Origin of the sequence: Streptomyces sp. NPDC057137, assembly GCF_042670825.1 — a bacterium.
GTDB lineage: Bacteria > Actinomycetota > Actinomycetes > Streptomycetales > Streptomycetaceae > Streptomyces.
In genome coordinates this window covers 1-219,950 of the sequence record NZ_JBHUUW010000004.1, presented here as the reverse complement: position 1 = coordinate 219,950, position 219,950 = coordinate 1, and the positions used below count along the sequence as shown (strand labels likewise).

Annotated in this window: 196 protein-coding genes, 2 tRNA genes, 4 pseudogenes and 1 riboswitch; of the genes and pseudogenes, 116 read left to right on the top strand and 86 right to left on the bottom strand. The window is 70.3% G+C overall.

Annotated features, from left to right (window positions below; genetic code table 11):
- Positions 1–99 precede the first annotated feature (99 nt).
- Entirely contained in the window at positions 100–513 is a 414-nt protein-coding gene (locus ACFT9I_RS05985; protein WP_382561231.1) for a rodlin, read from the bottom strand.
- Between the two features lie 218 nt (positions 514–731).
- Between ACFT9I_RS05985 and ACFT9I_RS05980 the strand changes: the two genes are divergently transcribed.
- Positions 732–1,142 (top strand): rodlin, encoded by a 411-nt coding sequence (locus ACFT9I_RS05980; protein ID WP_382561229.1) that lies wholly within the window; start codon positions 732–734, stop codon positions 1,140–1,142.
- A 191-nt stretch (positions 1,143–1,333) separates the two neighbouring features.
- Positions 1,334–1,741, top strand: coding sequence for a rodlin (locus tag ACFT9I_RS05975; RefSeq protein ID WP_382561227.1), 408 nt, complete (start codon positions 1,334–1,336; stop codon positions 1,739–1,741).
- A 76-nt stretch (positions 1,742–1,817) separates the two neighbouring features.
- Here the strand turns inward: ACFT9I_RS05975 and ACFT9I_RS05970 are convergent, their stop codons facing one another.
- Entirely contained in the window at positions 1,818–2,300 is a 483-nt protein-coding gene (locus tag ACFT9I_RS05970; RefSeq protein ID WP_382561256.1) for a GNAT family N-acetyltransferase, read from the bottom strand.
- 40 nt (positions 2,301–2,340) lie between these two features.
- On the opposite strand from ACFT9I_RS05970, the gene ACFT9I_RS05965 reads away from it, so the two are divergent.
- On the top strand, positions 2,341–3,141 hold the full coding sequence (locus ACFT9I_RS05965) for an exodeoxyribonuclease III (protein WP_382561225.1): 801 nt from the start codon (positions 2,341–2,343) through the stop codon (positions 3,139–3,141).
- A gap of 8 nt (positions 3,142–3,149) precedes the next feature.
- Here ACFT9I_RS05965 and ACFT9I_RS05960 read toward each other — a convergent pair whose 3' ends face one another.
- On the bottom strand, positions 3,150–3,800 hold the full coding sequence (locus ACFT9I_RS05960) for a MerR family transcriptional regulator (protein WP_382561223.1): 651 nt from the start codon (positions 3,798–3,800) through the stop codon (positions 3,150–3,152).
- Positions 3,801–3,942: 142 nt separating this feature from the next.
- On the opposite strand from ACFT9I_RS05960, the gene ACFT9I_RS05955 reads away from it, so the two are divergent.
- The 4 genes from ACFT9I_RS05955 to ACFT9I_RS05940 all read left to right on the top strand — a co-directional run bounded on the left by ACFT9I_RS05955 (position 3,943) and on the right by ACFT9I_RS05940 (position 7,572).
- Positions 3,943–5,460: a flavin-containing monooxygenase gene (locus ACFT9I_RS05955; protein ID WP_382561221.1), complete on the top strand. Its 1,518-nt coding sequence runs from the start codon at positions 3,943–3,945 to the stop codon at positions 5,458–5,460.
- Positions 5,457–6,377, top strand: coding sequence for an alpha/beta fold hydrolase (locus ACFT9I_RS05950; protein WP_382561219.1), 921 nt, complete (start codon positions 5,457–5,459; stop codon positions 6,375–6,377). Before ACFT9I_RS05955 ends, ACFT9I_RS05950 begins: the two co-directional genes overlap by 4 nt.
- Positions 6,374–7,255 (top strand): SDR family oxidoreductase, encoded by an 882-nt coding sequence (locus ACFT9I_RS05945; protein ID WP_382561217.1) that lies wholly within the window; start codon positions 6,374–6,376, stop codon positions 7,253–7,255. The genes ACFT9I_RS05950 and ACFT9I_RS05945 overlap by 4 nt, the downstream gene beginning before the upstream one ends.
- A 107-nt stretch (positions 7,256–7,362) precedes the next feature.
- Positions 7,363–7,572 (top strand): hypothetical protein, encoded by a 210-nt coding sequence (locus ACFT9I_RS05940; protein ID WP_382561215.1) that lies wholly within the window; start codon positions 7,363–7,365, stop codon positions 7,570–7,572.
- Positions 7,573–7,663: 91 nt separating this feature from the next.
- Here the strand turns inward: ACFT9I_RS05940 and ACFT9I_RS05935 are convergent, their stop codons facing one another.
- Positions 7,664–11,044, bottom strand: a complete 3,381-nt coding sequence (locus ACFT9I_RS05935; protein WP_382561213.1) for a S41 family peptidase — start codon at positions 11,042–11,044, stop codon at positions 7,664–7,666.
- 290 nt (positions 11,045–11,334) lie between these two features.
- On the opposite strand from ACFT9I_RS05935, the gene ACFT9I_RS05930 reads away from it, so the two are divergent.
- Both ACFT9I_RS05930 and ACFT9I_RS05925 read left to right on the top strand, forming a co-directional pair.
- Positions 11,335–11,907, top strand: coding sequence for a TetR/AcrR family transcriptional regulator (locus ACFT9I_RS05930; protein WP_382561211.1), 573 nt, complete (start codon positions 11,335–11,337; stop codon positions 11,905–11,907).
- Positions 11,908–12,076: 169 nt separating this feature from the next.
- Positions 12,077–14,335, top strand: coding sequence for an MMPL family transporter (locus ACFT9I_RS05925; RefSeq protein ID WP_382561209.1), 2,259 nt, complete (start codon positions 12,077–12,079; stop codon positions 14,333–14,335).
- Positions 14,336–14,371: 36 nt separating this feature from the next.
- On the opposite strand, the gene ACFT9I_RS05920 is transcribed toward ACFT9I_RS05925, so the two are convergent.
- Positions 14,372–14,821, bottom strand: a complete 450-nt coding sequence (locus tag ACFT9I_RS05920; protein ID WP_382561207.1) for an SsgA family sporulation/cell division regulator — start codon at positions 14,819–14,821, stop codon at positions 14,372–14,374.
- Positions 14,822–15,076: 255 nt separating this feature from the next.
- On the opposite strand from ACFT9I_RS05920, the gene ACFT9I_RS05915 reads away from it, so the two are divergent.
- The 11 genes from ACFT9I_RS05915 (at position 15,077) to ACFT9I_RS05865 (ending at position 24,616) form a co-directional block, all read left to right on the top strand.
- The gene (locus tag ACFT9I_RS05915; protein WP_382561205.1) at positions 15,077–16,186 is read left to right on the top strand and encodes an energy-coupling factor ABC transporter permease; all 1,110 of its coding nucleotides are present in this window, start codon (positions 15,077–15,079) and stop codon (positions 16,184–16,186) included.
- A gap of 1 nt (position 16,187) precedes the next feature.
- Positions 16,188–16,949, top strand: a complete 762-nt coding sequence (gene cbiQ, locus ACFT9I_RS05910) for a cobalt ECF transporter T component CbiQ (protein ID WP_382561203.1) — start codon at positions 16,188–16,190, stop codon at positions 16,947–16,949.
- Positions 16,946–17,716: an energy-coupling factor ABC transporter ATP-binding protein gene (locus ACFT9I_RS05905; RefSeq protein WP_382561201.1), complete on the top strand. Its 771-nt coding sequence runs from the start codon at positions 16,946–16,948 to the stop codon at positions 17,714–17,716. The genes cbiQ and ACFT9I_RS05905 overlap by 4 nt, the downstream gene beginning before the upstream one ends.
- 45 nt (positions 17,717–17,761) lie before the next feature.
- Positions 17,762–18,964, top strand: coding sequence for a serine hydrolase domain-containing protein (locus ACFT9I_RS05900; RefSeq protein WP_382561199.1), 1,203 nt, complete (start codon positions 17,762–17,764; stop codon positions 18,962–18,964).
- 228 nt (positions 18,965–19,192) lie between these two features.
- Positions 19,193–20,014: a hypothetical protein gene (locus ACFT9I_RS05895; protein WP_382561197.1), complete on the top strand. Its 822-nt coding sequence runs from the start codon at positions 19,193–19,195 to the stop codon at positions 20,012–20,014.
- A gap of 52 nt (positions 20,015–20,066) precedes the next feature.
- Positions 20,067–20,729 carry a hypothetical protein gene (locus tag ACFT9I_RS05890; RefSeq protein ID WP_382561195.1) on the top strand — a complete coding sequence of 221 codons (663 nt, stop codon included), beginning with the start codon at positions 20,067–20,069 and terminating at the stop codon, positions 20,727–20,729.
- A 43-nt stretch (positions 20,730–20,772) separates the two neighbouring features.
- Positions 20,773–21,432 carry a hypothetical protein gene (locus tag ACFT9I_RS05885; RefSeq protein ID WP_382561193.1) on the top strand — a complete coding sequence of 220 codons (660 nt, stop codon included), beginning with the start codon at positions 20,773–20,775 and terminating at the stop codon, positions 21,430–21,432.
- A gap of 166 nt (positions 21,433–21,598) precedes the next feature.
- Positions 21,599–22,132, top strand: a complete 534-nt coding sequence (locus ACFT9I_RS05880; protein ID WP_382561192.1) for an RNA polymerase sigma factor — start codon at positions 21,599–21,601, stop codon at positions 22,130–22,132.
- Position 22,133: 1 nt separating this feature from the next.
- The gene (locus tag ACFT9I_RS05875) at positions 22,134–22,802 is read left to right on the top strand and encodes a hypothetical protein (RefSeq protein ID WP_382561190.1); all 669 of its coding nucleotides are present in this window, start codon (positions 22,134–22,136) and stop codon (positions 22,800–22,802) included.
- Positions 22,803–22,939: 137 nt separating this feature from the next.
- Positions 22,940–23,725, top strand: coding sequence for an SDR family NAD(P)-dependent oxidoreductase (locus tag ACFT9I_RS05870; protein ID WP_382561188.1), 786 nt, complete (start codon positions 22,940–22,942; stop codon positions 23,723–23,725).
- 81 nt (positions 23,726–23,806) lie between these two features.
- Complete coding sequence (locus ACFT9I_RS05865; protein WP_382561186.1) at positions 23,807–24,616, top strand: alpha/beta fold hydrolase; 810 nt, start codon at positions 23,807–23,809, stop codon at positions 24,614–24,616.
- 55 nt (positions 24,617–24,671) lie between these two features.
- Here the strand turns inward: ACFT9I_RS05865 and ACFT9I_RS05860 are convergent, their stop codons facing one another.
- The 4 genes from ACFT9I_RS05860 to ACFT9I_RS05845 all read right to left on the bottom strand — a co-directional run bounded on the left by ACFT9I_RS05860 (position 24,672) and on the right by ACFT9I_RS05845 (position 27,996).
- On the bottom strand, positions 24,672–25,226 hold the full coding sequence (locus ACFT9I_RS05860; protein WP_382561254.1) for a GNAT family N-acetyltransferase: 555 nt from the start codon (positions 25,224–25,226) through the stop codon (positions 24,672–24,674).
- A 13-nt stretch (positions 25,227–25,239) separates the two neighbouring features.
- Positions 25,240–25,971: a lasso peptide biosynthesis B2 protein gene (locus tag ACFT9I_RS05855; RefSeq protein ID WP_382561184.1), complete on the bottom strand. Its 732-nt coding sequence runs from the start codon at positions 25,969–25,971 to the stop codon at positions 25,240–25,242.
- The gene (locus tag ACFT9I_RS05850; RefSeq protein WP_382561182.1) at positions 25,964–27,784 is read right to left on the bottom strand and encodes an albusnodin/ikarugamycin family macrolactam cyclase; all 1,821 of its coding nucleotides are present in this window, start codon (positions 27,782–27,784) and stop codon (positions 25,964–25,966) included. The genes ACFT9I_RS05855 and ACFT9I_RS05850 overlap by 8 nt, the downstream gene beginning before the upstream one ends.
- Positions 27,785–27,858: 74 nt before the next feature.
- The gene (locus tag ACFT9I_RS05845) at positions 27,859–27,996 is read right to left on the bottom strand and encodes an albusnodin family lasso peptide (RefSeq protein ID WP_382561180.1); all 138 of its coding nucleotides are present in this window, start codon (positions 27,994–27,996) and stop codon (positions 27,859–27,861) included.
- A 275-nt stretch (positions 27,997–28,271) separates the two neighbouring features.
- Between ACFT9I_RS05845 and ACFT9I_RS05840 the strand changes: the two genes are divergently transcribed.
- The 4 genes from ACFT9I_RS05840 to ACFT9I_RS05825 all read left to right on the top strand — a co-directional run bounded on the left by ACFT9I_RS05840 (position 28,272) and on the right by ACFT9I_RS05825 (position 34,622).
- Entirely contained in the window at positions 28,272–29,582 is a 1,311-nt protein-coding gene (locus ACFT9I_RS05840; RefSeq protein ID WP_382561179.1) for a helix-turn-helix domain-containing protein, read from the top strand.
- 159 nt (positions 29,583–29,741) lie between these two features.
- The gene (locus ACFT9I_RS05835) at positions 29,742–30,098 is read left to right on the top strand and encodes a hypothetical protein (protein WP_382561177.1); all 357 of its coding nucleotides are present in this window, start codon (positions 29,742–29,744) and stop codon (positions 30,096–30,098) included.
- 37 nt (positions 30,099–30,135) lie between these two features.
- A complete protein-coding gene (locus ACFT9I_RS05830) occupies positions 30,136–33,624 on the top strand; it encodes a HEAT repeat domain-containing protein (protein ID WP_382561175.1) in 3,489 nt (1,162 codons plus the stop codon).
- 23 nt (positions 33,625–33,647) lie between these two features.
- Positions 33,648–34,622: a phosphotransferase family protein gene (locus ACFT9I_RS05825; RefSeq protein WP_382561173.1), complete on the top strand. Its 975-nt coding sequence runs from the start codon at positions 33,648–33,650 to the stop codon at positions 34,620–34,622.
- A gap of 9 nt (positions 34,623–34,631) precedes the next feature.
- Here ACFT9I_RS05825 and ACFT9I_RS05820 read toward each other — a convergent pair whose 3' ends face one another.
- The 8 genes from ACFT9I_RS05820 to ACFT9I_RS05785 all read right to left on the bottom strand — a co-directional run bounded on the left by ACFT9I_RS05820 (position 34,632) and on the right by ACFT9I_RS05785 (position 43,943).
- A complete protein-coding gene (locus ACFT9I_RS05820; RefSeq protein WP_382561171.1) occupies positions 34,632–36,188 on the bottom strand; it encodes an MFS transporter in 1,557 nt (518 codons plus the stop codon).
- A 264-nt stretch (positions 36,189–36,452) separates the two neighbouring features.
- Complete coding sequence (gene pcaC / locus ACFT9I_RS05815; protein ID WP_382561252.1) at positions 36,453–37,553, bottom strand: 4-carboxymuconolactone decarboxylase; 1,101 nt, start codon at positions 37,551–37,553, stop codon at positions 36,453–36,455.
- A gap of 224 nt (positions 37,554–37,777) precedes the next feature.
- The gene (locus ACFT9I_RS05810) at positions 37,778–39,430 is read right to left on the bottom strand and encodes a lyase family protein (protein ID WP_382561250.1); all 1,653 of its coding nucleotides are present in this window, start codon (positions 39,428–39,430) and stop codon (positions 37,778–37,780) included.
- Between the two features lie 151 nt (positions 39,431–39,581).
- Positions 39,582–40,187 carry a protocatechuate 3,4-dioxygenase subunit alpha gene (pcaG, locus tag ACFT9I_RS05805; RefSeq protein WP_382561169.1) on the bottom strand — a complete coding sequence of 202 codons (606 nt, stop codon included), beginning with the start codon at positions 40,185–40,187 and terminating at the stop codon, positions 39,582–39,584.
- Positions 40,184–40,969 (bottom strand): protocatechuate 3,4-dioxygenase subunit beta, encoded by a 786-nt coding sequence (gene pcaH, locus ACFT9I_RS05800; protein WP_382561167.1) that lies wholly within the window; start codon positions 40,967–40,969, stop codon positions 40,184–40,186. The genes pcaG and pcaH overlap by 4 nt, the downstream gene beginning before the upstream one ends.
- On the bottom strand, positions 40,966–42,225 hold the full coding sequence (locus tag ACFT9I_RS05795) for a thiolase family protein (RefSeq protein WP_382561165.1): 1,260 nt from the start codon (positions 42,223–42,225) through the stop codon (positions 40,966–40,968). Before ACFT9I_RS05795 ends, pcaH begins: the two co-directional genes overlap by 4 nt.
- Before the next feature lie 6 nt (positions 42,226–42,231).
- Positions 42,232–43,017, bottom strand: coding sequence for a CoA-transferase subunit beta (locus tag ACFT9I_RS05790; RefSeq protein ID WP_382561248.1), 786 nt, complete (start codon positions 43,015–43,017; stop codon positions 42,232–42,234).
- Positions 43,018–43,112: 95 nt separating this feature from the next.
- Complete coding sequence (locus ACFT9I_RS05785) at positions 43,113–43,943, bottom strand: CoA transferase subunit A (RefSeq protein ID WP_382561164.1); 831 nt, start codon at positions 43,941–43,943, stop codon at positions 43,113–43,115.
- Positions 43,944–44,085: 142 nt separating this feature from the next.
- Here ACFT9I_RS05785 and ACFT9I_RS05780 point away from each other — a divergent pair, with 142 nt between their 5' ends.
- Positions 44,086–45,870 carry an IclR family transcriptional regulator C-terminal domain-containing protein gene (locus ACFT9I_RS05780; RefSeq protein ID WP_382561162.1) on the top strand — a complete coding sequence of 595 codons (1,785 nt, stop codon included), beginning with the start codon at positions 44,086–44,088 and terminating at the stop codon, positions 45,868–45,870.
- Positions 45,871–46,009: 139 nt separating this feature from the next.
- Positions 46,010–47,266, top strand: coding sequence for an NAD(P)/FAD-dependent oxidoreductase (locus tag ACFT9I_RS05775; protein ID WP_382561160.1), 1,257 nt, complete (start codon positions 46,010–46,012; stop codon positions 47,264–47,266).
- 35 nt (positions 47,267–47,301) lie between these two features.
- Here the strand turns inward: ACFT9I_RS05775 and ACFT9I_RS05770 are convergent, their stop codons facing one another.
- Positions 47,302–48,354 (bottom strand): aldo/keto reductase, encoded by a 1,053-nt coding sequence (locus tag ACFT9I_RS05770; protein ID WP_382561158.1) that lies wholly within the window; start codon positions 48,352–48,354, stop codon positions 47,302–47,304.
- A 213-nt stretch (positions 48,355–48,567) separates the two neighbouring features.
- Here ACFT9I_RS05770 and ACFT9I_RS05765 point away from each other — a divergent pair, with 213 nt between their 5' ends.
- Both ACFT9I_RS05765 and ACFT9I_RS05760 read left to right on the top strand, forming a co-directional pair.
- The gene (locus ACFT9I_RS05765; RefSeq protein ID WP_382561156.1) at positions 48,568–49,290 is read left to right on the top strand and encodes a hypothetical protein; all 723 of its coding nucleotides are present in this window, start codon (positions 48,568–48,570) and stop codon (positions 49,288–49,290) included.
- A gap of 96 nt (positions 49,291–49,386) precedes the next feature.
- Complete coding sequence (locus ACFT9I_RS05760) at positions 49,387–50,337, top strand: SDR family NAD(P)-dependent oxidoreductase (protein WP_382561154.1); 951 nt, start codon at positions 49,387–49,389, stop codon at positions 50,335–50,337.
- A gap of 16 nt (positions 50,338–50,353) precedes the next feature.
- Here the strand turns inward: ACFT9I_RS05760 and ACFT9I_RS05755 are convergent, their stop codons facing one another.
- A complete protein-coding gene (locus tag ACFT9I_RS05755) occupies positions 50,354–50,764 on the bottom strand; it encodes an ankyrin repeat domain-containing protein (RefSeq protein WP_382561152.1) in 411 nt (136 codons plus the stop codon).
- A gap of 131 nt (positions 50,765–50,895) precedes the next feature.
- Here ACFT9I_RS05755 and ACFT9I_RS05750 point away from each other — a divergent pair, with 131 nt between their 5' ends.
- Positions 50,896–51,816, top strand: coding sequence for a phosphotransferase enzyme family protein (locus tag ACFT9I_RS05750; protein WP_382561151.1), 921 nt, complete (start codon positions 50,896–50,898; stop codon positions 51,814–51,816).
- Positions 51,817–51,822: 6 nt separating this feature from the next.
- Here the strand turns inward: ACFT9I_RS05750 and ACFT9I_RS05745 are convergent, their stop codons facing one another.
- Positions 51,823–53,205 (bottom strand): sporulation protein, encoded by a 1,383-nt coding sequence (locus ACFT9I_RS05745; protein ID WP_382561150.1) that lies wholly within the window; start codon positions 53,203–53,205, stop codon positions 51,823–51,825.
- Positions 53,206–53,732: 527 nt separating this feature from the next.
- Between ACFT9I_RS05745 and ACFT9I_RS05740 the strand changes: the two genes are divergently transcribed.
- From ACFT9I_RS05740 to ACFT9I_RS05725, 4 genes are all read left to right on the top strand, one after another.
- Positions 53,733–54,134 carry a hypothetical protein gene (locus tag ACFT9I_RS05740; RefSeq protein ID WP_382561148.1) on the top strand — a complete coding sequence of 134 codons (402 nt, stop codon included), beginning with the start codon at positions 53,733–53,735 and terminating at the stop codon, positions 54,132–54,134.
- Between the two features lie 720 nt (positions 54,135–54,854).
- Entirely contained in the window at positions 54,855–55,577 is a 723-nt protein-coding gene (locus tag ACFT9I_RS05735) for a hypothetical protein (RefSeq protein WP_382561146.1), read from the top strand.
- Between the two features lie 127 nt (positions 55,578–55,704).
- A complete protein-coding gene (locus ACFT9I_RS05730) occupies positions 55,705–57,390 on the top strand; it encodes a hypothetical protein (protein ID WP_382561145.1) in 1,686 nt (561 codons plus the stop codon).
- Positions 57,391–57,705: 315 nt separating this feature from the next.
- Positions 57,706–57,849 carry a hypothetical protein gene (locus tag ACFT9I_RS05725; protein WP_382561258.1) on the top strand — a complete coding sequence of 48 codons (144 nt, stop codon included), beginning with the start codon at positions 57,706–57,708 and terminating at the stop codon, positions 57,847–57,849.
- Positions 57,850–58,035: 186 nt separating this feature from the next.
- On the opposite strand, the pseudogene ACFT9I_RS05720 reads toward ACFT9I_RS05725, so the two are convergent.
- The 3 genes and pseudogenes from ACFT9I_RS05720 to ACFT9I_RS05710 form a co-directional block, all read right to left on the bottom strand.
- A pseudogene (locus ACFT9I_RS05720) lies at positions 58,036–58,302 on the bottom strand (HNH endonuclease); the annotation flags it as partial.
- 60 nt (positions 58,303–58,362) lie between these two features.
- Positions 58,363–59,418, bottom strand: a complete 1,056-nt coding sequence (locus tag ACFT9I_RS05715) for a YaaC family protein (RefSeq protein ID WP_382561246.1) — start codon at positions 59,416–59,418, stop codon at positions 58,363–58,365.
- A 145-nt stretch (positions 59,419–59,563) separates the two neighbouring features.
- Entirely contained in the window at positions 59,564–60,094 is a 531-nt protein-coding gene (locus ACFT9I_RS05710) for a hypothetical protein (RefSeq protein ID WP_382561143.1), read from the bottom strand.
- 131 nt (positions 60,095–60,225) lie between these two features.
- Between ACFT9I_RS05710 and ACFT9I_RS05705 the strand changes: the two are divergent.
- Positions 60,226–60,457: pseudogene (locus tag ACFT9I_RS05705) on the top strand (cell division protein FtsK); the annotation flags it as partial.
- Positions 60,458–60,462: 5 nt separating this feature from the next.
- Here ACFT9I_RS05705 and ACFT9I_RS05700 read toward each other — a convergent pair.
- Positions 60,463–60,972: a YbaK/EbsC family protein gene (locus ACFT9I_RS05700; protein WP_382561141.1), complete on the bottom strand. Its 510-nt coding sequence runs from the start codon at positions 60,970–60,972 to the stop codon at positions 60,463–60,465.
- Positions 60,973–61,016: 44 nt separating this feature from the next.
- Positions 61,017–62,012, bottom strand: a complete 996-nt coding sequence (locus ACFT9I_RS05695; protein ID WP_382561139.1) for a helix-turn-helix transcriptional regulator — start codon at positions 62,010–62,012, stop codon at positions 61,017–61,019.
- A 61-nt stretch (positions 62,013–62,073) separates the two neighbouring features.
- Here ACFT9I_RS05695 and ACFT9I_RS05690 point away from each other — a divergent pair, with 61 nt between their 5' ends.
- The 3 genes from ACFT9I_RS05690 to ACFT9I_RS05680 all read left to right on the top strand — a co-directional run bounded on the left by ACFT9I_RS05690 (position 62,074) and on the right by ACFT9I_RS05680 (position 64,413).
- Positions 62,074–62,637 (top strand): DinB family protein, encoded by a 564-nt coding sequence (locus ACFT9I_RS05690; protein WP_382561137.1) that lies wholly within the window; start codon positions 62,074–62,076, stop codon positions 62,635–62,637.
- The gene (locus tag ACFT9I_RS05685; RefSeq protein ID WP_382561135.1) at positions 62,634–63,095 is read left to right on the top strand and encodes a VOC family protein; all 462 of its coding nucleotides are present in this window, start codon (positions 62,634–62,636) and stop codon (positions 63,093–63,095) included. Before ACFT9I_RS05690 ends, ACFT9I_RS05685 begins: the two co-directional genes overlap by 4 nt.
- Positions 63,096–63,231: 136 nt before the next feature.
- The gene (locus tag ACFT9I_RS05680) at positions 63,232–64,413 is read left to right on the top strand and encodes an epoxide hydrolase family protein (RefSeq protein ID WP_382561133.1); all 1,182 of its coding nucleotides are present in this window, start codon (positions 63,232–63,234) and stop codon (positions 64,411–64,413) included.
- Between the two features lie 36 nt (positions 64,414–64,449).
- Here the strand turns inward: ACFT9I_RS05680 and ACFT9I_RS05675 are convergent, their stop codons facing one another.
- The 4 genes from ACFT9I_RS05675 to ACFT9I_RS05660 form a co-directional block, all read right to left on the bottom strand.
- Positions 64,450–64,977, bottom strand: a complete 528-nt coding sequence (locus tag ACFT9I_RS05675; protein ID WP_382561131.1) for a hypothetical protein — start codon at positions 64,975–64,977, stop codon at positions 64,450–64,452.
- Positions 64,978–65,033: 56 nt separating this feature from the next.
- Positions 65,034–65,411: a nuclear transport factor 2 family protein gene (locus ACFT9I_RS05670; protein WP_382561130.1), complete on the bottom strand. Its 378-nt coding sequence runs from the start codon at positions 65,409–65,411 to the stop codon at positions 65,034–65,036.
- A gap of 60 nt (positions 65,412–65,471) precedes the next feature.
- Entirely contained in the window at positions 65,472–67,100 is a 1,629-nt protein-coding gene (locus tag ACFT9I_RS05665; RefSeq protein WP_382561128.1) for a penicillin-binding transpeptidase domain-containing protein, read from the bottom strand.
- A 178-nt stretch (positions 67,101–67,278) separates the two neighbouring features.
- Positions 67,279–69,000, bottom strand: coding sequence for a dolichyl-phosphate-mannose--protein mannosyltransferase (locus ACFT9I_RS05660; RefSeq protein WP_382561126.1), 1,722 nt, complete (start codon positions 68,998–69,000; stop codon positions 67,279–67,281).
- A 155-nt stretch (positions 69,001–69,155) separates the two neighbouring features.
- On the opposite strand from ACFT9I_RS05660, the gene rsmI reads away from it, so the two are divergent.
- From rsmI to ACFT9I_RS05625, 7 genes are all read left to right on the top strand, one after another.
- Positions 69,156–70,070: a 16S rRNA (cytidine(1402)-2'-O)-methyltransferase gene (gene rsmI, locus ACFT9I_RS05655; protein ID WP_382561124.1), complete on the top strand. Its 915-nt coding sequence runs from the start codon at positions 69,156–69,158 to the stop codon at positions 70,068–70,070.
- 128 nt (positions 70,071–70,198) lie between these two features.
- Positions 70,199–70,663, top strand: coding sequence for a hypothetical protein (locus tag ACFT9I_RS05650; RefSeq protein ID WP_382561122.1), 465 nt, complete (start codon positions 70,199–70,201; stop codon positions 70,661–70,663).
- A 56-nt stretch (positions 70,664–70,719) separates the two neighbouring features.
- A complete protein-coding gene (locus tag ACFT9I_RS05645; RefSeq protein ID WP_382561120.1) occupies positions 70,720–71,640 on the top strand; it encodes a TatD family hydrolase in 921 nt (306 codons plus the stop codon).
- Positions 71,641–71,767: 127 nt separating this feature from the next.
- Positions 71,768–73,030 (top strand): ubiquitin-like domain-containing protein, encoded by a 1,263-nt coding sequence (locus ACFT9I_RS05640; RefSeq protein WP_382561118.1) that lies wholly within the window; start codon positions 71,768–71,770, stop codon positions 73,028–73,030.
- Entirely contained in the window at positions 73,027–73,947 is a 921-nt protein-coding gene (gene rsmA / locus ACFT9I_RS05635; RefSeq protein ID WP_382561116.1) for a 16S rRNA (adenine(1518)-N(6)/adenine(1519)-N(6))-dimethyltransferase RsmA, read from the top strand. Before ACFT9I_RS05640 ends, rsmA begins: the two co-directional genes overlap by 4 nt.
- A gap of 56 nt (positions 73,948–74,003) precedes the next feature.
- Positions 74,004–74,930, top strand: coding sequence for a 4-(cytidine 5'-diphospho)-2-C-methyl-D-erythritol kinase (locus ACFT9I_RS05630; protein ID WP_382561114.1), 927 nt, complete (start codon positions 74,004–74,006; stop codon positions 74,928–74,930).
- Positions 74,930–75,751 carry a hypothetical protein gene (locus ACFT9I_RS05625; protein ID WP_382561112.1) on the top strand — a complete coding sequence of 274 codons (822 nt, stop codon included), beginning with the start codon at positions 74,930–74,932 and terminating at the stop codon, positions 75,749–75,751. Before ACFT9I_RS05630 ends, ACFT9I_RS05625 begins: the two co-directional genes overlap by 1 nt.
- On the opposite strand, the gene ACFT9I_RS05620 is transcribed toward ACFT9I_RS05625, so the two are convergent.
- Both ACFT9I_RS05620 and ACFT9I_RS05615 read right to left on the bottom strand, forming a co-directional pair.
- Complete coding sequence (locus ACFT9I_RS05620) at positions 75,714–76,316, bottom strand: GNAT family N-acetyltransferase (protein WP_382561110.1); 603 nt, start codon at positions 76,314–76,316, stop codon at positions 75,714–75,716. The genes ACFT9I_RS05625 and ACFT9I_RS05620 overlap by 38 nt on opposite strands.
- A gap of 5 nt (positions 76,317–76,321) precedes the next feature.
- The gene (locus ACFT9I_RS05615) at positions 76,322–77,113 is read right to left on the bottom strand and encodes a hypothetical protein (RefSeq protein ID WP_382561108.1); all 792 of its coding nucleotides are present in this window, start codon (positions 77,111–77,113) and stop codon (positions 76,322–76,324) included.
- A gap of 122 nt (positions 77,114–77,235) precedes the next feature.
- Here ACFT9I_RS05615 and ACFT9I_RS05610 point away from each other — a divergent pair, with 122 nt between their 5' ends.
- From ACFT9I_RS05610 to ACFT9I_RS05600, 3 genes are all read left to right on the top strand, one after another.
- On the top strand, positions 77,236–77,937 hold the full coding sequence (locus ACFT9I_RS05610; RefSeq protein WP_382561106.1) for an alpha/beta fold hydrolase: 702 nt from the start codon (positions 77,236–77,238) through the stop codon (positions 77,935–77,937).
- Positions 77,938–78,114: 177 nt separating this feature from the next.
- On the top strand, positions 78,115–80,823 hold the full coding sequence (locus ACFT9I_RS05605) for a hypothetical protein (protein WP_382561105.1): 2,709 nt from the start codon (positions 78,115–78,117) through the stop codon (positions 80,821–80,823).
- Between the two features lie 4 nt (positions 80,824–80,827).
- Positions 80,828–82,555, top strand: a complete 1,728-nt coding sequence (locus ACFT9I_RS05600; RefSeq protein WP_382561103.1) for a hypothetical protein — start codon at positions 80,828–80,830, stop codon at positions 82,553–82,555.
- A 211-nt stretch (positions 82,556–82,766) separates the two neighbouring features.
- Here the strand turns inward: ACFT9I_RS05600 and ACFT9I_RS05595 are convergent.
- Positions 82,767–83,244: pseudogene (locus tag ACFT9I_RS05595) on the bottom strand (DUF664 domain-containing protein).
- Between the two features lie 84 nt (positions 83,245–83,328).
- On the opposite strand from ACFT9I_RS05595, the gene ACFT9I_RS05590 reads away from it, so the two are divergent.
- On the top strand, positions 83,329–83,781 hold the full coding sequence (locus ACFT9I_RS05590) for a hypothetical protein (protein ID WP_382561101.1): 453 nt from the start codon (positions 83,329–83,331) through the stop codon (positions 83,779–83,781).
- A 56-nt stretch (positions 83,782–83,837) separates the two neighbouring features.
- Here the strand turns inward: ACFT9I_RS05590 and ACFT9I_RS05585 are convergent, their stop codons facing one another.
- The gene (locus ACFT9I_RS05585; RefSeq protein ID WP_382561099.1) at positions 83,838–84,617 is read right to left on the bottom strand and encodes a helix-turn-helix domain-containing protein; all 780 of its coding nucleotides are present in this window, start codon (positions 84,615–84,617) and stop codon (positions 83,838–83,840) included.
- 88 nt (positions 84,618–84,705) lie between these two features.
- On the opposite strand from ACFT9I_RS05585, the gene ACFT9I_RS05580 reads away from it, so the two are divergent.
- The 3 genes from ACFT9I_RS05580 (at position 84,706) to ACFT9I_RS05570 (ending at position 86,824) form a co-directional block, all read left to right on the top strand.
- Complete coding sequence (locus ACFT9I_RS05580) at positions 84,706–85,137, top strand: nuclear transport factor 2 family protein (protein WP_382561097.1); 432 nt, start codon at positions 84,706–84,708, stop codon at positions 85,135–85,137.
- A gap of 57 nt (positions 85,138–85,194) precedes the next feature.
- Positions 85,195–85,752 carry a YciI family protein gene (locus ACFT9I_RS05575; protein WP_382561244.1) on the top strand — a complete coding sequence of 186 codons (558 nt, stop codon included), beginning with the start codon at positions 85,195–85,197 and terminating at the stop codon, positions 85,750–85,752.
- A gap of 226 nt (positions 85,753–85,978) precedes the next feature.
- The gene (locus ACFT9I_RS05570) at positions 85,979–86,824 is read left to right on the top strand and encodes an LLM class flavin-dependent oxidoreductase (protein ID WP_382561095.1); all 846 of its coding nucleotides are present in this window, start codon (positions 85,979–85,981) and stop codon (positions 86,822–86,824) included.
- Positions 86,825–86,839: 15 nt separating this feature from the next.
- Here ACFT9I_RS05570 and ACFT9I_RS05565 read toward each other — a convergent pair whose 3' ends face one another.
- The 6 genes from ACFT9I_RS05565 to ACFT9I_RS05540 all read right to left on the bottom strand — a co-directional run bounded on the left by ACFT9I_RS05565 (position 86,840) and on the right by ACFT9I_RS05540 (position 90,955).
- Positions 86,840–87,070: a hypothetical protein gene (locus ACFT9I_RS05565; RefSeq protein ID WP_382561093.1), complete on the bottom strand. Its 231-nt coding sequence runs from the start codon at positions 87,068–87,070 to the stop codon at positions 86,840–86,842.
- Positions 87,054–87,323, bottom strand: a complete 270-nt coding sequence (locus ACFT9I_RS05560) for a DUF6400 family protein (RefSeq protein WP_382561091.1) — start codon at positions 87,321–87,323, stop codon at positions 87,054–87,056. The genes ACFT9I_RS05565 and ACFT9I_RS05560 overlap by 17 nt, the downstream gene beginning before the upstream one ends.
- Positions 87,324–87,527: 204 nt before the next feature.
- Positions 87,528–88,376 carry a DUF4184 family protein gene (locus ACFT9I_RS05555; RefSeq protein ID WP_382561089.1) on the bottom strand — a complete coding sequence of 283 codons (849 nt, stop codon included), beginning with the start codon at positions 88,374–88,376 and terminating at the stop codon, positions 87,528–87,530.
- A 162-nt stretch (positions 88,377–88,538) separates the two neighbouring features.
- Positions 88,539–89,471: a hypothetical protein gene (locus ACFT9I_RS05550; protein WP_382561087.1), complete on the bottom strand. Its 933-nt coding sequence runs from the start codon at positions 89,469–89,471 to the stop codon at positions 88,539–88,541.
- Positions 89,468–89,809: a PadR family transcriptional regulator gene (locus ACFT9I_RS05545; RefSeq protein ID WP_382561085.1), complete on the bottom strand. Its 342-nt coding sequence runs from the start codon at positions 89,807–89,809 to the stop codon at positions 89,468–89,470. Before ACFT9I_RS05545 ends, ACFT9I_RS05550 begins: the two co-directional genes overlap by 4 nt.
- A gap of 51 nt (positions 89,810–89,860) precedes the next feature.
- Positions 89,861–90,955, bottom strand: coding sequence for an epoxide hydrolase family protein (locus tag ACFT9I_RS05540; protein WP_382561083.1), 1,095 nt, complete (start codon positions 90,953–90,955; stop codon positions 89,861–89,863).
- A gap of 114 nt (positions 90,956–91,069) precedes the next feature.
- On the opposite strand from ACFT9I_RS05540, the gene ACFT9I_RS05535 reads away from it, so the two are divergent.
- From ACFT9I_RS05535 to ACFT9I_RS05525, 3 genes are all read left to right on the top strand, one after another.
- Positions 91,070–91,549 (top strand): MarR family winged helix-turn-helix transcriptional regulator, encoded by a 480-nt coding sequence (locus tag ACFT9I_RS05535; protein WP_382561081.1) that lies wholly within the window; start codon positions 91,070–91,072, stop codon positions 91,547–91,549.
- 137 nt (positions 91,550–91,686) lie between these two features.
- Positions 91,687–92,904 carry an N-acetylmuramoyl-L-alanine amidase gene (locus ACFT9I_RS05530; protein ID WP_382561079.1) on the top strand — a complete coding sequence of 406 codons (1,218 nt, stop codon included), beginning with the start codon at positions 91,687–91,689 and terminating at the stop codon, positions 92,902–92,904.
- A gap of 152 nt (positions 92,905–93,056) precedes the next feature.
- Positions 93,057–93,596, top strand: a complete 540-nt coding sequence (locus ACFT9I_RS05525) for a GNAT family N-acetyltransferase (RefSeq protein ID WP_382561077.1) — start codon at positions 93,057–93,059, stop codon at positions 93,594–93,596.
- A 32-nt stretch (positions 93,597–93,628) separates the two neighbouring features.
- On the opposite strand, the gene ACFT9I_RS05520 is transcribed toward ACFT9I_RS05525, so the two are convergent.
- From ACFT9I_RS05520 to ACFT9I_RS05495, 6 genes are all read right to left on the bottom strand, one after another.
- Entirely contained in the window at positions 93,629–94,822 is a 1,194-nt protein-coding gene (locus ACFT9I_RS05520; RefSeq protein WP_382561075.1) for an asparagine synthase-related protein, read from the bottom strand.
- Positions 94,823–95,252: 430 nt separating this feature from the next.
- On the bottom strand, positions 95,253–95,417 hold the full coding sequence (locus ACFT9I_RS05515) for a hypothetical protein (protein WP_382561073.1): 165 nt from the start codon (positions 95,415–95,417) through the stop codon (positions 95,253–95,255).
- A 140-nt stretch (positions 95,418–95,557) separates the two neighbouring features.
- Positions 95,558–95,770 (bottom strand): DUF397 domain-containing protein, encoded by a 213-nt coding sequence (locus ACFT9I_RS05510; RefSeq protein ID WP_382561071.1) that lies wholly within the window; start codon positions 95,768–95,770, stop codon positions 95,558–95,560.
- Positions 95,771–95,816: 46 nt separating this feature from the next.
- Positions 95,817–96,197 (bottom strand): hypothetical protein, encoded by a 381-nt coding sequence (locus ACFT9I_RS05505; protein ID WP_382561069.1) that lies wholly within the window; start codon positions 96,195–96,197, stop codon positions 95,817–95,819.
- A gap of 470 nt (positions 96,198–96,667) precedes the next feature.
- Positions 96,668–96,868, bottom strand: coding sequence for a DUF397 domain-containing protein (locus ACFT9I_RS05500; RefSeq protein ID WP_382561067.1), 201 nt, complete (start codon positions 96,866–96,868; stop codon positions 96,668–96,670).
- Positions 96,869–96,878: 10 nt separating this feature from the next.
- Positions 96,879–97,727 (bottom strand): helix-turn-helix domain-containing protein, encoded by an 849-nt coding sequence (locus ACFT9I_RS05495; RefSeq protein ID WP_382561064.1) that lies wholly within the window; start codon positions 97,725–97,727, stop codon positions 96,879–96,881.
- A gap of 220 nt (positions 97,728–97,947) precedes the next feature.
- On the opposite strand from ACFT9I_RS05495, the gene ACFT9I_RS05490 reads away from it, so the two are divergent.
- Complete coding sequence (locus ACFT9I_RS05490) at positions 97,948–98,376, top strand: ATP-binding protein (RefSeq protein WP_382561062.1); 429 nt, start codon at positions 97,948–97,950, stop codon at positions 98,374–98,376.
- 25 nt (positions 98,377–98,401) lie between these two features.
- Here the strand turns inward: ACFT9I_RS05490 and ACFT9I_RS05485 are convergent, their stop codons facing one another.
- The 3 genes from ACFT9I_RS05485 to ACFT9I_RS05475 form a co-directional block, all read right to left on the bottom strand.
- The gene (locus tag ACFT9I_RS05485) at positions 98,402–101,938 is read right to left on the bottom strand and encodes a tetratricopeptide repeat protein (RefSeq protein ID WP_382561060.1); all 3,537 of its coding nucleotides are present in this window, start codon (positions 101,936–101,938) and stop codon (positions 98,402–98,404) included.
- Between the two features lie 141 nt (positions 101,939–102,079).
- Positions 102,080–103,219 (bottom strand): PQQ-dependent sugar dehydrogenase, encoded by a 1,140-nt coding sequence (locus ACFT9I_RS05480; RefSeq protein WP_382561058.1) that lies wholly within the window; start codon positions 103,217–103,219, stop codon positions 102,080–102,082.
- Positions 103,220–103,485: 266 nt separating this feature from the next.
- Positions 103,486–104,637 (bottom strand): PQQ-dependent sugar dehydrogenase, encoded by a 1,152-nt coding sequence (locus ACFT9I_RS05475; RefSeq protein WP_382561056.1) that lies wholly within the window; start codon positions 104,635–104,637, stop codon positions 103,486–103,488.
- 260 nt (positions 104,638–104,897) lie between these two features.
- On the opposite strand from ACFT9I_RS05475, the gene ACFT9I_RS05470 reads away from it, so the two are divergent.
- From ACFT9I_RS05470 to ACFT9I_RS05455, 4 genes are all read left to right on the top strand, one after another.
- Positions 104,898–106,721: an ABC-F family ATP-binding cassette domain-containing protein gene (locus tag ACFT9I_RS05470; RefSeq protein ID WP_382561055.1), complete on the top strand. Its 1,824-nt coding sequence runs from the start codon at positions 104,898–104,900 to the stop codon at positions 106,719–106,721.
- Positions 106,722–106,980: 259 nt separating this feature from the next.
- Positions 106,981–108,810, top strand: a complete 1,830-nt coding sequence (locus ACFT9I_RS05465) for a PQQ-binding-like beta-propeller repeat protein (protein WP_382561053.1) — start codon at positions 106,981–106,983, stop codon at positions 108,808–108,810.
- Between the two features lie 64 nt (positions 108,811–108,874).
- Positions 108,875–110,752: a PQQ-binding-like beta-propeller repeat protein gene (locus tag ACFT9I_RS05460; protein WP_382561051.1), complete on the top strand. Its 1,878-nt coding sequence runs from the start codon at positions 108,875–108,877 to the stop codon at positions 110,750–110,752.
- 228 nt (positions 110,753–110,980) lie between these two features.
- Positions 110,981–111,688 (top strand): LuxR C-terminal-related transcriptional regulator, encoded by a 708-nt coding sequence (locus ACFT9I_RS05455; RefSeq protein ID WP_382561049.1) that lies wholly within the window; start codon positions 110,981–110,983, stop codon positions 111,686–111,688.
- A gap of 18 nt (positions 111,689–111,706) precedes the next feature.
- Here ACFT9I_RS05455 and ACFT9I_RS05450 read toward each other — a convergent pair whose 3' ends face one another.
- Together ACFT9I_RS05450 and ACFT9I_RS05445 are read right to left on the bottom strand one after the other, a co-directional pair.
- Positions 111,707–112,003 carry a hypothetical protein gene (locus ACFT9I_RS05450; protein ID WP_382561047.1) on the bottom strand — a complete coding sequence of 99 codons (297 nt, stop codon included), beginning with the start codon at positions 112,001–112,003 and terminating at the stop codon, positions 111,707–111,709.
- 20 nt (positions 112,004–112,023) lie between these two features.
- The gene (locus tag ACFT9I_RS05445) at positions 112,024–113,706 is read right to left on the bottom strand and encodes a sodium:solute symporter family protein (protein ID WP_382561045.1); all 1,683 of its coding nucleotides are present in this window, start codon (positions 113,704–113,706) and stop codon (positions 112,024–112,026) included.
- Between the two features lie 216 nt (positions 113,707–113,922).
- Between ACFT9I_RS05445 and galT the strand changes: the two genes are divergently transcribed.
- The 3 genes from galT to galK are packed head-to-tail and all read left to right on the top strand — an operon-like array spanning position 113,923 to position 117,109.
- The gene (gene galT, locus ACFT9I_RS05440) at positions 113,923–114,969 is read left to right on the top strand and encodes a galactose-1-phosphate uridylyltransferase (RefSeq protein ID WP_382561042.1); all 1,047 of its coding nucleotides are present in this window, start codon (positions 113,923–113,925) and stop codon (positions 114,967–114,969) included.
- Entirely contained in the window at positions 114,966–115,934 is a 969-nt protein-coding gene (gene galE / locus ACFT9I_RS05435; protein ID WP_382561040.1) for a UDP-glucose 4-epimerase GalE, read from the top strand. Before galT ends, galE begins: the two co-directional genes overlap by 4 nt.
- The gene (galK, locus tag ACFT9I_RS05430) at positions 115,931–117,109 is read left to right on the top strand and encodes a galactokinase (protein WP_382561038.1); all 1,179 of its coding nucleotides are present in this window, start codon (positions 115,931–115,933) and stop codon (positions 117,107–117,109) included. The genes galE and galK overlap by 4 nt, the downstream gene beginning before the upstream one ends.
- Positions 117,110–117,125: 16 nt before the next feature.
- Here the strand turns inward: galK and ACFT9I_RS05425 are convergent, their stop codons facing one another.
- On the bottom strand, positions 117,126–117,569 hold the full coding sequence (locus ACFT9I_RS05425; RefSeq protein ID WP_382561035.1) for a GNAT family N-acetyltransferase: 444 nt from the start codon (positions 117,567–117,569) through the stop codon (positions 117,126–117,128).
- A gap of 257 nt (positions 117,570–117,826) precedes the next feature.
- Here ACFT9I_RS05425 and ACFT9I_RS05420 point away from each other — a divergent pair, with 257 nt between their 5' ends.
- Complete coding sequence (locus ACFT9I_RS05420; protein WP_382561033.1) at positions 117,827–118,600, top strand: LuxR C-terminal-related transcriptional regulator; 774 nt, start codon at positions 117,827–117,829, stop codon at positions 118,598–118,600.
- Between the two features lie 79 nt (positions 118,601–118,679).
- On the opposite strand, the gene ACFT9I_RS05415 is transcribed toward ACFT9I_RS05420, so the two are convergent.
- Positions 118,680–119,177, bottom strand: a complete 498-nt coding sequence (locus tag ACFT9I_RS05415; protein ID WP_356584440.1) for a MarR family transcriptional regulator — start codon at positions 119,175–119,177, stop codon at positions 118,680–118,682.
- A gap of 131 nt (positions 119,178–119,308) precedes the next feature.
- Between ACFT9I_RS05415 and ACFT9I_RS05410 the strand changes: the two genes are divergently transcribed.
- Positions 119,309–120,166, top strand: coding sequence for a trans-aconitate 2-methyltransferase (locus tag ACFT9I_RS05410; protein WP_382561031.1), 858 nt, complete (start codon positions 119,309–119,311; stop codon positions 120,164–120,166).
- Complete coding sequence (locus tag ACFT9I_RS05405; RefSeq protein ID WP_382561029.1) at positions 120,166–120,528, top strand: glyoxalase; 363 nt, start codon at positions 120,166–120,168, stop codon at positions 120,526–120,528. Before ACFT9I_RS05410 ends, ACFT9I_RS05405 begins: the two co-directional genes overlap by 1 nt.
- A 93-nt stretch (positions 120,529–120,621) precedes the next feature.
- On the opposite strand, the gene ACFT9I_RS05400 is transcribed toward ACFT9I_RS05405, so the two are convergent.
- Both ACFT9I_RS05400 and ACFT9I_RS05395 read right to left on the bottom strand, forming a co-directional pair.
- Positions 120,622–121,317, bottom strand: coding sequence for a TetR/AcrR family transcriptional regulator (locus ACFT9I_RS05400; RefSeq protein WP_031231272.1), 696 nt, complete (start codon positions 121,315–121,317; stop codon positions 120,622–120,624).
- The gene (locus tag ACFT9I_RS05395; RefSeq protein WP_382561027.1) at positions 121,314–122,333 is read right to left on the bottom strand and encodes an acyl-CoA desaturase; all 1,020 of its coding nucleotides are present in this window, start codon (positions 122,331–122,333) and stop codon (positions 121,314–121,316) included. Before ACFT9I_RS05395 ends, ACFT9I_RS05400 begins: the two co-directional genes overlap by 4 nt.
- A gap of 224 nt (positions 122,334–122,557) precedes the next feature.
- Here ACFT9I_RS05395 and ppc point away from each other — a divergent pair, with 224 nt between their 5' ends.
- The gene (gene ppc, locus ACFT9I_RS05390; protein WP_382561026.1) at positions 122,558–125,335 is read left to right on the top strand and encodes a phosphoenolpyruvate carboxylase; all 2,778 of its coding nucleotides are present in this window, start codon (positions 122,558–122,560) and stop codon (positions 125,333–125,335) included.
- Positions 125,336–125,406: 71 nt separating this feature from the next.
- Here ppc and ACFT9I_RS05385 read toward each other — a convergent pair whose 3' ends face one another.
- From ACFT9I_RS05385 to ACFT9I_RS05355, 7 genes are all read right to left on the bottom strand, one after another.
- Positions 125,407–125,877, bottom strand: coding sequence for a hypothetical protein (locus ACFT9I_RS05385; protein WP_382561024.1), 471 nt, complete (start codon positions 125,875–125,877; stop codon positions 125,407–125,409).
- Between the two features lie 65 nt (positions 125,878–125,942).
- Entirely contained in the window at positions 125,943–126,539 is a 597-nt protein-coding gene (pth, locus tag ACFT9I_RS05380; protein ID WP_382561022.1) for an aminoacyl-tRNA hydrolase, read from the bottom strand.
- Positions 126,540–126,641: 102 nt separating this feature from the next.
- Positions 126,642–127,232, bottom strand: coding sequence for a 50S ribosomal protein L25/general stress protein Ctc (locus ACFT9I_RS05375; protein ID WP_382561020.1), 591 nt, complete (start codon positions 127,230–127,232; stop codon positions 126,642–126,644).
- A gap of 214 nt (positions 127,233–127,446) precedes the next feature.
- Positions 127,447–128,424 (bottom strand): ribose-phosphate diphosphokinase, encoded by a 978-nt coding sequence (locus ACFT9I_RS05370; RefSeq protein WP_382561018.1) that lies wholly within the window; start codon positions 128,422–128,424, stop codon positions 127,447–127,449.
- A gap of 110 nt (positions 128,425–128,534) precedes the next feature.
- Positions 128,535–129,983 carry a bifunctional UDP-N-acetylglucosamine diphosphorylase/glucosamine-1-phosphate N-acetyltransferase GlmU gene (gene glmU / locus ACFT9I_RS05365; RefSeq protein ID WP_382561016.1) on the bottom strand — a complete coding sequence of 483 codons (1,449 nt, stop codon included), beginning with the start codon at positions 129,981–129,983 and terminating at the stop codon, positions 128,535–128,537.
- Positions 129,984–130,101: 118 nt separating this feature from the next.
- A tRNA-Gln gene (locus ACFT9I_RS05360) sits at positions 130,102–130,174 on the bottom strand.
- A 7-nt stretch (positions 130,175–130,181) separates the two neighbouring features.
- Complete coding sequence (locus tag ACFT9I_RS05355; RefSeq protein ID WP_382561014.1) at positions 130,182–131,051, bottom strand: hypothetical protein; 870 nt, start codon at positions 131,049–131,051, stop codon at positions 130,182–130,184.
- Between the two features lie 157 nt (positions 131,052–131,208).
- On the opposite strand from ACFT9I_RS05355, the gene ACFT9I_RS05350 reads away from it, so the two are divergent.
- A complete protein-coding gene (locus ACFT9I_RS05350; protein WP_382561012.1) occupies positions 131,209–132,555 on the top strand; it encodes a sensor histidine kinase in 1,347 nt (448 codons plus the stop codon).
- 25 nt (positions 132,556–132,580) lie between these two features.
- On the opposite strand, the gene ACFT9I_RS05345 is transcribed toward ACFT9I_RS05350, so the two are convergent.
- A complete protein-coding gene (locus ACFT9I_RS05345) occupies positions 132,581–133,069 on the bottom strand; it encodes an SUKH-3 domain-containing protein (protein WP_382561010.1) in 489 nt (162 codons plus the stop codon).
- A gap of 8 nt (positions 133,070–133,077) precedes the next feature.
- The gene (locus tag ACFT9I_RS05340; RefSeq protein ID WP_382561243.1) at positions 133,078–133,539 is read right to left on the bottom strand and encodes a YwqJ-related putative deaminase; all 462 of its coding nucleotides are present in this window, start codon (positions 133,537–133,539) and stop codon (positions 133,078–133,080) included.
- A 453-nt stretch (positions 133,540–133,992) separates the two neighbouring features.
- On the opposite strand from ACFT9I_RS05340, the gene ACFT9I_RS05335 reads away from it, so the two are divergent.
- The 3 genes from ACFT9I_RS05335 (at position 133,993) to ACFT9I_RS05325 (ending at position 138,670) form a co-directional block, all read left to right on the top strand.
- Positions 133,993–134,970: an SMI1/KNR4 family protein gene (locus ACFT9I_RS05335; RefSeq protein ID WP_382561009.1), complete on the top strand. Its 978-nt coding sequence runs from the start codon at positions 133,993–133,995 to the stop codon at positions 134,968–134,970.
- Between the two features lie 5 nt (positions 134,971–134,975).
- On the top strand, positions 134,976–137,501 hold the full coding sequence (locus ACFT9I_RS05330; RefSeq protein WP_382561007.1) for an SUKH-4 family immunity protein: 2,526 nt from the start codon (positions 134,976–134,978) through the stop codon (positions 137,499–137,501).
- Positions 137,502–137,773: 272 nt separating this feature from the next.
- Positions 137,774–138,670: a cellulose-binding protein gene (locus tag ACFT9I_RS05325; RefSeq protein ID WP_382561005.1), complete on the top strand. Its 897-nt coding sequence runs from the start codon at positions 137,774–137,776 to the stop codon at positions 138,668–138,670.
- A gap of 13 nt (positions 138,671–138,683) precedes the next feature.
- Here the strand turns inward: ACFT9I_RS05325 and ACFT9I_RS05320 are convergent, their stop codons facing one another.
- Entirely contained in the window at positions 138,684–140,315 is a 1,632-nt protein-coding gene (locus ACFT9I_RS05320; RefSeq protein ID WP_382561003.1) for an MDR family MFS transporter, read from the bottom strand.
- Positions 140,316–140,885: 570 nt separating this feature from the next.
- Between ACFT9I_RS05320 and ACFT9I_RS05315 the strand changes: the two genes are divergently transcribed.
- The 13 genes from ACFT9I_RS05315 (at position 140,886) to ACFT9I_RS05255 (ending at position 161,529) form a co-directional block, all read left to right on the top strand.
- Positions 140,886–141,674, top strand: a complete 789-nt coding sequence (locus tag ACFT9I_RS05315; protein WP_382561002.1) for an ABC transporter ATP-binding protein — start codon at positions 140,886–140,888, stop codon at positions 141,672–141,674.
- On the top strand, positions 141,671–144,247 hold the full coding sequence (locus ACFT9I_RS05310; RefSeq protein WP_382561000.1) for an ABC transporter permease: 2,577 nt from the start codon (positions 141,671–141,673) through the stop codon (positions 144,245–144,247). Before ACFT9I_RS05315 ends, ACFT9I_RS05310 begins: the two co-directional genes overlap by 4 nt.
- A 259-nt stretch (positions 144,248–144,506) precedes the next feature.
- Positions 144,507–144,698, top strand: coding sequence for a hypothetical protein (locus ACFT9I_RS05305; RefSeq protein ID WP_382560998.1), 192 nt, complete (start codon positions 144,507–144,509; stop codon positions 144,696–144,698).
- A gap of 10 nt (positions 144,699–144,708) precedes the next feature.
- The gene (locus ACFT9I_RS05300; RefSeq protein ID WP_382560996.1) at positions 144,709–146,532 is read left to right on the top strand and encodes a BTAD domain-containing putative transcriptional regulator; all 1,824 of its coding nucleotides are present in this window, start codon (positions 144,709–144,711) and stop codon (positions 146,530–146,532) included.
- Positions 146,533–146,537: 5 nt separating this feature from the next.
- Positions 146,538–148,982, top strand: a complete 2,445-nt coding sequence (locus ACFT9I_RS05295) for a TOMM precursor leader peptide-binding protein (RefSeq protein WP_382560994.1) — start codon at positions 146,538–146,540, stop codon at positions 148,980–148,982.
- A gap of 49 nt (positions 148,983–149,031) precedes the next feature.
- Positions 149,032–150,975 carry a TOMM precursor leader peptide-binding protein gene (locus ACFT9I_RS05290; protein ID WP_382561240.1) on the top strand — a complete coding sequence of 648 codons (1,944 nt, stop codon included), beginning with the start codon at positions 149,032–149,034 and terminating at the stop codon, positions 150,973–150,975.
- A 13-nt stretch (positions 150,976–150,988) separates the two neighbouring features.
- The gene (locus ACFT9I_RS05285; RefSeq protein WP_382560992.1) at positions 150,989–152,623 is read left to right on the top strand and encodes a nitroreductase family protein; all 1,635 of its coding nucleotides are present in this window, start codon (positions 150,989–150,991) and stop codon (positions 152,621–152,623) included.
- A gap of 141 nt (positions 152,624–152,764) precedes the next feature.
- Positions 152,765–155,479: a lantibiotic dehydratase gene (locus ACFT9I_RS05280; protein ID WP_382561239.1), complete on the top strand. Its 2,715-nt coding sequence runs from the start codon at positions 152,765–152,767 to the stop codon at positions 155,477–155,479.
- Entirely contained in the window at positions 155,476–156,570 is a 1,095-nt protein-coding gene (locus ACFT9I_RS05275) for a lantibiotic dehydratase C-terminal domain-containing protein (protein WP_382560990.1), read from the top strand. The genes ACFT9I_RS05280 and ACFT9I_RS05275 overlap by 4 nt, the downstream gene beginning before the upstream one ends.
- Positions 156,567–157,709 carry a metalloprotease gene (locus tag ACFT9I_RS05270; protein ID WP_382560987.1) on the top strand — a complete coding sequence of 381 codons (1,143 nt, stop codon included), beginning with the start codon at positions 156,567–156,569 and terminating at the stop codon, positions 157,707–157,709. Before ACFT9I_RS05275 ends, ACFT9I_RS05270 begins: the two co-directional genes overlap by 4 nt.
- 33 nt (positions 157,710–157,742) lie before the next feature.
- Positions 157,743–158,672: an ABC transporter ATP-binding protein gene (locus tag ACFT9I_RS05265; RefSeq protein WP_382560984.1), complete on the top strand. Its 930-nt coding sequence runs from the start codon at positions 157,743–157,745 to the stop codon at positions 158,670–158,672.
- A gap of 110 nt (positions 158,673–158,782) precedes the next feature.
- A complete protein-coding gene (locus ACFT9I_RS05260; protein WP_382561237.1) occupies positions 158,783–159,538 on the top strand; it encodes an ABC transporter permease in 756 nt (251 codons plus the stop codon).
- The gene (locus ACFT9I_RS05255; protein WP_382560981.1) at positions 159,535–161,529 is read left to right on the top strand and encodes a TOMM precursor leader peptide-binding protein; all 1,995 of its coding nucleotides are present in this window, start codon (positions 159,535–159,537) and stop codon (positions 161,527–161,529) included. The genes ACFT9I_RS05260 and ACFT9I_RS05255 overlap by 4 nt, the downstream gene beginning before the upstream one ends.
- Positions 161,530–161,651: 122 nt before the next feature.
- On the opposite strand, the gene ACFT9I_RS05250 is transcribed toward ACFT9I_RS05255, so the two are convergent.
- On the bottom strand, positions 161,652–161,828 hold the full coding sequence (locus ACFT9I_RS05250; protein WP_189109547.1) for a thiazolylpeptide-type bacteriocin: 177 nt from the start codon (positions 161,826–161,828) through the stop codon (positions 161,652–161,654).
- Between the two features lie 184 nt (positions 161,829–162,012).
- On the opposite strand from ACFT9I_RS05250, the gene ACFT9I_RS05245 reads away from it, so the two are divergent.
- Both ACFT9I_RS05245 and ACFT9I_RS05240 read left to right on the top strand, forming a co-directional pair.
- Positions 162,013–163,395, top strand: a complete 1,383-nt coding sequence (locus ACFT9I_RS05245; protein ID WP_382560978.1) for an amidohydrolase — start codon at positions 162,013–162,015, stop codon at positions 163,393–163,395.
- A complete protein-coding gene (locus ACFT9I_RS05240; protein WP_382560976.1) occupies positions 163,395–163,688 on the top strand; it encodes a hypothetical protein in 294 nt (97 codons plus the stop codon). Before ACFT9I_RS05245 ends, ACFT9I_RS05240 begins: the two co-directional genes overlap by 1 nt.
- A 26-nt stretch (positions 163,689–163,714) precedes the next feature.
- On the opposite strand, the gene ACFT9I_RS05235 is transcribed toward ACFT9I_RS05240, so the two are convergent.
- On the bottom strand, positions 163,715–164,695 hold the full coding sequence (locus ACFT9I_RS05235) for a helix-turn-helix transcriptional regulator (protein ID WP_382561236.1): 981 nt from the start codon (positions 164,693–164,695) through the stop codon (positions 163,715–163,717).
- 552 nt (positions 164,696–165,247) lie between these two features.
- On the opposite strand from ACFT9I_RS05235, the gene ACFT9I_RS05230 reads away from it, so the two are divergent.
- The gene (locus ACFT9I_RS05230; RefSeq protein ID WP_382560972.1) at positions 165,248–166,447 is read left to right on the top strand and encodes a methyltransferase domain-containing protein; all 1,200 of its coding nucleotides are present in this window, start codon (positions 165,248–165,250) and stop codon (positions 166,445–166,447) included.
- Here ACFT9I_RS05230 and ACFT9I_RS05225 read toward each other — a convergent pair.
- On the bottom strand, positions 166,395–166,610 hold the full coding sequence (locus ACFT9I_RS05225; protein ID WP_382560970.1) for a DUF397 domain-containing protein: 216 nt from the start codon (positions 166,608–166,610) through the stop codon (positions 166,395–166,397). The two genes, ACFT9I_RS05230 and ACFT9I_RS05225, sit on opposite strands and share 53 nt — an antisense overlap.
- A gap of 13 nt (positions 166,611–166,623) precedes the next feature.
- Positions 166,624–167,478: a helix-turn-helix domain-containing protein gene (locus ACFT9I_RS05220; RefSeq protein ID WP_382560967.1), complete on the bottom strand. Its 855-nt coding sequence runs from the start codon at positions 167,476–167,478 to the stop codon at positions 166,624–166,626.
- A gap of 219 nt (positions 167,479–167,697) precedes the next feature.
- Between ACFT9I_RS05220 and ACFT9I_RS05215 the strand changes: the two genes are divergently transcribed.
- On the top strand, positions 167,698–168,069 hold the full coding sequence (locus tag ACFT9I_RS05215) for a hypothetical protein (RefSeq protein WP_382560964.1): 372 nt from the start codon (positions 167,698–167,700) through the stop codon (positions 168,067–168,069).
- A 144-nt stretch (positions 168,070–168,213) separates the two neighbouring features.
- On the top strand, positions 168,214–169,542 hold the full coding sequence (locus ACFT9I_RS05210) for an MFS transporter (RefSeq protein ID WP_382560962.1): 1,329 nt from the start codon (positions 168,214–168,216) through the stop codon (positions 169,540–169,542).
- Here ACFT9I_RS05210 and ACFT9I_RS05205 read toward each other — a convergent pair.
- The 5 genes from ACFT9I_RS05205 to ACFT9I_RS05185 form a co-directional block, all read right to left on the bottom strand.
- The gene (locus tag ACFT9I_RS05205) at positions 169,461–170,864 is read right to left on the bottom strand and encodes a TfuA-like protein (RefSeq protein ID WP_382560959.1); all 1,404 of its coding nucleotides are present in this window, start codon (positions 170,862–170,864) and stop codon (positions 169,461–169,463) included. The genes ACFT9I_RS05210 and ACFT9I_RS05205 overlap by 82 nt on opposite strands.
- Complete coding sequence (locus ACFT9I_RS05200) at positions 170,861–172,027, bottom strand: YcaO-like family protein (RefSeq protein ID WP_382560956.1); 1,167 nt, start codon at positions 172,025–172,027, stop codon at positions 170,861–170,863. The genes ACFT9I_RS05205 and ACFT9I_RS05200 overlap by 4 nt, the downstream gene beginning before the upstream one ends.
- A gap of 101 nt (positions 172,028–172,128) precedes the next feature.
- Positions 172,129–172,293 carry a hypothetical protein gene (locus ACFT9I_RS05195; RefSeq protein ID WP_382560953.1) on the bottom strand — a complete coding sequence of 55 codons (165 nt, stop codon included), beginning with the start codon at positions 172,291–172,293 and terminating at the stop codon, positions 172,129–172,131.
- Between the two features lie 31 nt (positions 172,294–172,324).
- Positions 172,325–172,939 (bottom strand): hypothetical protein, encoded by a 615-nt coding sequence (locus tag ACFT9I_RS05190; RefSeq protein ID WP_382560950.1) that lies wholly within the window; start codon positions 172,937–172,939, stop codon positions 172,325–172,327.
- A gap of 5 nt (positions 172,940–172,944) precedes the next feature.
- Positions 172,945–173,580: a hypothetical protein gene (locus ACFT9I_RS05185; protein WP_382560947.1), complete on the bottom strand. Its 636-nt coding sequence runs from the start codon at positions 173,578–173,580 to the stop codon at positions 172,945–172,947.
- Between the two features lie 228 nt (positions 173,581–173,808).
- On the opposite strand from ACFT9I_RS05185, the gene ACFT9I_RS05180 reads away from it, so the two are divergent.
- From ACFT9I_RS05180 to ACFT9I_RS05145, 8 genes are all read left to right on the top strand, one after another.
- Positions 173,809–175,059: a transcriptional regulator gene (locus ACFT9I_RS05180; RefSeq protein WP_382560945.1), complete on the top strand. Its 1,251-nt coding sequence runs from the start codon at positions 173,809–173,811 to the stop codon at positions 175,057–175,059.
- Positions 175,060–175,497: 438 nt separating this feature from the next.
- Positions 175,498–179,049 (top strand): transcription-repair coupling factor, encoded by a 3,552-nt coding sequence (gene mfd, locus ACFT9I_RS05175; RefSeq protein WP_382560942.1) that lies wholly within the window; start codon positions 175,498–175,500, stop codon positions 179,047–179,049.
- Positions 179,046–179,867: an HNH endonuclease family protein gene (locus ACFT9I_RS05170; protein ID WP_382560939.1), complete on the top strand. Its 822-nt coding sequence runs from the start codon at positions 179,046–179,048 to the stop codon at positions 179,865–179,867. Before mfd ends, ACFT9I_RS05170 begins: the two co-directional genes overlap by 4 nt.
- 338 nt (positions 179,868–180,205) lie before the next feature.
- The gene (locus ACFT9I_RS05165; RefSeq protein ID WP_382560936.1) at positions 180,206–181,219 is read left to right on the top strand and encodes a trypsin-like serine peptidase; all 1,014 of its coding nucleotides are present in this window, start codon (positions 180,206–180,208) and stop codon (positions 181,217–181,219) included.
- A 189-nt stretch (positions 181,220–181,408) separates the two neighbouring features.
- Positions 181,409–181,672 carry a hypothetical protein gene (locus ACFT9I_RS05160; RefSeq protein WP_382560933.1) on the top strand — a complete coding sequence of 88 codons (264 nt, stop codon included), beginning with the start codon at positions 181,409–181,411 and terminating at the stop codon, positions 181,670–181,672.
- Positions 181,673–181,762: 90 nt separating this feature from the next.
- Positions 181,763–182,509, top strand: a complete 747-nt coding sequence (locus ACFT9I_RS05155; protein WP_382560930.1) for an N-acetyltransferase — start codon at positions 181,763–181,765, stop codon at positions 182,507–182,509.
- A gap of 89 nt (positions 182,510–182,598) precedes the next feature.
- Positions 182,599–183,294 (top strand): hypothetical protein, encoded by a 696-nt coding sequence (locus ACFT9I_RS05150; protein WP_382560927.1) that lies wholly within the window; start codon positions 182,599–182,601, stop codon positions 183,292–183,294.
- Entirely contained in the window at positions 183,291–184,862 is a 1,572-nt protein-coding gene (locus tag ACFT9I_RS05145; RefSeq protein ID WP_382560924.1) for a serine/threonine-protein kinase, read from the top strand. The genes ACFT9I_RS05150 and ACFT9I_RS05145 overlap by 4 nt, the downstream gene beginning before the upstream one ends.
- On the opposite strand, the gene ACFT9I_RS05140 is transcribed toward ACFT9I_RS05145, so the two are convergent.
- Positions 184,806–187,319, bottom strand: coding sequence for a YfhO family protein (locus ACFT9I_RS05140; protein ID WP_382560922.1), 2,514 nt, complete (start codon positions 187,317–187,319; stop codon positions 184,806–184,808). The two genes, ACFT9I_RS05145 and ACFT9I_RS05140, sit on opposite strands and share 57 nt — an antisense overlap.
- Before the next feature lie 124 nt (positions 187,320–187,443).
- Here ACFT9I_RS05140 and ACFT9I_RS05135 point away from each other — a divergent pair, with 124 nt between their 5' ends.
- Positions 187,444–188,469: a glycosyltransferase family 2 protein gene (locus ACFT9I_RS05135; protein WP_382560919.1), complete on the top strand. Its 1,026-nt coding sequence runs from the start codon at positions 187,444–187,446 to the stop codon at positions 188,467–188,469.
- Entirely contained in the window at positions 188,466–188,906 is a 441-nt protein-coding gene (locus ACFT9I_RS05130; protein WP_382560916.1) for a GtrA family protein, read from the top strand. The genes ACFT9I_RS05135 and ACFT9I_RS05130 overlap by 4 nt, the downstream gene beginning before the upstream one ends.
- On the opposite strand, the gene ACFT9I_RS05125 is transcribed toward ACFT9I_RS05130, so the two are convergent.
- Both ACFT9I_RS05125 and ACFT9I_RS05120 read right to left on the bottom strand, forming a co-directional pair.
- Positions 188,843–190,123 carry an RNA polymerase sigma factor gene (locus tag ACFT9I_RS05125; RefSeq protein WP_382560913.1) on the bottom strand — a complete coding sequence of 427 codons (1,281 nt, stop codon included), beginning with the start codon at positions 190,121–190,123 and terminating at the stop codon, positions 188,843–188,845. The genes ACFT9I_RS05130 and ACFT9I_RS05125 overlap by 64 nt on opposite strands.
- 57 nt (positions 190,124–190,180) lie before the next feature.
- The gene (locus ACFT9I_RS05120; protein ID WP_382560910.1) at positions 190,181–190,582 is read right to left on the bottom strand and encodes a YciI family protein; all 402 of its coding nucleotides are present in this window, start codon (positions 190,580–190,582) and stop codon (positions 190,181–190,183) included.
- 189 nt (positions 190,583–190,771) lie between these two features.
- Between ACFT9I_RS05120 and ACFT9I_RS05115 the strand changes: the two genes are divergently transcribed.
- Positions 190,772–191,431 carry a SurA N-terminal domain-containing protein gene (locus ACFT9I_RS05115; RefSeq protein ID WP_382560907.1) on the top strand — a complete coding sequence of 220 codons (660 nt, stop codon included), beginning with the start codon at positions 190,772–190,774 and terminating at the stop codon, positions 191,429–191,431.
- 34 nt (positions 191,432–191,465) lie between these two features.
- On the top strand, positions 191,466–192,461 hold the full coding sequence (locus ACFT9I_RS05110) for a nucleoside triphosphate pyrophosphohydrolase (protein ID WP_382560905.1): 996 nt from the start codon (positions 191,466–191,468) through the stop codon (positions 192,459–192,461).
- 15 nt (positions 192,462–192,476) lie between these two features.
- Here the strand turns inward: ACFT9I_RS05110 and ACFT9I_RS05105 are convergent, their stop codons facing one another.
- Positions 192,477–192,668: a hypothetical protein gene (locus ACFT9I_RS05105; protein ID WP_382560902.1), complete on the bottom strand. Its 192-nt coding sequence runs from the start codon at positions 192,666–192,668 to the stop codon at positions 192,477–192,479.
- A gap of 78 nt (positions 192,669–192,746) precedes the next feature.
- On the opposite strand from ACFT9I_RS05105, the pseudogene ACFT9I_RS05100 reads away from it, so the two are divergent.
- A pseudogene (locus ACFT9I_RS05100) lies at positions 192,747–193,256 on the top strand (DUF5753 domain-containing protein); the annotation flags it as partial.
- Positions 193,257–193,266: 10 nt separating this feature from the next.
- On the opposite strand, the gene ACFT9I_RS05095 reads toward ACFT9I_RS05100, so the two are convergent.
- Positions 193,267–194,799, bottom strand: a complete 1,533-nt coding sequence (locus tag ACFT9I_RS05095; RefSeq protein ID WP_382560899.1) for an alpha/beta hydrolase — start codon at positions 194,797–194,799, stop codon at positions 193,267–193,269.
- 110 nt (positions 194,800–194,909) lie between these two features.
- Positions 194,910–195,233, bottom strand: coding sequence for a hypothetical protein (locus tag ACFT9I_RS05090; RefSeq protein WP_382560896.1), 324 nt, complete (start codon positions 195,231–195,233; stop codon positions 194,910–194,912).
- 174 nt (positions 195,234–195,407) lie between these two features.
- Here ACFT9I_RS05090 and ACFT9I_RS05085 point away from each other — a divergent pair, with 174 nt between their 5' ends.
- Complete coding sequence (locus ACFT9I_RS05085; protein ID WP_382560893.1) at positions 195,408–196,262, top strand: helix-turn-helix domain-containing protein; 855 nt, start codon at positions 195,408–195,410, stop codon at positions 196,260–196,262.
- A gap of 14 nt (positions 196,263–196,276) precedes the next feature.
- Complete coding sequence (locus ACFT9I_RS05080) at positions 196,277–196,510, top strand: DUF397 domain-containing protein (RefSeq protein WP_382560890.1); 234 nt, start codon at positions 196,277–196,279, stop codon at positions 196,508–196,510.
- A gap of 39 nt (positions 196,511–196,549) precedes the next feature.
- On the opposite strand, the gene ACFT9I_RS05075 is transcribed toward ACFT9I_RS05080, so the two are convergent.
- A complete protein-coding gene (locus tag ACFT9I_RS05075; protein ID WP_382560887.1) occupies positions 196,550–197,161 on the bottom strand; it encodes a DUF5753 domain-containing protein in 612 nt (203 codons plus the stop codon).
- A 143-nt stretch (positions 197,162–197,304) separates the two neighbouring features.
- Between ACFT9I_RS05075 and ACFT9I_RS05070 the strand changes: the two genes are divergently transcribed.
- The 9 genes from ACFT9I_RS05070 (at position 197,305) to ACFT9I_RS05030 (ending at position 208,032) form a co-directional block, all read left to right on the top strand.
- On the top strand, positions 197,305–198,552 hold the full coding sequence (locus ACFT9I_RS05070) for a cytochrome P450 (protein WP_382560884.1): 1,248 nt from the start codon (positions 197,305–197,307) through the stop codon (positions 198,550–198,552).
- 154 nt (positions 198,553–198,706) lie between these two features.
- A complete protein-coding gene (locus tag ACFT9I_RS05065) occupies positions 198,707–199,681 on the top strand; it encodes a transglycosylase family protein (RefSeq protein ID WP_382560881.1) in 975 nt (324 codons plus the stop codon).
- A gap of 264 nt (positions 199,682–199,945) precedes the next feature.
- Positions 199,946–200,122: riboswitch (cyclic di-AMP (ydaO/yuaA leader) on the top strand.
- Between the two features lie 3 nt (positions 200,123–200,125).
- Positions 200,126–200,803, top strand: coding sequence for a transglycosylase family protein (locus ACFT9I_RS05060; protein WP_382560879.1), 678 nt, complete (start codon positions 200,126–200,128; stop codon positions 200,801–200,803).
- A gap of 286 nt (positions 200,804–201,089) precedes the next feature.
- Positions 201,090–202,376, top strand: a complete 1,287-nt coding sequence (eno, locus tag ACFT9I_RS05055; protein ID WP_354604105.1) for a phosphopyruvate hydratase — start codon at positions 201,090–201,092, stop codon at positions 202,374–202,376.
- Between the two features lie 171 nt (positions 202,377–202,547).
- Complete coding sequence (locus ACFT9I_RS05050) at positions 202,548–203,021, top strand: septum formation initiator family protein (RefSeq protein WP_382560876.1); 474 nt, start codon at positions 202,548–202,550, stop codon at positions 203,019–203,021.
- A 41-nt stretch (positions 203,022–203,062) separates the two neighbouring features.
- A complete protein-coding gene (locus ACFT9I_RS05045) occupies positions 203,063–203,611 on the top strand; it encodes a DUF501 domain-containing protein (RefSeq protein ID WP_382560873.1) in 549 nt (182 codons plus the stop codon).
- Complete coding sequence (locus ACFT9I_RS05040; protein WP_382560870.1) at positions 203,608–204,534, top strand: exopolyphosphatase; 927 nt, start codon at positions 203,608–203,610, stop codon at positions 204,532–204,534. The genes ACFT9I_RS05045 and ACFT9I_RS05040 overlap by 4 nt, the downstream gene beginning before the upstream one ends.
- 482 nt (positions 204,535–205,016) lie before the next feature.
- Positions 205,017–206,462, top strand: a complete 1,446-nt coding sequence (locus tag ACFT9I_RS05035; RefSeq protein WP_382560867.1) for an NAD(P)/FAD-dependent oxidoreductase — start codon at positions 205,017–205,019, stop codon at positions 206,460–206,462.
- Between the two features lie 277 nt (positions 206,463–206,739).
- Positions 206,740–208,032: a class I SAM-dependent methyltransferase gene (locus tag ACFT9I_RS05030; RefSeq protein ID WP_382560864.1), complete on the top strand. Its 1,293-nt coding sequence runs from the start codon at positions 206,740–206,742 to the stop codon at positions 208,030–208,032.
- Between the two features lie 99 nt (positions 208,033–208,131).
- Here ACFT9I_RS05030 and ACFT9I_RS05025 read toward each other — a convergent pair whose 3' ends face one another.
- Positions 208,132–210,672: an ABC transporter permease gene (locus ACFT9I_RS05025; RefSeq protein ID WP_382560861.1), complete on the bottom strand. Its 2,541-nt coding sequence runs from the start codon at positions 210,670–210,672 to the stop codon at positions 208,132–208,134.
- Positions 210,673–210,856: 184 nt separating this feature from the next.
- Positions 210,857–211,618: an ABC transporter ATP-binding protein gene (locus ACFT9I_RS05020; RefSeq protein WP_382561234.1), complete on the bottom strand. Its 762-nt coding sequence runs from the start codon at positions 211,616–211,618 to the stop codon at positions 210,857–210,859.
- Between the two features lie 527 nt (positions 211,619–212,145).
- Here ACFT9I_RS05020 and ACFT9I_RS05015 point away from each other — a divergent pair.
- Positions 212,146–212,229: transfer RNA gene (locus ACFT9I_RS05015), tRNA-Leu, on the top strand.
- A gap of 423 nt (positions 212,230–212,652) precedes the next feature.
- Positions 212,653–213,537 carry a Bax inhibitor-1/YccA family protein gene (locus ACFT9I_RS05010; RefSeq protein ID WP_382560859.1) on the top strand — a complete coding sequence of 295 codons (885 nt, stop codon included), beginning with the start codon at positions 212,653–212,655 and terminating at the stop codon, positions 213,535–213,537.
- A 108-nt stretch (positions 213,538–213,645) separates the two neighbouring features.
- Here ACFT9I_RS05010 and ACFT9I_RS05005 read toward each other — a convergent pair whose 3' ends face one another.
- A complete protein-coding gene (locus ACFT9I_RS05005; RefSeq protein WP_382560856.1) occupies positions 213,646–213,876 on the bottom strand; it encodes a DUF4287 domain-containing protein in 231 nt (76 codons plus the stop codon).
- A gap of 103 nt (positions 213,877–213,979) precedes the next feature.
- Here ACFT9I_RS05005 and ACFT9I_RS05000 point away from each other — a divergent pair, with 103 nt between their 5' ends.
- Positions 213,980–214,312, top strand: coding sequence for a hypothetical protein (locus ACFT9I_RS05000; RefSeq protein WP_382560853.1), 333 nt, complete (start codon positions 213,980–213,982; stop codon positions 214,310–214,312).
- Here ACFT9I_RS05000 and ACFT9I_RS04995 read toward each other — a convergent pair.
- The 3 genes from ACFT9I_RS04995 to ACFT9I_RS04985 all read right to left on the bottom strand — a co-directional run bounded on the left by ACFT9I_RS04995 (position 214,296) and on the right by ACFT9I_RS04985 (position 218,101).
- A complete protein-coding gene (locus ACFT9I_RS04995; RefSeq protein ID WP_382560850.1) occupies positions 214,296–215,390 on the bottom strand; it encodes a hypothetical protein in 1,095 nt (364 codons plus the stop codon). The two genes, ACFT9I_RS05000 and ACFT9I_RS04995, sit on opposite strands and share 17 nt — an antisense overlap.
- A 247-nt stretch (positions 215,391–215,637) precedes the next feature.
- A complete protein-coding gene (locus tag ACFT9I_RS04990; RefSeq protein WP_382560848.1) occupies positions 215,638–216,858 on the bottom strand; it encodes an acetyl-CoA C-acetyltransferase in 1,221 nt (406 codons plus the stop codon).
- 223 nt (positions 216,859–217,081) lie between these two features.
- The gene (locus ACFT9I_RS04985) at positions 217,082–218,101 is read right to left on the bottom strand and encodes an SGNH/GDSL hydrolase family protein (protein ID WP_382561233.1); all 1,020 of its coding nucleotides are present in this window, start codon (positions 218,099–218,101) and stop codon (positions 217,082–217,084) included.
- A gap of 171 nt (positions 218,102–218,272) precedes the next feature.
- Between ACFT9I_RS04985 and ACFT9I_RS04980 the strand changes: the two genes are divergently transcribed.
- The gene (locus tag ACFT9I_RS04980; RefSeq protein WP_382560846.1) at positions 218,273–219,679 is read left to right on the top strand and encodes a cystathionine beta-synthase; all 1,407 of its coding nucleotides are present in this window, start codon (positions 218,273–218,275) and stop codon (positions 219,677–219,679) included.
- Positions 219,680–219,950 lie beyond the last annotated feature (271 nt).

Below are 219,950 nucleotides of genomic sequence, written 5' to 3'. Positions count from 1 at the left end.
GGCACGGGAGCCGTTCATATGACACTGAGACCGGCCGGGGCGAATTCGCCCCGGCCGGTCTCAGTTCGGCCCGGAATGGCGCCGTAAAGGCAATGGCTGTCAGCCGTTGCCCGCACCGTTGGCCGAGAGGACCGGAATGTCCCCGAGGAGGTGCGAGAGGGGCTCGTCGCCCTTCGCCTGCGTGGAGTTCTCGACGCACTGCTGGTTCTGCGGGGAGGACAGGACGTTGATGTCCTGGACCGCGACCGGCACGAGAATTCCGACGAGCGAGCCGACGTTGGCCTTGGCCGGCAGGCCGACGCAGAGCTTGTTGAGCGAGCCCTGCACAAGGGTGGCCTGCGGGCTCAGGTTGCCGTGGGTGGCGGCGTTGCCGTGCGACTCCTTGGAGCCGTTGCCGCTCAGCGAGGTGGTGCCGGTGTCGTTGCCGACGGCGAGTGCCGGCGACGCGACCGCGGCGGAGGCGCCGACCACGGAGGCGGTGACCGCCGCAGCCGCCAGGATCTTCTTGATCACGGTTAGTTCCTTTTCTCAAGAAATGCAGGTGGTGCGGCCTGCCCAACCGAATGGCCCGGGTTTGGTTCCGGTCCTTCACTCGTTCGGATTGTGCGGCCCGAGCGGGCTGATTGAGTGCCTAATGGGCTGTTGGAGTGAAGCGCGATAACTAAACCTGCGGAATGTAGTTGCTCATGGCGCCCCGGGGACTTGGGGCATCCTTCAGAAGGGGACTCATCGTGATCAAGAAGGTTATGGCCACTGCGGCCGTCGCTGCTTCCGTCGTCGGCATGTCGGCTATGGCCGCGCCGTCCGCTTTCGCCGTCGGTGACGACGCGGGCACCACGTCGCTCAGCGGCAACGGCGCCCTCCAGTCGTACGGCAACTCGGCGACGTACGGGAACATGAGCCCGCAGATGGCGCTCATCCAGGGCTCGCTCAACAAGCCCTGCATCGGCCTGCCGGCCAAGATCAACGCGGGTTCGCTCGTGGGCCTCGTGCCGATCGCGGTCCAGGACGTCAACGTCCTGTCCTCGCCGCAGAACCAGCAGTGTGTCGAGAACTCGACGCAGGCGAAGGGCGACGAGCCGCTGTCGCACCTCCTGAACGACATCCCGATCCTGTCGGCCAACGGCGCGGGCAACGGCTGATATCGAGGCTGAATAACGTTGCCGGGTCACCGCTGAATTCGGCGGTGGCCCGGTCGTTTTCACGCGCGCGGCGACTCACCGATATGCCTTATGGGCTGTTCGGGGGAACGGGCGCAACCAAACGTCGTGTGGCGAGTTGAACGACTCGGAACTCCACCGGTGGAGTTCCGACTTTCCGGAAAGGCAACAAAATGAACAAGCTGTGGGCTACCGCTGCTGTAGCGGCCACGATGGTCGGCGGCCTCGCCGCCACCGCGTCGCCGGCGCTGGCGATCGGCAACGACACGGGCACGACGTCGCTCAGTGGCAACGGTGCCGAGCAGGAGTTCGGCAACTCGGAGACCCACGGGGACATGAGCCCGCAGCTCAGCCTCGTGCAGGGCACGCTCAACAAGCCCTGCATCGGTCTGCCCGTCAAGGCCAACGTCGGTTCGCTCGTGGGCCTCGTGCCGATCGCGGTCCAGGACATCAACGTCCTGTCCTCCCCGCAGAACCAGCAGTGCACCGAGAACTCGACGCAGGCGAAGGGCGACGAGCCCCTGTCGCACATCCTGGAGGACATCCCGATCCTCTCGGCGAACGGCGTGGGCAACCACTGACGTTCCCGCCTCAGGCCCGGTCCGGCAGCTCGGCTGCCGGGCCGGGCTCTGTCGTTTCCTGGGCTGTCCAGGGGTGCTACCCGAGCGGCTTGGCCAGGCAGATGCTCAGCGGGTCGTTCCGGTAGTGGCCGAACTTCGGGCAGTCCGTGTAGCCGCTGGACCGGTAGAGCGCGATGGCCTCCGGCTGCTTGGTACCCGTCTCCAGCACCATGCGGGTACGGCCCGCCGCGCGGGCGTCCTCCTCCAGCAGCGCGAGGATACGGCGGGCCAGCCCGAGGCCGCGGGCCTCCACCGTCACGTACATCCGCTTGATCTCTGCGTCGCCGTCCGAGTAGCCCTCGTCGTTGGTCTCCTGCGCGCGCCAGCCGCCGGAGGCGACCGGGCGGTCGTCGGCGTCGTCGTAGGCGAGGAAGTAGACGCCGCGGGGCGGGTCGAACATCCGGGGGTGGAGCACGGTGGCGTCACCCTCGCTGTCGTAACGCGCGGCGTATTCGAGTTGGACCTCGGCGTCGAGCTTCACTGCGTCGGGGTGGTCGGCGGGGACCTGACGTATTTGGATGGCCACGGCATCGATCGTAGAGCCTGGGTAGGGTGCCGGAATGCTCACTGTGACTTCCGTGAATGTGAACGGGCTCCGCGCCGCCGCGAAGAAGGGCTTCGTGGAGTGGCTGGCCGGGACCGGGGCCGATGTGGTCTGCCTCCAGGAGGTGCGCGCCGAGGAGGATCAGCTGGCCGAGGGGGTGCGGAAGCCCGAGGGGTGGCACACGGTGTTCGCCCCGGCGGCGGCCAAGGGCCGCGCGGGTGTCGCGCTCTACTCGCGGCGGGAGCCGGAGCGGGTGCGGATCGGGTTCGGCAGCGCGGAGTTCGACACGAGCGGGCGGTACGTCGAGATCGACCTGCCCGGCGTGACGGTGGCCAGCCTCTATCTGCCGTCGGGCGACGTGGGCACGGAGCGCCAGGACGAGAAGGTCCGGTTCATGGACGAGTTCCTGACCTACCTCGGCGGGCTCAAGGAGCGCGCGGCGGCGGCCGGCCGGGAGGTGCTGGTCTGCGGCGACTGGAACATCGCCCACCAGGAGGCCGACCTCAAGAACTGGAAGGCCAACCGCAAGGAGTCCGGCTTCCTGCCCGAGGAGCGCGCGTGGCTGACGCGGGTCTTCGACGAGGCGTCGTACGTGGACGTGGTCCGCGCCCTGCACCCGGACCAGACCGGGCCGTACACCTGGTGGTCCTACCGCGGGCGCGCGTTCGACAACGACACGGGCTGGCGCATCGACTACCACGTGGCGACGGCGGGGCTGGCGGAGCGCGCGGTGAAGGCGTGGGTGGAGCGGGCGGCGACGCACGACGAGCGCTGGAGTGACCACGCGCCGGTGAGCGTCGCGTACGAGCTGGGGTAGCGGGGCTTTTACGGCTTCCGCAGGCGGCGGTCCAGGGCCATCGAGAGTTCCGCCTCCACCACGCTCTTGGCGAGGGGGCGCAGGGTCTCCGGGGTCGTGGCGCCCGCGTGGGTCTTGAGCATCGTCGCGAAGAGTTCGGCCAGTGCGTCCGCGTGGACGCGGACCTGGCGGCCGGCCTCGAAGACCGCCGCCAGGGGGACGCCCTCGCGGACCAGGGCGGCGGAGACGTCCAGGAGGCGGCGGCTGATGTGGACGAGGTCGTCGCCGTCGGTGGCGAGGTAGCCGAGTTCGAGGGCGGTGGCCAGGTTCTCCGCCGTGACCTCGCCCTCGAAGTGGTCGGCCAGCTCCTCGGGGGTGAGGCGGACCGGTGTTTCCTCGGTCGGTTCGCCGAGGCCCAGCACCTCGCCCACGTCGCGGCCGCTCTCGAAGGCGGTGGCGAGGTCGGCGATGCCGTTGAGGGTGTGGCCGCGTTCCAGGAGGGCGGCGATCGTGCGCAGTCTGGCCAGGTGGTGGCTGTCGTACCAGGCGATCCGGCCCTCCTTGCGGGGCGGCGGGATCAGGCCGCGTTCGCGGTAGAAGCGGACCGTACGCACCGTGATGCCGGCCGCGTCGGCCAGTTCCTTCATGCGGTACTCGCGGACTTCTTCCTGGTCGGACATGCCGGTCAGCCTATGCCGTTGTACCGGCGGTAACTTTTCTCGTTCGCCCCCTACCCATGAGTAAGGAGCTGCCCTACTCTCCCAACAGTGCCAGTGATTACTGGCGCGGTTCGGTGCGGGTACTCCGGCGGGAGGCGGCGGCATGGCCAAGCACGAGCATGTACGGGTGGCGGTGATCGGGTCCGGATTCGGTGGCCTGGGGGCCGCCGTCCGGCTGCGGCGCGACGGGATCACCGACTTCGTCGTCCTGGAACGGGCCGACTCGGTCGGCGGCACATGGCGCGACAACAGCTATCCGGGGTGCGCGTGCGACGTGCCCTCGCACCTCTACTCGTTCTCCTTCGCGCCCAACCCCGACTGGCCGCGCACCTTCTCCGGTCAGCGGCACATCCGCGCGTACCTGGAGCACGTCGCCGACACCTTCGGGCTCCGGCCGCACATCCGGCTGAACCACGAGGTCCGGCTGATGCGCTGGATCGCCGAGGCGGCGCACTGGGAGATCGAGACCGCGCGCGGGATCGTCACGGCGGACGTCGTCGTCTCCGCGACGGGGGCGCTGTCGGACCCGAAGGTGCCGGACGTGCCCGGCCTCGACTCGTTCCCGGGGAAGGTCTTCCACTCCGCGCGCTGGGACCACGGATACGACCTGCGGGGCAAGCGCGTCGCGGTGGTCGGGACCGGTGCGTCGGCGATCCAGATCGTGCCGGCCGTCCAGCCCGACGTGGCGAGGCTGACGCTGTTCCAGCGCACCCCGCCGTGGGTGCTGCCGCGCACGGACCGGGCGATCTCCGCCGCCGAGCGGTGGCTGCACCGGAAGGTCCCGGTCACCGGTACCGCACGGCGCCAACTGCTCTGGGGAATCAGGGAGTTGCAGGTCCAGGCGTTCACCAAGCGGCCCAACGAGCTGGGGCTCGTGGAGCTCCTCGGCAAGGCCAACATCGCGCGGGCGATCAAGGACCCCGCGCTGCGGGCCGCGTTGACCCCCTCGTACCGCATCGGCTGCAAACGGATCCTGCTGTCCAGCGCGTACTATCCGGCGCTCGCGCGGCCCAATGTGGATGTCGTGGCGTCCGGGCTGGCCGAGGTGCGCGGGTCGACCGTCGTGGCGGCCGACGGCCGCGAGACCGAGGTCGACGCGATCGTCTTCGGGACCGGCTTCCATGTCACCGACATGCCCATCGCCGAGCGGGTGGTGGGCGCGGACGGCAGCACGCTCGCCGACGCGTGGAAGGACGGCATGGAGTCGCTGCGCGGCGCGACCGCCGTCGGCTTCCCCAACTGGATGACCGTCGTCGGCCCGAACACCGGACTCGGCAACTCCTCGATGATCCTGATGATCGAGGCCCAGCTCAACTATCTCAGCGGCTATCTGCGCGCGCTCGGCTCGCTCGGCGCGGGCGCCGCGCTCACCCCCAAACCGGTGGCCGTCGACGCCTGGAACCGACGCGTGCAGGAGCGGATGAAGCGCACCGTGTGGAACACCGGCGGCTGCACCAGCTGGTATCTGGACGCCAACGGGCGCAACACCACGATCTGGCCGGGGACGACGACCGAGTTCCGCCGGGCGACACGGGACGTGGACCTGAGGGAGTACGACGTCGCCCACGCGCGGGCGGCGAGGGCGCAGGCCGAGTCGCAGACCAAGGAGACACTTCGATGACGACGGACCCCGACCCCCGTGTGCTGACGGCGACTTCCGCCGACGGCTCACGCCTGCACATCGAGGTGTACGGCTCCGAGGGGGCGCCCGCGATTGTCCTGATCCATGGGTGGACCTGCTCGACTCTCTTCTGGGCCGCGCAGATCGACGACCTCGCCGCGGACCACCGCGTGATCGTCTACGACCAGCGCGGGCACGGCCGTTCGCCCGCCGTCGGCCGGGACGGATACACGACCGACGCGCTCGCCGACGACCTGGAGGCGGTGCTGGGCGCGACCCTCGCGCCGGGTGAGAAGGCGGTGCTGGCCGGGCACTCCATGGGCGGTATGACGCTGATGGCCGCGTCGGCGCGGCCCGCGTTCCGGGAGCACGCGGCGGCGGCGCTGCTGTGCAGCACGGGCAGTTCGAGCCTGGTCGCCGAATCGCGCGTGGTGCCGATGCGCCCCGGTCGGGTACGGACCCGGCTGACCCGGCTGATCCTCGGCGCGCGGGCCCCGCTGGGGCCGGTCACACCCGTCTCGAAGCGGATCCTGCGCTACGGGACGATGGGGCCCGGTACGGCGCCGGACCGGGTCGACGCGTGCGCGCGGATCGTGCACGCGTGTCCGCGCGCGGTGCGGGTGGCCTGGTCGCATGTGCTCGGTGAGCTGGATCTCGACGCGGGTGTGGGTGAGTTGCGGGTGCCCACGGCAGTCGTCACGGGGACCGCCGACCGGTTGACGCCCTCGGTGCTGGCGCGCCGGCTGGCCGACGCGCTGCCCGACTGCGTGGGCCTCACCGAGTTGACCGGGATGGGGCACATGACGCCGGTGGAGGCGCCGGAGGCGGTGACAGCCGTGATCCGCGGGTTGGCGGACGACCACCTCAGGGCCGGTGCCGGTAAGACCCAGCATGCCGACAAGGAGAGTGCCGTATGAGCAGGGTCGGTCTCGAAGGACAGGTCGCCGTCGTCACCGGCGCGGCGCGTGGCGTGGGCGAACTGCTGGCCCGCAAGCTCTCGGCGCGCGGCGCGCGGGTGGCTCTCGTGGGCCTGGAGGCCGACGAGTTGAAGGACGTGGCGAGCAGGCTGCACACCGAGTGCGAGCACTGGTACGCCGATGTCACGAATCAGGAGGAGATGACCCGCGTCGCGGGGGAGGTCAAGCGGCGCTTCGGGAAGGTCGACATCGTCGTGGCCAACGCGGGTGTGGCGGCGGGCGGTCCGTTCCTGGACTCCGACCCCGCCGCCTGGCGGCGGGTCATCGAGGTCAATCTCATCGGCGGCGCGGTCACGGCGCGCGCGTTCCTGCCCGTACTGATGGAGAGCCGCGGCTACTTCCTCCAGATCGCCTCGCTCGCCGCGATCACCCCCGCGCCCCTGATGACCGCGTACTGCGCCTCCAAGTCGGGCGTCGAGGCGTTCGCGCACAGCCTGCGCGCCGAGGTCGGGTACAAGGGTGTCCGGGTCGGCGTCGGCTATCTCTCGTGGACCGACACCGACATGGTGCGCGGCGCCGACGAGGACGAGGTGATGCGCGAGATGCGGCGCCGGCTGCCGTGGCCGGCCAACAAGACGTATCCGCTCGGGCCCGCCGTCGAGCGCATCGTGACCGGGATCGAGCGGCGTTCGGCGCATGTGTACGCGCAGTGGTGGCTGCGCGGCACGCAGTCCGTACGCGGGTATCTGCCGGGCCTGATCGCGGCCGTCGGAAGCCGCCACGTGCGGAGCCTCGACCCGCGGCTCGGGGGAGTGGGCAAGGGGCTCGTGGGGGCGGGCGGGGCGGCCGACGAGCGGGAGCGCACGGAGCGTAACTGATCGAAATGCGCGGTATGTCGGTGCGTGTAAGTCTGGTCTGGGTCCGGACAGGGCCCAGGCCCTGGATCTCTCCACGGGCCTCACCGGACTTTCAGGAGTGAGTTTCGATGGGTATCGCCGACCAGTTCAAGGACAAGTCGCAGCAGCTCGCCGACAAGGCGCAGAAGGCGCAGGAGGCGAAGACGGCCAACGGCGAGAAGGACGAGGCGTCCGAGCGCTCCTCGCGGGACGAGGACCGGATGCAGGACGAGCGGGCGCGTGCGCAGCAGCGTGCGCAGGACGCGCGTGACCGTTTCGCCGACGACTACGACGCCTGAGCTGGTGGTCCGCACTTCGTAGTTCGCAGGGAAGCGCACCTGGTGCCCGTGCATCAGGTGCGCTTCTCTGTGCCGACGGCGGTCGGCGGGATCAGCTTCGCGGCGGCAGCTGCGGGCGGCGGCGGTCCGGGACGTCGCCGTAGCCGGGCGGGGTCGCCGCCGGCTGCTTGGCCAGCAGCTCCAGCGCCACCCACACCGCGTCGTCGAGCTGCGCGTGCCGCCCCTCCGCCCAGTCGAGCGGGGTGCGCAGCGCCTCGATGTCCGGCTCCACGCCGTGGTTCTCGACCGACCAGCCGTAGGCGTCGAACCAGGCCGCGTTCATCGGCACCGTGATCACGCTGCCGTCGCCCAGCCGGTGTCGGCCGGTCATGCCGACCACCCCGCCCCAGGTGCGCTGCCCGACGACCGGGCCCAGCTTCAGCAGCCGGAAGGCGGCCGTGATCATGTCGCCGTCGGACGAGGTGGCCTCGTCCGCGATGGCGACGACCGGGCCGCGCGGGGCGTTGGAGGCGTAACTGACCGCCTGGGCGTTACGCGTCAGGTCCCAGCCGAGGATGCGCCGTGTCAGCTTCTCCACGACCAGTTCGCTGATGTGGCCGCCCGCGTTTCCCCGTACGTCCACGATCAGCGCGGGCCGGGAAACCTCCAGCCGCAGATCGCGGTTGAACTGCGCCCAGCCCGAGCCGCCCATGTCGGGGATGTGGAGATAGCCGCACTTGCCGCCGCTCATCTCGCGGACCACCTCGCGGCGCTTGGCCACCCAGTCCTGGTAGCGCAGCGGCCGTTCGTCCACGAGCGGGACGATCGCCACGCGGCGTGAACCGCCGTGCCGGATACCGCCGTTGGTCGTCGACAGATCCTCGGCGGGGCGGAACGTCAGCTCGACCGTCGTACCGCCGGCGGCGGACAGCAGCGGGAAGGGGCCGGTCACCGGGTCGACGGGCCGGCCGTCGACATGGGTGAGGACGGCGCCCTCGCGGATGCCCGTACCGGCGAGCGGGGAGCGGGCCTTGGAGTCCGACGACTCGCCGGGCAGGATCCGCTTCACCAGCCATTCGCCGTCCCGGCAGACGAGGTTGGCGCCGAGCAGGCCCATGGCGCGCTGGTAGTGCGCCGGCCCCTCGTTGCGGCGGGCGGGCGTGACGTACGCGTGCGAGGTGCCCAGCTCGCCGAGTGCCTCGCGCAGCAGATCGGCGAACTCGTCGGGGGACGCGACGCGTTCGACCAGCGGGCGGTACTGGTCGAGCACCGCGTCCCAGTCGATGCCGCACATGTCGGGTTCCCAGAAGTACGAGCGGATGATGCGGCCCGCCTCCGCGTACGCCTGGCGCCATTCGGCCGCGGGGTCGACCTCGTGCAGGATGCGGCGCAGGTCGAGATGGACGGTCGAGTCGCTGTCGCCGGGCTCGGTGGCGGGTACGGCGCGCAGCTCGTCGTCGTCCACGACCACGAGCCGGGAGCCGTCGCGGCTGAGCGCGAACCAGTCGAGGTGGTCCACGAGTTCGCTCTTGCGCGCCTTGGTGATGTCGAAGTGTTCGAGGGTGGGACGGCCCGAGGTGTCGGCGGGGTTGGCGAACGTCTCGCCGAGCGCGCCGGAGATCGGCCAGCGCAGCCAGACCAGGCCGCCGCCGCTGACGGGCTGCAGGGCGGAGTACTTGGACGCGGACACGGGGAAGGGCGTGACGCGGCTGGCGAGTCCTTCGACCTCGACCGTGACCGTACTGTCGGCCACCGCGGTGGTGCCGTCGGACGGGACGACCGGCACCGGGTCGAGGCCGCCGGCGGCCGGGCGGCCGTCCGGGAGGAGCGCGAACGGCGAGGGCGTCGCCGACGACAGCGGTACGAGGTAGGGGCGGCAGCCCAGCGGGAAGGAGAGGTCCCCCGTGTGCACGTCGTACACGGGGTCGAATCCGCGCCAGGAAAGAAAGGCGAGATATCGGCCGTCCCGCGTGAAAACCGGATTCTCGTCCTCGAAGCGGCCGTTGGTGACATCGACGATCGTACGGTCGGGGATCCGCGCCATCTTGATCTGGCGCAGCGAGCGGCCGACACCGGGGTGGGACCAGGCGATCCAGTCGCCGTCGGGGGAGAACGCGAGGTCGGTGACGGGGCCGTTGACGGAGCGGATCAGCTCGGTGACCTCCTCGGCCGCGTCCTCGGCTTCAACCGCGTCCGCAACCGCGGCTTCCGGCACGACGCCTGACGTGGCGTCGTCTGACGCATCGTCAGGGACCGTCAGTATCAGCAGCCTTCCGTCGTGCGTGCTCAGCGCCAGCCGTTCGCCGTCCGGGTCCGCGATCAGTTCGTGGACGCGCCCCAGTCGCCCGGAGGCGAGCCGCACCGGCGGCCGGTCGCCGCTCGCGCGCGGCAGGTAGGCGATCTCGATCGCGTCCTCGCCGTCCGCGTCCGTGACGTAGGCGACCTTGCCGCCGCTGCCCAGCATCTCGGGCAGCCGCACCCGTACGCCCGGGGTGTCCGTGATCGTGCGGGCCGGGCCGTCGCGGTGGGTGAGCCAGTACAGGCTGCCGCGTACGGAGACGGCGCTCGCCCGGCCCGTGGTGTCCACGGAGATCGAGTCGACGTGGTGGGCGGCCGGGACCTGGTACGTACGCCGGCCGGCGCGCGGACCGCCGAGCCGTACCGACAGCTTGCGCGGCACCGAGTCCGGCGCCAGCGAGTCCACCAGCCACAGGTCTCCCGCGCACTGGTAGACGACCCGGCGCCCGTCGGACGACGCGTGGCGGGCGTAGAACGCGTCGTGGTCGGTGTGCCGGCGCAGGTCGGTGCCGTCGGGGAGCGTCGAGTAGAGATTGCCGACGCCCTCGTGGTCGGAGAGGAACGCGATGCGCCCGTCCACGAACATCGGGCAGTCGAGATGGCCGGGCAGATCCGCCAGCAGCCGCTCGCCGTGCAGCCACAGCCGCCCCGTGGCGCCGCCCCGGTACCGCTTCCAGGCGGCCGGTTCGTGCGGCGGCTTCCCGGTCAGCAGCAGGCTGCGGCGCTCGCCCTCGATGTCGGCGATCGCGATGTCGGCGACCGGGCCCCAGGGGAGTTTTCCGCCGGGGGAGCCGTCGGTCGGGACGCTGTAGGCCCAGGAGTAGTACGAGAAGGGCTGGCCGTGCGAGGAGACGGCGAGGATCTGCGCCGTGCCGTCCTTGTCCGGCGGCGTCCAGCCGCAGACGCGGGTGTCGGTCGATCCCCAGTAGCTGAGCCGGCGGGCCGGGCCGCCGGCCACCGGCGCCAGATGGATCTCCGGATCCAGGCTGCGCCAGCTCGTATAGGCGATCTGGCCGCCGTCGGGCGAGAACCGCGGATGCCCCACTCGCGTGCGGTCGACGGTCACCCGCCAGGCACGGTCCGGGCGGTGCTTGGCCGACGAGAGAGGGGCGACCCAGAGGTCGTCCTCGGCGGCGAAACACAACAAGTCGTCGTGCAGGTGCGGATAGCGGAGATACGCGACGTCGTCACTCACCCCCCAATGCTTTCCGTGCGGGAGGGGCGCGGCAACTCGTGGAAGGAGACAGGTTGGCCGGATGTGTTCGGCGGGCACTCGGTCGTGTGAGCGGGCGGGGCGTCGGACGTCACCCGAGAGGTCGCCCGAGAGGTCGCCGGAGGGGTCGCCGGAGGGGTCGCCGGAGGGGGCGGCCGGGATGTGGCGGAGCCCACAAGCGAAACGTTGCCGTTTCGATGAGGGTGGGGTTATCTTCGTACTGTACGAAACCGTTTCGTTTGGCTCATCGATACCTCGACGGGAGGTCGACCGTGGCACGCACCAGACTCACGCCGGAGCGCGAGAGCGAGTTGTACGGCACCACGCTCGACCTGTTGCGCGAGGTCGGCTACGACGCCCTCACCATGGACGCCATCGCCGCCCGCACCCACTCCAGCAAAGCCACCCTCTACCGCCAGTGGGGGAGCAAGCCGGAGCTCGTCGCACGAGCCCTCCGCGACAACAAGCCGGCCGATGTCGCACAGATCGACACCGGCTCGCTGCGCGGGGACTTCCACGCCATGGTCTCGATGGCCGACGACTGCCAGATGGAACGGGACTCCGCGCTGATGCGGGGCCTGGCCCATGCCGTTCACACCAACCCCGATCTCCATCTCGCGCTGCGTGAACTGCTCATCGAGCCCGAGCTCAACGGGCTCCATGTGTTCCTGCGCCGCGCCGTGGACCGGGGTGAGATCAGCGCGGACCAACCCGCGCTGAAGTACGTCACACACATGCTGGTCGGCGCCTTCGTCGCCCGGCAGCTCGTTGAGGACCGCTCTGTCGACCAGGCGTTCCTCCGCGACTATCTCGACGCCGTGCTTCTCCCCGCTCTCGGCGTCTGACCTCCCCGAAGCTCCGCAGCTACGCCTCCCTGGGCCGCTCGCCCACCTCCGGGGTTCCCCAGCAGTACCCGGTGCCCTTCCCGGCACCAGCACCTGACGCGTGTCGCTCTCGCGCCGTCGGTCGGCTCCCCATGCCCTTTGATCCGCCCCCAGACCGGGAGTACGCCTCGTGGCCACGTTTCTTTACAAACTCGGACGGTTCGCCTTCCGACGCCGAAATCTCGTCGCCTTCGTATGGGTGGCGCTGCTCGCCCTCGCGGGCGTCGGCGCGGCATCCGCGTCCACCGCGACATCCAGCTCCTTCTCCATTCCCGGTACGGAGGCCCAGAAGGCCTTCGACCTGCTGGAAGAGCGCTTCCCCGGCGGGAGCGCCGACGGGGCGACCGCGCGGGTCGTCTTCAAGGCGCCGGACGGCGAGAAGATGACCTCCGCCGCCAACAAGGCCGAGGTCGAGAAGATCGTCGACGAGCTGCCCGCGGGATCCGACCAGATCGCGCAGGTCACCGACCCGTACACGGCCAAGGCCGTCTCGAAGGACGGTACGACCGCCTACGTCTCGGTCACGTACAAGGTCAGTTCGATGGAGCTGACCGAGGAGACCCGTACGGCGCTGGAGGAGACGGGGCACGAGGCGCGGGACACCGGGCTGACCGTCGAGATCGGCGGTGACGCGCTGCAGGCCGCACCGGAGACCGGGGCCACCGAGATCATCGGCATCGCCGTGGCCGCCGTCGTACTCGTCATCACCTTCGGTTCGCTGATCGCGGCGGGACTGCCACTGCTCACCGCCCTCGTCGGCGTAGGAATCGGCGTCTCGACCATCACCGCGCTGGCGAGCGTGATGGATCTCGGCTCCACCACCAGCATTCTCGCGATGATGATCGGCCTCGCCGTCGGCATCGACTACGCCCTGTTCATCGTCTCCCGCTACCGGGCGGAGCTGGCGGAAGGGCGTGAACCCGAGGAAGCCGCCGGACGGGCGGCCGGTACGGCCGGATCCGCCGTGGTCTTCGCCGGGCTCACCGTCGTCATCGCGCTCGTCGGCCTCGCCGTCGTCAACATCCCGATGCTCACCAAGATGGGCGCCGCCGCGGCCGGCACGGTCGTCATCGCCGTCCTCATCGCGCTCACGCTCGTCCCGGCCGTGCTGGGATTCGCGGGCAAGCGCGTGCACGGCAAGAAGGTGCGCGAGCGGCAGGCCCGGGAGCGGGCGGCCTCCGCCGACGGCAAGATCGCCGAGGGCAAGCCCAACATGGGCACCCGCTGGGCGCGCTTCGTGCTGCGCCGCCCCGTCGCCGTACTCGTCACCGCGGTTGTCGGTCTCGGCATCATCGCCGTCCCGGCCACCTCGCTGGAGATGGGTCTGCCCGACGACGGTTCGCAGCCGACCAGCACCACGCAGCGCAAGGCGTACGACCTGCTCTCCGACGGTTTCGGGCCCGGCTTCAACGGCCCGCTGATGGTCGTCGTGGACGGCAAGGGCGACGACAACGCCAAGCAGACCGCCGGGCAGGTCACCGACGCCGTCGAGGACATGAAGGGCGTCGCGGCGGTCACCCCCGCCACGTACAACAAGGCCGGCGACACGGCGACGATCACGGTCGTCCCGAAGGACCGCCCCTCGTCCGTGGAGACGGAGAACCTGGTCCACGCCATCCGCGACGCGGGCGGCGAGATCGCCTCGGGCAGCGAGGCGAAGGTGCTGGTCACCGGCGCCACCGCGATGAACACCGACTTCTCCGAGAAGATGAACGACGCGCTGCTGCCCTACCTCGCGCTCGTCGTGGGTCTGGCGTTCCTGCTGCTGATGCTGGTCTTCCGGTCGATCCTGGTCCCGCTCAAGGCGGCCCTCGGGTTCCTGCTGTCGGTCGTCGCCGCGCTCGGCGCGGTGGTCGCGGTCTTCCAGTGGGGCTGGCTCGGGAGCCTGTTCGGGGTCGAGCAGACCGGTCCGATCATGTCGATGATGCCGATCTTCATGGTGGGTGTGGTCTTCGGTCTCGCCATGGACTACGAGGTCTTCCTGGTCACGCGGATGCGCGAGGCGTACGTCCACGGGGAGCGGCCGGGACAGGCGATCGCCACCGGCTTCCGGCACGGCACGCGGGTCGTCACCGCCGCCGCGATCATCATGATGGCCGTCTTCGCGGGCTTCATCGGCTCCAGCGAGTCCATGGTCAAGATGATCGGCTTCTCGCTGGCCATCGCGGTCTTCTTCGACGCGTTCGTGGTCCGCATGGCCATCGTCCCGGCGGTGCTCGCGCTGCTCGGCAACAAGGCGTGGTGGCTGCCGCGCTGGCTGGACCGGCTGCTGCCGAACGTGGACGTGGAGGGCGAGCAGCTGCGGAAGATGCTGGAGAAGGAGTCGGACACCGCCGGCTCGGGGCCGGACTCCGGTCCGGGCTCGGAGAAGGAGCTGGTGCGGGTCTGATCTGACCCGATCCGGGGCGACCCAGGGCGGCAGGCCCTAGGTGTGGTGCTGCACTTCGGTGCTGTGCGGCCCTTCGGAGTTGTGCAGCAGACGGTCCAGGCCGCGTTTGGCGCGCAGTGGGTAGCGCTCCTCGCCGGCCGGGACCGTCTCGTGCGTCAGCCGCAGGAAACGGCGCAGTACGGCGGTGTCGCACTGGGTCAGCGCGACACCTTCCGGCGAGTGGAATTCGAGCATCGTCTGCGCGCGGCCGCAGGGCCAGACGCGTACGTCGCCGTCGCCGGAAGGGGTACGGAGGCCCGATTCGAGCAGCTCGCGCGCGAAGGTCCACACCACCTCGCCGTCGTCGCGCGACACCTCGGCCGGGAAGACGACGCGGACGGCGAGCGGGTCGGCGCTGTCGTAGCGGAGGGTGACCGACAGGCACCCGTGGTGGGGGGCGTCCGTGATGAGACGGACCTTGGCAGGCTGCTCGACGACGGCAGACATCGCTTCGCTCCTCTGCGGCGCTTGTGTCGCTCGGCGCCGTTCCCGACGCGGTGCGTGGTGCTTTACAACACAACATACCTTTTGTCCCTTATTTAACGCCGAGTGTCCCGGAAATCTCAAACTTTCCGTGCCGTTCGGTGCCCGTACACCGGTTCGCATGCCGCGCGCTCTTGCAACTCGTTCGCAAGAGAGGACTATCTATTCGAACGGTTCACTTCGAGCGGTTCACCACGCCTGCCGGAAGCGGAGCCCGCCATGCATGTCCCCGACGGAATGATCAACCTGCCGGTGTCGGCCGCCGCCGGCGTCGTCGCCGCCGGAGCCGTGGCGGTCAGCCTGCGCGGCGCCCGCCGCGAACTGGGCGCCGGACCGCTCGCCGAGGGCCACGGCGCCGAACGCACCGCGCCCCTCGCGGGCCTCGTCGCCGCCTTCGTCTTCGCCGTACAGATGCTGAACTTCCCCGTCGCGGCCGGCACCAGCGGGCATCTGCTCGGCGGGGCGCTCGCGGCGATACTCGTCGGCCCCTACACCGGGGTCCTCTGTATCGCCGTCGTGCTGCTGATGCAGGGCATCCTCTTCGCCGACGGCGGGCTCACCGCGCTCGGCGTGAACATCACGGTCATGGGCGTCGTGACGGTGATCGTCTCGTACGGGATCTTCCGCGGCCTGCTCCGTGTCCTGCCGCGGGGGCGCCGCTCGGTGACCGTGTCCGCGTTCGTGGGCGCGCTGGTGTCCGTGCCGGCCGCCGCCGCGGCCTTCACCCTCCTCTACGCGATCGGCGGGACCACGCACATCCCGATCGGCAAGGTGCTCACCGCGATGGTCGGCGTGCACGTGCTCATCGGCATCGGCGAGGCGGCGATCACCGCGCTGACGGTCGGGGCCGTCATCGCCGTACGGCCGGACCTGGTCCACGGGGCGCGCGGGCTCGCGGCGCCGCTCAAGCTGCGGGTGGACGGGGAACTGGTCGACGCGCCGGCTGCCGCCGTACCCGCGGCGGCCCCGGCCTCCTCCCGCTCACCGCGCGGGCTGCTGGCGGCCGGGCTCGGCACCGCCCTCCTGCTGGCCGGGGTCGTCTCCTTCTACGCCTCCGCCAACCCCGACGGCCTGGAGAAGGTCGCCGCCGACAAGGGCATCGACAAGAAGGTCGAGGAGCACGCCGCCGCCGACTCGCCGCTCGCCGACTACGGCATCAAGGACATCTCCAACACCCGGCTCTCCGGCGGCCTCGCGGGCATGATCGGCGTCGGCGCGACGGTCGTCGTGGGCAGCGGGATCTTCTATGTGGTGCACCGGCGCCGTACGACGGAGAACGCGCCGGTCTCCTCCGGGCCCTCCGCGTCCGCCTCCGCCGAGCGGGCCTGACATGGGCGCGGGCCACGCCCACAAGCTCTACCGGCACGGCCACTCCCCGGTCCACGCGCTGCCGCCGCACTGCAAGCTCGCCGCCGTCCTGTGCTTCGTGCTCGTCGTGGTCTCCACGCCGCGCGAAGCGGTGTGGGCCTTCGGTCTGTACGCGGCGCTGCTCGCCGGCGTCGCCGTGCTCGCCCGCGTCCCGGCCGGTTTCCTGCTGCGCCGGATGCTGATCGAGGTCCCGTTCGTGGCGTTCGCCGTCCTCATGCCGTTCGTGGTGCCCGGCGACCAGGTCCAGTTCCTCGGGGTGTCCCTGAGCGTCCCCGGCCTGTGGGGCGCCTGGAACGTGCTGGCCAAGGGCACCCTGGGCGTCGCCGCCTCCGTACTCCTCGCCTCCACCACCGAACTGCGCGCGCTGCTGCTGGGGCTGCAACGGCTCAAGCTCCCGCCGATGCTCGTCCAGATCGCGTCCTTCATGATCCGCTACGGCGACGTGATCACCGACGAGCTGCGCCGGATGTCGATCGCCCGCCGCTCGCGCGGGTTCGAGGCACGCGGCGTACGGCACTGGGGTGTGCTCGGCAAATCCGCCGGCGCGCTGTTCATCCGTTCCTACGAGCGCGGGGAGCGGGTGCATCTGGCGATGATGAGCCGCGGCTACACGGGCACGATGCCGGTCATCGACGAGATGACGGCGTCCCGCGCGCAGTGGACGTCGGCAGCCGCACTCCCCCTCTCGGCGCTCGCGGTCTGTCTGCTTGGCTGGACGCTATGAGCACGCAGTCCCAGGAACAGCCGCCGCCCTCCCTCGAAGTGCGCGGGCTCGCCTACGCGTACCCCGACGGCCACCAGGCCCTCTTCGGTGTCGACCTGACCGTCGCGCGCGGTGAGCGCGTCGCGCTGCTCGGACCCAACGGCGCGGGCAAGACCACCCTCGTCCTGCATCTCAACGGCATCCACACGGCGGGCGCCGGGTCCGTCACCGTCGCCGGGCTGCCCGTCGCCAAGCAGCACCTCGCCGAGATCCGCCGCCGCGTCGGCATCGTCTTCCAGGACCCCGACGACCAGTTGTTCATGCCCACGGTGCGCGAGGACGTGGCCTTCGGCCCCGCGACGTCCGGACTGCGCGGCGCGGAGCTGGAGGCCCGGGTCGTCGCCGCGCTCACCCAGGTCGGCATGGCCGAGTACGCGGACCGGCCGCCGCACCATCTGTCCTTCGGGCAGCGCCGCCGGGTCGCCGTCGCGACGGTCCTGGCCATGGAGCCCGAGATCCTCGTACTCGACGAGCCCTCGTCCAACCTCGATCCCGCGTCACGCCGCGAACTCGCCGACATCCTGCGGGCGTTGGACGTCACCGTCCTGATGGTCACGCACGACCTGCCGTACGCGCTGGAACTGTGCCCGCGCGCCGTGATCCTCAGCGAGGGCGTCATCGCGGCCGACGGGCCGACGCCCGAGCTGCTCGGCGACGCGGAGTTGATGGGCGCGCACCGGCTGGAGTTGCCGTTCGGTTTCGACCCCACGACGGTCGCGAGGCGGTGAACCCCGGTGGCCCTGCCGGCGCCGTGAACCGTGCACCATGGAGACATGAGCGGGATGGCAGGCGTCGATGACGTCCAGGGCACGGTGGCCGCGGGCTTCGAACCCGTCAAGGACGCCTTCGTACGGAACTTCCAGGAGCGCGGTGAGCGGGGCGCGGCCGTCGCCGTCTACCGGCACGGGCACAAGGTCGTCGACCTGTGGGCCGGCACACGCGACTTCGACGGCGCGGAGCCGTGGGCCGTCGACACCGCGCAGGTCGTGCGCTCCGCGACGAAGGGTGTCGCCGCCGCCGTACCGCTTCTGCTGCACCAGCGCGGGCGGATCGACCTGGACGCGCCCGTGGGCACGTACTGGCCGGAGTTCAAGGCGGCCGGCAAGGAACGGGTCCTCGTACGGCACCTGTTGTCGCACCGCGCGGGCGTGCCCGTGCTCGACCGGCCGCTCAGCCCCGCCGAGGCCCTCGACGGCGAGTCGGGCGCGCACGCGCTCGCCGCGCAGCGGCCCGTGTGGGAGCCGGGCACCGATCACGGCTACCACGCGCACACCTACGGCTGGCTGATCGCCGAGCTGGTGAAGCGGGTCACCGGACGGTCCGTCGGCCGCTGGATCGCCGACGAGATCGCCCGTCCGCTCGGCCTGGACTTCTGGATCGGGCTGCCCGCCGACGAGGCGCACCGGGTGGGCCGTATCGGGCGGATCGAGGAGCCGGCCGGGGTCGGCGGGGAGCTGCGGCTGCGCGCCAAGCGCTCGGTCTCGGAGGCGTACAAGGACCCCGAATCGCTCACCCGGCGGGCGTTCGGCGCGATCGATCCGCCGCCGGACGAGAACAGCGCCGCGTACCGCGCCGCCGAGCTGCCCGCGAGCGGCGGGATCTCCACCGCGCGTGCGCTGGCGCGGTGCTACGCGGCGATGATCGGCCCGGTGGACGGCCCCGGGCACGGCTACCGGGGCGGCGAGCGGCTGTTCGCCCCGGCGACCCTGACCGCCGCCCGTACCGAGGAATCGGCGGGCCCCGACCGGGTGCTGGTCGTCGGCACGCGCTTCGGGCTCGGCTTCATGCTGCACGGTTCGGGCGCGCCGCTGCTGGGCCCCGGCTCGTTCGGGCACCCGGGTCGCGGCGGCTCACTCGGCTTCGCCGACCCCGAGTCGGGCATCGCCTTCGGCTATGTCACCAACGGCATGCGCAAGGGAGTGACGGCGGATCCCCGGGCGCAGGCCCTGGTGCGGGCCGTTCGGGGAAGTGTGTGACCGCAATCACACAACTACCGTATGTGTGCGGGATGGTGGGATCTGTCACCGCTCCTGACGATAGATCGAGATTTGGCGGTTCATCTGTCGCCCATCCGCCCGTCACTGACTGTTTCCTAAATCCAACACCGTTGCCGCACTTGTGAATTGAGGGCCGGAAGGGCGCATCCGTCGTTCTAGGATCCGTGACCATTCGTACAGATGTACGGATCAACACGGGGAGAACACATGGCTCAGAGGATGCGCCGGGTTCGCGACGCGGCGGCCGCGCTGACGGCCACGGCCGCTGTGGCGGTGGTGACGGTGCTGGTGCTGGCACCGGGTGACGGTGGTGAGGGCGGGGCCGAGGTGGCTGCCGCCGCTGCCGCGAAGGCGGCGCCGGGGGTCAATACGGGGCCGGTGGCGGTCGAGGCCGAGGACAACCTGCCCAGTTGGACGGCGGGTGAGTGGGTCACGTACGCGGACCATGTCGTCGTGGTGACCGCGACGTCCCAGTCGGAGATCGCGCCGCAGGCGCACGAGATCGAGCGTGGTGAAGGCATTGTCGGCCGGAACGTGATGCTGAAGATCGACAAGGTGTTGTGGTCGCGTGCGGACGCGGCGAAGCCGGCGCCGGCGACCTGGAACTCCTCCGCCCTGGGCTGGCACTTCACGGAGTCGAACCTGGCCGATCGCCGCGAGATGGTGGTGGCGGACCGGCCTCGGATGGAGGTCGGCCACACCTACATCCTGGCGATGGAGTGGGACGAGGCACGGTGTTCCGAGGGCGACGAGACCGTGCCCGCCCAATGGCGTGGACTGGGTGCGGGTTCGGAGCTGCCGTACGACGGCGGTGTGATCGGCAACGGCGAGCAGGCGGGCCGTACGCAGAGCGTGTCCCGGGCGAAGGCACCGCGCGCGCAGGGGATCGAGGCCGAAGCCGTGGTCGAAGAGGTGCTGGCGGGGCAGCCCGAGTCGGCGCTGGTGTCGGCGCTGAAGGCGGCCAAGCCCGTACCCACCGACGGGTACCTGACGAAGACCGCCGACTCCGCCAAGGCCGCGTGCGCATGAGCATGCGGAGCAGGGCTTTTCGGGCGCGTTGCGACATCGTGAGGAGACGGTTGTGTCAGGGGTGACGATCAGCGGGGTGCGGCGTGCGGTGGCCAAGCCGTTCGCGGTGGGCGTGGCGATTGTCGCGCTCGGTGTGGGGGCGGGGGTGGCGTGGGCGGCGGTGACGGACAACATCGTTCCGATCGGTGCCGGCCAGACAGCGTGTCACGACGAGGGCAGCATGCCCGACGGGAAGGCGCTCTGTCAGTCGGACAACGCGGGGTTGAGCTACTACATGGACAGTGGTGGTACGAACGCGCTGGAGGAGTTCGACAAGACCGTGGTCCGCACCGTCATGGAGGCGGAGTTCGAGCCGACGGATCTGAGCGTGGGGTACGACTCGACGCCGGCGTTCAGCGGGGCCGCGGAGACGGACATCGTCTACGAGGAGAGCGGGATCGGCGTCGGTTCCGGTTCTGTCGGCACCACGTTCTGCAACGACGCGGTGGACAGTCTTCGTTGCGACCAAACGTACATCCGCATCCTCGGCGGAGGTGAGTACGACTACGGCACCACCTGTCACGAGACGGGGCACGGCGTCGGTCTCACGCACGGCGACCAGGCGCACCCACAGGTGCCCAGGACGGACAGCCGATTGGGCTGTCTGGCGAATCCAGCGCCCAACAGCGCGAAACTGGGCGCGAACAACCGCGACAACATCAACCTCACTTACTGAGCCAGGCCAAGGACACGAGGTCCGAGGAGACGGAGGAGTCGCTGTGTCAGTAGGAAGAGCCGGCGGGGTGCGGCGTGTGGTGACCAAGCCGTTCGCGGTGGGGGCGGCGATTGTCGTGCTGGGTGTGGGGGCGGGGGTGGCGTGGGCGGCGGTGACGGACAACATGGTCCCGACCGGCGCCACGGTGCCCGCGTGTCACGACGAGAACGGCCCCGACGGGGTGCTCAACTGCCAGACGGACAACGCCGCGTTGAGCTACTACATGGACAGTGGGGGTACGAACGAGCTGGAGGAGGTCGACAGGGCCGTGGTCCGCCTGGTCATGGCGGACGAGTACTCGCCGACCGATCTCAGCGTGGCGTACGACTCGACGCCGGCGTTCAGCGGGAGCGCCGAGACGGACATCGTCTACGAGGAGAGCGGGATCGGCGTCGGTTCCGGTTCCGTCGGCGCCACCTTCTGCAACGACGCGGCGGACAGCCTCCGTTGCGACCAGCAGTACATCCGCATCCTGGGCGGAGGCGAGTACGACTACGGCACCACCTGCCATGAGACGGGGCACGCTGTCGGTCTCACACACGGCAGGAACGCGCATCCGCAGCTGTCCCAGACGGACAGCCGGCTCGGCTGCCTGAAGACGCCGTCAGGCACCGGCGACAGGCTGGGTGCCAACAACCGCGACAACATCAACCTTACGTACTGAGCCCTGTCGGCTCGCTTCGTGCCGAGGCGAGCGGCGGGTGGGGGAGGGCGGCGGGTGGGGGAGGGCGGCGTACGACAGCCGTCCTCCTCTTCGGCCTTCTCGGCGAGATGAACGTTTGCCGGGCTTGCCGCGTCGAAGTCTCAGGAGCTGCCGAGGAGGGCTGCGGATGACTGAGCGGAAAGCGGGACCGGGCGAGTCGGCAAGGGCCGTACTCGACGACGACACCGGCATCGGGCGGGCGCGTGCCGTACTCCTCATGGGCGGGGTGCCGTGGGGTGAACTCGACGACGGCGTACAGCAGGTGAGACTCAAACTCCTGGAGGAGCGGGCGAATCCGGAGCGGGCCGCGATCCGTGACCAGGCCGCCTGGGTCGCCGTCGTGGCCTCGCGGGTGGCCGTCGACTGGCACCGGTCCCGTACGAGGGAGGCCGGCCTGCGCGAACGGCTGGCCGCCCGCTGGCTGCGCCGCCCGCCGGCCGACCACCCGCAGGAACACCGGGTCCTCGCGCTGAGCGTCGCCGACGGGCTCGACGGGCTGCCGACGGCGCAACGGCAGGTGCTGACGCTGCGGTACTACGCGGATCTGACCGTACGGGACATCGCACTGCTTCTTGACATCCCCGAGGGCACGGTCAAGAGCCGGCTGCACACGGCGGTCGCGGCCATGCGGACGAGGCTGAGCGACATGGAGGTGATCTGACATGTCCGATCCGGAGCTGACGGAACCGGAGTCGACGGGAGCCGAGTCGGCGGAACAGGAATTGCCGGAAGCCGAGGGCGAGCGGTTGCGGCTGGCCCTCACGCTGATCGGCGACGAGGCGTCCCGTACCGAGCCGCTCACGGCCGCGCCGGCACCGGTGCGGGTGCGGGTGCGGGTGCGGCGGAGCCGACGCCGCCGGAAGGGTCTGCTCGTCGGGGCGCTCGTGGGCGCGGCGGCGCTCTGCGCCGGGATGCTGACTCTGACGCTCCCCGACGGTGGGAATGGTCGCCCCGATTCGGACGGGATGGGGCAGTCCAACCAGGAGGGCATCGCCTGTGCGCGCCTGATCGTCGAGGCCGTCGTGGTGGCCGTACGGGACGCACCGGAGGACGGCAGGCTCCTCGTCTCCTTCGACGTCCAGGAGTGGATCAAGCCCGGGAGCGGCGCCGACCGGATCGAACTCGACCTGGTCGACCCGGCGGTGGCCCAGGTCCAGGAGCCCTGGCGGAAGGGAGTGCGGGTACTGCTGACCGTGCCGCTCCGCCGTGATCTGGAGGCGTACGGGTTCTCCGGGAAGCAACTGGAGGGCCAGCGGAAGATTCTCGATCACTATCTGCCGCTGGCGAAGAAGACGGAGTGCCCGGAGTACTGGCGCACCCCGCAGGACTGACGAGGGCGGCGTATCCCCGTCAGTCCCGCGAGCACAGGCACTGGTGCGGGCCGTCCGGTCGGCTTCATGATCGGCACATGAGGCGATCACGATGAGCATGGGGCGATCACGATGGGCATGAGGCGATCACGATGGGCATGAGCCGGTTCGAGAATCACGGCGTACTGATCACGGGAGCCGGACGCGGCATCGGCGAGGCCGTCGCGCGGCGGCTGGCCGCCGAGGGCGGGCGGGTGCTGATCACGGACGTGGACGGTGAACGGGCCGAGCGGGCGGCGGAGTTGATCGACGGCGCGGAGTCGTACGTGTGCGACGTGGGCGACCGCGCCTCGGTCGAGGCGGCCGTGGCGTACGCCGTCGAGCGCTTCGGCTCGCTGGACGTGCTGGTCAACAACGCGTACTCCTGCACCCCGGACACGCCGCTCTTCGAGGACGAACCGGACGAACACTGGGCCCGTGACCTCGATCTGACCCTGACCGGCGCCTTCCGCTGCGCGCGGGCGGCGCTGCCGCACCTGGCGGCGTCGGGGCGCGGCGCGATCGTCAGCATCGGCTCGGTCAACGGCGAGCAGGACTTCGGCAACCACGCCTACAGCGCCGCGAAGGCGGGCCTCGCGAGCCTGACCCGCACCCTGGCGGGCCACGCGACGCCGCGCGGGGTCCGCGTCAACCTCGTCGCCCCCGGCACCATCCGCACGGACGGCTGGCAGGGCCGCGAGGCCAACCTGGAACGCGCGGCGCCCCACTACCCGGCGGGCCGGGTGGGACTGCCGGACGACGTCGCGTCGGCGGTGGCGTTCCTGGCCTCGTCGGACGCGGGATGGATCACGGGGGTGACGCTGCCGGTGGACGGCGGGATCCTGTCGGCGAACGTGGGGCTGCGCGACGCCCTCGCGGGGGCGCCGGTGCCCGGGGAGCGATGAGTTTCGGCGCCGGGCGGGGTCGTACGTACATCATCGCCACCACTTCCCGGTACTGCTTCCCACCGAAGGACGACCCCCACCATGGTCACCACCCACACGCTCGACGTCCCCGGCGCGCACCTGCACTACGAGGTACGGGGCTCCGGCCCCGTGCTGGTGCTCATGGGCGCGCCCATGAGCGCCGCGCACTTCGCGCCGCTGGCCGACGCGCTCGCCGACGAGTACACCGTCGTCACCCACGACCCCAGAGGCATCTCCGGCAGCACGCTTGACGACCCCGAGCAGGACTCCACCCCCGAGCTGCGCGCCGACGACCTCGCCGCGATCCTGGACGACCTCGGCGCCGGTTCGGCCCAGGTGTTCGGCAGCAGCGGCGGCGCCGTGACCGGCCTCGCGCTGGTCGCCCGGCACCCGGCACGGGTACGGACACTCGTCGCGCACGAGCCGCCGGTGCTGGAACTGCTGCCCGACGTGGCGGAGCGGCGCGCGGAGACGGAGGACATCGTCGAGACGTTCCACCGGGAGGGTGTCGGCCCGGCGTTCGCGAAGTTCATGGCCACCTCCGGGATGCAGACCGGCGCGCAGGGCGCTCCCGCCGAGCCCCCCGGCGAGCCGTCCGCCCAGGACCTGGCGGACGGGGCCCGCTTCCTCGGCCACGAACTGCGCGGCACCGCCCGGTACTTGCCGGACATCGACGCGCTGAAGGCCGGCCCGGCCCGCGTCGTGATCGGCATCGGCGCGACGTCCGGCCCGCTGCTCACGTACCGCACATCGACGGAACTGGCCGGCCGCCTCGGCTCCCAGCCGGCCGAATTCCCGGGCGGGCACGGCGGGTTCGTGGAGGCGCCGGGGGAGTTCGCGGGGGTGCTGCGGAAGGTGCTCGTAGGGTGAGGCGGGAGCTGGGGCTTGGCCATGGCCGTCGGGTCCCGAAGCGCTGGGCCAACCCTCAGCGGCCCTGGTCGAACGCCTTCCGTACGGCCGACGTGCTGGTGTGCTCCTTGGCAAGTGCGTCCATGACGACCTCATCACAGACCTCACCGAGCCAGTAACCCGCCTCGCGGAGCGTCCCGGCGACACGGAAGCCGGATTTCTCGTACGCGCGAATCCCCGCGGTGTTCGGGGCGAGGACCTTGAGCCAGACCATTCGCAGGTTGGTGATGTGAAAGGCGTAGTCGAGGGTGAGCCTGGTGGCCGCGGTGCCGAGGCCATGGCCGCGGGCTTCGGAGGCAAGCATGATCACGTATTCGGCGGTCCGTACGGAATGGTCCGGCAGGAGCGTCGCGACTCCGGCAGGCGTCGGGGCGCCGGAACTCAGGTCGTAGATCGTGAAGCGGATGTTCTCGCCTCGGAGTTGGTGAGCCATGCCTTCGGTCCGGGCTTCGAGCGACTCGGGGCTCTGGCGTCCGTAGCCGACCAGGAGGGCGGGGTCCTGCTCCCAGCGCCAGTACGTTTCGACCAGGTCGGCGCGGTAGGGGCCGAGAGCGCAGGTGTCGTCGCTGATCCACAGGATCGGCTCACTGCTGGTGCTGATGACGGTCTCCGATGGTGAGTGCCGGCGTGAAGGCGAGAGTTGAGGGAGGTTCGGCGACGGGGGTGCCGTCCTCAGTCTCCACCCAGGCGTGCAGCCGCACGGGGTCCGGCGCGGCGCCATGGCACCAGGTGACGGACAACCGCCGCACGGCCAATTGCAGAGCGGTGGCGGCGGACTCCTCCAGGCAGGCGGTACGTCCCGGGAAGTACCAGCCCGTTCGACGCACGGCGAGAGCGGCCGCCTGGGCCTGAGCGGGGGTGGCCGGTCGGCAACACCTTGACGCGGCGGCGTTCAGAGCGGTGGTGAGGCGGTGCATTGCCAACCCTCTTGGTCCTGCCTGTTTGATGGCGGCGACGGACGCCAGAGCGGCAGCTGCGCCGATGGCACCACGGCGAGCGCGCGGAGGCCGGACGGTCCCGGCAGGGTGTTCGGCACTTCCCCAACTCGCCTTCGCGGGAAGGGCCGTGGTGGGCGCGCTCCACGGGATCGGGGACGGCGCCGGGAGCAGCAGACCGCTGGTGAGGAGTCGCGTGGCCATGGTGGGGTCCATGGCGTCGATGCGGCCGGTGTCGGCGGCGTCCTTCCACAGGGTCGCGGCGGCAGGCATGAGGCACTGGACGTGTCCGGTCCGGTAGTCGATGAGGACCAGTACGTGTCCGAAGTCCAGGGCCCGGACGTGACACGGCGCGGTCGCGAAGCTCGGCAGCTCAGACATGAGCGCTCCTCCACGGCTCCGTGGTCCATCCCGGTCCGGGGTCTGCGCGGTGGGCGTGGAGCCAGGCTCCGGCTGTCAGGGCCTGTTCGATCGTGGCCAGAGACATCGGGACGCCTGCGGCGGCCTGGCGTAGATGCCGGCGAAATGGGTCCGGCTCCAGGATGCCGAGGGTGACGAGGTGGCCGTCGGCAAGTGACAGGAGGTCGGGAAGATTCGCCCGGAGTCCGGCGTAGTGGTCGGCGTTGAAGCTGCCCTTGGTCGTGCGGGTGGCGACGGCCGACGGGAGCAGGTGTCTCATCGCGCGACCCAGTACGGGCTTGTAGGTATGGATCGGCGGGCGGTCGTCCATCGTGGTTCGAAGGAGTGTGTCCACGATGAGAGGGTCGAGGAACGGGTTGTGCAAGGTGATGCCGCAGGCAGCGGCGAGCTCGGTATCGGCGGTGGCGCTTCGGGCAACCTCTCGGATCTCATCGACCAGGACACGTACCGAGATGTCCAGACCCTCAAGAGCGTCCTCGGTGTCGAGCGCCTCGGTGGCCGCGTCGAGCAGAAACCGGCGGGCTGCGGGGGTAGCCCAGGTGGGTAACGCCCGGAGCGCGAACCAGCGGACGTTTCCTCGGTCGAGACCGTCGTGGCCCGGGGAGCCGATGGTTCGGGCGAGGTCTTGCAGCGCCGTACGCCGATTGGTGCGGGCCAGCACCACCGCGTCGCGCAGCAGGGGTGCGACAGCAGTGTGCCGCAGCCGCGCCCAGCCGAGGGCTTCGGTCACCGCGCGACGCCACTTCTGGTGGCGGATGAGGTCGGCGAGGTGCGCGGGCGGCTGGAACAGGACACTGTCGCCGCCGTCGCCGGTCAAATGGGTCCGGCCGTCGAGGTGTTGGCGCATCCAGTGGAACTGCGCGGACAGGCGGGCGCGGGTGAGCGTCGAGGGCGCCGGCTCTCCGGTCGCCGGGACGTCCGTGATACGGGTGTAGGGCAGATGCTTGGGCCCCAGCGGGACAAGATGGTGGCTGATGCGGTCGGGGTGCTCCGCCGCGGTCAGCCGCGCGTAGTGGAGATCCGCCCCTTCCGTGTCGCCCTCGGGGTGCACGGTCATGGCGTTGAGCGGGCGTGAACCTGGCAGTGCGTTCGCGGCGAGAACGGCGAGCGTAGTGGAGTCCAGACCGCCCGACAGGTCACAGGACAAGTCCGGATCGCAGCGCACGCGCAGGGCCACCGCCTTGGTCAGCACGTCGCGAAGACGGAGGTGTGGATCTCCGGAGACCGGCTCCGGGCGCCACCGTACGGTGCACTGCGGTCGGCCGCTGTCGCCGGGCAATTCGATCAGGCTTCCCGGGGGAAGTTGCTCGATGCCGGCGAAGAAGGTCCTCGATCCGGTCAGGGCCGACACCGAAGGGGCCAGGACGGAGCAGGCCAGGCGCCGGATGTCGATGGATGCCGAGGTGAGACGGGCGAGCATCCGCGCAGAGCTGGACCAGGCCCAACGTCCCCGCCACGGGGTCGCGTAGAGAGGCAGGGCGGCGGCCGGGTCGGTGTGCAGCACCACGCGATGTGGACTCTCCTCGACAATCGCGTACGTGCCGGGCCACCGCCAGGACACATCGACCGGTAGTCCGGCGTCGGCCAAGCGGCTCAGCTCGGCGCTGGTGGCGCCGCACGTACCCAGGACGAGGACCCTCCGATTCCCGTCCCGAGTTTCGACGTATCGCACCGGGGCGCCCGTGAGCTTCCATGTCGACGAGTTCGGGCTGATGTACGCGGCGCCTTCGGGGCGAAGACGCTCGTGCTCCGCGCTGAATCCTCCGAAGATCATTGGTTGCCTCCTGTGTGGTCCACTCACGGCACGCGGTGGTGCGGCCCCAGAGGTCCGCACCACCGCGCAGGGGGTCAGCAGTTGTAGGCGCGTCGTTTGTCCTCGCTCTGGCCGCCGCCCTGGCCCTCGGTGAGCTCGGCGGCGTCCCCGATCTCGATCGGCAGGACTTCGTCGTCGATGATCGTGTTCCAGGTCGTGAGCGGGTTGTCCATGGTCATTCCTCTCTCTGGGTACGAAGGGACGGACGTGCACGCCGGCCAACGAACCTCCGGTCGGTCCTGGGCCGCCGCGCCGTTCGGAAAGAGCGGCCCAGGGCGCCTTGCGGCCTGTACGGGCGGCGCAGATCCAGAACACCGCAGACGCCTCCTGGTCGCGAGCCGTCTCCCGCTGGGCGCACAGCACTTGCGTATCGCGCACACGTCCTCGACGCACAGTCGCCGCCCGCCTACCGTGAGTTGGCTATTGTCTGGTTCGGCCGGGGGACGCGATGCACGCACACGCACCGAACTGGGGCTCTCCCAGAGCGCGGGCACTGATCGACGCAGGCGACGTCGGAGGGCTGATCAGATGGGCCCGTATCGAACTTGGATGGCGGCAGATCGACCTGGGCAAGGCGACCGGCTACTCGGCGTCGGCCGTCTCCCGGCTGGAGACCGCGCACCGCAGCGCCACCGACCTCGACATGATCCGGAATTTCGCGCAGGTCCTGTTAATCCCCCCGGGCGCACTTGCCGCGGTGCTCCGTGTGGCCCTCACTTCGCGCACTAAGGTTGCCGCCAATGCTGGAAGGCACACCGAAGCCGAAGAGGACCCGATGAGGCGCCGTTCTCTGCTGCGAGCCGCAGGTCTCGCCGTGCCGCTGACCATCTTGAACGGACTCGACGAGTCCCTCGCTCTCCTGCCGAGTCCGACCTCGGCGCCCACGGCCGCGAACCTGATCACCCAGTACCGGCGGGCCCAAGCCCTCTTCGATGTCGGCGACCACAAGAGGCTCGTCCTGGCCCTGCCGAACCTCCTCGCGATCGGACACGCGCGTGCAGAGAGGGGCGATGCCGACACTTATGTACAGCTCGCTGCCTGCTATGACCTGGCCACCGAGGCTCTGTCCAAGATCGGGCGCTACTCGGCCGGCAGGATCACCGCCGACCGGTCCAACATCCTTTCCCAGCTGTCCGGATCTCCGCTGGCCGCCGCGTCCTCCGCCCGCGCCTTCAGCATTGTCCTGCGCCACGAAGATCGAGCCGAGACCGCACAACGCGTCACCCTCCACGCCGCCTCGAAGGTCGAGGCCGCTGGATTGAAAACCTCAGCTCAGGCCGCGGCATTCGCGCAGATGCTCTGCACCGTGGCCTACGCGGCCGGGCAAGCAGGAGACCGAGACCGCGCGCTGGAGATGATCGGCGACGCGGAAAGAGCCGCGAGGCTCCTTCCCGACGAGCCGGGGCACTCGCGGACATTCAGCGTCACCCCGGCCTCCGTCGCCCTGTACAAGGTCGGGGTCCTGTGGGGACTCGGCGATGCCGGTGCAGCTGTCCACGCGGGCAAGGACCTCGCCCCGGGCCAGTTCCGCACCGCCGAACGCCGTGGCCGTCTGCACACCGATATGGCGCGGGCCTGGTGGCTGTGGGGCAAGCCGGAGGACACCGCGATCGCCCTGCTCTCCGCCTATCGGGAAGCGCCCGCCGAAGTCCGCGACCGCCCGAGTATCCGATCCATCGTCACCGAACTCGCCGAACGGCATCCTCACATCGGCAGCGTGCGCCGGCTGGTCGCGGCCGTCCATGCTCGCGCCGTGTGAATCACTGGTTGTGAGAAGAACCGGTCTCGGGGTGCCGGTCGTGCCGGTAGTTGGTGCGCGGAGCGCTTGAAGCCCCCTGGAACGGTTGCTGGAGACACTGCTTGGGTGGCAGTCCCTCAACAGCCTGACATATGTGGTCTGTTGGGTCAGAATTCGCCCATGCGGGGATGGAAGAGAACGGCGCTGATCGTCGGTTCGTGCGCGTTGATCGTGGCGATGGTCGTGGTCTGGGTGGTGGAGGACCTCGGGACCGCGGATGGTGTGGCCAGTGTCGTCGGCGCGTCGGTGGGCGTCGTCGGTATCGTCTTCGCCCTCGTCGGCGGGGCGGAGCGGGAGCCCAGCACCTTCCGTGTGACGCGGACCGGCACAAGCACCGCACGTAAGGGGGGCACGTCCAACACCGGTATTACGCACACCGGTTCGGGCGGACCGGTCCAGGCGAGTGCCACGGGCACGGGGGACGCCGAGGCGGATGGTGACGGCAGCGGGGCGAACAGCGGGATTCAGCTCAACTAGGGGGCGTCGGGCAGTGGCGTTGAGGAAGAAGCCGGCCGTGCAGGTTGCGGCTACGGGGGACGCGCAGGCGCAGAACGGTGGCTTGGCCAACAGCGGTGCGATGAAAGTCGGTGAACTGCATCTGCATGCGCCGCTGGCGGCTGAGTTCACGCCGGAAGAGGCGCGGGCAGCGGTAGAGGCGTACGCGGGCCGGGTCCGCGTGAGCTACGGCCGACTGGACCTGGAGGTCCTGACGCCTCTCTCGGAACAGAACGAGCATCCGGTGGTGGAGTTGCGAGAAGTCTTCGTCACCCCCTTGGTGCGAGCGGACCCACCACAAGTTGAGTTGCCCCGCGAGCTGATGAAGCGGCTGGTGGAGCAAGGCGAGTTGGTGGAGGGCGGAGACCTTCCTCCGGGGACTGATTCCGACAGCCTGTACCGTGCAGGTGAGGCGTACCGTCAACGCCCGCCCGCCGATGTACTGGAAGTTGTGGCCGACCCGCAGGTCAAGCGGGTGGTGCTCCTGGGAGACCCGGGCGCGGGCAAGTCCACCCTGGCCCGCTATCTCGCGCTGGCTCTGACCGGCCCTGAGCCTGAGGGTCCGCTGGCCGCCCTGAAGGGGTGGCTGCCCCAGGTGATCGAACTCCGGCTCTACGCGGAGGAGCGTTGGCGCGAGCGGACATTCGAAGATTTTCTGAAGCATCTGCACGTCACTGAGGGAATGTCGGTCCCGGCTCCCGTGCTGCAGGACCGCCTGCGGAGCGGAAAGGCGCTGGTCGTTTTTGACGGCCTGGACGAACTGTTCGATCCGCGCGTACGAGCGGAGACCGCGCGACGTATCGCGGCCTTTGCCGCGTGCTACCCGGACACTCGTGTGGTCGTCACTTCGCGTGTCATCGGCTATCAGCGGGCAATCCTGGACGGCGCGGGCTTCAAGCACCACATGCTGCAAGATCTTGACGAGCAACAGATCGCCGAGTTCGCTCGCCGCTGGTACGCCAACGCCTGCCCCAACGACCCGACGCACGCTGGTCAGTTGGTACGACGGGTCACCGATGCTGTGTCCCACTCCCGGCCGGTGCGTGAACTGGCGGGCAATCCGTTGCTCCTGACGATCCTCGCCATCATCGGCCGCCGCCAGACGCTGCCGCGAGACCGTCAAGGTGTGTACCGGCACGCGGTAACCGTCCTTGTCGCGCACTTGGACCAAGACGTCAAGCTTCTGAAGGGACAACCGGGTTCGGAAGCGTGGGAGGACTTGGACGCCGAGGAGCTTCACGACCTACTGCGCTTGCTGGCGCGCTCCATGCAGAACGGCAGCAGCGGTATCGCGGGCAATCACATCCACGTGCGGGAGCTTGAGGCCGTCCTCATCGACTACCTACAGGACTACGAACTCCCTCCGATGAAGGCCAAGGCGGCGGCCCGCGCCATGGTGGACCGGCTCCGGACACGGAACTTCATCCTGAGCAGGTATGGAGGGGAGGTCTACGGGTTCGTCCACCGGGCGTTCCTCGAATACCTCGCCGCCGCCGATATTGCCCACCGGTACAAGGAAGATCGCGAATGGACTCAGGACCAGCTCATCGACCAGATCTTCAAAGCCCGTGCCGCTGACCCCTCTTGGCATGAAGTCCTGCTCCTGGTGATCGGCCAGCTAAGTGATCGTGACGCCGGCCCGGCGATCGACTGCCTCCTGCAACTTCACCGCGAGTCGCCTGCTGGGGACAGAGAAATGCTGGCCCTGGCCATACGCGCACTGGCCGAAGTGCGCAAGATCGGCCCGCTCGCCATGCAGAGCCATGCTGTCGTCGATGCCCTTATTCAGGCAGTCGGCGGGCTCCCGTCGCATCGAACAGACGGTGCACTCGACGCCGCGCTGCCGGCCCTGACCACCTTCAGTGAGTACTGGAGCGGGCGCCAGCGCTACTTGCACTGGTTCCATGCATCCGGCCAGTTCCAGCAGAACGGCAACTTGCCCGTGAGAGTGGCGGGTGCCCTCTATCGGACTCCCGCGCCCCCTATGCTGCTTGCAAGGTTCGCACCGGAGGTCGTCGTACGCCTTCAAGCACTGAATCAATTGGCGCGGCACTGGTGGGCAGTACCGGAGTGCCGGGCCCTGATCTACGACCGTGCTACTGCGGACCCTCACGGATCCCCGCGCGCCGCTGCCCTGAGGCTGTTGGGTGAGCACTGGTCGGAGAGTTCGGGGATCGGTGTGTTGATTCGTGACCGTGCCGTCACCGACCCCGAAGAGTACCCGCGCGCTGTCGCTTTGGGGCTGTTGGGTGAGCACTGGTCGGAGGGTCCGGAGATTGGTGCGTTGATTCGTGACCGTGCTACTGCGGACCCTCACGGATCCCCGCGCGCCGCCGCCTTGGGGCTGTTGGGTGAGCACTGGTCGGAGGGTCCGGAGGTTGGTGTGTTGATTCGTGACCGTGCTGTTACCGACCCCGATGTGGAGCCTCGTGCCGCCGCTTTGGGGCTGTTGGGTGAGCACTGGTCGGAGGGTCCGGAGGTTGGTGTGTTGATTCGTGACCGTGCTGTCACCGACCCCGGTGAGGAGCCGCGTACCGCTGCCCTGAGGCTTCTGGCTCGACACTGGTCGGAGGGTCCGGAGATTGGTGCGTTGATTCGTGACCGTGCTGTCACCGACCCCGAAGAGATGCCCCGCTACAGGAGTTTGGGGCTTCTGGCTCGACACTGGTCGGAGGGTCCGGAGATTGGTGCGTTGATTCGTGACCGTGCTGTCACCGACCCCGAAGAGATGCCCCGCTATTTCGCCTTGGGACTGTTGGGTGAGCGCTGGTCGGAGGATGCGGAGGTCGGTGCGTTGATTCGTGACCGTGCTGTCACCGACCCCGATGAGGAGCCGCGCATGATTGCACTGGAGGTGTTGGGCGAACACTGGTCGGAGGGTCCGGAGATTGGTGCGTTGATTCGTGACCGTGCTGTCACCGACCCCGGTGAGTACGCTCGCGCCACTGCCTTGGAGGTGTTGGGTAAGCACTGGTCGGAGGGTCCGGAGATTGGTGCGTTGATTCGTGACCGTGCTGTCACCGACCCCGGTGAGGAGCCGCGCGCCGCTGCGCTGGAGCTGTTGGGTGAGCACTGGTCGGAGGGTCCGGAGATTGGTGCGTTGATTCGTGACCGTGCTGTCACCGACCCCGGTGAGGAGCCGCGCGCCGCTGCGCTGGAGCTGCTGAGCGAGCACTGGCCCGATCGTCCGGAGACCCGGGCCCTGATCCACGACCGTGCCGCCACCGACCCAAAACCTGAGCTGAGACTTGGGGCGCTCCGGCTCTGGGCAGCGGAAGCAACAGAAGACGCTCGCGACGCTCTGCACGAGCGCGCCCGCCACGATGAAAGTGTGGACGTCAGGCGCGGCGCCGTATGGATGCTGGCCTTCGGGTGGCCGGCCGACCCGCTCACCCTCTCCGCCCTGCAAGAGATCGCCGTCAACGACCCCTCGGAAGACGTACGCTCGGCGACGGCACAAGCAGTGCAGGCAGTCGAAGCAATTCTGGCCGGTGGAGAGTTCTTCTAGGGCCGAATCGAGAGGGTCCGTACATGTCCGCGCTGACCGTGTCCCGTCTCGCCGCGATTCTCGACGCCGCCGGGGTGGGGGAGGCGCAGGCCGTCGGCGGGTACGAGCCGCTGGGCGGGGGCACGTACAACTCCCTCTACCGGGTCCGGCTGGACGGGGGTGGGCGGTTGGTGCTGAAGCTGCCGCCGGAGCCGGGTGTGCCGCGGATGGCGTACGAGGGTGAACTGCTCGTCAACGAGGGCGAGTTCTACCGGGTGGCCGGGGGCACCGGCGTGCCCGTGCCCGAGGTCGTACACCTCGCCCCGGACTCGCTGCTGATGTCGGAGCTGCCGGGGGAGCCGTGGTCCGCCCTGGCGGGCGGGCTCGGGGATGCGGAGCATGAGCGGTTGAGGCGGGAACTCGGGGCGTACGTAGCCGAGTTGGGCACCGTCACCGGTACGCGCTTCGGCTATCCGTCCGAGGCCGTGCCCACCGCCGGCAGCTGGCGTGAGGCGTTCGGCGCGATGCTGGAGGCGGTGCTGGGGGACGCCGAGCGGTTCGAGGCGCGGCTGCCGGTGTCCGGGAAGCGTGTACGGGAGTTGGTACGGGGCGCGGTCCCGGCGCTGGACGAGGTCACCGTTCCCGCGCTCGTGCACTTCGATCTGTGGCAGGGGAACATCCTCCTGACCGGAGATCCAGGGGCACGGCGAATCGGGGGGCTCATCGATGGTGAACGGATGTTCTGGGGCGATCCGTTGGCGGAGTTCGTCTCGCTCAATCTGTTCGGTGAGCCCGAGGACGACCTGGCGCTGCTGGCCGGCTACCGGGCCGGCGGCGGGGACACCGGCTTCGACGAGGCCGCGCGGCTGCGCATGGCGCTCTACCGCTGCTACCTGTATCTGATCATGCTGGTCGAGGGCGTACCGCGTGGCTACCCGCCCGCGCAGACCGCCGTCACCCGCAGGACCGCCGGGACCGCGCTGATCCTGGCCCTCGGGCTGATCTCTACGACGACGTGAACGAGAGGGTCAGGCGGCGGGTGGTGGCATGCCGCCCTGGAGGCGTTCGAGGTCGGAGGCCCGTACCTGGATCACGAACACCGCGATCAGTGCCGACACGAGGGCGAAGATCGCCGCGGCGATGAAAGCGTTCGTCACACCGTGCGTCAGCACGGCGTCGCTCCACGGCTTCGGCAGTGAACCCGTCTTCTGGAACGTCAGCTTCTGGGCCGGGGTCGCGTGTGCCAGGAAGTCGCGGGCCTGGGTCTTCGCCTCGTTCCTGCTGGCGGTGCCGTACACCGTCACCAGGATGGACAGCCCCAGTGAACCGCCCACCTGCTGCGTCGCGTTGAAAACGCCGGACCCCGCTCCGGCCTCCTCCTGGCTGATGCCCGAGAGCGCCATCAGGGTCAGCGACACGAACTGGAAGCCCATACCGAGGCCGAAGACCAGCACCGGGCCCAGCAGGCTGCCCAGATAGGTGCTGTGCACGTCCGTCAGCGTCAGCCAGGCGAGACCCGCGGCGGCGAGGACCGCGCCGGACACCATGAACGGTTTCGGGCCCCAGCGCGGCAGCAGTTGCGAGGCGAGGCCCGAGCCGATGGCGATGACCACACTGACCGGGAGGAAGGCGAGACCGGCCCGCAGGGGGCTGAAGTCGAGGACCTCCTGCACGAAGAGCGTCAGGAAGAAGAACATGCCGAACAGCGCCGCGGCCAGGCTGAGCATCATCCCGTAGACACCCGCGCGGTTGCGGTCCTTGAACATCCACAGCGGTGTGATCGGCTGCCTCGAACGCTGCTCGATGACGATGAACAGCACGAGGAGCACCACGGCCGCGGCGAAGGACCCGAGTGTCAGGGCGTCGGTCCAGCCTTCCTCGGAGGCCCGGATGAAGCCGTAGACCAGACCGACCATGCCCAGCGTCGCGGTGAGCGCGCCGACGACGTCGAAGTGACCGGGGCGCGGCTCGGACTCCTTGATGAAGCGGGGCGTCAGAACGATGAGCAGGAGCCCGATCGGCACGTTGACGAAGAAGATCCACCGCCAGTTCAGCCACTCCACCAGGATGCCGCCGGCCAGCAGCCCGATCGCGCTGCCGCCCGCCGAGACGGCCGCGAAGACGCCGAACGCCCTGTTGCGCGCGGGCCCTTCACGGAACGTGGTGGTGATCAGCGACAGCGACGTCGGGGAGGCGATGGCGCCACCGACGCCCTGGATGGCGCGGGCGGCGAGCAACTGCCACGAGTCCTGCGCCAGACCGCAGAGCAGGGAGGCGACAGCGAAGAGCGCGATGCCGAACATGAAGACCCTGCGCCGCCCCAGGATGTCGCCGAGGCGCCCGCCGAGCAGCAGCAGGCCGCCGAAGGTGAGGGTGTACGCGTTGACCACCCACGACAGGTTCTGGGTCGAGAAGTCGAGCGCGCTCTGGATGTGCGGGAGCGCGATGTTCACGATGGTGACGTCGAGGACCACCATCAGCTGGCAGGAGGCGATGATGGCCAGCGCGATGCCGTTGCCGCCCCCGTCCTCGGGGGTGGCGTCGGACTTCGCGGTGTTCGGCGGTGTGGGCTGTGAATCAGTCATAGGTGAGGGTGGTGGAACGGGGTGGTGCGCGCCCTCGGACAGGGAACGCCACCGTTCACCGGATTCCGACCCTAAGCGGGGCGAACCGGTCTCGCGACTCGGCCGCGACCAGGCGGGGAACCGACTGTTGTTCGAGCGCTGCCAGGCCCGACGCGCGGGCATGCCTGTCCGTCAGGCCGGGGCGACACAGGCGGGTGTCGCCCAGGCAGGGGCGCCTCAGGCGGGTGTCGGCTCAGAGGCGTGTCACCTCAGGGGTGTGTCGCCTCAGGTGTGTTCCGACAGCACGTCGTCGGCGATCGCGAACGCCTTGTTGGCCGCGGGCACCCCGCAGTACACCGCCGACTGGAGCAGCACCTCCCGGATCTCCTCGGGGCTCAGCCCGATCCGTACCGCCGCCCTCACATGCATCGCCAACTCGTCGTGGTGCCCGCCGGCGACCAGCGCCGTCAGAGTGACGCAGCTGCGCGTACGGCGGTCGAGCCCCGGCCGGGTCCAGATCTCGCCCCAGGCGTAGCGGGTGATGAAGTCCTGGAAGGGCGCGGTGAACGCAGTCGTACGGGCCACGGCCCTGTCCACGTGCTCGTCGCCGAGCACCGCGCGGCGCACCGCCATCCCCGCGCCGTGCCGGGTGGCGTCACCGACGGCCTGGGCCGTCGCCGCGAGGTGGTCGAGCAGCGCGGCGAGCACCGGCGCGGGGCGTTCGACGTTCGCCAGATGCGCGGCTCCGGCGATCTCGGTGAGGCTCGTGCCCGGAATGCCGTCGGCGATCGTGCGGGCGTGCGGCGAGGGCGGGGCCGCCGGGTCGTCGCGGCCGGCGACGACGAGCGTCGGGACCCGCACCGTCGCCAGTTCGTCGCGCAGGTCGTGTTCGGCGATGGCCGAGCAACAGGCCGCGTACGACTTGTCGTCCGCCGCCCGCAGGTCCCCCACGAGCGCCGCGCCGAGCGGGGTGCGCTCGAAGCCGGGCGCGAACCAGACGCCGGGGCGGCTCGCCACCAGGGTCTCGGTGCCCTCGGCGAGGACGCTCGCCGCGCGGTCCCGCCAGGTGTCGGGGGCGCCGAAGTACGCGGACGAGCACAGCACGGCGAGGGAGACGAGGCGGTCGGGGTGCCGTACGGCCAGCTCCAGGCCCACCGCGCCGCCCAGCGAGATCCCCGCGTACGCGAACCGCTCCCAGCCCTGTTCGTCGGCCAGCCGCACCACCTGGTTCGCCAGGGCGGCGACGGAGACGGCGGGTGCGGAGGAGGGGGCGGAGCCGCCGTGGCCGGGCAGGTCCCAGCGCAGGACGCGGTGGTCGCGGGCGAGGGCCTCCAACTGGGGCTCCCACACGCGCAGGGACGTGCCGAGGGACGGCCCGAGGATCAGCGGCGCGCCGTCGGCCGGGCCGTCGAGCCGGAAGTGGGGGTGGGGGAGGTGGAGCTGGGGCGGTCCCGTCGTCCCGGTACCGGTCCCGGTCCCGGTCCCGGTCCCGGTCCCGGTCCCGGTCCCGGTCCCGGTCCCGGTCTCGGTCTCGGTCTCAGTTCCGGTCCCGGTCTCAGTTCCCGTTCCAGTCCCAGTCCCAGTCCCAGTCCCGGCATCGGTTTCGTCGGTCATCGAGGGGCCTCCGGTGGGTCCTCCGGGTGGTCGGCCAACGCGGCCTGCGCCAGTGCGCCCTCGGCGACGGCGTGTTCGGCGAGGGCGCGGTCCACGAGCGCCGGGGCGGAGCCCGTGTAGCCGGCCGGGTCGGTGAGGGCCCGCAGCCGCTCCTCCCCGATCAGCTCCGCGACCGCCGGATCGGTCTCCGTGAGCGCCTGTGCGAGCGGGATGCCCGCGCCCGACGCGAGGCGGGCGGCGGCGCCGACCAGTTGCTTGGCGCGGGCCGCGCCGACGGCCGGGGTCAGGGCCGTCGCCAGCCGTTCGCTGACGAGCAGCCCGTGGGTCAGGCCGAGGTTGTCCCGCATCCGGTCGGGGAAGACCCGCAGGCCGTGGGCGAGTTCGGCGGCGTCGTGGGCGGCTCCGCCGGTCAGCCGCAGCAGCTCGCGCAGCGGCTGCCACTCGGCGTGCCAGGGACCTGCGGGGCGTTCGTCCTCGGCGACGAGTGCCCCCAGCAGTACGGAGGCGAGCGCGGGCGCCTGTCGCGCGGCGGCGGCGATCAGGGTGGCCCGCACCGGGTTCCGCTTGTGCGGCATCGCGGACGAACCGCCGCCGCGCGCCTCGGCGACCTCCCCGATCTCGGTCCGGGACAGCACGAGCACATCGGCGGCCACCTTCCCGAGCGCGCCCGCGGTGAAGGCGAGGGCCGAGCCGAGATCGGCGACAGGGGTACGGAGGGTGTGCCACGGCAGCGTCGGTTCGGCGAGGCGGAGCTGGGCGGCGTAGGCGGCGAGGAGGCGCACGCCGTTGTCGGTGCCGGGCGCGGCCTGGCCCGCCCCCGGGGCCTCGGTCCCGTCCCCCTCCGACGCTCTCGGCACTTCCGACTCGGGGCCTTCGGGGACGGCGGCCTCGACCGATCTGCTGGGGGTCGCGCCCGTCAGGTCGTAGACCGGCTCGTCGGGCGCGGGGTCGGCCCCGAGTTCGGGCTCGGGGTCCAGTCTCGGGTCGGTGCCGGTGGCGGGCGGGTAGTCGGGCAGCGGCTCGGGAGGGGTGTCCAGTGTGGTGTCGAGCGCACCGGTGAGGTCGTACACGGGCTCGCAGGACGCGGCGGTGGAGGTGCTGCCCGGTGTGCCGGCCACCGCGTCGTCGCTCCGCGCGAAGGCCGCCAACGTGCCCGCCGCACCGCCCAGTTGGACCGGGAGCCGGACAGCCGCCAACCGGGTGCGGGCGTCCCGTACCGACGAGAGCCAGCCCGCCGCCTTCAGCCCGAACGTCGTCGGGACCGCGTGCTGCGTGAGGGTGCGCCCCGCCATCGGCGTGGTGCGGTGGGCGGTGGCCAGGGCGGCGAGCGTGTCCGCCGTACGGTCCAGATCCGCCAGGATCAGTGGCACCGTACGGGTGGCGACCAGCATCATCGCCGTGTCCACGATGTCCTGGCTGGTCGCGCCCCGGTGGACGTACTGCGCCGCTTCCTCGTCGTCCAGCACCGTCGTCAGATCCGCCACCAGGGGGATCACCGGGTTGCCCCCGGCACGCGCCCGCAGCGCCACGTCCCGTACGTCGAACCGCTCCGCCGTCCCCGCCGCCGCCGTGATCGCGTCGGCCGCCGCCGTCGGCGCGAGACCGACCGCCGCCTGCGCGCGCGCCAGCGCCGCCTCGGCGTCGAGCATCGCCCGCAGGAAGGCGGCGTCACCGGTCGCCGCCTCGGCGGCGGATCCCGCCCGGCCGGGCGAGAGCAGCCCCGCGTCGGGGGAGAGACCGGAAGCTGACGGGTCGGCGGCGCGGTCTGCAGTCCGGTCAGCGGCCTGGTCGGCGGCCTGGTCAGCGGAAGTCAAGGAAAACCGTCTCCTCGTCGCCCTGAAGTCGGATGTCGAAGCGGTACGTGCCGGGCGTGGGCCCGGCCTTCGCCAACAGCGTCTCCCGCCGGTCCGCGTCCAGCGAGGCGAGCAGCGGATCGGCGTACTCCGGCGCCGGGAAGTACAGGCGGGTGAAGAGGTGATGCGTGAGCCCCCGCGCGAAGACGCACAGACTGAGGTAGGGAACGCGCCCCGGGCGCGCGCCAGGCAGCAGGGTCCGCGCCGCCCACTGCCCGTCGGCGTCCGTCGCGACCCGCCCCCAGCCGGTGAACGTGACACCGTCCCGCCCCGCGAAACCGCCCGTCACCTGGTCCCGCCGCATCGACCCCGCCCGGCGGACCGGTTCACCCGCCTGGTCCGGCTGCCACAGCTCCACCAGGGCGTCCGGCACCGGCGCGCCCGCGCCGTCGTACACGCCCCCGTGCACGGAGATCGCGTCCGGGTGGCCGACGGGCGCCAGATCGCCGCCGCCGGGGAAGGGCAACGCGTAACCGTAGAAGGGGCCGACCGTGTGAGACGGCGTGGGGCCGTCGGCCCGGTCGGGGTGCTGTGCGGAGTCGTACACCGTCATTCGCGTCCCTCCTCGATCCAGGTGGCGGACGGGCCGTCCAGCACGATGTCCCAGCGATAGCCGAGTGCCCAGCCGGGCTGTGAGAGCCCGTGGTCGTACGTCCCCACCAGCCGCTGCCGCGCGGACTCGTCCGAGACCGACCGGAGGATGGGGTCGTGGGCGAACAGGGGGTCGTTCGGGAAGTACATCTGCGTCACGAGGCGCTGCGTGAAGGCCGTACCGAAGAGCGAGAAGTGCAGATGGGCCGGGCGCCAGGCGTTGTCGTGGTTGCCCCACGGGTACGCGCCGGGCTTGATCGTCGTGAAGCGGTAGCCGCCGTCGTCGTCCGTCAGTGTCCGTCCCGCCCCGGTGAAGTGCGGGTCCAGCGGCGCCTGATGGCGGTCCCGTCGGTGGGCGTAGCGCCCGGCTGCGTTGGCCTGCCACAGCTCGACGAGCTGGCCCCGTACGGGACGGCCCGCGCCGTCCAGCAGCCGCCCCGAGACGGTGATGCGCTCACCGAGGGGCTCACCGGCGTGCTGGGCCGTCAGGTCCGCGTCGAGTTCGGTGACATCGGTGTGCCCGAAGACCGGGCCGTACAGCTCGACGGCCTCCGGGTCGCCCGCCACGACGACCGGCGGGCGCTTCGGGTGGCGCAGCAGCGTGCTGCGGTACGGCGGGTAGTCGCGCGCCGGGTGGTGCGCGGGGGGCGCGCCGGCCGCGCGGGCCGCCTGGTAGGCCGCCTGGTGCTCGGCCATCTCGCGGTCGATGTCCCCCTGAGGTGTGGCGGGTGTGGTGTCTGTCATGGGTGCTCCAGTACGAGGGCGACTCCCTGGCCGACCCCGACGCACAGGGCCGCGACGCCCGTACCGGAACCGTGTGCGGCCAGCTGATGCGCGACGGCCCCCGCGAGCCGGGCGCCCGACGCGCCCAGCGGGTGGCCGATGGCGAGGGCGCCGCCGCGCGGGTTGACGAGGGACGGGTCGAGGTCGGGGAGTCCGGCGAGACAGCCGAGTACCTGGGCGGCGAAGGCCTCGTTCAGTTCGACGGTGTGCAGGTCGGCGTAGTGCCGGCCCGCCCGGTCCAGGGCGCGGCCGATGGCCTCGACGGGGCCGAGGCCGTACATCGGCGGTTCGATCCCGGTCACCGCCGAGGCGCGCACGACGGCGAGCGGCGGGCGCCCGGTGGCGCGCAGGCCGTCCTCGTCCACCAGGAGAAGGGCCGCCGCGCCGTCGTTGAGGGGCGAGGAGTTGGCGGCGGTGACGGTGCCGCCCGCGTCCTCCTTACGGAAGACGGTCCGGAGCTTGGCGAGGCCCGCCGCCGTACCGCCTTCACGAATGTTCTCGTCGGTGGCTCCGTGGGCGGTGGTTCCATGGGCGGTGGCTCCGTGGGCGGTGGCTCCGTGGGCGGTGTCTTCGTACGGCACGGTGGCGTCTTCGTACGGGACGGTCTCCGCCTCGTACAGACCGTCCCGCCACGCCCGCGCGGCCTTCTCGTGACTGGCCAGCGCGTACGCGTCCTGGCGCTCGCGCGTGATGCCGTACGCGTCGGCGATCAGCTCGGCGCCCTCGCCCAGCGGCACCGTCCACTCCGGCCGCATCCGCTCGTTGACCATCCGCCAGCCGATGGTCGTGGAGTACAGCTCCTGGTGCCCGGCGGGAAACGCGCGCTCCGGCTTGGGCAGCACCCACGGCGCCCGGCTCATCGACTCGACGCCGCCCGCGATCACCACCGACGCGTCCCCGACGGCCACCGCGCGTGCGGCCTGGATGACGGCTTCGAGCCCGGACGCGCAGAGGCGGTTGACGGTCGTGCCCGGTACGGAGACGGGGAGCCCGGCCAGCAGGGCGGCCATGCGGCCGACGTTGCGGTTCTCCTCACCCGCGCCGTTGGCGTTGCCGAGGATCACGTCGCCGATCAGGGCCGGGTCGAGGTCCGGCGTACGGTCGACCAGCGCGCGTACGACGTGCGCGGCCAGGTCGTCGGGGCGCACTCCGGCGTACGCGCCGCCGTACTTGCCGAAGGGCGTGCGGACGGCGTCCACGACGTACACGTCTCGCATGTGGTCTCACTCCTTGTTGTTGCGGTTGCCGTTGCCGTTGCCCTTACTGACGCCGGCGCTGGACGCCTTGAGCGCGCGCAGTGCGGTCAGTTCGGCCGCGCTCGGCGGGTCGGTGGTGGCCAGGGAGCCGGTCGGGGATTCGGCCGTACGCAGTTCCCAGCCGGTGGCCGCGCGCGCCTGGTCGACGGTGACGCCGGGGTGCAGCTCGGTCAGTACCAGCTCGGCCGTCTCCGGGTCGGGGCGCAGGATGCCCAGGTCGGTGATGACGGCGACGGGGCCGCGCCCCGGCATGCCGAGCGAGGCCCGGTCGCGCGGTCCCGCGCCGTGGCCGAGCGTGGTGACGAAGTCGAGGCGGCGCACGAAGTTGCGCGGGGTGTGGCGCAGGACGAGCAGCACCCGGCCGCAGTTGGCGGCGATCTCCGGGGCGCCGCCGGCGCCGGGCAGCCGCGCCTCGGGCCGGTCCGGACCCCGGTCGACGACGGTGGTGTTGACGTTGGCGAAGCGGTCGACCTGCGCTGCGCCGAGGAAGCCGACGTCGATACGGCCGCCCTGGAGCCAGTAGTTGAACATCTCCGGCACGGAGACGACGGCGTCCGCCGTGTCGGCCAGTTCGCCGTCGCCGATGGAGAGCGGGAGGCGGCTGGGCTTGGAGCCGATGGTGCCGGACTCGTAGAGAAGGACGAGGCGCGGGTCGGTGGTGCGGCGGGCGAGATTGGCGGCGGTGCTCGGCAGACCGATACCGACGAAGCAGGTACGGGCACCGGCGAGGGCGCGGGCCGCGTTGATCTCCATCAGCTCGTCGGGAGTCACGGGGTCGAGTGTTACGTCGTCGGGGGTCACGTCGGCGGGGGTGGCGTCGTCGGGTGTGACGTCGGCGAGGGCGTCGTTCACGGGGCGACCACCTCGCCGACGCCGCGTCCGCGTACGTGCGTGCCCAGCCAGGCCGTGAATGTCGCCCGGTCGCGGGCGATCGCGTCCCACGACCGGTAGAAGTCGTTGTCGCGGACCGAGTACCCGGCGGCGTACGACGGGTGTGCCCCGCCCGGCACGACGGCCACCACGTCGATCACCCACGTGGGCAACACCACCGCGCCGGGGCGCGGTTCGAGGGCATCCACGACCTCCTCGACGGTGACCAGCACCCGGCGGGCGGCGAGCGCGGCCTCCTTCTGGACGCCGGGCAGCCCCCAGAGCTGCACGTTGCCCTCGCGGTCCGCCTGCTGGGCGTGGATCACCGTGACGTCCGGATTGAGCGCGGCGACCGCCGCCAACTCCTCGCCGGTGAACGGGCAGACGACGGTGGCGACCGTGTCCGTACGGAGTGGGAGGTCGCTGCCCCGGTAGCCGCGCAGAGTGGCGAACGGGAGCTTCGACGCGCCGGCGACATAGCGGTTGGCCATGCCGGCGTGGCTGTGTTCGTCCAGTTCGAGGGGGCGTGGCCAGCCGTTCTCCACGGCGTCCCGGAAGCGGTGGAGCGAGCCGACGCCCGGGTTGCCGCCCCAGGAGAAGACCAGCTTCCGCGCCGCGCCCGCGCCGATGAGCTGGTCGTAGATCACGTCGGGGGTCATCCGGGCCAGCGTCAGATCCGTGATGCCCTGGCGGATGACCTCGTGCGCCGCCGCGTGCGGGATGAGATGGGTGAAACCTTCCATGGCGACGGTGTCCCCGTCGTGGATCAGATCGGCGACGCCGTCGTGGAGCGAGCGGAGGTCGGCCATCGTCTCTCCGGTTCTCTTCTGGGTAGTGTGGTGTTCGCCTGGTGAACTAATGTTCATGAATTGCGACGGCCAGAGTGTCGTCCTGGGGTCGGGAGCTGTCAATGGCGCGCTGTCGACCACCCCCGCCGACCGAGGAGAGCCCATGACCGATCCGGCCGCCGTCCCACTCGCTTCCGCCGCCGTCCCACTCGCTCCCGCCGCATCCGCCGCGCCGCGCGAGGCCGTCGGGCCGTTGATCCGTGGACTGTCCGTGCTGCGCGCGCTCGCCGGGGCGGGCGGGCGGCTGTCCGTCGGCGATCTCGTACGGGCCACCGCCCTGGCCCGCTCGACCGTCGATCGCACCCTCAGCACGCTGGAACGCCTGGGTCATGTCCGCCTCGAAGGAAAGGCGGCCGTCCTGGCGCCCCGGTCGGCGGAGCTGGGCAACGCCTACCTGTCCGCCTGCCGGCTGCCCGACCTCTGCGGCCCGGCGGCGGACCGGCTCGCCGACGAACTCGACGAGTCCGTCTCGCTCGCCGTGCCCGACCGGGACGGAATCCGCTTCGTCCACCAGTCGACGCGGCGCCGCACCATGTCCCTCGCCTTCCGTATCGGAGACCGGCTGCCCGCCGAGTGCGGCGCGGTGGGCGCGCTCCTCGCCGTCGACTGGACCGAGGCGGAGTGGGACGCCTGGGAGGCGCGGCGTCGACGCGATCCGCTGTACGACGGCTTTCCCGCCGTACCGGCGGAGGCGGCGCGCGCCGGTGAGTCGTTCCGGCAACGCGTGGACGCCGCAAGGCAGTTGGGCTGGGCGGAGGACGACCAGCTGATCGAGCCGGGGCTCGTCGCGCTGGCGATGCCCGTACGCGACCGGGCGGGGCGGCCGGTGGGGGTCGTCAGCGTCGTCAGCCACACGAGTCGGCGCGCACTGGCGTCGATGCGGGAGGCGCTGCTGCCCCGGCTGCGGGAGACGGTCGCCGAGATGGAGGCGGAGATGGGGACGGAGATGGAGGCGGAGGTGGAGGCGGAGATGGGGACGGAGCGTGCACCGGTCGCACGTCCGCTGCCCCCGGCGAGCGCCGCGCCCGCCGACTCCGAACGGGCCCGCGAGTCCAAGCGGGAGATGGGCCCCGGCTTCGTGGAGTCTCTGGCGCGCGGGCTCGCCGTCCTGGCGTCCTTCGGCCCGGCCCTCGGCGAGGCCCTCGGCGGTGACCGGACGACCGGCGTCCCGCTGAGCGCGCTGGCCCAGGCCACCGGCCTGGCCCGCGCCACGGTCCGACGCGCGCTGATCACCCTGGAACACCTCGGGTACGTCACGAGCGACGACGGCCTGTTCCGCCCCCTGCCGCGCGTGCTCGACCTGGGCTTCGCCCCGCTCTCCGGCCTCACGCTGCCGCTCCTGGCGCAGCCGCATCTCGTGACCCTGGTGAAGCGGGTCCAGGAGTCCGCGTCGATGTCGGTCCTGGCCGGGGACGACATCCAGTACGTCGCGCGGGTCGCGACCGAACGGATCATGAGCGTCGACATCACGGTCGGTACGCGCTTCCCGGCGTACGCGACATCCATGGGCCGGGTTCTGCTGGCCGACCTCCTGGCCGGCCTGCCGCCGGACGAGCGCGACGAGCGGCTGCGCGCGCCGGCCCCGGCGGCCCTCACGCCGTACACCGTCACCTCCGTACAGCGGCTGAGCGCCCTGCTCGACCAGGCGGGCCGGGACGGATACGCGCTGGTCGAGGGGGAGTTGGAGGAGGGGCTGCGGTCTCTCGCCGTACCCGTGCGCGATCGTGACGGCCGGGTGGTGGCTGCGGTCAACGTCTCCATGCCCGTCGGCCGTCGTACTGCGGAAGAGTCCCTTGCCGATCTGCTGCCGCCGCTGCGCGAGACGGCGGCGGGCATCGAGGGGGACCTGTGGGTGGCGGGTCGCCACACCCACATCCGCACCGTCTAATTCGGGGATGTCGGGGGATGTTTAACACTCTTTGACAGGAAATGGGTAACTGCCCTTTGATCGAACAACCCCTGCGCGAAAAGGAAGTCGGACTGATGAAGTACGACACCAAGCCGGGATTCCGGGTCGGCGAACGGGAATGACCGGGATCCGCGGGATCGACGGAACGCTCCGTCATATCGCCGTCATCGGCGCCTCCCCTGCGGGAATACGCACCTCGGAGGCCCTACGCCGGCGGGGCTTCGACGGCCGGCTCACCGTGGTCGACGCGGCGGACGACATCCCGCCCGGCCTCGACGCCGAGCCGCTGCCGAACACAACGGCTGAGGGGCTGGACCTCGCCGGCCGTACCGTACGGCTGTCGGGCGGCCGGACCCTGGACTTCGACGGGCTGGTCATCGCCACCGGCGCCGGAGCGCGACGGCCCGCCGGGCTGCGGAGCGGTCATCCGGCCGTCTTCGCCCTCCGTACCTTCGAAAACGCCGAAGAGGCCGAGAACGCCGAGAACGCCGACGACACGGAGGACGCCGAGGGCGCCGAGGACACGGAGGGCGCCGAGCACGCCGCGTACTCCCGCGCCCTGCGCGCCGCGCTCGCCGGCAGCCCCCGGGTCGCCGTCGTCGGCGCCGGATTCACGGGCTGCCAGGTCGCCTCGTACTGCCGGGACCGCGGTCTCGACGTCACCGTCGTCGAATCGGGCGCCGCCCCGCTGGAGGGCGTGGTCGGCACCGACATGGGGCGGGAGCTGGCCGAGCTGCACCGCGACCACGGCACGGTCATGATGACCGGCACCCCCGCCGTGTCCCTCCGCCCCGACGGGCTCGTGACGGCCGACGGCGGTCTCGTACCGGCCGATGTGGTGGTGATCGCGGCGGGGTTCGCGCCGCGTACCGAATGGCTGCGGGGGAGCGGTCTCGACGTCGAGGACGGGGTGCTCCTGGACGCGACGTGCGCGGCGGTGGGTGCCTCGCGCGTCGTCGCGGCCGGGAGCGTGGCCCGCTGGTTCAACCCGCTGTTCGGCGAGGTGATGCGGGTCGAGCACCGGAAGGCGGCCGAGCACCGGAGCGATACGGCGGAACAGGCCGTGGCCGCCGCCGACACGCTGCTGGCGGACGGTGAATGCGCGTTGCCGTTCGAGTCGTTGCCGTACTTCGAATCGGAGCAGTACGGCACCGAGATCCAGTTCGTCGGCCTCGCGGCCGGTGTCCCGCACGTCGTCGCCGGGACGGTCGCGGAGCGCCGGTTCGTCGCTGTGTACACGGACGGACAGTTCGTCACCGGCGCGCTGTGCGTGAACAGTCCGTCCCAACTCGACCGCTACCGGCGGATGGTGGCGGCGCGCGTCCCGGCGGATGTGGTGTTCGCGCCGCCCACCATGCTCAAGTCGGCTGTCTGACAGCCCACTTGACCTCTGCCCCCGCTCCGAACCCCCTACGCGGCGGCGGCGCGGTCGCCGACCGGGCGTCGCCGGAGCGAGGGCTCGGTCAGCGCGAGCGGCTTCCAGACGCCGTCCGGGTGGTAGACGTTCGTGCCGGGCGCCACGATCTCGTCGATACGGTCGAGCGTCTCGTCGTCCAGCGTGAGCGCGGCCCCCTTCAGCAGACCGTCCAACTGCTCCATCGTGCGCGGCCCGATGATGACCGACGTCACCGCCGGATGCGCGACGGTGAAGGCCACCGACAGCTCCGGCAGCGAGCAGCCGATGCTGTCCGCCAGCTCGGCCAACTGCTCCACGATCTCCAGCTTGGCGATGTTCACCGGGAGCGTCGGATCGAACCGGGCGGGGGTCAGCGCGGCGCGCCCCGTGGTCAGGTCGATCGCGCCACCCTTGCGGTACTTGCCGGTGAGGAAGCCCGAGGCGAGCGGACTCCACGTCAGCACACCCATCCCGTACCGCTCGCACACCGGCAGCACCGCCGTCTCGATGCCGCGCGCCAGGATCGAGTACGGCGGCTGCTCGGTCCTGAACCGGTGGAGCCCCCTGCGCTCGGCGACGACATGCGACTCCACGATCTCCTCGGCGGGGAACGTCGAGCAGCCGAACGCGCGGATTTTGCCCTCCCGTACGAGATCGGTCAGCGCGGAAAGGGTCTCCTCGATGTCCGTCGTGTGGTCGGGCCGGTGGATCTGATAGAGGTCGATCCACTCCGTGTCCAGCCGCTTCAGGCTCTCCTCCACCTCCTTGACGATCCAGCGCCGCGAGTTGCCGCCGCGGTTGCGGCCCTCGCCCATCGGGAAGTGCACCTTGGTCGCGAGTACGACGTCGTCGCGGCGGCCCTTGAGCGCCTTGCCGACGATCACCTCGGACTCACCGGCGGAGTACATGTCGGCGGTGTCGAGGAAGTTGACGCCCCGGTCGAGGGCGGAGTGGATGATGCGTACGGAGTCGTCGTGGTCGCTGTTGCCGACGGAGCCGAACATCATGGTGCCGAGGCAGTGGGCGCTCACCTCGATACCGGTGCCGCCGAGAGTGCGGTAACGCATGTCGTGCTCCCTTGCTGGTCAGGCATCTGCTGGGGCGTACGCCGGGCACTCTAGGACTTGGAGTGCGATCGAGGTCAAGGCGCGACGGTCCGGTGCGTCAGGGCGCGACGATCCGGTACGGAACGGGAGCCGCGGCAAGGCCGATACTTTGGTCACGCCTGCGGATCCCTTCGACGGATACCAGCCCCGGCCACCACTTCCTAGCCTCGGAGCATGAAGGCAACCCCCAAGCAGAGCGCCGACGCCACCGTGCTGGCCCAACCGGTCTGGCTCGTCCCGGCGTTCGCCGCCGCCGGAGCGCTCCTCGGCTGGCTGGTGAAACTCCTCGCCAACTGGCTGGTGGGCTGGGGCTGGGCCCCGCTGAAGGGCCCGGCGAAGCTGCTGAACTCCATTCCCGAACCGTGGCTCACCGTTCTGGGAGTGACGGCGGGCGTGCTGCTCGGGGTGCTGGTGGGGTTCATCGCGCTGCACGAGTCGCTGACCGTACGGGTGTCGGACACCCGGCTGACGCTCAAGATCCGCGACGAGACCCGCGAGCTGCGCCGGGCCGACGTCGGCCCGGTCTTCCTGGACGGCAAGTTCCTCGTACTGCTCGGACACCACACCGAGGAACTGGTCCGCGAGCCCTTCGACCTGAACCGCGCCGCCCTGGCCACCGCCTTCACCACCCACGGCTACGCCTGGGCGGCCGAGGACCCGCACCAGGCCGACTTCCACCTCTGGGTCCCGGACACGCCGGGCCTCCCGGTGGGCGCGAACGCCCTGCTGAGCGCCCGCGCGCACGCGATGCGCAAAACTGACTCGGGGGACGACGTCCGCGCCCTGCGCGCCGAGCTGAACGCGCTGGGCCTGGCCGTCCGCGACGAGAGCAAACGCCAGTACTGGCGGCTGCCCGCGCCACCCCCCGACGGAAACGGGCCGCTCCGCCTCCCCTGAACGACCCCCGTGCGGTGGTTGGGTTGCGGGGTGCCGACCGGGATGTCCGGAAAGTTCCGGCGGTGCCCCCGACAGCCCCGAGAGGCAGGTAGCCCGATGACCACCGACTCCACCGGCCGCATCACCACCCCGTTCGACGCCGAGTCCACCGCGGCCGAGGTCGTCGCGGGTGTCGACCTCACCGGCCGGCGCGCCGTCGTGACCGGCGGCTCCTCCGGCATCGGCGTCGAGACCGCCCGTGCACTCGCCGGCGCGGGCGCCGAAGTCACCCTGGCCGTACGCGACATCGACGCGGGCGGGCGCACCGCCCAGGACATCACCGGCACCACCGGCAACAAGCGGGTGCTCGTCGCACCGCTCGACCTCGCCGACCAGGGGTCCGTCGCCGCGTTCGTCGCCGCGTGGGACGGGCCGCTGCACATCCTGATCAACAACGCCGGTGTGATGTACACGCCGGAGCTGCGGACGCCGGAGGGCTGGGAGCTGCAGTTCGCCACGAACCACCTGGGCCATTTCGCGCTCGCCACCGGCCTGCACCCGGCGCTCGCCGCCGCGGACCGGGCGCGGGTCGTCTCGCTCACCTCGGTCGGGCATCTGCGGCAGGCCGTGAACTTCGACGACATCAACTTCCACAACGGGCCGTTCGACACCCAACTCGCCTACGGCCAGTCCAAGACGGCCACCGCGCTCTTCGCGGTCGAGGCGAACCGGCGCTGGGCCGGCGACGGCATCACCGCCAACGCCGTCCACCCCGGCGCGGTCCTGTCGAACCTGACCCGCCACATGAGCCAGGACGAACTCGACAAGGCGATCGCCTCCGGCTACACGTTCAAGACCCCCCAGCAGGGCGCGGCCACCTCCGTGCTGGTCGCGACCTGGCCGGGGCTCGAAGGCATCGGCGGCCGGTACTTCGAGGACTGCAACGAGGCGCTTCCGCACCGCGAGGGCGACTCCGGCGGCGTCGCCGCGCACGCCCAGGACCCCGCCGCGGCCGAGCGGCTGTGGCAGGTGTCGCTCGACATGCTGGCCGCGGCCGGCCGCGCCTGACCCCCCGCCCGCCGTCTCAGGCCCCCGCCTCCTCCAGCAGCCGCACCGTCTCCGGATACGGCCCGGTCCGCGCCCACTCCAGCGGCGAGTGCCCGCTGCCACCGTCCTCGCGCAGCCGCGGATCGGCGCCGTACGCGAGCAGTTCGCGTACGGCGCCGGCATGGCCCCAGCACGCGGCCCCGCACAGCGGCGTGCCCTCGGTGCCGTCCCCGCTCTCGGTGTCGGGCAGCGCGCCCGCCGCCAGGAGCAGGCGTACGGCGGCGGCGTCGCCGTGCACGGACGCCGCGTACAGGGGCGTCGACCCCTCGGAGTCGTACGCCTGCGCCGGCGCCCCGGCCCGCAACAGCGCGCCGACCTCCGCCGTGTGGCCGAGCCGCGCGGCCCACACCAGACGCCGTGACAGCTTCTTCCGCCGTCTGTTGTTCATCCCTTGCCCCACCCTCAACTCGTCCGCAGCCCGGCCGACACTATGGTCTCGCCTGTCGTCACTGTCCGTGGGTACGGTCGCCTTGATTGTCCGCATGACAGGCCGGCGTTAGCTGAGGGAGTTGGTGGGGCATGCCGTCTGGTGCTGAGCGGAGCGCGGGGGAAGGGTTCACCTCGGCTGTCGCTATGAGGGTGGTGGCTGAGGCGTGTCGGCGGGCGGGGCTCGATGGTGATGGGGCCCGTCTGATCCGCTTGGGTGAGAATGCTCTGTTCCGTCTGGAGGCGCATCCGGTGGTGGTCCGGGTCGCTCGGTCGACCGAGTATCTGGAGTCGGCCCGGGGTGAGGTCGCCGTGTCCCGCTGGCTGGCCCGTGAGGGCTTCCCGGCGACGCGGGCTCTGGATGATCTGGAACAGCCCGTGGTCATTGATGGTCACCCGGTCACTTTCTGGCACTTGATCGAGGAGAGTGACCGTAGGCCGACGTACGGCGAGTTGGGAGCGATCCTGCGCGACCTCCACTCGCTGAGCCTGCCCGCCTCCCTGAGTCTGCCTCCGTACCCGGTGCTGGACCGGACAGACCGACGTATCAACGCGGCGACCGAGATACCGGAGGACGACCGCGCGTTCCTGCGTAAGCGCGCGCGTGAACTGCGAGACCGAGTCGGGGAGTTGCGCTTCGAGTCGCGGAAGGGGCCGGTACACGGGGACGCTCACGTACAGAACCTCATGGTGGACCGCACCGGCCGGGTGATCCTGATCGACCTGGAGAGGTTCAGTTACGACCACCCGGAGTGGGACCTGATGGTCACGGCCACGGAGCATCACAGCTTGGGTTGGCAGACTCCGCAGGAGTACGGGGCGTTCGTCGGTGCGTACGGTCGTGATCTCCGCTCGTGGGTGGGGTTTTCCACCTTGCGGTCGTTGCAGGAGTTCAACATGACGACGTGGCTGATGCAGAACATCTCTGAGAGCGACGAGACGGCGGCGGAGTACACGCGTCGTATCGCCTCGCTCCGCGACGAGGACGCCCCGCGCGACTGGAACCCTGGCTGATACCGCCTACTCGTCGTCCAGGCGCTGCATCGCGGCTTGCACGTCGCTGTTGAATTGCTGGACCACAGGATTGTGCGCGTGGACCGACACCTCACGCTGGAAGTCACTGACGTACCGCTGAAAGCGTGCGGACTGAAGGGCGTCGCCTGCTTCGACGGCAAGGCCGGCGGTCGTGACGGCGGCCTCAAGGTCGCCGTTGAGTAGCTGGCTTTGGGCGAGAACCATGCGGCAGAAGCCCAGTGTCCGGGCGTACTTGGGATCGGTCAGCTCAACGGCGCGCTCTGCGAATCGGACGGCATCGGGCCCCTGTCCGAGATCCCGGAAGCAGTGGCAGAACTCGCCGATCAACTCGGCCTCATCCATGTACGACAGCCACTCAGGGTCCTCGGCGCTGTCGGCGCTGTCGGCGCGCTCGAAGAACCGCTCCGCCTCGTTCATCGCACGTCCGGCACCCTTGTGATCCCCCGAGGTGGAGAGCGCGCGTGCCTCATGTGCGGAGAACAAGGCCATGGCGCGTGGTGTCGCGGTGGCTCGTCCGCCTTCCGCTGAGGCGCGGGCGAGCATGACGGCGCGAGGTGCCTGCCCAAGGTAATTGGCCTGGTGACTCATGTTCGTCAGGATGCGGGCGCCCATCACACGGTCGCCGATGATCTGTGTCAGACGCAGCGTCGACATCATGTAGCAGTCGGACAGGGCATGGTTGCCGCTGTCGTACGCGCTCCACGCAAGAAGCTGGGACATCTCCGACGCGGCCCGGAATAGAGCCTCCCCGACCTTGGCGCTGTAGCTGGCGCTCAACAAAGGCAGTACGTCTTCGCGGAAGTAATGGCGGAACGCCTTGTGCGCGTGGCCACCGCCGAACTGGAAATCAAGCTGCATGAAGAATCCCGCGGCGGTGCGGATCGCGGCGACGTCACGCATTCCGACTTGGCGCGAGGCAGGCTCATCCGTGGGCAAGCCGTCCGGCCGCGAGACGAGCCACGACAGAGCTGCGAAGTGCACATCGCCGTCGGGCAGCGGGGTATCGCCACCCGGCCCGTCCTCCGGGCGCTGATGCGTGAGGGTTTCCAAGGTGCTCAGCGTCTCGGCCAGCGAACCGGCGTAAAGAGTGGCGCCTACGGACACCCGGGCCGGCGCCGTACCGGGGAAACCCAGATCCTTCGGCGTGATCTTCCGCCGCAGTTTGTCGCCCAGCGCCTCGGCTACGTATCCGGCGGTCTGACGCTGAATACCGCCACCGTCCAACCACCGCTGGACAGCGACGTGCGTGGTACCTAAGTGGTCGCCGTGCCGCTGAGCGACTTCGCGAACTCTCTTGGCCAGCCCTTTGTTTGAAGCTCCGGCTTCCGCCATGACAGCGGCCAAGTGATGGTTCGGGTCTTTGCTCACGCCCTGCTGTCACCCCCCGGATATCACGTTAGGTGGTCATCCTGTCACAGCGGTTTTCGCCGAGAGGGGGTTCATGGTGAACCCCCTGGGCGGGATCTCCCGAACCCCCGGTGTGCACACGAACCCCCTGGTGAACACTGCCGCCTGGCCAAAGGTGGTCGTTGACTGACTGTCGAGACAAGACACCCCGGCGATGCGTGACGGCACCCCGGGGCATGGCCCACCTGGTGAAAGCAGGTCGACATGCGGAACCATATCGGCAGGGTTTTCGAGCGGATGATCAGCCTGTTACTGCCCCCGCCCGGCCACCACCGCGCAGCGAGCGCGCCCCCTGCCAGCCGTCCAGCGGATGCACCGACGATGGCCTTGCCTCGCGTACGTGACCCGTACGTCTGGCCCATGATGCGCGGTGAAGACGTCCGACTCGTCCGGCCATACCTCTTGACGCATGAGCGCCGGCTCGAACGACATGAATGCCGCTGCCGAGCGGGACTGCGGTGCGCCGTCCACGGGTTGGAGGTGTCGATGTGAGCACACAAGCACGACTGCTCCCATGGCCGGGCGAGGACGGGCAACGCTCCTACCTGGTCACCGGCGACGGCCAAAGCTACCTGTCCACGCTGGCCAACGAGATGGAAGAGGTCCAGCTCCGGACAGGTGAAACCCTCCTCGACCATGCGGCGGCCATGCTCTTGGACGACAAGGTCAGCACCCGAGAGCTGCGCTTCCTGAGCACGCGACTGAGCGAGGCCCTGCACGACGCGCTGCGCGTGGCCGAGAGCAGAGGATCACGACTCCCGTCCCCGGACGAGGGCGACGAACCGGAAGACGCCGTGCCCGTGACGGGCGGCCACCAGGACGAACCCGGCCACGCATGCACCACCGAAACGACAGACGGGCCCGGCTCTCATCCGGTCCCCGACCCGTAGGTCCACCACTCAAACAACACCGGACCACCCCGCGCCTGGAAGCAACTGGGGTGGTCCGGCTGGGGACCGCTTTCTAACGATCACGAACCCCGGTGCCGACGGTGCCGGGGCCGTCGTCGTATCTCTTGCGGCGTAGCCGGACACGGCCAATGGTCAGCCAGCCTGCGGGGAAAGGGACTTGTGGAGATGAACAGCACCGGGGACGACGGATTCGACGCTGACGACCTGGACCCTGGCGCAGTCCTCTGGGTCCGCGGCGTTAACTACGTGGCCGGCTGGCGAGATGCATCCCAAGCCCTGACAGAACTGACCGACGCGCTGACATCAGCGGGCATCGACACGACGGGCGCCAAACTCCGCGCCAGCGCCTCAGCAGACGGCTCGGGAGTCGTGCACTTGGAGTTAACGTCGCCAGCAATTCGCGAGATCGCCATGCTGGCTCGTTTCGCGGATAGGAGGTGCCGTCACGCTGGGTGAAGGAGACCAGCGGGGTCCCTGCACCGCCGTGTAGCGCAGTTTGACGCTCGGCCGCCGGGTGGAGGGACTGGCCCCACAGTGAGGAGCAAACCGCCGTCATTGGCGCGCTGCTGGTGGTGCGAGAGCCGTACGGCGTGTGGGCCGGGGTCACGCACCTTCCACGGAACAATCGCGTCGCCCTGTGCAGAGATTGCCGCTGTCTGCGGGTGGGTCACCCCGGGCCATCAAACGATCGACGGCCTGGTGCACGTCCGGACAGGGCTGCCAGTTGGCGGGTTGTCTCGATTCGACCACACTCAGCAGCGGCTCGATCTACCGTATGTAGTCAACGTCGCATCAGTCAGTGGGGAGGCGGACTTGCAACCGTTGACGAAGGATGAACTTCGATCTGCATATCCCGACAAGGGCGAGCAGATGAATATTTTCCGTCTAATGATCCTAAGTGAAATCCTAAGCTTCTGCCTAATCGCGCGCGACTACAAGCCGCCAACCAGCCTGAACAACCAGATCAAGTTGACCAATTACGGTCACGAGAAAGTTCAAGCCTTCGCCAAGAAGAGGATACCGATCCCCGAAGCGCGAGCGATATGCTTTCTTGAGTTCTCCTGGATCGACTTGCTGGTCGACCATAAGGCCACGGACCCAAAGGCAGTTCAGGAGGAAATTGGGAAGCAAATCCGAGAGCGCGCGATCATATATCCCTTTATCTTTGGGCGAGAATTGTATGACAAGGCTTACGAAAAGCTGGATCCTGAAAAAAGGGAACTAGACGTAGCTGACACCTTGGATTTCCTCTCGGAGACTCCGCAGGGTGTTTTTCAGATGCACGAATATGTGACCGGTCCATTTGGTCTACTCAGTAGCGAAGAATTGAGATTCTATCAACCACAGCGGTCCGCAAATTTGATTCACTGTAGCGACAAAAGCTGCCAATCTACACCCCGTCCACTTCTCGACCGCTACTGAGGCCCCCATAAATAAGCACCGAACGGAGGCAACTCGGGTCCTAACGAGAGAAAGCGAGATCCCTAGCGCTTGGGCATCTTTTCTATCAGACGCCTACTCCAAAATCGCGAATCCTGCGCGCGAAAATATGAGTGAGACTTTGATTCCGATTCTTGGGGACTGTCTCACTAAAACAGAGATAAAAGAGCTAACGAAATGGCTCCTAGATAACACCCGAGGGTCACTCCGGCAGACTTGCAGTGACCTGGGGCTTCGCGGCAGCGCAGCGGGGATTGTCGAGTCGATGGATCGGGCTCATCTCTTGCAGTTGTGTCTGACTGTAAGCGATCGCAACCTCACGCAGGGGATTGATACGCTTGTGCATCAAGGGGTCATTCGAGTGCCCAGGTCGGAAATTCGAGTGCCGCCGATCAACGCCGATTCAACTTTCGGCAAGTTTCGTTTAAGTGCAGAATTGGGTTACCACGGAATTCGCACTCGATCCGGCCGCATGAACTTGGCACCCCTGCGGCTGCGAAGTTTGATCGAGCGAATGTATCGACTCTCGGACGTCGTCGACCGCGAGGAATTGGAGTGGCAGCTAAGGGATATTGATGGAGAGAGCCTGGAAGCACGTCTAGAAAACTATCTCCTCGATTGCTCTCCAGATTCTGTGGTTCGGAGCTTGGTTCTGGCACGCAAGAGCAACGCTGTGGCGGCCTGCGAGATATTGCACTTGCGCGAAGGAGCGACTGAGAGCAAAGACTTCATCCCTCTGATCCTCTGGAAGCTGGGATTTGGATCGCCTAACGAAGCTGATCCTCACGCCGATTTCTGGAGGCTTCACGAGGAGATGGAAAGAATGGCAAGAATGGGGCCAGGTCGCCCTCTCTCTCCCTCGGTAGAAGACTTTAGAGGGGCGGCAGCAAATTACTTCGTCCACCTCGAAAGCGCTTTGGACGACGCAATCGCCTTCACTGTCTGGGCCCTCGCTCACGATCACGTAACTGACGGGCGACCCTTTATCTACGAACCAGATCGACAGCGAGACAGCTCATACAAATGGTTGCAATCTGCTGTCGGGAGTTCGGGAGATAAGGAACTCGTGTACGGCGAGAAAAATAGTCTCTACGCTCTATGTCGCGGGTTGCAATGTCTTGGCTCCGAGCTTAAGAGAATCGCCGGGATGCGTGACGCGCACGAGCGAGGAACCGACCGCCTTCCAAAGTGGGTCGAACATCAATCCTTGCAAAGATTCCCTTTCTCTCACGTCGTGCCATTTCTCGACCTGACGGACGATTCGCGGGAGATGATTCTTCGCAATCTGCAGGAAATTAGTCGAATGCTTGTATCGGAGCGAATTTACGACGCTCGAAATAGCTGGCTGCATGGCGGCAAGCAGGATCTTGACTTCAGCAACGTGCGTGCGACCCTGTCGGCGATTCGCGATGCCATGCAATTGATCGAAGACTGTGGATTCCTGAGGACAAATTTCGCCATCGTCTCCCATCGGTCGGATGGGTACGGTCGGCGGGTCACTACAGTAAGCAACCCTAGGGGCGTCACGCTGAATTTTCATGAGCCATCGCCATACTCCTGGTTGGGCCTGCCAAATGTGGGCAGCGGCGTACACGTTATTACCGCAGCCTGCTTCTCTGCTCCAAGTAATTTCCTGAGATTCCGATCTGAAGTTTCCTCCCCTTTCACTGAAATGTGGTCAGACTATCCACGAAGGAAGCCGCAGTCGCAGAAGGTAGGGCATGCTCTGGATGCGGTTGCCGGAGCCGCAAGTAGCCAGGGCAGGGGCGATGGTCCTATCCCACCCATGACTTGAGGCGCCTTGAATGTGGCGAACTGCGCCCATAGTGACCGGGCTCGTACGTCAAGAGTCTGTCTACGCTGGTCAGAGCGTGACCCTGGGCTCGTCCGCAGCCGTTCATCCTGTTATGCCAGCGGGGCGATTGGAGTACCTTGCTTCGCCGGACCTGGACATGACGGTCATGTCTTCTGCGGACTTCAGAGAGGTACCTGCGGAGGAACAACTTCCGGTACGGCTCGAAGATCCGCGAGACGTGGGGGTGTGTACCCTAGTGGCCCTTGCGGCACGGGTGGGGCACGGCCGCAATCTCCGCGGTCGTTGATGTCAGTCTTGGATGTCACCCAGTCGATGTTCAGCAGCCTCGCCGCCTGTGCGCTGAACGTGCCTGTTGATCTCATCGGCAGCTGTCTGAAGTACGGCGACACGGGTACCTTGGCTGAACCCAATGCCGAAGTGCGTTCCAGCTCGGCCTAGGAGGTCCCGAAGGAGGGCGGATACCCGCTCAGTTGCGCCCTCTTCCGCGATGGCAGAGGCTGGAGCGTCTTTGAAATCGGGAGCTTTCTCGGCGGCGGCTAGCCAAGCCATGAAGGTCTCAACTTCCCTGCTGGGGCGATCGCCTCTGGTCGCGATCCAGCGAGCCATCTGCTCTGGGTCCATCCAGTCTGGTGATTCCTGATGGCACGGCTTGCAGAGTAGGAGCAGGTTGCTCGCGTCGTCTGGTCCACCGAGGCTCCCGGAGATGATGTGAGCTCGTTCGAGGTTGGCGCGTTGCCACGAGGCTTGGGGAGTGGCCCGTTTCCATCGCTCGGAGAACCACCCGCAGGCGAAGCAACACGGCTCATCAAGAAACAGGTGCGGCGCGAAATCATCCCTTCTCGGGCTTTCATGCCAATGCTGTACAATTTTCCACTTACTTGGTACGGACATAGAGCCCCCTCTGGCTGCTGCCGACAGCGTGTTCAGTCGCCTATGACATCGGAGCCGGCGCTAGGTCGTCACCTCGTCGATCGCGGCGAGGATCAACTCAGGCATCGTGGCAAGGGCGCTGTCCAAGAGGTACTCGATCGCTACAGCGTCCTTGCTGCGGTTCACGTCAATCTGTGCAGTCCACTGGCCCGGCTGATAGCGAGCAAGCATCGATAGCGCGTAGAGCACCGCCCACCAGGCCAACAGAGGGTGCATCACGCGGTCATCACCGCCGAATTGCGCGTGGATTACTCGGGTGGAGTCTGAGAGGCTGCGCCCCTTCCACGGGGCGATGTCGCCGAACCTACGATTAGCGGCTTCTTCTCCGCCTACCACGTCCCACACCAGGCGGCAGCCGATCGTGCCTTGCCTCGAATCCCAGCTAGCCGGCCCGCTATCAGGGATGGCGCCAGTCGACTGGAAGCGGTACCCCGTCAACGACGGATAGTCGGCGAGCCACGCACGTACGGCTTGCTCACGATCCTGCGGATTCACGTGATCTCGAAGGCTTCCAGGCAAGCCGGACACCATCGCCTGCAAGGTGTTCGTATCAACTTGATGAGGCTCTCTACTGACTGAGAGCTGCGGACGGGTTGTCGCTTGCAAGGGCCAGAGGCTCACTTCCAAAATAGACGCCCACACGTCCGCGAGTCGGGCTTCGTCGGGCAGTGATCGTGATCCGAGCATCGCCGCGATTTGAGTGAACGACTGAGTTCCGGCTGCGCCCTTGTCCTTGATGGTGACCAAGCCCAAGTCCGGCTGGTCCATTAGGGCTGCGGTGATTCCATGGCCGTTTAGACGATACTTGTCGGCAGGGACGGGCGCGCACGCTGCGATGGCCCTACCTGCCTGGCTGAGCCCGTAGAAGAGTACGAGGGGCCTGGAAGCCGGTCCAACCGAGGCGGATGCGGTGAAGAGTTGCTCCGACTGCTCCAGTGCTGCGCTGAATAGTTTCTGACGCGCGCCTGTGCCTGCGTGCCCTGGCGGCTTCGAGCGAAGCTCTCGTAGGGCCCTCCATACTGCCGCTGTCGCGGGGTACGTCTGATCACGGTAAGTGGGATACGGCCTGCGAATCATGTCCATCCCCCAACGGATACGACTACGCTCTAGCATCCGTGACCTGTGCGTTGAAGCCCAGAGCGCGTAGTTGATCTATGACTAGCTGTCGTTTGCGGTTGTCGCCGTACGCCGCGGAACCGGCCCGCGAGAGCGCGAGCGGCCTCTACCGTGCCCGCTTGGACAGGTGCTTCGCGATCTCGCCAAGCTTGGCGATCACGGTCTCGCGCTCTAGAGCCGTCTCCTGCATGAGATCTAGATCGATCAGGTATGACATTTCCTCAACGGGCCCAGAGGGGCCGGTGGTCCTCACCTTGATGGTGTACTGGCGCGGCAAGTCGGCGAGTTCGTAGAAGCGGGGACCAAAGGCGAAGTACCACTCCAGTCGGCGTCCAGGCGGCAAGTGCGACAGCTTCCTGCTCAACGCAACCCTCAGCTTCTCGTCCCAATCATCCCGTTCCCCACCTTGAAGCGGCGGGTCAACCTTGATCTCCACGTTGCGGGCCACGGTGGGGCCAACGTTCTCCAGGGTGAAGACCAGAATCCCTGAGCCTCCAGCACGTGGCTGGATGTCTGGCACGACGTAGGGCTGGCTTGCCTCCCGCTGGATGCGCCTGTTCAGCATGAACTGCGCGTAGCTGAAGTAGAGCGCAACGAGGCTGACGAATGCCGCACATCCTGCGATCCAATTGCTCATGGCCGTGAGGGTACGGACCGGGACTGACAATGGTGAGCAGGTTTTGCGGCACTCGCACTCTCACCTCAACCCACCCCGGCTCCCATCCCGTCCGCCTTCGACCCACACTCCGTGGAGCGGGCGTGGTTCAGGGCGGCAAGGAGCAGCGGGCAGAGGTCGAGCAGTGTTCGACCTGTCTCCTGCGGCTGGCCCAACTCGGCGCGGCGCTCGGTGTTCACCTGGTCGTGGCCGGCCAACGCGTCGGCTCCGACCTTGACCCCGGAGTCACCGCCCCTGCGGGCCCAGTTGAGTGACCGGGTCTGTCACCGCGTCAATGACCCCGGAACTGCGGAAATGACGCTGCGTGACCTCAACAAGGACGCCCGGTGTCACGCCGTGCGCTCGCGGACGTCCACCAGGGTGCCGCCGGCGTACGAGACCACGCTCTTGGGGTCCATCGGGAACACCGTGTGCGGCGTGCCGGCCGCGGCCCACACCACGTCGTGGTCGAGCAGCCCCCGGTCGGCGAGGACGCGCGTCCGGGTGCGGTGGCCGAAGGGCGGTACGCCGCCGATCGCGTACCCGGTGGTCTCCCGTACGAGGTCGGCGCGGGCCCGCTTGACCGTCCCGGCGCCCAACTCCTCCCGTACGCGCTCCACATCGACGCGCGAGGAGCCGTCCATCAGCACCAGGACCGGGACGCCGTCGGCCTCGAAGATCAGCGACTTGACGATCTCGCTGAGTCCGCAGCCGATGGCGGCGGCGGCCTCGGCCGCCGTACGGGTGGCGTCCGGGAAGGTGCGGACCTGGCCGGTCAGGTCGTCCAGGCCCAGTTCGCGCAGGGCCTCGACGAAGCGAGGGTGGGCCGGGGTGTCAGGTGTGCCGCCGGGGTTGCTCATGGCGGGCACGCTAGCGGCACCGGGACGGCGAGTGCGAACGCGTTTCACCGATGTGCGCCGGCCGACCGCAGCCTCTCCGCCAGCGCGCGGGCGCGCCCCGCCAGCTCCTTGGGATCCAGTACCTCGAAGTCGTGCCCCAGCAGGAGGACATGCATGAGGACGAAGTCGAGGTTGTCGCCGCCGCTGAGCACTTCGCAGCGGTCGTCCCCGCGCGGCCGTACGACGGCCGCCGACGCCGAGATCTGTTCGCGCACCGTGTCGGCCGGCGCGTGCACGAGGAAACGCGCCCGGTGCGGATAGACCCGGCTCGCCACCCCCTCCTGCACGTACGCCGCCGCGTCGGGCGCCTCGCGTGGGCGGAAGCGCCAGGTCCGCGCGGACACGGCGGTCATCCGGTCGACGCGGAAGGTGCGCCAGTCGTCGCGATCGAGGTCGTACGCGAGGAGGTACCAGCGCCGGTCGGAGGCGACCAGGCGGTAGGGCTCGGCCCGCCGCCGTCGTACCTCGCTCCCGGAGGGGTAGTCGAAGCCGGCCTCGACCTCGTCACGGCAGGCTCTCGCCAGCGTCATGAGCACGTCCGGGTCGACCGGCGGGCGGCCGCTGCCGAAGAACGCGACCGAGCCGGAGAGCGCGCGCACCTCGTGCCGGAGCCGGGTGGGCAGCACCTGGTCGAGCTTGGTCAGCGCGCGGAGAGCGGCGTCACTCGCGCCGCCGCCGCCGCCGCCGCCGCCGACGCCACCACCGCCCGCGCCCGCGAGCAGCGAGACGGTGGTGGCGATGGCCTCCTCGTCGTCCAGAAGCAGCGGCGGCAGTTCCTGCCCCGGGCCGAGCTGGTAGCCGCCGCCGACACCCTGGCCGGCGTGCACCGGATAGCCGAGCGCGCGCAGCCGCTCGACATCACGCCGTACGGTGCGCGACGTCACCCCGAGCCGGTCGGCCAGCTCCGGACCGGTCCAGAGCCGGCGCTGCTGCAGCAGCCCGAGCAGCGTCAGCACCCGCTCCGTCGTACCCCGCTCGGCGGCCCCGCTCGCCATATCCATGGCACCCAGCGTGGCAGATCGCGGACCGATCCTGTCCGCCAGGGGTGTCACGGTGGGTGCCATGAACGCGGACGAACTCGACTGGAACCGGACGCTGCGCGAGCAGTGGGAGTTCCACTGGAACCATCAGCTCCGGGCCCGGCTCGACGGGCTCACCGACGACGAGTACTTCTGGTCGCCGGTGCCGGACGCCTGGAGCCGTCACGGCTTCCCCGGCCCCGACCCGGCGGGCTTCACCACCATCGCCTGGCGGCTGGACCACGTCATCGTCGACGTGCTCGCCGCGCGCAACGCGGCGCACTTCGGCGCGGCGTTGGGGTCGCGTGAGACCTGGGAGTACGCCGACGGCGCGGCCACCGCGCTCGACCAGCTCCAGACCCAGCTCGACAGCTGGCTGGCCGGGGTGTCCGGCCTCGACGACGCGGCGCTCCGGGTCCCGGTCGGTGCGAAGGAGCCGTACCCGGATGCCCCGATGGCGGACCTGGTGCTGCACATCCACCGTGAGCTGATCCACCATCTGTCCGAGGTCTGCCTGCTGCGGGACCTCTACGCACATACGAACCCCGCCGCACATACGAATCCCGCCACGCACGCGAATCCCGCCCCGAACGGAGCCACCCGATGAGCCGTCACATCCAGATCACCTTCGACGCCCACGACCCCGCCGCGCTCTCGACCTTCTGGCGCGACGTTCTGGGCTACGTCCACCCCGGCCCGCCCGGCGTCGACCTGCCCGAGGGCGCCGACCCGTTGGCCGCGTGGGGCGACTTCCTGGCGCGGATCGGCGTACCGGAGGGGGAACGCAACACGAAGTCGGCCCTGGAGGACCCGGACGGGCAGGGCCCCCGGCTGTTCTTCCAGCAGGTGCCGGAGGACAAGGTCGCGAAGAACCGCGTCCACCTCGACGTCCGTGCGGCTCCCGGGCTGGCGGGGGAGGAGCGGATGGCGGCGCTGGAGACCGAGTGCGACCGCCTGGTCGCACTGGGAGCGACGCGCCTGCGCCGTGACGAGCCCGCTCCGCCGCTGAGCACCGGCTACATCGTGATGGCGGATCCGGAGGGCAACGAGTTCTGCCTGGACTGACGGGGAGGGGGCTCGCCGCCGCCCCGGCGCCGGGGGGCCGGGGCGGGCGAGGACCGTTCCCCCAACGCACAGCGGCAGCCCGGCCGCCCGGTGTGCCCCGCCCCGCCCAGCCGGCGCCCTCCGTAGGATGCGGCCCATGCCGGACCCTGCCTCGCCCCGTCGTCCCGAGCCCTTCACCGCGCAGGCCTCGCCCGCCGCGCTGGAAGACCTCCGCGCGCGGCTGCGTGCGACGCGCTGGCCGGATGCGCCCGAGGACGCCGGTTGGTCGCTCGGGACCGACCTGGACTACCACCGGGAGCTGGTCGCCTACTGGGCGGACGAGTTCGACTGGCAGGCCCAGGAGGCGGCCCTCGCCCGGTTCCCCCGCTTCCGCGCCCGACTCGGCGGCCTCGGGATCCACTTCGCGCACGTCCGCGCCGCCGCGCCCACCGGGCCCGTGCTGCCGCTCGTCCTCAGCCACGGCTGGCCGGACTCGTTCTGGCGGTACGCGAAGGTCATCCCGCTCCTGACCGACCCCGGCGCGCACGGCGCCGACCCCGCCGACGCGTTCGACGTCGTCGTGCCCGACCTGCCGGGCTTCGGCTACTCCGACCGCCCCACCGGCCCGCCCCTCAACTCCATTGCCGTCGCCGGTCTTTGGGCCGAGCTGATGGGCCTGCTCGGCTACGCGCGCTTCGGCGCGGCGGGCGGGGACATCGGCAGCCACGTGAGCCGGTACCTCGCGCTCGACCACCCCGACCGGGTCGTCGCCGTCCACCGCACCGACGCGGGCGTCCCCGTCTTCACCGGCGATCCGGCCGACCTCGCCCCCGAGGAGCGGGCCTGGCTCAGGGACGCCGCGGCCTGGGGCGCGACCGAGGGCGCGTACGCCGCCATGCACCGTACGAAGCCCCAGACCGCCGCCTTCGGGCTCACCGACTCCCCGGCCGGGCTCGCCGCGTGGATCGTGGAGAAGATGCGGGCGTGGAGCGACTGCGACGGCGACGTCGAGCGCAGCTTCACGAAGGACGAGATCCTCACGAACGTCACGCTCTACTGGCTCACGGGCACGATCGGCTCGTCGATGCGCATGTACGGCGCGAACGCGGCGATCCCGCCCGCGCAGCTCGCCCGCCGCGTCGAGGTGCCGTCCGGCTTCTCGCTCTTCCCCGGCGACATCGTCCGCCCGCCGCGCGCGTGGCTCGACCGCACGGCGAACGTCGCCCGCGTGACCGAGCCCGAACGCGGCGGCCACTTCGCCGCGTTCGAGGAGCCCGAGCTGTACGCGGAGGAACTGCGCGCGTTCTTCCGCCCCTACCGGGCACCGTCGTTGGACTAGTACCCGGCGGGTGGTGGGTGTCCGGCTGGCGGATGGTCAGGGGAAGTACAGGGACGCCTTCTCCAGGACGTGGCCCGTGAACATTCCGCCCCAGGTGACTGGGCCCCGGTACATGGTGACGCCGCCGGCCCCCGGGGCGGACGTCTGTACCGTGACGGGGCGGCCGATCACTGTCGTTCCGACGAGCCGGGCGTCCTTGGCGGCCCAGTCCGAGGCGGACGGCCGGATGTTGCCGCTGATCAGGGCGGGCAGGACCATCAGGGCGTTACGGGCCCCGGGCAGGCCGCCGCGGAGGTCACCGGCGTACTCCATCGCCCACCTGGTGAAGCTCGCCAGCGACGTGTCGTCGGCCTCGGGCACGGCGGCGGCCAGGACGAACAGCTGAACCTTGGTGCCGAACCACCGTGCCTTGCGGTCCGACCGGCTGCCGATGACCACCTGGCTGTCATCCCAACCGGTCGCGGTCACCTTGCATCCGTCGGCGGTGAGCCGCCCACGGAGCGCTTCCAGATAGGCGGTTGCCGCGTCGGCCGACCGGGCCCCGCCGATTCCTTGCTGAGTCATGCGCAGATCCTCCGTCACCCGCGCGTCGGGCGGAAGACCGGGGCGAGCCATCCCCGTCAGGGCCCTGACGGCTCGATCTCCCCCGCGAACACGATGACTTGGTCGATGAGGCTCCGCCGCAGATGGACGACGTCCGTTCCCGCCAGTCGGGGGCCTCCGTCCGGTGTGGTGAAGACCCACTGGTACCGGGCCCACTCGTCCGGCATGTCCACCGCCGAGCAGCGCACCATCGTGCCGGTGCCCGCCGGGTGGCGCCGGATGTCCAGCACGAACCGCTCCACCGCCTCGATCCCCTCGCTGCGGCCCAGCGGTCCCCAGAAGACCACGTCCGAGGTCAGGGCCTGGGAGAGCAGCCCGGCCACATAGCTGTCGTCCGAGGCGTTGAACGCGGAGATGAACGTGTCGATCGCGGACCGCGCGGTCTCTTCATGCATGCACCCAGTAGTACCAGTTGCCTCACGGAACGCGCTCGTCCCGTGACAGCACCGGGCGCCTCACCCCGCCGAGAGCACCGCCGCGACCACCGGTCCCGCCGCGTCCCCGCCGTGCCCGCCGGACTCGACGCTCGCGGCGGCGGCCAGGTCGTCCTGGAAGCCGGTGAACCAACTGTTCGACGTGGCCTGCCCGTCGACCTCCGCCGATCCCGTCTTCGCGCCCTTGTCCCCGCCGAGCCCGGACATCGCCGTCCGACCGGTGCCCCACGAGGCCGTCGCCCGCATCATGTCGCGCAGCTGCTGTCCCACCGACCCCGGCAACTGCCTTTCCGCAACGGCCAGTTGACGGTCGTCCAGGTCGCGCGGGACGATGATCGGCTGGCGGAAGGTGCCGTCCTTCGTGGTGGCCGTGACGGACGCGATGTTCAGCACGTTCATCTGGACGGTGCCCTGACCGATGTACTGCGCGGCGGCCCCGCCCCCTTCCGCCTCCGGCACGCTGCCGTCCGCGGACGCGATGCCGGTCTGCCAGTCCAGCCCGAGGCCGAACACTTGCCGGGCCACCGACGGCAGCGCGTGGTCGTCCTTCGCTTCGTCGATCAGCTTGATGAAGGCGGTGTTGCAGGAGCGGGCGAAGCTCTGTGTGAACGTACCGCCCTGGATCTCGAAGTTGTCCAGGTTGTGGAACGAAGTGCCTTCGTAGAGCGCCGTTTTGGGGCACACGGCCGGCTTGCCCGCCCCGGCCAGGCCCTTCTCCAGCAGCATCGCCGCGGTCACGATCTTCATCGTCGAGCCCGGCGCCTGCTTGCCCAGCATCGCCGCGTTGAAGCCGTCCTTGCGGTTGTTGGCGACGGCGACGATCTCACCGGTGCTCGGCTTCACCGCCGCGACGGACGCCTCGCCGAACTTCTTCACGGCCTGCTCGGCCGCCGCCTGCACCTTCGCGTCGAGCGTCGTCCTCAGCTCGCCGGTCTTGCCCTTGGAGAGCGTCAGCAGCATCGAGCGGGGCGTGTTGTCGCCGTCGGTGTGGATCCACATCTCGACGCCGGACTTGCCGCCCGCCTTCTCGCCGTACTTGTTCCGCAGCTGTTCGAGCACCGGCGCGAGCGACGGGTACTTCTGCGCCGTCAGCTCGGTCCCGTTGCGGTCGACCGCCTTGATCGGCGGCTTCGCGGCCTCACCGGTGACCAGGTGCGTGTTCTTCTCCAGCTTCGGATGAATGACCGTCGGCACCCAGTCGACCAGCGGCTTCCCGCTCGTCAGCCCACGGACGACGGTCAACTCGGAGGCGTACGAGAGGGGCTTGCTCAGCCCCTCGAACTTCACCGTCGCCTTGACGGTGAAGGGCACCTTCGCGCCCGTCGCCTTCCCCGGAGTGATCACGGCGCCGGTGATGTGCGCCTGCTCGCTGTAGCCGGCGACGGCGTCCTTCGCCTCGGCCGCGTTGTTGGTGTACGCGGCGGCGAGTTCGGGATCCTTGCCGTCGGCCCACGCGGCGAGGAAATCCTCGGCGGTGGTCCTGATCTCTTCCGCGCTGAGCGGCCCGGTCCTGACCTCGGTCGACTTCGACTCGGCCGTCGTACTGCCCCCGCCGTCCCCGTTGAGGACGTTGTACGCCCCGTAGCCGACCCCACCGGCCACCACGATGAACACGCCGCCGACGATGGCGACTTTCGCCCCACTGCGCATGAGTGCGATCCCCCTCCCCCAGGAGTGCCCCCGGCCACGTTTGAACGTGTTCAAAGGAGCAATGATTTCGCACTCTACGGGACGTGGGTGAACAGGGAAGGGGCCGTTATCGGACCGCGACGATCGCCACGACGACTGCTCGGCCAGTTCGGCGCGCGAACCCGGCGTACCGGCGCGGTCACACCCAGGTGTCGAACCACATCCGGTCCTGCCACTGGTCGATGGGGATCGTCTGCCCCGTGTAGATCGGCCAGAAATAGATGAAGTTCCAGACGATCAGCAGCACCAGCACACCCGCCCCCACCGCGCCGATCGTCCTGCGTCTCTCGTCCGAGCCCGCCGGGCCCAGCATCGCGCCGATCATCATCGACACCGCCAGGCAGAGGAACGGGACGAAGACCACCGCGTAGAAGAGGAAGATCGTGCGTTCCTGGTAGAAGAACCACGGGACCCAGCCCGCCGCGATCGCGCAGGCGATGGCGCCCGCGCGCCAGTCGCGGCGGAAGAACCAGCGCCACAGGACGTACAGGATCGCGAAGCAGGCCGCCCACCAGAGCAGGGGCGTGCCGATCGCCAGGACCTCCTGGGCGCACTTCTCCCCCGGGGCCGACGTGCAGCCCTCCGTACCGCCCCTCGGGTCCTCGTAGAAGTACGAGACCGGGCGGCCCAGGACGATCCAGCTCCAGGGGTTGGACTGGTAGGTGTGGCCCGAGGTCAGATTGACGTGGAAGCTGTAGACCTCGTTCTCGTAGTGCCACAGGCTGCGCAGCCAGTCCGGCAGCCAGGACCACATCCCGCCCCGGCCCTCGGTGGCGGCCCAGTCCCGGAAGTAGCCCTTGTCGGTGACGATCCAGCCGGTCCACGAGGCGACGTACGTCACGATCGCGACCGGGACCGTCGAGACGAAGGCCGGCAGCAGGTCACGCCTGAGCACGGCGAGATACGGGCGTACGGCGCCGGCGGTGCGTCGCGCGCCCACGTCCCAGACGACCGTGAGCAGGCCGAACGCGGCCAGGATGTAGAGGCCGTTCCACTTCGTCGCGAAGGCCAGGCCCAGCATCAGACCGGCGGCGATACGCCACGGCCGCCAGCCGAGCCGCAGCCCCCCGGCGACCGCGTCGTCCGGGCGCAGCACCCCCTCCGCGTCCACCGGCAGCGCGTCGGCGAACCGCCGTCTCGCCCAGTCCCTGTCCAGCAGCAGACACCCGAACGCGGCCAGTACGAAGAACATCAGCACCAGGTCGAGCAGCGCCGTGCGGCTCATCACGAAGTGCAGTCCGTCGACGGCGAGCAGCCCGCCCGCCAAACACCCCAGGAACGTCGAACGGAACAGCCGGCGGCCGATGCGGCACAGCATCAGTACGGAGAGCGTGCCGAGGACCGCCACCATGAAGCGCCAGCCGAACGGGTCGAAGCCGAACATCAGCTCGCCGAGCCCGATGATCCACTTGCCCACCGGCGGGTGCACCACATACCCGGGGTCGGTCGGCACCGGCACCTGCGAGGGGTCGGCCAGGATCAGCTTGTCGACGTCCTTGGGCCAGCTCGCCTCGTACCCCTGCTTGACGAGCGCCCACGAGTCCTTCGCGTAGTACGTCTCGTCGAATATCACCGCCTTGGGGCTGCCCAGATGCCAGAACCGCAGCAGCCCGGCGACCAGCGCCACCGCCAGCGGACCGAGCCACGCGGACCAGCGGATCAGCCGGTCGGCGTGCAGCGGCGGCACACCGAGCACCGTCCACAGGCGGGTGGACGGCTCCGTGTACGGCGGGACCAGCCGCTCGCGCAGCCCGATCACCGGTCTCGGCGCATAGCCGAACCGCCGCAGCCGCTGGGGCCATGACGGCGGCCTGTCCTCGGCGTCCCGACCCTGGAGGGCTTCTGGCGCAGTACTGGTCACCGCGCCATCGTAGGGAACGCCGCTGTGCGCCGTGGTCACGCGTCGGCGGACACGGCGGCGGACACGTCGGTGGACACGGTGGCGGACCGGTGGCGGCCCCCTGGCGGACACCGCTGCGGACCGGCCTCCCGCGCCGCCCTGCGAGGATGGCGTACGTGACTACTGTGCCCTCCCGGGGAACGGCCCCCGCAGCCCCGACCGGCGTTCTCGTCCTCGCCGGGACCCCCATCGGCGACACCTCCGACGCCCCGCCGCGCCTCGCCTCCGAGCTGGCCACCGCGGATGTCGTCGCCGCCGAGGACACCCGGCGGCTGCGCAGGCTCACCCAGGCGCTCGGCGTGCGGACCACGGGCCGCGTCGTGTCGTACTTCGAGGGCAACGAGAGCGCCCGTACGCCCGAACTCGTCGAGGCACTGGCCGGCGGCGCCCGCGTGCTCCTTGTGACGGACGCCGGGATGCCGTCCGTCTCCGACCCCGGTTACCGGCTCGTGGCGGCGGCCGTCGAGCGGGACATCAAGGTGACCGCGGTGCCGGGGCCGTCCGCCGTGCTGACCGCGCTGGCGCTCTCCGGGCTGCCCGTCGACCGCTTCTGCTTCGAGGGGTTCCTGCCGCGCAAGGCGGGCGAGCGGCTGGGCAAGCTCCGCGAGGCCGCCGACGAGCGGCGCACCCTCGTCTACTTCGAGGCGCCGCACCGGCTGGACGACACCCTCGCGGCGATGGCCGAGGTCTTCGGCGCCGAGCGCCGGGCCGCCGTCTGCCGGGAGTTGACCAAGACGTACGAAGAGGTGAAGCGCGGCGGTCTCGGCGAGCTGGCCGTGTGGGCGGCCGACGGCGTACGGGGCGAGATCACCGTCGTGGTCGAGGGAGCCCCGGAACGCGCGCCCGTGACGGACCCCGAGGAACTGGTGCGCAGGGTGCTGGTGCGGGAGGAGGCAGGGGAGAGGCGGAAGGAAGCCATCGCCGCGGTCGCCTCGGAAGCAGGGCTGCCCAAGCGCGAAGTCTTCGATGCGGTGGTCGCGGCAAAGAATGCTGCCCGGACAGGCCCCCGGGACGGTAAAGGACTATCTTGAAATGCAAAGCGCAGACCGTGTGCCAGGCCCTTTCGGCATGGGGAGGCCAAGAGCCTGCCATTAATCGACAGCGCTGATGCGCTCCCGCCCGAATAGGCGTCCACTGGATCGAGTGGAGAGGAGCTGGCATGAGTGAGATCACGGGCAACGCCGTCGCCCACGAGGCATATGCGTTCTGCTGCATGCGATGCGGTCACGGCTGGGAGCAGGCGTACGACATAGAGCACCACACGGACGGTTCCGGACAGCAATTCGTCGTCTACAAGGCGGACGGACTGCGGGTGCCTTCACCGCTGTCGAGCCCGACCTGCGTCAACTGCGGACACCACGTCGTGCGCATCATGCGCTCGGGACAGGTGTCCTCGGTGCACGCCCTGAGCCAGCAGAGGACCGCCCCCAAGGCGCCCAGAACGCCGAAGGAGCCGAAAGCACCCAAGGCGCACAAGGCGAAGGCGCCCAAGCGGACCAAGCCGATACCCGTGACGGACGAGGCGGGCGGAGCGGCCATCGGGGCCGTGGGCGACAGCGCGCAGGGGAAGCCGGCCCACCACTGGCACCTCTCCGACCTCCTGCACCCGTTCCACCGCAAGTAGCCCACCGCAAGTAGCCCGCTCCGGGCGCCGGGCGCCGTCCTCGTACGATCGTGCCCATGAGCCCGAAGAGCGCCAACAGCACGAGCAGCGCCGCACGCGCCACAAGCGCCAAGCGCGCCGACGAAGCGCCACCGGCACCCGAACCGCTCCGGGTGCCGGTCGCCGATTCGCACACCCACCTGGACATGCAGAGCGGCACCGTCACGGACGCCCTCGCCAAAGCGGCCTCCGTCGGAGTGCCGATCGTCGTCCAGGTGGGCTGTGACGTGAAGGGCTCCCGCTGGGCGGCCGACACCGCCGCCGCGCACGAGTCCGTGCACGCGGCGGTCGCGCTGCATCCCAACGAGGCGCCGCGCATCGTGCACGGCGACCCCGACGGCTGGTCGCGCCAGGGCGTCCGCGAGGCCGGCGGGGACGCGGCCCTGGACGACGCGCTCGCGGAGATCGACCGGCTGGCCGCGCTGCCGCATGTGAAGGCCGTCGGCGAGACCGGACTCGACTTCTTCCGTACGGGTCCCGACGGCATGGCCGCGCAGGAACGCTCGTTCCGCGCGCACATCGAGATCGCGAAGCGGCACGGAAAAGCGCTCGTCATCCACGACCGTGAGGCGCACGCCGACGTGTTGCGCGTGCTCGCCGACGAAGGCGCTCCGGAGCGGACAGTTTTCCACTGTTATTCGGGCGACGCGGAAATGGCCGAAATCTGTGCCGCTGCGGGCTACTTCATGTCCTTCGCGGGAAATATGACGTTCAAGAACGCGCGCCCGTTGCGTGAGGCGTTGGCCGTCGCTCCGCTCGAACTCGTTCTGGTGGAGACGGACGCGCCTTTTCTGACGCCCGTTCCGTACCGAGGACGGCCCAATGCGCCGTATCTGATTCCGGTGACGGTGCGTGCGATGGCGGAAGTGCGCGGAATCGACGAGGACGCGATGGCGACGGCGATTTCGGCCAACACGGCGCGCGCTTTCGGGTACTGAGGCGGCCGGTTCGGCTCGACCCCTGGGGACGCTGTGTAGTCGCGCTGCTTTGGAGAGTGACCGTCACTCCGCTAGTGTCCGCCGGGTCGCGTGGGGGCCGGACCGGACTTGTGGAGCGTCGAGCGTCATGAGCAGTACGCAGGGCAGTCACCGTGCCGGACATCGCCGTCCCGAACCGGCGCCCACCGTGGCGTGGTTCGACCCCACCGAGGCGCTGGTCCCGCACCAGCAGCCACCGCCCGCCGCCGTGCCGACCCCCGACCCCGGGAGCGACCCCGACCCCGACCCCGAGACCGGCCGTGGCTCCCGCCGCCGCCTCGTCCCGCAGGCCCTCGTCGTCGCCGTCCTGGCCGGCGGCACCTCCGCGTTCGTCGCCAACGACAAGGCCGTCGAACTCAGCGTCGACGGCACCCCGCGCACGCTCCACACCTTCGCCGACGACGTGGACGAACTCCTCGCCGACGAGGGCGTGCGGATCGGCGAGCACGACCTCGTCGCCCCCGGCCGGGGCGCCGAACTCACCAACGGCGACGCGGTCGTTGTCCGCCACGGCCGCCCCGTCATGCTCACCCTCGACGGCCGGCGCCGCCAGATCTGGACGACCGCCGACACCGTCGACGGCGCGCTGCGGCAACTCGGCGTACGCGCGGAGGGCGCGCTCCTGTCCGTCTCGCGCTCGTCCGCGATCCCCCGCAGCGGTCTGGCCCTCGACGTCCTGACGGAGCGCACCGTCACGTTCATGGCCGACGGGCGCGAGCGCACCATCCGTACGAACGCCGCGACCGTGTACGAGGCCCTCGCCCACGCCGGGCTCACCCTGCGCGGCGAGGACACCACCTCCGTATCGCCCGACAGCTTCCCGCGCGACGGCCAGACGATCACCGTGATGCGTATCACCGGCAGCGAGATCGTCCGCGACGAGGCCATCCCGTACGACACCGAACGCGTCCACGACCCCTCGATCCTCACCGGCACGGAGGTCGTCACGCGCCAGGGCGAGCAGGGGACGCGCCGCCTCACGTACGCCGTGCGCGCCGTCAACGGCGTCAAGCAGAAGCCCCGCAAGATCGCCGAGAAGATCGTCCGCACGCCCGTCACCCAGCGCGTCAGGGTCGGTACGAAACAGCGCCCGGCCTCCGTCGCGGGCGCCGACGGCCTCAACTGGGCGGGACTCGCCGCCTGCGAGTCGGGCGGCCGGCCGAACGCGGTGGACCCCTCGGGGACGTACGGCGGGCTGTATCAGTTCGACACCGGCACCTGGCAGTCCCTCGGCGGCAGCGGACGCCCGCAGGACGCCTCCGCGGGCGAGCAGACGTACCGGGCGAAGAAGCTCTATGTGCAAAGGGGGGCGAGTCCGTGGCCGCACTGCGGCCGTAGGCTGCACGGGTGAGCACCACAGAGCCCCCCGAAGTCCCCGACGACGCCTCCGGCGCGACCCAAGCCTCCGACGCCCTGCTCGGCCTGCTCGGCCCCGCGGACATCCGCGAGCTGGCCGCGGTCCTCGGCGTGCGCCCCACCAAGCAGCGCGGCCAGAACTTCGTCATCGACGCCAACACCGTGCGCCGGATCGTCCGCACGGCCGGTGTACGCCCGGACGACGTGGTCGTGGAGGTGGGCCCGGGGCTCGGCTCGCTGACGCTGGCGCTGCTGGAGGCGGCCGAGCACGTGACGGCCGTCGAGATCGACGACATCCTCGCCGCCGCGCTGCCGCGCACCATCGAGGCCCGGATGCCGGCCCGCGCCGGCCACTTCTCGCTGGTGCACGCGGACGCGATGCAGGTACGCGAGCTGCCGGGGCCGACGCCCACGGCGCTGGTGGCGAACCTTCCGTACAACGTCGCCGTGCCCGTCCTGCTCCATATGCTGGAGCACTTCCCGACGATCGAACGCACCCTGATCATGGTCCAGGCGGAGGTCGCGGACCGGCTGGCGGCGGCGCCGGGGAACAAGGTGTACGGCGTGCCGTCGGTGAAGGCCAACTGGTACGCGGAGGTCAAGCGCGCCGGGGCCATCGGCCGTAACGTGTTCTGGCCCGCGCCGAACGTCGACTCGGGCCTCGTCTCGCTCGTACGGCGCGCGAAGCCGCTCACGACCACCGCGTCGCGTACCGAGGTCTTCGCGGTCGTGGACGCGGCCTTCGCGCAGCGCCGCAAGACGCTGCGGGCGGCGCTCGCGGGCTGGGCCGGGTCGGCGCCGGCGGCGGAGACGGCACTGGTGGCGGCGGGGGTCTCGCCGCAAGCGCGGGGGGAGTCGCTGACGGTGGAGGAGTTCGCGCGGATCGCGGAGTCGAAGGGGGCGGTCGCGTGAGTGACACGGGCACGGGGATGGAAAGGGTGAGGGTGGGCACGGCGAGGGGGAGCGCGGTGAACGGTACGCACGCGGTGAACGGCACGGACACGGTGACCGTGCGGGTACCGGCCAAGGTCAATGTCCAGCTGGCGGTGGGCGCGGCGCGCCCCGACGGCTTCCACGACCTGGCCAACGTCTTTCTGGCGGTCGGCCTCTACGACGAGATCACCGTCACCCCCGCCGACGAACTGCGCGTCACCTGCGCCGGCCCGGACGCGCACCAGGTCCCGCTGGACGCGACGAACCTCGCGGCGCGGGCGGCGATCGCGCTCGCGGAGCGCCACGGGATCGAGCCGCGCGTCCATATCCACATCGACAAGGACATCCCCGTCGCGGGCGGCATGGCCGGCGGCAGCGCCGACGGCGCCGGGGCGCTCCTCGCGTGCGACGCGCTCTGGTCGCTGGGCTCGTCCCAGGCCGAACTGCTCGCCATCTGCGCCGAGTTGGGCAGCGACGTACCGTTCAGCCTGCTGGGCGGCGCGGCGCTCGGCGTCGGGCGCGGGGAGCGGCTGACACCGCTGGACGTCGGGGGCACGTTCCACTGGGTGTTCGCGGTCGCCGACGGCGGACTGTCGACCCCGGCGGTGTACGCGGAGTTCGACCGCCTCACCGCGAAGGCCGACGTCCCGGCCCCCGCCGCCGACCCCGCCCTGCTCGCGGCCCTGCGCACGGGCGACGCGACGGCCCTGGCGGCCACCCTCACCAACGACCTCCAGCCCGCGGCCCTCTCCCTGCGCCCGTCGCTCGCGACGACGCTCACCACGGGGACGTCGGCGGGTGCGCTGGCGGCCCTGGTCTCGGGCTCGGGCCCGACGACCGCGTTCCTGACGAAGGACGAGGAGTCGGCGGCGACGGTGGCCGAGGCGCTGCTGGCTTCGGGCAACTGCCGTACGGCGAGGGTGACTTCGGCGCCCGCGGCAGGGGCGCGGGTGGTGTCGTGATGGGCGGTTCGAAGACCGCGACCGCTGTTGCCGCCGCCGATGTCACCCTCGCCACCGAGCCGCTGGTCGCGCTCCTCCGGGAGATCGCCGAGGACTCCGACGGCCTCGTACAGCTCCGCCCCGGACTCTCCGACGCCCGGATGGACGCGTGGGCGGCGCCGGTGCCGGAGGAGATCCGCGTACTGCTGCGCGCGGTCGGCGGTATCCGGATCGCGTTCGGCCGCCGGAAGGACGACGGCACGTATCTCTTCTCGGAGATCGACTTCGACGAATCGCTCAACGACGGCACGTTCCCCCTTGGCGGGGACGGCAGTTGGTACGTGGAACAGGCCGGCGGCCCCGGCACCCACCGCTTCGTCCATCTCGACTCGGGCGACGGCTTCGTCTACGTCGATGTCGACCGTGAAACCGGCGCCTGGGGACCGGTGTTCATCTTCTGGGACGCCAACGACACGGCGCGGCTGGACAGTTCACTGCACGCCTGGCTGCACCGTACGGCTGTCTGCCTGCGCGACGCGCTGCGGGACGCCGACGGAAACCCGCACGCCTTCAGCTCCGCCTTCTCGGGGAGCTGGACGGACCACCACACGAACGTGCCCCAGGTGCCCACGATCCCCGCCGCCGAGGCGCGGACGAGCCCGGACCCGGTCATCCGCTCCGTGGCCACCGCCCTCCCCGACGACGGGGCGCTGGCCGACCTCCGCGAGGTGGACGGCGCCGCGCTGGTGATCTTCGACTTCCCGGAGCTGTGTCACTTCGGGCGGGCGCACGGTGGAGCCGTACTCACCGCGGTGCCGACGAATCCGTACGAGGACGACTGACCCGGATGTGCTGGTGCCCGTCCAGGGGGAACGGCGGCCGGGCGGGCAGGGTCTGCCGGTACACGTAGCCGGTCTTCTCCGCGACGCGGCACGAGGCGATGTTGTCGATCTGATGGAGCAGTTCGAGGCGGGTGACGCCGTCGAGGGTGTCGAACGCCCAGCCGGTCAGGGCCTCCAAGGCGCGCGGGGCGATTCCCCGCCCGCGCGCCTCGACGGCGGTCCAGTACCCGACCTCGGCGCAATCGCCCGGCACCGCACCCCGCTTGACGGCGACGTTGCCGACGAGCCGGTCGTCTTCGAGTCGATCGTCTTCGCGTCGGTCTCTTTCGAGCACGGCGAAACTGAGCCGCTGCCCGGTGCGCCACCCGTCCGACTGGATCGCCAGCCAACGCACGGCGTCCTCAACTCCCGTGACGGGCAGCCGAGTCCACTTGCGGAGGAGCGGGTCGCGGTAGATCTCGATCAGCGGCTGGATGTCGCTGTCCGCCCAGGGACGCAGGATGAGCGCGGGGTGCCCGGGGGTAAGCGGATCGACGCGGATTTCGACGTTCACGTCGGTCAACACGGCTCCTACCGGCTCTGCATGGACTCGGGGATCTCCGGGAACAGGCCGGTCACCTCGGCGGATTTCACGGTCTCGGCGGCCGGGGGAGGTGTGGCCTGCACGGGCTTGCCCGGGTCGCTGACGGTTACCCGCACGGGGTCGTCGTCGATCTCGAACTTGACCCCGTGTGGCAGGGGTTCGCCTTTCTCCGGTACGTAGACGGCGATCCCGTCGCCCTCCGGCTGCTCCACCATTTCCACGACTCGCTTCCCGTCCTGCGTGACGGGATTGAGCGCCTTGACCTCGTCGACCGAATCGGGCAGGTCGGCGAACGCCTTGTCCAGATCGCACAGTTTCAGCAGCGGGTCGCTCTTCAGATCGGAGGCCGCCGTCTCGATGTACTTTCCACGGGCCTTCTTCGCGGCCTTGTCGTGGAGGGCGACCGCGTCAGGGCTGATCTGCTCGGCGAGCCTGCGCCAACTTGCCAGCCTGGTGTCGTCGTACCGGTACCACACCCGCTCGCTTCCCAGTTGGACGACTTCCGCCTTGCCTTGATCGGAGTACTCCGTGGTGCCGACGCAGTTGCCCTCGTGGTCGATCTGGAGCTGTACGCGGCCCATCAGCGGGTAACTCCCGTCGATGTGGACCGTGTCGTAGCCCTTCAGGGTCTTGAGCGCCGAAGAAGCCCGCGCGGCTTCGTCCCCATTCCCATTCCCATCCCCATCGCTCTCCGAGCCGCCGCCGCACCCGGCCGTCCCGCCCACACCCAGCACCACGATCGCGCACAGCACCGCCGTACGCCGCCTTCGCTTCCCCACCCCGGCACGCCTCTCTCATCTGCTCTCATCCGCGAACTCACCTTGCGCGAGGAACGCTATCCCGGCCCCGCCCGAGCACGTCCGGGCGGCCGGTTGTCAGACCCCTGCGTTAGATTCCCGCCATGACTCGATTCGTCTTGGTGGCAGGTGCGTGGCTCGGCTCGTGGGCGTGGGACGAGGTGGTGTCCGACCTGCGTGCGGCCGGGCACGACGCGCACGCCCTGACGCTGTCCGGTCTCGCCGACAGACAGCATGAGCGGCACGACGAGCCCATCGGGCAGCAGACGCATGTACGGGACATCGTCGACGCCGTCGAGCGCCTCGACCTGCGCGACGTCGTCCTGGTCGGGCACAGCTACTCGGGCATCCCGGTCGGCCAGGCCGCCGAGCGCATCGGTGACCGGCTGTCGCGCGTGGTGTTCGTCGACTCGAACGTGCCGGTGGACGGCGAGTCGTTCGTCTCCGGCTGGCCCGACGGCCGGGCGGCGGTGGAGGCTTCGATCGCCGAGAGCGGTGGCTTCTGGCCGCCCCTCACGGCGGCGGATTTCGACGGCCAGGGCCTCACGGACGAACAGACCGCCCGCATCGTGTCCGGCTCGACGCCGCACCCCGGCGCGACCCTGACCGAGCCGGCGGAGCTGGAGCGCCCACTCGGCGGGCTCCCGGCGACGTACATCAAATGTCTGCTGGACTGGCCGGAGCCGAGCCCCGAGGTGGCCGAGCTGTTGAAGGGCGAGCACTGGCGGCTGGTGGAGATGAACACGGGCCACTGGCCGATGTTCTCGCAGCCCCACGAGCTGGCCCGGATCCTGCTCCAGGCCTGACCGACCGATCAGCCCTTTCGTTCGACCCCGGGCGCGCTCCACCACACGTTCGAGCAGTTCGGGCCATTGATCCTTGACCGATGATCCTGGCCGAAACCGGCCGCGACAGCCGTAAATACGCCCTGCCATTCTCCATGGGCAAAGAGCAGTGTTCCGCGTTGAGTGGAAGGCACGCCCATGGCTCTGACGGTCACATTCCAAGGCCGGACCCCGTTGGGTACCCCCGGTGGCGCCACGTCCTATGTCGTCTGGTCCTACACCGTCCAGCCCGGCAGCGCGGCCGATCTGCGCCCCGGGCAGCGGGTCGCCATGGCGCTGCCGGCCGACGCGGACGTACGCGATCCCGCGCTGTACCCCGGAGTGCCCGCCCTCGCCGGGGCCTTCCTCGAATCCGACGCCGGCGCCGCCCGTCAGTACGCGGGGCGGACGGTCACCTCGACCGGCAGCCAGACCATCGCCTTCGTGGCCCCCGCGGCGTCGACCGACCGCGAGCTGTTCCTCGTCACCCAGACGCTGGGCAGGGCGTGGACCGTCACCCCGTACGCGACGGTCACCGGCGGCGAGGCCGACAACTCGCACACCCTGCCCGCGCCCGTCCCCGGCCCGCCCGGTCCGCCGGGGCGACCGGTCGGCGACTTCGCCGGGTCACTCCCGTACGCCAGCGAGATCTTCGGCGTCTACCAGCCGCTTCCCGGCTGGCTCGGCTACTCCGGCGCCGGCAGGCTCGCCGTCGCGCGGGGCGGCGAAGGGCCGGCGCGCGAGCTGTTCGCGGGCGCCGGGGCGCGCGGCGGGGAGAGTGAGGCACTTCAGGCGCTCGCGCTGCCGAGCCCGCCCACCGAGGGCATCCTCTCGCCGATCGGCCTGGTCAATCTGTTCCGGCAGTACTTCTTCGAGTTCGACACCTTCCTCGGTGCCCCCGTCGGTCATCTCTGGCTCAGCCCCGGCGGCACGGTCGAGGTGGTCGAGACCTCCACCCGGCGCACGCTCGTCGAGCGGACCGCCGAACAGTCCGAGGAGACCACCCGCAAGACGGAGGAGAGCCTGACCGAGCAGACCGACGTGGCGGACGCGGTCAAGGAGGACAACACCAACGAGACCTCGCTCGGCGTGACCGCGAGCGCCGGCGCCAACTACGTCGGGATCGCCCACGCCGACGTGAGCACGAGCTACAGCACCAAGAACACGACGGGCAAGTCCTCGGAGCTGACGCACAAATACACCCGGGCGCAGAGTTCCAAGGTCAGCAGCGAGATCAACCGGAACTTCAAGACGACCTTCAAGACCGTCACGGAGACGACCGACACCTCCAGCCGCCGGTACGTCGTACAGAACACCACCGACAAGCTGGTGAACTACGAACTCCGCCGGAAGATGCGGAAGGTCGGCATCCAGGTCCAGCACATCGGGACCGAGATGAGCTGGCAGATCCATGTCGCCGACCCCGGCCTCGCGCTCGGCCTCGGCGAACTCGTGGACATCGTCCCCGCCCCCGAACTCAGCTCGCTCAGACGGCCCGAACCCCCGCCGACGCTCGCCCCCGTCCGCACCACGATCACCGAGGTCTACCCGGCCCAGCAGCACGAGACCAGCGAGAACGGACCGCACCTCGGCGAGGACTGGACGTACCAGGACGGCTTCGACCGGCTCTGGCACGGGCACTCCAACGAATATCTGATCGCGCACTTCAACTACACGGCGGTGCCGCCCGCCCCCGGCTACACCATCAGCGCCACCGACCAGGAGCCCATCCGGGTCGTCGAGGCCAAGTCGGGCAACGGCAGCGGCACCAAATTCCGCGGCCCCTGCGAGATCATCGACCGGCTCTCCGGTCAGTACCGGGTCAACTGCCAACTCGTGAACTTCGGGGGCGCCCAGTACGTCAGCCTCTCCATCGCGGTCAACTGGGACCCGCCGGCCCGCCACCCGGACCAGGACGCCTACGAACTGGCCCTGGCCGAGTACGAGAAGGAGGTGGCCCGGCTCCAGCGCGCGGCGTACGCGGAGGCGGTACGCCGCCGCCTGGAGATCGTCAGCAAGCTCGCCCGCCGCCCCTCCGAGGATCTGCGCAAGGAGGAGCGCCAGTCCGTCTTCGCCAACCTCATCTCCCAACTCGACCTGTTCGAGGGCGCCCAGCCCTTCCTCAGCTCCGAGCTGATCCGGCAGATGTTCGACGTCGACCGGATGCTGTACTTCGTCGCCCCGGACTTCTGGCGGCCCGGCCACGCCGCCGCCGGTGAGAAGTCCCTCGGCCGCCACCCCGTCCCCGCGCACGACTGGAACAGCACGTCGGCCGACCCGCTCGACGGCACGACCGTCCTCAGCCGCTACTCGCACACCGCCGCCGGCAACCCGCCGAACGCGGTCGATCCGGTACCGGTCGAGGACCTGGAGTGGCGGGTCAACTACCCGCTGACCGAGAACACCCAGCCCGCCCCGGTGGGCAGTTCGCTGGGCTGGCTGGTCCAGTCCGACGGCGACGAGCGGCGCAACGAATTCCTCAACTCCGCCTGGGTGAAGGCCGTGCTGCCGATCCGGCCGGGACACGAGCTGGAGGCGCTCGGCTGGCTGAAGGCCGCGGGGGTCGAGGGCGAGGCCGCGCTGGACAAACCGTACACATGGCAGGTCGGCGACCCCGATACGTACCGGAACAAGACCATCGGCGAGGTGCTCGAACTCCTCGCCGCCGAACTCCAGGCCAAGAACACCGACATCGGAAACACCCTGGAGACCGAGAAGGTCTTCGAGACGGGCTTCGACCCCCTTGAGGACGGCTTCCGCCCCGCCGAGCCCTACCAGGTCTTCGACCAGTGGACCGAGGTGCTGCCCACCGACCAGGTGGTGGCGGTCGAGGTCGTCTACGACCCCAAGACCGGCCAGCAGCGGTGACCGGGTGACCTTCGCGGAGGTCCGCTGGCGGCGCCCCGGCGAAGACCCCCACTTCCTGCTGCGCAGACGCTCCTTCGGCGGGGACGCGGGCGGCTCGGTCGAGCTGGAGCTGGCGTCCCTGGCGGCGGGGGAGCAGGCCCGCTGGGCCGAGGCGGGGGTGGGCACGCCCTGCCGCCCGGCGGCCGCGACCCACACCTCCGTGCGGTTCGCCGTCCCCGACGACGCGGTGGCCGCCCGGCTCACGTTCACCGTACGGCTGCGCGTCGGCGGCGAGGACGCCGAAGTGCTCACCGTGCGCCAGCGGTTCGCCGTCAGCCGGGGCCGTCTTCTCCCCGACGCGTACGACGTCCCGCGCTACGCCCTGGTGATCCGCGACCGGGGCGGCGGTACGGAGGTGGCGCAGCGGGTGCCCGGCTGGACGGACGGCGGGCGCACCCGCCGGTTCCTCGGCCGTCACCCGCTGCTGACCGTGGGCAACGACGGGAGCGTGGAGGTCGGTACGGAGTTCCTCGACGTCTCCGCCCTGTGGTGGGCGCTGCACTTCAAGCCCTCCCCGAACAACAAGGAGAACGGCTTCAACCCCTGGTACCTGGAGCCGCACTGCAACGACCGGCCGGAGCGGCTGCGCGTGCTGCTGAACACCCGCGTCGCCCCGATGCTCTGGTTCGCCTCCCTCCCCGTGACCGCCGCCGGTCAGGAACTGCCGGACGGCACCGGAATCGGCGGCTACGTCTTCTACCGGCCGGTCGCGAGCGCGTACGGCTACTCCTCCACCGACCTCAAAGGGCTTACCGACCCGCAGCACGCCACGAAGGGCATGCGCTATCTGGGCCGGTACCTGCTGCGCGGGCACACCACGGCCGGGGAGAAGGCAATCGGAGGCGTGCCCGACTGGCCGCAGCTCCTGGACCACAGCGTCAACGCGGACAATCCGCTGGGCAGTTACGCGTTCGCGCCCTGCGGCATGGACTTCGCCCTCGACCGCACGTCGCCCAACCTGCTCGCCGCCGAGAAGCAGCTCCGCGTCCTGCTGCTCCCGGCCGCGAGCGGCGGGGGCTACGGCGGCATCACCGGCCCCGGCCACGCCGACCGCGCGGCGAACGCCCTGCGCCTGCTGTGGACCCGCGGCGCCATCGGCGGCCCCGGCCAACAACTCCTCGCCCCCGGCACCCCCGCGCCCCCCGTACCACCCCAGACCGGTCCGGGCACACCGGCCACCGGCACGCTGCGACTGCTCACGGACGATGTGTGGGCAGGGGCGTACAGCAGCGGCGGGAACGCGCTGTGGGCCATGCTCGAAGACCCCGGCAACCGGAAGACGACCGGCCGGGCCGTCGTCTTCGACACCAACGGCTTCAAGGACAGCGGCCGCAGACTCCTCCTGGCGACGGCCAAGGCACGCCGCCGAAAGCTCCAGGTGCATCTGGTCTGGAGCCCGTACGACATGGGCCGGCCACCCACGTCGTTCATCGACTCCCTGCGCGCGGAGGGCACCCTGGTCCAGGTACTGCCCAAGGCGGGCGCCGCGTACTACAAACACCCGCCGAACGCCGACAACCGCTGGGCGGAGTACGTGTTCGCGGTCGCCAGGCCGTGGAAGGACGAGATGTTCGCCGAGCCGAAGATGTCCCAGTGGTGGCACCAGTTCCCGGTCTTCGGCGGCGAAGACCTGACGGGGGATCCGCGGGATCCCCGCTCGGTGACGTTCATGGAAGCGACGATGAACCCGTGAGACGGAGTCCGTGAGGCGCGCGGGTCGGGGGCCGGCGCTGATTTGATGGGCTCATGCGCCGTGAGCACTGCTCGACAAGTCGATGGCGGGGTTCTGAGCCGGTGCGGCTGCGGCGTGCGGGTCATACCGCCCGGCGGCGCTTCGTCTTCGGTGCGCCCCAGGGCCTCCCAGCGATGCCGGGCCAACTCGGCACGCACCAAAGGGCTGACACTCATCGCCCCTTGTCGGCCTTCCCGGCTTCCCGCGCCGCGTCCTCCAGCCGGCGGCGGTGGCTCTCCCATGGATACGGCTCGCCCGGCGGCATGTTGTCGTTGCCCCGGTGCAGTCCGACGGCCCCGTCGATCAGCTCGCGCACGATGTCGGCGTGGCCGGCGTGCCGGTTGGAATCGGCGATCACGGTCGCGAGTTTCGTCCGCGGTCGCCCACATGTCCGCGTTGGGCTCGGCGTCCTTCGTGTACCACCAGGGCGGCGGCGACTCCTCGCCGAAGAACGGCCGCCCGAAGGCATCGCCCAAATACCCCAACTCCACCGATGCGACGTGCTTGACCAGCCCCAACAGGTTGGTCCCGGTGCGCGTCATGGGACGGCGGATGTCGTACTCCGAGAGCCCGTCGAGCTTCCACAGCAGGGCGTCGCGAGCGTCTTGCAGGTAGCGGAGAAGGTCCGCCTTGGGGTTCGGTTCGAGCATGCCACGGAGTCTTCCACCCGGCACTGACACCGGGGTGGCCGCCTTTCACCGGCGCCCGGTCCGGCGGACTGCCATCATGCTGAGGTGGCCCACGACATAGTGTTCTTCCTCGCTCCCGACGACGCGACCGCCGCTGCGACGAACCGACTGCGACCCGGTCAGGCCTTCGAGTCCGTGACCTGCCGTTTCATCGAACCGGACAGCGCCATCGCGGAGTGGGACATGTACTTCGAGGAGCCCTCCGCCGAGTTCCCGCCGCGTGAGCGGCTCCATGCGTGGTCGTGGCCGGACCACGTCACCGCTCCCTTGAACGACGGTGTTGAGGTGTTCGCTCTACCGCCGCGGCTGACCCGGGCGTTGGCCGATGCCGGCTCCACCGAGCTGGCGGAACTGGCGGATCGCTGGACCGCGAGGCTCAGGGCCGAGGACGGGGACGAAATGACCGACGATGATCTGCCGGCGGTCCTGAAGGGCGTGTCCCGGCTGGCGGCGTCCGCGGTGAGCACGGGGACCGGCCTTTACAGCTGGAGCTTCTGACCGTCCGCCGGCGCGTCTTCGGGCTCCCCGGCCGCGACCAGTACACCGGCACACCGTCACGACCTCCCGTCGGCGAGCTCGCGCAGGAGCGCCGCGCCGGCGCCGTCCGCCGGGTAGTAGGACTCGATCGAGATCTCGTCGAGCGTGATGTCCTGCGGCGTTCCGAACGTCGTGATCGTCGAGAACAGACTCAACTCCCGCCCCTGGAAGCGGAAGACCATCGAAGTCGCCACCTCCGACTCCGGCGCCGGGGCCGATTCCTGCGGCCCGTCCGCCGCGAAGAACTCGTCGTACAGCGCACCCACCACGGGATCACCGGTCCGCGCCACCTGTCGCGACAACCGGGCACGGAGGACCGAACGAACCTCCGCGAGATTGACGATCCGGGACGCGAGACCTCGTGGATCGAGCCCGAGCCGGACCAGGTTGACCGGGGGGACGAGCAGATCGGGGTCGACGTCCGCGAGGAAGAGGTCGATCGGGGCGTTGGCCAGCACGATGTTCCAGCGCCGGTCCAGGACCAGCGCCGGGTAGGGCTCGTGCGCACGCAGCACCCTGACCACGGCGTCCCGTACGGCCGACATGTCCGGCTCGTCGAGCGGCCGTTCGCGGTACCTCGGCGCGAACCCGGCCGCCACCAGCAGCCGGTTGCGGTGCCGCAGCGGCACCTCCAGCTGGGCCGCGAGCCGCAGCACCATGCCGGCGCTCGGCCGGGACCGGCCCGTCTCGACCAGGCTGACGTACCTCGGAGAAACGCCCGCCGCCAGCGCGAGATCCAGCTGGCTCAGCTGTCGACTGTGCCGCCACTCGCGCAGCAGGCCACCCACGGTCTCCACGGCGCCGACCCTAGTCGCGCGCACCGGCCACGGTCCATGAACTGCGAGTTCATCGACAGCCCGCACTCGCGTCGCCACACTCCTCGACATGAGCACCGACAACACGAGCACCGACAACACGAGCACTGACAACACGAGCACCGACAACACGAGCACTGACTACAAGGGACTCGTTCTCAACTGCCTTGAGCTGTACGGCAAGGGCGACCTCGACGCCGTCGCACCACTCATGCGCGACGACTACGCGGATCACGGCCTGCCCTTCCAGACCTCCACGAAAGCGGAGTGGATCGCGGAGGCACGGAAACTGCCCCTCACCGACCTGCGGATCGAGATTCGCCGTCTCGTGGCGGAAGGCGACTACGTGACGATGTTCTCCCGGCGGTGGCTGCCCGGAGGCGCGCTCGACATCGCGGTGGCCGACATCTTCCGTGTCCAGGACGGTCTGATCGCCGAGCGCTGGGAGGTCGTCGAGCGAATCCCGGCGGACGCGCCGACGAACCCGGTGGCGGCGTTGTAGTCCGGCCGCCGGACCCACTCCATCCCCGAGGGGCTGGCCGTGGTGAAGACTGAGGCCATGGAGTTCTTCTGCTACCACCGCGACCGGCCCGGCTCCCTGGCCCTGCGCCATGAACTGCTGGAGCAGCACTGGTCGTACATGGACCGGTACGCGAAGGAGATGATCGCCCGCGGTCCGACCCTGGCCGGCGACGGCACACCCACCGGCAGCGTCCACATCCTCGACCTGCCGAACCCCGCCGCCGCCCGCGCGTTCGCCTTCGACGAGCCCGGCTACCAGGCCGGCGTGTACCGCGACGTGGCGCTGCGCCGCTGGCACAACGCGCTGGGGCGCACCATGTGGGACTTCCCCGGCGGCCCCGAGGACGGCAACCGCTACCTGGTGCTCGGCCTCGGCGCGGGACCGGCCGTCGACCTCGCCGTACCGTCGTCGTCCGACCGGGACGAGCTGATCGCGTACGGGCCGCTGATGTCCGACGACGACACCACCTGGCTGGGTACGGCGGCGCTGGTCCGCGCGCCGGACCCGGACACGGCCCGCGCCCGAGCCGTCCTGACCCCGGAGGGTTACGCCGACATCGAGGTCCACAACTGGCAGTTCGGCGGGCGGACTTGAGACGGGCGGCCTTGAGACGGCCGGTCCTGAGGCGGGCGGTCCTGAGGCGGGCACCGGGGGCCGCCGAAATCGGTTGTCCCGCGAAACCGGCTCGCTCTAAGGTGAGACGACTTCGATGAGACGTTCCCCCGGAAGCACGCCGCAGAACGGGAACGTCCCACCTCACTGAGGTGCCGGAGGGGCGGCAGCAACTTTGTCGACCCTTCCCCCTTCGGAGGCTTTCTTCATGAACGTCGGAATCGGCCTGCCCATCGGCGACCCCGCCACCCTGCTGACCTGGGCGCGGCGCGCCGACGCCGGGCCCTTCAGCACGCTCGGCCTGCTCGACCGGCTCGTCTACGACAATCCGGAACCCCTGGTCGCCCTCGCCGTCCTCGCGGGCGCGACCTCCCGTATCCGCGTCCAGACCGAAGTGTTGCTCGCCCCGCTGCGCGACACCGCCCTCCTGGCCAAGCAGGCTGCCACGCTGGACCGGATGACCGGTGGCCGCCTCGTACTCGGACTCGGCATCGGCGGCCGGGACGACGACCACCAGGTCACCGGCATCGACATGCGCACCCGCGGCCGACGGCTCGACGAGCAGCTGGCGGTGATGCGCCGTCTGTGGTCCGGCGAACCGTACGGCGACGGCGTCGGCCCCATCGGCCCCGCACCCGCCCGGCCCGGCGGCCCCGAGGTGCTGTTCGGCGGGTTCCAGCCCCCGGCGCTCGAACGCGTCGCGCGCTGCGGAGACGGCTTCCTCGCCGCCGCCGCGCCGTCCTGGGCGGGCGGGCTGTTCGAGACGGTCCGCACGTTCTGGCAGGAGTACGGCCGCGACGGTGAACCGCGCATCGTCGCGCAGGTCAACGTCGCGCTCGGCCCTCAGGACGTGATCGACGACGCCCGGACCAACATGCACACGTACTACGCCTTCACCGGCATGGCCGACCGGATGGTCGCCGGACTGCTCACGACGCCCGCCGAGATCCGCGAGGCGATCACCGGCTTCGCCGACCTCGGCGCCGATGAGGTCATGCTCTACTGCTACGGCGTCGACCCGGACCAGGTGGACCGCCTCGCCGATGTCCTGTGACGCCCAACTGCTTCGTCAGAGGCCGCGACGGGTGACGCCCGGCCGGGTGTTCAGTGACCACGTGTGCGTGCAGCGCGGGCACTGAAGGTGGAGGACCGGCCCGCTGTTGGCGATCAGATAGCGCCAGTGCTCACCGCAGTTGCGTGGGCCGGCGCAGTCGGCGCAGTGACGGGCGTCGTCGCAGACGGGGCAGGCCACCCAGGCGCGGCGGGAGGAGTCCGCCTGCGGGTCAATGGGAAGCCGCACGGCCCGTCCCGTCCCCCGGCAGGACACCCGCCGCCACCAGCATGTCGTAGGTGCGCTGCTGCTCCGCGTCCAGACCCGAGTAGAGCAGCGCGTACGCCTCGTCCTCGCCCTGGAGGGCGGCCACCGGGTCCCACTCGGGACCGAGCGCGGCCACGACCTCGGCCCGTCGCCGGGCCTCCTCGAAGGTCAGGTCGATCGTGAAAGGTATGAGGTCGGGGTTGGGGCCGGTGCCGGTGCCGTTGTCCTGATTCATGGCGAGACTTTCGCTGTGCCGCTGGAGGTTTTCGCTGGAACGCCACCATCTGTACCAGGCACGCGCGGCGGCAGGGAAGGGTGACCTAAGTCCCCCTGCTCGCCTCTGCCGCCCCCGAGCGACGGCCCGCTCCCGGATCGGCGGGCGGGGGTGGCCCGTTGTCGGCGTCCGGTCGTGGACTCGCCGGCAGGGCTGTGACGTACTTCACGGTCTTGCGTCGCGCAGGTTGCGTTCAAGGCCCCACCAGACGGCGGCGTAGAGAGTGAGCGCGCAGGCCAGCGCGGCGCCGCCGCCGACTGCCGAGTCCGAGAAGATCCCCTCCACCACCTGTTGGACCGGCGCAGGGTCGGCCGCGCCCGGTCCGCCCCGGTAGTCCTCCAGGGTCTGCAGGTTGGCCGCGGCGCCGATGAGGGCGGCGACGGCCAGCGCCGCTACGACGCTCCAGCGAGTCGGTGCCGGGAGTCCGCCCCGGCCGGTGCGGGTGTCGGCCGGGGCGGACGGATCGGCCGAGGCCCGGCGCGTACGGCGCCACAGGTGTACGGCGATGGCGACCAGGCCCCCCAACGTGCTGAGGTGCTGGACCACCCGTGCCAGCGTCAGATCACCCGCCACATGGGAACGCAGGAAGCTCAGGTGGGTGACCGCGTAACCGTCGGCGTGCGTGAAGGAGTCCCACGCCAGATGCGTCAGGACGCCGATCAGGGCGGACAGCAGCACCCAGCCGGCCCGGCGCGGGTAGCCACTTGTACGGCCGGGCGTCCCGGCCACGGAGAGTCGGCCGGGCAGCAGGTCGGCGGCCGGGCGCCGCACCAGCCGGTACAGCGCGAGGAGAGCAAGCGTGAACGGCAGCGCCACGGTCAGGCCGGGCAGCGTGTGGGAGTAGGTGGCGTTGAGGAACGGCTCGTACCAGGACTGGGCGCTCACGGGTATGCCCGCGCCGCCGAGGAAGTACGGCACGTCCGGAGCCAGTGCTCCGCAGACCAGGGCGGCCGGGCAGAACGGGGAGCGCAGCAGCGGCAGAACGGCTGCGGGATGGGACAGCGTGAACGGCAACGGGGGAGTCACTTCCGTGTCGGCGCAGGGCGCGCGGTGCGGGGCGGCGCACGCGGCCTCACGGGTCGAGCAACTGGATATGTCTTCCGAGAGTATATGTCGGCCAACTGACTATAGAGGCCGATGCCGGCCGCACAACACCGGCCCCAGGCGGTGCTTCAGTTATCGGGTCGGTCGGCGACCGCGAAGGCGGAGCGTGTGCGCGTACGCCGCCAACCCGCCCGCCAGCGGCACAACGGCGCCGATCGCCAGAACGGGAAGCAACTGCCCCCACGCTCCGGTGTAGGCGTACGCGAGGAACGGCGGGCAGGCCGCGGTCATCGCCACGGTCTCGGCCAGCCCCACCCTCACCCCCGGTCCCGGTCCCGTGCCCGGTCCCGTGCCCGGTCCCGGCGACTTCGACCGCAGAGCCAGCACCACACCGGTGGCCGCCAGCACGAGCAGGGGCCACAGGCCGTAATCCGTGCTGAACGGCAGTACGCGGGCATGGACGGCGACCAGCGGCAGCCACGCGACCGCGGCCATCGCGCCGGCCCCGGCGCACACTCGGGGCCCCGGCCGCAGGTCGGGCGGACACGCCAGCACGATCAGCGCGGTGAGCAGCGCCATGGCCGGGGTGACCACCGGGTCCCCGAACGCGGGCCCGCTGGCGACAGCGGCGGCGGCCAGCCCCGACAGTCCGACCGCGACCGCGATCACCCCCGCGTGCCACCGCCCTGTCAGTGCCGTGATCGCCCCGACGACGACCAGCGCCGGAGCGAGCAGCAGCGCGAGCGCGCCCCACGCGTCGGCGAAGAAGGAGACGGGCGTCGGCGGGGCGACCGTCCCGGCGTACCAGCGGGTCAGAATCACACCGCAACCGGCCGCCGCCGCGCCCACCGTGAACGGCGCCGCGTGCGCCAGCAACCGCCCGGCGGCCGTCGCGGAGCTGAGCCCCAGCCTCATCCGTACGGCGTGGGCGGCGATGTCCGCGCCCTCCCGGAACTTGCCGGTACGAGACGCTTCCGCCGCGGCCTGCCGGTAGACGGCAAGGATCTCCTCGCCGGACTCCTGGCGGTAGCGCCGCGGGTACAGGCGCAGAACCAGCCCGATCACGCCTCCGTCACCGCTGCCCCCGAGACCCCCAGCCGCCGGCTGGCCTCACGGGCCGTCGCCGCCATGCGCGCCGCCTCGGCGGCCAGCCTCTCGCGCCCGAGCGGTGCCAACGCGTAGACCTTGCGGGCCCGCCCGTCGACGACCTCCTCCCGGTGCACGTCGATCAGCCCGTCCTTCAACAGCCGGTCGAGAGCGCCGTAGAGGGTGCCGGTCCGCAGGACCACCCGGTCGCCCGAGAGCGACTTCACCTCCTGGGCGATGGCGTACCCGTGCCGGGGCGCATCCGCCAGGGCCGTCAGCACCAGGAGGGTCGGCTCCTGCAACACACGCTCACTCATCCGGCCAACATATGTCGCCCGGCGGCGTATCGACAACGGGCTCCGGGAGTCCTACTCGGTGTGGGTGCGGGCGAGCGTGAGGAAGAAGTCCCGGATGTCCTCGGCAAGCAGCTCCGGCACCTCCATCGCGGCGAAGTGCCCGCCGCGGTCGAACTCCGACCAGTGCCTGATGTCGTACAGCCGCTCGGCCAGCGGTCGTACCGACTGGGTGATGTCGTACGCGAACACCGCCACGCCGACCGGTACGGGGCACGGCTCGCGCCGCCGCGGCGCGTCGTGGTGCAGCCGCGCCGAGGACGCCGCGGTGGCGGTCAGCCAGTACAGCGAGATGTCGGTGAGCATCCGCTCGTCGCTGATCGGCGAGCGGGGGTCGGTCCACTGCGCGAAGCGCTCCGCGATCCACGCCAGCTGCCCGACCGGCGAGTCGGTCAGCGCGTAGCCGATGGTCTGCGGGGTGAGGGCCTGCAGGGCCTGGAACGGCGGCCGGTTCGCCAGCAGCTGTCCGACCTTGTCCAGTCGGGCCTCGTCCGACTCGGACAGCTCGATGCCGGCGTCCGGAACCGGCGCGGTCGGCAGGTAGTTGACGTGCACTCCGACGACCTGCCCGGGCGCCACCGCGCCGAGCGCCGTCGAGATGCCCGAGCCGAAGTCGCCGCCCTGCGCGCCGTAGCGCTCGTATCCGAGACGGCGCATCAGCTCGGCCCAGGCCCGCGCGATCCGGACGATGTCCCAGCCGCGCTCATGGGTCGGCCCGGAGAATCCGAAGCCCGGGATGGACGGGATCACCAGATGGAAGTCGCGCGACAGCGGCTCGATCACATCGAGGAACTCCAGGAACGAACCCGGCCAGCCGTGGGTGAGGACCAGCGCGAGCGCGTCCGGTTTCGAGGACCGGACGTGCACGAAGTGGATGTTCTGGCCGTCGATCTCGGTGGTGAAGTGGGGAAGTTCGTTCAGCTCGGCCTCGTGCTCGCGCCAGTCGTAGCGGGTACGCCAGTGTTCGGCCAGTTCCTTGAGGCGCCCCAGCGGGAAGCCGTAGTCCCACTCGGCGTCGGTGACCTCGTTGGGCCAGCGGGTGCGGGAGAGCCGGTCGGTCAGGTCGTCGAGGTCGGCCTGGGGGACAGCGATGCGGAACGGTTCGATCATGGCGCTGGCTCCTGGGGAATTCGTTAGACGACTAAACGTTGGTCAAGTAAACGTTTGGCACCCGAACGGTAGCACGATCGTAGGTGTGACTAACGATTCGCTAGACTTACCCCCATGGAGAACCCATCCGAGGAGACGCCCGCCGGCTGGAAGAGCCTGCCGAGCTGGCTGCTCACCCAGACCGCGAACCACGCGCACCGCCTGGTGGCCGACGGTTTCTCAGCCGTCCACGCCCGCGGCTACCACTACCGCCTGCTGGCGACCCTGGAGCAGTTCGGCCCGTCCAGCCAGGCCGGGTTGAGCCGCCGTACGGGCATCCACGTCAGCGACACGGTCGGGGCGCTCAACGAACTCGCGGACGACGGACTGGTCGAGCGCGCCACGGACCCCTCGGACCGGCGGCGCAACGTCATCTCGCTGACCACGGCGGGCAGGCGGCGGCTGCGCCGACTGGAGAAGCCGCTGGCCGAGAGCCAGGAGGAACTGCTGGCGCCGCTGTCGGGCGAGGAGCGTGAGCGGTTGACAGAGCTTCTGGGCAAGCTGCTGGACCACCACGACGGGCGGAGCGGTACCGCCGACGAGCTGCGGCGCTGAGGTGGTGGTCGGGCCCCGGGGAGCCGATCTCGGAAAACCCTTGCCACGCCAAGAACTTCCGAGGCGGAGCATGCGTCTGACCTCACGGGCAACACGCGCAGATGCGAGCCCGGCATGGCTACGACATAGGGAAGTTCATGCGATTTCGTAAGACGATCCCCGCGATCGCACTCGGTCTCGGAGTGGTGTCACTGACGGCGCCTCACGCCGTCGCGGGTACCGGCACCGCGGCGACGGCGACGGCGGCGGCGGATTCCCTCCAGCTCCAAGAGGCCACACTCACCGACAGCAACGGCAAGCCCTCCGGCGCCCTGTCGGCGAAGGCGGCGTCACGGACCGGGAAAGTGTTCTCCACCGGTGAGATCACCGGCGAGCACTTCTCGTCGATCGGCCTCAGCTGGAAGAAGGAGTCCGCCGTCGACGCCGGACTGACCGCCGAGACGCGGATCCACCGCGACGGTGCCTGGGAGTCGTGGCGGGACGTTCCGTTGGGGCTCGACGAGGGCGTGACCGAGGAGGCGAAGCGGGCCGGCGCGCCCGCCTTCTACACGGACGACGCGGACGGCGTGGAGGTCCGCTTCACGTCTCCGAAGGGCGGTCTGCCGCAGGACCTTCGGCTGTCGTTCATCGACCCGGCCGCTCAGAGCCGGGCCGTCTCTTCCTCCGACCGCCCGTCGCGGTACACGCAGCCCGGACAGCCGGAGGTGAAGCTGCGGAAGGACTGGGGCGCGGACGAGTCACTGGCCGATCCCGGCTACAAGACCCAGCCCTCGATCAAGGCCGCCCTCGTCCATCACACCGTGACGGGGAACAACTCCTACACCCAGGAGCAGGTGCCGGAGATCATCAACGGCATCTACGTCCAGCACATCACGGTCCTCGGCTACGGCGACTTCCCCTACCACTTCGTCGTCGACCGCTTCGGTGGCATCTGGGAAGGCCGCAAGGGCTCCATCGAGATGCGGCCCGGCACCGAGATTCCCGGCATCCTCGGCGGCCACGCGTCCGGCTTCAACACCAACACCTTCGGTGTCGCGATGCTCGGCAACTTCGAGCCGAACAACAACGAGGGCGGCGAGGACACCGGCCCCGACCCGAGGCCGACCGAAGCCATGATCACGAGCCTGGCCGACCTGCTCGCCTGGAAGGCCGACCAGTATCAGCTGCAGCCGGAAGGCACCACGCAACTCGTCTCGGCCGGCGGAGGCGGCACCAACCCGCACCCGGTGGGCACGGTGCTCGACGTACCGGTCATCTCCAGCCACAAGGACGTCAACGTGACGGCCTGCCCGGGCGGCAAGCTCTACGAGACGCTTCCCGCCCTGCGCCAGCAGGTGGCCGACCGGCTCGGCTGAGAAGCCGTCGGGCGCGCCCGTGCTCTGTCCGCCGGACACGGGCGCGTCGACTCAATCCAGGCGTGGGAGCGCCACTCACCTGACAGACCAACAACGAACGCCAGCCGGTTGATGGCAAAGTGGTTGTGCGACCCAGGCATTGAGGAGACACGGTGCAGTTCACGATGCGTCCCGCCCGTTCGCACGATGCTCCGGCGGTCAGGAACATCGTGTTCAAGCGGTCGGACTGGCTTGAGTCCAGGGGGCTGCCGAGCTGGCGGCAGGATGCGGGACTCGTCAGTGAGCTCACCGCGAATCCGGACGGTTCCATGTGGATTCTCGAGGCCGACGGGCGTCCCGTCGGCTGTACAACGTTGACGGACTCCACCCCCCCGATGGCATGGACCCCGGCGGAGCTGGCCGAGTCATCGCTGTACCTGTACACGACGGTCACGGACCCGGCGTTCAGCCGGTGGAAACCGGGAACACTCATTGCCTTGTGGGCAGTGGACCGGGCCTTCCGGGAGGGCGCTGCGTGGGTACGCCGAGGCTGCCGCTTCGACGGCCTCGTGGCTTACTACGAGCGCCAGGGCTTCACCGTGATTCACACGATGCAGAAGACCCACGGGCCCATGTACCTGATGGGACGGCGCGCCGAACGGATCGAGGACCTGCCGGACCGCCTCGCCGCCTCGGTCCCGGACCGCCTGTAGGAATCCGCAGTCCACACCAGGCCGGGGACGCTTCACAAGTAGGCGGTTACGGCGAGGTGAAGGTGGATGACCTCGATCAACTGCGAGTGACGCATCTCGTCGTACGTCTCGGAGCTCAGCGCATTCGTCGCGGCGCGGAGCCCGTCGGGGTCGATGAGCCCGGTCTCGAACAGCGGAGAGCCTTGCCCGATCATCTCGGCGAGCAGAGTCGTGCCGTGCTGGACGAGAGCTGCTTCCACCACTTCGGCGAAGCTCTCCCGCTCAGTTGGCCACGTCACTTCGGAGCCCATGCCAAGTGATGCGAGACGGCGGCGTTGGAGCCGCTTGAGCTCGCGCCAGTCCATCGGAAGCGCTTCCCCGAGTGCCACCATCGCTTCGTCGGCGAACGGGTGGACCGGCCACAGTCCGGCGCGGAGAAGCACCGGCGCGGCGCTTTCTAGGGACAGCAGCGTCATGGAGTTCACCGCGGCCGGAGGGGCGATGCCGTCGTCACCGAACTCCGCGACCTGAGCGACACGTGCGCCGATCCAAGGAAGGGAGTCGGCGTCCTTCATCGAGCCTGCCGCCCGATGGGGATGCTCCTCCTGTGACAGCGCGACCATCTCGTCCCCGCCGATTCCGGTGACGACCGAGTGTGCGCCGGTGGCCGCAATGCGCCGCGTCATGCTTACAAAGGGGTAGTGCAGTGGGTCCTCGTACGGACTGATCGGCGCGCCCTGGGCCCTCAGGCAGTCGGGGTGGAGAGGCGAATGTTCCATGGCGTCGACAACCGCGTCCACCGGGCCGAAGGACACGGCGGAGCGCATCTGAGCGCGGCGCCGGATCTGTTGTTCGCGACCGGGGCCTCCGATCAGAAGCGCGGAGGTGTTCAGGCGCCCGGGGAAGCGCTCGGCGGCGCGTGTGGCGACCGTGCCCGAGTCGAAGCCGCCGGTGAGGTGGAAGTGGGTTCGTTCCGGATCCAGAGGCCGCAGGTCCAGGGCGTCATCGAGGCATTGCACGAATGCGTTCTGAACGTCGGCGTCCGGCGCCAGCTGGCGCGGACCGGCGTGCAGAGCGGGCGCCGGATATCGCAGGAAGAGGTGGCCGCCGTAGTGGGCGGTCGAGCGCTCGGTCAGTCGGTGAATCCCCGTGAAGAGTGTGTGCCGGCTGTAGCGGGGCCGGTACAGGAGCAGACGTGCGGCTTCCCGGACGTTGATGCTTCCGGCGTACGGCCGCAGGTCGGCCATGTCCCAGGAGCCGTGAAGAGTTGTCTCGTCGTGGGCGAGGTAGAGGGGTGTGGTCCGGCAGGCTCCGGCGGAGACCTGAACCGGCTCGTTTGGGACGGTCTCCATCAGGACGTAGTCCGCGGGCCACTGCCGCGCGAGACCGCGTATGGCGTCGTATTCGCCGGCCGTCGTCGGGCGTACGTCCGGCTCGCACGACGGCTGCCCGGCCACACGCTCGCGCACCACCAGTAAGGTACGGCGCCCGTCCGTCACGGCGAGCTGCTCGACCATTGGGTGCGCGAGCGGAGTGATCTTCCCTCGCTGATCTCCGGTTACGTAGCGACCGGAGCGCCACTGCCACGTGTCGTCGGCGTAGGGGGTGAGCTGAAGCGTGAGCACGAGCCCTCCAAGTCCGAACGTCCGGGTCGAGTCGCTCCTGCAGGCCGCATCGTCAGATGGCGGTGGTGTCGTAGGTGTGAGCGCCGTCCGCCGAGCCTTGTGCCTTCTTGTACTCATGCGACTCGGCCGGGGCTTGGACCCGACGGACGGCCTTCGTGACGAACAGGTCGTCGAAGACTCGTCGGCGCTGCGGTGGTGGGGTGAAGTCACGAATCATGGAGATGCCCTCCGGGGCGGGATGCGGTGGGTTCTGTCACTGTGACGCTACTGAAAGTCAGTTCGACGGGCCAGAGCGCCCTTTGGCTGACGACCAGTTGGGGTCGCGTACCTCGGAGGCCGTGCGAGTGAAGGGCGCCGTCAGATCAGGTGGTCGAACTCGCCGGCCTTCACGCCGAGGAGGAAGGCGCGCAGCTTGTCGCGGTCGGTGGTGACGATCGTGTCCGGTGCGTCGCTCTCTCGGAGGAGGATCTGGCCGTTCACGTGGGCCAGTTCGACGCACTTGATCTCGCCGTCGTGTCCTGAGTACGAGGACTTCTGCCAGTTGATGTGGGCGCTAGTGGGGTTCGTCATGGTTGGTGGCTCGCGTTCTGTGAGTGTTGTGGTGTGTGGGTTGCGTTCAGCGCGGTACGAGGGGGAGTCGGCGGGCTTCCGGGGTCCGGAACAGGCGGTACGGGTGGACGGTCCACTCCAGCCAGGCGCTGCGCCTGCTGAGCGAGAGCCCGCAGGGTTCGCCCCGGTGCAGGGCGGCGATGGCGCCGACGCAGCCGCCGCCGTCGGCCCAACTGAGGGCACGCTTGCGCTCTTTGGGTGGGAGCGTGGGGGCGAGTGCGCGGACGGACAGCCGGATCTGGCGGATTGCCTCGGCGGGGGTGCGGGCGGAGTGGCGTTCGATCTTGTCGATGTCCGAGCCCGCGGCGGTGAGCGAACGGTACGTGACGTGCTCGTACCAGTAGCGGATTTCGGTGTCCGGGCATGGCGAAGCTGCGGGCTGGTGCATGGATGGGCCTTCCGCCGTCGCTTGGGATGCGGGGTTGTCCCCGCCTGTCGCCGGCATGACGGGCGGCCGGACGGGGACAACCTTTCGGGCCTCTCCCTGGCCGGGCCAAGGGCAGGGGGAGGTACGTCGCCACGGGCCCGACCTGCCGAGTTGGCCGGTCCGGTTGCGACGCATGGTGACGGTAGCGTGACAGGCGGGAGTGTCGCAACGGTGGGACGTCCCAAAGTTGCGCCGTGGTTGACGGGCGGGGGTCGGTGCCTCCGGAGGGGGGTGTCCGGACGGCATGATTTACGGCGCGTGCAACGCTCGTTGGACCCGAGGGAGCCAGGTTTCTCACGCGCCACAAATCAGCCTGAGTGTCCGAACACCCCCCTCCTGCGACCCCGCCCCCCTCACGCCGGAGGGGCATCCGTACAAGCGCGAACGCCCCCCGCCTGTGAAGGCGGAGGGCGTTCGCGATGCCGGGTTCGTCAGATCAGGTGGTCGAACTCGCCGGCTTTGACGCCGAGTAGGAAGGCGCGCAGCTTCTCGGGACTCGTGGTGACGATCGTGTCCGGTACGTCGCTCTCGCGGAGGAGGATCTGGCCGTCGGCGTGGGCCAGTTCGACGCAGTCTTGATTGTTGTCGGCTCCGGAGAATGAGGACTTCTGCCAAACGATGTGGTCGGTCATGCCGCGTGACTCACATTTCTTGTGCGATGCGTTGGATGAATTTGGTCGATTCGGCGACGCCGAGTGAAATGGTCGCGACCGAATCAAGAAGCGACCGATACTTCGCGAGTTGCGCCTCGGCGTCCAGGAAGCCACCGTCGAAAGCGCTGTCGACCTGGACGGTGTCCAGTTGCGGGATCGCGGCGCCTGCGTAAAGCATCGGGTGGATGGACCCGTTCAACTGGGCATCGAACGGAATGATGCGGATGGTCACGCTTGGCCACTGCGAGACCTGGTGCAGAAAATCGAGCTGGGATCGAGCAACCTCGACGGGGCCGTACCTCATGCGGAGCGCTGCCTCGTGGATGAATGATTCGAACTTCGGTGGGTTCGGGCGGTCGAAGATTTCGCGACGCCGCGTGCGGTGCTCTACGCGCGCGTTGATCTCCGATTTCGGCAGGTCGGAGACGCCACTCGTGAACAGCTCGCGGGCATAAGCCTCTGTCTGGAAGAGGCCCGGGATGTAGAGCATCTGGATAGCTCGCAAATACAGCGCGTGATGTTCCAGTTCCGCGAGATCGAGGAATCCCGGTGACAGGATCCCGCGATAGTCCTCCCACCACCCCTTTCCGCGTTCCTCTGCCATGCTTGCGAGCGCGTCAACCAGGTGCTTGTCCGTCGCCGAGCAATGCGCGGCGATGCGCCGCACGCGTTCCGCGCTGACTCCGTACCTGCCGGATTCCAAGTGGCTGACCTGGGCTCGTTCCCCGCCCAGGAATGCCGCGACCGCGCTGCCGGACAGGCCCGCCCGTTCGCGCAGCTTTCGCAGCTCGGTCCCCACCCGCTTCTGCCGGGCTGTCGGATAGGCCCTCGGCGGCATGGATCCTCCCTCTCTGGTGCCTACGAGTGTGCCGTCCCACTGTGTCACCGGTCCACCCGTCCGGGTGCGACTTGCGTCCCACTGTTGCACCGTCCCACTGTTGTGCCCTACGTTCTGCAACGTGCCAGGCCGCACGGCCGAAGTGCAGCCGTTTCAGCGGCCGTTGCCACGTCCGGCGGGTTGCGCACACCCCCAGCCCACGGCACAGGGAGACCACGACATGCCCCCAGTGAGCCCCACCCCCCAACACCACGGCGGCGAGAGTTACCGACTCGTCGTGCCCAACACCGCCCACGCCCCCCGCCTCGCCCGGGACTTCATCAGCACGCTCCTCCACGTCAGCGGCTACACCGCCCTCGTGGACGACGCCCGGCTCTGCGTCACCGAGTTGGTCACCAACGCCCACCGGCACACTCGCACCCGGCAGATCCGGGTCGAGGCCGTCGTCAATCGGAAGCAGGCCACCGTGTACGTCTGCGACAGCAACCCCTGGGCCCTGCCCGTGCCCGGTGGGGTGAGCACCGGAGTCGTACAGGAGGACGGGCAGGGGTTACGGCTCGTCGAGAGTCTGGCCCGCGCCTGGGGGCTCACCATCTACGGCGGGTGCACGCCCGCGTACAAGGCCGTCTGGTTCACCCTCGCCCGCTGACGCGGTCATGGGCCTCGCGGACAGCTCAAGTGCCGCCCAGCGCTTGCACAAGCCGCGACCGGTAGCGGGTCACCGGCTCGTGGTTGGAGGCTGTCATCCGCGTCAACTGGTCCAGATCGGCGATCAGGTCAACAACGTCGCTGCGGGGAGGCGGGGACTCCAGGAACGCGGAAAGGGCGTCTTCCGCTTCCTCCCAGCGGGCCACGGCGCACAGGCCGACGACGAGATTCCCTCTGCCGTTCACACCACGGTCGCCGGGTTCTTGGGCGTCCCTCGTGAAGCACTCGATGGCCCGCACCAAGTCGGGGCCGCCGTCGCCGCGTCCGGAGGCGTGAAGGGTCAACGCCCGTTCGTAGCGTGCCCAACCATTCGTAGGTTCGATCTCGATGACGTGGGTGAAGTCGGCGAGTGCTTCGTCGTGGCGGTTCAGGGATTGGTACGTCTGGCCTCGGCCGGCGATGGCCCACGCGTAGTCGGGGTTGACTTCGATGGCGCTGTTGAGGTCGGTGAGGGCTTCGTCGTAACGACCCATGAGCCGGTAGATCTCGCCCCGGCCGCAGATGATCCAGGCGGCTTGGGGGTTGAGTTCGATGGCGTGGGTGAGCTCGGTCAGTGCTTCGTCGTGGCGTTCCAGGGATGCAAGGGTCTGGCCGCGCTTGGCGATGGCCCACGCGTAGTCGGGGTCGAGTTCGATGGCTCGGGTGAGGTCGGTGAGGGCTTCGTCGTAGCGTCCCAGGGAACGGTAGGACTCTCCACGGTTGGCGAGGGCCAGGTCGGCTTGGGGATTGAGTTCGATGGCTCGGGTGAGGTCGGTGAGGGCTTCTTCGTGGCGGCCCAGGGACTGGTAGGCGAAGCCGCGGTTGGCGATGGCTCCGGTGTAGTCAGGGTCGAGTTCGATGGCGCGGGTGAGGTCGGTGAGGGCTTCTTCGTGGCGGCTCAAGGAATGAAAGGTGAGGCCGCGAGTGGCGATGGCTCCGGTGTAGTCGGGGTCGAGTTCGATGGCGCGGGTGAGGTCGGTGAGGGCTTCTTCGTGGCGGCCCAGGGAATGAAAGGTGAGGCCGCGAGTGGCGATGGCGCGGGTGTAGTCGGGGTCGAGTTCGATGGCGCGGGTGAGGTCGGTGATCGCTTCGTCGTAGCGTCTCAGGGACCAGCAGGTCGCACCGCGGCCGGCGATGGCCCAGTCGGCCTGGGGGTCGAGTTCGATGGCGCGGGTGAAGTCGGTGATCGCTTCTTCGTGGCGGCCCAGGGACTGGTAGGCGAAGCCGCGGCTGGCGATGGCTCCGTCGTAGTCCGGGTTGAGTTCGATGGCTCGGCTGAAGTCGGTGATCGCTTCTTCGTGGCGGCCCAGGGACTGGTAGGCGAGGCCCCGGTTGGCGATGGCCCAGTCGGCCTGAGGGTCGAGTTCGATGGCTCGGTTGAAGTCGGTGAGCGCGTCCTCGTGGCGTCCCGTCTCCCGGTAGATCTCACCGCGGCTGGTGATGGCCCACATGTAGTTGGGGTTGAGTTCGATGGCACGGCTGAAGTCGGTGATCGCTTCGTCGCGGCGGCCCAGGGACTGGTAGGTCTGGCCGCGCTTGGCGGCGGTCCATGCATGGTTGGGGTTGAGTTCGATGGCGCGGTTGAAGTCGGTGAGCGCGTCGTCGTAACGTCCCATGAGTCGGTAGGTCTCGCCGCGGCTGGCGATGTCCCACGCATGGTTGGGGTTGATCTCGATGGCCCGGTCGAGGTCGGCGAGGGCTTCCTCGTAACGTCCCGTGAGCCGGTAGGTCTCGCCGCGGCCCGCGTAAAGCCGTGAGGAATCGGGGGCCAGCCGCTGGGCTGCCGCGTAGTCGGCCAAGGCGGCGTCATAGTCGCCCGCGAATCGGTGGTCCCGCGCGCGGACCAGGCGGGCCAGTGCGCGGGCCTCGGTGCCGAGTTCAGGGGCGGTGAGCAGCGCCGTCAGTACGGCGATACCCGCCCCGTCCTGTTCCGCCGTGGTTTCGAGGCGTTGGCCCCACGTGATGAGCACAGGCGAGTCGGCGTCGTGGCCCGCCTGGCCGAGGACCTGGGCCCAGCGGCGCAGGGTCGCCAGGTCGTGGTCGATCGCGTGGATGGTCTGCAGCAGGGCGTCGGGCAGTGCGGTGCGGGGGGCCGCGCACAGGCGGTGGTAGGTCTCGTTGAGGCGGTGTTCGCGCCAGGTGGCGTCGTCCCAGCAGGCGTCCGTGTCGGTACCCAGCCCGGCTTCGACAGCTCGGCGCCACTGTTCGAAGGCGTCCGCCAGGCGGGTGTGCTGCCGCTGCCAGCGGGTGGGCGACTGCGTCCGTTGCAGGCGGAGCATCGTGTCGCGGACGACGTCGTGGTAGCGGCAGCGGCCGGCCTGGTGGGAGACGAAGGCCAGGGCGCGAAGCCATGGGTAGCCGTCGGCCGTGGAGTCGGGGGCGGCGACCCGGTAGATGTCCTCGTCGAGCTGGAGGGGCAGTGCGCAGGCCCGCGCGGCTTTGCGGCGCTCGGCGTCCGGTTCCCATTTGAGGAATCTCTCGACCGCGGTCTCGGAGCGGTCGATGACGGTCTCGTCGGCGTTCTGGCCGCCGCTGGCGAGCATGTCGACCAGGAGTGGCAGTCGTCCTGACAGACGCAGGACCAGTTCGACGTTCTGCTCGCTGGTGACTCCGCGAGTGGCGAGCAGCGTGCGTGCTTCGTCCTCGGTGAACACGTCCAGGCCCACCTCGACGACCTGGCCCAGATGGTCTCCCCAGACGCGCGGCTCCAGTTGCGACCGGCCGGACAGCACGATCTGCGCGTTGACCGGCAGGGTGCCGTGGTCCTCGGTGAAGATGATGCTCTGCAACCAGGCGTCGAGAACCGGGCCGGTCCGCTCGTACACGTCGAAGAACAGCACCACCCGCTCGCACCGCTCCGCCACCTCCGCCAGCTCCTCCAGGAACACCGGCGTCAGGCCCGCCAACGGCTTCATCACGAGTTGTACGTCATCGTGATTGCGCAGCCGCGTGTTCAGCATCGCCCGCATCCGGTCCGCCCCGAGCGCGACCTGTCCCGGATCCATCGCTCCGGCGAACGCCCCCACCACCGGCAGCATCCCCAGCCCCGCCAGGCCGAGCTGTGCCGCGACCGTGCTCGACGGTGACGCGGGCGTGGGCTCCCCGGCACCCGCTTCCCCGGCCCCCGCTTCTCCGGCGGCCGGTTGCTGCGCGGGTGCTGTGCTCTCGGCCTGGTGACGGCGCTGACGGTACGTGGCGAGCTGTTTGTCGAACTTCTTCAGCGGATGTCCCTGCCGGCCCAGCCGGTCGCTGACCGTCTCCATCGCTTCGAGCGCGTCATGCACCTCGTCGTCCACGAAGGCGGTGACCACCGACGTCTGCTCACGCGCGGTCGCCTCCCACTGGTGCACGAGCGTCGACTTCCCCACCCCGCCGTTGCCGTGCACATGGAACAGATAGGGGAAGTCGACCTCCTCGGGATTGCGCGCGAACGTCTCCCGGAACACCGCCAGTTCGCCACGGCGCCCCACGAACCCCGCACTCTCGCCACGCCGATTGATCTCCTGCCGAGACGGCCTGCGCACGGCCACACCAACCACCCCCTGGATGAGGATTCATGATGTCGCGTCACCTGGACGGCCGGTACCCCCGACCGGGCCGACGCGCCGGAGCGCGCGTCAGGCCCGGTGCCGCGAGTGCGGCACCGGGCCTGACGTGAGGAAGGGTTACGCGGGGTCGATGCGGGAGACGCTGCCGCCGATGGCGAGCGCGTACAGCTCGCCGTCGCCGCTCTGGACGAAGGAGATGACCTCGCCGCCGTTGACTCCGAGGTCGCCCTGCCCGGTCACGGCGCCGTTCTCGATCGTCAGGGTGCGGAGCGTGCCGTCGCAGTAGTCGCTGTAGACGTACTGCCCCTGGAGGTCGGGGATCGCGTCGCCCCGGTAGACGAAGCCGCCGGTGACCGAGCAGCCGAGGCCGTTGCGGTCGTACTCGTGGACGGGCGGGACGTGGTTCGCGGGCTCGGTGCCGCCGCGGAAGGGGTGGTTGCCCTCCATGGAGGCCCAGCCGTAGTTCTCGCCGCCCTTGCTGTCCCCGGAGGCCCAGTCGATCTCTTCCCACTCGCTCTGGCCGACGTCGGCGATCAGCATGTCACCGGTGCCGGAGTCGAAGGAGAACCGCCAGGGGTTGCGGAGCCCGTACGACCAGATCTCGTCCTTGGCGTTGGGGTCGTTCACGAACGGGTTGTCCGCCGGGATGGCGTACGGCTCGGCGCCGGTCGGGTCGATCCGCAGGATCTTGCCGAGCAGCGTGTCGAGGTTCTGTCCGTTGCCCTGCGGGTCGCCGCCCGAACCGCCGTCGCCCAGCGCGATGTAGAGGTAGCCGTCGGGGCCGAACTTGATGTCCCCGCCGTTGTGGTTCTCGAACGGCTGCGTCTGGGTGAGGACGGTGCGCCGGGTGTCCGGCTGGATCGCGCCGTCCTGTACCGCGAACTCGTCGATCGTGCTGGTGCCCTCGAGATTCGTGAACGAGATGTAGAAGTGCGCCAGTTCGTTGTCGAACGCGATGCCCAGCAGGCCGCGTTCGCCGTCGGTGGTGGTCTCGGCGGAGATGTCGAGCACGGGCTCGCCGAGCCCCTGGTCGGTCAAGACCCGTACCGTGCCAGCGCGTTCGGCGATCCAGACGGTGTCGCCGGGGCCGGCCGCGCCTGCGATCGGATTCTGGGCGGTGGCCACTTCCGTGAGCGCGACCGCCGCCTGCTGTGGGGCGGCGGTGGTGGGCTCGTCGGCGGATGCCGGGCCTAGGGCAAGGGTGCCGATGAGGCAGATGGTGCCGATGATCGCCGAGCTTCTGGTGCGAACTTTCACCGTGACTCCTAGAGGCGGCGAGTGGGGGGACCCGGCTGCTCGGGCGGAGCTGTGCGGAGTTGTAGGGGCGTCGCCCGTGCCAGCACGCAACCTGGGTGGGGGGATTGAGTGCTACTGGTCACGGGTGAGGATACAGAGACAGGTGTGGTCTGGCCTAGACCAATACCCGTCCAGTTGTCTCCGCCGATTTACGTCGCCCCCTCCGTCTCCGCCCATGGGACGGCCCGGTGCCGCGAGTGCGGCACCGGGCCTGACCTGAGTAGGGGTTACGCCGGGTCGATACGGGAGACGCTGCCGCCGATGGCGAGTACGTACAGCTCGCCGTCGCCGCCCTGGACGAAGGAGATGACCTCGCCGTTGGTGACGCCGAGGTCGCTCTGGCCGGTCACCTTGCCGTTCTTCAGCTGCAGGGTGCGCACCGTGCCGTCGCAGTAGTCGCTGTACACGTACTGGCCCTTGAGGGCCGGGATCGCCTTGCCCCGGTAGACGAAGCCGCCGGTGACCGAGCAGCCCAGGCCGGTGCGGTCGTACTCGTAGACCGGGGGTGTGTGGTTCGCGGGCTCCGTGCCGCCCCGGAAGGGATGGGTGCCCTCCATGGAGGCCCAGCCGTAGTTCTCGCCGCCCTTGCTCTTCGCCGAGGCCCAGTCGATCTCCTCCCAGTCGCTCTGGCCCACATCGGCGATCAGCATGTCGCCCGTGCCGGAGTCGAAGGAGAACCGCCAGGGGTTGCGGAGCCCGTACGCCCAGATCTCGTCCTTGGCGTTGGGGTCGTTCACGAACGGGTTGCTCTTCGGGATCGTGTAGGGCTTGCCGCTGTACTTGCCGCCGGCCGGGTCGATCCGCAGGATCTTGCCGAGCAGGGTGTCGAGGTTCTGGCCGTTGCCGTGCGGGTCGCCGCCCGAGCCGCCGTCGCCGAGTGCGATGTAGAGGTAGCCGTCGGGGCCGAACTTGATGTCGCCGCCGTTGTGGTTCTCGTACGGCTGGGTCTGGGTGATGACGGTGCGCCGGGTCTGCGGCTGGAGCTTGCCGTTCCGCAGGGCGATCTCGTCGACGGTGCTGGTGCCTTCGAGGTCCGTGTACGAGATGTAGAAGTGCGCGAGCTTCTTGTCGAATGCCACCCCCAGCAGGCCGCGTTCGCCGTCGGTGGTGGTCTCGGCGGAGATGTCGAGGACGGGCGCGCTGAGTCCTTGGTCGGTCAGGACCCGTACGGTTCCCGCGCGTTCGGCGATCCATACCGTGCCACGCGGCCCGGCGGCGCCGGCGATGGGGTTCTGGGCCTTGGCCACTTCCGTGAGCGCCACTTCGGCCGCCGGACGCGGGCCGCGAGGCTCGTCGGCGGAGGCCGTGGTCAGTGCGAGGGAAGCGGCGATGAGGGAGATGGTGCCGATGATCGCCGAGCTTCTGGTGCGAACTTTCACCGTGACTCCTAGAGGCGGCGAATGGGGGACCCGGCTGCTTGGGCAGTGTTGGGTGGGCGTCGCCCGCGCCGGCGCGCAACCTGGGTGAAGGATTTGTGTGCTGCCGGTCACGGATGAGAATACAGAGACAGGAGTGCTTGGACTAGACCAATGCGTCGGTCCGTTCACCGTCAGGCCCACCACCCGGACCGCCCGCCCGGCCCACTCCCCGCGCCGACTACCCTGGGCAGTCGATCCATCCGTCCCGTAGCAGGAGTGAAATGGCCGTCAATCTGGTCAATGTCGAGGCAGTCACCAAGGTGTACGGCACCCGTGCGCTGCTCGACGGTGTCTCTCTCGGCGTCTCCGAGGGAGACAGGATCGGGGTCGTCGGGCGGAACGGGGACGGCAAGACCACCCTCATCCGGATGCTCGCCAAGCTGGAGGAGGCCGACACCGGGCGGGTCACGCACAGTGGCGGGCTCCGGCTCGGGGTGCTCACGCAGCACGACTCGCTCGATCCCGAGGCCACCGTCCGGCACGAGGTCATCGGGGATCTCGCCGACCACGAGTGGGCCGGCAACGCCAAGATCCGGGACGTCCTCACCGGGCTGTTCGGCGGGCTCGACATGGCCGGGTTCCCGCAGGGGCTCGACACCGTCATCGGGCCGCTGTCCGGTGGCGAGCGGCGCCGGATCGCGCTCGCGAAGCTGCTCATCGCCGAGCAGGACGTGATCATCCTCGACGAGCCGACGAACCATCTCGACGTCGAGGGCATCTCCTGGCTGGCCCGCCATCTGCGCGAGCGCCGCTCCGCGCTCGTCGTCGTGACGCACGACCGGTGGTTCCTGGACCAGGTCTGTACGCGGATGTGGGACGTGCAGCGCGGCGCGGTGCACGAGTACGAGGGCGGCTACTCCGACTACGTCTTCGCCCGCGCCGAGCGCGAGCGCATCGCCGCCACCGAGGAGTCCAAGCGGCAGAACCTGGTGCGCAAGGAGCTGGCGTGGCTGCGGCGCGGCCCGCCGGCCCGTACCTCCAAGCCGCGCTACCGCATCGAGGCCGCCAACGAACTGATCGCGGACGTGCCGCCGCCCCGCGACACCTCGTCGCTGATGAAGTTCGCCAACGCGCGCCTCGGCAAGACGGTCTTCGACCTGGAGGACGTCACCGTCCAGGCCGGGCCGAAGGTGCTGCTCAAGCATCTGACCTGGCAGCTCGGCCCCGGCGACCGCATCGGCCTCGTCGGCGTCAACGGCGCGGGCAAGACGTCCCTCCTGCGCGCGCTCGCCGAGGCGGCCCGTACACAGGGCGACGTCCAGCCCGAGGCCGGGAAGGTGATCGTCGGCCGGACCGTCAAGCTGGCGTATCTGTCGCAGGAGGTCAGCGAACTCAAGCCCACGCTGCGGGTGTTGGAGGCCGTCCAGCAGGTGCGCGACCGGGTCGACCTCGGTACGGGGCGGGAGATGACCGCCGGGCAGCTCTGCGAGCAGTTCGGCTTCAGCAAGGACAAGCAGTGGACGCCCGTCGGTGACCTCTCCGGCGGTGAGCGGCGCAGGCTGCAGATCCTGCGGCTGCTGATGGACGAGCCCAACGTGCTGTTCCTGGACGAGCCGACGAACGACCTCGACATCGAGACGCTCACCCAGCTCGAAGACCTCCTCGACGGCTGGCCCGGTTCGATGGTCGTCATCAGCCACGACCGGTTCTTCATCGAGCGGACGACGGACAAGGTGTACGCGCTCCTCGGCGACGCCGCCCTGCGTCATCTGCCGCGCGGTATCGACGAGTACCTGGAGCGGCGGCGCAAGGTCGTCGAGTCGGCGCCTCCGGCGTCCGCCCCGGCGCGCTCCGGTGGAACACCCGCGCCGGCCGCCGCGCCCGCCGCGTCGGCGAAGGACAACCGCGCGGCGAAGAAGGAACTCCAGCGGATCGAGCGTCAACTCGACAAGATGTCGACCCGCGAGACCACCCTTCACGGACAGATCGCCGAAAGCGCCACGGACTTTGACAAGGTGGCGAAACTCGACAGTGAACTCCGTGAACTCGTCGCGCAGCGCGACGAGTTGGAGATGCGCTGGATGGAGCTGGCCGAGGACGCGTAGAGGTCCCGTACAGACCTCGTAACGACAGCATCACGGGCCGGTCCTCCCTTGGGAACAGGGGCGGACCGGCCCCTCCCGTACAGGGGTGCGAGTGATACAAAGAAGGCCCGCTCGACTGACGTGACACTGCGGATTCCCAAGCCCGAATCGCTCCATTCCGGTGGCCCCGGCTGACACGAACGACAGCCGATTTCCAGCCAGCAGGAATAGCGGGGGAGACCGATCGGACGAAGGACCGTACGACAAGGGGGAAGCGCTGATGACCCAGCCGCCCAGCCAGCCACCGCCGCCGGGACAGCAGCCGGGCCAACAGCCGGGATACGGGTACCCGCAGGGGCCGCCGCAAGGGCAGCCGCAGTACGGCTACCCGCAGACGCCGCCCGTCCCCGGCCAGCCGCCGGGTCAGCCGGGCCAGCCGCCTCAGCCGGGGCCGTACAACCAGCCCGGCCCGTACGGGCAGCAGCAGCCGCAGGGCCAGCCCGGCCCGTACAACCAGCCGGGTCCCTACGGCCAGCAGCCCGGCCCCTACAACCAGCCGGGACCGTACGGCCAGCAGCCCAACCCGTACGGCGGTGGCGGCGGCTACCCGCCCCAGCAGTTCCCCGGCGCGCCCACCCCACCCCCGGGCGGCAACGGCGGCGGCAGCTTCTTCAAGCGCAAGCCCGGCGTCGTCATCGCGGCGGCCGTCGCGGGCCTGCTCGTCATCGGCGGCGGCACCTGGTTCTTCGCCGGTGGTGACGACGACAGCGGCGGCAAGAAGAACGTCAGTAAGGACAAGGACGCCAAGCCCACCGGCGAGTCCACCCCGGACGACGGCGACGGCACCGGCGGCGGGCGCGACGCGCAGGACGACCTCAACGCCGGGCGCAAGGACGGCGAGTCGAAGGTCCTGTGGCTCCAGAAGAACGACGTCGACCTGCCGAAGAACGGCTCCGACGTGTACGGCCCGTGGTTCGCCGGCGATGTCGTCGTCAAGGCCATGTACAAGAAGATCGCCGGATACAGCGCCGCGGACGGCAAGCAGAAGTGGACCCTCACCCTGCCCGCCGAGGTGTGCGCCGCCCCCTCGACGTCTACGGACGACGGCAGGATCGTTCTCGGGATCAAGGACGGTGTCACGGAGAAGTCCGACTGCTCCGTCCTCCAGGAGATCGACCTCAAGACCGGCAAGGGCGGCTGGAAGCAGGAGCTGAAGCAGCAGGGCAACTTCGACTTCCTGTCCGACATCACCCTCTCCATCAACGGCGACACCGTCTCCGCGGCCCGCACCGGCCACGTCAACGCCTTCCGGATGAGCGACGGCAAGGCCCTCTTCGACAAGGTGCCCGGCAACTGCCAGCCCAACGCCGTCGCGAGCGGCCCCCGGATGATCGCCGCCGAGTCGTGCCCCGGCGGTGACATCGACAAGCAGCAGAACCAGGTGCAGGAGCTGGACCCGACCACCGGCAAGGCCCGTTGGACGTACAAGCTCAAGACGAACTGGGAACTCGACAAGGTCTATTCGAGCAACCCGATCGTCCTGTCGCTGACCGAGCCGGACAAGAAGTCCTGGGCCATCGTCGCGCTCAACGACAACGGCACCGTGCGCTCCCAGATCGACGGCGGCAAGGACAAGTTCCAGCCCAACTGCGGCGGAAGCTTCATCGTCTTCGGCGCCAACCTGGACGGCTGCACCGGCGTCGCCGCCGACGCCAGCACCTTCTACATGGCGACGCAGCCGAGCGAGACCGGATCGAGCGGCACCAACGAGGTCATCGCCTTCAACCTCGCCAACGGCAAGGCCAAGTGGCGCGCCAAGGCCCCGGCCGAGCGCGTCATGACGCCGCTGCGGATGGAGGGCGCGAACGTGGTCCTCTACTTCGAGCCGGCGTACGACAAGGGCGGCGCCATCGCGACCCTGGCGCCCACCGGAGGCGCCCCGAAGGTGCTGCTCCAGAACCCGCAGTCCACCTCCGAGATCGAGAACTCCTTCTACGACTCCGAACTGGACTACGTGGACGGGCGGTTCTACGTGACCAGCAGCCGGGTCAGCGCCACCGACGACAAGGCGGAGATGGAGACGAAGACCATGATGGCGTTCGGCAAGTGACGCGCCATGTCTCTCCCTCTCTCCCGCTCCGTACGCACACTCATCTCTCCGAGGTAAGCACGCCATGACGCAGCCGCCCCAGCCGCCCAACGAGCCCCCGCAGGGCGGGTTCGGCAAGCCGCAGGAGCCACCCGCCGGTGGCTTCGGCGCACCGACCGAGCCGCCCCCGGGTGGCTTCGGCGCCCCGACACCGCCGCCCGAGCAGCCCGGTTACGGTTACCCGCAGCAGCCCCCCGGGCAGCCGCAGTACGGCTATCCGCAGCAGGGCCAGCCGCCGCAGCAGCCCCCCGGCCAACCGGGATACGGCCACCCGCAGCAGCCGCCGACCCAGCCGACGGGTCAGCCGCAGTACGGGTACCCGCAGCAGGGTCAGCCCCAGTACGGGTACCCGCAGCAGCCCGGCTACCCGCAGCAGCCGGGTCAGCCGTACACGCAGCCCGGTCAGCCGTACGTCCAGCCCGGCCAGGGCGGCCCCGGTACGCCCGGCGGCGGCAAGAAGATCAGCACGCAGGCGCAGATCATCATCGCCGCGGTGGTCGCCGTCGTCCTGATCGTCGGCGGTGGCGTCTACTTCGCCTCCGGCGACGGCGACAAGGACGACCAGGCCAAGACGTCCGACTCCAAAGACACCCAGAAGGACGGCGAGGACGGCAAGTCCCTCGGCGGCGGCAAGGAGAAGCCCCCGGCCAACACCAAGTCGAAGGTCGCCTTCCAGCTGCCGCAGCCCAAGGTCGGCGACATCACCGACGTGTCCGGCTCGTGGATCACCGACAAGGCGTACATCAAGACCGGTGTGAACCAGATCGTCGCCTACGAGCCGGACACCGGCAAGCAGCTCTGGACCATCCCGCTGCCCGGCCAGGTCTGCGCGGCCTCGCGCCATGCCACCGAGGACAACAAGACGGCCGTCGTCTTCGCCGCGAGCAAGCCGACCGCCAAGGAGAAGTACGTCCAGTGCACCGAGGTCGGCGCGATCGACCTCTCCCTGGGCAAGCTGCTGTGGACCAAGTCCGTCACGGGCGGCAACGCCGGTGACGACAAGGCCGCCTTCCGTGAGGTCACCCTCAGCGGTACGACCGTCGCCGTCGGCGGCACCGACGGCGGCGCGGCCTTCGACCTCGGCTCCGGCGACAACCTGTGGAAGCCCGAGATCAAGGCCGACGGCTGCTACGACATGGGTTACGGCGGCGGCGAAGGACTCGTCGCGGCCCGCAAGTGCGGCTCGTACGACGACCCGACGGTGCTCGTCCAGAACCTGAAGCCGTCCGACGGGTCGCCGATCTCCGAGTTCAAGCTGCCGGCGGGCGTCGAGTACGTGTCCATCGTCTCCACCAAGCCGCTCGTCGTCGCGGCCGACGTCGGCGACACCGCCGGTGACGGCAGCAGCATCTCGGACTTCTTCTCCATCGACGAGAAGACCGGCAAGCTGCGCGCCAAGATCCCCGTGGACGCCGACAAGTACGCGGCCAACTGCGGGGCCACCGAGGTCGAGCAGTGCAGCAAGCTCGCCGTCGGCAACGGCAAGATCTATGTGCCGACCGAGGAGCACGAGGGCACCGGCGAGGACTACGGCCAGACCAACGAGATCGTCTCCTTCGACCTCGCGACCGGCAAGGCCACGACGGACCGGGCCGACGCGGGCGAGCGCTACGCGATGTACCCGCTGCGCATGGACGGGTCGAACATCATCGCGTACAAGTGGCCGCCCTACGACAAGGGCGGACAGATCGTCTCCATCGACGGCGGGACCTTCAAGGAGACGGTTCTCATGGAGAACCCGGGCGAGGAGTCGGTCCGCGAGGCCGAGACCAGCTTCTCGCTGGACGGCGCGGAGGTCCGGTTCGCCAACGGCCGGATGTACACCTCGGAGACGCTGATCAGCGAGCCGAGCACCGCCGGCGACCGCAAGGAGTACCTCGTGGTGGCGTTCACCACGAACTAGCACCGCCTCGTAGCGCGTGTGTGTTCTCGATCGCCGGGTGGGCCGCGTACAGGCGGCCCGCCCGGCGATCGACGATCATCCGGCCATCTGATCCGCGCCGAATAGCGGCGAATTCGACAAGTAGGCGTCTTCTTACCCGTACGGGGGCGCGCGACTTCGGCCGAGCGTGTAGCTTGCCGGGTCAGGAGGGCCGGGGGGCCCGGAGCCTGCGGGGGATGGGGTTGCTCAATGGGCGTACGGCTCATGGTGGTTGACGACCACCGACTACTCGCGGAGGCGCTCGCCTCGGCCCTGAAACTGCGCGGGCACCGGGTGCTCGCCGCGGCGGCGCCCACGGCAGGCGCCGCCGAACTCGTCGTGAGCCGGGCGCCCGAGGTGTGCCTCATGGGGACCGCGGCACCGGACGAGCCCGGCGCCTTCGACCCGATCGTACGGATCAAACGGGACCGCCCGCAGGTGGCGGTCGTGGTGCTCGGCCCGGTGCCGAACCCGCGCGGCATCGCCGCCGCCTTCGCGGCCGGGGCATGCGGATACGTACGGCACGACGAGCGCATCGAGGGCGTCGAGCGGGCGATCGTGAAGGCGCGGGCGGGCGACGCGGCCGTGGCGCCGGGGCTGTTGCAGGGCGCGTTCACCGAGCTGCTGAATCCGGCGGTCCAGCCGGACGACGAGGGGCAGCGGCTGCTGCGGATGCTCACCCCGCGCGAGATCGAGGTCCTGGTGCGGGTCGCCGAGGGGGAGGACACCCGGCTGATCGCCGCCGGCATGGGCATCGCGCCGAGCACGGCCCGTACGCATGTGCAGCGGGTCCTGATGAAGCTGGGCGTCGGCTCCCGGCTGGAGGCGGCGGCGCTGGCCGCGCGGACGGGGCTGCTGGACCGGGCGGTCGTGACGGTCCTGCCGGACGGGCCGAGACACGGCCCGCCCGGCGATTGAGCGCCCGGCGACTGCGGACTACTCCTTGGCGTCCGCGCCGTCCGTCGCGGTCGGCGGCGGTAGCTGCGTCGGGCGCAGCTTCATCCAGCCCAGGAAGAACAGGCCGAGTGCCAGCATCGCCAGCCCCGTCCAGAGGTTGATGTTGATGTCCTCGGCCTTCTTCATGTCCGCGTCGGACACGAAGACACCGGCGACGGTGACGATCACCCCGTACAGCGTGAACAGGCCGCCGATGATGAGACGGATGTCGAACAGGCGGGCCGCCGTGGCGGACTTGCCTTCCAGTTCGGAGACTTCTTTGTGCAGGTCGGACATGGTGTGTGCCTCCGCTTCGGTCAGAAGGAGTACGGGATGTAGCAGGCCGCGGCGATGACGATCGCGCCCCAGCCGAGCAGGGCCGGCTTGCGGTACCACGCGTCGTCGCCCTCGGCCGGTGCCTCGCTCATGCCGGGCGACGTCGTCCCGTACACCAGGCCCGCGAGTTCGGACTCCGGCTTGGGCGCGGTGAACAGCGTGACCACGACCATCACCACGGCGCCGGCGACGAAGCCCACGATCGCGGAGACGAAGTTGGCGCCCTGGTCGCTGGGGATGTCGATGACGCCCTGCTTGTAGATCCAGAAGTAGTTGATCATCGCGGCCGTCGTACCGGCGACCAGACCCCAGGCGCCGGACTTCATCGAGGCCCGCTTCCAGAACATGCCGATGATGAAGACCACGAACATCGGCACGTTGAAGAAGGAGAACAGCGTCTGGAGGTAGCTCATGATGTTGGAGAAGCTGGCGGCGATGAAGGCCGTGCCGACGGAGGCCGCCACACCGATCGCGGTGATCAGCCGTCCGAAGCGCAGGTAGTACGCGTCCTCGCGGTCCTTGACCACGTACTTCTGCCAGATGTCGGTGGTGAAGACGGTGTTGAAGGACGACACGTTCGCCGCCATGCCGGCCATGAAGGCGGCCATCAGACCCGTGACGGCGATCCCGAGCACACCGTTGGGCAGCAACTCCTGCATCAGCAGGGGGATCGCGTCGTTGTACGTGAGGTCCGAGCCCGCCGTGCCTATCTTCGGCACGATCACGGCGGCGACCAGGCCCGGGATCATCACCAGGAAGACGATGAAGATCTTCGGGAACGCGGCGATCAGCGGGGTGCGCTTGGCGGCGGAGAGGTTCTTCGCGGAAAGCGCGCGCTGCACCTCGGCGAAGTTCGTCGTCCAGTAGCCGAAGGACAGCACGAAGCCGAGCCCGAGGATGATCGTCAGCCAGTTCGCGCCGAGCGGGTTGGCGTCGCCGATGCCCGTACCGCCCCAGGCGCTCAGGAAGTTGTCACCCTTGCTCGCGGTCAGCGAGTCGGTCAGACCGTCCCAGCCGCCGACCCGCTTGAGGCCGAGGATCGTGAGGGGTATGAGCGCGGCGAGGATGACGAAGAACTGGAGCACCTCGTTGTAGATCGCCGACGACAGACCGCCGATGGTGATGTACGCGAGGACGAAGAAGCCGGCCACGACGATCGAGACCCACTGGGGCCAGCCCAGCAGCGCCTCGACCACGATCGACAGGGCGTAGAGGTTGACGCCCGCGATCAGGATGGCGGCGAAGGCGAAGAGGACCGAGCTGAGCAGGTGCGCCGACTTGTCGAAGCGCTGGAGCAGGAACTCGGGGACGGACCGCACCTTGGAGCCGTAGTAGAACGGCATCATCACCAGGCCGAGGAAGACCATGGCGGGGATCGCGCCGATCCAGTACCAGTGCACGACGGCCACGCCGTACTGCGCGCCGGTCGCGGCCATGCCCAGGATCTCGGTCGCGCCGAGGTTGGCGGCGACGAACGCGAGGCCGGTCACCCAGGCCGGCAGGGATCTGCCGGAGAGGAAGAAGTCGAGGCTCGTCTTGACGCTCGCCCGTGCGGCGAAACCGATGCCGAGGACGACGATGAAGTAGATCGCCAGGATCGTGTAGTCGAGCCCGTTGGTGGGGAGCCGAAGTCCTTCGGCCAGGTAGTACGTGGGGGACTGCATGGGGGTACCCGCTTCGTCGCGTGAACGTTAACTCTCAACTGGTCGGAACTTACGCCTGCCATTACCGAAACTGAACACTTTTGATGGTGTTCTTTGTTCGATCGTGATCGAGTGAACCGGCCGTTGACGTACGTGTGGCCTCGTGGTTAGTTATGTTGGATTCTGTTTGAGTGTGGGCCCGGCGTGCGGGCCCGGGTGCGGCCGGAGGAAGAATCGATGAAGAAGACGGTGACGGCGCTCGCCGACGGCCGGGAGTTGATCTACTACGACTCCCGTGACGACGCCGTACGCGACGCCGTGGACCTGCGGCCCCTCGAACCGATCTCCACCACCTCCGAGATCCGCCGCGACCCGCTGCTCGGCGACTCGGTCGCCGTCGCCTCGCACCGCCAGGGCCGCACCTACCACCCGCCGGCCGGCGAGTGCCCGCTCTGCCCCACCGACGCCGCCGCGGGCAGGCTCAGCGAGATCCCCGACAGCGACTACGACGTGGTCGTCTTCGAGAACCGCTTCCCCTCCCTCGCCGGGGACGCCGGACGCTGCGAGGTGGTCTGCTTCACCTCCGACCATGACGCCTCCTTCGCCGATCTCACCGAGGAGCAGGCCGGTCTCGTCCTTGACGTATGGACCGACCGCACCGCCGAACTCGCCGAACTTCCGCAGGTGGAGCAGGTGTTCTGCTTCGAGAACCGCGGGCCCGAGATCGGGGTGACCCTTGGTCATCCGCACGGGCAGATCTACGCGTACCCCTTCGTCACCCCGCGAACCGAACGGATGTCCCGCTCGGTCGCCGAGCACCGGGCGGCCACCGGAGGCAACCTCTTCGACGACGTCGTGGAGCGCGAGCGCGCCGCCGGCCGGGTGGTTCTGGCGGGCGAGCACTGGGTGGCCTTCGTGCCGTACGCGGCGCACTGGCCGTACGAGGTGCACCTCTATCCGCTGCGCCGGGTGCCGGACCTGCGGGGGCTCGACGAGGCGGCGCGCGCCGAGTTCCCGGCGGTCTATCTGGAGCTGCTGCGGCGCTTCGACCGGATCTTCGGCGAGGGCGAACCGCCGACGCCGTACATCTCGGCCTGGCACCAGGCGCCGTTCCGCGCCCCCGGGCGCGACGATTTCGCCCTCCACCTGGAACTTTTCACCATCCGCCGGACGTCGGGCAAGCTGAAGTTCCTCGCGGGATCCGAGTCCGGAATGAACGTCTTCATCAACGACGTGCCGCCGGAGACCGCGGCCGAGAGACTGCGAGAGGTAGCGAGCGCGTGAGTGGCAAGTATCTGGTTACGGGCGGCGCGGGGTATGTCGGCAGCGTGGTCGCCACGCATCTGCTGGAGGCCGGGCACGAGGTGACCGTGCTCGACGACCTCTCCACCGGCTTCCGGGAAGCGGTCCCGGCGGGCGCCGAATTCATCGAGGGCCGGGTCCAGGACGCGGCGAAGTGGCTGGACCCCTCCTACGACGCGGTGCTGCACTTCGCCGCGTCCTCGCAGGTCGGCGAGTCCGTCGCCAAGCCCGAGAAGTACTGGGACAACAACGTCGGCGGATCGATGGCGCTGCTGGAGGCGATGCGCACGGCGGGCGTCCGGAGGCTCGTCTTCTCCTCGACGGCGGCGACGTACGGCGAGCCCGTCTCCACGCCGATCACCGAGACCGACCCGACCGCGCCGACCAGCCCGTACGGCGCCTCCAAGCTGGCCGTCGACCACATGATCGGCGGCGAGTGCGTGGCCCACGGTCTGGCGGCGGTCTCCCTGCGGTACTTCAACGTGGCGGGCGCGTACGGGAGTTACGGCGAGCGGCACGAACCGGAGTCGCATCTGATCCCGCTCGTGCTGCAGGTCGCCCTCGGCGCGCGGGAGTCGATCTCCGTGTACGGCGACGACTACCCGACCCCGGACGGCACGTGCGTACGCGACTACATCCACGTCGCCGACCTCGCCGACGCGCATCTGCTCGCGCTGGACGCCGCCGTGGCCGGCGAGCACCTGGTCTGCAACCTCGGCAACGGCAGCGGGTTCTCCGTCCGCGAGGTCATCGAGACCGTCCGTACGGTCACCGGCCACCCGGTGCCGGAGGTCGCGGCCCCGCGCCGCGCGGGCGACCCCGCGGTCCTGGTCGCCTCCGCCGCCACGGCGCGCGAGCGCCTGGGCTGGACCCCGAGCCGCGCCGACCTGGCGGGGATCGTCGCGGACGCGTGGGCGTTCGCACGCCGAGAGGAGACACACGGGTGAGCGGTGCGGAGAGTGTGAGCGGTGCGGAGAGTGTGACGGCGCAGTTCGAGGAGTTGTACGGCTCGGCGCCCGAGGGTGTGTGGGCCGCGCCGGGCCGGGTGAACCTGATCGGCGAGTACACCGACTTCAACGACGGCTTCGTGATGCCGCTCGCGCTGCCGCACACCGCCGTCGCGGCGGTGTCGCGGCGCACGGACGGGGTGCTGCGCGTGCACTCCGCCGACGTTCCGGGCGGTGTGGTGCGGCTCGCCCTCGACGAACTGGTGCCGCTGTCGGACACGGGCTGGGCGGCGTATCCGGCGGGTGTGGTGTGGGCGCTGCGCGAGGCGGGGCACGCCGTCACCGGCGCCGACATCCACCTCATGTCGACCGTGCCGACGGGCGCCGGGCTCTCGTCGTCGGCGGCGCTGGAGGTCGTGACGGCGCTCGCGCTGAACGACCTGTACGAACTCGGCCTGTCCGCGCCCGAGTTGGCGGTGCTCTCCCAGCGCGCCGAGAACGCGTTCGTCGGCGTCCCCTGCGGCGTGATGGACCAGATGGCCTCCGCGTGCTGCACGGACGGCCACGCGCTGTACCTCGACACCCGCGACCTCTCGCAGCGCCAGGTGCCCTTCGACCTGGCGGCCGTCGGGCTGCAACTCCTCGTCGTGGACACACGGGTGAAGCACGCCCTGGGCGACGGCGCGTACGCGGAGCGACGCGCCGGTTGCGAAGCCGGCGCGCGGGCGCTCGGCGCGCGCACGCTGCGTGAGGTCGAGTACGCGCATCTGCCCGCCGCCCTGGAACGGCTGGCGGGCGAGGAAGAGAACGTACGACGCTACGTCCGCCATGTGGTGAGCGACAACCACCGCGTGGAGCGGGTCATCGCGCTGCTCGACGCGAACGACGTCCGCGCGGTGGGCCCCCTCCTGATCGACGGCCACACCTCACTCCGCGACGACCTCCGGGTCTCGTGCGACGAACTGGACCTCGTGGTCTCGTCGTCGGTCGCGGCGGGCGCGCTGGGCGCGCGGATGACGGGCGGCGGCTTCGGCGGCTCGGCGATAGTCCTGGTGGAGACGGCGGACGCGGACACGGTGACGAAGGCGGTCCTGGAGGCGTTCGCGTCGGCGGGCCACACGGCACCCCGGGTCTTCCCGGCGGTCCCGTCCCGGGGGGCGCACCGGTTGGCCTGAGGGTCCGGGCGCGCGCTCAGGCCAGGCGCTTGGTGAAGAAGTACTCCGTGACGCCCGGCGGGTAGTCCGGGATGTGGCCCGCCAGGTCGTAACCCTGGCGCCGGTAGAACGCCGGGGCCTGGAAGTCCCAGGTCTCCAGGCGGGCATGGAGGCAGCCCCGGGTACGGGCCAGGTCCTCCGCCTCCGAGAGGAGGCGGGTGCCGAGGCCCGTGCCGCGGTGGGCGTCGTCGACCCACAGCAGGTCGACATGGAGCCAGCGCGCCCACACATGGGCCGCGAGGCCGCCCGCGAGCGCGCCCGTCGACTCCTCCATCAACCACACGTGCAGCGGGACTTCCTCGTCCTCCGCCGAACCCCGCAACTCCCGCAGGACCGGTGAACGGGCCGTGTTGGTCGCCCGCAGCCGTTCACCCAGCAACGCGCGTCGTTCTTTGTCGACTTCTGTCTCGATACGAAACATGTGCCCCACCCTAACCAGCCGTCGCCGATCAGTTCTGTAAATAGTCTTCCGCTCCGGGCCCCCGCCCGTACGCTGATGCACAGCACCGGTGGGGGCCGGTGCTGATCAGGGAAGCGAGACAGTCGGGTACGACGCCCGGGGTGGGTGGGCAGCCGCACGGCGGCGGCCGTGGCGGCACAGTGTCCACGCGACGCGAACCCCATCCCACTCGGGCGCCGTACCCGCGTCGTCCGCGCCCCGACATCTGGGGGTGTCAATTGGTCCGTATCAGGGTTCTCGTGGTGGACGACCACCGCATATTCGCCGAGTCGCTGGCAGCCGCTCTCGCGGCGGAGCCGGACGTGGACGTCGCCGCCGCCGGCAGCGGACCCGCCGCGCTGCGCTGTCTTGAACGGGCGGCGACGGAGGGGCGCAAGTACGACGTGATGCTGGTCGACGCCGAGCTGGGCATCGTCGCGGGTCCGGGCAGCGGCCCGGTGGCCCGCGCCGTACCCGACCACGGCGACGCCGGTCTCGGGCTCGTCGACGGCATCTCGCTGGTGGCGGGCGTCCGTTCGGGGCAGCCGTCCGTGCGCTGCGTCGTCCTCGCGGAGAAGGACGACCCGAGCCGCGCGGCACTCGCGCTCCAGGCCGGCGCGTCCGGCTGGGTCGCCAAGGACTGCTCGCTGCAGCGGCTGCTGGCGGTGATCAGGGGCGTCCTGCGCGACGAGACGCATCTGCCGCCCGCGCTGCTCACGAACGTCCTGCGGGAGCTGACCGCAGCGCGCAAGCACCGCACGGACAGCGAGCGGCTGGTCGACTCGCTGACGCCGCGCGAGCTGGAGGTGCTGCGCTGCATGGTGGCGGGCCTGGGGCGCAAGGCGGTGGCCGAGCGCCTCTTCCTGTCCCCGCACACGGTCCGTACGCATATGCAGAACGTGCTGGGGAAGCTGGGCGTGCACTCGACGCTGGCGGCGGTCGCGCTGGCCCGCCGGGCGGGAGTCGGCCCGGTGGACCTGGGCGGCGGTACGGACGCGGTGCGGGTGGGGTGATTCTTACGAGCCCGTCCCGCGATCGACGGCGGGACGGGCGTGGCTCACGAAGCCATGGACCGGGCCGGACGGCCGTACGTCAGCCCGGGACGTTGTCGAACGGCGCGGTCAACCGGCGCAGCAGCGCGGCCAGTTCGCCGCGCTGCCCGCGCGACAGCTCCGCGAGGATCGCGCGCTCCTGCGCGAGCAGGCCGGCCAGCGCCTGATCGGCGCGGTCGCGCCCCTCGGGCGTGAGCCGTACGAGGACCCCGCGCCGGTCGCTGGGGTCGGGCAGCCGTTCGACCAGGTCCTTCTTCGCCAGCCGGTCGATGCGGTTGGTCATCGTGCCCGAGGTGACCAGGGTCTGGGTGAGCAGCTGACCGGGGGAGAGCTGGTACGGCGCGCCGGCCCGCCGCAGCGAGGTCAGGACGTCGAACTCCCACGGCTCCAGGTTGTGCTCCGAGAACGCGAGCCGCCGGGCCCGGTCGAGATGGCGCGCGAGCCTGCTGACGCGGCTGAGCACCTCAAGTGGTTCCACGTCGAGGTCCGGCCGCTCCCGGCGCCATGCTGCGACCAGACGGTCGACCTCGTCCTCCATGACGATCAGTGTAGAGGGTCTGTCGACATGAAGTCTCTTGACGTCAAGATATACTTGGAGGCAGGCTTGGGCATGGTCGGGCGCGGACGGGAATCCGCTCGTCCGCTCCGTATCCCGAGGGGGCTTCATACATGAGTTCGACAGCGAATCCGGCGACCGGCCCGGCGGCCACTCCCGCACCGACCTGGGACCCGCAGCAGTACCTCCACCACTCCGTCCACCGCACCCGCCCCTTCCTGGACCTGCTCGGCCGCATCCCCGAACTGCCCGACGGGAACCGGCCCGCACGGATAGCCGACATCGGCTGCGGCCCCGGCAACGTCACGGCGCTCCTCGCCGAACGGTGGCCCACCGCCCACATCACCGGCTTCGACCTCTCACCCGAGATGCTGGCGCAGGCGGAGAAGGAGTACGCGGGCCCCACGGCCGGCGGCGGCCGGCTGGACTTCCGGCCCGCCGACGCCGCGCACTGGACACCCGAGGAGCCGTACGACCTGATCGTCTCCAACGCGGCCCTCCAGTGGGTCCCCAACCACGCCGAATCCTTCGCGGGCTGGATCGACGCCCTCACCCCCGGCGGTACGTTCGCCTTCCAGGTCCCCGGCAACTTCACCGCCCCCAGCCACGCGCTCCTCGGCGAACTGTGCGAGACCCCGCGCTGGAGCGACCGCCTCGACAGCCACGGCCGGCGCTTCGTCCACATCCTGGACCCCGCCGACTACCTGGTCCGCCTCACGGACCTCGGCTGCACGACGGACGCCTGGGAGACCACGTACCTCCAGCTGCTCTCCGGCGAGGACCCGGTGCTCGACTGGGTCAAGGGCACGGCCCTGCGCCCCGTCCTCACCGAACTCGCCGACGACCCGGACGAGGCGGCGGAATTCCTCGGCCAGTACGGCGACCTGCTCCGCAAGGCCTACCCGCCGGGCCCGCACGGCACGGTGTTCCCGTTCCGCCGGATCTTCGCGGTGGCCCGGAGGCGAGCCTGATGATCACGGCCGTCGACCATGTCCAACTGGCCGCCCCGGCGGGCTCGGAGGCCACGCTGCGCACGTACTACGTCGACATCCTGGGCATGACGGAGATCCCCAAGCCGCCCGCTCTCGCGGTACACGGCGGCTGCTGGTTCCAGGCCGGCCCCGTACAGCTCCACCTCGGCATCGAGCCGGACTTCCGCCCGGCGAGAAAGGCCCACCCGGGCCTGCGGGTCACCGGTATCACCGCGTACGCGACCCGGCTGTCCGCCCGGGGCGCCCCGGTGACCTGGGACGACAACCTCCCCGGTCACCGCCGCTTCTACTCCGACGACCCGGTGGGCAACCGACTGGAGTTCCTGGAGCCGGTGACCTGAGCGGTCGGGCGCCGGGCGACGGCAGAACACCGGGGCGCCACGCGAACGTGGCGCCCCGGCGGTGATGACCACGGGCCCCGGCCCGGCTCGCTCTCAGACCTTGCGATGGCCTATGAGTCGTGGCTTGGCCTCCAGATTGCCCAGCCCGTGCCACGCCAGATTCACCAGATGCGCCGCCACCTCGTTCTTCTTCGGGCGGCGGGTGTCCACCCACCACTGGCCCGTCAGCGCCACCATGCCCACCAGGGCGTGCGCGTACAGCGGGGCCAGCTTCGGATCGAAGCCGCGGGCCTTGAACTCCATGCCGAGGATGTCCTCGACCTGCGTGGCGATGTCGCTGATCAGCGACGCGAACGTGCCGGTCGACTGCGCCACCGGCGAATCGCGGACCAGGATACGGAAACCGTCCGTGTACTCCTCGATGTAGTCGAGGAGCGCGAACGCCGCCTGCTCGCACAGCTCGCGCGGATGGCCCGCAGTAAGAGAACTCGTCACCATGTCGAGCAGCTGGCGCATCTCGCGGTCGACCACGACCGCGTACAGCCCCTCCTTGCCGCCGAAGTGCTCGTACACCACCGGCTTGGAGACGCCCGCCTTCGACGCGATCTCCTCCACCGACGTGCCCTCGTAGCCCTTCTCGGCGAACAGGGTGCGGCCGATGTCCAGCAGTTGCTCGCGACGCTCCTTGCCGGTCATCCGGACCCGGCGGGAGCGCCGGGGCGCGCCAGAGGTGGTCCGGCTCTTGTCGGTGTCGCTCTTACCGCCGTCGATCGCCACGTTGCCAATCATGCCGCGTTGGGATGGTCAATTTTCCGTCGGGCTTCCAGCCGTCCGGCGTCGGGCCAGCGCACACTGTGCACCCAGCCGAACGCCTCGAACCACCGGATGAGGCGGGCGCTGGAGTCGATCTGACCTCGCAGCACACCGTGCCGCGCGCTCGTCGGGTCCGCATGGTGCAGGTTGTGCCATGACTCGCCACAGGACAAGACCGCCAGCCACCACACATTGCCTGACCGGTCACGCGACTTGAAGGGCCGCTTGCCCACCGCGTGGCAGATCGAGTTGATCGACCATGTCACGTGGTGCAGCAGCGCCACCCGTACCAGCGAGCCCCAGAAGAACGCCGTGAACGCGCCCCACCACGACATCGTCACCAGCCCGCCGACCAGCGGCGGGATCGCCAGCGACACGAACGCCCACAGCAGGAACTGCCGCGAGACCCGGCGGATCGCCGGATCCTTGATCAGATCCGGCGCGTACTTCTGCTGCGGCGTCTGCTCCTCGTCGAAGAGCCAGCCGATATGCGCCCACCACAGGCCCTTCATCAGCGCGGGAAGCGACTCGCCGAACCGCCACGGCGAGTGCGGGTCGCCGTCCGCGTCCGAGAACTTGTGATGCTTGCGGTGATCGGCGACCCAGCGGACCACCGGACCCTCCACGGCCATCGAACCCGCCACGGCCAGCGCGATCCGCAGCGGGCGCCTCGCCTTGAACGAGCTGTGCGTGAAGTACCGGTGGAAGCCGACCGTGATGCCGTGGCAGCCGATGAAATACATCGCCACGAGCAGCCCCAGATCGAGCCAGCTCACGCCCCACCCCCAGACCAGCGGAACGGCGCCGAGCAGGGCGATGAACGGAACGACGATGAACAGGAGGAGCGTGATCTGCTCCAGCGAGCGCTTGCTCTCCCCGCCGAGCGTGGCGGAGGGGGCGGAGGGCGCGGAGGGGTCGGCGAGGGTGGAGGAACCGTCCGGCGCAGGCTGGGCCTGGGAGGAGTCGCCGAGAACGTCAGGGCTTGTCGACATGGGTGTGTCCCCTGGGGGTGTGGAATGCGGCATTCTGCCCGTTTACGGGCGCGTAACTTACGGCAACGTAAGTATGGCAGCGAGAAGGCACGCGACAAGGGGCCTGTGGATAACGACGCGCGAAGGACACCTATCCTTGTGACGTCGGACAGCGCGGTCCGGTCGAACAATCTCTCCAGAACCTCTCCTCCCGACGTGCTCGAACACTGCAAGGAGCCGCACCTGTGAGCAGTGCCGACCAGACCCCGACCGCCGAGGGCGCCGTAGCCCAGGCCACCGTGACCGAGGGCGCCGCGACCGCCAATGTGGAGCTGCGCTCCGACATCCGCCGGCTCGGCGACCTCCTCGGCGAAACCCTCGTACGCCAGGAGGGCCCCGAACTCCTCGACCTCGTCGAGCGTGTCCGCGCCCTCACCCGCGAGGACGGCGAAGCAGCAGCCGCGCTGCTCGGCGACACCGACCTGGAGACCGCCGCGAAGCTCGTCCGCGCCTTCTCCACCTACTTCCACCTCGCCAACGTCACCGAACAGGTCCACCGAGGCCGCGAGATGCGCGAGCGCCGGGCCGCCGAGGGCGGGCTCCTCGCCCGTACCGCCGACCGGCTCAAGGACGCCGACCCCGAGCACCTGCGCGCGACGGTCAAGAACCTCAGCGTCCGCCCCGTCTTCACCGCGCACCCCACCGAGGCCGCGCGCCGCTCCGTACTGAACAAGCTCCGCCGCATCGCCGAACTCCTCGAAGTCCCGGTCATCGCCGCCGACCGGCGCCGCCACGACCTGCGGCTCGCCGAGTCCATCGACCTGATCTGGCAGACCGACGAGCTGCGCGTCGTACGGCCCGAGCCCGCCGACGAGGCCCGCAACGCCATCTACTACCTCGACGAACTGCACGCCGAAGCCGTCGGCGACGTCCTCGAAGACCTCGTCGCCGAACTGGAGCGCGTCGGCGTCGAGCTGCCCCCCGGCACCCGCCCCCTCAGCTTCGGCACCTGGATCGGCGGCGACCGCGACGGCAACCCCAACGTCACCCCCGCCGTCACCTGGGAAGTGCTGATCCTCCAGCACGAACACGGCATCACCGACGCACTCGAACTCATCGACCAACTGCGCGGCCAGCTCTCCAACTCCATCCGGTACGCCGGCGCCACCCAGGAACTCCTGGACTCGCTCGCCACCGACCTGGACCGCCTCCCCGAGATCAGCCCCCGCTACAAGCGCCTCAACGCGGAGGAGCCCTACCGCCTCAAGGCCACCTGCATCCGGCAGAAGCTCGTCAACACCCGCGAGCGCCTGGCCAAGGGCACCCCGCACAGCGCCGGCCGCGACTACCTCGGCACCTCGCAGCTCCTGGAAGACCTCACCCTCATCCAGACCTCCCTGCGCGCCCACCGCGGCGGACTCTTCGCCGACGGCCGCATGGACCGCACCATCCGCACGCTCGCCGCGTTCGGGCTCCAGCTCGCCACCATGGACGTACGCGAACACGCCGACGCCCACCACCACGCGCTCGGCCAGCTCTTCGACCGCCTCGGCGAGGAGTCCTGGCGGTACGCGGACATGCCGCGCGACTACCGGCAGAAGCTCCTCGCCAAGGAACTGCGCTCCCGCCGCCCCCTCGCCCCCACCCCGGCCCCGCTGGACGCCGCCGGCGAGAAGACCCTCGGCGTCTTCCACACCGTCAAGCAGGCCTTCGAACGCTTCGGCCCCGAGGTCATCGAGTCCTACATCATCTCGATGTGCCAGGGCGCCGACGACGTCTTCGCCGCCGCCGTCCTCGCCCGCGAGGCCGGACTGCTCGACCTGCACTCCGGCTGGGCCAAGATCGGCATCGTGCCGCTCCTGGAGACCACCGACGAGCTGCGCGCCGCCGACATCATCCTCGACGAGATGCTCGCCGACCCCTCCTACCGACGGCTCGTCTCCCTGCGCGGCGACGTCCAGGAGGTCATGCTCGGCTACTCCGACTCCTCCAAGTTCGGCGGCATCACCACCAGCCAGTGGGAGATCCACCGCGCCCAGCGACGCCTCCGCGACGTCGCGCACCGCTACGGCGTCCGCCTCCGCCTCTTCCACGGCCGCGGCGGCACCGTCGGCCGCGGCGGCGGCCCCTCGCACGACGCGATCCTCGCGCAGCCCTGGGGCACCCTGGAGGGCGAGATCAAGGTGACCGAGCAGGGCGAGGTCATCTCCGACAAGTACCTGATCCCCGCCCTCGCCAGGGAGAACCTGGAACTGACCGTCGCCGCCACCCTCCAGGCGTCCGCGCTGCACACCGCGCCCCGCCAGTCCGACGAGGCGCTGGCGCGCTGGGACGCCGCCATGGACACCGTGTCCGACGCGGCCCACGGCGCGTACCGCAAGCTCGTCGAAGACCCGGACCTGCCCGCGTACTTCTTCGCCGCGACCCCCGTCGACCAGCTCGCCGACCTGCACCTCGGCTCACGCCCCTCCCGGCGCCCGGACTCCGGCGCCGGACTCGACGGGCTGCGCGCCATCCCGTGGGTCTTCGGCTGGACACAGTCCCGGCAGATCGTCCCCGGCTGGTACGGGGTCGGCTCCGGCCTCAAGGCGCTGCGCGAGTCGGGTCTCGACCCGGTCCTGGACGAGATGCACGAGCACTGGCACTTCTTCCAGAACTTCCTCTCCAACGTCGAGATGACCCTCGCCAAGACCGACCTGCGGATCGCCAGGCACTACGTCGACACCCTCGTGCCCGACGAGCTGAAGCACGTCTTCACCGCCATCGAGGCCGAGCACGCGCTCACGGTGCAGGAAGTCCTGCGGATCACCGGCAGCGAGAAGCTGCTGGGCTCCAACCCGGTGCTGCGCCAGACGTTCGCCATCCGCGACGCGTACCTCGACCCGATCTCCTACCTCCAGGTCTCGCTCCTCGCGCGCCAGCGCGCGGCGGCGGCCCGCGAAGAGGCACCGGACCCGCTGCTCGCGCGGGCGCTGCTGCTGACGGTGAACGGGGTCGCGGCGGGTCTGCGCAACACGGGCTGACCTCGGGCAGGACATCTCTCAGAGCGCCGGACGGGCCGATCGCGGCTCGTCCGGCGCTTCTGTGACCGGTGTCAGAGCGCGAAGAACGCCGCGGCCAGCAGCGCCGCGCCCGCCAGCGCCGTCCCCCACGCCGTACGCGTCAGCCGCAGCCCGCCGCCCACCACCGGCGCCGCCAGCAGCAGCGCACCGCCGAGCGGCACCCACGCGAGCAGCGCGCCGGATGAGCCCGCGCGGACCAGCTCGTCCGTGCCGGGCTTCAGCACCACCTCGTAGTCCTGGCCCTTCTTCACCGCCACCGACCGCTCGATGGGCGCCCCGGCGCGCGGCGCGGGCGGGCCCTCGGGGTCGTACGTACCGGTGCACGCCGTATCGCCGCACTCGGTGACCGACAGCGTCCCGTGCTCGCGGCCCTTGGAGAGCAGCACATGCTGCGCCGTACCCCAGGACGTCCAGAAACCCGCGGCGAGCAGCAGGGCGGCGACGAACCCCATCGCGGCGCGACGGCCCACCGACAGTGCCAGTTGCGACGAGCTCGGCTTCATGGACCGCGATCCTTGGCCATCCGGACGCGGTCGGTCAACTTGTGGCTGACGAATGGTCGTTGTTGTCAGGAGTTGTACGCGCTCTGCGCCCGCTCCAGGCCTTCCGTCACCAGACACTCCACGGCGTCCGCCGCGCGGTCCACGAGGAAGTCCAGCTCCTTGCGCTCCACGGAGGAGAAGTCCTTCAGTACGAAGTCGGCCACCTGCATCCGCCCCGGCGGCCGGCCGATCCCGAACCGGACGCGGTGGTACTCGGGGCCCATCGACTTCGTCATCGACTTCAGACCGTTGTGACCGTTGTCCCCGCCGCCCAGCTTCAGCCGCAGCGTGCCGTAGTCGATGTCCAACTCGTCATGGATCGCCACGATGTTGGCCGTCGGCACCTTGTAGAAGTCCCGCAGCCCGGCGACCGGCCCCCCGGACAGATTCATGAACGACAGCGGCTTCGCCAGCACCACCCGCCGGCTGCCAGGACCCATCGGCCCCACCCGGCCCTCCAGGACCTGCGCCTGGGCCTTCTGCGCCCGCTTGAACGAGCCGCCGATCCGGCCCGCGAGGAGATCGGCCACCATGAAACCCACGTTGTGGCGGTTGGCCGGGTAACCGGGGCCGGGATTGCCCAGGCCCACGATCAGCCACGGGGCGGTGACATCGGTCGTCATCTGCGCTGCGTCTCCTCAGGACGAAGAAGGAAGAACGACGGGGTGGCGGGCACCGGCCCGCCACCCCGTCGGGCAAAGCGTTCATCAGGATCCGGCTGAGGCTCAGACCTCGGCGGCGGCCTCGTCGGAGGCGTCGTCGGCCGCCGGCTCCTCGGCCTGCGCGGCCAGGACCTGGATGACGACCGCGTCCTCGTCGGTCACCAGCGTCGTGCCCTCGGGCAGCGGAACGTCCTTCGCGACGATGGAGGCACCGGCCTCCAGGCCCTCGACGGAGACCGTGACGGACTCGGGGATGTGCGTGGCCTCGGCCTCGACGGTCAGGGTGCTCAGCACGTTCTCCAGGAGGAACGGGCCCGGGGCCAGCTCACCCTCGGTGTGCACCGCGACCTCGACCGTGACCTTCTCGCCGAGCTTCACCGCGAGCAGGTCGACGTGCTTGATGAAGCCCTTGAGCGCGTCACGCTGGACGGCCTTGGGGATCACGAGCTCCTTGCGGCCCTCGATGTCGATGCTCAGCAGCGCGTTCTTCGTCTTGAGCGCCATCATCAGGTCGTGACCCGGCAGGGACACGTGAACGGGCTCGGCACCGTGACCGTAGATGACCGCGGGAACCTTGTTCTCACGACGGGTACGGCGGGCGGCGCCCTTGCCGAACTCGGAACGGACCTCAGCGGTGATCTTGACCTCAGCCATGACTGCACTCCTCGTAGATGACACATAGGTGACGATTGAGACTGGTGGTCACCCGGCCACGACAGGCGGCCTGCTACGAAGAGCGCGTCGATAACGGACGGCCGCGAATGAAAGCGGCCTCCCTCGCCGAGCAACTCCGTGAGTCTACCCGGCGGGGAGGCCGCCCCAGAAATCGATCTTCGGATCCGTGGGTGGACCCGCGTACTACGCCTGACTACGCCTGCTCGTCGAAGAGGCTGGTCACCGAACCGTCCTCGAACACCTCACGCACCGCGCGCGCGATCGTCGGCGCGATCGACAGGACCGTGATCTTGTCCATCTCCAGATTGCCCGGGTCCGGAAGCGTGTCCGTGAAGATGAACTCGCTCACCTTCGAATTCTTCAGCCGGTCCCCGGCCGGGCCCGACAGCACACCGTGCGTCGCCGTCACGATGACGTCCTCCGCGCCGTGCGCGAACAGCGCGTCCGCGGCGGCGCAGATCGTGCCACCCGTGTCGATCATGTCGTCCACCAGGACACACACCCGGCCGGCCACATTGCCCACGACCTCATGGACCGTCACCTCGTTGGCGACGTCCTTGTCACGGCGCTTGTGCACGATCGCCAGCGGTGCGTCCAGCCGGTCGCACCAGCGGTCCGCCACCCGTACCCGCCCGGCGTCCGGCGAGACCACCGTCAGCTTCGAACGGTCGACCTTGGTCGCCACGTAGTCCGCCAGGATCGGCAGCGCGAACAGATGGTCCACCGGACCGTCGAAGAAGCCCTGGATCTGGTCCGTGTGGAGATCCACGGTCAGGATGCGGTGCGCGCCGGCCGTCTTCATCAGGTCCGCGACCAGACGGGCCGAAATCGGCTCACGCCCACGGTGCTTCTTGTCCTGCCGGGCATATCCGTAGAAGGGAACGATCACCGTGATGCTCCGGGCGGAAGCCCGCTTCAGAGCATCGATCATGATCAACTGCTCCATGATCCACTTATTGATCGGAGCGGTGTGGCTCTGGATCAGAAAACAGTCCGCGCCGCGGGCGGACTCCTGATAGCGCACGTAGATCTCACCGTTGGCGAAATCGAAAGCCTTGGTCGGCACTATCCCGACACCCAGCGTATGGGCGACCGCCTCGGCCAGCTCGGGGTGGGCGCGGCCGGAAAAGAGCATCAGCTTCTTCTCGCCGGTCGTCTTGATCCCGGTCACAGCACAGTCTCCTCAGACGTGTTGATTGCCGCTGCACCCGCGCGTCCCTGCGAGCCAGCCGAACGTGAGCATCTATCACGGTACGCGCTGCACGAGGCGCCTGTTTCCGGTCAGCTTTCGAGCGCCAGCTCCTCGGCCGCGGCGGCGGCGGCCTGCGCGGCGGCACTGCCCGGCCGCTTACGGGCCACCCAACCCTCGATATTCCTTTGCTGGCCCCGCGCGACGGCCAGCGAACCCGACGGGACGTCCTTCGTGATGACCGACCCCGCAGCGGTGTAAGCACCGTCCCCGACAGTGACAGGCGCCACAAACATGTTGTCTGAACCTGTCTTGCAGTGTGAACCGATCGTCGTGTGGTGCTTCGACTCACCGTCGTAGTTCACGAACACGCTCGCGGCACCGATGTTCGTCTGCTCACCGATCGTCGCGTCACCCACGTAACTCAGATGCGGCACCTTCGAACCGGCGCCGATCGTCGCCTTCTTCATCTCCACGAACGTCCCGGCCTTCGACTTCACGCCGAGCTTCGTACCGGGACGCAAGTACGCGAACGGGCCCACCGAGGCCCCCTCGCCCACCTCCGCGTCGATGGCCACCGTGTTGTCGACACGGGCGCCCACGCCCACGAAGGTGTCCGTCAGACGCGAGTTGGGGCCCACCTCGGCGCCCTCCGACAGATGCGTCGAACCCAGCAGCTGCGTCGCGGGATGCACGATCGAGTCCGGCTCGTACGTCACCGTCACATCGATCAGCACCGACCCCGGATCCACCACCGTCACACCGGCGGTCATCGCCCGCTCCAACAGCCGCTCGTTCAGCAGCCGGCGCGCCTCGGCCAGCTGGACGCGGTTGTTGATGCCCAGGATCTCGCGGTGGTCGGCCGCGACGGAGGCGCCGACCCGGTGCCCCGCCTCGCGCAGGATGCCGAGGACGTCGGTCAGATACTCCTCGCCCTGGCTGTTGTCCGTACGCACCTTGGCGAGCGCGTCCGTGAGCAACTGACCGTCGAACGCGAACACCCCGGAGTTGATCTCCCGCACCGCGCGCTGCTCGTCCGTCGCGTCCTTGTGCTCCACGATCCCGGTGACGGCCCCGCTCGCCTCGTCCCGCACGATGCGCCCGTACCCGGTCGCGTCCGGCACCTCGGCGGTCAGCACGGTGACGGCGTTGCCGTCCTCCTCGTGCTGCGCGGCGAGCGCGGCGAGCGTCGAGCCGGCCAGCAGCGGGGTGTCCCCGCACACGACGACGACGGTCCCGTGGGGGGCCTGCCCCAACTCCTCGACGGCCATCCGGACGGCGTGTCCGGTGCCGTTCTGCTCGGCCTGGAACGCGGTACGCACACCGGCGTACGTCCCGTCCAGATGCCCCTCGACCAGCTCCCGGGCGTGCCCGACGACGACAACGAGATGCTCGGGCTCCAGCTCCCGCGCGGCGGAGACGACATGACCGACGAGCGAGCGCCCGCAGATCTCATGCAGAACCTTGGGTGTCTTCGACTTCATGCGGGTGCCCTCACCCGCTGCGAGGACGACGACGGCGGCCGGGCGATTGGCGCTCACGGGAATGCCCTTCGGCTTCGGATGCTTGGGGTGCTTGACATCCGGAGGATACCGGGGGGTTTCGGGAAGGAAACGAAGGCGGGTCCTGACCGGAGAGGTCAGGACCCGAACTTGCTTGCTCCGCCGCTAGGACTCGAACCTAGACCGAACATCTCCAAAGGATGCCGTGCTGCCGATTACACTACGGCGGACCGCGCCTCAGGGGCCTGAGAGACCTCGGCCCGAAACGCTGGCATCTACTATGCCGTACCACCACCCCTCGACGCGACGGTAAAGATCAGCACTCTGCTGCACCTGGACGACCAGACAGCCGCGATAGTCCTCACCGGTGTTCTTGCGGATGGTCTTCGGGTTGTGCTTCTTAAGCGTCGTCCTGCCGAAGCTCTCGACACTCGCCTGGACGAGGTCTGCCCAGTAGCACTCCGCCTTGCGGACATCCGCGTTCTCGTGAATCAGCACGCGGTACCTGTGCTGCTGTCTCGGGACTTCGAGCAGGTCCAGCCAAGCCACGAAGATCCTGATCATCCCCGGGTCGCTGTTCACGAATGCCACCCGTTCCCGCCGTGCGTGGGGCTTGTCCTTCGTTCCCTCCGCCCAGTACAGGCCGACCCCCAGCAGGAACAGCTCGCGGTCCGACATCGTGCCGATGCTCTCGGCTGCCGCGCTTTTCGTCTCCTGGCGCTCCCGTTCGCGCCGCTGAAGCGTCGCCGCCCACCCGCGCTTGGCGATCGCCGACGCCTCCTCGCGCGTGCGCTTCGGTGGCTTCGGCAGATCCCGCACCCATAACGAGATCGAACCCTTCGAGCACCCCAGCTCCACCTGGATCTGGTCGTACGTGAGCCCCTGGAGCCGTAGCTCCCGCGCCCTGTCCCGCAGGTCGTCCTTCGCGTTCGGGCGCTTCGTCCATTGCGGGGCCGGTTCGCCGTCCAGCAGGCGGTTCAGGATGTCGTTGTTGTCGACCTGGATCCGGTCGCGGATCTGGCGGCGGCTGAGGCCTTCCCGGCGCAGCGCCACCGCCTGTTCCCTGAGTGCCTCGAAGTCGGCGTATTTGCTGTTGATTCCTGTCATGCAGGAGATCATCGTCCGGAATGCGGACGTCCGGCTCGAATGTGTGCTCGGTTCGCCGGATGGTGTGATCGACGTCCGTTCCCCTTGTGCAAGGCCTGTTCGCGTGCTGTTCGCACTCGCCGGAAATTGAGTCGCGGGCGCCCGTAGGCTGGACGGTATGACCACAACGGGGGCACACGAGGAGGCCGAGGGATTGACCACCCGCGGGTTCTGGTGGTGGAGACGGCGGCGCAGCGTCGTGCTGGATGTGGGGCTGGCCGGTGCGTCCGCCCTGGAGTGTGCGTTCGAGGGGATCCGGTTCGCGGGCAGTGCCCAGTTGCCGGTGGCCCTCGGCGTGGTTTTCGGGGTGCTGGTCGGGTCCGTGCTGGTGTTGCGGCGGCGGTTGCCGATGGCCGTCGTGCTCGTCTCCGTCGCTGTCACGCCGGCCGAGATGGGCCTGCTGCTCGGGATCGTGGGGCTGTACACGCTCGCCGCGTCCGACGCGCCCCGCCGCATCATCGGCGCGCTGGCCGGGATGTCGCTCGTGGGGACGCTCATCGTCGTCTTCGTACGGACGCGGCAGGACGTCAGTGGTGTGGACATCGACTCCGCGCGTTGGTACATCCCGCTGATCGCTGTCTTCATGGCGCTGAGCATCTCGTTGCCGCCGGTGCTCCTGGGTCTGTACGTGGGGGCCAGGCGCCGGCTCATGGAGAGCCTGCGGGAGCGGGCCGACAGTCTGGAGCAGGAGTTGTCGCTGCTCGCGGACCGGGCCGAGCAGCGGGCGGAGTGGGCTCGTACGGAGGAGCGGACGCGGATCGCGCGTGAGATGCACGACGTGGTGGCGCACCGGGTGAGTCTGATGGTGGTGCATGCCGCCGCGTTGCAGGCGGTGGCGTTGAAGGATCCGCAGAAGGCCGTGAAGAACGCCGCGCTGGTCGGGGACATGGGGCGGCAGGCGCTGACGGAGCTGCGGGAGATGTTGGGTGTCCTGCGCGCCGGGGAGCAGCAGGCGGCGCGGAAGGTGGCCGACGTGGCGCCGGGGGGTGGCGTGGGCCGTTCCACGGTGCCGTTGGCCTCGGTGGGTGTCGCGGCCGCTGCGGCGGCTGCCTCGGCCGCCGCGGAGGCCGGGCCGGGTATGGGCGACATCGAGTCGCTGGTGGGTCAGTCGCGGGACGCGGGGATGGTGGTGGAGCTGGCGGTGCAGGGGGCGTCGCGGGCGTACGCGCCGGAGGTGGAGCAGACCGCGTACCGGGTGGTGCAGGAGGCGTTGACGAATGTGCACAAGCACGCGGCGGGGTCGAAGGTGATGGTGCGCCTGGCGCACCGGGAGGCCGAGGTCGCGATGCAGGTGGAGAACGGCCCGTCGTACGGCGTGGCCGACGCCGGGCTGCCCAGTGGTGGCAACGGGCTGGTGGGGATGCGGGAGCGGGTGCACGCGCTGGGCGGGGTGTTCGTGTCGGGGGAGACGGACGCGGGGGGTTTCCGGGTGTCGGCGGTGCTGCCGCACCGGGACGCCGCGTAGGTCCGGTCCGGGGCCTGTCCGGCTCTCAGTCGGACGTGAGCCGTTGCGGCTGGGCTCCTGTCACCAGGGCCGCCAGCGCCTGGTCGATGTGCGGGCCCAGATACCAGTCGCCGGTGTGGTCGATGGAGTAGACGCGCCCTGTCGCGTCGACGGCGAGTACGGCCTGGCTGTCGCCCTCCTCGCCGATGGGGCTGATCTCCGTGTCCAGGGAGCGTCCGAGGTCGCCGAGGGTACGGGCGAGGTGGATGCCGGCCAGTGGGTCGAACCGTACGGTCGTCGGGGCGATCTGCCGCCCCGGTCCGGGCCCGGTCACCGTCAGCCCGCCGAACTCCGCCCAGATCTCGACGACGGCCGCGAACACGGCGTGCACGTGTCCGGCCGGGGTGATGTGGGCGCGCAGTGTGTCCGCCCATTCCTCGGCCTGTCGCATGTCCCAGCGGCCCGGCTGCCAGCCGGCCTCGCGCAGGGCGACGTCGACGGCGACGGGGAAGCGGGTGGTGGTGAGGTCGGGCATCGGGGCGGTCAGCCGTTCTGCGTCGGGTCGACGGGGCGTACGCCGAAGTGGGCGAGCATGGCCGAACAGGAGCGGCAGGGCGGCGCGTAACTGCCGTGGAGCGGGTCGCCGTCCTCGCGGATGCGGCGCGCGGTGAGTTTGCCGTGCTTGAGGGACCGGCGGGCCTCGCCATGGGTGAGGGGCTTGCGCTGGGCCCGCTTGGAACGGGCGCCCTCGACGGCGGTGAGGTGCCGGGAGAGCAGGATGGCTTCGGGGCAGCGACCGGTGAATCGTTCCCGCTGGCCGCTGGTGAGGGTGTCCAGGAAGTCCTGTACGAGGGGGTGCAGGGCGGGCGGCTGGTCGGCCTTGCCCGCGGTGCACGTGAGATTTTCGCCACGCACGGAGAGCGCGGCGGCGACGGCGGGCAGGATCCCGTCGCGGCGCTGCCGGAGCGGGGGCGGGCGGTGCGGTTCGGTGCTGCTCCAGCTCAGACGCGGGTCTCCGGAGGTTCCGGCGGTCGTGCCGCCGGTCGTCCCGCCCGCGGGCCCGGCCGTTCCGTCCGCGGTGCTGTTCGTGGCCCTGTTCGTGGCGTTGTCCGTGGCGAGCCGCCCCGACGGTCTCCCCGGGTGGTCCGGCGAGCCGAGGCGGGGATCTCCCGATGTGTCCTGTTGTGCTGTGTGCAAAGCGCTGTCCCTCCCTACGCAATCCCCACGCAATCCCCAGAGTTGCGGGGGACAGCCTGCCAAATGTGACACGTCGTGGGGAAGCCGGGGCGGTATCGGGGCGTGGCGTCGTCGCTGCGTGACCTGGGGTGACCGGTTGTCACCGGTACCCGAACGGGTGCCCCGGCGAGCGCCGGCGGCGGGGCGGAGGGGCGGCGTCCCCTGTTGCTCCACCGCATAGGCTGTGTCGAACCAGTCAGAAGCCAGCAGGGGGCATCCGCCATGACGACAGGTCGGCTCGGGCAGCAAGCCGCGCCACCGAACGCGGCTTACGCCGGGCAGGTCGTGCAATTCCCGGACCCGGTCCGGGCGTCCCGCCACCCCAGGGGTGTGCCGGTGGACGGCAACGGCTTCCCGGACTTCTCGCCGTACGCGCGTGCCGCCGCCGAGATCGCCGAGCCCCCCGAGGGCTTCGGTGTCGACGAACTGCGGCTGACGGACTACGTGTCCGCCAACGCCGCGCTGCACGCCGACGGCCACGAACTGTGGGACACGATCCCCGCCGTGGCCACTCCGCACGGCTGGACCTGGCACCACGCGCCGGGATCGCGCCGGCTGCTGCTGGTGCCGGTGGAGGTCAAGGCGCTGCTTCGCCATCACGGCGGGCTGGCGACGACGCTGGTGGATCACGACAAGCGCGGGACGCGTCCTCTTCAGGAGACGAGGCCGGTGCACTTCGGGCTGCCGAAGGGCTCGGTGTCGGTGACCGAGCAGCAGTTGCTCGGTGTGGAGGAGGACCTCGGTTACCGGCTGCCCGGCGCGTACCGCACCTTCTTGAAGGCGGCGGGCGGCTGCGCCCCGGTGGGCGCTGCGTTGGACGCGGAGTTGGGGCTGCTGGTGGACCAGCCGTTCTTCACGGTGCGTGAAGAGGCGGCGGTCAACGACCTGTTGTACGCCAACAAGTGTCTGCGGGACCATCTGACCAAGGACTATCTGGGTGTGGCGTTCGTCCAGGGCGGCATTCTGGCGGTGAAGGTGCGGGGCGAGCAGGCCGGTTCGGTCTGGTTCTGCGCGTACGACGACGCACGCGACCGCGACGGCTGGAGCGTGCAGGAGCGGGTGGAGCGCCTGCTGCTGCCCTGTGGCGAGGACTTCGACGCCTTCCTTATGAGGCTGGCGGGCAATCCGCCGGAGCTGGACACGGTGGCGAACCTGATGGTGGACGGCGGCTTCGCCCGCGCCGTCCCGGTGGAGGGGTGAGCGCGATGGTGACATTCGCTCAGGCGCAGGAACGCGCGGACGAGTGGGTCAACGGCGACGTGCCCGCGTATCAGCACCGTGAGGTGCGGGTGCGGGAGTTCGAGCTGGGGTTCGTGGTGTGGGCGGAGGACCGGGCTGAGGGTCCGAGGTCGGACGGCGGGCTGCAGCGGCTGGTGATCGCGAGGGACAGCGGTGAGGCGACGCTGTGGCCGGGGCTGCCGGTGGGTGAGGTGATCCGGCGGTACGAGGAGGAGTACGGGTCGCAGGCGCAGGCCCAGGAGCCGCCGGGGGCCCCGCAGCGTATCGATCTGAATCAGACGTCCTTCCTGTTGACGCCGCCGGAGTGGTTGCAGGACGCGGCGGACCGGATGGGTGTTCCGGGGGCGCAGGGTTCCGGCGCTTCGGGTGCGGGGGCTTCGGGATCGAGTTCCGGTTCGGGCTCCTTGGGAGGCGGTGGATACGGGCAGGGTGCTTCCGTGCCCGCTCCCGCTCCCGCTCCCGCGTCGGCGGCCACGCCGTCGGCCTCGGCGTCACAGAGCAGCAGTACTCCGGCCGGGGCCACGCCCTGGGCCGGTACGGATACCAACGCCGCCGGTGAGGATGTCTCCGTGGGGCTTCCGGCGACGGTCTTCGCGCCGCCGCTGTCCGGGGCGGACGACGACGACACACCGCCGCCCGGTCTGGCGGCCGAGGCGCCGACAGCGCTGATGTCGGGCGGCAGTCATCTGCCGCGTACGACGGTGGCCCCGGGGCTCGGCTCGGCACCTTCGGCTCCCGGTGTGCCGGGCGCCCCCGCTCCTGGATCCGGTCCCGGTGACATCGCCGACGCGGCGACGAGCAAGGCGACGGCGCCGCCGCGCGGCGCGCGTGGCGGTGCTTCGGCTCCGCCGCCGCCCGGTGCTCCCGGTGTGCCGGGGGTTCCGGGACCGCCCGGTCCTCCCGGTGTGCCCGGCGCCGCCGGCGCCCAGCCGTCCGGTCCGGGTGCTCCCGGCGCTCCGGCCGGTGGTTACCAGCCGACGCAGTTCGCCCCGCACCTCGGTTCGGGCGGCCCGCAGCCTCCCGGCCCGCCGGGTGCGCCGGGAGGCCCGGGTGGGCCTCCGTCCGGTGGTGTGCATCACGCGGCGACGATGTTCGCGGATCCGAGCCAGGGCGGTCAGGCCCCGCCGTCGGCCGGCCCCCGGCCGCCGGGTCCCCCCGGCGCGCCCGGTGCTCCTGGGATGCCGCCGGGTCCTCCCGGCCCGCCCGGTGCCCCGGGTGGGCCTCCGTCCGGTGGTGTGCACCATGCGGCGACGATGTTCGCGGATCCGAGCCAGGGCGGCCAGCCGGGTGCTCCCGGCATGCCGCCGGGCCCGCCCGGTGCCCCTGGCGCCCCCGGTTCGCCTCCCCCCGGCGGTGTCCACCACGCGGCGACGATGCTGGCCGGTCCCGGTCCCGGTGCCGTACCGGGTCCGCCGCCCGGTGTCCCCGGCACGCGTCCGCCGGGCCCGCCCGGCCCGCCCGGTGCGCCTCCCGGCGCCCCGCCCGGCACGTACGGCTATCCGCAGCAGCCCACCGGCCTGCCGACGGTCGGCCCCGGCTACCAGGCCGTGCTGCGCTACCGCGCGCCCGACGGCTCCGAGGCGCAGCTCATCCGCCGCTCGGCGCCCGGCACCCCGCACCCCGAGTGGCAGTTCCTGCACGAGCTGCGCGCCATGAACGTGCCGCCGCAGCAGGTGCTGGAACTCCACACCGAGCTGGAGTCCTGCGAGCTGCCCGGCGGTTACTGCGCGCGGATGATCCGTGAGACCTGGCCGCAGGTGCGGATCACCAGCGTCGCCCCGTACGGCAGGGACCACTCCAGTCGTCAGCAGGGCATGCAGCATCTGCTCACCCATCAGGGCGAGTTGCACCAGGTCGCGGACGGTCCGGCGCGTCCGGCGCCGGTACGCGCTCCGCTGCCGCAGGTGCCGCCCGCGCAGCCGGTCCCGCCGGAGGCCATCGCGCAGGAGCTGGCGGGCGCGTTCGGCCCGCAGGGCATCTGCCGCTTCGACCAGCGGGCGGTGTCCCGTCAGGGCGTACCGGAGATCGTGGCGCGCACGCTCGTGTGGGCGGGCCTGCCGGGCGATTTCGGCCCGTTCTTCTGGGCGCAGCCCGCACAGCCGGTGGTGCCGACGCTGGCCGAGCTGGCCGCGCAGCGGCAGGTGCAGCCCGCGGCGGACGCGGGGTCGTATCTGGTGATGGGCAGTGACTTCGGCCGGGCGATCTGTGTCCAGTACGGCACGGCGCACATCATGGCCGTGTCGGTCGAGACGGGTCCGGGCGGTCAGACGATCCCGCCGCAGTTCGTGAACACCGGGCTGCCGGAGTTCACGCGCTCGATGGCGCTGCTCGGCCGCATGTGGCGACTGCGTTTCGGCCTCGATCCGGAACAGGCCGGCCGCTGGACCGTCGACTTCCAGGCGCAGCTCGCCGCGATCGATCCGGCGGCGCTGTCGTCGCCGGAGAGCTGGTGGTCGGTGCTGCTGGAGCAGATGTGGGACGGGCTGCTCTGACGACGGCCGTACAGGTGCTGACGGGGCGGTGAGATCCGCCACGTACAGACGCTCAAGAGGCGCCCCCGTGGATCACGGTGGGCGCCTCGCCCGTTCCCGCGCCCGGGTCGGGCGACGGACGGAGATGGCTTGAACGCGTCGGCCGCGTCATCTGTACGGAAGCGGAATCAGGCGCCCGGCGTCAAATGCCGCATCCTTGAGCAGGATGGACGGGTGGGGCGTTTCGTAGGGACGCCTGTCTCGTCACCGTAGGTCGGAGAGAGGCTTCAGGAATGGCTGCTGCACGGGCATCGGCTCACGGCTTCGACCCCGCCCGGGGCCGTGGTTACCGCCCCGAGCAGGTCGACCGGCGGGTCACGGAGCTGTCGAGGGACCGCGAGGACGCCGAGGCGCAGGAGCAGCGGCTGGCCGCTCTCGCCGAGCGTCTTCAGTTGGAGGCGGAGCTGCTGCGGCAGCAGGTCGAGGCGCTGCCGCCGCAGACGTACGACTCACTGGGCGAGCGCGCCCGGAAGATCCTGGCTCTGGTCGCCGAGGAGGCGGACGGGGCGCGTACGACCGCGCGGGAGGACGTGCAGGCGGCGTACGACGAGGCGGGCGAGGCGGTCCGCCGTACGCGCGAGGCGGCACGGGCGCACGCGGAGGCGGCGGCGGCCGACGCGGACGCGTACGCGACGCGGACCGAAGAGGGCGCGCAGGGCGCGGCCGACGAGCAGCGGACGGCCGCGCGCCGGGACGCCGAGGAGGTACGGGGCGCGGCGCTGGCCCGCTTCGACGAGATCCGGCAGCGTACGGAGGCGTTGCTCACCGAGCTGTCGCGGGAGCACGCGGAGCGACTGGCCGCGACGACGCGGGAGTTCACGGACCGTGAGGCGCAGGCGGAGGCGTACCAGTCGGAGCTGGCGACCCGCTCGGACGCGCAACTCGCTGACGCGAAGCGTGCCTTCGCGGAGGCGGAGGAGCACGCCCGGCATCTTCAGGAGGACGCGGCGGCGCGCGCGGAGGAGCTGGTCGGGCAGGCGCGGGCGGCCGAGGAGCGGACGGTACGGGAGACGGAGCGGATCCTGCGGGAGCACACCGAGGTCCGTGAGGAGGTGCAGGCGCGGATGACGCATGTCCGCAACAGCCTGGCGGCACTCACGGGCCGGGCGCCCGCGGAGGCGGAGAGCTAGGCTCCCGGCCTCTTCAGGAGGTGTCCGTCGCGGGGTCGGTCGCCTTGTGGGGCCGCGCGGCCGGGGTCGGGGCAGGGGCGGGGTCCGGGTCAGGTGCCGGGTCCTGGTGGACGGGGAAGCGGCGCGGTGCCACGAAGAGCAGCACCAGCAGGCAGAGCGCGGCGGCCAGCGCCGCCCCCAGGAAGACGGAGTCGACCGCCGAGTCCACCGCGCGGCGCAGGAAATCGGCCGCGCGGTCGGTGAGGGCCGCCGGGTCGTCCAGGGCGTGTGCCACGGAGTCGAGGTCGCCCGGGAGGCCGGTGCCGGGCGCGTCGGCGAGCTTGTTGGTGAGGACGCCGTTGGCCAGCGCCCCGAAGAGCGCGGCGCCCACGCTCTGGCCGAGCTGTCGGCAGAAGAGGATCGACGCGGTCGCCGTACCGCGCTCCGACCAGCCGACCGACCCCTGTACGGCGATGATCAGCGGGAGTTGGAACAGTCCGAGCCCGGCGCCGAGCACCAGCATCAGCAGCGCAGGCTGCCATGCCTGGCCGGGGAAGGGCAGCAGGGGGAAGGCCAGCAGGACCAGCAGTGCGAAGGACATACCGGTGATCGCGGTACGGCGGAAGCCGATGCGGTTGTAGACGCGGTCGCTGAGGGCCGCGCTGATGGGCCAGGTCAGGGTCATCGCGGAGAGGACGAAGCCGGCGGCTATCGGGCCGAGGCCGAGAACGGACTGGGCGTACGTCGGCAGGAAGACGGTCGGGGCGATCATCAGCAGCCCGAGCGCGCCGAGCGCGAGGTTGACGGCGGCGATGGGGCGGCGGCGCCAGACCCAGCCGGGGATGATCGGCTCGGCCGCGCGCCGTTCGACGAGGAACGTCACGACGGCGAGGAGCGCGGTGCCGGCGAGGAGCGCGAGCGAGGGGGCGGAGAGCCAGGGCCAGGCGACTCCGCCTTGGACGAGGGCGGTGACCAGGAGCGTGCCGGTGGCGAAGACGGCGAGCGCGCCGGCCCAGTCGACACGGGGACGAGGTGGGGCGCCGGTTCCCGGGCCCCGTTTCGTACGGGCGGCGGCCCGGGTCTCGCGGTCGCGTGTGCGGCCGGGTTCGTGGAGGTGGCGGACGGTGAGGTAGAGCGCGAGCGCGCCCACCGGCAGATTGATCACGAAGATCCAGCGCCAGTCCGCGTAGCCCGCGAGCAGTCCGCCGAGCGCGGGTCCCGCGATGGAGGACGTGGCCCAGACGGTGGAGAGCTTGGCCTGGATCTTGGGGCGTTCCTTCAGCGGGTAGAGGTCGGCGGCGATGGTCTGCACCGTGCCCTGGATCGCGCCGCCCCCGAGGCCCTGGACGACGCGGAACGCGATCAGGGACCCCATGTTCCACGCGGTGGCGCAGAGGACCGAGCCGATGAGGAAGAGGATGATGCCCGCGATCAGCACGGGCTTGCGGCCGAAGGTGTCGGAGAGTTTTCCGTACAGCGGGAGCGTGACCGTCGCGGCGAGCAGATAGCCGGAGAAGAGCCAGGAGAAGACGGAGAAACCGCCGAGGTCTCCGACGATCTGCGGGACGGCGGTGGAGAGGATCGTGCCGTCCAGCGCGGCCAGCGCCATGCCGAGCATCAGGGCGGCGACGACGGGACCGCGGCGGGGCTCGGGTATGGCGGTCACAGGATCCCTTCCCTATGCAGGTATTTCCCTGGGACACCATCTCACTTGACCCTCTCGCCGCGGCAGGGTGCGGGGTTCCCTCCCGGAGACGAACCCTCAGACGCGCTCCACCTGAGGGTGGAGAGCCCTTAGGTGGTTCTCCCTACTTCCGGCCAGGGCCGGTTCGTCCCGCTGGAGGAGGAGAAGAGGGGGGCCTGTTCTTTAAGTTGGTCTTACACCGCAGGGGGGCCGGTCGGGGGGCCGGTGGGTGAGGGGGAACGGGGCCCGAGGGGGGCGGGCCCCGAGGGGGGACAGGGCCCGAGGGGGGGCTAGCCCCCGGAAATCCTGCGGAAAACCACAGGGGAAGTCTGCGCTTTTCCCCAGCGCGCCGGGGGCCTCGGGCGCGCAGAATCAAGTCAGAACCGGCCAGGCCCCCACGCCGCACACCGGATCGCACCGCATCGCATCGCCACCGCACGAGCACCGCATCAACGCCGCACGACCATCGCATCACCACCACACCGACACACGGCGCGAGGCGCGCACCGGGCCTCATGACGCCTGAATATCAACGGACTTAGGAGACTTACCGTGACAACGGCTGTAACCATCCCCAAGCACGGGGGCACGGGAGGGCGTTTGGCCGTCGCCGCGCGAGCGCGGCAGGTCGTCAAGGCCTACGGCTCCGGGGAGACCCGGATCGTCGCGCTCGACCATGTCGATGTGGACGTCGCCCGCGGGCAGTTCACCGCGATCATGGGCCCGTCGGGCTCCGGCAAGTCGACGCTGATGCACTGCCTGGCCGGGCTCGACACCGTGTCCTCGGGGGAGATCTACCTCGACGAGACCGAGATCACGAAGCTCAAGGACAAGAAGCTCACGCAGCTGCGCAGGGACCGGATCGGCTTCATCTTCCAGGCCTACAACCTGCTGCCGACGCTCAACGCCCTGGAGAACATCACGCTGCCCATGGACATAGCGGGCCGCAAGCCCGACAAGCAGTGGCTCCACCGGGTCGTGGAGACCGTCGGTCTCGCCGGCCGGCTCAAGCACCGGCCCACCCAGCTGTCCGGCGGTCAGCAGCAGCGCGTGGCCGTCGCCCGCGCGCTCGCCGCCCAGCCCGAGATCATCTTCGGCGACGAGCCGACCGGAAACCTGGACTCGCGGGCCGGCGCCGAGGTGCTGAGCTTCCTGCGCAGGTCCGTGGACGAGCTGGGGCAGACCATGGTCATGGTCACGCACGACCCGGTCGCCGCGTCCTACGCGGACCGGGTGCTGTATCTCGCCGACGGCCGGATCGTGGACGAGATGTACAACCCGACCGCCGAGCAGGTCCTCGACCGCATGAAGAACTTCGACGCGCGGGGGCGGACGTCGTGACCGTCGTCAAGACCTCGCTGCGCAACTTCCTCGCGCACAAGGGACGTATGGCGCTCTCCGCCGTCGCCGTCCTGCTGTCGGTGGCGTTCGTCTCCGGGACGCTCGTCTTCACCGACACCATGAACACCACCTTCGACAAGCTCTTCGCCGCGACGTCCTCCGACGTCACCGTCAGCCCCAAGGGTGCGGCGGCGGCCGACGAGGCGCCGTCACAGACCGGCAAGCCCGAATCGCTGCCGGCCTCCGTCGTCGGCCGCGTCGAGAAGTCGCCGGGCGTGAAGTCCGCCGAGGGCGCCGTCAGCAGCATGAGTGTCACGGTCGTCGACGCCGAGAACAAGAACGTGGGAGCGTCCAGCGGCGCCCCGACGATCGCGGGCAACTGGACCGACAACGACCTCAAGTCGATGGAGATCACCTCCGGGCACGCGCCGCGCGGTCCCACCGAGGTCATGATCGACGCCGACACCGCCGACAAGCACGGCCTGAAGCTCGGCGACGAGCTGCGCACCATCGTGGTCACGGGAGACCTCAAGGCGAAGATCGCCGGTATCGCCACCTTCAAGGTGACCAACCCCGGTGCCGCCATCGTCTACTTCGACACCGAGACCGCCCAGCGCGGACTCCTCGGTGAGACCGGTCTGTTCACGCAGATCAACGTCGTGGCCGACCAGGGGGTGAGCGACGCCCAGTTGAAGGCGGACCTCGCCGGGTCGCTCGGGGGCACGTACAAGCTCCAGACACAGAAGGAGATGGCGGATTCGAGCAGGGACAGCGTCGGCTCGTTCCTCGACGTGATGAAGTACGCGATGCTCGGCTTCGCCGGGATCGCCTTCCTCGTCGGCATCTTCCTGATCGTCAACACCTTCTCCATGCTGGTCGCCCAGCGGACCCGGGAGATCGGCCTGATGCGGGCCATCGGGTCCAGCCGCAAGCAGGTCAACCGCTCGGTGCTGCTGGAGGCCGTCCTGCTCGGCATCGTCGGCTCCGTCGCCGGTGTCGCCGCGGGCGTCGGACTGGCCGTCGGCCTGATGAAACTGATGTCGTCCATGGGCATGGAGCTGTCCACCCAGGACCTCACCGTGAAGTGGACGACCCCCGCGATCGGGCTGGCGCTCGGGGTGATCGTCACCGTCCTCGCCGCGTACATACCGGCCCGCAGGGCCGGGAAGATCTCGCCGATGGCGGCGCTGCGTGACGCCGGTACGCCGGCCGACGGCCGCGCCGGACTGATCCGGGGCGCGATCGGCCTGCTCCTCACCGCCGGTGGCGTCGCCGCGCTCCTCGTCTCCACAGGGGCCGAGAAAGCGAGCGAGGGCTCCCTGTTCCTCGGCCTGGGCGTGGTGTTCACCCTCATCGGCTTCGTCGTCATCGGCCCGCTGCTCGCCGGTTTCTTCGTCAAGATCCTGAGCGCGGTCGTGCTGCGGGTCTTCGGTTCCGTCGGCCGGATGGCCGAGCGGAACGCGCTGCGGAACCCACGGCGTACGGGAGCCACGGGCGCGGCCCTGATGATCGGCCTGGCCCTGGTGGCGTGCCTGTCGGTGGTCGGTTCGTCGATGGTCGCCTCGGCGACGGACGAGCTGGACAAGACGGTCGGCGCGGACTTCATCATCCAGTCCGACACCGGTCAGCCGATCGTGCCGCAGGCCCAGAAGGCGCTGGAGAAGGTTCCGGACATCGCGCACGTCACCGAGTACAAGAGTGTCGAGGCCAAGGTGACCACGCCCGACGGGAAGACCGCCGACGAGGACCTGACGGCCGCCGACTCGACGTACGCGCAGGACCTGCGCCGCGAGGTCGTCGCCGGTGAGCTGTCCGCCGCGTATGCCAAGGACTCGATGTCCGTCGGCGACATCTTCGCCAAGGAGCACGGCGTCAAGGTCGGGGACGAGCTGACCGTCGCGTTCAAGGGCGGTGAGAGCGCCGAGCTGAAGGTCGCGGCGATCACGTCGGACGACGTGTCGGTGGACAAGGACGCCAAGTACATGTCCATAGCGACCGCCGCGCGGTATCTGCCGGCGGAGAAGATGCCGAAGAACGTGATCATGTTCGCGGCGGCCGAGGACGGCAAGGAGAAGCAGGCGTACGCGGCGCTGAAGGACTCGCTCGCGGCGTACCCGCAGTACAAGGTCCAGGACCAGACGGACTTCAAGCAGGATCTGAAGGACCAGATCGGCCAGTTGCTCAACATCGTCTACGGCCTGCTCGGACTGGCGATCATCGTCGCGGTGCTGGGAGTGGTGAACACCCTCGCGCTGTCGGTCGTCGAGCGGACCAGGGAGATCGGACTGCTGCGGGCCATCGGCCTGTCGCGCCGTCAACTGCGCCGCATGATCCGCCTGGAGTCGGTGGTCATCGCCCTCTTCGGAGCACTGCTCGGCCTCGGTCTGGGCATGGGCTGGGGCACGGCGGCACAGCAACTCCTCGCTCTGGAGGGGCTGGGGGTCCTGGAGATCCCGTGGCCGACCATCATCGGGGTGTTCGTGGCCTCGGCCTTCGTGGGACTGTTCGCCGCGCTCGTCCCGGCCTTCCGGGCCGGCCGGATGAACGTCCTGAACGCGATCGCCACGGATTAGGTCCTGTCCGCCGGTCAGGGGCCAGGCCCCTGAGGATGGCCAATAGTCGGCCAACGTAGGTGAATTCGGCTCCGGTGGGCGTCCTCCACGCTCACCGGAGCGGAATTTGTTGTTCCTGGTCAGGGAGGTGCTGACAACAAGCTGCGCGCGTAGATGCAGCAAGCTGACAAGCCTCGGCCCCCCATTTCGAGACACCCGCTGTCATCGTCGTCCCACCGGAAGCGATCCGGTCCGACGGAACGATTCAACAGGGGGAATTGTGCTCGGTGTACCGCACTGCAACTCCAAGAAGATCACGGCCCGTTCGCGCACCGCTCGTACCGCACGTACCGCCCTCGTCCTTGGTTTCTGTACGGCCGCACTGACCCTGTCCGCGGGGGCCGCCGCCGCCTCCGCGCCGGCCGCCGGCGACGTCGTGGGCACGAGCAAGCTTGTCAACGGCTGGGACTGAGGCGTAGCCGGTGCGGTTTCAGCTCCTCGGGCCGCTCAGCATCACGGACGGCTCCGACACCGTCGTCCTCCAACCGTCCAAACCCACCATTCTCCTCGCCTCACTGCTCCTGCATGCGAACTCGGTCGTCTCCGCCGACTACTTGCAGCGGACCATGTGGGGCGAGGAACAACCCGCCACCTCCCGGGCCGCGCTCCAGACGTGTGTGCTGCGGCTGCGCCGGCTGTTCACCAAGCACGGGGTGACCGAGACACCCATCGAGGCCGTGCCCGGTGGCTACCGGATCACGGCCGGGCCCCGGCATCTCGATCTGATCGGTTTCCGGGACGAGGTACGGCGCGCCGAGGAGACCGCCGACCCGGAGAGCGAACTGCACGTGCTCAAAGGGGCGTTGTCGCTGTGGGAAGGCTCCGTCCTGGCCAATGTCCGCTCCGACGTACTGCACCGCGACGAAGTCCCCCGGCTCGTCGAGGAGCGGCTGCGGACCCTGGAGCGCGCCTGCGACCTCAAGCTGCGACTCGGCCGCTGCGGCGAGGCGCTGGTGGAGCTGTGGAGCGCCAGCCGGGCCCACCCCGGACACGAGCGGTTCCGTGAACAGCTCATCGAGGCGCTGTACCGCACGGGCCGGCAGACCGAGGCGCTCGCCGAGTACCGGCTGGTCAAGGACTATCTGCACGACGAGTTGGGCGTGGACCCCTCGCCCGCGCTGCGCCGGCTGGAGATGGCCATCCTGCGCGGCGAGGACCTGGGGCCCGCCGACGACCGGCACCCCGCCGGTCCCGCGTACGTCTCCGGCGGCGGCGAGCGGCAGCACCCGGCTGCCTCCGCCACGGTGCCCGTGACCGCCACGAAGCAGGCCGCGCCGCCGACGGCGATGGTGGGGCCGGTCGCGGCCGTGCACTCCTTCACCGGGCGCACCGCCGAGACCGCCGCGCTGCTGGAGCGGCTGACCGCGCCCGGCCACGACCCCGTCACCCTCCTGGTGTCCGGGGCCCCCGGTATCGGGAAGTCCGCACTGGCCAGGCACCTCGCGCACCAGGTCAAGGACGCCTTCCCCGCGGGGCTGTTCATGGTCCGGATGGTCGGCCCGGACGGTACGCCCCGCAGCCCCGACGACGCGGCGGCCGAGGTGGCCGCCGCCCTGCGCGACCAGGTACGCGGCGAACGCGCACTGCTCCTGCTGGACGACGTGGTCGACGCCGACCAGGTCAGGCCGTTGCTGCCGGCCGGCGCCGACGGCGCGGCGATCGTCACCAGCCGGCGCGGCCTCGCCGGTCTCGTCGCCACCCACGGCGGCTGGGTGCTGCGGCTCGGCACCTTCGCCGAGGAGGAGTCGTACGCGCTGCTGCTCGCCGTCCTCGGTGCCGAACGCGTCGAGGCGGAACCGGAGGCGGCCCGCAGTCTCGCCGAGGCCTGCGGCCACCACCCGCTCGCCCTGCGCATCATGTCGGCCCGGCTGCTCACCCGGCCGGCGCTGCGGCTGGCCGACTCCGTCAGCTGGCTGGCGGAGGACCCGCTGGCGCGGCTCTCGCTCGCCGACTCGCCCGAGCTGTCGGTGCACCGCGTGCTCGGCGGCGCGCTCGACCGGCTCGACCCCCGGCTCGCCGACGCCTTCCTGAAGGTCGCCGCGCAGATCCCCGACCACTTCACGGCCGAGGACAGCGTGCGCGTACTCGGGATGTCCCCCGTCGAGGCGGACGACGTACTGGACCGGCTCGCCGACGCCGGACTGTTGGAAGAAGGGCCGCCCGGCCCGTACCGGGTGCACGAACTGCTCCGTGTGTACGCGCGCAGAACAGCGCCGTATCGATCCCGACCGATACAGAAGGTGTGAATCCCATGGCTGCAGAAGCGACAGCGACCCCGACGGCCGTCGCGCCTCCGGCGGGTCAGGGAACGGCGGTTGAGGGAACGGCGGTTCAAGAAGCGGCAGTTCAGGAAGCGGCGGTTCAAGAAGCGGCGGTTCAGGACACGGCCGCGACCGCCGTGTCCGCCTTCGACGCGCTGGCCGGCACCAGGCCCCGGGTCCGCCGGGACGTGCTCTTCACCGAGACGCCCGGCGGGGTCCTCTTCCACAACGCCGACGGCGGTTTCCACCTCACCGGCCGCACCGCCTACCGCTTCGCCTCGCTGATGGTGCCGCACCTCGCGGGCCACCACCGGCTCGCCGACATCTGCCAGGGCTTCGGCCCCGCTCAGCAGGCCATGGCCGCCGAACTGGTCAAGACGCTGTACGAGCGCGGCTTCGCCCGTGACATCCCCGAGGACGAAACCGCCACCCCTGAGACCTCCGACGCCCGCACCCCCGTCCCCAACACTCTCCCCGACCCCCTCACCGACGCGGTCACCACCCGATTCGCCGCCCAGATCGCGTACGCCGACCACTACGCCGACGGCGCCCTCGCCCGCTTCCGCCGCTACCGCACCACCCGCGTCGCGATCCTCGGCACCGGACCCGTCGCCCGCTGGTGCGCGCTCAGCCTCGTCCGCAACGGCGGAGCCCATCTTGCCGTCGAGGGAGACGCGCACAGCGACCGGACCCTGCTCGCCGAGATCGCCGAACTGGCCGCCCAGGACTGCCCGGTGACCGTCGACAGCCTCCCCGCCGACCCCGACTGGACCGCGCTCGACGGCTACGACATCGTCGTCGTCACCGGCGCCGACGCATCCGTCCGCACCCACGCCCTGCTGTCGGCGGGCGTGCCGGAAGGCACCACCCTCATCCCCGCCTGGACGTTCGGCCGCAGGTCGGTCACCGGGCCGCTCAGCAAGGCCGGTTCGACCGGCTGCTGGTCCTGCGCCGTGCTGCGCCTCGGCGGCAACACCGACGCCGGAACCGCCGCCGACATCTGGAGCGAGGTCGCGGGCGGCGCCACCGCCCGCGCCGCCGGGCGGTCCCCGCTGACCGGCCCCGTCGCCGCGATGTCCGGCAACCTCCTCGGCTACGAGATCTTCCGCCTCACCACCGGGGTGCTGCCGGCCGAGACCGACGGACAAGTCCTCGTCCAGGACCTCGAATCGCTCGACGTCATGGCCGAGCCCGTCCAGCCCCACCCGCGCTGCGCGCTGTGCGCGCCCGCCACCGAAACCCCGCGCCCCGCCCTCCCCGGCGGACTGACCCTCCCCGTCACCCCGACCGTGGAGAGCGCGGGTGAGGCGGAGGCCCTGGTCGAAGGGCTCAACCGGATCAGTACGGCGCTGGTGCGCCCCTTCACCGGCATCTTCAGCCGGTACGAGGACGAGAGCCTCACCCAGACCCCGCTCAAGATCAGCCGTGTCGAACTGGCCGTCGGCCACGGACCGCGCAGGCGGATCGCCGCCTTCGACGTGCACCACCTGGCGGGCGCCCGGCTGCGCGCGCTGTACGCGGCGGCCGAGACGTACGTCGAGCACGTCGTGCCCGTGGCGCCCGACACCGGACCGCCCGGAGCAGGTGTCGCCGCGCTCGCCCCCGACAGCCTGACCACGGGCAGCGGTACCGGCGCGGGCGTCGGGACGGTCGGCGCCTGGCTCACCGCGACCTCGCTGCTCACCAAGGAGCCCGTGCGGGTACCGGCCGCCGCCGTACGGCCGTTCGGCCCGTACAACGCCGAGCGCCTGCACCAGGCGACCACCGCCGGCGCGGGCGCGGGCCCCAGCCCGCAGGAGGCGGCGGGCCGCGGTCTGCTGTCGGCGCTCGCCCACGGCGCGCTGCTGCGAGCGGTACGCGGCGAGGCGCGCGGCGCGCTCGTCACCTCCCCGGCGGCCGGTGAGCCGGGCGCCGACCCGGAGCTGGTCTTCCTGCTCAAGTCAGTACCGAACGTGGGGATACGGGCCGAACTCGTCGACCTCGGAGAGCAGGAGCACTCCGGGGCCCATGTCGTCCTGGCCCGCGAGACGGGCGGCCTGGACACGGCCGGACCGGGAGTCGGATCCGGAGTCGGATCCGAAGGGCGGGGACGCTGGGCCGTCGCCGCCGGGCTCTCCCGGACCACCGCCGCCTGCGCCGCGCTGCGCGACCTCATCGGCCAGGTGCAGCTCGACACCGAGGACCCGGACTCCACCGTCGACACCGGCGACCCGCTGCTGGGTGAACTGGCCGCCGCCACCGTCCTGTTGACCGCCGAGCCGGTCGCCGCCGACGCGACCGCCACCACGTTCGACGCGGTCCTCGACCGGCTGCGCGCGGCCGGGCGCGACGTTCTGTACGTCGCCACCACCCCGGCCGACCTGCCCGCCGGCGGCATCAGCACGGCGCGCGTGCTGCTCACCACCGGCGTGGAGGGTGCGCCCGATGCCGGCTGAGCCCGAGCCTGAGCCCTGGGAGCGGTCCGCCCGCGACCTCGCCACGCTGATGCGCCGCAGCTTCGACGCGGCCGGCGGCCCCGCCGCCGCCCCCGCGCTCGACATCGCGCCGCTCGGCGTCCGCGACGCCTTCGCGGACGAGGACGCGGAGGCGGCGCCGACCGAGGGCGTGCCCGTACGGTTCTACGGCCGCCACGCCGTCGTCGGACCGTTCCCCGCCGACAACGCCGACAGCGCGGCCACCCACCGCCCCTGCGCCCGCTGTCTCGCCCGCCGTTGGCAGGGCGTGCGCTCCGTCGCGCTGCGCGAGGCCCTGGAGCTGGGCTCCGGCACCAGGGCCGCCGGGGAGTCGCCGTACATCACCCCGTTCACCGCCGACGCCCTCGCCGGGATCGTCGCGGCCCGACTCGCCGGGCAGGGGCCGTCGACCGGCTCCTTCCCGGCGGTCCACCTCGTGGACCTGCAGACCCTTCAGGTACGGCACTACCCCCTCGTACCGGACCCCGAATGCCCCCGCTGCGGACGCGGCGAGGAGGACACCCCCGAGGCGGCCGTCCTCACCCTGAACCCCGCGCCCAAGCACAAGCCGGGCAGCTTCCGGCTCCGCGACATCAGCGCGTACGAGCTGCCCGTGGAGCCGTACGCCAACCCGGTCTGCGGCTCGCTGGGCCCCTCCGTCGTGCAGGACGTCTCCTCCACCTCCACCTCGGCGACCATCGGCTGCTTCTCGATGCGCTCCGGCGACTATCTGCGTGAGACGTTCTGGGGCGGCCACGCCGACACCTTCGCGCAGAGCGTGCGCATCGGCGTCCTGGAGGGACTTGAGCGGTACGCCGGGATGCGCTCGCGCGCCAAGGCGGCGGGTACACGCGGCTCGCTCAACGGTCTGCGGGCCGCCGGTGAACGCGCACTGGATCCGCGCATAGTCGGCCTGTACTCCGAGGAGTTCCACCGGGCCAACCCGCGCGTCACCCCGTTCCACCCCGACCGTGAACTCCCCTGGGTCTGGGGCTACTCGCTCCGCGACCACCGGCCCGTCCTCGTACCGGAAGTGCTGACGTACTATCACGCGCCCGGCCTGGAGAACCGGTTCGTGCAGGAGAGCTCCAACGGCTGCGCGTCCGGCGGCTGTATGGAGGAGGCCGTCTACTTCGGCCTCATGGAGGTCGTGGAACGCGACGCCTTCCTCCTCACCTGGTACGGGCGGGCCGCCCTCCCCGAACTCGACCCGCGCACCAGCACCCGCGCCGCCACCCGGCAGATGGTCGACCGCCTGGAGATGTACGGGTACGAGGCCCGCTTCTTCGACACCCGGATCAGTTTCCCCATCCCCGTCATCACCGGTGTCGCCGTCCGTCCCGACGGCGGCAGGGGCCGGATGTGCTTCGGCGCGGGCGCCGGGCTCGACCCGGAGTCGGCACTGGCCGGGGCGCTGTGCGAGATCGCCACGGACGCCGTCAACCTCCAGGGCCGCACCGAGCGGGACGAGGTCCGGCTGCGCGCCATGGCCACCGACTACGACAAGGTCGCCGCGCTGCACGACCACCCGCTCGCCTACGGCATCCCGGAGATGGGGAACAACGCCCACTTCCTGATCGGCGAACCGGGCGCGCCCCGGCCGCCCAAGCGGTCACTCAAGGAGGCGTACGGCGACGGCCACGGCAACGGCCATGGCCCCGGCGACAGCGACAGCGCCGGATCCCTGCCGCCCGTCTCCGACGATCTGCGCGACGACCTCACGCGGTGCGTAAAGGCCGTCACCGACAAGGGATTCGACGTGGTCGTCGTCGACCAGACCATGCCCGAGCAGCGGGACCTCGGCCTGACGACGGTCTCGGTGATCGTCCCCGGCCTGCTGCCCATCGACTTCGGCTGGACCCGGCAGCGCGCGCTCGGCATGCCCCGGCTGCGTACCGCCCTGCGCGAGGCGGGGATGCGTGAACACGACCTGACCGACGCCGACTTGAACCTCGCGCCGCACCCGTTCCCCTGAGAGGAGCACCACCATGGGGTACGCCCATGACTACGCCGCCGCGATCATGCAGCGGGGCCGGGTCCCGATGCCTCCGGCCGATTTCGTGCCGAACTGGTCCGACGGGCCGCGCAAGGCGAAGTACTACCCGGGGGTCGACAGCCTGCCGCTGCCCGTCGCCGACTATCCGGCGGACGCGAGCCTGGACCGCGCCTTCGGCGACAGCGGCGACAGCGGGGGCACCGAGGGCGGGGAGTTCGACCTGACGTCGCTCTCCGGGATGCTCCTCGACTCGTACGGTCTGACCGGCCGCCGGCTCGGCGTCCAGGCCAACACCGACCTGAGCGCCCTGCCCTTCTACCCGCTCGCCAACTGGTCGCGCGGCTCCGCCTCCGGCGGCGGCCTCTACCCCGTGAGCGTCTACTGGGTCTCCGGGCCGAGCGGTCCCGTCACACCGGGCGTGCACTACTACTCGACCCGCCACCACACCATGCAGCGCCTGCTCACCGGAGACGTGTCCGGCGAGGTGCGCGAGTCGCTGGGCGGGCCCGGCGCGGACACCGACCAGTACCTGGTCCTGGGCATCAAGTACTGGCAGAACTCCTTCAAGTACAACAGCTTCTCCTTCCACGCCGTGAGCATGGACCTCGGTGCCGCCGTGCAGACGTGGCGCATGTGGGCGGGCGCGCGGGGGCTGTCCGTCGAGCCGGCGATGTGGTTCGACGAGGCGCGGCTCCAGAAGCTGCTCGGGGTACGGGGCGAGGAGGAGGGCGTGTTCGCGGTCGTCCCCCTCAAGTGGGCCGGAAAGCCGGGTGGTTCAGCCGCCGCGCCCACGGGGCCGACCCCCGCGAACGTCTCCGTACGGCGCCGTGACGTCGAGCGCTCGCGCGAGGTCTTCACCTTCGACGCGCTGCTGAAGATGCAGGCGGCGACCTCCGCGCACGCCGCCGAACGGCCCGCCCCCGGGGCCCTCGCCCCGGCCGCCGCACCCCCGGCCGACCCGGACCTGCCGGTCGCGCCGCTGCCCGCCGCGCGGCCGATGCCCGGCGACGTACGGACCGTGCTGCGCCGCCGTCGCAGCAGCTTCGGCCGCTTCGACGCGAGCCGGCCGGTCACCGGCGAGCAGCTGGCGGCCTGCCTCGCCGCGTCCAGCGCGGGCTCACGCCTCGGCGGCGACACCGGCACTGGCACGGGCACCGGCACCGGTGCGGGGGAGGGGGGTGTGCGGCTCGCGAAGCTGTACGCGTTCGTCAACCACGTCGAGGGCCTGGCGCCGGGCGCGTACGAGTACGACCCCGACGCCCATGAGCTGCGGCTGGTCAAGGCGGGCCGCCCCGGCGAGTTCCTCCAGCGCAACTACTTCCTCTCCAACTACAACCTGGAGCAGGCCGGCGCCGTACTGGTGCCCACCATCCGTACCTCCGCCGTCCTCGACGCCGTCGGCGACCGCGGCTACCGCCTCGTCAACGCGACCATCGGCGCCGTCGCCCAGTCCGTCTACACCGCGTGCAGCGCGCTGGACCTGGGCTGCGGTGTGGCCCTGGGCTTCGACAACGTCTCGTACATCGAGGAGTTGGGGCTCGACGCCACCGGCGAGGCCCCGCTCCTGATCATGATGGTCGGCAACGAGCGCCCCGCCCCCGCCGACTTCCGGTACGAGATCGCCTGAGCCGATCACCAGATGACCACCGGATGGGGGAGCAGGATGCCTGATCAGGAACCGCACAGCCAGGAACCGCACGACCAGGAACCGCATGGCCAGAACTCGCACGGCCAGGACTCGCACGGCCAGGATCCGAGACGCGCGTTCATGCTGCGCGTCGCCGGGCTGCCGATCGAGACCGTGCGCGCCCTGCGCTGCCCGGCGAGCCGCCGCTGGGCGGAGACCATGCTCGCCGAGGAGGAGCGGCTGCGGGCGGCGGGGGAGCGCGTCGGTGATCTGCTGCACGACCTCGTCGGCCGCACCGGCGACGGCGCGGACGCCGCGCCCGGTGAGGCCGCCGACCGGCGCGCGCTGCTGAAGCTGCGCCGCGAGGTCTTCAACAACCGGCTGCCCGGACAGCCCGGTGCCGCACTCGCGTTGGTCGCCGGGCGCGATCCCGCGACGGGCGAGGCCCTGTCGCGCTGGCTGATCGACCGGCGGGAGCTGGCCGAACTGCGCTCCACCGGAGCGGAGTTGTTCGCTGGCGAGAGCGCCGAGGCGCGCGCCGCGCTCCGCGGGATCGCGGGAGAGGAGCGGCTGCGCAAGGGACTGCTGCTGGCCTCGCCGACGCTCGACGCGCAGATCGACGCGTTCGTACGGCAGGGCGGGGACGGCAAGGCCGACAAGCGACGCAGGAAGATCGAGCGGTCGCTGCTGTCGTACCTCTACCGCATGGTCTGCAAGACCAGCCCGTTCTCGACGTTCACCGGCGTCGCGCTCGGTGAGTTCGATGAGGGGAGCCAGGACGGGCCGGCTGAGGGCCACGGCTTCGAGGTGCGGGTCGCCGAGGAGTGGACCGGTCACGCGCGGCTCAACGTCGTCGCGCTCGGCCGCCTCGCCGAGTGCGTGATCGCCGACCCCGTACGCCGCGCGGATCTGCCCGTCGCCCCCGCCTCCGGCTGGGGCCGGGACGACGACCGGGTGCGTTACGTACGCCGTTGGGTCACCACCGGCGACGACGACACGGCCGTCACCTTCGACGCGGTGAAGGACCGGCTGTTCTTCCTGCGCCGCAGCGGCACCCTGGAGCGGCTGCTCGACTTCTTCGAGCGGCACCCGGCCCTGCGCTACGGCGAGTTGGCGGCATGGCTGGCCGACGACGCGCAGGCCGGGGCCGAGGAGGCGGAGCAGTATCTCGCCGCGCTGCTGGACCTGGGCATGGTCCAAGTACCCGCGCTGCGTACGGCGGTTCACGACACCGACCCGCTGCGCGCCTTCCAGCGCTCGCTGCGCGAGCTGGGCCGGCCGTGGGCCACGGAGCTGGCCGGGCGGCTGGACGAGGCGGTCGCGCTGACCGACCGGTTCGCCGGGGCGGAGCCCGCCGAGCGCCGCGAGGTGCTCGCCGCGCTCCGGACCACGCTCAGCGACGTCCAGTCGGAACTCGGCGCCGAGAAACCCCGTGTGCCGCAGACCCTGCTGTACGAGGACGCGGCGGCCGGCCGCGAGACGGCGATGGGCCTCGGCGCCTGGCGCGAGCTGACGGCGGGGCCGCTCAGCCGGGTGGAGAGCGTGCTGCCCGCCTTCGATCTGACGCTGCCTCAGCGCGTCACGTTCAAGGGCTTCTTCCTGGCCAGGTACGGACAGGGCGGGCGCTGCGACGATCTGCTGAAGCTGGTGCACGACTTCCACGAGGACTTCTTCGACCAGTACATGACGTTCACCGCGAGCCGTACGACCTTCGACGCGGACGGGCAGTACGTGCCCGAGGTGAACTGGCTCGGACTGCCGCAGCTCAAGGCGATCGACACGGCCCGGCAGCTGTTCGTCGAGCGGATGCGCGCCCTCTGGTCCGCGGAGAGCGACAGTGAAGAGATCGACCTCGACTCCGGATTCCTCGCCGACGTCGCCGCCGAACTCGCCCCGGCCGCACCGAAGTTCGCGCCGATGAGCCACCACATCCAGCTCGCCGACCGCCCGCACGACCCGCTGATCGTCCTCAACCGTTCCTACGGCGGCCTGTCCTTCCCCTTCAGCCGCTTCACGCAGTGCTTCGAAGGACTCGACACCGCTCTGCTGGCCGGCGCGGCCCAAGTGCAGCCGCCGGGAGCGGTGTTCGCCGAGGTCACCGGCGGCCCCGTCACCAGCAATCTCAATCTGCACGGGCGACTCACCGAGTACGAGATCGTCTGCCCCGGCGAGACCGGCACGCTGCCGGAGGCGTACCGCCTCCACCTCGACGACCTGTTCATCGAGCACGACGAGACGGCCGACCGGCTGGTGCTGCGCTCGACACGGCTGGACCGCGAGGTCGTCCCCGTCTACCTCGGCTATCTCGTGCCGCTCGCGCTGCCCGAACTGCCCCGCACCCTGCTGCTTCTCTCGCCCACCTCGATGGCCCCGCTCAATGTGTGGGGCGGGGTTCCGGAGGGCGCGCCGGTCGGCGGTGTCACCCGCAGGCCGCGCGTGCGGCACGGCAGCGTCGTGCTGAGCAGGCGCAGTTGGAGCGCGCCCGCCGCCGAGCTTCCGCTGCACACGCCGGGGGTCTCCGACGACGAGTGGTTCCTCGGCTGGCACCGCTTCCGGCGCGCGACCGGGCTGCCCGACCGGGTCTTCGTGACCGTCTCGGACAGCGGGGCGCGCGGGGCGACGGGCGCCAAGCCGCAGTATCTGGACTTCGACAGCGCGCTCTCGCTCACCGCTTTCGAGGCGCTGCTCAAGACGGACGGGGCGCGGGTCGTGTTCCGCGAGATGCTGCCCGACGAGGACGGGCTGCACGCCGTCTCCCAACGTGGTCGCCATGTCTCGGAATTGGCCGTGGAAACGCTGGCCGGCGCGCCTCCCACTCGTAAAGAACTCGTATCCGCACGGAGGGATGCCATATGACCGTCCCCGCCAACTGGCAGGCCACGCACGTCTTCTACGCCGCCAACCCCCGCCCCTTCCTGCTCCAGTGCGTGCGCCCGCTCGTCGCCGAGCTGGAGGCGGAGGGCCTGATCGACAACTACTTCTTCATGAACTACTGGCTCGAAGGCCCGCATATACGGCTGCGCCTCAAGCCGTCCGGCGAGGCGGCGGCCCCCACCGTCCGCGCCCGCACCGAGCAGGCCGTCGACGCCTTCCTCGCCGAGCGCCCCGCCCTGTACGAGGTCGACTCCGGCTTCCTCAACGACTTCTACAACACGCTGTTCGAGATCGAGTTCCCGGGCAGCGAGCGCGGCCACTACATGGACGACCAGGGCCGGATGAATCTGCGCCCCAACAACTCGCGCAGCGCCGAGCCGTACGAGCCGGAGTACGGCAAGTACGGCGGCCCCGCCGGGATCGAGCTGGCCGAGTGGCACTTCAGGCACTCCAGCGATCTCGTCATCGAGGCGCTGCGGACCAAGAACCTGCATCTGCGGACCGTGCTGCTCGGCACGTCCGCGCAGCTGATGATGGTCATGTCGGGGACCTTCCTGCCCGGCGACCGGGAGCTGGCCGAGTATCTGGAGAGCTACTACGAGTTCTGGCACACGGCGTTCCCCGGCACCGGCTTCATCGGCACCGTGGAGTACGACAAGAACTACGCGGCGATGGCCCCCGGTCTCACCAGCCACTTCGCCCGTATCAGGGCCGCTGTCGGCGCCGGTGAGCCGGCCCGGCTGCCCGGCTTCCTCGCGGGCTGGGCGGAGCACTGCGCCGAACTGAACGACCGGGCAAGGAAGTTGACGCTCGACGGCGATCTGGTCTTCCGGTCCTGGGACGGTGAGCGGGACGAGCGGGTGACGGACCCGGCGGTCGCGCTGCCGCTGCTGCTCTCCCCGTACATGCATATGACGAACAACCGGCTGCACGTCACCATCCGCGACGAGGCCTATCTGTCGCACGTACTGGGCCGGACACTGCGGGAGTCCGTCGTGCCGCCGCAGACAGAACCGCAGACAGAGCCGCAGACAGAGGCGGAGCCGGAGCCGGAGGCGGTGGCCGCGCCATGACCGCCCCCGCGGGCCGCGTCCCCACAGGCCAGGCCCCCACAGGCCGAGCCCCAACCGACCGGTACCGGCCGTGCCTGCGCCCCGACGTGCTGGTCAGCGACGCGTTCCTGCTCGGTCCCAGGACCGTGCACCTCGTCAAGAACCCGGGGAGCGGCAAGTCGTACGAGGTCGGGGTCAAGGAGCACTTCCTGATCGCGCGCATGGACGGCACGCGCGGTCTCGACGAGCTGGGCGCGGAGTACGCGGCGGAGTACGGCAAGCGCCTCGGCGACGCCAACTGGCAGCAGTTGCTGGGCCTGTTGGGAGTCCGGGGCCTGCTGGAAGGCGGCCCCGAGGTTCCCGCGACAACCGCGGAAGAACCGCCGAAGCGCACCCTGCTGCGCGGCACCCTCCCCCTGGTCGCCGACGCGAACGCGACGGCCGAGCGGCTCCACCGCGCCGTCGGCTTCCTGCTCGCCGCGCCCTTCATGGTCCCGCTGCTGCTCCTGATCACCGCCATGGAGGTCGTGGCCGCGGCGCGCCTCGGCGAACTGGTCGACGGCGCGGTGGCGCTGTTCACCAACCCGGTCCTGCTCGCCGGCGCCGCCGCGCTGCTCTGGTTCAGCACGGCGCTGCACGAACTGGCCCACGGGGTGGTGGCGAGACGCTACGGCGGGCAGGTCGCCGAGATCGGACTGCGCTGGCGCCTGCCCGTCGTGATCATGTACTGCACGGTCGACAACTACCTCTATCTGCATACCCGTCGGGACCGCGTCGCGACAGCCGTCGCGGGCGCGGTGATGAACCTGGCCGTCCTGCTGCCGTTCTGCGCGGTCTGGCTGTTCGCCCCGGTGGACGACGCCACCGGCGAGGCGCTGGCCGGGCTGATGTTCCTCGGCAGTGTGCAGGCGCTGGCCATGCTCGTACCGTTCCCGCCGCTCGACGGGTACAAGATCGCCGCGCAACTGTGCGGCGCGACCGGACTCGCCGCGTCCAGCCGGGAGTACGTGCGCCTCGCCGTCCGCCGCGACCCGGCGGCGAAGGACTACCCGCGCCGGGCCCGTACCGCCTACCTCGCCTACACGCTCGGCTCGCTGCTCGTCCTGGCCGGGATCGTCGCGGCCGTCGCCGCACTGCTCGTCCACCTCCTCGCCACGTAAGCCCGCACGCCATCCGCTCTCAGGGAGACCCGCATGACCCCCACACCCACCGACGACTCGGCCGACGGCCCCGCCGTCGTCCTCGACACGATCCACAAGCGGTACGGGGAGAAGCACGCGGTCGACGGCATCTCGCTGACCGTCCCGCGCGGCGAGTTCTTCGGTCTGCTCGGCCCCAACGGCGCCGGCAAGACCACGCTGGTCGAGATCATGGAGGGTCTGCGCCGCCCCGACTCGGGCACGGTCACCGTCCTCGGCCGGCACCCCTGGCCGCGCGACCCCGAGCTGCTGCCCCGGCTCGGCGTCCAGACCCAGGCGTCCGCCTTCTTCGTACGGCTCACGGCGCGCGAGCACCTGGAGACGGTCGCCGCGCTCTACAAGGCCGACCGGGAGGCGGCGGCGCGCGGCCTCGCCGCCGTCGGTCTCACCGAACAGCGGGACGTCCGCGTGGACGACCTCTCCGGCGGGCAGCGCCAGCGCCTGGCCATCGCGTCCGCGCTCGTCCACGACCCCGAGCTGATCTTCCTGGACGAGCCGACGGCCGCGCTCGACCCGCAGGCCCGCCGCGCGCTGTGGCAGGTGCTGCGCGCGCTCAAGGGCGCCGGGCGGACCATCGTCTACACCACGCACCACCTGGACGAGGCCGAGGCGCTGTGCGACCGGGTCGCGATCGTCATCGACGGCCGGATCGTCGCGCTGGACACACCGGGCAAGCTCGTCGCCGCCAGCAGCACGGTCACCCGTCTGCTGGTCCCCGCCGACCGGCTCTCGCTCGCCGACGCCGAGGCCATCCCCGGTGTGCTGCGGGCCTCCGTGGACGGCGACCTGATCGTGCTGGAGACCGAGGACTCGGGCCCGGTGCTGTCGGCGGTCGACGCGCTCGCCGGGCTGCACGGCGTACAGACCCGGACCGCCAGCCTGGAGGACGTGTACCTCGAACTGACCGGCAGCCCGCAGTCGTAGCCCGAGCCCGAGCCTGTATTGAGAGACGGAGCACCGACACGATGAGCACCACGAGCACCCCGCCCGGTTCCGGTACGACCACGACCACGACCACGACGCGCCCGCGCGCCATGAGCGCCTACTCCGCGCTGAGCAGGGCCGGTTACCAGGCGTACACGCGTGACAGGACGACCCTCTTCTTCACCTTCGCCTTCCCGCTCCTCTTCCTGGTCGTCTTCGGCCTGATCTTCCACGGCATGACCGTCGAGGAGAGCGGCCGCCCGTACATCAACTACATCGCCCCCGGTGTGCTGTCATGGGGCGTCGCCAACGCCGCCGTCTTCGGCGTCGGGTTCGTCATCATGCAGTGGCGCCGCGACGACATCCTGCGGCTGATCCGGATGACACCGACCCCGCTGCCCACGATCCTCGGCTCGCGCTACGTCCTGGCACTCGCCATCGGCACCGTGCAGGCGGCGATGTTCGTGCTCGTCGCCATGCTGCCGTTCTTCGGCCTCGAACCGGCGGGGAGCTGGCCGCTCGCGCTGCCGGTGCTGTTCCTCGGCATCACCGCGTTCCTCGCGGTCGGTGTGATCGTCGGCTCGTTCGCGAGGACGCCGGAGGCGGTCGCCGCCGTCGCCAACTGCCTGATGGTGCCGATGGCGTTCCTGTCCGGGTCGTTCTTCCCCCTCGACGCCATGCCGGGGTGGATGCAGAACGTGTCGCTGGTGCTGCCGCTGCGCTACTTCAACGACGGCATCTCCGCCGCCATCACCGGTGACGGAGGCGGCGGCGACATCCTGGTGGCCTGCGGCGGTATCACCGCCTTCGCCGTCGTCTTCGGCGCGGTCGCGCTGAAGACCTTCCGCTGGAGCGACCAGTCATGACGACAGGGACAGTCGCGGGGGCGGCTGTGGTCCTCGCCGACGGCACCCCCCTGGAGCGCGGTCGCGCCCACCTCCAACAGGCCCTGACCGTACGGCACACGGCCCACGGCGCGGCGAGCCTGCCCGCCCCGCTCGTGGTGCCCCTCGGCGGCGCCGACGTCCTCGGCTTCGGGCACCCCGACCCGTACGCCGCCGTACGTCCCCGGGCCAACGTCCAGCTCACCTCGCGCGCCGCCCTCGTCGGCCCCTGGGGCGGCACGACGGGCACCGCCACCGACACCGCTGCCCACTCCGCCTGCGGCCAGTGCCTCGCCATGCGCTGGCAGCGGCTGCGCAGCCGCTCCGAGCGCGAGGCGCTGGAGCTGGGCCACGAACCGCACGGCGCCGCCGACTGGCCGCTGCTCACCGACTACGCGGTGGACGCGGTCTGGGCGGCGTATCTCGCCGTCCGTACGGGGGAGTTCACCCCGCCCGCAGCCACCGCCGCCGACCGCGAGCTGCCGCAGGTCACCCGCGTCGACCTCGGCACCCTCGCCGTCGCGACCTTCCCGCTGCTGCCCGAACCGCTCTGCCCGTCCTGCGTCCCCCTGCGCCCCGACACCGCCGACGCCGCCCGCATGCGCCTGACGGCCCGGCCCAAGCCGGACCCCGACGGTTACCGCTTGCGTTCACTGGGCGCGTACCCGTTGCCGACCGCCGCGCTCGCCAACCCCGTGTGCGGCGCGCTCGGTTCGGACACCTGGATCAACCCGGCGTCCACGACGACGGCCCCCGTCGCGGGCACCCACTTCGTACGCGGTTACGCCGGCCTCAACGACGTCACCTGGAGCGGCCAGGCCAACAGCTACTCCACCAGCCGGACTCTGGCGTTCCTGGAGGGACTTGAGCGGTACGCGGGCACCCACCGCCGCCGTGGTACGACCCCGGTCGTCGACTCGTACAACAACCTCGCGGCCGACGCGCTGAACCCGGCGGACTGCGGCTTCTACGCGGACGCGACGTACGAGAAGGACCATCTGGTCAGCCCGTTCGACCCCGACCGGCCGATCCCCTGGGTGTGGGGCCACTCGCTGCGCGACGAGCGCCCGATCCTGATTCCCGCGCGCCTGGCGCACTACAGCGCGGGCGTCGACGCCGACAACTTCGTCTTCGAGTGCTCCAACGGCTGTGCCACCGGCGGGAGTCTGGAGGAGGCGATCCTCTTCGGCCTGCTGGAGCTGATCGAACGCGACGCGTTCCTGCTGGCCTGGTACGGCCGCGCCAAGCTCACCGAGATCGACCTCGGCTCGTGCCGGGGCGGCGCGATCCGCACGATGCTCGACCGGGCCGCGCTGCACGGCTACGACGTGCACGCCTTCGACACCCGGATGGATCTCGCGGTGCCCGTCGTCACGGCCCTCGCGGTCCGGCGTGACGGCGGTCTCGGCACGCTCTCCTTCAGCGCCGCCGCCGGCTTCGACCCGGAGGGCACGGTCGACGCCGCCCTCTCCGAAGTCCTCACCTACATACCGCACTTGCCCTACCAGGTCGCCGAACGCGCGGGCGAGCTGCGCGAGATGGCGGGCGACTACCGCAAGGTCCTGCACCTCAAGGACCACGCGCAGTTGTACGGCCTGCCGGAGATGACGCACCACGCGCGCGAGTATCTGGAGCCGACGGCCTTGCGCTCGCTCGACGAGACGTACGCCGACTGGGCACCGCTGCGGCCCCGCACCGGCGACCTGCTGGACGATCTGCGGCTGCTGCGCGACGAGTTGGCGGGCGCGGGGTACGACGTGATCGCCGTCGACCAGACGACGCCGGAGCAGCGGCGGATGGGCCTGTACACGGTGAGTACGACCGTGCCCGGTCTGCTGCCGCTGGACTTCGGGTGGACGCGTCAGCGGGCCCTGCTGATGCCGAGACTGCGGACGGCGCTGCGGGCGGCCGGGCGGCGTACGGACGATCTGCCGGAGTCCGCGGTCAAGGCGGTTCCGCATCCGTTCCCGTAACACCTCGCGACACCTCGCGCGTGCCGGGCACTTCGCGCGCGCCGGGCACGACGGCAGCCGGCCCCTCTCCCGGTGGGTGGTTCCCACGGAGGAAGGGGCCGGTTGCCCGCTGCGAAGCCGGATCAGGCGGAGCAGGAGGTGGTGCTGGTGGTGCTGGAGCAGGTGGAGGTCGAGGAGGACGACGTGGAACCGGCGAGGACGACCTCGACCGCGTCCGAGTAGTCCGAGATCTCGAAGGTCTCCGACTCGAGCTCCAGGATCTCGTCGGCGAGGGTGGCGAGTCCGGTCTTCGGGGCCATGGGGGTTCTCCTTCGGTCACCGGGGCTTCACCGGCTTGTCCGGCGGCGCTCCCTTGCGATGGCCCCATTCCACCGGTGCCCGCTGTCAGTTCGGCCCGGCTTTCGCTGTCACACCGCTGACAGGTGGTGTCAGCGGAACGTGTGTCAGGTGCGCGTGCCCTGCCGCACCCTCGAACCTCAAGGAATGCTCAAGCAAGGAGGTGAGCGGCGCATGATCGAGGCGCTGAACGGGGAATCACTCCGAGCCGGACCTGAAGCCGCGCCCGAACCGGAAGTCGTACCCCGGCCGGACGCCGCGCGCGATGCGGAAACCACGCCCGAAGCGGAAGCCGTACCCCGACCTGGTCCGGCACCGCTCGGCCCCGCCGCCGTACCGCGCGAGACCCTGCGGGACGCCCTCGGGCTCTATCTCGAACTGCACGCCCACCCGGAGCTGTCCGGCGCCGAGGCCCGGACCGCCGAGCGCTTCGCCGCCCGACTGGAGGGCGACGGCGCCACCGTCACCCGTGGCGTCGGAGGCCACGGCGTCGTCGGCGTCCTGCGCAACGGCACGGGCCCCACCCTCATGCTGCGCGCCGAACTCGACGCCCTGCCCATCGACGAACGCACCGGCCTGGCGTACGCGAGCACCGTCCCCGGCACCATGCACGCCTGCGGCCACGACCTCCATCTCGCCGCCGCCGCAGGCGCGTTCGCCCTGCTCGCGCGATCGGCGGACACCTGGAGCGGCACCCTCCTGGTCGTCGGCCAGCCTGCCGAGGAGACCCTGGAAGGGGCGGCCGCGCTGCTCGCCGACGGTCTCTACGAGCGGTTCGGCACCCCCGACGTCGTCCTCGCCCAGCACACCGCGCCCCTGCCGGCCGGGTCACTCGCGCACGGCCGGGGCCCGATGATGGCGGCGAGCGCCGCGCTGGACGTCGTGATCCACGGCTACGGCGGGCACGCCGGCACCCCGCAGCTCACCGTCGACCCCGTCGTCACCGCCGCCGCGACGGTCATGCGCCTCCAGACGGTCGTCTCCCGCGAGACGGCGCCGTCCGACCAGGTCGTCCTGACCGTCGGCTCCCTGCGCGCGGGCCGGCTCGGCAACGTCATCCCGGACGACGCCGAGCTGAGCATCACCGTCCGCGCGGCGACCGACCAGGCCCTGGAGCGGGCCGTGGCGGCGGCGGAGCGCATCGTACGGGCCGAGTGCGCCGCCTCGGGCTGCCCCCGGGACCCCGACGTCACGCTCGTCTCCCGCTCCCCGGCCCTGCTGTCCGACCCGGCGGCCACGGCGGCCGTACGGGCCGTCCACGAGCGGGAGTTCGGCCCGCACCGGGTGGCGGACTGGCCGGGCTCGATGGCCACCGAGGACTTCCCGCGCTTCGCCGTCGACGGTGTGCGGACGGCATACTGGATGGTCGGTACGGTGTCTCCGAGTCAGTGGCGCGCCGCGCGCTCGGCCGGCCGGCCGGTGCCGCCGAACCACTCGGCGGAGTTCGCCCCCGACGTACGGACCGCTCTGCCGGCGGGTATCGCGGCCATGGCGACGGCCGCCGGGCAGCTGTTCAAGGAGACAGGTTGATGATGACGGCCCAGTGGCACGGGTGCGCGGACATCGGGAACGCCCCCGGATATGTGGAGGTGGTGACGGTCCGCGAGGACAGCGCTGCCCCGTCCGCCGAGACGACGGTCATCCGCCTGCTGGGGCTGCTGCCACGGCACTTGAGATGTGTCCCGGAGGTCGCCGAGGTCGCGGGCGACCGGGTGCGGCTGTGGATCGCGCGGGACGTCGCGACGACCGACACCGACATCCGCCGCGCGGTCCGGGCGGTCCTGGCTGACGCGGCACTGTGGGGCTGGACGGAGCAGCGCTGACCCGCCGCCTCCCTCCCCGACTGCCGTCAGATCCAGCCCCGTTCGCGGGCCAGCAGCGCACCCTGCGCGCGGCTCGCGGCGCCGAGCGCCTGAAGCAGGTCGGCCACGTGTCTTCGGTACGTACGGACCGAGATGCCCAGGTCCCGGGCGCCCGCCTCGTCCTTGCCCACCGTGCACATCGAGATCAGCACCTGCTGCTCGATCTCGCTGAGCCCGCCCACCGCGTCGGCGGTCTCCTTCGTGACGGTGTGCAGGTCGTCCGCCTGCGTCCAGATCTTCTCGAACAGGGCGATGATGTTGGCGACGAGCCCGCTCTTGTGGGCCAGCAGCGCCCCGCGTGCGGTGTTCTGCGGGTCCACCGGCACCAGGGCCGTACGGCCGTCGTACACCAGGATCCGCTCCGTGATGTTCTCCGCGACCCGGATCTGCGCACCGCGCTTGACCAGCTCGCGCAGATAGTCACGGGTCGGCAGGTCGTCCAGCGCGGCGGCGAGCACCACATTGCGGATGCGCACCCCGCGCCGCAGACATCGCAGGTCCAGCGGACGGGACCGTTCGATGTTCTCGGCCGAGAGCTTCGTGTACGGCTCCACGGACAGGATCTCGTCGCGCGCGAAGAACGCGAGGTCGTCGATCCGGTTCCGTATCTCCGTCAGACCCTCCAACTGCTCGATGCCCTGCACCGGGGGCAGCCGCGAGCCCTGCTCGGCGCGCAGACCGTCGACGAGGTCACGGGCCTGCATGACCCGGCGCAGCTCCTCGTGGAGCGCGTTGAGCCGCGCGTCGGTCAGCCGGCCGATGGCCACGCCGGGGTCGGCGGGGGAGACACGGTCGTGACTGCTGTCGGGGTGGAGCAGACCCAGCTTCCGCAGCCGGTCCAGGCTGAGCTTGGCGTCGTCCTGTTCGGTGTGCACCAGCAGGTGGATGTCGTCCGCCGACGTGTCCGGATTGCGGAGAAAGTGCCGGTAGATCTCTTCCTCGGTCGGAGAGACGCCGAAGACGGACATCTCGTTGTCGCCCAAGACTTGACCTCCGCTACTTGGTCAGTTCACGCCGAGGAAGGGGTGGGTTGTCGGTGCCGGTACGGTCCGCCGGGCTCGCGACGCGGCTCGGAGGGGACCCTGGAGAGAGTAAAGGCAATGCCATGACTCTGTATCTGATCTTGCGAGGAACTATGGCCTGGATATGAGTGAACCGTGGATGTCGTGACTGACCGCTGTCCGCCCGGCGCGCCGGGTTGCGAAACGGCTCGGCGGACTCACGTCAGTCTCCCCGTGGACATCCCCACCTACGCGGCGGGAGGCGCGTACGACGGAACTCGTTCACCTGCGGTGTGCTCCATCGCGCCGTTGTGACCGAATGTACGTGCTCGGTAACGTGGTTGATGGCGACATCACGCGATGTCACACAACAGGCCCGCTTGGCATGTGAAGGGAAATCCGGATGGGAAACCATGGATCGCCACCGCCACCGTCACCGCCGTCCCCACCGCCGTCGCCTCGTGATTCTGACGGCCAGCACCCGGATGTCTCCAAGCCCGGAGGCGGCACGCACCGCAAATGACCGGCCCCGATCTTGACGTGCTGAGCGTCCGCACCGCCGATGAACTGGACGCCGCCGGGGGTTTCCAACAGCCCTGGATGCGTGACCTGTTCCTCAAAGTCCCGCGGCACGCGTTCGTGCCCGACCGGGTGTGGGTGTGGTCGGCGGACGCCTACCGGCCGCTCGACCGGACCGTTGACCCGGTCGGCTGGGCCCGACTCGTAGGCGATGCGACCCGGTCGGTGGTGACGCAGGTCGACGACGGGCGTCCCGGCCCCGACGGCGGTGCCCTGCCCACCAGTTCGATCAGCGCGCCGAACGCGGTGTTCACGATGCTCGCGGCAGCCGACCTGGAGTCCGGTCACCGGGTGGTGGAGATCGGCACCGGTACGGGCTACAACGCGGCGTTGCTGTGCGAGCGGGTCGGGGCGCGGAACGTGGTCAGCGTCGAGATCGACCCCGTCGTGGCGGAGAGCGCGCGAAGAGCGCTGCACGCGACCGGATACCGGCCCACTGTCATCGTCGCGGACGGCGAGGCCGGGCACTCGACCGGAGGGCCGTACGACAGGTTGATCTCGACCGTGTCGTCGCACCGCGTGCCAGCTGCGTGGGTCCAACAGGTGCGGCCGGGCGGGCTGATCGTGACTCCGTGGCGCACCACCCTGGCGACGTCCGGCATGGCGGTACTGCGCGTCACCGAAGACGGTCGGGCCGAGGGCCACTTCGGCCACCCGATGGCCTTCATGGACCTGCGAGGCCAGCGCCGTGACGACTACTCGCCGCTGCGCGAGGTCTACACCCGCGACGCATGGGAGGACAGCCGCACGCGCTCGGTCCGGTCCGCCCCACGCTGGCTGGACGACGACTACCACGCCCGATTCGCGGTGGGCCTGATGCTCCCGGGCGTACACGTCGATCGCCAGGACGCGGACTCCGGCGACGAATTCGCGTGGTGGCTGTCCACCCCTACGTCATGGGCGTACGTGGCCGGCGACACGGCCCGGCAATGGGGACCTCGCGACCTGCTGGACGAACTCGACCGGGCCCACGACCACTGGACGGGGGCCGGCCGCCCCGACCTCTACCGTTACGGACTGACGGTCACCCGCGACGGTACGCAACAGCCGTGGCTCGACACCCCCGACGGGCTGCTCCCGCAGCCGTTCAGTCGCGGGGTGACGCCGGCGCGGCGAAGTGGTCGAACTCGCCCGCTTTGACGCCGAGGATGAAGGCGCGGAGCTTTTCGGGGGTGGTGGTGACGACGGTGTCGGGGTCGTCGCTTTCGCGGAGCTTGATGGTGCCGTCATCTGCTGTCGCGATGTTGACGCAATTGCCGGCGGTTCCGCTGTAGGAGGACTTCTGCCAGTCGTAGGTGGACATGCTCTCTACCTCATCACATGCTCTGCGCGATGTTGTGAATCAGGTCCCGGGACTCCGCCGGCGTGAGGGCGGTCGTCTCCAACCGGTCCAACACCGCCCGGTATCTGGCCAGTTGAGGCTGCGCGGTCACGTAGTCCGAGGACGTATCAGCGTCCAGTTGTACAGAGTCGAGCCGAGACACCGCGTCCCCGAGATAAATGATGCCGGACCCGGAGCTTGGGTAGCTGCCGGTGCCGAACGGGACGACGCGGACAGTGATGTGCTCCCGTTCGCTCATGTCCACCAGGTGCTCCAGTTGAGCTCGTGCCACTTTCGGGCCGCCGAAACCCATGCGCAGGGCGGCCTCATGGATCACCGTGGACAAGGGCGTCGACCGCTCTCCGTAGATCACGGTCTGCCTCTTGATCCGGAACGAGAGCAGGTGCTCAATCTCCGGCGGATCGAAGGTTGGTACGACGTCCTTGAAGAGGGCGCGGGCATGATCCACGGTCTGCAGAAGTCCGGGCAGATGAATCGCACAGGCGATGCGCATGGCCACCGCGTGATGCTCCAGTTCCGCGAGGTCCAAGGAGTCCGAGGAAAGGATCTCGCGGTACTCGTCCCACCACCCACGCGTCCGTCCGCCGGTCATGCCCGCGAGCGCGTCGATGAGGGGCTGATCCGTGCAGCCGTACAGCCGCGCCAGCGTCCGCACGCGGTCGGCGCTCACCGGATAGCCGCCGGATTCGATGTTGCTGATCCGCGACTGAGTTGAGCCGTGCAGCCGCCCGGCCTCCGTGGCGGACAACTCCGCGAGTTCGCGCAGTCGCCGGAGTTCGGCGCCCAGACGCCGCTGCCGGATCGTTGGCGGGAGTTTGCTCGGGGGCATCGTTGCCGTCCTCTTCTGGTTCGTACCACTCAAGTGTGCGAGTACTCGTACGAGTGAGTGAGAGCGCTTATACCCTCTCGGATACTGGACTGAATACTACCTCGGCCGCTAGCGTGTGACTCAGGCCACTTCAACTGGCCGCGCCTCACGGCGCCTTACTCGCCATGCCCAACCGCATCAGCCGGGCTGGCGTCACCCTCTCGCCGACAGGGGAAAACCATGACGACCGTATCGCCGCAGAGCCCTGCCCCGGAGCCGTTCAACTTCGCTCGGGAGGTGTACGAACTCGTACGTGAAACCGCACCACGCCTCTTCGCGGTCGTGGAGGAGTACCGCCCGGACGCGGAGGACGCCGACGCCTTCGTCGTCGCCTGGGGCCTCGCGTACGCGGACGGCGCCGCCGAGGTCATCGCGGCGGAGGGACAACGGCGTTGGCAACTCACCGCCGCCGAAAACATCGTCCGCTACTTCGGCCGGGCCGAGAACCTGTCCGCCCGCCTCGTCTGGCTCGCCGACCCGGCGCCCGACGCGGACGCGGACGCGGACGCGGACGCGGACGCGGACATGCTCGCCCGGTCCCGGGCGGCGTGATCGCCGTACGTCCCCGGACCTCGGCCGCAGGGTGCCTGCTGGTGCGTCTGCGACACACGATCTTCGGGTTGCTCTAAAGTCGGGACGGCCTTCCCGGCGGCGTCTCGCTGCCGGGATTTCGTGTCCTCCGGGCGGAGTTGGATTTTGCGTAAGGCGCGGCTGCACGACCGGAATTCAGCGGGGCCCGTCCCACGTATCAGCTGGGCGGTCCGGATCCGGGAGGCAGGTGCTCCACTCGCCATCAGGCCGTATCGGCTGCACTTCACCGCCCGCCTGCTCTCCTGGACCGGCTCGGCCGTGGCGCCCATCGGCCTGGCCTACGCGGTCCTGAAGATCGGCGGCGGACCCGGCGCGCTGGGCGCGGTCCTCGCGGCGAGCGTCGTACCGCAGATCCTGCTGCTCCTCGTCGGCGGGGTCGTCGCAGACCGGCTGCCCCGGGCTCGGGTCATGGTGTGGTCCAACATCGTCTGTGCGGTCGCGGAGGCGGCGGCGGTGCTGTTGCTGGTTTCGGGCACGGCCCGGATCTGGCACTTGGTGGTGATGTCGGCCGTCTGCGGGGCGGCGGGAGCCTTCTTCACCCCGGCGGCCGGGGGCATCGTCGTGGAGGTCGTCCCGGCCGAACTTCGGCACGCGGCCAACGCACTGCTGAAGATCGGCCAGAACACGGTGAAGGTCGCCGGGCCCGCCCTGGGTGGTGTCCTGGTCGCCGTGGTCGGTCCTGGCTGGGCCCTCGGATGGGACGCGCTGACGTTCGCCGCCTCGGCCCTCCTCTTCTCCCGGATCAGTCTCAAGGCCAAGACCGTGAAAGTGCGTACGGGGTTCACCGCCGATCTGCGCGAGGGTTGGGATGACTTCCGCTCCCGCCGCTGGCTGTGGGTGATGGTCTGCCAGGCCGCCGTGATCGTTCCTGTGTGGCTGGTCGGCTACCAGCTTCTCGGCCCGGTGTACGGACAGCGAGTGCTCGGCGGAGCAGGCCCGTGGGGTCTGGTGGTGTCCGGCTTCACCGCCGGGCTGGTGGCCGGGGCGGCGCTCGCTCTGATGTGGAAGCCGCGCCAGGTCGGACTCGTCGTCTGTGCGGGTACCGGCTCGATGGCGGTGCCCTTGGCGGCGATGGCCGCGGCCGTGCCGCTGCCCGTACTTGTGGCCGCCACGGGGGTGGCGGGCACGGGGTTGGCGGTCAGCATGACCGTGTGGGCTTCGCTGGTACAGGAGAGGATTCCGGCGGACCGGCTGGGCCGGACCCTGTCCTACTCGACGCTCGGACAGCTCCTGCCCGTGCCCTTCGGCTATCTCCTCGCCGGCCCCGCCTCCCACCTGTTCGGACTCCGCACGACCCTGGCGACGGGCGCCCTGATCATCACGGCCGCCGCCGTCGTACCGCTGGCCATTGCTCAGGTCCGGGGACTCTGCCTCGCACCGGAAACGACCAAGGATGCCGACGGGGCCGTGACCGCGGCACGGGCGGAGAGGTAGAACGCTCGGGCCACCTCGACGGCGCCGGTGAAGTCGCGGAACGCCCGGTCCCGGGCCGCCGCGTCGAGCACGGCCCGGCCGCATCCCTCGGGAAGCTCCCAGCGCTGGGCGAGGTGAGCGGCGATGCGGTCTGCCCTCAGGTGGGCCGTGGTGTGGCGGGGGTCGGCCGCCTCGGTCTCAGTGTTGAGAGCGAACGCGGCGACCACGGCCTCGGCCGCCAGGGGAACAGAACCGAGCAGGTCGCCCGCTTCGGTCATCGTGGCGGGCCACACCGTCCAAGCTCCGTCCAGGCGGGCGGACCGGACGACGACCCGCGCCAGTGCTTCCTCGGGCGGGAGTTGGCTCACCTCATCCACGGTGAGCCAGTGGGCGAGCTGGTCGCCGGACATGCTGCCCACCTCCTCACCCGCTGCGGCGGCGCACCGCAGGGCGCACCGCTCGACCGCCTCGGATCGCACCGGGCGGCACACGTCGTCGCCCGTCTCATGCGCGATGGCGGCCAGGACCCGCGCCCGCCACCGGCCCGGGAACTCCGGGTCGTACAACTGCTGATGGTGCAGGATGGCGAGGAAGCCCACGGGCTGCCCGCACGCCACAGCACCAGGCCGGAAGGCCGCCTGCCAGTACCGGACGAAACTGGTCCGCCACGGCTCACCCGCCCACGCCCCGGTGCCGAGGGCCGGGGACAGGCCCGCGGCAACCAGGGCAAGAGCCTCTTCGGCGTCCTCCCTCTTGGCGTCGTAGGGATGGGTGCGTCGCCAGGCATCCGCCCGGTTGAACGCGGGCCCCAGCCCTTCCCCGGCCGCGAGGCGGCCCAGCGCGGTCCACGATCGCGAGGTGTAGGGGAGGGAGCGGGCCAGGTCGGCGAGCCGGACCGCTTCGATGTCCTCCAACTGCCCGTCGGCGGCGGCCCGGGTAAGGGCGGCCCGCAGGTTCACGAGGGCTTCGGACAGCGGGCGGCCGTCGTCGGTGTGGAGTACGGCGACTTCGTCGTCCGCGTCCAGGGCGCCGCTGCGGAAGTCCTCGAAGATCCGGCCGACGCCGACCATCCCGTACGGGGCGAGCTCGGCGGCCCGCAGCGCTCCCATGCTGGCGGCGCCGACCACGGCGACGCCTTCGGCCAGCAGCGCCAGGATCTCCTTGTGCCGCACCGGGGCACTCTGGTGCCAGAGTCCATCAATGATCAGCACGGTGTCGCCGGGGCCGGAACCGAGCCGCATCAGGTCGCCGTGGCGGACCGGTGGGTGCGTCACTGCGCCGGGGACGACTTCACGGACGCGTGCGGCGGTCACGGTGGGGCCGGAGAAGACGTGAATGGTCATGCGGCTGCCTCCTGGGCCGGTCGGGGGATGACGTGCCGGGCGTCGTAGCGCAGGGTCGGGGCCAGCACCTTGACGACGGCGAACTCGCGCCGCTGGTGCGGTCCGTGGGAAAGATCCGCTACGAGCGGGGAACGACCGGTGACGGCCTTGATGCGGGCGGCCAGGTACTCGGCTTCGCCGCCGTCCGTGGCGAACCCGGTGGTGTGCTTGGCGACGACCTCCGCCCACTTGGCGCCGGGGCCCCCGGCGGGCCCGGGGTGACGGTGTACGGCGGGCCGGTACGCGGCCGGGTGGATGTCCTCCCGGCTGCCGGTGATCTGGGTGAGTCGGGACTGAGCCGCCTCCGTGATCGCCCGGGACAGCGCGACATGGGGGTCCAAGTGGGCGCCTGAGCCGGAGACCAGCAGGGCCCGCTGGTCCTCGCGCCACAGGTAGCAGCTCATGACGGGCACCCCGAACAGGTTCGGCAGGTACCACAGCTCCAACCAGCCCCCGGCCGCCCGCACTCGGCCGATCAGCGCCGCACAGTGCTCGTCCTCGACGCTGTCAGGGTCGACGAGCCGGCCGCAGCACCGTCCATCGGCGAGAGCGCTGATTGTGTCGCGCTCGATCAGCTCTGCCAGAGCGTGGGCGACGGCCTCGGCACGGGTGTTGCCGGAGGCGAGGCCGTTCGTGGACGCGCTGGGCAGGTGGAGCCGCCACTCGTCGTGGACTTCACGGCCCAACTGGATGCACGCCGTCGGCACGAGCACGGGTTCCCCGTCGAGCGCCGAACGTGCGGTGATCCAGTCCAGGACCGTCCGGCCGGTGACCAGAGAGCCGGGATGGCTCTCCAGGGCGGCCACCGGATACGGCAGGTCCAAGTCGTCTGCCGGAGACCGTACTTCGGCGGTCGGGACGGCCCTCTCGCCGTGCCACGCCTCAATCGCTTCCATGGCCCCCGAGACCCGGGCGGCGGCCATCGTCGCGCCTTTGCCCTGGGCGACGGACAGGGTGCGAGCGAGAGGCCGTACGGCCATCGTCACCGGGATACCGAGGTCGTCCAGGCCGGTCACGTCGGCGACGCGGGTGATGCCGTACGCCATCAACAGCGGCCGGATCGCCTCCCAGGTCTGATCGGGATGACGGGTCCGGTGTGTGCCGTCGAAATACGCCTTGCGCATGGGCTTTCCCTTCGCAGATGCCGAAGCCCGGTCGTCGGGCACCCTCGGTGACTTGGGTGCCTGACGACCGGGCGGGGTTCAGTTACCGCCTACGTCGCCGGTCAGGCGGACGGCAGCGGGTAGGTGTGGATGTCGGGGAAGGCGGAGTCGGGCACGGCCGGGTCGCCGCCGGAGTTCTGCGGCATGTTGCCCTCGGCGTGCAGCTCGGCCACGAAGTCGGCCGGGTCCACGGCCTGCGTCGTGGCGTACGGGATCTGCTGGGACATGGTCGTTCCTCCTTGATCGGGAAGGACGCTGCTACACCGAAAGGTCGGTGAAGCAGATGGTGATCAGCACCTCGCGCGACTGGAAGTCGAGCGGGGTACGCCAGTGGGGGATTCGGCTTCCGTCGAATCCGGTGAGGACGCGGTGGCGGACCGGGAAGGTCTCGCCGCCGTCGGGGTAAGGGGTGTCGCCGAGGCGAACGGCCACCTGGCGGGTGGTCAGCCACCGCAGGTGGGGCAGCCAGCCCATCGAGACGAGGCCGGGGGTCAGGCCGCACGAGAAGGTGATCTCGCACTTCCCGTCGTCGCGATGAACGTGCATGTAGTCGCCGGGCTCGTAGAACTTCAGGCCGAAGCGAATCGGGGTCATGCGGGCGCGGCCGGTCGCCTCGCCGGCCACTTCCGCCAGGCCCTTGGACATGGCCAGCCGGCTGAGGGCGCCTCCGCCGGTGTGGACCCTGCACCGCTGGGGGGAGGTGATCGAGCCGTCCCGCATCACCAGCAGTCCCGGCCGCCGGTTGTGGCGGACGATCGCGTGCGGCTCGCACCGGCCGGCTTCCTCGGAGATCTCCTCCCAGAGGCTGGCTTCGACCACATCCTCGGGAACGACCGCCCTGCCTTCCGTCAGCCAGAGCTGACGCGGGGTCATGCCCATCACAGGTCCATGAACGACATGGTCACCAGCAGGCCCATCGACTTCATGGGCGGGCGCCAGTGCGGCACGTGGTATCCGGCGAACGCTCGGACGCTGCCGTCGCCGTACGGGTGGGGCAGGGTGGTGAAGCCCTTGCCCTCGGGGAACATGCCGTGCTCGGTGACGACCTCTCCGAGGCGGTCGGGGAAGGCGCCCAGCAGGTGCGGGGCCCAGCCCATCGGGGGCAGGTTCTCGGTCAGCGCGACGGCGACGGTCACGGTCGACTTGACCGAGTCCGTGTGCAGGCCCTGGAAGTCGCCTTCCTTGTAAAGGACGACGGCTCCCCCGCGCGGGATCAGCCGGGAAATGCCGGTGGCTTCACGCAAGGCCATCAGCAGGGTTTTGTCGTAGGCCAGCGCTTCCAGCACCGGGCCGGGTGGGATGAATCCGCAGTGGACCGGGGAGGCGAAGCTGCCGTCACGGTGCGCTGCCGTGTGCTCGTGGACGTGCGGCGCCACCAGGTCGAGCCTGCCGTGCGCCTCCTCGACCAGGGCCTTGAAGCGGTCCGGCTCAAGGACACCGGGAACAAGAGCTGTCCCGGTCTCCTCCCATGCGGCGCGAGCCGGTAGCCGTTCCACGGGTGCTCGGGTGTCCATGATCCCCTCCAGGTGGTCTGTCTGTCCGGCTGGCTCCGTGCGGATTGGAATCTCGGCCCGCCGCCGGGACCGTGCCGTCGGTGAGCCGAGGAGTCGGCGGCGTTCACCCATTGAACTGCCGGGGCACATAGGGAATGAGGGGCCACGAAGGGGTGCGTTTCCCGGCGGGGGGCCGCTCCGGGGGGCCAGGATGAGGGCCGCACCCGACGGCGACGGAGGGAAGGTGCCATGGTGGCCCTGGACGGCATCGGCGTCTTACTGCGAACGATCCGAGAAGACGCCGGGCGCACTCGTGACGAGCAGGCCAAGGTCGTTCAACAGGCCCAGAACGGCAGATGGTTCGACTGGGAGAACATCAAGCGGTGGGAACTGGAGAAGCGGTTACCGGTCCCGGACTGGCACGAGACGATCGCCCGCGCATACGGGCTGAGTGTCGCGGACGTGCAGCGGGCAGTCGCCGCGTCGCGACAACACCGACGCAGCCAGAACAGGGAGAAAGAGGACGTGAAGCGACGTAGTTTCTTCGGGGTGACGGCCGCTGCGGTAGGCGCGACCGCGTTACCTGGCATCGCACAGGCCCGCGAGGGCATCGACGGGGCCCTCATGGAGTCCGGACCCGGGGATCTGGCCTACCTGGAGTCGGCATTCGAGCGGCACCGGGGCGGCTACCACGGCCGTGTGCCCGACGACGTGCTGGGCGAGATGCAGGCGGATCTCGACCTCCTCGGCCAGGTCCTCAACCAGTCCCACCCGGCCGGCGCACGGGCCGACCTCGCCCGCACCGCCGCCGGGATCGCCGGCCTGGTCGCCATCGTTCAACACGACCGGGGCGACAAGGGGAACGCCTTCCGCTGGTTCGCGACAGCGGAGACGGCGGCCCGCGAATCAGGTGACCGCAGGATGACCGCCTGGGTACTGGCACGGCACGCGATGGTGCCACTGAACTACGGCGCCCCCGAGGTGGCCGTGCGCATCGCCGCCCGAGCCCGCAGAGCGGCCGGCCGGACGCCCACCGCGGCCGGGGCGTTGGCGGCGGCCGTTACCGCCCGCTCGCTCGCCGCCATCGGCGATCACCGGGGCGCCAGGATGGCGGTCACGGACGTGCACACCCTGGTCGAACGCCTCGACGGACACGAAGCAGCCGACACATGGTTCGGCTACCCCGGACAGAAGCACTTCGTGCACCTCTCCCAGGCGTACACCCTCCTCGGGGACACCGCGGCTGCCTACTCGGCCCAGGACGATGCTCTTGACCTCACCGACTCTCCCTCGGTGATGACCCGGGCCCTGATCGCGATGGACACCGCCGCCTGCCTGCGTCTCGATGGGGACCCCGCAGCTGCGGCCGAGATGGCGGCTGGGGTCTTCGACCGGCTGCCGGGCCCCTACCGTGACGGCTTGATCCGGTCCAGGGCCGGAGTCCTCCACCAGGCCCTGGGCGGTCGTCCCCGAGACCTCCTCGGCCAGGTTCTCGCCTGACCAGAGGCTCTGGGAGCACCTGGCCTGGGCGAACGGCCTCGGCGTCGGCCGGCGGTCGGCCCTGGAGGGTGCCTTGCCGATCTTGCCGTGCTCGCGTGCCGCTGCCGCAGCTCCCTACTCCGGCCGGGGCGCACGCCGAACTGTTGGAAGTGCGTGGCGCCCGATTCGGAAGGGGCGCGATACGACCACGCGAATACGGTGCGGACGGCCTCGGCCACTTTCGGCTTCCCCGATACCGAGCGCGTCCTGGCCGTCCCTGATTTCCGACTGCATCCGCTCGCTCCCCACCCGTCCCGCGCGACGCCCGCCCGCCCGGAGTCGTAGGCTGGGGGCCCCCGGCCCGTGACACGTGTCGGGCCCTTCGCGTTGCTCCCGCAGCACCCCGCGTCGGTCGTCACCCCGCACCACCACCCCCGGAACCGGACGGAAACACCCTTCATGAGCCTGCACGGTCTGCTCGACGCCGTTGTACGAGACCCGGCGCTCGCCGAAGCGGTCGGCGCCGCCGCCGACGGGCATCGCACGCATGTCGACCTGGTCGGCCCGCCCGCCGCCCGCCCCTTCGCGGTCGCCGCCCTCGCGCGCGACGCGCGCCGTACCGTCCTCGCCGTCACCGCGACCGGCCGCGAGGCCGAGGACCTGGCCGCCGCGCTGCGGTCCCTGCTGCCCGCCGACTCCGTCGCGGAGTTCCCGTCCTGGGAGACACTGCCCCACGAGCGCCTGTCGCCCCGCAGCGACACCGTCGGCCGCCGGCTCGCCGTGCTGCGCCGGCTCGCGCACCCCCGCGCCGACGACCCCGGCGCCGGGCCGGTCAGCGTCGTCGTCGCGCCCATCCGCTCCGTACTCCAGCCGCAGGTCAAGGGCCTCGGCGACCTGGAGCCCGTCTCGCTGCGCGGCGGCGGGACCGCCGACCTGAACGAGGTGACGCAGGCGCTGGCCGCCGCGGCGTACTCCCGCGTCGAACTGGTCGAGAAGCGCGGCGAGTTCGCCGTACGAGGCGGCATCCTGGACGTCTTCCCGCCCACCGAGGAGCACCCGCTGCGCGTGGAGTTCTGGGGCGACGACATCGAGGAGATCCGCTACTTCAAGGTCGCCGACCAGCGCTCGCTCGAAGTCGCCGAGCACGGGCTGTGGGCGCCGCCCTGCCGTGAACTGCTGCTCACACCGCAGGTACGGGAGCGGGCCGCCGCCCTCGCCGAGGTGCACCCCGAGCTGGCCGACATGCTCGGCAAGATCGCCGAGGGCATCGCGGTGGAGGGCATGGAGGCCCTGGCCCCGGTCCTCGTGGACGACATGGAGCTGCTGCTCGACGTACTGCCCAAGGGCTCGATGGCGCTGGTCTGCGACCCCGAGCGGGTCCGCACCCGGGCCTCCGACCTGGTCGCCACCAGCCAGGAGTTCCTCCAGGCGTCCTGGGCGGCCGGAGCCGGCGGCGGCGAGGCGCCCATCGACGTCGGCGCGGCCTCGCTGTGGGGCATCGCGGACGTCCGCGACCGGGCGCGCGAGCTGGGAATGATGTGGTGGTCGGTCGCGCCGTTCGCCGCCGACGAGGAGCTGTCGGCGGACACCCTCAAGCTGGGCATGCGCGCCCCGGAGACGTACCGCGGCGACACCGCCCGCGCCCTCGCCGACACCAAGGGTTGGCTCGCCGACGGCTGGCGCACCGTCTACGTCACTGAGGGCCACGGCACCGCCGCCCGTACCGTCGAGGTACTGGGCGGCGAGGGCATCCCCGCCCGCCTCGACACCCCCGAGGCGCACGGCGGCAAGGGCCTGGGCGAGATCACCCCGTCCGTCGTGCACGTCGCGTGCGGCTCGATCGACTACGGCTTCGTGGACCGGGCGCTGGGGCTCGCCGTCCTCACGGAGACCGACCTGTCCGGCCAGAAGGCGGCGGGCAAGGACGGCGTGCGGATGCCGACCAAGCGCCGCAAGACCATCGACCCGCTCACCCTGGAGGCGGGCGACTACATCGTCCACGAGCAGCACGGCGTCGGCCGGTACGTCGAGATGGTGCAGCGCACCGTCCAGGGCGCGACGCGCGAGTATCTGCTCGTCGAGTACGCCCCCGCCAAGCGCGGCCAGCCCGGCGACCGCCTCTACATCCCCACCGACCAGCTCGAACAGGTCACCAAGTACGTCGGCGGCGAGGCCCCCACCCTGCACCGCCTCGGCGGCGCCGACTGGACCAAGACCAAGCAGCGCGCCAAGAAGGCGGTCAAGGAGATCGCCGCCGACCTCATCAAGCTCTACTCGGCACGCATGGCGGCCCCCGGCCACGCCTTCGGCCAGGACACACCCTGGCAGCGGGAGCTGGAGGACGCGTTCCCGTACGTCGAGACGCCCGACCAGCTCTCCACCATCGCCGAGGTCAAGGAGGACATGGAGAAGACGGTCCCCATGGACCGCCTGGTCTGCGGCGACGTCGGCTACGGCAAGACGGAGATCGCGGTGCGCGCCGCCTTCAAGGCCGTCCAGGACGGCAAGCAGGTCGCCGTCCTCGTCCCCACGACACTGCTCGTGCAGCAGCACTTCGGGACCTTCTCCGAGCGGTACGCGCAGTTCCCCGTCGTCGTGAAGGCCCTGTCCCGCTTCCAGAGCGACAGCGAGGCGAAGGCGACCCTCGAAGGGCTGCGGGAGGGGTCGGTCGACATCGTCATCGGCACGCACCGCCTCTTCTCCGCCGAGACCCGGTTCAAGGACCTCGGTCTGGTCATCGTGGACGAGGAGCAGCGCTTCGGCGTCGAGCACAAGGAGCAGCTGAAGAAGCTCCGCGCCAACGTCGACGTACTGACGATGTCCGCGACGCCGATCCCGCGCACCCTGGAGATGGCGGTGACCGGCATCCGCGAGATGTCGACCATCACCACCCCGCCCGAGGAGCGGCACCCGGTGCTGACCTTCGTCGGCCCGTACGAGGAGAAGCAGATCGGCGCGGCCATCCGCCGTGAACTGCTGCGCGAGGGACAGGTCTTCTACATCCACAACCGCGTCGAGTCCATCGACCGCGCCACGGCGCGGCTGCGCCAGATCGTCCCCGAGGCGCGGATCGCGACCGCGCACGGCCAGATGTCCGAACAGGCCCTGGAACAGGTCGTGGTGGACTTCTGGGAGAAGAAGTTCGACGTCCTCGTCTCCACCACGATCGTGGAGTCCGGCATCGACATCGCCAACGCCAACACGCTCGTGGTGGAACGCGGCGACAACTTCGGCCTGTCCCAACTCCACCAGCTGCGCGGCAGGGTGGGGCGCGGCCGTGAGCGCGGCTACGCGTACTTCCTCTACCCGCCGGAGAAGCCGCTCACCGAGACGGCGCACGAGCGCCTCGCGACGATCGCCCAGCACACCGAGATGGGCGCCGGCATGTACGTCGCGATGAAGGACCTGGAGATCCGCGGCGCGGGCAACCTGCTCGGCGGCGAGCAGTCCGGGCACATCGCGGGTGTCGGCTTCGACCTGTACGTACGCATGGTCGGCGAGGCGGTCGCGGACTACCGCGCGGCCGTCGACGGCACGGTGCAGGAGGAGCCGCCGCTGGAGGTCAAGATCGAACTCCCGGTCGACGCGCACGTCCCGCACGACTACGCCCCCGGCGAGCGACTGCGCCTCCAGGCGTACCGCGCCATCGCCTCCGCCAACTCGGAGGCCGACATCACCGCCGTACGGGAGGAGCTGACGGACCGTTACGGCAAGCTCCCCGAGCCGGTGGAGAACCTGCTGCTGGTGGCGGGCCTGCGCATGCTGGCACGCGCCTGCGGGGTCGGCGAGATCGTCCTCCAGGGCCCCAACATCCGCTTCGCGCCGGTGGAGTTGCGGGAGTCGCAGGAGCTGCGCCTCAAGCGCCTGCACCCCCGTACGGTGATCAAGCCGACGGCCCACCAGATCATGGTCCCCCGCCCGACATCGGGCAAGATCGGCGGCAAGCCGGTGGTCGGCCGGGAACTGCTGTCGTGGACGGGGGAGTTCCTGGCGACGATCCTGGGGTCGTGACCGCTCTCAGACGCAACTCCCCGCGCACCGCCGCCCGTCCGGTTCTCCTTGTCCTGGTCCTCGCCTCCGCGCTGCTCGCCGGGTGCGACGCCATCGATTCCGTCGACCCCGCGGCCTCCGGGTCCTCCGGGTCCTCCGGGTCCTCCGACGGATCGGCCGACGCCGACGGCGGCGCCCCGGACGGGCGGGCGACCAGCCCCCTCAAGAACGCGGACGGCACCGCGCCCGGCCTCGCGCCCCTCACCGGGGACGCGGACCGGGCGGCGGCGCGCAAGCTGATCGGGGCGCTGGAGGTGAAGGGTCGCGGCCCCAGGACCGGTTACGACCGGGACGAGTTCGGCTACGCGTGGATGGACTCGGCCGACGGCGTCCCGTTCGCCCGTAACGGCTGCGACACCCGTAACGACCTGCTGAAGCGCGACGGCCAGGACGTCGAGTTCCGGTCGGGCTCGACGTGCGTGATCGTCTCGATGACGCTGCACGACCCGTACACCGGCAAGGACATCGCCTGGAAGAAGAAGCGGGCGACGGCCGTCCAGATAGACCACATGGTGCCGCTCTCCTACAGCTGGCAGCTGGGCGCGGCCCGCTGGAACGAGGACAAGCGCGAGCAGTTGGCGAACGATCCGCTGAACCTGCTGCCCGTCGACGGCCCCACCAACAGCGGCAAGGGCGACTCGGGTCCCGCGTCCTGGCTGCCGCCGAACAAGCCGGTCCGCTGCGCGTACGTGGTGCGGTTCGCACAGGTCGCGGCCAAGTACGAACTCCCGGTGACCGGCGCGGACAGAAAGACGATGCTGACGCAGTGCGGCGGCTGACACCGGCCCCGCCCGCGACACGGACAAACACGGAATACGGCATTCGAAGTGATCTGCCGCACATTCCGGTTGACCGGCGTCATCCGCTTACGTGTGCTTGCGTGCGGGCGGCGCCGGTGACATTTGACGTGCAGACCGCCGGGAGGCCGGTCCGCTCGCTCCGCTTTCTTGTCGGGCCTTTCCGGAGCCCGTGCGGTTTCTCGGCCAACTCTGTGCATTCCCGGCCGCGTTGGTTAGGTTGTTGACCGGTCAAGTCAATTCCGGCCGAGGAACGGCGCCACCGCACGTGTTGCTCACACCGCTGTGCTGGAAAGGGACTTTCAAGAGTGCACCGGAGAATGCGCGTTCTGCTGCCCTCGCTCGCCGCCGCCGTGGTGATTCTCGCCACCAATCAACCCGCGTCCGCCCGCCCCGTCGATACCCAACCGACCACGGCATCGGCCACGGTCACTTCCGTGCCGCAACTCGCGAACGGCACCGAAGTCGATTCCTCGACGGCGGCCCAGGAAGTGGACAAGTACTGGACGCCGGAACGGATGAAGAACGCCATCCCCGCCGACAACAGCATTCCGGGCGCGGTGAACGACACGCCTGAGCCCGGCCAGCTCCCGGACACCGGGGGCGCCGAGGGGAGTACGCCTCCCGCGGCGCCGGAGAAGTCCCCGGCGGGTGGCATCGGTGTCCGGATCGTGGAGTCGGACGTGGTCGGGAAGGTGTTCTACCGCAATCCCGTCGACGGCAAGAACTACGTCTGCTCGGCGAGCGCCATCAACAGCCCGTCGAAGCAGCTGGTGGCCACCGCCGGGCACTGCGTGAACACGGGGGGTGCGAACGGCAAGGCCGGCCAGTGGATGGAGAACTGGACGTACGTGCCGCGCTACCGCGAAGGTGCTCGTCCCTACGGGAATTTCGCGGCCAAGGAGTTCCGGGCATTCAACGGCTGGATCAACAGTAAAGACTTCAACTGGGACGTCGCCATGGTGACGACCTGGCAGGGTAGCGGGGGGAAAATCGTCAACGTCACGGGCGGGCACGGGCTCAGCTACAACTACGACCGGGCGCAGGCGGTGACGGTGTTCGGCTACCCCGTCAATCGCAACGGCGGCCAGGTGCAGTGGTGGTGCACCGGGACCACCAAGCGGGTGAGCCTCACAGACGGCCGCATCGAGATCGGCTGCGACTTCGGTGGCGGTGCGAGCGGCGGCCCTTGGCTGCGGAATTACAGTGACAGTTCCGGGCTCGGGTATATCAACGGGGTCACCAGCACCATCACTTCCAACGGCTGGAATCGCAGCTCGTATTTCGGTGACAGCGTGAAGCAGATGTTTGACGACCAGGGAAGCCGCACGTAGCTCAACGGTCCACGGGCTTCGGCATCCGATATCTGGCATCCGATACATCCGGTATCCGGTATCCGGTATCCGGTATCCGGTATCGTGCAGCGGGCCTTCCCGCACGGCGCTGCTCCGCCTCCCCGGCGATACGCTGGGGAGGCGGAGCACGCGTCCGACGGTTCGGCACTCCCCTCCGGAAGGAATGTCATGGGATCTTCCACCACTCGCGGCGCGGCGAACCGCCGTCGCACCGCTCGCCGGATCGTGGTCGCGGCGGGTGTCGTCGCCGTGATCGCTGGCGGATTCGCCTGGCAGTCGGCGGCCTCAGGTGCGGGGGACGGGGCACCGTCCGACCCCGGCTCAGGGACCACCGGCGTACGGACGAACCAGGATCCGGCGGACGTCGACGAGTACTGGACGCCCGAGCGTATGGACAACGCCGAGCCGGCGCCCATGCCCGAGGACAACTGAGCGGGGGCGGCGGGGAGTCCGAAGCCCGCGGCCGCCGCCCCGCGCGAAAAGCACTGGGAGCACCAGGTCAGGTGTGGTTAACGTGCTCGCATGGAGCTGACCGTGACCACCCTCGCCGAGCGTCCCCACCTCATCGGCCCGATGTGGCGGATGGTCGACACCTGGCCGGAGTTCATGCTTCACGACCCCGTGGGCTGGGCGAACATCGGGCGGATCGTCAGCGAGCTGCCCGAGTTCGCGCTCGTCGGCACGGACGAGGCGGGCACCGTCGTGGCCCGCGCCTTCAGCGTCCCGTTCCAGCTCCACACCGAGGGACGCGGGACGCTGCCGGCGACCGGCTGGGACCAGGTGCTGCTGTGGGCGTTCTCCGATCTGCGGCACGGCAGGAAGCCCGACACCGTCAGCGCGATCGAGATCACGATCGCCACCGACCGGCAGGGTCAGGGCCTGTCCGGCACGATGCTGGCGGCGATGCGCGAGAACGCCGGGCGCCTCGGCTTCGCCGAACTGCTCGCGCCGGTACGGCCCAGCGCCAAGCACCAGGAGCCGCACGCCGCGATGGACGAGTACGCCCACCGCGTACGGGACGAGGACGGGCTGCCGTACGACCCCTGGCTCCGCGTCCACGTACGCGCGGGCGGTGTCATCGACTCCGTGGCGCCCGCTTCCATGACGGTCACCGGCTCGGTAGCCCAGTGGCGCGAGTGGACGGGGCTCCCGTTCGACAGCGACGGGCCCGTCGTCGTACCCGGAGCCCTCATGCCCGTGCACTGCGAGGCCACACGCGGCTACGGTGTCTACGTCGAACCCAATGTGTGGGTGCGTCACCGGATCTGAGCGTTGGGACAGGTGCGGGGCCGCAGGGGGAATCCACGCGACGGGGTTCGGCGGCGGTGCCGCTGTATACCCTCGATACGCTTTCGCCGATGTCCCCCTGGCCTGTCAGGAGCAGCATGCACGGCCCCGGAATAGCGCACCCGCAGTCACCCCGCACACCCTCGCCGGGGATGCTCGCGCTCCTGCGGGTGCTCTTTGTGGTGCTGCCGCTGCTGACCTGCGGTTTCCTCTCCTGGGCGGCGACGCTGCGGGTGGCGGTCGTGACCCGGTCCGTCCTGAACTGGTGGCTGTTCGTCGGGAACGTGGCCCTCAGCATCCTGTGGATCGTCTATCTCGCCCAGGACAACACCAACGACTTCAGCAGCACCGAAGGCAACATCGGCATGATCGGCATGCTGTCGACCGGCGCCGCCGCCATCGCCTACTTCCTGTTCGCGGACTTCAGGCACTACCGGGTCCTGGCGGGGCCGTACGCGGGCTACTACCCGCCGCCTGGCCCGCAGCACGGCTACCAGCCGCCCGCCAACTCCGGTTACGGCTACGGCGGTCCCACCCGGCCCGTGGCCGGCCCGCAGCAGCCGCAGCCGTATCAGCGGCCCGGCCCCGCGACCCCCGTCCGGGCGCAGCCCAACCACCCCACACCGCCGCCCAGGATCGACCAGGTGCGCGCCGAGCTGGACGAGCTGAGCGACCTCCTCCGCCGCGACAGCGGCAACGGCGGCTCCGGTCGTGACAGCGGGAACAGCCGCGACAGCGGGAACAGCGGCGAGGGCGACAAGCGGTGAACGCCCGCGTCGTCGCGGGCCGTTACGAGATGGCCGGCCTCATCGGCCAGGGCGGCATGGGCCAGGTCTGGACGGCGTACGACCAGCGCCTCGGCCGCCGCGTCGCCGTGAAACTGCTGCGCCCCGACAAGATGGCCGCCGACAGCACCGCCGAGGACATGCGCCGCCGGTTCATCCGCGAATGCCGGGTCACCGCCCAGGTCAACCACCCCGGCCTGGTCACCGTGCACGACGCGGGCAGCGACGGCGACGAGCTGTACCTGGTCATGCAGTACGTCGAAGGCACCGACCTCGCCGCCCACTTCACCGGACACGCGCCCTACCCGTGGCAGTGGGCGGCCTCGGTCGCCGCCCAGCTGTGCGGCGTCCTCGCCGCCGTACACGCGGTGCCCATCGTGCACCGCGACCTCAAGCCGCGGAACGTGATGGTCAAGCCCGACGGCACCGTCCTCGTGCTCGACCTCGGCGTCGCCTCCGTCATCGACACCGACACCACCCGCCTCACCCACACCGGATCGGTCATCGGCAGCCCCGCCTACATGGCCCCCGAGCAGGTGATGGGCGGCGCCGTCGGCCCGTACACCGACCTCTACGCACTCGGCGTGGTCCTGCACGAACTCCTCAGCGGCACCGTCCCGTTCCCCGGGACGACCGCCCTCGGCGTCCTGCACCGGCATCTGTACGAGCCGCCCGTCCCCGTCCGCCGGATCCGCCCGGAGATCCCCGAGACGCTGGAGGCGCTCGTCCTGCGCCTGCTCGCCAAGGACCCGCAGCACCGGCCGGCCGGCGCGCAGGAGGTGTACGAGGCACTCGCCCCGCTGCTCCCCACGCGCGGCGTGGTCGGCGCGCCCCGCTCCGGCCAGGCCGGCACACCGCTCGACCCGAGCCGCCCCTTCCTGCGCCCGCACGCGCCCTGGCCCGACCGCGCCACCGCCCCGCCGCCCGCGCCCGTGCCGCCGCCGCAGCCGGAGCACGTCCCCGCCCGGCGTCCCGACGTCGCGGCGGCCGTGGACGAGGCCAAGCGCCTTCTCGGCGAGGGCAGCATCACCCAGGCCGTGGACATCCTCGGCGGGATCCTCCCGGCGGCGGCCGCCGAGCACGGCGAACGCTCACCGGTCGTCCGTATCCTGCGCAAGCAGTACGCGACGACGCTGATGGACGACGGCCAGTACCGCCGCGCCCTGCCCGAGCTGCGCCGTCTCGCCGACGACCGCGCGGCCGAGGCCGGCCCCGGCGACCCGCAGACGCTCCAGTTCCGCTACGACGCCGCGCAGTGCCTGGAACAGCTCGGTGAGGCGGGCGCGGCGCTCGACGAGTACCGCGCGGTGCTGCCCTTCTACGAAGGCGTCGGCCAGCCGGGCGCCGACCAGTCGCGTGCCTTCGACATCAGACACCGCGTCGGGCATCTGCTGCTCGCGGTCGGCGACCACACCGGGGCGCAGCAGCAATTGCAGTACCTGCTGTACGACGCGGAGCGCGCGTACGGCCCGTACCACCCGCTGCCCGTCGAACTACGGCGCGGGCTCGACCGCAGGCAGCAGTTCCGGGGCACCACCCGGGGCAGGTAGCTCCACCGCCCCTGGTCCCTCGCGACGTCGCCTCCGTACGGAGAGCGCGGCGACACCCAGCAGCACGAGCAGCGACGCGGCACCCAGGGCGGCGCCCGAGCGCAGCCCCGGCGGCCGGAAGGAGCAGTCGACCGAGGTGGTCGTGCCGTCCGGGTCCAGCGGGACGGCGACCAGGCCGAGGGACGAGTCGGCGGGCTTCCCGGCGCAGCTCCAGCCGGCGATCCGGGGTGCGGCGAGGACGGCCGTTCCCGTGCTGCCGGGCGGCAGTTGGGCCCGTACACCATGGTCCGAGACCCGCACGGAGACGGCGCCGGTCTTCTTCATCCGGTCCACGGCGGCGTCGAGGCGGGTCCGGTCGAGGCAGGCCACCGTCCGCGTCGTCGGCGCCTTCCGGTCGAACGTGATCCGCTCACCGGCGCGTTCGGCCGTTCCGAGCGAGGTCACGGCCGCACGCCAGCGGGGCTTGTCGCCGCGCAGCATGACCGGCGGGGCGTCGCCGAGCCGGGCGGTGCCGTAGTAGTCGGGCGCCCAGAGGAAGACCTCGCGGCCGGCGGGGCAGGCGCCCGCCACGGGGGCGGAGTAGACGCGCGAGCCCAGCAGCAGCTCCTGGTTGCGGAAGGGCGAGGGCCCGTAGTGGGGCGGCGTCCGTTCCGGCGGCCGTACGGTCACCAGCGGCGGCACGTCCGCGCGGCTCACCTCCGGCGACCCGCCTGCCGCGGACGACCCGGCCGACGACCCGCCTGCCGCGGACGACCCGGCCGAAGATCCGTCCTCCTCCTCCGTACGGAGGCGCGCGCCGACCGCGAACACCGCGTCCACGACCGGGTTGTCCAGGCTCTGCACCGCCCGCCCGTTCGACGTCCAGCCGGCGCCCAGCGCGCCGAGCGTGCGCGTCAGCACGTCGGGCGTATGACTGCTGTAGTAGGAGGAGCCCTGCCCGCCCAGCAGCAGCGGATCGTTCGCGGTGATCTGCGTACGCCCCGGGTCGGTGCGGTAGTTCGGCCACCCGTCCACTTCCGCGATCGCGGCGGCCCGCTTCTCGTGCGCCTCGTCCCACGCCGGGTAGTGGTCGAGCCGGTCCAGCCGCGCCCGGTCGGCGTACGCGGTGGTCGCCGCCGCCTGCCCCGCGAGCCCGCCCACCAGCAACAGGGCGGCCAGCGCCGCGTAACGGCGCCGGGGGAGCCGTACCACCAGCAGCGCCGCCACGGCCGCCGCGAGCCCGCACGCGAAGAGCGCGAGGGCGCGCCGCCCGGTCAGCGCGTCGGTGGCGGCGACCAGCCCGACCGCGACCAGCACCCCACTGCCGCCGAGCAGCGCCCGGCGGCCCGGCCAGCCGTACGCCAGACACCGCCAGGCCGCGATCACCAGCAGCCCTGACAGCACGAACGTCTGCCGGAACGGGCTGCCGTTGGGCGTCGCGAACGCGTGCCACACCAGATGCGTCGGCCCCCACTGCAGGGACAGCGCGACCGCGCCGGCGAGCCCCGCCCACGCCACGCGCTCGCGCCTCGGGACGGCCCGGTTGAACGGCAGCACGGCGGCGAGCAGCAGAGCGCCGCCGCCCAGGAAGACGGCGGGGGTGAAGAAGTCGTACGTCGCGGGCAGCGCCCGCGCGAACACCTCGCTCCAGCCGGCCGCCTTGAACTCCGTCGTCCAGCCCGGATACGCGTGCCGCGTCCCCATCACGACCGGCAGCAGCACGGGCGCGGCGAGCCCGATCCCGAGCAGCACGGTGACGGCGCCGCGCACCAGGACGCGCAGCCACGCGCGCAACACCCCTCCGTCAAGGAGGAGTTGGACACAGAGCACAAGGACGGCGCCGAGGGTCGCCATGTACGCGGTGTAGAAGTTGGCGACCCAGACGAGGGCGACGACGAGCGGACCGACGACCGGCCGACGCCCCGCCCGTACCCACTCGCCGACCAGGCAGAGAAGCGGGAAGCCGATGAGCCCGTCGAGCCACATCGGGTTGTACGACGCCTCGATGACCGACCAGCCGCAGAGCGCGTACGTGGCCCCGAGCATCCCGGCGACCCACCACGGAGCCGTATCGCGCCGCTTCGTCACGAAGGACAGCAGCAGCCACGCCATCGCCGCGCCCGCTGCCGCCATCTTGAGCACGGTGATCACATACACGGCGAGATCGATCCGGTCCCGTGGAAACAACCCCACCAGCAGGGCGAACGGACTGGTCAGATACGTACCGAGGTCGGGCAGGAACGCCGTGCCGTACCCCGACTGCCAGTTGAGCAGCAGCCCGCCGTCCCCGCGCCCGTGCAGCAGGTCCCACAGCTTGGCGTGGAAGGGGACGAACTGGTTGCCCAGGTCATTGACGCTCCGGGTGCCGGAGCCGAACGGGAAGCTCCGGGCCACCGCGTCACCCGCGCAGACGGCGGTCACGGTGATGAGGGCGGCGAACGCGGCTGCCCGGCCACGCACGGATTGCAGGGTCGGCATAGTGATCGAATATGTCAGCGTGGATCCCGACAAAAGGTCCGTTAGCGCTTCAGTTCATGTGATGGTCGCCCGCAATTCACGCGGGGACTCCAACGGTGACATTCCCGTCGGATGTGGTTCTACGGTGCTGATCTCGATAGTGGTCCCGTGCTTCAACGAAGAGGAGATCGTCGACCGCTTCCACGACCATGTGACCGATGAACTCGCGCTGCTCGAAGGGGAACTCGGGCATGAATTCGAGCTGGTCTATGTGGACGACGGAAGCCGGGACGGCACTCTGGAGCGGCTGGAGAAGATCGCCGCAGGCGACTCCCGCACCCGTTACGTCTCCTTCAGCCGCAACTTCGGTAAGGAGGCGGCCATGCTCGCCGGCCTCCAGTACGCGAAGGGCGAGGCCGTGGTCATCATGGACGCGGACCTCCAGCACCCACCGGAGCTGGTCCGCCGCATGCTCTCCCTCCACGAGGAGGGTTACGAGCAGGTCATCGCCCGCCGCACCCGCAAGGGCGACCGCGTCACCCGCACCCTGGCGGCCCGCGTCTACTACCGGCTGATCAACCGCCTGATCGATGTGGAACTGGTCGACGGCGTCGGGGACTTCCGGCTCCTCTCCCGCCGCGCGGTCGACGCGGTGCTCGGCCTCGCCGAGTACAACCGCTTCTCCAAGGGAATCTTCGCCTGGGTCGGATTCCGCTCCACCACATTCGAGTACGAGAACGCGGTGCGCGAGCAGGGCCGTTCCAAATGGAGCTTCGGAAAGCTGCTCAACTACGGGCTCGACGGCATGCTCTCCTTCAACAACAAACCCCTGCGGGCCGCGCTCTACCTCGGACTGATGCTGGTCACGCTCGCCTCCCTGTACGCGGCATGGATTGTCGGCGACGCCATGGTGAACGGGGTCGAGTCCCCCGGCTATGTCACACTCCTGGTGGCCATCACGGCGCTGTCGGGCGTGCAGATGGTGATGGTGGGAGTCGTCGGAGAGTACGTCGGCCGCATCTATTACGAGGTGAAGCGGCGCCCCCACTACCTGGTGGCGGCGACCGACGCGGACCGCCCGCGCCGGACGCTTTCCACGTCGTCGGCAACGACGGCGGCAACGACGACGGCAACGACGACGGACCAGGAGCAGGAGCTCGTAGGCACATGACGGTCCGGGGCCAGCTGATCAGATTCGCGCTCGTCGGGGTCGTCAACACCGGTTCGTACTACGCCTGTTATCTGGTGCTGCTGACCTGGCTCCCGTACGTCGCGGCGCACGTCGTCGCCTTCGTGCTCAGCATGATCGGCTCGTTCTTCCTCAACTCGCACTTCACCTACCGGACCCGGCCGACCTGGCGGAAGTTCCTGCTGTTCCCGCTCACCAACGCGGCGAACTTCACCATCACCACGTGCGGCGTCTATCTGCTGGTCGACGTGCTCCACCTCAGCAGGACATACGCGCCGCTGATCGCGGCGGCCGCGGCGATCCCGATCACGTTCGTGGTCTCGCGCACGATCATGCTGCGCCCGGAGCCGGCCGCCTACCCCGAGCCGTCGCCCGCCCCCGCCCCCGTCCCGAGCCGCGCGGCCCGTATCGACAAGTAGTGGTACTCGGGCGTGCTCGCCGTACGCGCGGCGGCGGCCCGGTAGTTCTCGGCCGCCGCCTCCCGGTCGCCCGCCATCTCCAGCAGATGCGCCCTGACCACATACAGCCGGTGGTGCCCCGCGAGCCGCCCCGCCGCTTCGAGTCCGTCCACGGCGGCGAGCCCGGCCGCCGGACCCCGCACCATCGCCAGCGCGACCGCGCGGTTCAACGAGACCACCGGATTGTCGACGAGCGCGTCGAGCACCCCGTACAGCGCCAGGATCTGCGGCCAGTCCGTCTCGTCCGCCGACCCGGACTCGTCATGGACGGCGGCGATCGCCGCCTGCACCTGATACGGGCCCACCGGGCCGTACGGCAGCGCCGCCGTGATCAGCGCGACGCCCTCGTCGATCGCCGCGCCGTCCCAGCGCCCCCGGTCCTGCTCGGCCAGCGGGATCAGCTCGCCGCCCGGCCCCGTACGGGCCGCGCTGCGGGCCTGGGTGAGCAGCATCAGCGCCAGAAGCCCGGTGATCTCACCGTCGTCCGGCAGCAGTCCGTGGACGGCGCGGGTCAGCCGGATCGCCTCGTGGGACAGCTCGACCCGCTGGAGTTCGGGCCCGGCACTCGTCGCGTACCCCTCGCTGAAGATCAGATACAGAACGTGCAGTACGGCTCCGAGTCGGCGCGCCCATTCCTCGTCGTCCGGCCCCGGCATCCCGAACGGCACCCCGGACGCCCTGATCCGCTGCTTCGCCCGGCTGATCCTCTGCCCCATCGTCGCCTCGGGCACCATGAAGGCGCGGGCGATCTCCCCCGTACCGAGACCGCCCACGCACCGCAGCGTCAGCGCGACGGCGGCGGCCGGCGACAGCGCCGGATGGCAGCACAGGAACAGGACGGTCAACGAGTCGTCCCGGTGGGCCGGTTCGTCCGCGTCGGCGGGCGGGGCCACCCGCCGGTCGGCCGGCTCCCGCCCCGTCGCCAGGTCCTCACGCCGCCGCCGCGCCTGCTCGGCGCGTACCAGCTCGGTCATCCGGCGGCTCGCGACCTGGATCAGCCAGCCCCGCGGATTGCCCGGCACACCCTCCTCCGGCCACTGCGTCGCCGCCGCCAGCAGCGCCTCCTGCACGGCGTCCTCGGCGGCGGCGAAGTCCCCGAAGCGCCGGGTGAGCACGCCGACGACCTGCGGCGCGAGTGTGCGCAGCAGGTCCTCGTCGTAGAAGGTGATCCGGCTCAACGCGGGCTCCCCGGAATTCCCCCGGAACTCCCCACGGCCCCAGAACTCCGCACGGCTCTAGAACTCCTCGGGCGGTCCGGCCATGATCTGGCGGGCCTCGATCGCCATGTTCAGCGGTCTGCCACCGGGGCCGGGGGCCGCCGAGATGTGCGCGGCGATCTCGTCCACCCGCTCGGGCGTCTCGCAGTCCACGAACCAGAACCCGGCCAGGAACTCCTTCGTCTCCGGGAACGGCCCCTCCGTCACGACGGGCGTGCCGCCGCTCCCGGCCCGCACGATCCGCGCCGTGTCCGGCCCGGCGAGGCCCTGCGCGTCCACGAATTCGCCCGCGTCCTTGAGCATCTGATTCGTGTCGCCCATGAAGGCGATGTGCGCCCGGATCTCCTCGGGGGTCCACGTCGAGATCTCCGGGAAATCCGTGGTCGCCGCGCTGAACTGCATCAGCAGCATGTACTTCATGGCTCGCTCCTCTTCACAACTGTCCAGTGGCGCTCTCACACACTGGTAGAAGCCGCCGCCGCGATTTCGACACCCCGGCCGACCGTTCGGCGAAGTTTTCGAAAAAAGACCGGCCGACTGGATCGGATCCACCGCCACTGCCTAACATCGATCAACGCACGGTCGTTGTCACGATCCAGGAGGCACCCTTTGCACCGCCGCCGTCGCACAGCGCTCACCCTCTCAGCCGCGCTCCTCGCAGCGGCCCCGCTCCTCACCGCCTGCGGCAACGACGCCCATCCCGGCGCGGCGGCCGTCGTCGGCGGCGAGCGCATCGACACGTCCGCGCTGCAGGCCCAGGTCCGCGACGTACGCGACGCGCAGCAGGCGTCTCCGCAGGCGGCCGAGCTGATCAAGAACACCGGCCAGCTCAGCCAGGTCAAGCTCAACAGCATGATCTTCGACGAGATCCTGCAGAAGGCCGCGGACGACGCGGGGGTGAAGGCGTCCCGCAAGGACATCCAGAGCACCCGCCAGGCGGCGGCCCAGCAGTCCGGCGGCGAGGACCAGCTGGCGGCGATGCTGCTCCAGCAGGGCGCGCTCACCCCGGACCAGATCGACACCGCGATCCGCCGCGAGGTGCTGATGTCGAAGCTGGCCCAGTCGCTCGGCGCCAACACCACCACGCCGGAGGGCCAGCAGCAGGTCCTCGCCGCGCTGGTCAAGACGTCCGAGGACCTGGGCATCGACGTCAACCCCCGCTACGGCGCGTGGGACACCAAGCAGGTCAGGCTCGGCGAGGCGAAGACGCCGTGGCTCACCCAGGTCACGAAGGAAGCCCCGCCGGAGCAGGTCCCGACGGGCGCGTGAGACGAGGCCGGGGCCCGGAGGTAGGTTTCTTCGGGTGACCGAAGAACCCGCCGTCGCTTCCGACTCCGTCGCCCCCGGCCGAATCGTCCTGCTGACCACCAGCCACCGGGTCGCGCCCGGTGTGCTGTCCTGGCCCGCCTGGCAGACGCTGCGCGAGGCCGACCAGGTCCTGTGCGCCGACGCCGCGCACCCCCAACTGCCGTATCTGCGCGAGGCCGGCGTCACCGTCGACCACTCCGCGCCCACCGCGGCGGAGCTGGTCGACGCCTGCGCCGGCGGCCGTACGGTCGTGGTCCTGCCCTCCGGCGAGGGCGACCAGGCCCTCACCGACGGGCTCTCCCGCCTCGCGGGCTCCGGCCGCGTCCAGATGCCCGACCTGGAACTGCTCCCCGGCTCGTACGACCTCCCGGGCGCCCGGCTCCTCGACCTCGTCCAGGTCATGGACCGTATCCGCGCCGAATGCCCGTGGTCGTCCACCCAGACGCACAAGGGCCTCGCCAAGTACGCCATCGAGGAGTCGTACGAACTGGTCGAGGCGATCGAGAGCGGCGACCGCGACGAACTGCGCGAGGAACTGGGCGACGTGCTGCTCCAGGTGGTCTTCCACGCCCGTATCGCGGAGGAGGAAGAGGACGAGCCGTTCTCGATCGACGACGTCGCGGCCACGATCGTCGAGAAGCTGATCCACCGCCACCCCCACGTCTTCGGCGACGAGACGGCCGAGACCCCGGCGGACGTCCACGCGCACTGGCTGCGCACCAAGGCGGCGGAGAAACAACGCGACTCGATCACGGACGGCGTCCCCCTGGCCCAGCCGGCCCTGGCCCTGGCCGCCAAACTCACCTCCCGCGTCGCGGCCGCACCCCTGGACGTCCCGCTCCCGCAGGGCGACGACATCGGCTACGAACTCCTCGCCCTGGCGGCCCGCGCGGACGCCGCGGGCATCGACCCGGAATCCGCCCTCCGCGCGGCGGCCCGCACCTACCGCGACGCGATCCGCGCGGCGGAACGGCCCGGTTCGGACGGGTGACCGAGAACCGCCCCCTCAACCGGTCGGCCATCTCCGACCCGCGACCGGGTCCCCGCACCACACGTACCGCCGGTGGGGCTCCACGGTCATGCCGTAGTCGTACAGCGCCGGGCTGCCGTCACCGAGCCACCGGTCCCAGGCACTTTCCAGCTCGTCGGCCAGCCGGCGCGGCCCGCCCTGGTACGCCACGGTGTCGCCGCCACCCACGGCGGACAGAGCCGCCCACGAACCGCCGTCGTGCAGCCACGCGTTGAGGCCGTCCTCGTCCTCGGCCGTGGTGATCCGTACCGCGTGTACTGTTCCGACGTGATGCCGGGCTTTCTTCAGACCCCGGAGTATGCGACCGCGCTGCTCGCCTCCATCGCCGCCTTTCGGGGCACACCCGACGATGTGAAGGAAGCCGTCGCGGCACGGGTGAGGCGCAATCGCGTCGTGCGCGACGGCAAGCACCGGTTCTCCATCGTGCTGGAGGAGGCGGTTCTCCGTCACCACGTCGGCGGGCCCGACACGATGGCCGCGCAGCTCGCCCACCTCCTCGACGCCACGACGTTCGCCCACGTCGCCCTGGGAGTTGTTCCGTTCTCCGCCGAACGCACCATGTGGCCGTTGCCCACGTTCACCATCTTCGACGCGGCGCGAGTGCACGCGGACTCGCTGGACGCGGCGGTGACGTTGGTTCAGCCGGGCCAGGTCGAGCTGTACTCGCGGGCGTTCGACGGGCTCGCACGCGATGCGGTACGTGGCGAGGCTGCCCGCCTGCTGATCTCCGGCGCGGCGGAGTCCTTGCGGGAGTAGACCGGAGCGGTCAGACCTCGCAGGTCAGGTCGCGCGCGGGGAGCCGTCCCGTGCGGAGGTAGGCGTTGACGCGCTGGTCGATGCAGGTGTTGCCGTACTCGCCGTACAGGCCGTGCTGGCGGGCGCCCTCCACGGTGAGCAGCCGGGAACTCGGCCACTGCTCACGGATCGCCTCAGCGCTGGCGTAGACCGTGCGGGGGTCGCCGGTGGCGGCGACGAGCAGGGCCGGGACGTCGTTGTCGAGCACGGTCGGCGCCTCGGCGGGGCGCTTCCAGAACTCGCAGGGGGTGATGTTGTTGGCCAGCGGCCCGGCGAGGGGGAACCGCTCGCGGGACTCCTCGACCGCCCGCCAGTAGCTACCGGCGCCGCGCCGCTGGGCCACATCGCCGCAGACGATCGCAGTCATCTGGCCGGCCGGAGCCGAGCCCGCCCCGGTCAGCAGGAACTCCATTTGCCCGGCGAGCGCTTCGGACGGCTCGACCGGCTCCCGGTCCGCGGCGCGCGCCAGGACACGTACGGTCGTGGCCAGGTCGGCGCGCCGCGCGTCGAGGTCGCTGCCGAGGCCGCCGATGAAGAAGAAGGGGAGCACGTACTCGTCCAGTTGGTACGTGTCCCCGATCCGCAGCGGCTCCTGCGCGGCGGCGTCGAGGATGTGCTCCACCGTCGCCAGCACCTTGCCGCGCGTGGTACCCAGCCCGTAGGTGCCGTGCCGTGCGGCGGCCCACGACGCCCACGCGCGCAGGGCCGCCTCGTTGGCCGCCTCGGTACCGCGCAGCATGGTCTGGCTGTAGAACTCCGGGGAATTGACGCCGTCGAGCACCATACGGTCGGTGCGGCCGGGAAAGAGCTGTGTGTAGACCTCGCCGAGGTAACTGCCGTAGGAGTAACCGAGGTAGGAGAGGGAGTCCTCGCCGAGAGCGGCGCGGATGACGTCCATGTCGCGGGCGGTGTTGCGGGTGGTGACGTACGGCAGCACGTCACCGTGGGCGCGCTCGCACTGCCCGGCCAGCTCGCGCGCGACGGCGATCTCCTCGCGGTACGCCGCCAGGTCGGCGCCTGCGGAGCGGAGGGGGGCGGAGCCGAGGTCCCAGCCGCAGTCCAGCGGAGTGCTCCGGCCGACGAAGCGCGGGTCCATGCCGATCAGGTCGTAACGTCCGGCGACCTCTCCCATCACCTCCGACTTGGTCACCGGCATGTGGAGGCTGGGACCGGCCGGTCCCCCGTCATTGAGCAGCAACGGGCCGACGCGGTGGGCGGTGTCGGTGGCCTTCAGGCGGGATATGGCGACTGTGATCGTGCGACCGCCGGGGTCGGCGTAGTCGAGCGGCACGGTGATGTCGCCGCAGTCGGCGCCGGCGGCGTCCAGCTTCCGGCCGATCTCGTCGTCGGCGCCGAGGGAGCAGGCGCGCCAGTCGACCTGCTGGTTTTGGAAGCGGGTGAACGGTTCCGGGTCGGCGGCGATGGCGGTGGCGCTGCTCGCCGCCGTGACGGCGAGCACCGCCGCGCATGCCGCAAACGCCTTGATACGTCGGGAAGTTGACATGCCCGCACGCTAGAACGGCGGACACGTCGGCACCCTCAGGGAAAGCCCTGAAACCGGTTGGGGTTGTCCCCCACTACATTTCAGCCCGCACGCGATGCCGTACGTGGCGATCAGGCGGCGCACGCCTCGCTGTGCGTGTCCGCGAGCCAGACGAGACGGGCGGAAAGGTCCTCGGCCCGGCCGAAGTACCGCACGATGTATTCGGCGGCGGCGAGTTGCCAACGCCTCTGTCCCTCCACCGCGATGACCTCGGCGGCGCCGTCCGCGTACGCGAGTCCCCACGCGACGACGACGCCGTCCGCGTCCTGCGTACCGACGCGATACTCCTCCACGACCGCGAAGAGGCGCGGCGCGGTGTCACGTACGAGTTCGTAGACCTCCTGTGCGAAGTCGATCGGCTCCGGGGCAGGGTTCTGCGGCGATACGGTCGTCATGGATTTCCCCTGTCGGCGAGAGGGTGACGCCTGCCCGGCTGATGCGGTTGGGCATGGCGAGTAAGGCGCCGTGAGGCGCGGCCAGTTGAAGTGGCGTGCTTCACACCGTAGCCATGGACGCTATGATTCATCTACTAATTTCGAGATGAACATCCATATGGGTGAGGTAGAAGAATGTCACCAAAAGCGCTACCAGCCACAGTGCGCCAGCGGCGCCTGGGCAATGAGCTGCGCAGACTCCGCCAGCAGGCAGACCTCACCACCGCTCAGGCCGGGGTGCTCGACGGCTCATCCCAACCCCGCATCAGCAGCATCGAGTCGGGGCGGTACGCGGTGGGCGCCGATCGTGTCCGCGCTCTGGTCCGTAGCTACAGCTGTACGGATGAGGCGTACATCGAAGCGCTCACGGCGATGACCGGCGGTCGGACGCGCGGCTGGTGGGACGAGTACCGCGACATGCTGCCGCCGGACACGATCGACCTGGCGGAGCTGGAGCACCACGCGACGTCGATGTACGCCTCGTCGGTGGTCCATCTGCCGGGGCTACTCCAGACCAGAGCGCACGCTCACGCGGTCATTGGCGATGTTGTGCCCTCTTTCGCTCCGCACGAGGTGGAGCACCGTGTTTCCTACCGGATCAAACGGCAGGTGGTGCTCTACAGGGAGAATCCGACACCGCTGACAGCAATCCTTCACGAGGCCGCCTTGCGCATGGGCTTCGGCGGCCCGGAGCTCGCTCGCGCGCAGTTGCAACATCTGCTCGACGTGAGCGACTTCGAGCACGTCACGATCCTGGCGATTCCGTTCGGCGCTGGCACGTTCCCCAGCGCCGGGACAGGCATCTACTACATGGCTGGGGCCGTCCCCGCCTTGGACACGGTCCAACTCGACACCGATCACGGGGCCGCGTTCCTCGATACCCGGCCGCATCTGGAGAAGTACCGGACGGTTCTGGACCGTATGGAGAGTTGTAGCCTCGGACCATCGAAGTCTCGGGATCTGATCCACCGGGTCGCAGCAGAGTTGTGAGAAGGGGAACGCGCATGCCCGCCCTCCACTGGCAGAAGTCCACGTTCAGCGGCGAGGCGAACGGCTGCGTCTACCTCGCCGCGGCTGACGACGGCTCCATCAAGATCCAGGAGAGCGACGAGCCCGACACCATCGTCACCACCACCCCCGAGAAGCTCCGCGCCTTCATCCTCGGCGTCAAGGCAGGCGAGTTCGACCACTTCGCCGACCTCAAGGGCGACACGGCACCCGCCACCCCGGCGCCGTAGCGTCTCTCCGCGAACCGCCGTCGCTCCTCACGTCGCTCCTCACGTCGACGCGATCGTGGCCTTGATGAGGTCGAGCGCGTCCTGGCCGTACACGGCCGACGGTTGGAGGAGCGCGAACGCCTTGCGGAACACCTGGAGCCGGGCGGGGTCGGTGATCGTCTCGGCGCCGCGGTAGCCCTCCACCTCGGCCCGGTGGTCGTCGAAGAGAGAGAAGCCGTCGCCGGGATAGATACGCAGTGGGGCGCGCGCCGGGACGATGCCCAAGGTGAGTCCGGGAAGCGCGGTGGCTTTCAGCAGGTGCTGGAGTTGGCCCCGCATGACGTCCGCGCCGCCGATGTTCGTCAGCAGAGCCTGCTCTCCGAGCAGTACGTGGTAGCTCCTGCCGTTCTGCCCGATGTACTGGGCTCGTGCCGTCCGTGCGGCGACACCGGCCTCGATGTCGTCGGGGATCTCATGGAAACCGACGACGAGGCGCAGCATGGCCTCGGCGTACTGCGGGGTCTGGAGATCGCCCCAGATGACGTTGGGGTGGTAGCCGACGTACTCACGGGTGTTCTTCACCAGGTCCAGAAAGCTCTGCTGCACGGGACCCGTGCCTTGCTGGAGCAAGTCGGTCCAGCCGCCGTCTGCGGGAGAGGTGGACGCGTTCATAGCTGGATTTTCGCAGCGCGCGGTGGTTCTGTCCCGGCCTTCGGCACGATCCGAAGGACGACAGGCCAAGCAGCGGATGCGTGATCCGGCCCCGGTGCACACCGCGCTCCTGGCCGGTCAGCCGCCCGGTTACTGTCGGGCGCATGCCGGACCTGCCACCCCCCGCCCCCGAACTCTTCACCTGGGAGTTCGCCACCGACCCCTACCCCGCCTACGCCTGGCTGCGCGAGCACGCGCCCGTGCACCGGACCCGGCTGCCCAGTGGGGTCGACGCGTGGCTCGTGACGCGGTACGTGGATGCCAAGCGGGCCCTCGCCGATCCCCGGTTGTCGAAGAATCCCGTGCACCATGCCGAGCAGGCGCACGCCAAGGGGAAGACGGGGATCCCGGGGGAGCGCGGCGCGGAGTTGATGACGCATCTGCTGAACATCGATCCGCCCGATCACACCCGGCTGCGGCGCCTGGTATCGCAGGCGTTCACCCCGCGCCGGGTGGCCGAATTCGCGCCCCGCGTGCAGGAGTTGACGGACGGGCTGATCGACGCCTTCGCCGCGAAGGGGGAGGCCGACCTCATCCATGACTTCGCCTTTCCGCTCCCCATCTACGCGATCTGCGATCTGCTCGGCGTCCCGCGCGAGGACCAGGACGACTTCCGCGACTGGGCCGGGATGATGATCCGGCACGGCGGCGGGCCCCGGGGTGGGGTCGCGCGGTCCGTGAAGAAGATGCGGGCGTATCTCGCCGAACTCATCCACCGTAAGAGGGACGACCCCGGCGACGACCTGATCTCCGGCCTGATCCGCGCGAGCGACGACGGCGAGCACCTCACCGAGAACGAAGCCGCCGCCATGGCGTTCATCCTGCTCTTCGCGGGGTTCGAGACGACCGTCAACCTGGTGGGCAACGGGGTGTACGCCCTGCTCCGTAACCCCGACCAGCGCGAGCGCCTTCAGCGCTCCCTCGACGCCGGCGAGACCGGGCTGCTCGCCACCGGGATCGAGGAACTGCTGCGCTACGACGGGCCGGTGGAGCTGGCCACCTGGCGGTACGCCACCGAGCCCGTCCAACTCGGCGGGCAGAGCGTCGCGGTGGGCGACCCCGTCCTCGTCGTACTCGCCGCCGCCGACCGCGACCCGGACCGGTTCGAAGATCCGGACCGGCTCGATCTGTCGCGGAGTGACAACAAACACCTCGGATACGGCCACGGCATCCACTACTGCCTGGGCGCACCGCTCGCCCGCCTGGAGGGTCAGGCCGCGCTCGGTACGCTGCTGACCCGCCTGCCCGACTTGCGACTTGCGGTCGATCCATCCGATTTGCGGTGGCGTGGCGGGCTCATCATGCGTGGACTGCGCACGCTCCCGGTGCAGTTCACAGCGGTGCGTGACTGAGTGATCGTCAACACTGTGACTTTCACGTGATCTCCGCTGTATCGACTTGTGACAGACGTTGGAGTACGGCTACGTTCACGACCGTCTCAGCAGTCACATGTTCGGAATTCGTGTTCGGGATTCACGTTTCAGCAGTCTCACGGAAGGCAATCGCATGCGCTCCGGGAACGGCCGGCACCGTCGGCCCCGTCAGGCCCCCGCCCTCGTCGTCGCGGCAGGGGTGACAGGCTCGGCGATCGCCATCCCGCTGCTCGGCGCGACCGGCGCCAGCGCGGCCGACGCCGCCACCTGGGACCGTGTCGCCGAGTGCGAGAGCGGCGGCATGTGGAGCGCCGACTTCGGCAACGGGCACTACGGCGGGCTCCAGATCGCCCAGGAGACCTGGGCCGACTTCGGCGGTACGGCGTACGCGCCCACCGCCGACCAGGCCAGCCGCAGCCAGCAGATAGCCGTCGCCGAGAAGATCCTCGACGCGCAGGGGCCGACCGCGTGGCCGACCTGCGCGCTGGTCACCGGGCTCACGGCGGACGACGGTACGGCTCCGGAGGGCGAGCCCTCCGGTGAAGCCACCCAGCAGCCCGAGACGCCCGCCGAGCCCGAGCCCGCGCCCGAGTCGAGCGAGGAGGCCGTGCTGCCTCCCGCTCCCGAGTCGACGCCGTCGTCCGGGCAGTTCGGCCGCGACTCGGCCTCCGGCAGCGAGAAGCCGAGCACCGAGCCGAGCACGGAGTCGAGCACCGGGTCCGGTACGAAGCCGGGTGGGGAGCCCAGCACCGAGGCCGGCACCGGCCAAGGCACCGGCAAGCACCGTGGCGAGGCGGACGCCGGAACCGGCGCCACCGACGGGTCTGCCGAAGCAGGCAAGACGGGCAAGACGGACGAAGACCGTGAAAGCGGCCGTCATGCCTCACGAGGTGACGGTTCGGCACGCGACGGCGACACCGCCGCCGAGGACGAGGCCGCCGCCGACGGCTCGTACACCGTCCAGGCCGGCGACAACCTGTGGGCCATCGCCGACGAGCAGAAGGTGGAGGGCGGCTGGCCCGCGCTCTACGAGGCGAACCGCGAGGTCGTGGGCTCCGACGCCGACCTGATCCTGCCGGGCCAGAGCCTCGATCTGACCGCGAAGTAGGGCTGGTTAAACGGTCTATGTCCGTATCTGTGCAAGTGAGACAAGGGTCTCTTCGTCCCAACTGATGCGGTCTGACCGGCACGTCGCCCCGCTTCCGTCCCGACCTGCGTAAACAGAGGTTTCCTCGGGGCGTGATGGGCGAATCATCCCGGATGTTCCTTCTTTGAACATCCGGGATGTCTGTGTTTACGGTCTGAACCGCTCGCACCGCGGGCACCGTCGACCGTCACGCCGAATCCTGCCGTCGGTCGGGGGGAGTACTCGTCGCGTCAAGCGCCGAAGGCAGGAGCGGGGGACCCAAAGGTAAGTGCCGGTCATCACGGCCGGCTCGGGGTGCAGCCGTGCGCAGGGGGACGTGAAGACGTTCCCGGGTCGCACGGCCGGGCAACTCACTTGGCCCGAACCCGACAGCTCACCTCGTAGGCGTCGGTGAGGAGATTTCGCATGCTGTTTTCCAGCAAGTCCGGCAAGGCCAAGCACCGCCGCCCCTCCAAGGCCGTCCGTTACGCCACGCTCGCCGGCATCACCGGTGCCGCTGTCGCGGCCCCGCTGATCGGCGCCACCTCCGCCTCCGCCGCCACCACCGCCGAGTGGGACGCCGTCGCCCAGTGCGAGTCCGGCGGCAACTGGTCCATCAACACCAACAACGGTTACTCCGGCGGCCTCCAGTTCTCCGCCTCCACCTGGGCCGCGTACGGCGGCACCGCCTTCGCGTCCAGCGCCGACCAGGCGTCGAAGTCGCAGCAGATACAGATCGCCGAGAAGGTCCTCGCGGGCCAGGGCAAGGGTGCCTGGCCGAGCTGTGGCGTGGGCCTGTCCAACGCCTCGAACAACGCCGGCTCCACCGGCTCCGCCCAGCAGCAGGCCCCGGCTCCGAAGGCCGCCCCGAAGCAGGAGTCCGCCCCGCGCGCCGCGCAGGAGCAGCCCGCCTCGCGTAGTGAGACGCGCGGTCCGATCAAGAAGGGCGACGGCGAGTACAAGGTCAAGGCCGGCGACACGCTCTCCAAGATCGCGGACGCCAAGAAGGTCGAAGGTGGCTGGAAGAAGCTCTTCGACCTGAACAAGGACATCGTCGAGAACGCCGACGAGATCTTCCCGGGTCAGCAGCTCCACCTGAGCTGACCCTTCCTTACCTGAGCCCCGGCACGGCGCGCCTCACTCCCCCCGGACGCGCCGTGCCGGGGCTCGGGTCCTGTCCGAGGTGCTGCGGCGCGGGGCCCGGGTCCGCCCGGCCGCCGACCCGTGGCCGCCGGTCCGTGGACCTCAGGACATTCGCGGCTGAACGGGCATTCAGGACTCTTTTCGTCCCAGCGGGCGGGCATCTGCCGACCGCCGACCGGGAGCCGGTTAGGCTCATGCCGCAAGGCCAACGAGGCCCTGCACTCCACGCGTCACATCCCAGAAGGAGATGCTCGTGCCGTCCATCGACGTCGTCGTAGCCCGGGAAATCCTTGACTCCCGAGGCAACCCCACGGTCGAGGTCGAGGTCGGCCTCGACGACGGCAGCACCGGCCGTGCTGCTGTCCCCTCCGGTGCGTCCACCGGTGCGTTCGAGGCCCTCGAGCTCCGCGACGGTGACCAGAACCGCTACCAGGGCAAGGGTGTCGAGAAGGCGGTCCTCGCCGTCATCGAGCAGATCGGCCCGGAGCTCGTCGGCTACGACGCCACCGAGCAGCGCCTCATCGACCAGGCGATGTTCGACCTGGACGCCACGCCCGACAAGTCCTCGCTCGGCGCCAACGCCATCCTCGGTGTCTCCCTGGCCGTGGCGCACGCCGCGTCCGAGGCCTCGGACCTGCCGCTGTTCCGCTACCTCGGCGGCCCGAACGCGCACCTGCTGCCCGTTCCGATGATGAACATCCTCAACGGCGGGTCGCACGCCGACTCCAACGTGGACATCCAGGAGTTCATGATCGCGCCGATCGGCGCCGAGTCGTTCTCCGAGGCACTGCGCTGGGGCGCCGAGGTCTACCACACGCTGAAGAAGGTCCTGAAGGAGAAGGGGCTCTCCACCGGCCTCGGCGACGAGGGCGGCTTCGCGCCGAACCTTGAGTCCAACCGCGCCGCGCTCGACCTGATCCTCGTGGCCATCAAGGAAGCCGGCTACGCCCCGGGCAAGGACATCGCGCTCGCGCTCGACGTGGCGGCCTCCGAGTTCTACAAGGACGGCTCCTACGAGTTCGAGGGCAAGTCCCGCTCGGCCGCCGAGATGACCGAGTACTACGAGGAGCTTGTCGCCTCGTACCCGCTGGTCTCCATCGAGGACCCGCTCTTCGAGGACGACTGGGCCGGCTGGAAGGTCCTCACCGACAAGCTGGGCTCCAAGGTCCAGATCGTCGGCGACGACCTCTTCGTCACCAACCCCGAGCGCCTGGCCCGTGGCATCGAGGAGGGCTCGGCCAACGCCCTGCTCGTCAAGGTCAACCAGATCGGTTCGCTGACCGAGACCCTGGACGCCGTCGAGCTGGCGCAGCGCAGCGGCTTCAAGTGCATGATGTCGCACCGTTCCGGCGAGACCGAGGACGTCACGATCGCCGACCTGGCCGTCGCCACCAACTGCGGCCAGATCAAGACCGGCGCCCCGGCCCGCTCCGAGCGCGTCGCCAAGTACAACCAGCTGCTGCGCATCGAGGAGATCCTCGACGACGCGGCGGTGTACGCGGGCCGCAGCGCGTTCCCCCGCTTCAAGGACTGACCCCTCAAGGGCTGACCCCGGTCCACCGGTCATCGACCCGCCCGTCCTACGGCCGTCCCCGGCCACGGTCCCGTACCGTGTCCGGGGACGTACGCGCGTACAGAGGCAGTACGGCAGTACCAGAGGTACGCAGAGGTACGAGGCCGCTCAACCTCTGAGGGAGGCGGGACCATGGCCGCGAACCGGGACCGGTTCTCCACCGCGACCAAGATCAGGATCCTGGGCGAGCAGACCGCCGCACGCGTCTACCGCTCGCAGACCCGCAGGCAGGCCCGCCGCTCCCGGCTCACCGGACGCGCGGCCTTCCTCGTGCTCGTCGTCTGCTCGCTGATCGTGGCGCTCGCCTACCCGATGCGGCAGTACGTGTCGCAGCGGAGCGACATCGCGGAGCAGGAGCAGCTGACGCGCGAGGCGGCGCAGCGGGTCGAGGAGCTGCGGGACGAGAAGGCCCGCCTCCAGGACGACGCGTACGTCCAGCGCCTGGCGCGCGAGCATCTGCACTACGTGATGCCGGGGGAGACCGGCTACATCATGGCCGACCCCCGGGCGGCCGAGGAGCGCCGCACCGACCAGGGCGCGGCCGACCGGCCCTGGTACTCCAATCTCCTGGACGGCGTCGACAGCGCCGACCGGACGGACAGATAGACATCGACGGGCAGTCAGACATCAAGGAAACCGACGCAGGTATGCAAACGCCCCCTCCGCAGACGCCACGCACCGAACCCACCGAGGCGGACGTCGCGGCGTTCAAGCAACAGCTCGGCCGGCCCCCGCGCGGTCTGCGCGCCATCGCGCACCGCTGCCCCTGCGGGCAGCCGGATGTGGTGGAGACCGCCCCGCGCCTCCCGGACGGCACGCCGTTCCCGACGCTCTACTACCTGACCTGCCCGCGCGCGGCCTCGGCCATCGGCACGCTGGAGGCGAACGGTGTCATGAAGGAGATGACCGAACGCCTCGCGACCGACCCGGAGTTGGCCGCCGCGTACCGCAAGGCCCACGAGGACTACATCGCGCGCCGTGACGCCATCGACGTACTGGCGGGCTTCCCGAGCGCCGGCGGGATGCCGGACCGGGTGAAGTGCCTGCACGTGCTGGTCGGCCACTCGCTCGCGGCGGGTCCGGGAGTGAACCCGCTGGGCGACGAGGCGCTGGCGATGCTGCCCGAGTGGTGGCGCAAGGGCCCCTGTGTGATCCCGTTCACAAAGCCTGACGAAGACGCGGAGGTCACCGTATGACCAGGATCGCGGCCGTCGACTGCGGTACGAACTCCATCCGCCTCCTCGTGGCCGACGCCGACCCCGCCACCGGCGAACTCGTCGACCTCGACCGGCGCATGACGATCGTGCGGCTCGGCCAGGACGTCGACCGGACGGGCCGGCTCGCCCCCGAGGCGCTGGAGCGCACCTTCGCGGCCTGCCGCGAGTACGCCGACGTCATCAAGGAACACGGCGTGGACCGCACCCGCTTCGTGGCCACCTCCGCGTCCCGCGACGCCGAGAACCGCGACGAGTTCGTGCGTGGCGTCCTCGACATCCTCGGTGTCGAGCCCGAGGTGATCACCGGCGACCAGGAGGCGGAGTTCTCCTTCACCGGCGCCACCAAGGAGCTGACCGGCCGCACCGACCTGGCGAAGCCCTACCTGGTCGTGGACATCGGCGGCGGCTCCACGGAGTTCGTCGTCGGCGACGACCGGGTCACGGCCGCGCGGTCGGTCGACATCGGCTGCGTACGGCTGACCGAACGGCACCGCCTGGCCGACCCGGCCACCCAGGCCGACATCACCGCCCTGCGCGCGGACATCGCCGCCGCGCTCGACAAGGCCGAGGAGAGCGTCCCGCTGGGCGAGGCCCGCACCCTCGTCGGCCTGGCCGGCTCCGTCACCACGGTCGCGGCGATCGCGCTGGGTCTGACGGCGTACGACTCGGAAGCGATCCACCACTCGCGCATCCCCTTCGAGATGGTCCGGGAGATCACCACGACGCTGCTGTCCTCCACCCACGCCGAACGCGAGACGATCCCGGTCATGCATCCGGGGCGGGTCGACGTGATCGGGGCGGGTGCGCTGATCCTGCTCACGATCATGGAGCGGACGGGCGCGGCGGAGGTCGTGGTGAGCGAGCACGACATCCTCGACGGCATCGGGTGGTCGATCGCCTGAGTCGGATCGGGGCCGGACCGGGCCCGCTCGACCGGTCCCGCTCGGCCGGGTGGGTGAACCGGGCGGGTTCCAGGGGCTCCTGAGTCGGTCCCGAGCGTCCTCCGAGCGCCTTTACGGGGGTCTTACGGGGTCTCTGCGCCGGGTCCCGGAACGAAGTTCGTGAAGTTCTTCACAAGAGAAACCGCCGGGTTGGACGCACATCACTCCCCAGGGGCCGCCGGCACCGCCCCGGCGCCTCTGTACGGCCGGTCAACGGGCCGTTCCGGCCGTATTGCGGGCGTGTGAACCACCCGGTGGTCCACCCTCGGGAAAGGTCTCAAGGTCCAGCTCACGAGGGGTGCGAAACGTCTCACGACACCACTTGGTTCCCTCGTCGGAGCGCGATGTGGATCATGGGGGCCGCGCAGTGTAGCAGAGGTGCGGGGGGTGCTTGTGAAGGGGCTCACGAGCACCCCCTCCAAGGCAGGTGGATACTCGATGGCATGAGCACCACGGAGCGTCCCAGGATCCTTGTTGTAGGCGGAGGGTACGTAGGCCTGTACGCAGCTCGTCGCATTCTGAAGAAGATGCGCTACGGGGAGGCGACGGTCACTGTTGTCGACCCCCGCTCGTACATGACGTACCAGCCCTTCCTCCCCGAAGCCGCCGCCGGAAACATCTCGCCTCGGCACGTCGTCGTACCGCTGCGACGCGTGTTGCCCAAGGCTGAGGTGCTCACCGGCCGAGTCACGACCATCGACCAGGACCGCAAGGTCGCCACGGTCTCGCCGCTCGTCGGTGAGGCCTACGAGCTGCCCTTCGACTACCTGATCGTCGCGCTCGGCGCCGTCTCCCGTACCTTCCCGATCCCCGGCCTCGCCGAGCAGGGCATCGGTATGAAGGGCATCGAGGAGGCGATCGGTCTCCGTAACCACGTGCTCGAACAGCTCGACAAGGCCGACTCGACGACCGACGAGGACGTCCGCCGCAAGGCGTTGACCTTCGTCTTCGTCGGCGGTGGCTTCGCCGGTGCCGAGACCGTCGGTGAGGTCGAGGACCTGGCGCGCGACGCCGCGAAGTACTACACGAGCGTCAAGCGCGAGGACATGCGCTTCCTGCTGGTCGACGTCGCCGACAAGATCCTTCCCGAGGTCGGCCCGAAGCTGGGCAGCTGGGGCAAGGAGCACCTGGAGAGCCGCGGCGTCGAGGTCTACCTCAAGACCGGTATGGACTCCTGCGTCGACGGCCGTGTCGTGCTCAACAACGGCCTCGAGGTCGACTCCAACACCATCGTGTGGACCGCGGGCGTCAAGCCCAACCCGGCGCTCGCCCGCTACGGTCTGCCGCTCGGCCCGCGTGGTCACGTCGACACCAACGCCAAGCTCCAGGTGCAGGGCACCGACCACATCTGGGCCGCCGGCGACAACGCCCAGGTCCCGGACATGGCCGCCCGCAAGGCCGGCGTCGAGAACGCCTGGTGCCCGCCGAACGCCCAGCACGCGCTGCGTCAGTCGAAGGTCCTCGGCGACAACGTGATCTCCGGCCTGCGGGGCTTCCCGCAGAAGGAGTACAGCCACGCCAACAAGGGCGCGGTCGCGGGTCTCGGCATGCACAAGGGTGTCGCGATGATCGTCGTCGGCAAGATGAAGATCAAGTTCCGTGGCCGGCTGGCCTGGTACATGCACCGCGGCTACCACGGCATGGCGATGCCGACCTGGAACCGTAAGATCCGCGTCTTCGCCGACTGGACGCTCTCGGCGTTCCTCAAGCGCGAGGTCGTCTCGCTCGGCGCGATGGAGACACCGCGCGAGGAGTTCTACGAGGCGGCCAAGCCCGCCCCGGCGCGTCAGGCCGCCGCCCCCGCCCCCGCCAAGGAGTCGGAGTCCGGCTCGGAGTCCGGCTCGGAGCAGGTGAAGGCCGAGGCCGGTTCGACGGTGAAGGCCTCCTGAACCGCCCGTAGCGCTCATACCGACCCGAAAGGGCCGCCCGCCATCCGTGGTGCGGGCGGCCCTTTCGCGTGCGCCCGGCGTGGAAGTTGGGTACGACATGCCAGGCAAGGGTGCGTAGCGGTAGATTTCGTCACAAAGTGCGTGGCCCGTGCAGCTATTTTTGCCCACCCATTGCGTGCTGTCGGGACTGCCACACACTCCCGGCGGTGTTTACGTATGTGTTGAGCATTTCTGGGATCCACCATCACGGAGATCCACCATCACGGAGGTGTGCGCCATGGCCGACGCCGCACTGCGGCTGAGCACTCTTGCCGAGGAACTGCTGGGAGCCCCGCTCCCCGTACGTATCCGCGCCTGGGACGGCAGCGAGTCGGGTCCGCCCGGCGCGCCGACTTTCGTCCTCCGGCACCGCCGGGCGCTGCGCCGACTGCTCTGGAAGCCGGGCGAGCTGGGCCTCGCCCGTGCCTGGGTGGCCGGCGAGATCGACATCGACGGTGATCTGTACGCCGCCCTCGACCTGGTCGCCGGACTCCTCTGGGAGCGCGGCGCCGACGCCAAGGACCCGGTGCGCCCGCTGCGCGACCCGCGGCTGCGCGCCGCGGCGAAGGGCATCGTGGGGATCGTCGGCCCCTGGCCGCCGCCCCCGCCGCCGCCCGAGGAGGTCCGGCGCAGGTCCGGCGCGCTGCACACCAAGCACCGGGACAGAGCCGCGATCAGCCACCACTACGACGTGGGCAACGACTTCTACGAGATGGTCATCGGACCGTCCATGGTCTACTCGTGCGCCTACTTCGAGGAGCCCGGCGCCACGCTGGAGGACGCCCAGCGCGACAAGCTCGACCTCGTCTGCCGCAAGCTCGGCCTGACGGAGGGCGAGCGGCTGCTCGACGTCGGCTGCGGCTGGGGCTCCATGGCCATACACGCCGCGCGCGAGTACGGCGCCCAGGTCACCGGGGTCACGCTCTCCCGCGAGCAGGCCGCGTACGCGCGCAAGCGCATCGCCGAGGAGGGCCTCACCGACCGGATCGAGATCCGGGTCCAGGACTACCGGGACGTCAGGGACGGCCCGTACGACGCCATCTCGTCCATCGGCATGGCCGAACACGTCGGCTCGCTCCGCTACCGCGAATACGCCGACGACCTCTTCGCCCTCCTCAAGCCGGGCGGCCGGCTGCTCAACCACCAGATCGCGCGCCGTCCCGAGAAGGACGAATCCCAGTACCACATCGACGACTTCATCGACGCGTACGTCTTCCCCGACGGCGAACTGGCCCCGCTCGGCCGTACCGTCGCCACGCTGGAGGAGGCGGGCTTCGAGGCCAGGGACGTCGAATCCCTGCGCGAGCACTACGCGCTGACGCTCCGTCAGTGGGTGCGGAATCTGGAGAAGCACTGGCCCGAGGCGGTACGGGCCACCTCACCCGGCCGCGCCCGCGTCTGGCGGCTCTACATGGCCGCCTCCGCGCTCTCCTTCGAGCACAACAGGATCGGTGTCAACCAGATCCTGGCGGTACGGCCCGGCGGGTCGGGCGCCTCGGGTGTCCCGCTGCGGGCCCGCACCTGGCGATGACACGAGTCAGGACAGTCACGCCAGGCACCTGAGTACGGCGAAGGGCCCCGCACCCGGGGGGATGCGGGGCCCTTCGCCGTACCGGTGGCAGCCTCTGGGTCACTCGGTCTTGATCGCCGTCAGCATGTTGAGCCTCGCCGCGCTGCGCGCCGGCCAGAGCGCCGCCAGCACGCCCACCAGGCCCGCGAGGAGCAGGAAGATCCCGATCCGCTCCCACGGCAGGACCAGCGCGTAGCCGGGGACGGACCCGCGGATCGTCTCGCCGATCGCCCAGGCCAGGAACGTGCCGAGCCCGATACCGACCACCGCGCCGAAGAGCGAGATCACCACGGCTTCGAGCCGGATCATGCGCTTGACCCGGCGGCGGTCCAGACCGATGGCCCGCAGCATGCCGATCTCCTGCTGACGCTCGAAGACCGACATCGCGAGGGTGTTGACGACACCGAGCACCGCGATGAGCAGGGCCATCGCCAGCAGCCCGTACATGATGTTCAGCGCGGTGTTGATCATGCCGCCGAACATGTTCCTGATGTCCTGCTGGTCGGCGACGCTGATCGCGGGGTTGTCGCCCAGCGCGTCCACCAGGGCCAGTTCGTTGGCCTCGGTCATGCCGCCGTCCATCGCCACGTACACCTCGGGGGTGTACGGCTTCGCCTCGTGCGGCCCCACCAGGTCCGTCGAGATCAGGACCGGTGAGACGAACTCGTTGGGCTCGTACGTGGCGCCGATCGTGAGCCGCGCCGTCTTGTCGTCCTGGTACTTCACCGTGACGGTGTCGCCGGTCTTCAGGCCCCTGGACTTCGCGGTGTCCGATGCCATCGCGATCGAGTCACCGCTCAGGGAGTCCAGCGAACCGCTCTTCGTCTTCAGCGCGAGGAGCCGCTGGATGTCACCGGGAGTCACGCCGGACGCGGACGTCTCCTCGCCCTTGACCTCCAGATACGAGGATCGCTGCGGGGAGACCGCACTGACGCCGGGGGTCTTCTCCAGCGCCGTGACCGCCGACTCGTCGAGACCGCCGCCGCTGGCCATCGTGACCATGTAGTCGGCCTTGATGTTGTCCGTGGTCATCTTGTCGATGGCCTGGCCCAGCGTGACACCGACGACGGTCAGACCGGTGACCAGCGTGAGGCCGATCGCCAGCGCGGACGCGGTGGCACCCGTACGGCGCGGGTTGCGGACCGCGTTCTGCCCGGCCAGCTTGCCGGCGACGCCGTACAGACGGTTCAGCAGCGGCTGTACGAGCGCGATGACCGGGCGCGACAGCAGCGGGATCAGCACAATGATGCCGACGAGCGCGAAGAAGGCACCGGCGCCGATGAGCAGCTTGCCGTCCTTCCCCACCCCGGCGCCCGCGATGATGCCCGCGGCGCCGATCAGCGTGAGTACCGCGCCGATGGAGTTGCGCAGGACGAGCGACTTCATGGTGGCCACGGCGTGCACGCTGCTCATGGCGGCGACCGGCGGGATCTTCGCGGCCCGGCGGGCGGGCAGCCAGGCGGCGATCAGGGTGATCACCACACCGACCCCGAAGGCGGCGGCGACGGCGACCGGCGAGATCACCAGCGGTCCGGCGGGCACCTTCGCGCCGAACGAGCCCATGGCCGCCCGCAGTCCGGTGGCCAGACCGACACCGAGGACGAAGCCGATGGCGGACGCGAAGAGGCCCACGACCAGCGCCTCGGCCATCACCGAGCGCTTGACCTGGCGGCGCGAGGCCCCGACGGCGCGCAGCAGCGCCAGCTCCTTGGTGCGCTGGGCGACGAGCATGGTGAAGGTGTTGGAGATCAGGAAGATTCCGACGAAGAGCGCGATGGCGGCGAAGGCGAGCAGCATCTGGTTGATGCCGCTGAGCTGGCTCTCGATGTCGGCGGCCTGCTGGTCGGCGAGCTGCTTGCCGGTCTGGGCCTCGGCGTCCTTGGGGAGCAGCGGCTCGACCGCGTCGAGGATCTTCGCGTCGGAGGCGCCGGGCGCCGCCGTGACGGTGGCGTTCTGGAAGAAGCCCGGCTCCAGGTAGAGCTTCTGGGCGACCGAGGTCTCGAAGAGCACCAGGCTGCCGCCCGCGTTGACCGCGCCGTCCTCGGTGGTGAAGACACCGGAGAGGGTGTACTCCTTCACCGGCCCGTTGGTGGAGACCCTGACCGGGCCACCGACCTTGTACTCACCCCGGGACGCCGTGGACTTGTCGAGCGCGATCTGGCCGGCCTCCGTGGGGCCCGCGCCTTCGGTGAAGTCGTACGCGGCGTCCTTGCCGTTCTCGCCGGGGGCGAAGTTGGTACCGGTGTTGGACCAGCCGTTGCCGATGAGCTTGCCGTCCGGGTCGGCCACGCCGGCGAATCCGTCGACCCGGCCGGTGACGGAGGCGACGCCGTCGATGGCGCCGATCTTGTCGAGTGTCTTCGGGCTGAGTCCCGGCTCCGCCTTCTTCCCGTCGGGCCCCTCCTCGTTGGAGGCGTACGAGGAGACGGAGACGGCGACGTCCTTGTAGCTTTTGGCCGACTGCTTGTTGAAGGCGTTGCCGAGGGTGTCGGTGAAGACCAGCGTGCCGGAGACGAAGGCCACGCCGAGCATCACGGCGAGCACGGTCATCAGCAGCCGGGCCTTGTGCGCGAGCACAGTGCGCAGGGCGGTACGGAACATGGTGGGAGTCCAGGTGAAGTGGGCAGGCCGGAAGCGGGCAGGGCGGAGGAGGGGCCCGCGCGGCCGGAGGACGGCGGGGCGGGCGGACGTGCCGCGGTGGAGAGGAGTGGAGAGAGGAAAGGGGGCCGGCCGGTGCGGGGCCGTCAGGAGCGCCGGGCGACGGCCGTCGTCGGCCCGGGTGTCGTCAGCTCGTACGGCCCTTGGAGTCGAAGGCCTTCATCCGGTCGAGCACGCCGTCGGCGGAGGGGTGCAGCATCTCGTCGACGATCCGGCCGTCGGCGAGGAAGATCACCCGGTCCGCGTAGGAGGCGGCCACCGGGTCGTGGGTCACCATGACGACGGTCTGGCCCAGCTCCCGCACGGAGTTGCGCATGAAGCCCAGCACCTCGGCGCCGGCCCGTGAGTCGAGGTTCCCGGTCGGCTCGTCGCCGAAGATGATCTCGGGCCGGGAGGCCAGCGCGCGGGCGACGGCCACGCGCTGCTGCTGGCCGCCGGAGAGCGCGGTGGGACGGTGGTGGAGCCGGTCCTTGAGGCCGATCATCGTGATCACGTTGTCCAGCCACTGCTTGTCGGGCTTACGGCCCGCGATGTCCATGGGGAGCGTGATGTTCTCCAGGGCCGTCAGGGTCGGCAGCAGGTTGAACGCCTGGAAGATGAAGCCGATCTTGTCGCGGCGGAGCTGGGTGAGCTGCTTGTCCTTGAGCGTCCCCAGCTCGGTCTCACCGATGCGTACGGAACCGCTGCTGAAGCTGTCGAGACCCGCCACACAGTGCATCAGGGTCGACTTGCCGGACCCGGACGGGCCCATGATCGCGGTGAACTCACCCTGCCGGAAGTCGACGCTGACCTGGTCGAGGGCGACCACCTGCGTCTCGCCCTGCCCGTAGACCTTGGACAAGCCGGAGGCGTGGGCGGCCACGGCGCTGGCGCGGTGGAGGAGAGGCATGGTCGTCACGGGTGGGGCTCCTTCAGGGGCGCTCGGTGGATTGATTTCATCCTCTCCGCCGTCCGGCCCCGGGTCGTCACCCCTCGTGCCCGTTCCGGTGGCCCTCTCGGGTCGGACCAGGAGGTGGCTCCGTCCTCCTCGGGTATGACACCGACCCCGGCCCTCCGGTATGACACCGACCCTGACTCCGGTCCCGGGTCCGTCCCCGGTCCGTCCGAGATCTGGCCGGGGGCCGTCCCGGGGCCGGTCCTGACTCCGGTCACCCCGTCACCGTGTTGTCACGCTCACGACCCCTGTGCGCAATCCGTGTGCGGGGAGTGGCGAATAGTAGACAGAGAGCGGCGAGTTTCCGTCATATCCCGAGGTCCGTATCAAGACCTTCGTCCTGCTTCCGGCATGTGCCGATGGCGTGTTACCAGGGCTGACACACCCTCAGGTGCCAATAAAATCAGACAGGATCGCCTGAGTACTCGGCCGTCCGAGGGGTCCTCCCGGATAGGCTCGTGAGCCAACGCGGAGCCGCGTACGCCCGGATGGTGGAATGCAGACACGGCGAGCTTAAACCTCGCTGCCCCAAATGGGGCGTACCGGTTCAAGTCCGGTTCCGGGCACACTCATCGTACGTGTGCTGACCTGCGAAGATCGATTCATCCCCACATTCTTGCCTCTGAGGCACACCGCTGCTGAAACGTGCCTGCGGATCGCCACGATCGGCCAACTCGATTGAAAAGTAAAGCTCTTGACGAATAGTCAGCTCCGGGGGTCGACGAACCCGCAGCTCAGAGCCCTTGATCATCTTGTCGAGTGCGCGTCAATCCGCTGATTCCCGGATTCCGCGGGGTGTCGCCGGAGAGGCTCCCGGAGGGGTGCGGAAGCGCCACCGGACGGTGCTCCGGGCCGGCCCGGCGGCCCGCCTCCGGAACCCCTCGCGTCACGATCGAGGAAAGATCCTCCCAGGGCACTAGGGTGTTCCCTTTGCTCCCGCATTACTCTTGTGCCAAGGCCGCGCAGGGTGGCCGCCATGGAGGAGTGAGATGAGGAGCAGCAACCCGGTCTTCTCGCGACGGGGCTTCAGTCGCGACAACGGTCAAGCGGGGTTCAACGCGGCGCCGCAGGCCGGGGGCCCCGCCGTAGGAACGCAGAACCCGTACGCGACGAATCCGTACGCGACCAACCCTTACGCGCAGACGGACCCCCAGTTCGGCGGCGCCGGTCCGCAGGCGCCCGCCCGCGCCGGGGTCATGACGATCGACGACGTCGTGACGCGCACCGCGTCGACGCTCGGCACGGTCGTCCTCACCGCCGTCCTCGCCTGGGTCCTGCTCCCGGTCGACCAGGACAACATCGGCAAGTCGTACGGCATCGCCATCGGCGCGGCCCTCGTGGCCCTGGTCCTGGCCCTGGCGCAGTCGTTCAAGCGCAAGCCGGTCCCGGCGCTGATCCTGGCGTACGCCGCGTTCGAGGGCGTCTTCCTCGGCGTGATCAGCAGCGCGGTCAGCACGTACCTCTCGCCGGGCGTGGTCGTCCAGGCCGTGATGGGCACGATGGCGGTCTTCGCCGGTGTGCTGATCGCGTACAAGATGCGCTGGATCCGCGTCACGCGCCGGTTCTACGGCTTCGTGATGGCCGCCGCGATGGGCTTTGTGCTCCTCATGGTCGCCAACCTGCTGTTCAGCGCCTTCGGCGGCGGTGACGGCCTCGGCTTCCGCAGCGGCGGCCTCGGCATCCTCTTCGGTGTCATCGGCATCATCCTCGGCGCGTGCTTCCTGGCGCTCGACTTCAAGCAGGTCGAGGACGGCGTCACGTACGGCGCGCCGCGCGAGGAGTCCTGGATGGCGGCCTTCGGCCTCACCATGACGCTCGTCTGGATCTACTTGGAGATGCTGCGGCTCTTCTCGATCCTGAGCGGCAACGACTAGCGGTAACAGCCGTACGCGGCAGCGCTGACACGACGGAGGGGTCCACGGGCAGCAGCCCGTGGACCCCTCCGGTCGTCTCGGCTCGGCGGCCGGCCTCGGCCCGCGCCGTCAGCCCAGTCTGCGGGCGGCCCGCCTCAGGTCGTACTCGTGGATGATCGCCTTGGCGTGCCCGTACGCGAGGTCGTACTCGCCGCGGAGCCAGGCGACCTTCTCGTCGAAACGGACAAGCGCGGGGCCGTCGTCGACCGTGCGGAGCCAGTCGGTGATCTCGCGGCCGGTGCAGTGTGGGATACGGGACAGCAGGTTGCGATGGGTCTCTTCGGAGAAAACAACGGACATCGGCGCCTCCGGACGCTTCTTCGCGCGTACTGGTCCTTCACGTCACCGTGCCTGAGCGTTCGCCCGTTGGCAACAGTCCGGGAGGGGCGCGTAGGGTCGCGGGGTGCTTGATACGACGCCGTTGACCGCCGCCGTGGACCGATTCGCCGACCGGCTGCGGGCAGCCCCGCAGAGCAGGTTGCAGCGAGGGGCCGCGGCCGAAGGACTGGCTCTGGCCAGGGAATTGTCCGTGACCGCCCAGCGCGTCGAAGCCCCGGACGGCACCCTGCGGGAACCGCCGAGGATCATGCCGGACGTCGGCGTCTTCGTCGTCGCCGATCAACTCACCGTCGCGGCGGGTGACTTGGCGGAGGCATTGAGAACGGCCCCATCCGTGGCGGAACTGGACGAGGCCGTAAGGGCGGTCGAGCGGGCCGTGGCTAGAGCGAGGCTATGACCCGGTCGGCGAGAATGTAGATGTGGTCGGCGGCGGAGGCTTCCTCACCCGTCGTACCCGCGTTCCCGGCGTACGTGGCGTCGTCCGCCCCGGCGGAGGCGCCGCACGAGAACGTGAGGGCGTACGCCCCCGAGACACCCGAGCCGCCCAGCAGGAACGGCGTACCGCCGGCGCGCAGCGCGCCCGCGAGGCGTTCCGCGGTCTCGCGGTGGCCCGGGGTCATGCAGAGCGTCGTACCGTCCGTGAAGACGTACACGTCGAGCGTGCCCAGCGGGCCGGGCCGGACGTCGGCGAGCGCGGTACGGGCGTCGGCCAGCTCCTCCAGCCGCGCGACCGTGCGCTCGTGGTCGGTGACGACCGGCGTGCGGACCGGGACGAAGTCGGGGTGCGAGGGGTGCCTGCGGCGGGCGGCGGCCAGCTCGGGGGAGTCCTCGGCGAACTCACCGACCTCGCTGACCTCACTCACCTCGCTCAACTCCGGCAGCGCGGGCAGTCCGTCGAAGTCCGCGTAGTCCCCGAGGCTCTCCAGGTCGTCGTACTCCCCGAGATCCGCGGCGTCGGTGTGGTCCCCCAGCTCGCCGCTCTCCCGCAGCTCGGCGAGTTCCGCCAGCTCCGCGAGGTCGTCGTAGTCGTCCTCCGTGGCACGGCGGGCGCGGTCGGCGCGGTCGAGCGCGTCGAGGTCCAGCGCCTCCAGGCCCACGAAGTCGGCCTGGCGCGGCACGTAGAAGGGTCCGTCCTCGGCGCCGGGGCCGATGAAGCCACCCAGCAGCGACGGTGCGTCGGTGGCGTCGCGGGCCTCCTGCGCGGCCCAGAAGGCGCGCGCCTCGGCCAGCTCCCGCTCGCGCTCCTCGGCCAGGGCCTCGGCGACCGCCAGCCGTATGTCCTCGGTGGACGTGGCGGCGGCCGGCGCAGATTCGCCGGAGCGGGCCTGCGGTACGGCGGCGTGGCCGGCCGGATTCGCCAGGAACAGTTCGCCGCGCAGGGCTGTGACCTCTCGCCGCAGCCCATGAGCGGCGTGCAGGGCGGCGACGCCCACGGCCGTGGCGGCGGCCGTGGTGAGCAGCAGGGCAATAGACATGGCGCTCACTGACTTACTCCCGGTCTTCAATGGTCCCCCGACTTCCTACATCAGCTTGTCGTGGGGGCGCACACGTCGGCAGTGCATTACGTCATGAATTGGACAGGTCTTTCGGCCTTACGGTCGGCCCGCCACTGCCGTGACCAGGGTAATTTGTTCTCCCCCAGGCGGTAGGTCACATCCTGGGGGAGATTGAGTCACGACTGGGGCTCGGCGGGATTCAGCCGCCCCTGCCCTACGCTCCGGCTCAGCTCAGCCGCTCGATCACCATGGCCATGCCCTGGCCGCCGCCGACGCACATCGTCTCCAGACCGAACTGCTTGTCGTGGAACTGGAGCCCGTTGATCAGCGTGCCGGTGATCCGGGCGCCCGTCATGCCGAAGGGGTGGCCGACGGCGATCGCGCCGCCGTTCACGTTCAGCTTGTCGAGGTCGACGCCCAGGTCCCGGTAGGAGGGGATGACCTGCGCGGCGAACGCCTCGTTGATCTCCACCAGGTCGATGTCGCCGATGCCCAGGCCCGCGCGGCGCAGTGCCTGCTTGCTGGCCTCGACCGGGCCGTACCCCATGATCTCCGGCGAGAGGCCCGTGACGCCGGTGGAGACGATCCGGGCCAGCGGGGTCAGGCCCAGCTCGCGTGCCTTGGTGTCCGACATGATCACGAGCGCGGCGGCGCCGTCGTTGAGCGGGCAGCAGTTGCCGGCCGTGACCAGTCCGTCGGGGCGGAAGACGGGCTTGAGGCCCTGCGTGCCCTCCAGGGTGACGCCGGCGCGGGGGCCGTCGTCCTTGGCGACCACGGTGCCGTCGGGCGTCGTGACGGGGGTGATCTCGCGCTCCCAGAAGCCGTTCTTGATGGCTTCCTCGGCGAGATTCTGCGACCGCACGCCGAACTCGTCCATGTCGTGCCGGGTGATGCCCTTGAGTCGGGCCAGATTCTCGGCGGTCTGGCCCATCGCGATGTACGCGTCGGGGAGCAGACCGTCCTGGCGGGGGTCGTGCCAGTCGGCGCCCTCGGAGGCCGCGACGGTGGCCGTACGGGCCTCGGCGTCGGCGAAGACCGGGTTGTGGGTGCCGGGCATGCCGTCGCTGGAGCCGTTGACGGAGCGGGACACCATCTCGACACCGGCCGAGATGAAGACGTCGCCCTCGCCCGCCTTGATGGCGTGCATCGCCATGCGGGAGGTCTGGAGCGAGGACGAACAGTAACGGGTGATGGTGCAGCCGGGGAGATGGTCCATCCCCATCTGTACGGCGACGATCCGGCCCAGGTTGTGGCCCTGCTCGCCGCCGGGGAGGCCGCAGCCGAGCATCAGGTCGTCGATGTCGCGCGGATCCAGCTCGGGGACCTTGGCGAGCGCGGCCTGAATGATGGTGGCGGTCAGGTCGTCCGGCCGCAGCTCCTTCAGGGAGCCCTTGAAGGCCCGGCCGATGGGGGAGCGGGCGGCAGAGACGATCACGGCTTCGGGCATCACGGCTCCAGAGGGGCGGGTGCGGTACGGCGGAAGTGCCGTCTTGCGAAGTTACCCGCACGTACGGCCCGGGTCACCGGGCCGGACGTGTGACGAGGGCCGCAGCGTGCCACGCCGAAAGCTGCTAAGCAAGCGCTCAGCAACCTCCGGTGGCCGGTTCGCCACCATGGCCCACGAGCCGCGCGGGTCGCCAGGGGCGGTCCGGTCGCGGCGCGGCCCCGCGTCACCTGCGGTTGGCCCCCTCCTTGGGAGGCGGCGGGGACGGCGGCGCGGCCGGCTCCGTCTGGCTGGGCTCCGGCGCCGGCAGACGCCGGCGCCTGCGGTGCTTGAGCAGGGCCCACGGCGCCCGCGCGCCCGTGACCTCCGTGCCCGCCTCGGCCGCCGCCGCCGATGCCGCCTTCGCCACCGTCAGCATGTCCTCGTCGCGCGAGGAGTCCAGGTGGTCCGTCTCCGGCCACAGGCCGAGTACCGCGCAGAGCGTCGGCAGGACGGCCATCGCGGCCGTCGCGTACCCCTCGGCCGAGGGGTGGTAGTTGTCGGCGCCGAACATCTCGCGGGGGTTCGCCTCGAACTCCGGTCCCAGCAGATCGCCGAGCGAGACCGTACGGCTGCCCTGCTCGACCGCCACGATCGTCTGGGCCGCCGCCAGCTGCCTGCTCACCCGGCGGGCCAGCCAGCGCAGCGGCTGGTACACCGGCTCGATCGTCCCCAGGTCCGGACAGGTGCCGACGACGACCTCCGCGCCCGCCGTCCGCAGCCGCCGTACGGCCGTACCGAGATACCGGACCGAGGCCGTGGCCGACATCCGGTGCGTGACGTCGTTCGCGCCGATCATGATCACGCAGACGTCCGGGGTCCGGAAAGCGTCCGAGAGCAGCAGCGTCACCTGGCGCTCCAGATCGTCCGACTGGGCCCCCGGCTGTGCCACGTTCCGCAGATCCACCGGGCGCTCCGCCACCGCCGCCAGGCCCGAGGCGAGCAGCGCCCCCGGTGTCTGACCCGCCCGCCGGACGCCCTGGCCGGCCGCCGTGGAGTCGCCGAGCATGCCCATCCGGACGGGGTCCGTGTGGCCGTACGCCAGCCCGTACCAGCCGTTGCCCCGGGGCGGGATCGGCGCCGTACCGCCGCCGACCGACCGTTTCGCCAGCTGGACCTCGGCCAGGACGAGCCCCACTCCGGCCGCTCCGATCAGACCGACGCTCCCCCCGCCGTAGGCGGCGCCCGCCGCGATCCGCCGTGCCACCCTCGCTCTCGACACAGTCCGGGTCACCTCCCTCTAGCCGTACACACGCTGTAGCGGTTCACACACTGCAATAAGACCAGCAAGAGGTAATTGCCCCGTAACGGGCGTGGCCCAATCTCTTCCGCGTACGCATACGCTGGCCGGACCATCACGGAGACCCCGGAGACAACGGTGCAATTCCACGACTCGATGATCAGTCTGGTTGGCAATACCCCGCTGCTGAAGCTGGGCAATGTGACCTCGGGCATTCAGGCGACCGTCCTGGCCAAGGTCGAATACTTCAATCCCGGCGGTTCGGTGAAGGACCGGATCGCCCTGCGCATGATCGAGGCGGCGGAGGAGAGCGGCGAGCTCAAGCCCGGCGGCACGATCGTCGAACCGACGAGCGGCAACACCGGCGTCGGGCTGGCGATCGTGGCCCAGCAGAAGGGCTACCACTGCATTTTCGTGTGCCCCGACAAGGTCTCCACGGACAAGATCAATGTGCTGCGGGCGTACGGCGCGGACGTCGTCGTCTGCCCCACGGCGGTCGACCCCGACCACCCGGACTCGTACTACAACGTCTCCGACCGGCTGGTGAACGAGACGCCGGGCGCCTGGAAGCCGGACCAGTACAGCAACCCGAACAACCCGCGCTCGCACTACGAGACCACCGGTCCCGAGCTGTGGGACCAGACGGACGGGCGGATCACCCACTTCGTCACCGGCATCGGCACGGGCGGCACGATCACCGGCACCGGCCGGTATCTGAAGGAGGTCAGCGAGGGGCGGGTCCAGGTCGTCGGCGCCGACCCCGAGGGCTCGGTCTACTCCGGCGGCTCGGGCCGCCCGTATCTGGTCGAGGGCGTCGGCGAGGACTTCTGGCCGAGCGCGTACGACCCGGCCGTCACCGACGAGATCGTCGCCGTGTCCGACAAGGACTCCTTCCAGATGACGCGGCGCCTCGCCAAGGAGGAGGGCCTGCTGGTCGGCGGCTCCTGCGGCATGGCGGTCGTGGCGGCGCTGCGGGTCGCCGAGCGGCTGGGCCCGGACGACGTGGTCGTGGTGCTGCTGCCCGACAGCGGCCGGGGCTACCTCAGCAAGATCTTCAACGACGAGTGGATGAACGACTACGGCTTCCTGGACCACGGCGGCGACACCCCCCGGGTCGGTGACGTCCTGCGGTACAAGGAGGGCGGCGCCCTTCCCTCGCTCGTCCATATGCACCCCGAGGAGACGGTCGGCGAGGCGATCGAGGTGCTGCGCGAGTACGGCGTCTCGCAGATGCCGATCGTGAAGCCCGGCGCAGGCCACCCGGACGTCATGGCGGCCGAGGTGATCGGCTCCGTCGTGGAGCGCGAACTGCTCGACGCGCTCTTCGCACGGCGCGCCTCGCTCGGCGATCCGCTGGAGAAGCACATGTCGGGCCCGCTGCCGCAGGTCGGCTCGGGCGAGCCGGTGGCCGACCTGATGGCGGCGCTGAGTGGCGACAACACCACGGCGGCGATCGTGCTGGTGGAGGGGAAGCCGACGGGTGTGGTGAGCCGTCAGGACCTGCTCGCGTTCCTCGCGAAGGACGCGAAGGACGCCGTCAAGTAGGGCCGGTGCGGGGCGGGTCGGGCCCGGTGCCGGGCTTCGTGAAAGTGGTACCAGCGCGACATCTACGCGCAGCACGCACTTAACACGGCTCGGCCACAGTAGTTGTTGTCGGCGTCAGTGATCTCCGGAGCGGCTCCCGGACCCATGGACGCCACTTGGACACGGTGCCGGTACTGACCCGGCCCGAGTCCCTCGCGGGGACCGCCGTCGTCCCGCCCTCCGGAAACGGGGGTGCGGCGGTCCCCGCGACATCTCTGTCCCCGGCGCTGCC

Bases quoted from the DNA above. Each gene is read 5' to 3' on its own strand.
- ACFT9I_RS05535 (WP_382561081.1), top strand. From the start codon at position 91,070: ATGGAGAACCCATCCGAGGAGACGCCCGCCGGCTGGAAGAGCCTGCCG.
- ACFT9I_RS05570 (WP_382561095.1), top strand. From the start codon at position 85,979: ATGAACGTCGGAATCGGCCTGCCCATCGGCGACCCCGCCACCCTGCTG.
- ACFT9I_RS05700 (WP_382561141.1), bottom strand. From the start codon at position 60,972: ATGAGCAACCCCGGCGGCACACCTGACACCCCGGCCCACCCTCGCTTC.
- ACFT9I_RS05560 (WP_382561091.1), bottom strand. From the start codon at position 87,323: ATGAATCAGGACAACGGCACCGGCACCGGCCCCAACCCCGACCTCATA.
- ACFT9I_RS05130 (WP_382560916.1), top strand. From the start codon at position 188,466: ATGACGGTCCGGGGCCAGCTGATCAGATTCGCGCTCGTCGGGGTCGTC.
- ACFT9I_RS05080 (WP_382560890.1), top strand. From the start codon at position 196,277: ATGCCCGCCCTCCACTGGCAGAAGTCCACGTTCAGCGGCGAGGCGAAC.
- ACFT9I_RS05680 (WP_382561133.1), top strand. From the start codon at position 63,232: ATGCCGGACCCTGCCTCGCCCCGTCGTCCCGAGCCCTTCACCGCGCAG.
- ACFT9I_RS05845 (WP_382561180.1), bottom strand. From the start codon at position 27,996: ATGGACAACCCGCTCACGACCTGGAACACGATCATCGACGACGAAGTC.
- ACFT9I_RS05610 (WP_382561106.1), top strand. From the start codon at position 77,236: ATGACTCGATTCGTCTTGGTGGCAGGTGCGTGGCTCGGCTCGTGGGCG.
- ACFT9I_RS05750 (WP_382561151.1), top strand. From the start codon at position 50,896: ATGCCGTCTGGTGCTGAGCGGAGCGCGGGGGAAGGGTTCACCTCGGCT.
- ACFT9I_RS05400 (WP_031231272.1), bottom strand. From the start codon at position 121,317: ATGATTGGCAACGTGGCGATCGACGGCGGTAAGAGCGACACCGACAAG.
- ACFT9I_RS05605 (WP_382561105.1), top strand. From the start codon at position 78,115: ATGGCTCTGACGGTCACATTCCAAGGCCGGACCCCGTTGGGTACCCCC.
- ACFT9I_RS05060 (WP_382560879.1), top strand. From the start codon at position 200,126: ATGCTGTTTTCCAGCAAGTCCGGCAAGGCCAAGCACCGCCGCCCCTCC.
- ACFT9I_RS05790 (WP_382561248.1), bottom strand. From the start codon at position 43,017: ATGGAGATCAACGCGGCCCGCGCCCTCGCCGGTGCCCGTACCTGCTTC.
- ACFT9I_RS05875 (WP_382561190.1), top strand. From the start codon at position 22,134: ATGTCCGATCCGGAGCTGACGGAACCGGAGTCGACGGGAGCCGAGTCG.
- pth (WP_382561022.1), bottom strand. From the start codon at position 126,539: ATGACGACCGATGTCACCGCCCCGTGGCTGATCGTGGGCCTGGGCAAT.
- ACFT9I_RS05855 (WP_382561184.1), bottom strand. From the start codon at position 25,971: ATGTCTGAGCTGCCGAGCTTCGCGACCGCGCCGTGTCACGTCCGGGCC.
- ACFT9I_RS05755 (WP_382561152.1), bottom strand. From the start codon at position 50,764: ATGAACAACAGACGGCGGAAGAAGCTGTCACGGCGTCTGGTGTGGGCC.
- cbiQ (WP_382561203.1), top strand. From the start codon at position 16,188: ATGGGCGCGGGCCACGCCCACAAGCTCTACCGGCACGGCCACTCCCCG.
- ACFT9I_RS05915 (WP_382561205.1), top strand. From the start codon at position 15,077: ATGCATGTCCCCGACGGAATGATCAACCTGCCGGTGTCGGCCGCCGCC.
- ACFT9I_RS05190 (WP_382560950.1), bottom strand. From the start codon at position 172,939: ATGACCCCGCGTCAGCTCTGGCTGACGGAAGGCAGGGCGGTCGTTCCC.
- ACFT9I_RS05850 (WP_382561182.1), bottom strand. From the start codon at position 27,784: ATGATCTTCGGAGGATTCAGCGCGGAGCACGAGCGTCTTCGCCCCGAA.
- ACFT9I_RS05510 (WP_382561071.1), bottom strand. From the start codon at position 95,770: ATGACGAACCCCACTAGCGCCCACATCAACTGGCAGAAGTCCTCGTAC.
- ACFT9I_RS05330 (WP_382561007.1), top strand. From the start codon at position 134,976: ATGGTGACATTCGCTCAGGCGCAGGAACGCGCGGACGAGTGGGTCAAC.
- ACFT9I_RS05270 (WP_382560987.1), top strand. From the start codon at position 156,567: ATGACCGCCCCCGCGGGCCGCGTCCCCACAGGCCAGGCCCCCACAGGC.
- ACFT9I_RS05500 (WP_382561067.1), bottom strand. From the start codon at position 96,868: ATGACCGACCACATCGTTTGGCAGAAGTCCTCATTCTCCGGAGCCGAC.
- ACFT9I_RS05820 (WP_382561171.1), bottom strand. From the start codon at position 36,188: ATGACTGATTCACAGCCCACACCGCCGAACACCGCGAAGTCCGACGCC.
- ACFT9I_RS05035 (WP_382560867.1), top strand. From the start codon at position 205,017: ATGAGCACCACGGAGCGTCCCAGGATCCTTGTTGTAGGCGGAGGGTAC.
- ACFT9I_RS05870 (WP_382561188.1), top strand. From the start codon at position 22,940: ATGAGCCGGTTCGAGAATCACGGCGTACTGATCACGGGAGCCGGACGC.
- ACFT9I_RS05765 (WP_382561156.1), top strand. From the start codon at position 48,568: ATGAAGGCAACCCCCAAGCAGAGCGCCGACGCCACCGTGCTGGCCCAA.
- ACFT9I_RS05780 (WP_382561162.1), top strand. From the start codon at position 44,086: ATGACCGATCCGGCCGCCGTCCCACTCGCTTCCGCCGCCGTCCCACTC.
- ACFT9I_RS05710 (WP_382561143.1), bottom strand. From the start codon at position 60,094: ATGAGCAATTGGATCGCAGGATGTGCGGCATTCGTCAGCCTCGTTGCG.
- ACFT9I_RS05675 (WP_382561131.1), bottom strand. From the start codon at position 64,977: ATGACTCAGCAAGGAATCGGCGGGGCCCGGTCGGCCGACGCGGCAACC.
- ACFT9I_RS05960 (WP_382561223.1), bottom strand. From the start codon at position 3,800: ATGTCCGACCAGGAAGAAGTCCGCGAGTACCGCATGAAGGAACTGGCC.
- ACFT9I_RS05545 (WP_382561085.1), bottom strand. From the start codon at position 89,809: ATGAGTGAGCGTGTGTTGCAGGAGCCGACCCTCCTGGTGCTGACGGCC.
- ACFT9I_RS05005 (WP_382560856.1), bottom strand. From the start codon at position 213,876: ATGTCCGTTGTTTTCTCCGAAGAGACCCATCGCAACCTGCTGTCCCGT.
- ACFT9I_RS05240 (WP_382560976.1), top strand. From the start codon at position 163,395: ATGATGACGGCCCAGTGGCACGGGTGCGCGGACATCGGGAACGCCCCC.
- ACFT9I_RS05160 (WP_382560933.1), top strand. From the start codon at position 181,409: ATGGGATCTTCCACCACTCGCGGCGCGGCGAACCGCCGTCGCACCGCT.
- ACFT9I_RS05195 (WP_382560953.1), bottom strand. From the start codon at position 172,293: ATGTCCCAGCAGATCCCGTACGCCACGACGCAGGCCGTGGACCCGGCC.
- ACFT9I_RS05085 (WP_382560893.1), top strand. From the start codon at position 195,408: ATGTCACCAAAAGCGCTACCAGCCACAGTGCGCCAGCGGCGCCTGGGC.
- ACFT9I_RS05405 (WP_382561029.1), top strand. From the start codon at position 120,166: ATGATCACGGCCGTCGACCATGTCCAACTGGCCGCCCCGGCGGGCTCG.
- ACFT9I_RS05495 (WP_382561064.1), bottom strand. From the start codon at position 97,727: ATGCCGCCGAGGGCCTATCCGACAGCCCGGCAGAAGCGGGTGGGGACC.
- ACFT9I_RS05580 (WP_382561097.1), top strand. From the start codon at position 84,706: ATGAGCACCGACAACACGAGCACCGACAACACGAGCACTGACAACACG.
- ACFT9I_RS05280 (WP_382561239.1), top strand. From the start codon at position 152,765: ATGCTGCGCGTCGCCGGGCTGCCGATCGAGACCGTGCGCGCCCTGCGC.
- ACFT9I_RS05260 (WP_382561237.1), top strand. From the start codon at position 158,783: ATGAGCGCCTACTCCGCGCTGAGCAGGGCCGGTTACCAGGCGTACACG.
- ACFT9I_RS05865 (WP_382561186.1), top strand. From the start codon at position 23,807: ATGGTCACCACCCACACGCTCGACGTCCCCGGCGCGCACCTGCACTAC.
- ACFT9I_RS05665 (WP_382561128.1), bottom strand. From the start codon at position 67,100: ATGCGCAGTGGGGCGAAAGTCGCCATCGTCGGCGGCGTGTTCATCGTG.
- ACFT9I_RS05120 (WP_382560910.1), bottom strand. From the start codon at position 190,582: ATGAAGTACATGCTGCTGATGCAGTTCAGCGCGGCGACCACGGATTTC.
- ACFT9I_RS05395 (WP_382561027.1), bottom strand. From the start codon at position 122,333: ATGTCGACAAGCCCTGACGTTCTCGGCGACTCCTCCCAGGCCCAGCCT.
- ACFT9I_RS05150 (WP_382560927.1), top strand. From the start codon at position 182,599: ATGTCCCCCTGGCCTGTCAGGAGCAGCATGCACGGCCCCGGAATAGCG.
- pcaH (WP_382561167.1), bottom strand. From the start codon at position 40,969: ATGACAGACACCACACCCGCCACACCTCAGGGGGACATCGACCGCGAG.
- ACFT9I_RS05540 (WP_382561083.1), bottom strand. From the start codon at position 90,955: ATGATCGAACCGTTCCGCATCGCTGTCCCCCAGGCCGACCTCGACGAC.
- ACFT9I_RS05245 (WP_382560978.1), top strand. From the start codon at position 162,013: ATGCTCAAGCAAGGAGGTGAGCGGCGCATGATCGAGGCGCTGAACGGG.
- ACFT9I_RS05095 (WP_382560899.1), bottom strand. From the start codon at position 194,799: ATGTCAACTTCCCGACGTATCAAGGCGTTTGCGGCATGCGCGGCGGTG.
- ACFT9I_RS05020 (WP_382561234.1), bottom strand. From the start codon at position 211,618: ATGCCTCTCCTCCACCGCGCCAGCGCCGTGGCCGCCCACGCCTCCGGC.
- ACFT9I_RS05030 (WP_382560864.1), top strand. From the start codon at position 206,740: ATGGCCGACGCCGCACTGCGGCTGAGCACTCTTGCCGAGGAACTGCTG.
- ACFT9I_RS05450 (WP_382561047.1), bottom strand. From the start codon at position 112,003: ATGTCCGACCTGCACAAAGAAGTCTCCGAACTGGAAGGCAAGTCCGCC.
- ACFT9I_RS05445 (WP_382561045.1), bottom strand. From the start codon at position 113,706: ATGCAGTCCCCCACGTACTACCTGGCCGAAGGACTTCGGCTCCCCACC.
- ACFT9I_RS05385 (WP_382561024.1), bottom strand. From the start codon at position 125,877: ATGAAGCCGAGCTCGTCGCAACTGGCACTGTCGGTGGGCCGTCGCGCC.
- ACFT9I_RS05840 (WP_382561179.1), top strand. From the start codon at position 28,272: ATGCACGCACACGCACCGAACTGGGGCTCTCCCAGAGCGCGGGCACTG.
- ACFT9I_RS05290 (WP_382561240.1), top strand. From the start codon at position 149,032: ATGCGCCGCAGCTTCGACGCGGCCGGCGGCCCCGCCGCCGCCCCCGCG.
- ACFT9I_RS05275 (WP_382560990.1), top strand. From the start codon at position 155,476: ATGACCGTCCCCGCCAACTGGCAGGCCACGCACGTCTTCTACGCCGCC.
- galT (WP_382561042.1), top strand. From the start codon at position 113,923: ATGAAGAAGACGGTGACGGCGCTCGCCGACGGCCGGGAGTTGATCTAC.
- ACFT9I_RS05265 (WP_382560984.1), top strand. From the start codon at position 157,743: ATGACCCCCACACCCACCGACGACTCGGCCGACGGCCCCGCCGTCGTC.
- ACFT9I_RS05835 (WP_382561177.1), top strand. From the start codon at position 29,742: ATGCGGGGATGGAAGAGAACGGCGCTGATCGTCGGTTCGTGCGCGTTG.
- ACFT9I_RS05770 (WP_382561158.1), bottom strand. From the start codon at position 48,354: ATGCGTTACCGCACTCTCGGCGGCACCGGTATCGAGGTGAGCGCCCAC.
- ACFT9I_RS05345 (WP_382561010.1), bottom strand. From the start codon at position 133,069: ATGCCCGACCTCACCACCACCCGCTTCCCCGTCGCCGTCGACGTCGCC.
- ACFT9I_RS05220 (WP_382560967.1), bottom strand. From the start codon at position 167,478: ATGCCCCCGAGCAAACTCCCGCCAACGATCCGGCAGCGGCGTCTGGGC.
- ACFT9I_RS05415 (WP_356584440.1), bottom strand. From the start codon at position 119,177: ATGGAGGACGAGGTCGACCGTCTGGTCGCAGCATGGCGCCGGGAGCGG.
- ACFT9I_RS05065 (WP_382560881.1), top strand. From the start codon at position 198,707: ATGCGCTCCGGGAACGGCCGGCACCGTCGGCCCCGTCAGGCCCCCGCC.
- ACFT9I_RS05255 (WP_382560981.1), top strand. From the start codon at position 159,535: ATGACGACAGGGACAGTCGCGGGGGCGGCTGTGGTCCTCGCCGACGGC.
- ACFT9I_RS05575 (WP_382561244.1), top strand. From the start codon at position 85,195: ATGGAGTTCTTCTGCTACCACCGCGACCGGCCCGGCTCCCTGGCCCTG.
- ACFT9I_RS05685 (WP_382561135.1), top strand. From the start codon at position 62,634: ATGAGCCGTCACATCCAGATCACCTTCGACGCCCACGACCCCGCCGCG.
- ACFT9I_RS05140 (WP_382560922.1), bottom strand. From the start codon at position 187,319: ATGCCGACCCTGCAATCCGTGCGTGGCCGGGCAGCCGCGTTCGCCGCC.
- ACFT9I_RS05645 (WP_382561120.1), top strand. From the start codon at position 70,720: ATGAGCCCGAAGAGCGCCAACAGCACGAGCAGCGCCGCACGCGCCACA.
- ACFT9I_RS05470 (WP_382561055.1), top strand. From the start codon at position 104,898: ATGGCCGTCAATCTGGTCAATGTCGAGGCAGTCACCAAGGTGTACGGC.
- ACFT9I_RS05670 (WP_382561130.1), bottom strand. From the start codon at position 65,411: ATGCATGAAGAGACCGCGCGGTCCGCGATCGACACGTTCATCTCCGCG.
- ACFT9I_RS05350 (WP_382561012.1), top strand. From the start codon at position 131,209: ATGACCACAACGGGGGCACACGAGGAGGCCGAGGGATTGACCACCCGC.
- ACFT9I_RS05295 (WP_382560994.1), top strand. From the start codon at position 146,538: ATGGCTGCAGAAGCGACAGCGACCCCGACGGCCGTCGCGCCTCCGGCG.
- ACFT9I_RS05785 (WP_382561164.1), bottom strand. From the start codon at position 43,943: ATGGCCGACCTCCGCTCGCTCCACGACGGCGTCGCCGATCTGATCCAC.
- ACFT9I_RS05695 (WP_382561139.1), bottom strand. From the start codon at position 62,012: ATGGATATGGCGAGCGGGGCCGCCGAGCGGGGTACGACGGAGCGGGTG.
- ACFT9I_RS05760 (WP_382561154.1), top strand. From the start codon at position 49,387: ATGACCACCGACTCCACCGGCCGCATCACCACCCCGTTCGACGCCGAG.
- ACFT9I_RS05410 (WP_382561031.1), top strand. From the start codon at position 119,309: ATGAGTTCGACAGCGAATCCGGCGACCGGCCCGGCGGCCACTCCCGCA.
- ACFT9I_RS05965 (WP_382561225.1), top strand. From the start codon at position 2,341: ATGCTCACTGTGACTTCCGTGAATGTGAACGGGCTCCGCGCCGCCGCG.
- ACFT9I_RS05375 (WP_382561020.1), bottom strand. From the start codon at position 127,232: ATGGCTGAGGTCAAGATCACCGCTGAGGTCCGTTCCGAGTTCGGCAAG.
- ACFT9I_RS05640 (WP_382561118.1), top strand. From the start codon at position 71,768: ATGAGCAGTACGCAGGGCAGTCACCGTGCCGGACATCGCCGTCCCGAA.
- ACFT9I_RS05975 (WP_382561227.1), top strand. From the start codon at position 1,334: ATGAACAAGCTGTGGGCTACCGCTGCTGTAGCGGCCACGATGGTCGGC.
- ACFT9I_RS05730 (WP_382561145.1), top strand. From the start codon at position 55,705: ATGAGTGAGACTTTGATTCCGATTCTTGGGGACTGTCTCACTAAAACA.
- ACFT9I_RS05165 (WP_382560936.1), top strand. From the start codon at position 180,206: ATGCGCGTTCTGCTGCCCTCGCTCGCCGCCGCCGTGGTGATTCTCGCC.
- ACFT9I_RS05200 (WP_382560956.1), bottom strand. From the start codon at position 172,027: ATGCGCAAGGCGTATTTCGACGGCACACACCGGACCCGTCATCCCGAT.
- mfd (WP_382560942.1), top strand. From the start codon at position 175,498: ATGAGCCTGCACGGTCTGCTCGACGCCGTTGTACGAGACCCGGCGCTC.
- ACFT9I_RS05075 (WP_382560887.1), bottom strand. From the start codon at position 197,161: ATGAACGCGTCCACCTCTCCCGCAGACGGCGGCTGGACCGACTTGCTC.
- ACFT9I_RS05335 (WP_382561009.1), top strand. From the start codon at position 133,993: ATGACGACAGGTCGGCTCGGGCAGCAAGCCGCGCCACCGAACGCGGCT.
- ACFT9I_RS05905 (WP_382561201.1), top strand. From the start codon at position 16,946: ATGAGCACGCAGTCCCAGGAACAGCCGCCGCCCTCCCTCGAAGTGCGC.
- ACFT9I_RS05900 (WP_382561199.1), top strand. From the start codon at position 17,762: ATGAGCGGGATGGCAGGCGTCGATGACGTCCAGGGCACGGTGGCCGCG.
- ACFT9I_RS05825 (WP_382561173.1), top strand. From the start codon at position 33,648: ATGTCCGCGCTGACCGTGTCCCGTCTCGCCGCGATTCTCGACGCCGCC.
- ACFT9I_RS05050 (WP_382560876.1), top strand. From the start codon at position 202,548: ATGGCCGCGAACCGGGACCGGTTCTCCACCGCGACCAAGATCAGGATC.
- ACFT9I_RS05040 (WP_382560870.1), top strand. From the start codon at position 203,608: ATGACCAGGATCGCGGCCGTCGACTGCGGTACGAACTCCATCCGCCTC.
- ACFT9I_RS05070 (WP_382560884.1), top strand. From the start codon at position 197,305: ATGCCGGACCTGCCACCCCCCGCCCCCGAACTCTTCACCTGGGAGTTC.
- ACFT9I_RS05235 (WP_382561236.1), bottom strand. From the start codon at position 164,695: ATGTCCGTCTTCGGCGTCTCTCCGACCGAGGAAGAGATCTACCGGCAC.
- ACFT9I_RS05950 (WP_382561219.1), top strand. From the start codon at position 5,457: ATGACGACGGACCCCGACCCCCGTGTGCTGACGGCGACTTCCGCCGAC.
- ACFT9I_RS05455 (WP_382561049.1), top strand. From the start codon at position 110,981: ATGGGCGTACGGCTCATGGTGGTTGACGACCACCGACTACTCGCGGAG.
- ACFT9I_RS04995 (WP_382560850.1), bottom strand. From the start codon at position 215,390: ATGTCTATTGCCCTGCTGCTCACCACGGCCGCCGCCACGGCCGTGGGC.
- ACFT9I_RS05795 (WP_382561165.1), bottom strand. From the start codon at position 42,225: ATGCGAGACGTGTACGTCGTGGACGCCGTCCGCACGCCCTTCGGCAAG.
- ACFT9I_RS05460 (WP_382561051.1), top strand. From the start codon at position 108,875: ATGACGCAGCCGCCCCAGCCGCCCAACGAGCCCCCGCAGGGCGGGTTC.
- ACFT9I_RS04990 (WP_382560848.1), bottom strand. From the start codon at position 216,858: ATGCCCGAAGCCGTGATCGTCTCTGCCGCCCGCTCCCCCATCGGCCGG.
- ACFT9I_RS05090 (WP_382560896.1), bottom strand. From the start codon at position 195,233: ATGACGACCGTATCGCCGCAGAACCCTGCCCCGGAGCCGATCGACTTC.
- eno (WP_354604105.1), top strand. From the start codon at position 201,090: ATGCTCGTGCCGTCCATCGACGTCGTCGTAGCCCGGGAAATCCTTGAC.
- ACFT9I_RS05180 (WP_382560945.1), top strand. From the start codon at position 173,809: ATGGTGGCCCTGGACGGCATCGGCGTCTTACTGCGAACGATCCGAGAA.
- ACFT9I_RS05285 (WP_382560992.1), top strand. From the start codon at position 150,989: ATGGGGTACGCCCATGACTACGCCGCCGCGATCATGCAGCGGGGCCGG.
- ACFT9I_RS05225 (WP_382560970.1), bottom strand. From the start codon at position 166,610: ATGTCCACCTACGACTGGCAGAAGTCCTCCTACAGCGGAACCGCCGGC.
- ACFT9I_RS05625 (WP_382561112.1), top strand. From the start codon at position 74,930: ATGGGCGGTTCGAAGACCGCGACCGCTGTTGCCGCCGCCGATGTCACC.
- pcaG (WP_382561169.1), bottom strand. From the start codon at position 40,187: ATGACGGTGTACGACTCCGCACAGCACCCCGACCGGGCCGACGGCCCC.
- ACFT9I_RS05045 (WP_382560873.1), top strand. From the start codon at position 203,063: ATGCAAACGCCCCCTCCGCAGACGCCACGCACCGAACCCACCGAGGCG.
- ACFT9I_RS05490 (WP_382561062.1), top strand. From the start codon at position 97,948: ATGCCCCCAGTGAGCCCCACCCCCCAACACCACGGCGGCGAGAGTTAC.
- ACFT9I_RS05515 (WP_382561073.1), bottom strand. From the start codon at position 95,417: ATGATTCGTGACTTCACCCCACCACCGCAGCGCCGACGAGTCTTCGAC.
- ACFT9I_RS05215 (WP_382560964.1), top strand. From the start codon at position 167,698: ATGACGACCGTATCGCCGCAGAGCCCTGCCCCGGAGCCGTTCAACTTC.
- ACFT9I_RS05505 (WP_382561069.1), bottom strand. From the start codon at position 96,197: ATGCACCAGCCCGCAGCTTCGCCATGCCCGGACACCGAAATCCGCTAC.
- ACFT9I_RS05810 (WP_382561250.1), bottom strand. From the start codon at position 39,430: ATGCTCGACGCCGAGGCGGCGCTGGCGCGCGCGCAGGCGGCGGTCGGT.
- ACFT9I_RS05185 (WP_382560947.1), bottom strand. From the start codon at position 173,580: ATGGACACCCGAGCACCCGTGGAACGGCTACCGGCTCGCGCCGCATGG.
- ACFT9I_RS05520 (WP_382561075.1), bottom strand. From the start codon at position 94,822: ATGGCCGACCTGCGGCCGTACGCCGGAAGCATCAACGTCCGGGAAGCC.
- ACFT9I_RS05880 (WP_382561192.1), top strand. From the start codon at position 21,599: ATGACTGAGCGGAAAGCGGGACCGGGCGAGTCGGCAAGGGCCGTACTC.
- ACFT9I_RS05955 (WP_382561221.1), top strand. From the start codon at position 3,943: ATGGCCAAGCACGAGCATGTACGGGTGGCGGTGATCGGGTCCGGATTC.
- ACFT9I_RS05325 (WP_382561005.1), top strand. From the start codon at position 137,774: ATGGCTGCTGCACGGGCATCGGCTCACGGCTTCGACCCCGCCCGGGGC.
- ACFT9I_RS05025 (WP_382560861.1), bottom strand. From the start codon at position 210,672: ATGTTCCGTACCGCCCTGCGCACTGTGCTCGCGCACAAGGCCCGGCTG.
- ACFT9I_RS05465 (WP_382561053.1), top strand. From the start codon at position 106,981: ATGACCCAGCCGCCCAGCCAGCCACCGCCGCCGGGACAGCAGCCGGGC.
- ACFT9I_RS05775 (WP_382561160.1), top strand. From the start codon at position 46,010: ATGACCGGGATCCGCGGGATCGACGGAACGCTCCGTCATATCGCCGTC.
- ACFT9I_RS05940 (WP_382561215.1), top strand. From the start codon at position 7,363: ATGGGTATCGCCGACCAGTTCAAGGACAAGTCGCAGCAGCTCGCCGAC.
- ACFT9I_RS05715 (WP_382561246.1), bottom strand. From the start codon at position 59,418: ATGATTCGCAGGCCGTATCCCACTTACCGTGATCAGACGTACCCCGCG.
- ACFT9I_RS05155 (WP_382560930.1), top strand. From the start codon at position 181,763: ATGGAGCTGACCGTGACCACCCTCGCCGAGCGTCCCCACCTCATCGGC.
- ACFT9I_RS05895 (WP_382561197.1), top strand. From the start codon at position 19,193: ATGGCTCAGAGGATGCGCCGGGTTCGCGACGCGGCGGCCGCGCTGACG.
- ACFT9I_RS05920 (WP_382561207.1), bottom strand. From the start codon at position 14,821: ATGTCTGCCGTCGTCGAGCAGCCTGCCAAGGTCCGTCTCATCACGGAC.
- ACFT9I_RS05530 (WP_382561079.1), top strand. From the start codon at position 91,687: ATGCGATTTCGTAAGACGATCCCCGCGATCGCACTCGGTCTCGGAGTG.
- ACFT9I_RS05355 (WP_382561014.1), bottom strand. From the start codon at position 131,051: ATGACAGGAATCAACAGCAAATACGCCGACTTCGAGGCACTCAGGGAA.
- ACFT9I_RS05425 (WP_382561035.1), bottom strand. From the start codon at position 117,569: ATGTTTCGTATCGAGACAGAAGTCGACAAAGAACGACGCGCGTTGCTG.
- ACFT9I_RS05205 (WP_382560959.1), bottom strand. From the start codon at position 170,864: ATGACCATTCACGTCTTCTCCGGCCCCACCGTGACCGCCGCACGCGTC.
- ACFT9I_RS05690 (WP_382561137.1), top strand. From the start codon at position 62,074: ATGAACGCGGACGAACTCGACTGGAACCGGACGCTGCGCGAGCAGTGG.
- ACFT9I_RS05010 (WP_382560859.1), top strand. From the start codon at position 212,653: ATGAGGAGCAGCAACCCGGTCTTCTCGCGACGGGGCTTCAGTCGCGAC.
- ACFT9I_RS05230 (WP_382560972.1), top strand. From the start codon at position 165,248: ATGACCGGCCCCGATCTTGACGTGCTGAGCGTCCGCACCGCCGATGAA.
- ACFT9I_RS05945 (WP_382561217.1), top strand. From the start codon at position 6,374: ATGAGCAGGGTCGGTCTCGAAGGACAGGTCGCCGTCGTCACCGGCGCG.
- ACFT9I_RS05250 (WP_189109547.1), bottom strand. From the start codon at position 161,828: ATGGCCCCGAAGACCGGACTCGCCACCCTCGCCGACGAGATCCTGGAG.
- ACFT9I_RS05650 (WP_382561122.1), top strand. From the start codon at position 70,199: ATGAGTGAGATCACGGGCAACGCCGTCGCCCACGAGGCATATGCGTTC.